This is a genomic window from Ramlibacter sp. PS4R-6, from assembly GCF_037572775.1.
In the GTDB taxonomy this organism is placed as follows: Bacteria; Pseudomonadota; Gammaproteobacteria; order Burkholderiales; family Burkholderiaceae_C; genus Ramlibacter.
This window is the reverse complement of sequence record NZ_JBBHKA010000001.1, coordinates 2991271-3215558: the sequence shown is the minus strand read 5'-3', so window position 1 is coordinate 3215558 and position 224288 is coordinate 2991271. Positions and strand designations below refer to the sequence as shown.

220 protein-coding genes, 2 tRNA genes and 1 pseudogene (2 of these 223 only partly in view) are annotated in these 224288 nt (G+C 68.4%); 117 read left to right on the top strand and 106 right to left on the bottom strand.

Annotated elements, in window-relative coordinates:
* Together WG903_RS15940 and WG903_RS15935 are read right to left on the bottom strand one after the other, a co-directional pair.
* Positions 1-482 carry the 5' portion of a tripartite tricarboxylate transporter TctB family protein gene (locus tag WG903_RS15940; protein WP_340077189.1) on the bottom strand. The gene continues 13 nt to the left of window position 1, outside the view, so 482 of the gene's 495 nt are visible here — the first part of the coding sequence; the start codon lies at positions 480-482; its stop codon lies off the left edge, out of view.
* A 1-nt stretch (position 483) separates the two neighbouring features.
* Positions 484-1437, bottom strand: a complete 954-nt coding sequence (locus WG903_RS15935) for a Bug family tripartite tricarboxylate transporter substrate binding protein (protein ID WP_340077187.1) — start codon at positions 1435-1437, stop codon at positions 484-486.
* Between the two features lie 112 nt (positions 1438-1549).
* Here WG903_RS15935 and WG903_RS15930 point away from each other — a divergent pair, with 112 nt between their 5' ends.
* Positions 1550-2236, top strand: a complete 687-nt coding sequence (locus WG903_RS15930) for a response regulator transcription factor (RefSeq protein WP_340077185.1) — start codon at positions 1550-1552, stop codon at positions 2234-2236.
* Positions 2233-3642 carry a sensor histidine kinase gene (locus WG903_RS15925; protein ID WP_340077183.1) on the top strand — a complete coding sequence of 470 codons (1410 nt, stop codon included), beginning with the start codon at positions 2233-2235 and terminating at the stop codon, positions 3640-3642. Before WG903_RS15930 ends, WG903_RS15925 begins: the two co-directional genes overlap by 4 nt.
* A 151-nt stretch (positions 3643-3793) precedes the next feature.
* Here WG903_RS15925 and WG903_RS15920 read toward each other — a convergent pair whose 3' ends face one another.
* Positions 3794-7162 (bottom strand): transglutaminase family protein, encoded by a 3369-nt coding sequence (locus WG903_RS15920; protein ID WP_340077181.1) that lies wholly within the window; start codon positions 7160-7162, stop codon positions 3794-3796.
* Positions 7163-7233: 71 nt separating this feature from the next.
* Between WG903_RS15920 and WG903_RS15915 the strand changes: the two genes are divergently transcribed.
* Genes WG903_RS15915 through WG903_RS15900 form a run of 4 tightly spaced genes read left to right on the top strand, consistent with a single transcriptional unit; the run spans position 7234 to position 13756 of the window.
* On the top strand, positions 7234-9573 hold the full coding sequence (locus WG903_RS15915; RefSeq protein ID WP_340077179.1) for a DNA internalization-related competence protein ComEC/Rec2: 2340 nt from the start codon (positions 7234-7236) through the stop codon (positions 9571-9573).
* A 52-nt stretch (positions 9574-9625) separates the two neighbouring features.
* A complete protein-coding gene (locus WG903_RS15910; protein ID WP_340077177.1) occupies positions 9626-11122 on the top strand; it encodes a circularly permuted type 2 ATP-grasp protein in 1497 nt (498 codons plus the stop codon).
* 1 nt (position 11123) lies between these two features.
* Positions 11124-12077, top strand: a complete 954-nt coding sequence (locus WG903_RS15905) for an alpha-E domain-containing protein (RefSeq protein WP_340077175.1) — start codon at positions 11124-11126, stop codon at positions 12075-12077.
* Positions 12074-13756, top strand: a complete 1683-nt coding sequence (locus WG903_RS15900; protein ID WP_340077173.1) for a tetratricopeptide repeat protein — start codon at positions 12074-12076, stop codon at positions 13754-13756. The genes WG903_RS15905 and WG903_RS15900 overlap by 4 nt, the downstream gene beginning before the upstream one ends.
* Here the strand turns inward: WG903_RS15900 and WG903_RS15895 are convergent.
* The 6 genes from WG903_RS15895 to WG903_RS15870 form a co-directional block, all read right to left on the bottom strand.
* Positions 13748-15199: a hypothetical protein gene (locus WG903_RS15895; protein ID WP_340077171.1), complete on the bottom strand. Its 1452-nt coding sequence runs from the start codon at positions 15197-15199 to the stop codon at positions 13748-13750. The two genes, WG903_RS15900 and WG903_RS15895, sit on opposite strands and share 9 nt — an antisense overlap.
* A 93-nt stretch (positions 15200-15292) precedes the next feature.
* The gene (locus tag WG903_RS15890) at positions 15293-15913 is read right to left on the bottom strand and encodes an HD domain-containing protein (RefSeq protein WP_340077169.1); all 621 of its coding nucleotides are present in this window, start codon (positions 15911-15913) and stop codon (positions 15293-15295) included.
* Positions 15910-16983, bottom strand: coding sequence for a lytic murein transglycosylase B (mltB, locus tag WG903_RS15885; protein ID WP_340077167.1), 1074 nt, complete (start codon positions 16981-16983; stop codon positions 15910-15912). Before mltB ends, WG903_RS15890 begins: the two co-directional genes overlap by 4 nt.
* Before the next feature lie 29 nt (positions 16984-17012).
* The gene (locus tag WG903_RS15880; protein ID WP_340077165.1) at positions 17013-19010 is read right to left on the bottom strand and encodes a transglutaminase family protein; all 1998 of its coding nucleotides are present in this window, start codon (positions 19008-19010) and stop codon (positions 17013-17015) included.
* The gene (locus tag WG903_RS15875) at positions 19004-19984 is read right to left on the bottom strand and encodes a DUF58 domain-containing protein (protein ID WP_340077163.1); all 981 of its coding nucleotides are present in this window, start codon (positions 19982-19984) and stop codon (positions 19004-19006) included. The genes WG903_RS15880 and WG903_RS15875 overlap by 7 nt, the downstream gene beginning before the upstream one ends.
* Complete coding sequence (locus WG903_RS15870) at positions 19981-20901, bottom strand: AAA family ATPase (protein WP_340077161.1); 921 nt, start codon at positions 20899-20901, stop codon at positions 19981-19983. The genes WG903_RS15875 and WG903_RS15870 overlap by 4 nt, the downstream gene beginning before the upstream one ends.
* Before the next feature lie 46 nt (positions 20902-20947).
* On the opposite strand from WG903_RS15870, the gene WG903_RS15865 reads away from it, so the two are divergent.
* Positions 20948-21901 (top strand): histone deacetylase family protein, encoded by a 954-nt coding sequence (locus WG903_RS15865; RefSeq protein ID WP_340077159.1) that lies wholly within the window; start codon positions 20948-20950, stop codon positions 21899-21901.
* An 11-nt stretch (positions 21902-21912) separates the two neighbouring features.
* The gene (locus WG903_RS15860; RefSeq protein WP_340077157.1) at positions 21913-23181 is read left to right on the top strand and encodes a mechanosensitive ion channel family protein; all 1269 of its coding nucleotides are present in this window, start codon (positions 21913-21915) and stop codon (positions 23179-23181) included.
* Here WG903_RS15860 and WG903_RS15855 read toward each other — a convergent pair.
* From WG903_RS15855 to WG903_RS15845, 3 genes are all read right to left on the bottom strand, one after another.
* The gene (locus tag WG903_RS15855; protein WP_340077155.1) at positions 23150-24442 is read right to left on the bottom strand and encodes a TRAP transporter large permease; all 1293 of its coding nucleotides are present in this window, start codon (positions 24440-24442) and stop codon (positions 23150-23152) included. The genes WG903_RS15860 and WG903_RS15855 overlap by 32 nt on opposite strands.
* A complete protein-coding gene (locus WG903_RS15850; protein WP_340077153.1) occupies positions 24439-24930 on the bottom strand; it encodes a TRAP transporter small permease in 492 nt (163 codons plus the stop codon). The genes WG903_RS15855 and WG903_RS15850 overlap by 4 nt, the downstream gene beginning before the upstream one ends.
* Positions 24931-24999: 69 nt before the next feature.
* Positions 25000-26013, bottom strand: a complete 1014-nt coding sequence (locus tag WG903_RS15845) for a TRAP transporter substrate-binding protein (protein WP_340077151.1) — start codon at positions 26011-26013, stop codon at positions 25000-25002.
* A gap of 297 nt (positions 26014-26310) precedes the next feature.
* Between WG903_RS15845 and WG903_RS15840 the strand changes: the two genes are divergently transcribed.
* The 4 genes from WG903_RS15840 (at position 26311) to WG903_RS15825 (ending at position 30878) form a co-directional block, all read left to right on the top strand.
* A complete protein-coding gene (locus WG903_RS15840; protein WP_340077149.1) occupies positions 26311-27060 on the top strand; it encodes an electron transfer flavoprotein subunit beta/FixA family protein in 750 nt (249 codons plus the stop codon).
* A gap of 1 nt (position 27061) precedes the next feature.
* A complete protein-coding gene (locus WG903_RS15835) occupies positions 27062-27994 on the top strand; it encodes an electron transfer flavoprotein subunit alpha/FixB family protein (protein ID WP_340077147.1) in 933 nt (310 codons plus the stop codon).
* 63 nt (positions 27995-28057) lie between these two features.
* On the top strand, positions 28058-29848 hold the full coding sequence (locus tag WG903_RS15830) for an acyl-CoA dehydrogenase (RefSeq protein ID WP_340077145.1): 1791 nt from the start codon (positions 28058-28060) through the stop codon (positions 29846-29848).
* A gap of 46 nt (positions 29849-29894) precedes the next feature.
* Positions 29895-30878 (top strand): NAD(P)H-dependent flavin oxidoreductase, encoded by a 984-nt coding sequence (locus tag WG903_RS15825; RefSeq protein WP_340077143.1) that lies wholly within the window; start codon positions 29895-29897, stop codon positions 30876-30878.
* Here WG903_RS15825 and WG903_RS15820 read toward each other — a convergent pair whose 3' ends face one another.
* From WG903_RS15820 to WG903_RS15810, 3 genes are read right to left on the bottom strand one after another with little or no spacing between them, the layout of a single operon-like run.
* Positions 30879-31883, bottom strand: coding sequence for a cytochrome d ubiquinol oxidase subunit II (locus tag WG903_RS15820; protein ID WP_340077141.1), 1005 nt, complete (start codon positions 31881-31883; stop codon positions 30879-30881).
* Positions 31884-31894: 11 nt separating this feature from the next.
* The gene (locus tag WG903_RS15815) at positions 31895-33256 is read right to left on the bottom strand and encodes a cytochrome ubiquinol oxidase subunit I (RefSeq protein ID WP_340077139.1); all 1362 of its coding nucleotides are present in this window, start codon (positions 33254-33256) and stop codon (positions 31895-31897) included.
* A 36-nt stretch (positions 33257-33292) separates the two neighbouring features.
* Complete coding sequence (locus tag WG903_RS15810; protein ID WP_340077137.1) at positions 33293-34477, bottom strand: adenylate/guanylate cyclase domain-containing protein; 1185 nt, start codon at positions 34475-34477, stop codon at positions 33293-33295.
* A gap of 101 nt (positions 34478-34578) precedes the next feature.
* On the opposite strand from WG903_RS15810, the gene WG903_RS15805 reads away from it, so the two are divergent.
* Entirely contained in the window at positions 34579-35664 is a 1086-nt protein-coding gene (locus tag WG903_RS15805; protein WP_340077136.1) for a PA0069 family radical SAM protein, read from the top strand.
* Here WG903_RS15805 and WG903_RS15800 read toward each other — a convergent pair.
* From WG903_RS15800 to grpE, 4 genes are all read right to left on the bottom strand, one after another.
* Positions 35661-36158, bottom strand: a complete 498-nt coding sequence (locus WG903_RS15800; protein WP_340077134.1) for a MarR family winged helix-turn-helix transcriptional regulator — start codon at positions 36156-36158, stop codon at positions 35661-35663. The two genes, WG903_RS15805 and WG903_RS15800, sit on opposite strands and share 4 nt — an antisense overlap.
* A 62-nt stretch (positions 36159-36220) precedes the next feature.
* The gene (gene dnaJ / locus WG903_RS15795) at positions 36221-37363 is read right to left on the bottom strand and encodes a molecular chaperone DnaJ (RefSeq protein WP_340077131.1); all 1143 of its coding nucleotides are present in this window, start codon (positions 37361-37363) and stop codon (positions 36221-36223) included.
* Positions 37364-37434: 71 nt separating this feature from the next.
* On the bottom strand, positions 37435-39375 hold the full coding sequence (gene dnaK / locus WG903_RS15790) for a molecular chaperone DnaK (RefSeq protein ID WP_340077129.1): 1941 nt from the start codon (positions 39373-39375) through the stop codon (positions 37435-37437).
* Between the two features lie 113 nt (positions 39376-39488).
* Complete coding sequence (gene grpE, locus WG903_RS15785; protein ID WP_340077127.1) at positions 39489-40079, bottom strand: nucleotide exchange factor GrpE; 591 nt, start codon at positions 40077-40079, stop codon at positions 39489-39491.
* Positions 40080-40235: 156 nt separating this feature from the next.
* On the opposite strand from grpE, the gene WG903_RS15780 reads away from it, so the two are divergent.
* Positions 40236-40619, top strand: a complete 384-nt coding sequence (locus WG903_RS15780; RefSeq protein ID WP_340077125.1) for a RidA family protein — start codon at positions 40236-40238, stop codon at positions 40617-40619.
* Positions 40620-40654: 35 nt separating this feature from the next.
* Here WG903_RS15780 and WG903_RS15775 read toward each other — a convergent pair whose 3' ends face one another.
* From WG903_RS15775 to WG903_RS15745, 7 genes are all read right to left on the bottom strand, one after another.
* Positions 40655-41821, bottom strand: a complete 1167-nt coding sequence (locus tag WG903_RS15775) for a fumarylacetoacetate hydrolase family protein (protein ID WP_340077123.1) — start codon at positions 41819-41821, stop codon at positions 40655-40657.
* Positions 41818-42138, bottom strand: a complete 321-nt coding sequence (locus WG903_RS15770; RefSeq protein WP_340077121.1) for a winged helix-turn-helix transcriptional regulator — start codon at positions 42136-42138, stop codon at positions 41818-41820. The genes WG903_RS15775 and WG903_RS15770 overlap by 4 nt, the downstream gene beginning before the upstream one ends.
* A 116-nt stretch (positions 42139-42254) precedes the next feature.
* Entirely contained in the window at positions 42255-42758 is a 504-nt protein-coding gene (locus tag WG903_RS15765; RefSeq protein WP_340077119.1) for a MarR family winged helix-turn-helix transcriptional regulator, read from the bottom strand.
* Positions 42700-43689, bottom strand: a complete 990-nt coding sequence (locus tag WG903_RS15760; protein WP_340077117.1) for a Bug family tripartite tricarboxylate transporter substrate binding protein — start codon at positions 43687-43689, stop codon at positions 42700-42702. Before WG903_RS15760 ends, WG903_RS15765 begins: the two co-directional genes overlap by 59 nt.
* Positions 43690-43709: 20 nt before the next feature.
* The gene (locus WG903_RS15755) at positions 43710-44690 is read right to left on the bottom strand and encodes a Bug family tripartite tricarboxylate transporter substrate binding protein (protein WP_340077115.1); all 981 of its coding nucleotides are present in this window, start codon (positions 44688-44690) and stop codon (positions 43710-43712) included.
* Positions 44687-46477, bottom strand: a complete 1791-nt coding sequence (locus WG903_RS15750; RefSeq protein WP_340077113.1) for a feruloyl-CoA synthase — start codon at positions 46475-46477, stop codon at positions 44687-44689. Before WG903_RS15750 ends, WG903_RS15755 begins: the two co-directional genes overlap by 4 nt.
* Entirely contained in the window at positions 46474-47247 is a 774-nt protein-coding gene (locus tag WG903_RS15745; protein WP_340077111.1) for a crotonase/enoyl-CoA hydratase family protein, read from the bottom strand. The genes WG903_RS15750 and WG903_RS15745 overlap by 4 nt, the downstream gene beginning before the upstream one ends.
* 101 nt (positions 47248-47348) lie before the next feature.
* On the opposite strand from WG903_RS15745, the gene WG903_RS15740 reads away from it, so the two are divergent.
* Both WG903_RS15740 and WG903_RS15735 read left to right on the top strand, forming a co-directional pair.
* Complete coding sequence (locus WG903_RS15740; protein ID WP_340077109.1) at positions 47349-48212, top strand: amidohydrolase family protein; 864 nt, start codon at positions 47349-47351, stop codon at positions 48210-48212.
* Positions 48209-49981 (top strand): AMP-binding protein, encoded by a 1773-nt coding sequence (locus WG903_RS15735; protein ID WP_340077107.1) that lies wholly within the window; start codon positions 48209-48211, stop codon positions 49979-49981. Before WG903_RS15740 ends, WG903_RS15735 begins: the two co-directional genes overlap by 4 nt.
* Here WG903_RS15735 and WG903_RS15730 read toward each other — a convergent pair.
* The 6 genes from WG903_RS15730 to WG903_RS15705 are packed head-to-tail and all read right to left on the bottom strand — an operon-like array spanning position 49969 to position 55831.
* On the bottom strand, positions 49969-51450 hold the full coding sequence (locus WG903_RS15730) for a glycine betaine ABC transporter substrate-binding protein (RefSeq protein ID WP_340077105.1): 1482 nt from the start codon (positions 51448-51450) through the stop codon (positions 49969-49971). The two genes, WG903_RS15735 and WG903_RS15730, sit on opposite strands and share 13 nt — an antisense overlap.
* A gap of 16 nt (positions 51451-51466) precedes the next feature.
* Complete coding sequence (locus tag WG903_RS15725; RefSeq protein ID WP_445263635.1) at positions 51467-52228, bottom strand: SDR family NAD(P)-dependent oxidoreductase; 762 nt, start codon at positions 52226-52228, stop codon at positions 51467-51469.
* Positions 52229-52253: 25 nt separating this feature from the next.
* Complete coding sequence (locus WG903_RS15720) at positions 52254-53549, bottom strand: TRAP transporter large permease (protein WP_340077101.1); 1296 nt, start codon at positions 53547-53549, stop codon at positions 52254-52256.
* Entirely contained in the window at positions 53546-53995 is a 450-nt protein-coding gene (locus WG903_RS15715) for a TRAP transporter small permease (RefSeq protein WP_340078261.1), read from the bottom strand. The genes WG903_RS15720 and WG903_RS15715 overlap by 4 nt, the downstream gene beginning before the upstream one ends.
* Positions 53996-54036: 41 nt before the next feature.
* Positions 54037-55002 carry a TRAP transporter substrate-binding protein gene (locus tag WG903_RS15710; RefSeq protein ID WP_340077099.1) on the bottom strand — a complete coding sequence of 322 codons (966 nt, stop codon included), beginning with the start codon at positions 55000-55002 and terminating at the stop codon, positions 54037-54039.
* 28 nt (positions 55003-55030) lie between these two features.
* Positions 55031-55831, bottom strand: coding sequence for an NAD-dependent epimerase/dehydratase family protein (locus WG903_RS15705; protein ID WP_340077097.1), 801 nt, complete (start codon positions 55829-55831; stop codon positions 55031-55033).
* 55 nt (positions 55832-55886) lie between these two features.
* Between WG903_RS15705 and WG903_RS15700 the strand changes: the two genes are divergently transcribed.
* From WG903_RS15700 to gudD, 6 genes are all read left to right on the top strand, one after another.
* Positions 55887-56666 (top strand): FadR/GntR family transcriptional regulator, encoded by a 780-nt coding sequence (locus tag WG903_RS15700; RefSeq protein ID WP_340078260.1) that lies wholly within the window; start codon positions 55887-55889, stop codon positions 56664-56666.
* Positions 56667-56745: 79 nt separating this feature from the next.
* A complete protein-coding gene (locus WG903_RS15695) occupies positions 56746-57708 on the top strand; it encodes a Bug family tripartite tricarboxylate transporter substrate binding protein (protein ID WP_340077095.1) in 963 nt (320 codons plus the stop codon).
* A gap of 5 nt (positions 57709-57713) precedes the next feature.
* The gene (kdgD, locus tag WG903_RS15690) at positions 57714-58628 is read left to right on the top strand and encodes a 5-dehydro-4-deoxyglucarate dehydratase (protein WP_340077093.1); all 915 of its coding nucleotides are present in this window, start codon (positions 57714-57716) and stop codon (positions 58626-58628) included.
* Positions 58629-58643: 15 nt separating this feature from the next.
* Positions 58644-59600, top strand: a complete 957-nt coding sequence (locus WG903_RS15685) for a Bug family tripartite tricarboxylate transporter substrate binding protein (RefSeq protein ID WP_340077091.1) — start codon at positions 58644-58646, stop codon at positions 59598-59600.
* Positions 59601-59614: 14 nt separating this feature from the next.
* A complete protein-coding gene (garD, locus tag WG903_RS15680; RefSeq protein ID WP_340077089.1) occupies positions 59615-61177 on the top strand; it encodes a galactarate dehydratase in 1563 nt (520 codons plus the stop codon).
* A 16-nt stretch (positions 61178-61193) separates the two neighbouring features.
* The gene (gudD, locus tag WG903_RS15675; protein ID WP_340077087.1) at positions 61194-62519 is read left to right on the top strand and encodes a glucarate dehydratase; all 1326 of its coding nucleotides are present in this window, start codon (positions 61194-61196) and stop codon (positions 62517-62519) included.
* Here the strand turns inward: gudD and WG903_RS15670 are convergent, their stop codons facing one another.
* A complete protein-coding gene (locus WG903_RS15670) occupies positions 62520-63665 on the bottom strand; it encodes a sensor histidine kinase (RefSeq protein ID WP_340077085.1) in 1146 nt (381 codons plus the stop codon).
* A 471-nt stretch (positions 63666-64136) separates the two neighbouring features.
* Between WG903_RS15670 and WG903_RS15665 the strand changes: the two genes are divergently transcribed.
* Genes WG903_RS15665 through WG903_RS15655 form a run of 3 tightly spaced genes read left to right on the top strand, consistent with a single transcriptional unit; the run spans position 64137 to position 68909 of the window.
* Positions 64137-66059, top strand: coding sequence for a PrkA family serine protein kinase (locus tag WG903_RS15665; RefSeq protein WP_340077083.1), 1923 nt, complete (start codon positions 64137-64139; stop codon positions 66057-66059).
* A 40-nt stretch (positions 66060-66099) separates the two neighbouring features.
* On the top strand, positions 66100-67377 hold the full coding sequence (locus WG903_RS15660; RefSeq protein ID WP_340078258.1) for a YeaH/YhbH family protein: 1278 nt from the start codon (positions 66100-66102) through the stop codon (positions 67375-67377).
* Complete coding sequence (locus WG903_RS15655; protein WP_340077081.1) at positions 67374-68909, top strand: SpoVR family protein; 1536 nt, start codon at positions 67374-67376, stop codon at positions 68907-68909. The genes WG903_RS15660 and WG903_RS15655 overlap by 4 nt, the downstream gene beginning before the upstream one ends.
* Before the next feature lie 3 nt (positions 68910-68912).
* On the opposite strand, the gene WG903_RS15650 is transcribed toward WG903_RS15655, so the two are convergent.
* Entirely contained in the window at positions 68913-69413 is a 501-nt protein-coding gene (locus tag WG903_RS15650; RefSeq protein ID WP_340077079.1) for a hypothetical protein, read from the bottom strand.
* Between the two features lie 163 nt (positions 69414-69576).
* Here WG903_RS15650 and WG903_RS15645 point away from each other — a divergent pair, with 163 nt between their 5' ends.
* The 4 genes from WG903_RS15645 to WG903_RS15630 are packed head-to-tail and all read left to right on the top strand — an operon-like array spanning position 69577 to position 73966.
* Positions 69577-70545: a Bug family tripartite tricarboxylate transporter substrate binding protein gene (locus tag WG903_RS15645; protein WP_340077077.1), complete on the top strand. Its 969-nt coding sequence runs from the start codon at positions 69577-69579 to the stop codon at positions 70543-70545.
* 1 nt (position 70546) lies between these two features.
* A complete protein-coding gene (araD, locus tag WG903_RS15640) occupies positions 70547-72292 on the top strand; it encodes an L-arabinonate dehydratase (protein WP_340077075.1) in 1746 nt (581 codons plus the stop codon).
* A 17-nt stretch (positions 72293-72309) separates the two neighbouring features.
* Positions 72310-73020 carry a ribonuclease activity regulator RraA gene (locus WG903_RS15635; protein ID WP_340078257.1) on the top strand — a complete coding sequence of 237 codons (711 nt, stop codon included), beginning with the start codon at positions 72310-72312 and terminating at the stop codon, positions 73018-73020.
* Between the two features lie 40 nt (positions 73021-73060).
* On the top strand, positions 73061-73966 hold the full coding sequence (locus WG903_RS15630) for an SDR family oxidoreductase (RefSeq protein ID WP_340077073.1): 906 nt from the start codon (positions 73061-73063) through the stop codon (positions 73964-73966).
* 3 nt (positions 73967-73969) lie between these two features.
* On the opposite strand, the gene WG903_RS15625 is transcribed toward WG903_RS15630, so the two are convergent.
* From WG903_RS15625 to WG903_RS15610, 4 genes are all read right to left on the bottom strand, one after another.
* Entirely contained in the window at positions 73970-74257 is a 288-nt protein-coding gene (locus WG903_RS15625; protein WP_340077071.1) for a GYD domain-containing protein, read from the bottom strand.
* Positions 74258-74319: 62 nt separating this feature from the next.
* Complete coding sequence (locus WG903_RS15620; RefSeq protein ID WP_340077069.1) at positions 74320-75276, bottom strand: Bug family tripartite tricarboxylate transporter substrate binding protein; 957 nt, start codon at positions 75274-75276, stop codon at positions 74320-74322.
* A 29-nt stretch (positions 75277-75305) separates the two neighbouring features.
* Positions 75306-76511 (bottom strand): CaiB/BaiF CoA transferase family protein, encoded by a 1206-nt coding sequence (locus tag WG903_RS15615; protein ID WP_340077067.1) that lies wholly within the window; start codon positions 76509-76511, stop codon positions 75306-75308.
* Positions 76504-77427, bottom strand: coding sequence for a hydroxymethylglutaryl-CoA lyase (locus WG903_RS15610; protein ID WP_340077065.1), 924 nt, complete (start codon positions 77425-77427; stop codon positions 76504-76506). The genes WG903_RS15615 and WG903_RS15610 overlap by 8 nt, the downstream gene beginning before the upstream one ends.
* Before the next feature lie 74 nt (positions 77428-77501).
* Here WG903_RS15610 and WG903_RS15605 point away from each other — a divergent pair, with 74 nt between their 5' ends.
* On the top strand, positions 77502-78407 hold the full coding sequence (locus tag WG903_RS15605; RefSeq protein ID WP_340077063.1) for a LysR substrate-binding domain-containing protein: 906 nt from the start codon (positions 77502-77504) through the stop codon (positions 78405-78407).
* Positions 78404-80314: an aconitase family protein gene (locus WG903_RS15600; RefSeq protein WP_340077061.1), complete on the top strand. Its 1911-nt coding sequence runs from the start codon at positions 78404-78406 to the stop codon at positions 80312-80314. The genes WG903_RS15605 and WG903_RS15600 overlap by 4 nt, the downstream gene beginning before the upstream one ends.
* Here WG903_RS15600 and WG903_RS15595 read toward each other — a convergent pair.
* The 5 genes from WG903_RS15595 to WG903_RS15575 all read right to left on the bottom strand — a co-directional run bounded on the left by WG903_RS15595 (position 80292) and on the right by WG903_RS15575 (position 86013).
* Positions 80292-81773, bottom strand: coding sequence for a S8 family peptidase (locus WG903_RS15595; RefSeq protein WP_340077059.1), 1482 nt, complete (start codon positions 81771-81773; stop codon positions 80292-80294). The genes WG903_RS15600 and WG903_RS15595 overlap by 23 nt on opposite strands.
* Positions 81774-81902: 129 nt before the next feature.
* On the bottom strand, positions 81903-82871 hold the full coding sequence (locus WG903_RS15590) for a Vgb family protein (protein WP_340077057.1): 969 nt from the start codon (positions 82869-82871) through the stop codon (positions 81903-81905).
* Positions 82872-82899: 28 nt separating this feature from the next.
* Positions 82900-84009, bottom strand: a complete 1110-nt coding sequence (locus WG903_RS15585) for a 5-methyltetrahydropteroyltriglutamate--homocysteine S-methyltransferase (protein ID WP_340077055.1) — start codon at positions 84007-84009, stop codon at positions 82900-82902.
* A 10-nt stretch (positions 84010-84019) separates the two neighbouring features.
* Positions 84020-84973 (bottom strand): PDR/VanB family oxidoreductase, encoded by a 954-nt coding sequence (locus WG903_RS15580; protein ID WP_340077053.1) that lies wholly within the window; start codon positions 84971-84973, stop codon positions 84020-84022.
* Positions 84970-86013, bottom strand: a complete 1044-nt coding sequence (locus WG903_RS15575; protein ID WP_340077051.1) for an aromatic ring-hydroxylating dioxygenase subunit alpha — start codon at positions 86011-86013, stop codon at positions 84970-84972. The genes WG903_RS15580 and WG903_RS15575 overlap by 4 nt, the downstream gene beginning before the upstream one ends.
* 142 nt (positions 86014-86155) lie before the next feature.
* Between WG903_RS15575 and WG903_RS15570 the strand changes: the two genes are divergently transcribed.
* Genes WG903_RS15570 through WG903_RS15540 form a run of 7 tightly spaced genes read left to right on the top strand, consistent with a single transcriptional unit; the run spans position 86156 to position 92496 of the window.
* Entirely contained in the window at positions 86156-87328 is a 1173-nt protein-coding gene (locus WG903_RS15570) for an ABC transporter substrate-binding protein (RefSeq protein WP_340077049.1), read from the top strand.
* Positions 87329-87380: 52 nt separating this feature from the next.
* Positions 87381-88256, top strand: a complete 876-nt coding sequence (locus WG903_RS15565; RefSeq protein WP_340077047.1) for a branched-chain amino acid ABC transporter permease — start codon at positions 87381-87383, stop codon at positions 88254-88256.
* A complete protein-coding gene (locus tag WG903_RS15560) occupies positions 88253-89209 on the top strand; it encodes a branched-chain amino acid ABC transporter permease (RefSeq protein ID WP_340077045.1) in 957 nt (318 codons plus the stop codon). The genes WG903_RS15565 and WG903_RS15560 overlap by 4 nt, the downstream gene beginning before the upstream one ends.
* Positions 89206-89964 carry an ABC transporter ATP-binding protein gene (locus tag WG903_RS15555; RefSeq protein WP_340078256.1) on the top strand — a complete coding sequence of 253 codons (759 nt, stop codon included), beginning with the start codon at positions 89206-89208 and terminating at the stop codon, positions 89962-89964. The genes WG903_RS15560 and WG903_RS15555 overlap by 4 nt, the downstream gene beginning before the upstream one ends.
* Complete coding sequence (locus WG903_RS15550; protein WP_340077043.1) at positions 89957-90661, top strand: ABC transporter ATP-binding protein; 705 nt, start codon at positions 89957-89959, stop codon at positions 90659-90661. The genes WG903_RS15555 and WG903_RS15550 overlap by 8 nt, the downstream gene beginning before the upstream one ends.
* 13 nt (positions 90662-90674) lie before the next feature.
* Positions 90675-91568, top strand: a complete 894-nt coding sequence (locus WG903_RS15545; protein ID WP_340078255.1) for a DUF1932 domain-containing protein — start codon at positions 90675-90677, stop codon at positions 91566-91568.
* A gap of 1 nt (position 91569) precedes the next feature.
* Positions 91570-92496 carry an AEC family transporter gene (locus tag WG903_RS15540; RefSeq protein WP_340077041.1) on the top strand — a complete coding sequence of 309 codons (927 nt, stop codon included), beginning with the start codon at positions 91570-91572 and terminating at the stop codon, positions 92494-92496.
* Here WG903_RS15540 and WG903_RS15535 read toward each other — a convergent pair.
* The 3 genes from WG903_RS15535 to WG903_RS15525 form a co-directional block, all read right to left on the bottom strand.
* A complete protein-coding gene (locus WG903_RS15535) occupies positions 92462-94495 on the bottom strand; it encodes a TRAP transporter permease (RefSeq protein ID WP_340077039.1) in 2034 nt (677 codons plus the stop codon). The genes WG903_RS15540 and WG903_RS15535 overlap by 35 nt on opposite strands.
* Before the next feature lie 13 nt (positions 94496-94508).
* On the bottom strand, positions 94509-95462 hold the full coding sequence (locus WG903_RS15530) for a TAXI family TRAP transporter solute-binding subunit (protein ID WP_340077037.1): 954 nt from the start codon (positions 95460-95462) through the stop codon (positions 94509-94511).
* 78 nt (positions 95463-95540) lie between these two features.
* A complete protein-coding gene (locus tag WG903_RS15525; protein WP_340077035.1) occupies positions 95541-96452 on the bottom strand; it encodes a LysR substrate-binding domain-containing protein in 912 nt (303 codons plus the stop codon).
* 97 nt (positions 96453-96549) lie between these two features.
* Between WG903_RS15525 and WG903_RS15520 the strand changes: the two genes are divergently transcribed.
* From WG903_RS15520 to WG903_RS15485, 8 genes are read left to right on the top strand one after another with little or no spacing between them, the layout of a single operon-like run.
* The gene (locus tag WG903_RS15520) at positions 96550-97230 is read left to right on the top strand and encodes a substrate-binding domain-containing protein (RefSeq protein ID WP_340077033.1); all 681 of its coding nucleotides are present in this window, start codon (positions 96550-96552) and stop codon (positions 97228-97230) included.
* Positions 97227-98261, top strand: coding sequence for an amidohydrolase family protein (locus WG903_RS15515; RefSeq protein WP_340077031.1), 1035 nt, complete (start codon positions 97227-97229; stop codon positions 98259-98261). The genes WG903_RS15520 and WG903_RS15515 overlap by 4 nt, the downstream gene beginning before the upstream one ends.
* A gap of 1 nt (position 98262) precedes the next feature.
* Positions 98263-98946 (top strand): 4-carboxy-4-hydroxy-2-oxoadipate aldolase/oxaloacetate decarboxylase, encoded by a 684-nt coding sequence (gene ligK / locus WG903_RS15510; protein ID WP_340077029.1) that lies wholly within the window; start codon positions 98263-98265, stop codon positions 98944-98946.
* Positions 98947-98950: 4 nt separating this feature from the next.
* On the top strand, positions 98951-99877 hold the full coding sequence (locus tag WG903_RS15505; protein ID WP_340077027.1) for an amidohydrolase family protein: 927 nt from the start codon (positions 98951-98953) through the stop codon (positions 99875-99877).
* 1 nt (position 99878) lies between these two features.
* Positions 99879-100253, top strand: a complete 375-nt coding sequence (ligA, locus tag WG903_RS15500) for a protocatechuate 4,5-dioxygenase subunit alpha (RefSeq protein ID WP_340077025.1) — start codon at positions 99879-99881, stop codon at positions 100251-100253.
* A complete protein-coding gene (locus WG903_RS15495; protein WP_340077023.1) occupies positions 100253-101107 on the top strand; it encodes a class III extradiol dioxygenase subunit beta in 855 nt (284 codons plus the stop codon). The genes ligA and WG903_RS15495 overlap by 1 nt, the downstream gene beginning before the upstream one ends.
* A gap of 1 nt (position 101108) precedes the next feature.
* On the top strand, positions 101109-102065 hold the full coding sequence (locus tag WG903_RS15490) for a Gfo/Idh/MocA family oxidoreductase (protein WP_340077021.1): 957 nt from the start codon (positions 101109-101111) through the stop codon (positions 102063-102065).
* Positions 102066-102120: 55 nt separating this feature from the next.
* Complete coding sequence (locus WG903_RS15485; protein WP_340077019.1) at positions 102121-102342, top strand: hypothetical protein; 222 nt, start codon at positions 102121-102123, stop codon at positions 102340-102342.
* Here the strand turns inward: WG903_RS15485 and WG903_RS15480 are convergent, their stop codons facing one another.
* The 8 genes from WG903_RS15480 to dnaG all read right to left on the bottom strand — a co-directional run bounded on the left by WG903_RS15480 (position 102343) and on the right by dnaG (position 112273).
* Positions 102343-103611, bottom strand: coding sequence for a YncE family protein (locus tag WG903_RS15480; RefSeq protein WP_445263608.1), 1269 nt, complete (start codon positions 103609-103611; stop codon positions 102343-102345). It lies immediately after the preceding gene.
* Positions 103608-104324: a creatininase family protein gene (locus tag WG903_RS15475; protein ID WP_340077017.1), complete on the bottom strand. Its 717-nt coding sequence runs from the start codon at positions 104322-104324 to the stop codon at positions 103608-103610. Before WG903_RS15475 ends, WG903_RS15480 begins: the two co-directional genes overlap by 4 nt.
* A gap of 19 nt (positions 104325-104343) precedes the next feature.
* Complete coding sequence (locus WG903_RS15470) at positions 104344-104664, bottom strand: hypothetical protein (RefSeq protein ID WP_340077015.1); 321 nt, start codon at positions 104662-104664, stop codon at positions 104344-104346.
* A gap of 85 nt (positions 104665-104749) precedes the next feature.
* Positions 104750-106234 carry a tripartite tricarboxylate transporter permease gene (locus WG903_RS15465; RefSeq protein WP_340077013.1) on the bottom strand — a complete coding sequence of 495 codons (1485 nt, stop codon included), beginning with the start codon at positions 106232-106234 and terminating at the stop codon, positions 104750-104752.
* Positions 106234-106755 carry a tripartite tricarboxylate transporter TctB family protein gene (locus WG903_RS15460; RefSeq protein ID WP_340077011.1) on the bottom strand — a complete coding sequence of 174 codons (522 nt, stop codon included), beginning with the start codon at positions 106753-106755 and terminating at the stop codon, positions 106234-106236. The genes WG903_RS15465 and WG903_RS15460 overlap by 1 nt, the downstream gene beginning before the upstream one ends.
* Before the next feature lie 7 nt (positions 106756-106762).
* A complete protein-coding gene (locus tag WG903_RS15455; RefSeq protein ID WP_340077009.1) occupies positions 106763-107767 on the bottom strand; it encodes a tripartite tricarboxylate transporter substrate binding protein in 1005 nt (334 codons plus the stop codon).
* 139 nt (positions 107768-107906) lie between these two features.
* Positions 107907-110270: an RNA polymerase sigma factor RpoD gene (gene rpoD / locus WG903_RS15450; RefSeq protein ID WP_340077007.1), complete on the bottom strand. Its 2364-nt coding sequence runs from the start codon at positions 110268-110270 to the stop codon at positions 107907-107909.
* A gap of 236 nt (positions 110271-110506) precedes the next feature.
* The gene (gene dnaG, locus WG903_RS15445) at positions 110507-112273 is read right to left on the bottom strand and encodes a DNA primase (protein WP_340077005.1); all 1767 of its coding nucleotides are present in this window, start codon (positions 112271-112273) and stop codon (positions 110507-110509) included.
* A 22-nt stretch (positions 112274-112295) separates the two neighbouring features.
* Between dnaG and WG903_RS15440 the strand changes: the two genes are divergently transcribed.
* Entirely contained in the window at positions 112296-113195 is a 900-nt protein-coding gene (locus WG903_RS15440) for a YihY/virulence factor BrkB family protein (protein ID WP_340077003.1), read from the top strand.
* On the opposite strand, the gene WG903_RS15435 is transcribed toward WG903_RS15440, so the two are convergent.
* Both WG903_RS15435 and WG903_RS15430 read right to left on the bottom strand, forming a co-directional pair.
* On the bottom strand, positions 113196-113954 hold the full coding sequence (locus WG903_RS15435) for a 3-hydroxyacyl-CoA dehydrogenase (RefSeq protein WP_340077001.1): 759 nt from the start codon (positions 113952-113954) through the stop codon (positions 113196-113198).
* A 259-nt stretch (positions 113955-114213) separates the two neighbouring features.
* Entirely contained in the window at positions 114214-114762 is a 549-nt protein-coding gene (locus tag WG903_RS15430; protein WP_340076999.1) for a phasin family protein, read from the bottom strand.
* Between the two features lie 192 nt (positions 114763-114954).
* Here WG903_RS15430 and WG903_RS15425 point away from each other — a divergent pair, with 192 nt between their 5' ends.
* From WG903_RS15425 to WG903_RS15415, 3 genes are read left to right on the top strand one after another with little or no spacing between them, the layout of a single operon-like run.
* Complete coding sequence (locus WG903_RS15425) at positions 114955-115887, top strand: histone deacetylase family protein (protein WP_340076997.1); 933 nt, start codon at positions 114955-114957, stop codon at positions 115885-115887.
* Positions 115884-116321, top strand: coding sequence for an acyl-CoA thioesterase (locus WG903_RS15420; protein ID WP_340076995.1), 438 nt, complete (start codon positions 115884-115886; stop codon positions 116319-116321). Before WG903_RS15425 ends, WG903_RS15420 begins: the two co-directional genes overlap by 4 nt.
* The gene (locus WG903_RS15415) at positions 116318-117043 is read left to right on the top strand and encodes a nitroreductase (protein WP_340076993.1); all 726 of its coding nucleotides are present in this window, start codon (positions 116318-116320) and stop codon (positions 117041-117043) included. The genes WG903_RS15420 and WG903_RS15415 overlap by 4 nt, the downstream gene beginning before the upstream one ends.
* Here the strand turns inward: WG903_RS15415 and WG903_RS15410 are convergent.
* Positions 117040-117279 carry a CsbD family protein gene (locus WG903_RS15410; protein WP_340076991.1) on the bottom strand — a complete coding sequence of 80 codons (240 nt, stop codon included), beginning with the start codon at positions 117277-117279 and terminating at the stop codon, positions 117040-117042. The two genes, WG903_RS15415 and WG903_RS15410, sit on opposite strands and share 4 nt — an antisense overlap.
* A gap of 80 nt (positions 117280-117359) precedes the next feature.
* Here WG903_RS15410 and WG903_RS15405 point away from each other — a divergent pair, with 80 nt between their 5' ends.
* The 5 genes from WG903_RS15405 (at position 117360) to WG903_RS15385 (ending at position 124138) form a co-directional block, all read left to right on the top strand.
* The gene (locus WG903_RS15405) at positions 117360-118571 is read left to right on the top strand and encodes a citrate transporter (RefSeq protein ID WP_340076989.1); all 1212 of its coding nucleotides are present in this window, start codon (positions 117360-117362) and stop codon (positions 118569-118571) included.
* Entirely contained in the window at positions 118568-119545 is a 978-nt protein-coding gene (locus tag WG903_RS15400) for a 2-hydroxyacid dehydrogenase (RefSeq protein ID WP_340076987.1), read from the top strand. Before WG903_RS15405 ends, WG903_RS15400 begins: the two co-directional genes overlap by 4 nt.
* A 65-nt stretch (positions 119546-119610) precedes the next feature.
* The gene (rmuC, locus tag WG903_RS15395) at positions 119611-121113 is read left to right on the top strand and encodes a DNA recombination protein RmuC (RefSeq protein ID WP_340076985.1); all 1503 of its coding nucleotides are present in this window, start codon (positions 119611-119613) and stop codon (positions 121111-121113) included.
* A complete protein-coding gene (locus WG903_RS15390) occupies positions 121110-122264 on the top strand; it encodes an MFS transporter (protein WP_445263607.1) in 1155 nt (384 codons plus the stop codon). Before rmuC ends, WG903_RS15390 begins: the two co-directional genes overlap by 4 nt.
* A gap of 47 nt (positions 122265-122311) precedes the next feature.
* On the top strand, positions 122312-124138 hold the full coding sequence (locus tag WG903_RS15385) for a sensor domain-containing diguanylate cyclase (protein WP_340076983.1): 1827 nt from the start codon (positions 122312-122314) through the stop codon (positions 124136-124138).
* On the opposite strand, the gene WG903_RS15380 is transcribed toward WG903_RS15385, so the two are convergent.
* Complete coding sequence (locus WG903_RS15380; protein ID WP_340076981.1) at positions 124139-125002, bottom strand: LOG family protein; 864 nt, start codon at positions 125000-125002, stop codon at positions 124139-124141.
* Between the two features lie 71 nt (positions 125003-125073).
* On the opposite strand from WG903_RS15380, the gene WG903_RS15375 reads away from it, so the two are divergent.
* Positions 125074-125688: a hypothetical protein gene (locus WG903_RS15375; RefSeq protein ID WP_340076979.1), complete on the top strand. Its 615-nt coding sequence runs from the start codon at positions 125074-125076 to the stop codon at positions 125686-125688.
* On the opposite strand, the gene WG903_RS15370 is transcribed toward WG903_RS15375, so the two are convergent.
* Genes WG903_RS15370 through efp form a run of 3 tightly spaced genes read right to left on the bottom strand, consistent with a single transcriptional unit; the run spans position 125685 to position 127946 of the window.
* Positions 125685-126563, bottom strand: a complete 879-nt coding sequence (locus tag WG903_RS15370) for an AEC family transporter (protein WP_340076977.1) — start codon at positions 126561-126563, stop codon at positions 125685-125687. The two genes, WG903_RS15375 and WG903_RS15370, sit on opposite strands and share 4 nt — an antisense overlap.
* Entirely contained in the window at positions 126563-127339 is a 777-nt protein-coding gene (locus WG903_RS15365; RefSeq protein WP_340076975.1) for a heme-dependent oxidative N-demethylase subunit alpha family protein, read from the bottom strand. Before WG903_RS15365 ends, WG903_RS15370 begins: the two co-directional genes overlap by 1 nt.
* 52 nt (positions 127340-127391) lie before the next feature.
* Entirely contained in the window at positions 127392-127946 is a 555-nt protein-coding gene (gene efp / locus WG903_RS15360) for an elongation factor P (protein WP_340076973.1), read from the bottom strand.
* A gap of 148 nt (positions 127947-128094) precedes the next feature.
* On the opposite strand from efp, the gene WG903_RS15355 reads away from it, so the two are divergent.
* The gene (locus tag WG903_RS15355; protein ID WP_340076971.1) at positions 128095-129678 is read left to right on the top strand and encodes a phosphoethanolamine transferase; all 1584 of its coding nucleotides are present in this window, start codon (positions 128095-128097) and stop codon (positions 129676-129678) included.
* On the opposite strand, the gene earP is transcribed toward WG903_RS15355, so the two are convergent.
* Entirely contained in the window at positions 129624-130637 is a 1014-nt protein-coding gene (gene earP, locus WG903_RS15350) for an elongation factor P maturation arginine rhamnosyltransferase EarP (RefSeq protein WP_340076969.1), read from the bottom strand. The two genes, WG903_RS15355 and earP, sit on opposite strands and share 55 nt — an antisense overlap.
* A gap of 37 nt (positions 130638-130674) precedes the next feature.
* Between earP and uvrC the strand changes: the two genes are divergently transcribed.
* The 8 genes and pseudogenes from uvrC to WG903_RS15310 all read left to right on the top strand — a co-directional run bounded on the left by uvrC (position 130675) and on the right by WG903_RS15310 (position 138605).
* Positions 130675-132606, top strand: a complete 1932-nt coding sequence (gene uvrC, locus WG903_RS15345) for an excinuclease ABC subunit UvrC (protein ID WP_340076967.1) — start codon at positions 130675-130677, stop codon at positions 132604-132606.
* 10 nt (positions 132607-132616) lie between these two features.
* Positions 132617-133186, top strand: coding sequence for a CDP-diacylglycerol--glycerol-3-phosphate 3-phosphatidyltransferase (gene pgsA, locus WG903_RS15340; RefSeq protein ID WP_340076965.1), 570 nt, complete (start codon positions 132617-132619; stop codon positions 133184-133186).
* Positions 133187-133191: 5 nt separating this feature from the next.
* Positions 133192-134070: a DMT family transporter gene (locus tag WG903_RS15335; RefSeq protein WP_340076963.1), complete on the top strand. Its 879-nt coding sequence runs from the start codon at positions 133192-133194 to the stop codon at positions 134068-134070.
* A 17-nt stretch (positions 134071-134087) separates the two neighbouring features.
* Positions 134088-134975 (top strand): alpha/beta fold hydrolase, encoded by an 888-nt coding sequence (locus WG903_RS15330; protein ID WP_340076961.1) that lies wholly within the window; start codon positions 134088-134090, stop codon positions 134973-134975.
* A complete protein-coding gene (locus WG903_RS15325; protein ID WP_340076959.1) occupies positions 134972-136057 on the top strand; it encodes a tartrate dehydrogenase in 1086 nt (361 codons plus the stop codon). Before WG903_RS15330 ends, WG903_RS15325 begins: the two co-directional genes overlap by 4 nt.
* Before the next feature lie 175 nt (positions 136058-136232).
* Positions 136233-136520, top strand: a pseudogene (locus tag WG903_RS15320) (HU family DNA-binding protein); the annotation flags it as partial.
* A gap of 16 nt (positions 136521-136536) precedes the next feature.
* Positions 136537-136612, top strand: a tRNA-Val gene (locus tag WG903_RS15315).
* Between the two features lie 61 nt (positions 136613-136673).
* The gene (locus tag WG903_RS15310; protein WP_340076957.1) at positions 136674-138605 is read left to right on the top strand and encodes a SurA N-terminal domain-containing protein; all 1932 of its coding nucleotides are present in this window, start codon (positions 136674-136676) and stop codon (positions 138603-138605) included.
* Between the two features lie 3 nt (positions 138606-138608).
* Here WG903_RS15310 and WG903_RS15305 read toward each other — a convergent pair whose 3' ends face one another.
* The 3 genes from WG903_RS15305 to WG903_RS15295 all read right to left on the bottom strand — a co-directional run bounded on the left by WG903_RS15305 (position 138609) and on the right by WG903_RS15295 (position 141025).
* Positions 138609-139799: a hypothetical protein gene (locus WG903_RS15305; protein WP_340076955.1), complete on the bottom strand. Its 1191-nt coding sequence runs from the start codon at positions 139797-139799 to the stop codon at positions 138609-138611.
* Positions 139800-139936: 137 nt separating this feature from the next.
* Positions 139937-140012: transfer RNA gene (locus WG903_RS15300), tRNA-His, on the bottom strand.
* A 38-nt stretch (positions 140013-140050) separates the two neighbouring features.
* Positions 140051-141025: an NADPH:quinone oxidoreductase family protein gene (locus WG903_RS15295; RefSeq protein WP_340076953.1), complete on the bottom strand. Its 975-nt coding sequence runs from the start codon at positions 141023-141025 to the stop codon at positions 140051-140053.
* A gap of 100 nt (positions 141026-141125) precedes the next feature.
* Between WG903_RS15295 and surE the strand changes: the two genes are divergently transcribed.
* From surE to rlmD, 6 genes are all read left to right on the top strand, one after another.
* The gene (gene surE / locus WG903_RS15290; protein WP_340076951.1) at positions 141126-141875 is read left to right on the top strand and encodes a 5'/3'-nucleotidase SurE; all 750 of its coding nucleotides are present in this window, start codon (positions 141126-141128) and stop codon (positions 141873-141875) included.
* Positions 141872-142630, top strand: a complete 759-nt coding sequence (locus tag WG903_RS15285; RefSeq protein ID WP_340076949.1) for a protein-L-isoaspartate(D-aspartate) O-methyltransferase — start codon at positions 141872-141874, stop codon at positions 142628-142630. The genes surE and WG903_RS15285 overlap by 4 nt, the downstream gene beginning before the upstream one ends.
* Positions 142627-143508: a peptidoglycan DD-metalloendopeptidase family protein gene (locus WG903_RS15280; RefSeq protein ID WP_445263606.1), complete on the top strand. Its 882-nt coding sequence runs from the start codon at positions 142627-142629 to the stop codon at positions 143506-143508. Before WG903_RS15285 ends, WG903_RS15280 begins: the two co-directional genes overlap by 4 nt.
* Before the next feature lie 67 nt (positions 143509-143575).
* Positions 143576-144511 carry an RNA polymerase sigma factor RpoS gene (gene rpoS / locus WG903_RS15275; protein ID WP_340076947.1) on the top strand — a complete coding sequence of 312 codons (936 nt, stop codon included), beginning with the start codon at positions 143576-143578 and terminating at the stop codon, positions 144509-144511.
* Positions 144512-144543: 32 nt separating this feature from the next.
* The gene (locus WG903_RS15270) at positions 144544-145329 is read left to right on the top strand and encodes a 3'-5' exonuclease (protein ID WP_340076945.1); all 786 of its coding nucleotides are present in this window, start codon (positions 144544-144546) and stop codon (positions 145327-145329) included.
* 13 nt (positions 145330-145342) lie between these two features.
* Complete coding sequence (gene rlmD, locus WG903_RS15265; protein WP_340076943.1) at positions 145343-146746, top strand: 23S rRNA (uracil(1939)-C(5))-methyltransferase RlmD; 1404 nt, start codon at positions 145343-145345, stop codon at positions 146744-146746.
* A gap of 42 nt (positions 146747-146788) precedes the next feature.
* Here the strand turns inward: rlmD and WG903_RS15260 are convergent, their stop codons facing one another.
* Positions 146789-147481, bottom strand: a complete 693-nt coding sequence (locus tag WG903_RS15260; protein ID WP_340076941.1) for a Bax inhibitor-1/YccA family protein — start codon at positions 147479-147481, stop codon at positions 146789-146791.
* A 75-nt stretch (positions 147482-147556) separates the two neighbouring features.
* Here WG903_RS15260 and WG903_RS15255 point away from each other — a divergent pair, with 75 nt between their 5' ends.
* Complete coding sequence (locus WG903_RS15255; protein ID WP_340076938.1) at positions 147557-147961, top strand: GlcG/HbpS family heme-binding protein; 405 nt, start codon at positions 147557-147559, stop codon at positions 147959-147961.
* Here WG903_RS15255 and WG903_RS15250 read toward each other — a convergent pair.
* From WG903_RS15250 to ppsR, 5 genes are all read right to left on the bottom strand, one after another.
* The gene (locus WG903_RS15250; RefSeq protein ID WP_340076935.1) at positions 147958-148173 is read right to left on the bottom strand and encodes a (2Fe-2S)-binding protein; all 216 of its coding nucleotides are present in this window, start codon (positions 148171-148173) and stop codon (positions 147958-147960) included. The two genes, WG903_RS15255 and WG903_RS15250, sit on opposite strands and share 4 nt — an antisense overlap.
* 65 nt (positions 148174-148238) lie before the next feature.
* Positions 148239-148721, bottom strand: coding sequence for a bacterioferritin (gene bfr / locus WG903_RS15245; protein ID WP_340076933.1), 483 nt, complete (start codon positions 148719-148721; stop codon positions 148239-148241).
* Between the two features lie 43 nt (positions 148722-148764).
* A complete protein-coding gene (gene ahpF / locus WG903_RS15240; protein ID WP_340076931.1) occupies positions 148765-150312 on the bottom strand; it encodes an alkyl hydroperoxide reductase subunit F in 1548 nt (515 codons plus the stop codon).
* 12 nt (positions 150313-150324) lie between these two features.
* Positions 150325-150897, bottom strand: a complete 573-nt coding sequence (gene ahpC / locus WG903_RS15235) for an alkyl hydroperoxide reductase subunit C (RefSeq protein ID WP_340076928.1) — start codon at positions 150895-150897, stop codon at positions 150325-150327.
* 114 nt (positions 150898-151011) lie between these two features.
* Positions 151012-151836, bottom strand: coding sequence for a posphoenolpyruvate synthetase regulatory kinase/phosphorylase PpsR (gene ppsR, locus WG903_RS15230; RefSeq protein WP_340076926.1), 825 nt, complete (start codon positions 151834-151836; stop codon positions 151012-151014).
* A gap of 187 nt (positions 151837-152023) precedes the next feature.
* Between ppsR and ppsA the strand changes: the two genes are divergently transcribed.
* The 9 genes from ppsA to rplI all read left to right on the top strand — a co-directional run bounded on the left by ppsA (position 152024) and on the right by rplI (position 160870).
* Positions 152024-154414, top strand: a complete 2391-nt coding sequence (ppsA, locus tag WG903_RS15225; protein ID WP_340076924.1) for a phosphoenolpyruvate synthase — start codon at positions 152024-152026, stop codon at positions 154412-154414.
* A 58-nt stretch (positions 154415-154472) separates the two neighbouring features.
* Positions 154473-154742 carry a DUF4212 domain-containing protein gene (locus WG903_RS15220; RefSeq protein ID WP_340076922.1) on the top strand — a complete coding sequence of 90 codons (270 nt, stop codon included), beginning with the start codon at positions 154473-154475 and terminating at the stop codon, positions 154740-154742.
* Entirely contained in the window at positions 154735-156831 is a 2097-nt protein-coding gene (locus WG903_RS15215; protein WP_340076920.1) for a VC_2705 family sodium/solute symporter, read from the top strand. The genes WG903_RS15220 and WG903_RS15215 overlap by 8 nt, the downstream gene beginning before the upstream one ends.
* 129 nt (positions 156832-156960) lie before the next feature.
* Complete coding sequence (locus tag WG903_RS15210; protein WP_340076918.1) at positions 156961-158661, top strand: MFS transporter; 1701 nt, start codon at positions 156961-156963, stop codon at positions 158659-158661.
* Between the two features lie 179 nt (positions 158662-158840).
* Positions 158841-159314: a hypothetical protein gene (locus WG903_RS15205; protein ID WP_340076916.1), complete on the top strand. Its 474-nt coding sequence runs from the start codon at positions 158841-158843 to the stop codon at positions 159312-159314.
* A 115-nt stretch (positions 159315-159429) separates the two neighbouring features.
* Positions 159430-159798, top strand: coding sequence for a 30S ribosomal protein S6 (gene rpsF / locus WG903_RS15200; RefSeq protein WP_340076914.1), 369 nt, complete (start codon positions 159430-159432; stop codon positions 159796-159798).
* A gap of 24 nt (positions 159799-159822) precedes the next feature.
* Entirely contained in the window at positions 159823-160113 is a 291-nt protein-coding gene (gene priB, locus WG903_RS15195) for a primosomal replication protein N (protein ID WP_340076912.1), read from the top strand.
* Positions 160114-160125: 12 nt separating this feature from the next.
* Positions 160126-160407, top strand: a complete 282-nt coding sequence (gene rpsR / locus WG903_RS15190) for a 30S ribosomal protein S18 (RefSeq protein ID WP_048438842.1) — start codon at positions 160126-160128, stop codon at positions 160405-160407.
* 10 nt (positions 160408-160417) lie between these two features.
* Positions 160418-160870 carry a 50S ribosomal protein L9 gene (gene rplI / locus WG903_RS15185; RefSeq protein ID WP_340076907.1) on the top strand — a complete coding sequence of 151 codons (453 nt, stop codon included), beginning with the start codon at positions 160418-160420 and terminating at the stop codon, positions 160868-160870.
* 43 nt (positions 160871-160913) lie between these two features.
* On the opposite strand, the gene WG903_RS15180 is transcribed toward rplI, so the two are convergent.
* Positions 160914-161429: a hypothetical protein gene (locus WG903_RS15180; RefSeq protein WP_340076904.1), complete on the bottom strand. Its 516-nt coding sequence runs from the start codon at positions 161427-161429 to the stop codon at positions 160914-160916.
* 133 nt (positions 161430-161562) lie between these two features.
* Between WG903_RS15180 and dnaB the strand changes: the two genes are divergently transcribed.
* Entirely contained in the window at positions 161563-162969 is a 1407-nt protein-coding gene (gene dnaB, locus WG903_RS15175) for a replicative DNA helicase (RefSeq protein ID WP_340076901.1), read from the top strand.
* On the opposite strand, the gene WG903_RS15170 is transcribed toward dnaB, so the two are convergent.
* The 13 genes from WG903_RS15170 to WG903_RS15110 form a co-directional block, all read right to left on the bottom strand.
* Positions 162970-163389, bottom strand: coding sequence for a universal stress protein (locus WG903_RS15170; RefSeq protein ID WP_340076899.1), 420 nt, complete (start codon positions 163387-163389; stop codon positions 162970-162972).
* An 80-nt stretch (positions 163390-163469) separates the two neighbouring features.
* The gene (locus WG903_RS15165) at positions 163470-164723 is read right to left on the bottom strand and encodes a biosynthetic peptidoglycan transglycosylase (protein WP_340076897.1); all 1254 of its coding nucleotides are present in this window, start codon (positions 164721-164723) and stop codon (positions 163470-163472) included.
* Complete coding sequence (locus WG903_RS15160; RefSeq protein WP_340076894.1) at positions 164720-165262, bottom strand: hypothetical protein; 543 nt, start codon at positions 165260-165262, stop codon at positions 164720-164722. Before WG903_RS15160 ends, WG903_RS15165 begins: the two co-directional genes overlap by 4 nt.
* Positions 165255-166094, bottom strand: a complete 840-nt coding sequence (xrtQ, locus tag WG903_RS15155) for an exosortase Q (protein ID WP_340076892.1) — start codon at positions 166092-166094, stop codon at positions 165255-165257. Before xrtQ ends, WG903_RS15160 begins: the two co-directional genes overlap by 8 nt.
* Positions 166095-166104: 10 nt before the next feature.
* The gene (locus WG903_RS15150; protein ID WP_445263605.1) at positions 166105-168138 is read right to left on the bottom strand and encodes a VIT and vWA domain-containing protein; all 2034 of its coding nucleotides are present in this window, start codon (positions 168136-168138) and stop codon (positions 166105-166107) included.
* 117 nt (positions 168139-168255) lie between these two features.
* Positions 168256-169692, bottom strand: a complete 1437-nt coding sequence (gene creC / locus WG903_RS15145) for a two-component system sensor histidine kinase CreC (RefSeq protein WP_340076887.1) — start codon at positions 169690-169692, stop codon at positions 168256-168258.
* Positions 169689-170402 (bottom strand): two-component system response regulator CreB, encoded by a 714-nt coding sequence (gene creB / locus WG903_RS15140; protein WP_340076885.1) that lies wholly within the window; start codon positions 170400-170402, stop codon positions 169689-169691. The genes creC and creB overlap by 4 nt, the downstream gene beginning before the upstream one ends.
* A 21-nt stretch (positions 170403-170423) precedes the next feature.
* The gene (locus WG903_RS15135) at positions 170424-170681 is read right to left on the bottom strand and encodes a DUF5985 family protein (RefSeq protein WP_340076883.1); all 258 of its coding nucleotides are present in this window, start codon (positions 170679-170681) and stop codon (positions 170424-170426) included.
* The gene (locus tag WG903_RS15130; RefSeq protein WP_340076880.1) at positions 170678-170941 is read right to left on the bottom strand and encodes a DUF5985 family protein; all 264 of its coding nucleotides are present in this window, start codon (positions 170939-170941) and stop codon (positions 170678-170680) included. Before WG903_RS15130 ends, WG903_RS15135 begins: the two co-directional genes overlap by 4 nt.
* Before the next feature lie 2 nt (positions 170942-170943).
* On the bottom strand, positions 170944-171327 hold the full coding sequence (locus WG903_RS15125; RefSeq protein WP_340076877.1) for a hypothetical protein: 384 nt from the start codon (positions 171325-171327) through the stop codon (positions 170944-170946).
* 33 nt (positions 171328-171360) lie between these two features.
* Positions 171361-171870 (bottom strand): MarR family winged helix-turn-helix transcriptional regulator, encoded by a 510-nt coding sequence (locus tag WG903_RS15120; protein WP_340076874.1) that lies wholly within the window; start codon positions 171868-171870, stop codon positions 171361-171363.
* Positions 171871-171900: 30 nt separating this feature from the next.
* Entirely contained in the window at positions 171901-174135 is a 2235-nt protein-coding gene (locus WG903_RS15115) for an alpha,alpha-trehalose-phosphate synthase (UDP-forming) (protein ID WP_340076872.1), read from the bottom strand.
* A 186-nt stretch (positions 174136-174321) separates the two neighbouring features.
* A complete protein-coding gene (locus tag WG903_RS15110) occupies positions 174322-174765 on the bottom strand; it encodes a universal stress protein (protein WP_340076870.1) in 444 nt (147 codons plus the stop codon).
* 100 nt (positions 174766-174865) lie between these two features.
* Here WG903_RS15110 and WG903_RS15105 point away from each other — a divergent pair, with 100 nt between their 5' ends.
* The 14 genes from WG903_RS15105 to WG903_RS15040 all read left to right on the top strand — a co-directional run bounded on the left by WG903_RS15105 (position 174866) and on the right by WG903_RS15040 (position 185925).
* Positions 174866-177064, top strand: coding sequence for a heavy metal translocating P-type ATPase (locus WG903_RS15105; RefSeq protein WP_340076868.1), 2199 nt, complete (start codon positions 174866-174868; stop codon positions 177062-177064).
* Positions 177064-177201: a cbb3-type cytochrome oxidase assembly protein CcoS gene (gene ccoS / locus WG903_RS15100; protein ID WP_340076865.1), complete on the top strand. Its 138-nt coding sequence runs from the start codon at positions 177064-177066 to the stop codon at positions 177199-177201. The genes WG903_RS15105 and ccoS overlap by 1 nt, the downstream gene beginning before the upstream one ends.
* 64 nt (positions 177202-177265) lie before the next feature.
* The gene (gene ccoN / locus WG903_RS15095; RefSeq protein WP_340076863.1) at positions 177266-178696 is read left to right on the top strand and encodes a cytochrome-c oxidase, cbb3-type subunit I; all 1431 of its coding nucleotides are present in this window, start codon (positions 177266-177268) and stop codon (positions 178694-178696) included.
* Between the two features lie 13 nt (positions 178697-178709).
* Positions 178710-179336, top strand: coding sequence for a cytochrome-c oxidase, cbb3-type subunit II (gene ccoO / locus WG903_RS15090; RefSeq protein WP_340076861.1), 627 nt, complete (start codon positions 178710-178712; stop codon positions 179334-179336).
* A 9-nt stretch (positions 179337-179345) separates the two neighbouring features.
* Positions 179346-179483, top strand: coding sequence for a cbb3-type cytochrome oxidase subunit 3 (locus WG903_RS15085; RefSeq protein WP_340076859.1), 138 nt, complete (start codon positions 179346-179348; stop codon positions 179481-179483).
* Between the two features lie 12 nt (positions 179484-179495).
* A complete protein-coding gene (ccoP, locus tag WG903_RS15080; protein WP_340076857.1) occupies positions 179496-180410 on the top strand; it encodes a cytochrome-c oxidase, cbb3-type subunit III in 915 nt (304 codons plus the stop codon).
* On the top strand, positions 180407-181822 hold the full coding sequence (gene ccoG / locus WG903_RS15075) for a cytochrome c oxidase accessory protein CcoG (protein WP_340076854.1): 1416 nt from the start codon (positions 180407-180409) through the stop codon (positions 181820-181822). The genes ccoP and ccoG overlap by 4 nt, the downstream gene beginning before the upstream one ends.
* A 10-nt stretch (positions 181823-181832) precedes the next feature.
* On the top strand, positions 181833-182084 hold the full coding sequence (locus tag WG903_RS15070; protein ID WP_340076852.1) for a FixH family protein: 252 nt from the start codon (positions 181833-181835) through the stop codon (positions 182082-182084).
* The gene (locus WG903_RS15065; RefSeq protein ID WP_340076850.1) at positions 182081-182314 is read left to right on the top strand and encodes a hypothetical protein; all 234 of its coding nucleotides are present in this window, start codon (positions 182081-182083) and stop codon (positions 182312-182314) included. Before WG903_RS15070 ends, WG903_RS15065 begins: the two co-directional genes overlap by 4 nt.
* A 37-nt stretch (positions 182315-182351) precedes the next feature.
* Complete coding sequence (locus WG903_RS15060; RefSeq protein WP_340076847.1) at positions 182352-183413, top strand: PAS domain-containing sensor histidine kinase; 1062 nt, start codon at positions 182352-182354, stop codon at positions 183411-183413.
* Positions 183410-184039 carry a response regulator transcription factor gene (locus WG903_RS15055; protein WP_340076844.1) on the top strand — a complete coding sequence of 210 codons (630 nt, stop codon included), beginning with the start codon at positions 183410-183412 and terminating at the stop codon, positions 184037-184039. The genes WG903_RS15060 and WG903_RS15055 overlap by 4 nt, the downstream gene beginning before the upstream one ends.
* A gap of 86 nt (positions 184040-184125) precedes the next feature.
* Entirely contained in the window at positions 184126-184518 is a 393-nt protein-coding gene (locus WG903_RS15050) for a response regulator (RefSeq protein WP_340076842.1), read from the top strand.
* Between the two features lie 17 nt (positions 184519-184535).
* Positions 184536-185324 (top strand): fumarate/nitrate reduction transcriptional regulator Fnr, encoded by a 789-nt coding sequence (fnr, locus tag WG903_RS15045; RefSeq protein WP_340076840.1) that lies wholly within the window; start codon positions 184536-184538, stop codon positions 185322-185324.
* Positions 185325-185337: 13 nt separating this feature from the next.
* Positions 185338-185925, top strand: coding sequence for a hemerythrin domain-containing protein (locus WG903_RS15040; protein ID WP_340076838.1), 588 nt, complete (start codon positions 185338-185340; stop codon positions 185923-185925).
* Here the strand turns inward: WG903_RS15040 and WG903_RS15035 are convergent.
* Both WG903_RS15035 and WG903_RS15030 read right to left on the bottom strand, forming a co-directional pair.
* Positions 185922-186461 carry a hemerythrin domain-containing protein gene (locus WG903_RS15035; RefSeq protein WP_340076836.1) on the bottom strand — a complete coding sequence of 180 codons (540 nt, stop codon included), beginning with the start codon at positions 186459-186461 and terminating at the stop codon, positions 185922-185924. The genes WG903_RS15040 and WG903_RS15035 overlap by 4 nt on opposite strands.
* Positions 186458-188875: an adenosylcobalamin-dependent ribonucleoside-diphosphate reductase gene (locus tag WG903_RS15030; RefSeq protein ID WP_340076833.1), complete on the bottom strand. Its 2418-nt coding sequence runs from the start codon at positions 188873-188875 to the stop codon at positions 186458-186460. Before WG903_RS15030 ends, WG903_RS15035 begins: the two co-directional genes overlap by 4 nt.
* Positions 188876-188983: 108 nt before the next feature.
* Between WG903_RS15030 and hemN the strand changes: the two genes are divergently transcribed.
* Positions 188984-190357, top strand: a complete 1374-nt coding sequence (gene hemN, locus WG903_RS15025) for an oxygen-independent coproporphyrinogen III oxidase (RefSeq protein WP_340076830.1) — start codon at positions 188984-188986, stop codon at positions 190355-190357.
* A complete protein-coding gene (locus WG903_RS15020) occupies positions 190357-191037 on the top strand; it encodes a sulfite exporter TauE/SafE family protein (protein WP_340076828.1) in 681 nt (226 codons plus the stop codon). Before hemN ends, WG903_RS15020 begins: the two co-directional genes overlap by 1 nt.
* Here WG903_RS15020 and WG903_RS15015 read toward each other — a convergent pair.
* Positions 191034-192386 (bottom strand): MBL fold metallo-hydrolase, encoded by a 1353-nt coding sequence (locus WG903_RS15015; RefSeq protein WP_340076826.1) that lies wholly within the window; start codon positions 192384-192386, stop codon positions 191034-191036. The genes WG903_RS15020 and WG903_RS15015 overlap by 4 nt on opposite strands.
* Before the next feature lie 198 nt (positions 192387-192584).
* On the opposite strand from WG903_RS15015, the gene WG903_RS15010 reads away from it, so the two are divergent.
* Positions 192585-193076: a hypothetical protein gene (locus WG903_RS15010; protein ID WP_340076824.1), complete on the top strand. Its 492-nt coding sequence runs from the start codon at positions 192585-192587 to the stop codon at positions 193074-193076.
* A 4-nt stretch (positions 193077-193080) separates the two neighbouring features.
* Here WG903_RS15010 and WG903_RS15005 read toward each other — a convergent pair whose 3' ends face one another.
* The 3 genes from WG903_RS15005 to WG903_RS14995 all read right to left on the bottom strand — a co-directional run bounded on the left by WG903_RS15005 (position 193081) and on the right by WG903_RS14995 (position 195924).
* A complete protein-coding gene (locus tag WG903_RS15005; RefSeq protein WP_340076822.1) occupies positions 193081-194763 on the bottom strand; it encodes a PhoH family protein in 1683 nt (560 codons plus the stop codon).
* 197 nt (positions 194764-194960) lie between these two features.
* The gene (locus WG903_RS15000) at positions 194961-195437 is read right to left on the bottom strand and encodes a peroxiredoxin (RefSeq protein ID WP_340076819.1); all 477 of its coding nucleotides are present in this window, start codon (positions 195435-195437) and stop codon (positions 194961-194963) included.
* A 79-nt stretch (positions 195438-195516) separates the two neighbouring features.
* A complete protein-coding gene (locus tag WG903_RS14995) occupies positions 195517-195924 on the bottom strand; it encodes an Mth938-like domain-containing protein (protein ID WP_340076817.1) in 408 nt (135 codons plus the stop codon).
* A gap of 93 nt (positions 195925-196017) precedes the next feature.
* Here WG903_RS14995 and WG903_RS14990 point away from each other — a divergent pair, with 93 nt between their 5' ends.
* The 7 genes from WG903_RS14990 to WG903_RS14960 are packed head-to-tail and all read left to right on the top strand — an operon-like array spanning position 196018 to position 202475.
* Positions 196018-197244 carry a pyridoxal phosphate-dependent aminotransferase gene (locus WG903_RS14990; RefSeq protein WP_340076815.1) on the top strand — a complete coding sequence of 409 codons (1227 nt, stop codon included), beginning with the start codon at positions 196018-196020 and terminating at the stop codon, positions 197242-197244.
* A gap of 8 nt (positions 197245-197252) precedes the next feature.
* Positions 197253-198584 (top strand): homoserine dehydrogenase, encoded by a 1332-nt coding sequence (locus WG903_RS14985; RefSeq protein WP_340078251.1) that lies wholly within the window; start codon positions 197253-197255, stop codon positions 198582-198584.
* Positions 198584-199978: a threonine synthase gene (gene thrC, locus WG903_RS14980; protein WP_340076813.1), complete on the top strand. Its 1395-nt coding sequence runs from the start codon at positions 198584-198586 to the stop codon at positions 199976-199978. Before WG903_RS14985 ends, thrC begins: the two co-directional genes overlap by 1 nt.
* A 7-nt stretch (positions 199979-199985) precedes the next feature.
* Positions 199986-200519, top strand: coding sequence for a molybdopterin-guanine dinucleotide biosynthesis protein B (gene mobB, locus WG903_RS14975; protein WP_340076811.1), 534 nt, complete (start codon positions 199986-199988; stop codon positions 200517-200519).
* 17 nt (positions 200520-200536) lie between these two features.
* Entirely contained in the window at positions 200537-201757 is a 1221-nt protein-coding gene (locus tag WG903_RS14970) for a molybdopterin molybdotransferase MoeA (protein WP_340078250.1), read from the top strand.
* Positions 201754-202005: a molybdopterin converting factor subunit 1 gene (moaD, locus tag WG903_RS14965; RefSeq protein ID WP_340076809.1), complete on the top strand. Its 252-nt coding sequence runs from the start codon at positions 201754-201756 to the stop codon at positions 202003-202005. Before WG903_RS14970 ends, moaD begins: the two co-directional genes overlap by 4 nt.
* A 2-nt stretch (positions 202006-202007) precedes the next feature.
* Complete coding sequence (locus WG903_RS14960; RefSeq protein WP_340076807.1) at positions 202008-202475, top strand: molybdenum cofactor biosynthesis protein MoaE; 468 nt, start codon at positions 202008-202010, stop codon at positions 202473-202475.
* Positions 202476-202517: 42 nt separating this feature from the next.
* Here WG903_RS14960 and WG903_RS14955 read toward each other — a convergent pair whose 3' ends face one another.
* The gene (locus WG903_RS14955) at positions 202518-203009 is read right to left on the bottom strand and encodes a MarR family winged helix-turn-helix transcriptional regulator (RefSeq protein WP_340076805.1); all 492 of its coding nucleotides are present in this window, start codon (positions 203007-203009) and stop codon (positions 202518-202520) included.
* Positions 203010-203095: 86 nt separating this feature from the next.
* Here WG903_RS14955 and WG903_RS14950 point away from each other — a divergent pair, with 86 nt between their 5' ends.
* The gene (locus WG903_RS14950) at positions 203096-204082 is read left to right on the top strand and encodes a tripartite tricarboxylate transporter substrate binding protein (protein WP_340076803.1); all 987 of its coding nucleotides are present in this window, start codon (positions 203096-203098) and stop codon (positions 204080-204082) included.
* A gap of 3 nt (positions 204083-204085) precedes the next feature.
* Positions 204086-205315, top strand: a complete 1230-nt coding sequence (locus tag WG903_RS14945; protein ID WP_340076800.1) for a flavin-dependent oxidoreductase — start codon at positions 204086-204088, stop codon at positions 205313-205315.
* Positions 205316-205319: 4 nt separating this feature from the next.
* Here the strand turns inward: WG903_RS14945 and WG903_RS14940 are convergent, their stop codons facing one another.
* Positions 205320-205892 (bottom strand): hypothetical protein, encoded by a 573-nt coding sequence (locus tag WG903_RS14940; RefSeq protein WP_340076797.1) that lies wholly within the window; start codon positions 205890-205892, stop codon positions 205320-205322.
* Between the two features lie 93 nt (positions 205893-205985).
* On the opposite strand from WG903_RS14940, the gene clpB reads away from it, so the two are divergent.
* Together clpB and WG903_RS14930 are read left to right on the top strand one after the other, a co-directional pair.
* A complete protein-coding gene (gene clpB, locus WG903_RS14935) occupies positions 205986-208616 on the top strand; it encodes an ATP-dependent chaperone ClpB (protein WP_340076794.1) in 2631 nt (876 codons plus the stop codon).
* Between the two features lie 34 nt (positions 208617-208650).
* The gene (locus tag WG903_RS14930) at positions 208651-209076 is read left to right on the top strand and encodes an ester cyclase (RefSeq protein WP_340076791.1); all 426 of its coding nucleotides are present in this window, start codon (positions 208651-208653) and stop codon (positions 209074-209076) included.
* A 3-nt stretch (positions 209077-209079) separates the two neighbouring features.
* On the opposite strand, the gene WG903_RS14925 is transcribed toward WG903_RS14930, so the two are convergent.
* Together WG903_RS14925 and WG903_RS14920 are read right to left on the bottom strand one after the other, a co-directional pair.
* Complete coding sequence (locus tag WG903_RS14925) at positions 209080-209877, bottom strand: glycoside hydrolase family 16 protein (protein ID WP_340076788.1); 798 nt, start codon at positions 209875-209877, stop codon at positions 209080-209082.
* A gap of 88 nt (positions 209878-209965) precedes the next feature.
* Positions 209966-210622, bottom strand: a complete 657-nt coding sequence (locus WG903_RS14920) for a peroxiredoxin (protein WP_340076786.1) — start codon at positions 210620-210622, stop codon at positions 209966-209968.
* A gap of 99 nt (positions 210623-210721) precedes the next feature.
* Here WG903_RS14920 and WG903_RS14915 point away from each other — a divergent pair, with 99 nt between their 5' ends.
* The 4 genes from WG903_RS14915 (at position 210722) to WG903_RS14900 (ending at position 213149) form a co-directional block, all read left to right on the top strand.
* Entirely contained in the window at positions 210722-211636 is a 915-nt protein-coding gene (locus WG903_RS14915; RefSeq protein WP_340076783.1) for an extracellular catalytic domain type 1 short-chain-length polyhydroxyalkanoate depolymerase, read from the top strand.
* A complete protein-coding gene (acuI, locus tag WG903_RS14910) occupies positions 211633-212616 on the top strand; it encodes an acrylyl-CoA reductase (NADPH) (RefSeq protein ID WP_340076781.1) in 984 nt (327 codons plus the stop codon). The genes WG903_RS14915 and acuI overlap by 4 nt, the downstream gene beginning before the upstream one ends.
* A 97-nt stretch (positions 212617-212713) precedes the next feature.
* Positions 212714-212965, top strand: coding sequence for a hypothetical protein (locus WG903_RS14905; protein WP_340076779.1), 252 nt, complete (start codon positions 212714-212716; stop codon positions 212963-212965).
* A gap of 46 nt (positions 212966-213011) precedes the next feature.
* A complete protein-coding gene (locus tag WG903_RS14900) occupies positions 213012-213149 on the top strand; it encodes a DUF3096 domain-containing protein (protein ID WP_340076777.1) in 138 nt (45 codons plus the stop codon).
* Here WG903_RS14900 and WG903_RS14895 read toward each other — a convergent pair.
* Entirely contained in the window at positions 213146-213925 is a 780-nt protein-coding gene (locus WG903_RS14895) for an SDR family oxidoreductase (protein ID WP_340076775.1), read from the bottom strand. The genes WG903_RS14900 and WG903_RS14895 overlap by 4 nt on opposite strands.
* Positions 213926-213993: 68 nt before the next feature.
* Positions 213994-214401 (bottom strand): J domain-containing protein, encoded by a 408-nt coding sequence (locus WG903_RS14890; protein WP_340076773.1) that lies wholly within the window; start codon positions 214399-214401, stop codon positions 213994-213996.
* Between the two features lie 186 nt (positions 214402-214587).
* On the opposite strand from WG903_RS14890, the gene WG903_RS14885 reads away from it, so the two are divergent.
* Complete coding sequence (locus WG903_RS14885) at positions 214588-214902, top strand: hypothetical protein (protein ID WP_340076771.1); 315 nt, start codon at positions 214588-214590, stop codon at positions 214900-214902.
* A 3-nt stretch (positions 214903-214905) separates the two neighbouring features.
* Here the strand turns inward: WG903_RS14885 and WG903_RS14880 are convergent, their stop codons facing one another.
* The 9 genes from WG903_RS14880 to hutU all read right to left on the bottom strand — a co-directional run bounded on the left by WG903_RS14880 (position 214906) and on the right by hutU (position 223047).
* On the bottom strand, positions 214906-215622 hold the full coding sequence (locus tag WG903_RS14880; protein WP_340076769.1) for an MBL fold metallo-hydrolase: 717 nt from the start codon (positions 215620-215622) through the stop codon (positions 214906-214908).
* Between the two features lies 1 nt (position 215623).
* The gene (locus tag WG903_RS14875; protein WP_340076767.1) at positions 215624-216253 is read right to left on the bottom strand and encodes a TetR/AcrR family transcriptional regulator; all 630 of its coding nucleotides are present in this window, start codon (positions 216251-216253) and stop codon (positions 215624-215626) included.
* A gap of 98 nt (positions 216254-216351) precedes the next feature.
* Positions 216352-216804: an NUDIX domain-containing protein gene (locus tag WG903_RS14870; RefSeq protein WP_340076765.1), complete on the bottom strand. Its 453-nt coding sequence runs from the start codon at positions 216802-216804 to the stop codon at positions 216352-216354.
* 25 nt (positions 216805-216829) lie between these two features.
* Complete coding sequence (locus WG903_RS14865) at positions 216830-217024, bottom strand: hypothetical protein (RefSeq protein WP_340076762.1); 195 nt, start codon at positions 217022-217024, stop codon at positions 216830-216832.
* A gap of 121 nt (positions 217025-217145) precedes the next feature.
* Entirely contained in the window at positions 217146-217931 is a 786-nt protein-coding gene (locus WG903_RS14860) for an ABC transporter ATP-binding protein (protein WP_340076760.1), read from the bottom strand.
* Positions 217932-217933: 2 nt separating this feature from the next.
* On the bottom strand, positions 217934-218713 hold the full coding sequence (locus WG903_RS14855; RefSeq protein ID WP_340076758.1) for an ABC transporter permease: 780 nt from the start codon (positions 218711-218713) through the stop codon (positions 217934-217936).
* A gap of 122 nt (positions 218714-218835) precedes the next feature.
* Positions 218836-219780, bottom strand: coding sequence for an ABC transporter substrate-binding protein (locus WG903_RS14850; protein ID WP_340076756.1), 945 nt, complete (start codon positions 219778-219780; stop codon positions 218836-218838).
* Positions 219781-219799: 19 nt separating this feature from the next.
* Positions 219800-221347 (bottom strand): histidine ammonia-lyase, encoded by a 1548-nt coding sequence (gene hutH / locus WG903_RS14845; RefSeq protein WP_340076754.1) that lies wholly within the window; start codon positions 221345-221347, stop codon positions 219800-219802.
* The gene (gene hutU, locus WG903_RS14840; RefSeq protein WP_340076752.1) at positions 221344-223047 is read right to left on the bottom strand and encodes a urocanate hydratase; all 1704 of its coding nucleotides are present in this window, start codon (positions 223045-223047) and stop codon (positions 221344-221346) included. Before hutU ends, hutH begins: the two co-directional genes overlap by 4 nt.
* Positions 223048-223124: 77 nt before the next feature.
* Between hutU and hutC the strand changes: the two genes are divergently transcribed.
* Positions 223125-223835: a histidine utilization repressor gene (gene hutC / locus WG903_RS14835; protein WP_340076750.1), complete on the top strand. Its 711-nt coding sequence runs from the start codon at positions 223125-223127 to the stop codon at positions 223833-223835.
* Positions 223836-223842: 7 nt separating this feature from the next.
* On the top strand, positions 223843-224288 hold the 5' portion of the coding sequence (locus tag WG903_RS14830; RefSeq protein WP_340076748.1) for a HutD/Ves family protein. It continues 109 nt past the right edge of the window; only the first 446 of its 555 coding nucleotides appear in the window; it begins with the start codon at positions 223843-223845; its stop codon lies off the right edge, out of view.

Here is a 224288-nt window from a genome sequence, read left to right as displayed (position 1 = left end):
GTCGACGTCAGGCCCGGCAGGTTGATCGCCAGGAACTTCGTGAAGGCCCAGTAGACGGGCGCGGAGATCGCGAAGCCGCTGATGGCGTCCACGACGTAGGTGTTGGCCCGCTGGCCTTCGGCGCGCCGCAGCCCTTGCACCGCGAGCACGTAGCACAGCATGCAGCTCAGGATGAAGCCGATGGTGGTGATGAGCGCCGCGTTGGCGAGCAGGCCGGCGGAGATCAGCACCGCGCCGGGCCAGAACTGGGCCGGGTGGTCGGGCTCCTCCAGTTCGCGGTACCCGCCTGTGAGTGCCTCGCGCAGGATGAGCCCGCCGCACACGAGCAGCCCGGCGGACACCAGCCAGGGCAGGAAGTTGGGACCGACGCCGCCGTAGCCGGCCTCGCCGGGGATCGTCAGCGCGCCGAAGGCCAGCCCCAGCGCGATCGCGATGATCACGCCGGCGACGGCCACCTGGGGCTTGCTCGTCGCGCCCCCCACGTCAGACCATCCCGGCCTTGACCATCGTGGCGCGCAGGGCCGCGAATTCGTCGTCGACGAACTTGTCGAACTCGGGGCCCGCGAGAACCGCCGGCGTCCAGTCGTTCTTCTCCATCGCTTCCTTCCACGACGCCGTCTTGACGGTGGCGAGCACCAGGTCCGTCAGCGCCTTGCGCTGCGCGGGCGTAATGCCGGGCGCCGCGTACACGCCGCGCCAGTTGCCGATCTCGACGTCGATGCCCTGTTCCTTCAGCGTGGGCACGTCGTTCAGGCGCTTGTTCGAGGTGACGGCGATGGGCCGCATCTTGCCGGCCTTGATGTACTCGGCGAACTCCGAGTAGCCGCTACCGCCCACGGTGACGTTGCCGCCCAGGATGGCCGCGGTGGCTTCCCCGCCGCCGCGGAAGGCGACGTAGTTGATCTTGGACGGGTCGGCGCCCACGCGCTGCGCGATCATCGCCGCGGCGATGTGCTCGGTGGAGCCGCGCGAGCCGCCGCCCCACTTGACGCTGCCCGGGTCCTTCTTCAGCTGCGCGACCACGTCGGCCATCGTCTTGAAGGGCGAGTTGGCCGGCACCACGAACACGTTGTATTCGCTGGTCAGGCGCGCGATCGGCGTGGCTTGCGACAGGTTCACCGGCGGCTTGCCGGTGATGATGCCGCCGACCATCACGGCGCCCATCACCATCAGCGCATTCGGGTCGCCCTTGGAGCCGTTGACGAACTGCGCCAGGCCCAGCGCGCCGGCGGCTCCGCCCTTGTTGTCGTAGGTGACGCTGTCGGCCAGCTTGCCGTCCAGCATGGCCTTGCCGAGCGCGCGGCCCGTCGTGTCCCAGCCGCCGCCCGGGTTGGCCGGGATCATCATCTTGATGTTCTGGCCCGCCAGCGCCATGCGGGGCAGGGCGGCGGCGGCGCCGATGGCGGCCAGGGTGCGGAGGAATTCGCTGCGTTTCATTTGTTGTCTCCTGCAGGAAAGGTCGTGGAAGGACGGAACCGCGAAGCTTGCATTCTGCGCCTGTCAACCACCTGTCCGGCGCGTTCGTAAAAACCACTACAGTGCCCCGAAGATGAACGTCCTGCTGGTCGAAGACGACGCCTCCATGCGCGCCACCCTGGAGCGCGCGCTGTCGCGCCGGGGCATGCGCATCGTGGCCTGCGCCGACGGCGCGCAGGCGCTGGGCCTGTGGCGCGCCAACCCGCCGGAGGTGGTTCTGCTGGACCTCAGCCTTCCCGGCATGGACGGGCTGGACGTGCTGGAGAAGGCGCGTTCCGAAGGCCTGCGCACGCCGGTGCTGGTGCTGACGGCGCGCGGCACGGTGGGCGACCGCATCCTGGGCCTGAACGCCGGCGCCGACGACTACCTGCCCAAGCCCTTCGACCTGGACGAGCTCGAGGCCCGCGTGCGCGCCCTGGCCCGGCGCGCTCCGGCGGGCACGCCCACGCCGCCCTCGGCGCCCGCGGGCACGTTCCAGCTCGGGCGGCTGCGGCTGGATGCGCACCACGGGGTCTTCTACTCGGGCGACGAGGTGCTGGAGCTCACGCCGCGCGAGTCGGCCCTGTTGCGCGCGCTGGCGGCGCGCCCGGGGCAGGCGCTTGCCAAGGAAAAGCTCTTCGAGGCGGTGTTCCCCGGCGAGTTCGACGTGCAGTACGAAGCGGTGGAGGTGGTGGTGTACCGACTGCGCAAGAAGCTCGCGCACACCGGCGTGGCGCTCGTCACACTGCGCGGGCTCGGGTACCTGCTCAAGGCGGAATGAGCCGCATCTCGTCGCTGCGCGCGCGCCTGCTGGTGGGCATCATGGTGCCGGCGCTCACGCTGATCGCGCTGGACGGGATCAGCGTCTACAGCACCGCACTGGCTGCCGCGAACACCGCGTACGACCGCACGCTGCTGGCCAGCGCCAAGGTGATCGGCGAGCAGCTGGACGTGGACGGCTACGACGCGCAGGCGCGCCTGCGCGCGACGGTGCCGTACTCCGCGCTCGAGGCGTTCGAGGTCGACTCGCGCAGCCGCATGGTGTACCGCGTGTCGGGGCCCGACGGCGAGATGGTCTCGGGCTACGCGGGCCTGCCGTTCTGGCGCGGCAAGCTGCCCGAGCACACACGGTATGCGGCGCTCGTGCACTTCTACGACGACATCTTTGACGGCAAGGCCGTGCGCGCGGCGGTGCTGATGCAGCCCGTGTCCAGCGCCACGGGCCGCGGCATGGCCGTGGTGCAGGTGGCCGAAACGCTCGAGCTGCGCGAGACGCTGGCGCGCGAGCTGCTGCTGCACACGCTGTCGCGCCAGGCGCTGTTGATCGGCGTGGTGGCGCTGGTCGTGGTGATCGTCGTGCAGGTGACCACGCGGCCGGTGCGCCGGCTGAGCGCGGAGCTGGACGCGCGCGCCGAGAACGACCTGACGCCGCTGCCGGTGGGCGATGCGCCGAAGGAGCTGGTGCCGCTGGTGGATGCGACCAACCACGTCATGGCCCGGCTGCAGCACCTATTGGACAACCAGAAGCGCTTCGTGCGCGACAGCGCGCACCAGCTGCGCACGCCGCTGGCCGTGCTCAAGACGCAGGTGCAGTCGGCCCTGCGCGGCGACGTCGAGCCCACGCAGGCGCTGCGCGAGGTGAACGAGACGGTGGACCGTGCGACGGTGCTCGCCAACCAGATGCTGTCGCTGGCGAAGATCGAGCAGCTGCGCCACCAGCCCGCCGCCGAGGTGTGCGACTTCACCGAGGAGGTGCGCACGGTGGCCCTGGACCTGGCCCCGCTGGTGGCCGACAAGGACATCGATTTCGAGATCGAGACCGAGCCCACGCGCGTGCTGGCCAATCCGTGGATGCTGCGCGAGCTGTCGCGCAACATCCTGCACAACGCGATCCGCCACGTGCCCTCGTACGGGCAGCTGAAGGTGCGCGTGGCAGCCGACGCCGACGCGGCCGTGCTCACGGTCGCGGATTCAGGGCCGGGCCTGTCGGCGGAGATGCAATCGCGCCTGTTCCAGCCGTTCTCGCCGGGCGGGCCGCGCGGCGGCTCGGGGCTGGGCCTGACGATCAGCCACGAGATCGTGACGACGCTGGGCGGCACCATCGCGCTGAAGAACCGCATGGCGGGCGAACGCGTCGAGGGGCTGGACGTCGTCGTGCGCCTCCCGATGGTGCGCGGCGGCGTTTGACAACACGTCGGTGCGTCTTGTCAAGCCTCCGATGCAGGAGAGTCTTCCTCGTGCCCGTTTGGTGGGCATCGCAGCCAAACCCGCATGAATGCTCACATCGCGCTGGCAGCGCGCACGCTGCCAACAGGTTTATCCACAGGCGCGGTGGATATCAATCGGCGCGGCGCAGGTCGAGCGTGAAAGGAAATTCTCGGCTGGCCGCCACGTCGAACGTGCTAGGCGGCGTGCGCAGCGCGCCGGGCGTGTGCCCCATGCGGAAGAAGCGCGCGAGCCGGCGGCTCTCGGCCTCGTACGAATTGACGGGGAACGTGGCGTAGTTGCGGCCGCCGGGGTGCGCGACGTGGTATTGGCAGCCGCCGAGCGAGCGGTTCATCCACGTATCCACGATGTCGAACACCAGCGGCGCGTGCGCGGGGATCGTCGGGTGCAGCGCGCTCGGCGGCGCCCACGCCTTGTAGCGCACGCCGGCGACGAATTCGCCGGCGGTGCCCGTGGGCTGCAGCGGCAGCGGCCGGCCGTTCACGGTGACGGCGTAGCGGCTCTCGTTCAGGCCGGTCACGCGCGCCTCGATGCGCTCCAGCGACGAATCGACGTAGCGCACGGTGCCGCCGGGTGCGCCTTCCTCGCCCATCACGTGCCACGGCTCCAGCGCGTTGCGCAGGTGCAGCTCCATGCCGGTGGTCTGGACCTCGCCCACCAGCGGGAAGCGGAACTCGAAATGCGGCGCGAACCACGCGGCGTCGAAGGCATAGCCGGCCTGGTTCATCTCGGCGATCACGTCGTGGAAATCCATCCACACGAAGGTGGGCAGCAGGAAGCGGTCGTGCAGCTGCGTGCCCCAGCGCGTGACGCTGGCGCGGTAGGGTTCGCGCCAGAAGCGGGCGACGAGCGCGCGGATCAGGAGCTGCTGCACGATGCTCATGCGCGCGTGCGGCGGCATCTCGAAGGCGCGCAACTCCAGCAAGCCCAGGCGGCCGGTCGAGCCGTCGGGCGAGTACATCTTGTCGATGCAGAACTCGCTGCGGTGCGTGTTGCCGGTGACGTCGATGAGGATGTTGCGCAGCGTGCGGTCCACCACCCAGGGCGGCATCGCCTCGCCGTATTGCTGGCGGTTGCGCGCGATTTGCTCCAGCGCGATCTCCAGTTCGTACAGCTGGTCGTTGCGCGCCTCGTCCACGCGCGGCGCCTGGCTGGTGGGCCCGATGAACAGGCCGGAGAACAGGTACGACAGCGACGGGTGGTTGTGCCAGAAGAGGAGCAGGCTGGCCAGCACCTCGGGCTTGCGCAGGAAGGGTGAATCGGCGGGGGTGGCGCCGCCCATGACGAAGTGGTTGCCGCCGCCCGTGCCGGTGTGGCGGCCGTCGGTCATGAACTTCTCGGCGGTCAGGCGCGTCTCGAACGCGGCCTGGTACAGGAACTCGGTGTGCTGCACCAGCTCCTTCCAGTCGTGCGCGGGATGGATGTTGACCTCGATCACGCCGGGGTCGGGCGTGACCTGCAGCAGCTTCAGGCGCGGGTCGCGGGGCGGCGGGTAGCCTTCGAGCACGACCTTCACGCCCAGCTCGCTCGCCGTGTGCTCGATCGCGGAGAGCAGTTCCAGGTAGTCCTCCACGCGCTCGAGCGGCGGCATGAAGACATAGAGCGCGTTCCCCTTGCCGCCGGCTTCGCGTTCGGCCTTGGGGCCGTTGGCGCGCTGCGGGTCGCGCACTTCCACGCACAAGGCGGTGCGCGTGAGGTCGCCCGCCGATTCGCCGCGTTTGGGGGCGGTTGCCGCCGGCGTCGTCTTGCGGCCATCGCGCGGCTGGAAAGCGACCTGCGTCGGCAGTGCATCGCGCGGCGCCATCGGGTCCACCTCGATCACCTGCTGCCGTTCGCCCGCCTTCGACCAGGGCAACGAATCGAGCGGCAGGCGGTACCCCATCGGCGAGTCGCCCGGCACGAGGAAGAGGCGGTCGTCGCGCAGGAACCAGGGGCCGCTCACCCAGCGCGTGCCGGCGAGCGGCGGGCCCGCCTCGTCGGCGCGCAGCGGCAGCACGTAGCCGACGACGGCTTCGAGCTTCTGCTCGAACACGCGGCGCAGGCGCGCGCGCTCCAGCTCGTCGTCGAGTTTCGATTCGAAGGGATCGACGTTGACCGGCAGGCGCCTTTCGCGCCACATGTAATAGAAGACGTCCTCGTAGCCGGCACGCACGTAGTCGTCGCCCAGGCCCAGGTTGGCCGTGAGCTTGCGGATGAAGCGCTCCGCATCCGCCGTGGTGTAGTGGGCGGGCTCGCGCTCGTCGGCGAAGAGCGACGGGTCGCGCCAGCACGGCTGGCCGTCGGCGCGCCAGTAGATCGACAGCGCCCAGCGCGGCAGCTGTTCGCCCGGGTACCACTTGCCCTGCCCGAAATGCAGGAAGCCGCCCTCGCCATATTCCTTGCGCAGCTTGTGCACCAGCTGCGTCGCGAAGCTGCGCTTGGTGGGCCCGAGCGCGTCGGTGTTCCATTCGGCGGCGTCGCGGTTGTCCACGCACACGAAGGTGGGCTCGCCGCCCATGGTCAGGCGCACGTCGCCGGCCTGCAATGCGCTATCGACTTCATCGCCCAGCGCCAGCACGTCGTCCCATTGCTCCTCGGTGTAGGGCTTGGTCACGCGCGGCGATTCCCAGATGCGCGTGACCTTCATCTCGTGGCGGAACTCCACCTCTGCTTCGTCCACCAGGCCTTCGATCGGCGCCGCGCCCGAAGGCTGCGGCGTGCAGGCGAGCGGCACGTGCCCTTCGCCTGCGAGCAGGCCCGACGTGGGATCGAGGCCGATCCAGCCGGCGCCGGGCAGGTACACCTCGCACCACGCGTGCAGGTCGGTGAAGTCGACGGAAGTGCCGCTCGGCCCATCGAGCGCCTTCACGTCGGGTGCGAGCTGGATCAGGTAGCCGGAGACGAAGCGCGCCGCCAGGCCCAGGTGCCGCAGCAGCTGCACCAGGAGCCAGCCCGAGTCGCGGCACGACCCGCTGGCGTTGCGCAGCGTCTCCTCCGGCGTCTGCACGCCGGGCTCCATGCGAATGAGGTAGCGGATGTCGCGCTGGAGCATCTGGTTCAGCGTCACCAGGAAGTCGATCGTCGGCAGCGGCTTGCGGTCGATCTTGCGCAGGTACGCTTCCACCAGCGCCGAGGCCGGCTCGGGCGCCAGGTAGGGCCCGAGCTCCTCCTTCAGTGCCGCGTCGTACTGGAAGGGGAATTTCTCGGCGCTGGGCTCCAGGAAGAAGTCGAAGGGGTTGTAGACCGCCATCTCGACGACCAGGTCCACCGTCACGGTGAACTGCGTCGTCTTCTCCGGGAACACCAGCCGCGCCTGGTAGTTGGCGAACGGGTCCTGCTGCCAGTTGATGAAGTGCTGCGCCGGTTCGACCTTGAGCGAATACGAGACGATCTTGCTGCGCGTGTGCGGCGCGGGCCGCAAACGCACCACCTGCGGGCCGAGCTGCACGGGGCGGTCGTACTGGTAGTGGCTGACGTGGTTCAGCGCGGCATGGATGGACATGGATCCATCCTAGCAAGAGTGGGGCCCGCCGACGATGTCGGCGCGATGTCGATCCCGGCCGTTGATCGTGCATGGGGAGAGGACTGGCGCCGGCCCTGCTCGGCATCGTGGCAGGCACGGCGTTGCAGCTGCAGCAGGCGCAGCTGTGGGCGGCGTGGGCCTATGCGGCCTGCGCGGCCGTGGGAGTGGCGCTCGTGCTCACGCGTCGCCGTCCGGGAGTCTTCCTGGGTGCGGTCTTCCTTGCTGTCGCGCTCACCGGCCTGCGCGCGGCTTCCTTCCAGTCGCAGGCGCTGCCTCCTTCGCTCGAAGGACGCGACATCGCCGTCACCGGCGTCGTGGCCGCCATGCCGCAGCGCGACGAAGGCGGCGTGCGCTTCCGCTTCGAAGTGGAGGGCTCCGACGCACGCCTGCCGCGCCTGCTGCAGCTGGGCTGGTACGGGCCGCTGGCGGCGGAAGACGCGGGCACGCTCGAATTCACGCGCGCGGTGCCGGAGCTGCAGGCGGGCGAGCGCTGGCGCTTCACGGTGCGCCTGAAGGCGCCGCACGGCAACCTCAACCCGCACGGCTTCGACTACGAGCTGTGGCTGTGGGAGCAGGGCGTGCAGGCCACGGGCTACGTCCGCACGGGCAAGGGCGATCCGGTGCCGCAGCGCCTGGGGCAGTCGTGGCTGCATCCCGTCGAGCGCGCGCGCCAATCCGTGCGCGACGCGATCCTGCGCCGCATCGAGGATCGCAAGACGGCCGGCGTGATCGCCGCGCTCGTCACCGGCGACCAGAACGCGATCGAGCGCGCTGACTGGGACGTCTTCCGCGCCACCGGCGTCGCGCACCTCATGAGCATCTCGGGCCTGCACATCACGATGTTCGGCTGGGCCGCGTCGCTGCTGGTGGGCGCGCTCTGGCGGCGCAGCGCGCGGCTGTGCCTGGCGTGGCCGGCGCAGCACGCGGCGCTGGCCGGCGGCGTGGTGCTGGCCGCGGCCTATGCCGTGTTCTCGGGCTGGGGCGTGCCGGCGCAGCGCACGGTGTGGATGCTGGCGACTGTCGCCTTGCTGCGGCTGTCGGGCCGGCGCTGGCCCTGGCCGCATGTCTGGCTCCTCGCGTGCGCCGTGGTCGTCGCCATCGACCCGTGGGCCATGCTGCAGGCGGGCTTCTGGCTCAGTTTCGTCGCGGTGGGTGTGCTCTTCGCCACCGATCCTGGTGGTGCGAAAGGCAAAGGCATCGTGCACGCCGTGCGCGCGTCGCTGCACGAGCAATGGGTGGTGACCCTCGCGCTCACGCCGCTGACGCTGCTGCTGTTCGGGCAGGTGTCGGTGGTGGGGCTGGCCGCGAATGCGATCGCCATCCCGTGGGTGACGCTGGTCATAACGCCGCTGGCGCTCGCCGGAGTGGCATGGAACGTCCTGTGGGATGCGGCCGCGGGTGCGATGCAGGTGCTGCAGTCGCTGCTCGAATGGCTCGCGTCCTGGCAGCTCGCGACGGTGTCGTGGCCTGCCGCGCCGTTGTGGGCGGGCGTGCTGGGTGTCGCCGGTGGCTTGCTGCTGGCGATGCGGCTGCCCTGGGGCGTGAAGGTGCTGGGCGTGCCGCTGCTGCTGCCCATCGTGCTGTGGCAGGCGCCGCGGCCGCCGGCGGGCGAGTTCGAGCTGGTCGCGGCGGACGTGGGGCAGGGCAATGCGCTGGTGGTCCGCACGGCCACGCACACGCTGGTCTACGACGCGGGCCCACGCTACGGGCCCGAAAGCGATGCGGGCCATCGCGTGGTCGTGCCCCTGTTGCGCGCCTTCGACGAGCGGGTGGACACGGTGGTGCTCAGCCACCGCGACAGCGACCACACGGGCGGCGCGCAGGCGGTGCTGGCCATGCAGCCGGGCGCATCGCTCCTGAGCTCGCTGGAGGAAGGCCACGAACTGCAAGCCTTGCGGCCCGGCGCGCGCTGCGTGGCGGGCATGCGCTGGGAATGGGACGGCGTCGCTTTCGACGTGCTGCACCCGCTGCCCGCGGACTACGCGGCCGCGGCCAAGCCCAATGCCATCAGCTGCGTGCTGCGCGTGGGCAACGGCCGCCGCACGGCGCTGCTGGCCGGCGACCTGGAGGCCCCGCAGGAGGCGCGACTGGTCGCAGCCGCCGCGCCCCTGCAGGCCGACGTGCTGTTGGTGCCCCACCACGGGAGCAAGACGTCGTCCACCGCCGATTTCCTCGACGCCGTGAAGCCCCGCTTCGCGCTCGTGCAGGCCGGCTACCGCAACCGCTTCGGGCACCCCGCGGCGCCGGTGGTGGAGCGCTACCGCGAGCGCGGCATCGCCGTCGTCGACTCGGCGCATTGCGGAGCGGCGCGGTGGGCATCGGGCGAGCCGGATCGCGTCGCATGCCAGCGCGAGGCCGCCGCCCGCTATTGGCATCATCGTGTTCCCTGAGAGTGCTCCTTGCACGGCCCGGAAGTTGCTATCCTGTCACCCGGAGCCGCCCATGCAGAAATTCGACGAGATGTTCGCGCAGTTGCCCGCCGACGGGGCCTTCCGGTTCCAGGCGCAGTCGCAGGGCGGGCAATCGCAGGTGCAGATGCAAGGCGTGCGCGGCCACTACGGCGAGTACGCCCAATGGCTGGCCCGCCAGCCGCAGCAATCGATGGATGCCCGCCGCGAAGAGGCGGAGATGATCTTCCGCCGCGTCGGCATCACCTTCGCCGTGTACGGCGCCAAGGACGAGGAAGGCGCGGGCACCGAGCGCCTCATCCCCTTCGACCTGATCCCCCGCATCATCCCCGCCCACGAATGGGCCGAGATGGAGCGCGGCCTGGTGCAGCGCGTGACGGCCCTCAATCGCTTCCTGCACGACGTCTACCACGAGCAGGAGATCCTGCGCGCCGGCGTCATCCCGGCCGACCGCGTGCTGAACAACGCGCAGTTCCGCAAGGAGATGATGGGCGTCTACACGCCGCACCGGGTGTATTCGCACATTGCCGGCATCGACATCGTGCGCGCGCCCAACGCCAAGGGCGAGGGCGAGTACTACGTGCTGGAGGACAACCTGCGCGTGCCCAGCGGCGTGAGCTACATGCTGGAAGACCGCAAGATGATGATGCGGCTGTTCCCGCACCTGTTCTCGTCGCACAAGGTCGCGCCGGTCATGCACTACCCCGACCTGCTGCTCGAGACGCTGCGCTCCTGCGCGCAGCCGGGCGCGCCGGACCCGACGGTCGTGGTGCTCACGCCCGGCATGTACAACAGCGCCTACTTCGAGCACGCCTTCCTCGCGCAGCAGATGGGCGTGGAACTGGTCGAGGGGCAGGACCTCTTCGTGAAGGACCGCTACGTCTACATGCGCACCACGCGCGGCCCGAAGCGGGTCGACGTGATCTACCGGCGCGTCGACGACGACTTCCTCGACCCCTCCGTGTTCCGCCCGACGTCGACGCTCGGTTGCGCCGGGCTGCTCGAGGCCTACAGCTCCGGCAACGTGACGATCTGCAATGCGGTGGGCACGGGCGTGGCCGACGACAAGTCGATCTACCCCTACGTGCCCAAGATGATCGAGTTCTACCTGGGCGAGAAACCGATCCTCAAGAACGTGCCCACGTACCAGTGCCACGACGACGAGGACCTCAAGTACGTCCTGGCCGACCTGCCGAACCTCGTGGTCAAGGAAGTGCACGGCGCGGGCGGCTACGGCATGCTGGTCGGGCCGGCCGCGACGAAGCAGGAGATCGAGGACTTCCGCAAGGCGATGCTCGCCAACCCCTCGGGCTACATCGCGCAGCCCACGCTGTCGCTGTCCACCTGCCCGACGTTCGTGGACGCCGGCATCGCCCCGCGCCACATCGACCTGCGGCCCTTCGTGCTCTCGGGCAAGGAGGTGCAGATGGTGCCCGGCGGCCTCACGCGCGTGGCGCTGAAGGAAGGCTCGCTGGTCGTGAACTCGTCGCAGGGCGGGGGCACGAAGGACACCTGGGTGCTGGAGGCCTGACATGCTCTCGCGCACAGCCGATCACCTGTTCTGGATGGCCCGCTACACGGAGCGGGCCGAGAACACCGCCCGCATGCTCGACGTCAATTACCAGACGTCGCTGCTGCCGCAATCGGCCGCCGTCGCGCAGGTCGGCTGGCAAGGCATGCTGTCGATCAGCGAGCTGATGCCGGCCTACAGCGCCAAGCACGGCGACGTCATCCCGCACAGCGTCATGCAGTTCATGGTCAAGGACGAGAGCAATCCCTCGTCCATCATGTCCTGCCTGAAGGCGGCGCGCGAGAACGCGCGGGCCGTTCGCGGCTCGCTCACCACCGAAGCCTGGGAAACCATCAACCAGACCTGGCTCGAAGCCAACCGCATGATCCGCGCCGGCGAGTTCGAGACGGACCCGGGCCAGTTCTTCGAATGGGTGAAGTTCCGCTCGCACCTGTCGCGTGGCGTCACCGTCGGCACGATGCTGATGGACGAGGCGCTGCACTTCATGCGCCTGGGCACCTTCCTGGAGCGCTCGGACAACACCGCGCGCCTTGTCGACGTGAAGTTCCATGCCGTGCAGAGCGACTTCTTCGGCGCCGCCAGCGAGAAGGACCAGGAGTACGACTTCTACCACTGGAGCGCGATCCTGCGCTCGGTGTCCGGCTTCGAGATCTACCGCAAGGTGTACCGCGACGTGATCAAGCCCGAGCGCGTGGCCGACCTCTTGATCCTGCGCCCCGACATGCCGCGTTCGCTGCACGCGAGCCTGAACGAGGTCGTGCACAACCTCGCCGCCGTGGCCAACGACCAGTCGGCCGAGACGCAGCGCCGCGCCGGCAAATTGCAGGCGGAGCTGCAGTACGGCAGCATCGACGAGATCCTCGCCACCGGCCTGCACGCCTACCTCACGCAGTTCCTCGACCGCGTGAACGAGCTGGGCGGGCGCATCAGCCGCGACTTCCTGATCCCGACTTGAGCTCGCCCCCCAACCCGATGGAGCAGGGCGTCGCGCTCCTCAAGGGCGGGCGCTTCCACGAAGCCGTGCACGTGTTCGCCGCGGTGCTGCGCACGATGCCGCTGTCGCCCGATCCGCGTGTGGGCCTGGCGCAGGCGTTCGCGGGCACGGGCGACGGCTGGGCGGCCACGGCCTGGATGAGCGATGCGTGCCGCGTCGCGCCGCGCCGTGCGGAGCTGTGGCTGGAGCTGGTGCGCATGCTGGGTGCGCAGCAGCGCGAAGCGGAGGTCGAGCCGGCGCTCGTCGCCGCCGTCAGCGCGAACCCCGACGACATCACGCTGCTGCAGATGCAGGGCCAGCTGTACCTGCGCCGCAAGCACTACCCGCCGGCGTTGAAAGCCTACGAGCACCTGCACGACCTGAAAGTGGAGGAGCCGAGCGTGCTCCTCAACTACGGCTTCTGCCTGGAACACACCGGTGCGGTGGAAAAGTCGGTGCGCCTGTACCGCAAGGCGCTCGCCCTCAAGCCCGATTTCATGGAGGCGCAGGTGGATCTCTCGGGCGTGTTGTGGCGCATCGAGGATTTCCAGGGGGCGCTGGCGCACGCGCAGAAGGCGATCGAGCTCGCACCGGACAACCCTTACGCGGTGCGCATCCTGGGCACCGCGTACCTGAACCTGAACCAGCTCGAAGAGGCGGAGAAGTACTTGCGCCGCGCGCTCGAACTCCAGCCCGAGTTCTCGCTCGCCGAGATCGACCTCGCGTTCACGCTGCTGCTCGGGGGCCGGCTCGAAGAAGGCTGGCCCATGTACGCGCGCCGCTGGCGCGACACCGAGCGCATGGTGCGTCCGCCGTTCTACAACCCGCAGCTGGAGTGGCAGGGCCGCACCGCGCAGCCGGCCCGCGGCAAGCGCATCGCGGTGTATGCGGAGCAGGGCCTCGGCGACGTGATCCAGTTCATCCGCTACGTGCGCGAGCTGCAGGCCGACGGCGCCACCGTGTACGGCGTGATCCAGCAGGAGCTGGTGCCGCTGGTGGAGCACAGCTTCCCCGGCGTGGAATGCCTCAAGGGCGGCAAGGTGCTGGAGGCCGACCACCACGTCGCGCTGCTGGACCTGCCGATGCACTACGGCACGCGGCTGGAGTCCATCCCCGCCGGCATTCCCTACCTGCGCGCGCCGCAGGACAACGTGCAGGAATGGGGGCAGCGCCTGCCGCCTGCCGAAGGGCGGCTGCGCGTGGGCCTGGCATGGTCCGGCTCGCTGCGCCAGGTGAACAACAACAACCGCGCCGTGCGGCTGTCGCATTTCCGTCCGCTGCTGGACATGCCGGAACTGCAGTGCTTCAGCCTGCAGAAGGGCGAGTGCGGCGTGTTCACCGACATCGCGCCGGGCGGGGAGCAGCTCGTCGACCTCACGGGCGAGTGGAACGACTTCACCGACAGCGCGGCGATGATCGAGAACCTGGACCTGGTGATCACGGTGGACACCTCCATCGCGCACCTCGCGGGCGCCATCGGCAAGGAGTGCTGGGTTCTGCTCGCGCCCAACGCCGACTGGCGCTGGCTGCTGGAGCGCGAGGACTGCCCGTGGTACCCGACGCTGCGCCTGTTCCGCCGCGGCTTTGGCGAGGCGCGCGCGAAACAGGTGGAGCGCGTCGTGCAGGCGCTGCAGCAACGCCTTGCGATCAGCTCACTCTAGTTGCGTCGAAGGTGACCAGAGATGCGCTCGCAAGCTCGTCTCGGGTGAGTCGGGCCGGTCGCCCACGTGCGACCAGGTAACGACCGCGCCGTTGTTCCCCGTACCCGCGGCGGCCAGGTAGTCGTTGGAGAACGCGCGCGGCGCCGTCGCGACGACCACACCGCCGAGCGCTTGCGCCGACGGGCTGAAGCGGCGGACCATCACCGCGCCGGGCAGGCGCGTTTCGGTTACCCAGGAGGCCAGGAAGTTGCCGTCGTCGAGCGGCGCGAGGGCGAGCGCCCGATGGTTGGGGTTGAACACGGGGTAGCCGCTCGGGGTCGGGCAGGCCTTCTTCGCGACGTCCGCCTCGCCGTCAATGGCGACGAAAGGTCCCAGCGGCGCGCCGGTGGGGCTGGCGACCATCACGCTCGCGGTGATACCGCCGGTGCAATTCCTGAAGTCGTCCACCAAGGCCCCGAACGCGAAATTGCCTTGCGCGAGCACCGTGAAGTCGGCGGCGACGGGACGCTGGCCCGACACGCCCGTCAAGGTCGCCGCGAGGGTCGGCGCGCCGAGCGGTGCGGCATCGGCCGCATAACGCCGCACGTACCATTCCAGCGGCGCGCTCTCGGTCGACGTGTACGCGGCCCAGCTCACGGCGAAGCCGCCGTCGGGCGTCGGCGCGACGAAGAATCGCTGCAGGCGGATACCGGCCGGCAGGACGGTGAAGGGTTCGCCGACCATCGCATTCGCCGCGCTGTAGCGCTGGCCGATGGCCTCCTGGCTCGTCACGCCGAACGTCGGCGCGAGAGCAATCTCGAACCGCACATAGCCGCCGTCGCCCAGCCGCACGATGTTCGTCGCACGCACCGAGGGCCGCGACTCCCCGTAGCCTTTCTGCCCGTTCGCGGTGAAACGCCGCATCTGCGCGAAATAGCCGTTGCCGTCGGTCGCTCCCCAGGCAGCGACGATGCTGCCGTCGGCGAGCGTCGTGACGTGGGGGTTGTAGAAGGACCAGCCCGTGAGCGGACCGTCGGAAACGCGGAACTCCGGGCCGAGCGCCGTGCCGTCGGCCGCGTAGCTGCGCGCGAAGATGCCTTGCTCCGGCGAATTCGCGCCCGTGAAGCGGGAGCTCGCCGCCCACACCACGACGAAACCGCCGTCCGGGGTGCGGGCCACGTGCGAATCGGCCTTGTCGATGGTGACGGGTGACACCTCGAACTCGGTGTTGACCGCCATGGACGGGGAAGGCGTCGGCGCAGGCGTATTCGTCCCGCCCGTCGAGCCCGTGCCGCTCGTCGTCGGCCCGCCCGTGCCTCCGCCCGTAGGAGTGTCGGTGCCCGTGCCCGCCGTCGTGGTGGGTGGGGGCGTGGAGGACGTGCCGCCACCGCCGCCGCCGCATGACGCCATCGCGAGCGCCGCAACGACCACGAATGCGCAGGTGAGCCAGTTGTACTTATTCATGGGCCACTCCTGGGTGTGAGCCCGTGAAGATTCACGCGGGCAAGCCGGTCCGTAAGACAGACAACGACGGTCCGCGTCGTAGGACCGAAACGCTCAGCTACCCAGGCGCGCCAGCGAACGCTTCAGGTTCTCCCGCGCGCGCTCCTCGAAGCGCGAATGGAAGTCGTCCGAGCCGTACAGGCGCTCGCGATCGAGGAAGTTCTGCAGCACGCGCCTGCGGCCCACGCGCCACTCGGCCTCGGGCACGTGGCCGTACTCGCGGCGGACCTGCTCGTCGGATTCGTCGAAGCGCGCGAGCTCGGCGCCGAGGATGGACAGGTCGATGTCGACCAGCGCCTGCATCGCCTTGTCGGCCTGCGGCTGGTGGTCCACGGTGGCCATGATCATGTCGTGCACGCGCTGCGCGGTGGCCTGAGGCACGCCGGCGGCGATCGCCTCGCGCCGCGCCCAGTCGGCGCTGCGGCGCTCGTTGTCGTCGCGGCGCGGGTCGTAGTAGGCGTCGTGGAACCACAGCGCGATGGCGACCTGCGCCGACTCTTCGGGCGTGAGCTCGATGCCCGTGAGCAGCTCGAAGCATTCGCGCAGGTGCTGCAGCGTGTGGTAGTGGCGGTGGTCTTCGCTCCAGCACTGCACGAGTTTCCTGTGCAGCGACTCGCCGCCCTCGCGAGCGCCGAGCGCGCGCCAGGCCTTCGACCAGGATGCGCAGTCGATCATGATCCGCGCTCCGCCGCGATGGCGGCCTTGACTTCGTTGCCCAGTTCGATCACCGCCATGGCGTAGTAACTGGACCAGTTGTACCGCGTGATGACGTAGAAGTTCTCCGTCCCGGCTACGTACCGGGGCGGGTTGTCGCCGTTTTGCAACTCGATCAGCGCCAGCTTGCCCGCGTGCTCGCGCCCCGGGGTGTCGAGCACGGCGCCCAGGTCGCCGAAACGCTCCGCGCTGAAGGTGGGCAGGATGTCCGGCGCCAGCAATGCCTCCAGGTCCAGCCGCATCGGGTCGAAGCTCACGGGAAAGTGCGTGGGCACGCCGGGCTGCCAGCCGTAGCTCTTGAAATAGTTGGCCACCGAGCCGATCACGTCGGCGGGGCTGGCGCGCAGGTCGATGCGCTTGTCACCATCGAAGTCCACCGCCCACTTCGCCCAGCTGCTCGGCATGAACTGCGGCATGCCCATGGCGCCGGCGTAGCTGCCCAGGGGCTGGGTCGGGTCGGCCTTCTTCTCGCTCTCGGCGGCCAGGAAGGCCTCGAGCTCGCCGCGGAAGTACGCGCTGCGGTCGGCGGCGCGCGGGTGGCTCGCGGGGAAGTCGAAGGCCAGCGTGGCCAGCGCGTCCAGCACGCGGAAGTTGCCCATTTGCTGGCCGTAGATGGTTTCCACGCCGACGATGCCGACGACCATTTCGGCCGGCACGCCGTACTCCTGCTCCGCGCGCGCGAGCGTCGCCTCGTTCTGTTTCCAGAACTTCACGCCGGCGGCGATGCGCACGGGGTCGATGAAGCGCGAGCGGTACACGGCCCAGTTCTTGGGCGTGCCGGCCGGGGCGGGCTGCATCAGGCGCACCACCGTGGGCAGCAGCTGCGCGCGCGCGACGGCGCCGCGCACCCAGCGCGCATCGAGGCCGCGGCGCTGCGCCATCTCGTCGGCCCACTGCATCGCGTCCACGCGCGTGGCATAGGGCACGCCGCGGTAGGGCGAACGCTCGGGCACGGCGGCCTTGCGCGCGGCCTGCGCGGTGGCGGGCGAGGCGGCGAACAGCGCAGACGCGCTCAAGGCAATGGCGAGCATCGCGAAAAATGTCCGGGTGGCAGCTCGCATCAGGCGGGCCAGGCGATGGTCCTCAGTTCTCTGCGTAACGCGCGCAGGTCGGCGCTGGCCGACGGCGCGTACCGCTGTTGCTCCAGTTTCAACAGCCAGTCCGCCAACTGTGCACCGGCTTGGCCGAATTGCGCTGTGACGAGCATCGCAATCCGGCGCGGGGGCGCCGCAGGTGTGAGATTCATCCCGTTCGAGGCGAGGCGGCGGCGCACGCGGTGCAGGAGGCGCAGCCACGGGTCGTGCTCGCGCCGGTCCCAGACCGTCCACGCGGCCCCGCCGATGGCGACCAGCACGACGATCGCGATCAGCACGAAGGCCAGGTCCTCCCAGCTGGGGGCCAGGAAGCCGATGTCCTTCAGCAGATTGAGCTGGCGGCTTTGCGTGTAGTTCAGGATGCGCTGGTTCCAGGCGTTGTTGATCGCCTCCCAGGCGGCGCGCAGGTTCAGGGCCAGCCCCGGCGTGACGCTGCCGAAGGCGGCGGCCAGGGCGCCTTGCGGCGGCGCCAGGCGCTGCAGCGAGCCGATGCGGCCGGGCGCGACGGCCGACGTCGGGTCCACGCGCACCCAGCCCTGGCCCGCGAACCAGACCTCCGTCCAGGCGTGCGCGTCGCTCTGGCGCACGACCCAATAGCCGTCCACGCGATTGAGCTCGCCGCCCTGGTAGCCGGTGACCACGCGCGCCGGGATGCCGGCCGAGCGCATCAGGACCACGAACGCCGAGGCGATGTGCTCGCAGAAGCCCTCCTTGCGGTCGAACCAGAACTCGTCGGCGGTGTCCGCGCCGTAGACGCCGGGGTCGAGCGTGTAGCGGTAGCCGCCGCCGCGCAGCCGGTCGAGCGCGGCCTGCACGAAGGCGGGCGTGCCGCCGCGGACGACCGCGCCCTCGGCGCGCATCTGGGACGCCAGCTGCTGCGTGCGCGGGTTGAAGTCGGGGGGCAGCGCCAGGTATTCGGGCGCCAGCGCCGCGATCGTGCGCGGCCCGTGGCGGAACTGCGTGTGGCTCTCGGCCTTGTAGCGAAGCAGGTCGGTGACGGCGCGATTGGCGAGCCACACCAGCTCGCTGGTCATGACCGTGTCCATCCCCGGCGACTGGGGCGCCTGCTGTGCGGCGTCGAGCACCATCAGCCAGGGCCGGTTGGTGGGCTCCAGGGTGACCTCGTAGTGCACCGGCGGCCCCAGCACCTGCAGCTGCGAGATGCCGGTGAAGGCCAGCGTGGCGAAGCGCTGCTGCAGCGGGCGCCACTCGCGGCCGTCGAAGGTGGACAGCACCGGACCGCGGAAGTACATGTCCTGCTGCGCCGGCAGGCTGCCCTCGAACTTCACGCGCATGGCGATGCTCTCGTCCAGCGCCAGCGACGCGATGTTGCCCACCTGCATGGTGGACGAAAGGCCGCTGCGGCCCGCCATCGCATCGCCGGGCGTGCCCCACAGCGGCGCGAAGCGCGGGAACAGCACGAACAGCACGGCCATCACCGGTGCGCCGAGCAGGGTCATCCAGCCGGCCGTGCGCGCCGCCTCGGACAGCGGCGGCTTGCCCACGGGCATGTGCGCGTTGACCAGCGCCGTCAGCAGGCCGAGCAGCGCCAGAAGCATCGCCCCCGCCGTGGCCAGCGACTGCGAGAAGAAGAAGTTGGTGAGCATCGTAAAGAAGCCCAGGAAGAACACCACGAAGATGTCGCGCTTGGCGCGCAGCTCCAGCGTCTTCAGCGCCAGCAGCACGACGATCATCGTCACGCCCGCGTCGCGCCCGAGCACCGTGCGGTGCGTGGCGAAGGTGGCCGCCACCGCGACGGCCAGCAGCGCCAGCAGCCAGCCCTTGCCCGGCAGCGGCTTCGAGGCGACGGCCAGCCAGCCGCGCCACAGGAGCACGCCCGCGCCGAGCATGGTGCACCACACGGGGATGTGCGGGACCTGCGGCACCACGATCCAAGCGATCACGGCCAGCAGGAACAAGGTGTCCCGGGTTTCGCGCGGCAGCGAGTCGAACCGGTTCAGCATGTCGCCAGCGCCTCCAGGCACTGCCGCTTGTGCGCCTCGCCGGCGCCCGGCGCGATCTGGATGCCGGGCAGGCGCAGGCCATAGTCCATGCCCAGGCGGTCGGCCTGCAGCACCCACGCCGCCAGGCGCGACAGGCGCAGCTCGGTGTCGCTGTGGCCGGCCTGCTTGAAATCGAGCCACAGCTCGTAGCGCTGCGCCTGTTGCGCGTCGCGGCTCACGAGCTCGCCGGTCTTGGCGGCCTTCTTCCACACGACCAGCTTGAGCGGGTCGCCGCGCCGGTACTCGCGCACGCCGTCGAACTCGCCCGTCACCTGCGAGCGAGCGCGCGCGGCGCCGCCGGCGCGCGGCTCACCGGGTGGGAGGGGCGGCGGGTAGGCCTCGGGCTGCGGGTACACCAGCACCTGCGCGGCCGGCCGCCAGACGGTCCACACGCGGAAGGTGCCGAGCGGGAAGCGCGTTTCGGCCGTGAGCGGCGGCACGCGGTGCAGGCCGCGCCGCTCGGGCTTGAACGCCACCTGCACCACGCTGCTGCCGAGCGCGGGCACGTCCGTCCACACCCACTTGTCTTCCACCTGCGAGTCGAGCACCGCCATACCGATGCCGTGGCGCACCGAGCCGCGGTTGTTCGTGAGCACGATGCGCAGCGCGGCGCTGGCGCCGGCGAACTGTGGGTCGGGCTGCATCAGGTTCATCGTCAGGGCGCGCAGCGTCGCGTGGCACACATGCATGCCGACCACGCCGCAACCGGCCAGCAGGAACGTCAGCAGGTAGCCCAGGTTCAACTGGTAGTTGATCGACGCGATCACGAGGATCAGCAGCGTCGCGACCATCATGAAGCCGGGCCGCGTGGGCAGGATGTAGACGTTGCGCTGCGTGAGCGTCAGCGTGTCCGACAACGGCAGCCGCGCCTGCCACCACTCGCGGAACTGGCGCCGCGCGTACGCGAACGGGTTCAGCACGAGCGCGGGGATCATGGCAAGGGCACGGCCTCCAGCATCGCGCGCACCTGCTCGATCGGGCCGCGGCCGGCGTCGCCGACGGGCATGAGGCGGTGCGCGATGGTCTGCGGCAGGATGGACTGCACGTCGTCGGGCGCGATGTAGTCGCGGCCGTTGAGCATCGCCTGCGCCTTGCCGGCGCGCACGACGGCGATGCCCGCGCGCGGCGACAGGCCCTGCAGGAACCAGCGGCCCGACCGCGTGGCGGCGATCAGGTCCTGCACGTAATTGAGCAGCGGCTCGGCGGCGTGCACCTGCATCACCTTCTGCTGCAGCAGCTGCAGGTCCACGGGCGTGAGCAGGTTGCGCATCGATTCGACCATGCCGCGCCGGTCGGCCCCGCCCAGCAGCTCGCGCTCCGCCGCGCGGTCCGGGTAGCCCAGCGAGATGCGCATCAGGAAGCGGTCCAGCTGCGACTCGGGCAGCGCGAAGGTGCCCAGCTGGTCGTGCGGGTTCTGCGTGGCGATCACGAAGAAGGGCGAGGGCAGGGCGCGCGTCTCGCCTTCCACCGTCACCTGGCGCTCCTCCATGGCTTCGAGCAGCGCGCTTTGCGTCTTGGGGCTGGCGCGGTTGATCTCGTCGGCCAGCAGGACCTGCGCGAAGACCGGGCCCGGATGGAATACGAAAGCCTCCTTGCCGCGCTCGTAGATCGACACGCCGGACAGGTCGCTGGGCATCAGGTCGGCCGTGAACTGCACGCGCGAGAACTGCAGGCCGAACGCGCGGGCCAGCGCATGCGCCAGCGTGGTCTTGCCGACGCCGGGGACGTCCTCGATCAGCAGGTGCCCGCCGGCCAGCAGGCAGGCCACGCAGTCGCGCACCTGCGCGGGTTTTCCGACGACCACCGTGTTAAGCTGGTCCAGCAGCGACTTGAGTTTTTGTTGTGCTTCCATGGAAGGCATGACGTTACCGCAGAACGGCCGCGCTGGAGCGAGACACGTGAACAAGACGGGCTATTTCACCCACGCCGACTGCCGCCGGCACGAGATGGGCGCCGGCCACCCCGAATGTCCCGAGCGCCTCGACGCGATCGAGGACCGGCTCCTCGTCACCGGCGTGATGGACGCCCTCGACCGGCGCGACGCGCCCCTTGCGTCCCCCGACGACGTCGCGCTCGCCCATACCGAGATGCACGTGGCCTCGATCCGCGGCCTGGCCGAGGAGCTGGCCGACGAGATCATGGCGGGCGGCCGCCCCTACGCCGTCATCGACCCCGACACGGCCATGAACCCGCACACCTGGAACGCGGTGCTGCGCGCCGCGGGCGCGGTGGTGGCGTCGGTCGACGCCGTCATGGCCGGCGAGGTGCAGAACGCGTTCTGCGCCGTGCGCCCGCCCGGCCACCACGCCTGCCGCGACCGGGCCATGGGCTTTTGCGTGTTCAACAGCATCGCCGTCGGCGCGGCCTACGCCTTGCGCCGCCATGGCCTGCAGCGCGTGGCCATCGTCGACTTCGACGTGCACCACGGCAACGGCACGGAGGACATCTTCTCCGGCGACGACCGGGTGCTGATGGTGGGCATCTTCCAGCACCCCTTCTACCCCTACTCGGGCGCGGGGCCGCATGCGGACAACATGCTCAACGTGCCGGTGCCCGCCTACACGAAGGGCGCGGCCATCCGCGACATCGTCCAGCAGAAGTGGCTGCCGGCGCTGGAGGCGTTCAGGCCCCAGATGGTCTTCATCAGCGCGGGCTTCGACGCCCACCGCGAGGACGACCTGGGCCAGCTCGGGCTGGTGGAGGCCGACTACAGCTGGATGACGGAGCGCATCAAGGAAGTCGCCGCGAAGCACGCGCAGGGGCGCATCGTGTCTTCGCTGGAAGGCGGCTACAACCTGGACGCGCTGGGGCGCAGCGTCGAGGCGCACGTGCGCGCGCTGGCCGACCTGTGACGCACTGACGAATGACGGACTTCGAGAAACTGGTCCAGGACCTGGGCCATCCGGGTGTGCCGTGGGAGGCCGCGGCGCTGCTGGGCTGCCTGCTCGCGGCCTATGCGCTGTGCTGGGCGATCGGCCGCCATGCCAAGACGGCGCACTCCGTCTGGTTCGGGCGCGGCATCGTCGACGGCGTGCTGTTCCCGCTGGTGGCGCTCGCGTTCACCTACGTGGCCTTCCTGTATTTCGCGCAGCGCCAGCCGGCGGGCGTCCTCCGCATCGCGCTGCCCATCCTCGTCTCGCTGGCGGGCATCCGCTTCATCGCGCGCGTGCTGACGGTGGTGTTCCCGAACTCGGGATTCGCGCGGCTGATGGAGCGCGTCTTCTCCTGGCTCGCCTGGATCGCGGCGGTGCTGTGGATCGTCGGGATGCTGCCGGCGGTGATGGACCAGATGGAGGAGATCCACGTCGCCTTCGGCAAGTCGCGCATCAGCCTGCTGGCCGTGGTGCAAGGCGTGCTCTCCGCCGGCGCGGTCATGGTGGTCACGCTGTGGATCTCGGCGGCGCTGGAGCACAAGCTGCTCACGCAAACGGTGCACGACCTGTCGCTGCGCAAGGTGGCGGCCAACGCGATCCGTGCCGTGCTGGTGCTCGTCGGCCTGCTCATCGCGCTGTCGTCGGTGGGCGTGGACCTCACGGCGCTGTCCGTGCTGGGCGGCGCGGTGGGCGTGGGCCTGGGCTTCGGCCTGCAGAAGCTCGCGTCCAACTACATCAGCGGCTTCGTGATCCTGTTCGAGCGGTCCCTGCGCATCGGCGACACCGTGAGGGTCGACAACTTCGAAGGCGTGGTGACCGACATCAAGACGCGCTACACCTTGATCCGCTCGGCCAGCGGGCGCGAAGCGATCGTGCCCAACGAGAAGGTGATCACCGAGCGCGTGGAGAACCTGTCGCTGGCCGACCCGAGGATCCTGCTGTCCACGGAAGTGGCCGTCGGCTATGACAGCGACCCCGCGCAGGTCCAGCAGCTCCTGATCGATGCCGCGCTGGGCACGGCGCGCGTGCTGAAGGACCCCGCGCCCGCCGCGCACTTCGTGAAGTTCGGCGCCGACGGGCTGGAGTTCCAGCTGGTCTTCTGGATCGACGACCCGGCGAACGGCCAGACCAACGTGAAGTCCGACGTGAACCTGCGCGTGCTGGCCGCGCTGCGCGATGCGGGCATCGACATCCCGTACCCGCAGCGCGTCGTGCGCGTGCTCGAGGCTAATTCATCAGGGACGGCAGCCACAGGCTGAGCTGCGGGAACGCGATCAGCAGCCCGAGCACCACGACCATCACCAGGACGAAGGGCCAGCAGCCGCGGAAGATCTGGCCCAGCCCCACGTGCGGCAGCAGGGCGTTGAGCACGAAGAGGTTCATGCCCACGGGCGGCGAGATCAGCCCGATCTGCACGATCATCACGATCAGCACGCCGAACCACACGGGGTCGAAGCCCAGGCCGGTCACGATCGGGAAGAACAGCGGGATGGTGAGCAGCACCATCGTGAGCTCCTCCATCACCGTGCCCAGCACCACGTAGATCGCCATCATCGACACGACGACCATCGTCGGCGACATGCCGGTGCCGGTGATCCAGTCCTTCAGGTCGTTCGGCATCGTCGTGAAGTTCACGAAGTTCGCGAAGATGGTCGCCGCGATCAGCAGCGTGAAGAGCATCGCCGTGGTGCGCGCCGACTCGACGAGCACTTCGAACAGCACGCGCAGCGTGAGCTGGCCGCGGAAGAGCGCGAAGAGGAACGCGCCGAAGGCGCCGAAGCCCGCGCCCTCGGTGGCCGTGAAGAAGCCGCCGTAGATGCCGCCCAGCACCACGATGACGAGCACCAGCACGCCCCAGATGCCGCGCAGCGCGCGCCAGCGGTCGGGCCACGACGTGCGCTCGCCGGCGGGGGCGTGTTCCGGGTCGCGCGAGGTCACGACCACGATGCCCGCCATGAGCAGGGCAGCGTTGAGGAGGCCCGGGATGATGCCGGCCGCGAACAGCTTGCCGATGTTCGTCTGCGTGACGATCCCGTAGATGACCATGATCGTCGAGGGCGGGATCATGATGCCCAGCGTGCCGCCGGCCGCCATGACGCCGGTGGACAGCGAGTCGCTGTAGCCCAGCTTCTTCATCGACGGGTAGGCGACCTTGCTCATGGTGGCGGCCGTGGCGATCGACGAGCCGCAGATCGCGCCGAAGCCCGCGCACGCGGCGACGGTGGCGTGCGCGAGGCCGCCGCGCACGTGGCCGATGAAGGCGTAGGCGGCCTGGAACAGCTCGTGCGCGAGGCCGGCCCGCGCGACGAAGTTGCCCATCAGGATGAACAGCGGGATGACCGACAGCGTGTACGCGAAGCCGGTTTCGTAGACGACCTGCGCCGTGCTGGCCAGCGCCGGCTGCCAGCCGCGCGTGACCCCGATGCCCACGAAGCCGACCACGCCCATCGCGAAGGCGAGCGGCAGGCGCATGAGCGCCAGCAGGAAGATGACGGCAAAGCCGACCAGTGCCTCGATCACAGCGCGACCCCTTCGCCTTCGGCCTTCTCGACGCGGGGCTGCGCCATCAGGAACAGGTGGATGACGCCGGTCACGACGCACAGCACGCCCATGCCGTAGATGAAGGGTGCCTTGGGGATGGACAGCTGCGCCGTCGTCTCGCCGTTCACGCCGAACTGCCTCCCCGTCTGCCACATCAGCCAGCCGAGGCCGATGAGGAGCGCCGCAGAGACGAGGTGAACCAGCACGTCCTGCGCGCGCCGCAGCCATTCGGGCAGGTAGGGGTCGAGCGAATCGAACTCGACGTGCTCACCGCGCTCGGAGACGAGCGGCAGCGCGGCGAAGATGACGACCACCATCAGCAGCTCGGTGATCTCCAGCGAGCCGGGAATCGAGTTGTTCACCAGCTTGCGGCCCAGGACGTCGAAGAACGTCAGGGACATGATGCCGAAGAGCGCTGTGCCGCAGAGCAGCCCGCTGGCGAACTCGAGGATCTTCTTGAGGGGCATGGGCAGGGCGAGAAAAAGGCGGCACGCGGGTGCCGCCTTTGTACCAGAGACGGATGAGCTGGGACGCTTTTACTTGGAGAGCTTCGCGATTTCCGCGCGCAGCTCGGCGAGCACCTTGGCGGGGTCCTTCAGGCCCTTGGCTTCCGCCGCCTGCGCCCATTCCTTCTCGAGCATCGAGGTCTTGGACTTCATGTCGGCGACGAACTTCGCGTCGGCCTTGGTGATCTGGATGTTGTTGGCCTGCATGAGCGCGTAGGCGCGGCGGTCGGCCTTGTCCCAGTGGCGGCCGATCAGGCGCGCCAGGGCCTCGCCCGACGTCTCGTCCACGGCCTTCTTCTCCTCGGGCGTGAGCTTGTCGTACTTGGCCGGGTTCATCATGATGACGAAGCTGGTGTTGTACAGGCCGCCCGGGAAGGTGGTGGCGTACTTGATGATCTTGTCGATCTTGAACGACTCGATCGATTCGGCCGGGAACAGCGTCCCGTCCATCACGCCGCCGGAGAGCAGCTCGTAGGACTCGCTCGCGGGCTTGAGCGTGACGTTCATGCCCACGACCTTGGCGATGTCGTTCACGATGCCGCCGCCGACGCGCCACTTCATGCCCTGCAGGTCGTCGACCTTCGTCACCGGCCGCTTGGTGTTGAACACGATGCCGGGGCCGTGCGTGAAGTACGCGAGCACCTTGACGTCCTTGTGCTCCTGCGTGAACTGCGGGTACTTCTGGGCGATGCGGTTGAACGCGACCGAGACGGTCTCGGCGCTGTCGCCCATGAAGGGGAACTCGGTGACCTTCGGCAGCACGAAGCGGTTCGGCGTGTAGCCGTGCACGGTGAAGGACACGTCGGCCAGGCCGTTCTTCACCGCGTCGTAGGTGCCGGGCGGCGCGGCGACCGGGCGCGGCAGCAGGTTGCACTTGATCTTGCCGCTGGTCTTCTTGGAGACCTCCTCGCACCACTCGCTTTGCGCCAGCGTCAGCGCGTGGCCCGGCGGCACCCAGCTCGAAAGCGTGAGCGTCGTCTGCGCCGCGGCGGGAAAGGAGGCGAAGGCGGCCAGCGCCGCGGCGGCGAACAGGTGTTTTTTCATTGGGGAACTCCGGATTTGTGGGATGGCCACCAATGTACGGGGCGCATTCGCGCGCACCGGTCCAGACTTACCCGAATTCACCGACCGTCGAGTCGGGAAACTGTCGGCTTGTGGACGCACGCGCCTAATCCGGCCACGAACCCTGCCTATAATCAAAATCGAACGAGCGTGCTTTTTTGATCCGCGGCCGCCTCGATTGACGGCGGAACGACAATGCCCGCGACGGCGCGCGCCCTAGAATCCAGCTATTCCGTTTACGTAAACGTCAATTCCGAAAACTCTCAAGGAGACCGCAGCATGAAGGTCCTCGTCCCCGTCAAACGGGTGGTCGATTTCAACGTGAAGGTCCGCGTCAAGTCGGACGGCACGGGCGTCGACATCGCCAACGTGAAGATGAGCATGAACCCCTTCGACGAGATCGCCGTCGAGGAGGCCGTGCGCCTGAAGGAGAAAGGTGTCGTGACGGAAGTCATCGCCGTCTCCTGCGGCGTCGCGCAGTGCCAGGAAACGCTGCGCACCGCGATGGCCATCGGCGCCGACCGCGCCATCCTCGTGGAGACGAACGACGAGCTGCAGCCGCTGGCCGTCGCCAAGTTGCTCAAGGCCGTGCTCGACAAGGAAGGCGCGCAGCTCGTCATCCTCGGCAAGCAGGCCATCGACGACGACTGCAACCAGACCGGCCAGATGCTCGCCGCGCTGGCGGATCTGCCGCAAGCCACCTTCGCCTCGAAGGTGGAGATCGCCGACGGCAAGGCCAAGGTCACGCGTGAAGTGGACGGCGGCCTCGAGACCGTGTCGGTCACGCTGCCCGCAGTCATCACCACCGACCTGCGCCTGAACGAGCCGCGCTACGTGACGCTGCCCAACATCATGAAGGCCAAGAAGAAGCAACTGGACACCTTCAAGCCCGCCGACCTGGGCGTGGAGATCAAGCCGCACCTGAAGACCCTCAAGGTCATGGAGCCGCCCAAGCGCGGCGCCGGGATCAAGGTGCCGGACGTCGCGACGCTGGTGGACAAACTGAAGAACGAAGCGAAGGTGATCTGAGATGAGCGTCCTCGTCATTGCCGAACACGACAACGCGTCCATCAAGGGCGCCACCCTCAACACCGTGACCGCTGCCGGCCAATGCGGCGGCGACGTGCACGTGCTCATCGCCGGCCACAACGCCGGTGAAGCCGCGAAGAAGGCCGCGGCCATCGCCGGCGTCGCCAAGGTGTTGCACGCCGACGCGGAGTACTTCGCGCACGGCCTCGCCGAAAACATGGCCGCGCAAGTGCTCGCGATCGCGGGCAACTACACCCACATCCTGTTCCCCGCCACGGCCAGCGGCAAGAACATCGCGCCGCGCGTGGCGGCCAAGCTGGACGTCGGCCAGATCAGCGACATCACCAAGGTCGACGCGGCGGATACGTTCGAGCGCCCGATCTACGCCGGCAACGCCATCGCCGTGGTGCAGAGCCTCGACGAGAAGAAGGTGATCACCGTGCGCACGACCGGCTTCGACGCCGCGGCGGCCACCGGTGGCTCCGCCGCCGTCGAGACGCTCACCGCCGTCGCCGATTCGGGCAAGAGCAAGTTCGAAGGCAACGAGATCGCCAAGAACGACCGCCCCGAGCTCACCGCCGCGAAGATCATCGTGTCGGGTGGCCGCGCGCTGGGTTCCAGCGAGAAGTTCCAGGAAGTGATGACGCCGCTGGCCGACAAGCTGGGCGCCGCCATCGGTGCCAGCCGCGCTGCAGTCGATGCGGGCTACGCGCCCAACGACCTGCAGGTGGGCCAGACCGGCAAGATCGTCGCGCCGCAGCTGTACATCGCCGCCGGCATCTCCGGCGCGATCCAGCACCTGGCCGGCATGAAGGACTCCAAGGTGATCGTCGCGATCAACAAGGACCCGGAAGCGCCGATCTTCAGCGTGGCGGACTACGGCCTCGAAGCCGACCTGTTCACCGCCGTCCCGGAGCTGGTGAAAGCTCTTTAACTTGAAGGACGAGGCGCGGGGAACCGCGCGCCTCGTTTTCTCCTTGGTCCGAAGGACATTCGCATGAGCTACAAGGCCCCCGTCAAGGACATGCTGTTCAACATCCGGCACCTCGCCAACATCGACGAGGTCGCGAAGCTGCCGGGATTCGAGGAAGCAGGTTTCGACACGGCGGCCGCCGTGCTCGAGGAGTGCGCGAAGTTCAACGAGGGCGTGGTCGCGCCTCTGAACGTCGCGGGCGACAAGAACCCGTCGTCGTGGAAGGACGGCGTGGTCACGACGACGCCGGGCTTCAAGGATGCCTACAAGCAGTTCATGGAAGGCGGATGGCAGGGCATCCAGCACCCGCAGGACTTCGGCGGGCAGGGCCTGCCCAAGACCATCGGTGCGTCGTGCGGCGAGATGCTCAATTCCGCCAACCTCAGTTTCTCGCTGTGCCCGCTGCTCACCGACGGCGCCATCGAGGCGCTGCTCACCGCGGGGTCCGACGAGCTGAAGGCCACCTACCTGGAGAAGCTCATCTCCGGCGAGTGGACCGGCACGATGAACCTGACGGAGCCGCAAGCCGGCTCCGACCTGTCGCTCGTGCGCACGCGCGCCGAGCCGCAGCCCGACGGCACGTACAAGGTCTTCGGCACGAAGATCTTCATCACGTACGGCGAGCACGACATGGCGAAGAACATCGTCCACCTGGTGCTGGCCCGCGTGCAGGGCGCGCCGGAGGGCGTGAAGGGCATCAGCCTGTTCGTCGTGCCCAAGTTCATGGTCGGCAAGGACGGCTCGCTCGGCGCGCGCAACGACGTGCACTGCGTGTCGATCGAGCACAAGCTGGGGATCAAGGCTTCCCCCACCGCCGTTCTCCAGTTCGGCGACCATGGTGGCGCGGTCGGCTACCTCGTCGGCGAGGAGAACCGCGGCCTCGAGTACATGTTCATCATGATGAACGCCGCCCGATACGCCGTGGGCATGCAGGGCATCGCCGTGGCCGAGCGTGCGTACCAGCAGGCTGCCGCTTTCGCGAAGGAGCGCATCCAGTCGCGACCGGTGGACGGCTCGATCAACAAGAGCGCACCCATCGTGCACCACCCCGACGTGCGCCGCATGCTGATGACGATGCGCTCGCTCACCGAAGGCTGCCGCGCGATGGCCACCGTGGCCGCCGCCGCCTATGACGCCGCGCACCACCACCCCGATGCGGACGTGCGCAAGCAGAACCAGGCCTTCTACGAATTCATGGTGCCGCTGGTCAAGGGCTACAGCACCGAGATGAGCGTGGAGGTCACCTCGCTCGGCGTGCAGGTGCACGGCGGCATGGGCTTCATCGAGGAGACCGGCGCGGCGCAGCACTACCGCGATTCGCGGATCCTGCCGATCTACGAAGGCACGACAGCGATCCAGGCCAACGACCTCGTGGGCCGCAAGACGGCGCGCGACGGCGGCGCCACCGCACGCGCCATCGCGGCCCAGGTTGAGAAGACCGAAGGCGAGCTGGCCAAGCGCAACTCGCCGGCCGCCAAGGCCGTGCTCAAGCGCCTGTCCGCCGCGCGCAAGGCCTTCAGCGACGTGGTCGACTTCATCGCGTCCAACACGAAGTCGTCGCCCAACGCGGCGTTCGCGGGCTCCGTGCCTTACCTGCTGCTCGCGGGCAACCTCGTGGCCGGCTGGCAGCTGGCGCGTTCGCTGCTGGCGGCCGAGGACCTGGCCGCCAAGGGCGAGGACAAGGCCTTCATGCAGGCCAAGGTGATCACGGCGCGTTTCTACGCCGACCACATCCTGTCGAAGGCGCCCGCCGCGCGCGACGCCATCGTCGATGGCGCCGAAAGCGTGACGGCGCTGCCGGTCGACGCGTTCTGACACCCGGGCGACACCCGTGCGGTGCCGCCCATTCAAGAATTCGAGCATGTCCAAGATCCCGCGCGTCCTGCAGAACCTCGCCCTCCCGGTGATCGGTTCGCCCCTGTTCATCGTCAGCAACCCCAAGCTCGTGATCGAGCAGTGCAAGGCGGGCATCGTCGGCTCGATGCCGGCGCTCAACGCCCGCCCTGCGGCGCAGCTGGACGAGTGGCTGCACGAGATCACCGAGACGCTCGCCGCGTACAACCGCGCGAACCCGGACGCGCCCGCCGCGCCCTTCGCCATCAACCAGATCGTGCACAAGAGCAATGACCGGCTCGAGCACGACATGGAGATGGTCGTGAAGTACAAGGTGCCGGTGATCATCACGTCGCTGGGCGCCCGCACCGACGTCAACGAGGCGATCCATTCCTACGGCGGCGTCGTGCTGCACGACATCATCAACAACACCTTCGCGCGCAAGGCGATCGAGAAGGGCGCCGACGGCCTGATCGCCGTGGCGGCCGGCGCCGGCGGCCACGCGGGCATCAAGAGCCCGTTCGCGCTGGTGCAGGAGATCCGCGAGTGGTTCGACGGCCCCATCGCGCTGTCGGGCGCGATCGCCACCGGCGGCGCCGTGCTGGCCGCGCAGGCGATGGGCGCGGACTTCGCCTACATCGGCTCGGCGTTCATCGCGACGCAGGAAGCGCGCGCCAGCGATGCCTACAAGCAGTGCATCGTCGACAGCAACTCCGACGACATCGTGTACTCCAGCCTCTTCACGGGCGTGCATGGCAACTACCTGAAGCCTTCGGTCAAGGCGGCGGGGCTCGACCCGGACAACCTGCCCGAGAGCGACCCCACGAAGATGAACTTCGGCGGCGGCGAAGGCAGCAAGCCCAAGGCCTGGAAGGAAATCTGGGGCTGCGGCCAGGGCATCGGCGCCGTCAAGGAAGTCGGCACCGCCGCCGACTACATCGCGCGCCTGAAGCGCGAGTACGACGCAGCGCGCGAGCGCCTCTCGCTCGTGCGCGACGCCGAAGCCGCCTGATCAGTACGTCAGTGCGCGGGCCTTGCCCCAGAACACGCGGTACATGAAGACCGTGTAGATGACGATCGCCGGCAGCGTGATCGCCACGCCGACGAAGATGAACAGCAGCGACTTCGGCGCGGCGGCGGCCTCCCAGGCAGTGAGCCGGTCGATCACGATGTAGGGGTAGAGGCTGTACGCCAGCCCCAGGAACGCCAGCACGAAGATCAGCACGGTGGCGGCGAACACGATCCAGCCATAGCCGGCATCGACGAGGCGCGGCTTCGAGACGACATGCCATGCGGCGAAGAAGGCGACGGCGCAAGCCACGGGGATCGGCAGCAGCGCGATGAACTGCGGCATCGCGAACCAGCGCTCGAACACGGTGTGGCTCACCATCGGCGACGCGAGCGAAATCGCCACCAGCGCGGCGCCCGTGGGCCAGAGCACCTTGCGGGCCCAATGCACCGCGCGCTTCTGCAGCTCGCCCTCGGTCTTCATGATCAGCCAGCCGGCGCCCAGCGTGGCGTACGCGGTCGGCAGCGTCGCGGCGATCCCCAACGCGAACAGCGACGACCACAGGCCGTGGTCGAAGCCCGTGAGGTAGCTGCCCAGCATCCAGCCCTGCGCAGTCGCGGCCAGCAGCGAGCCGAGCGCGAACAGGCGGTTCCACAGCGCCTTGTGGGTGTCGCGCGCCTTCACGCGGAAGTCGAACGAGACGCCGCGCAGGATGATGCCGACGAGCATCACGGCCACCGGCAGGTACAGCGCCGACAGCACGATGCCGTGCGCCACCGGGAAGGCGATGAGCAGCACGCCGATGCCGAGCACCAGCCAGGTCTCGTTCGCGTCCCAGAAGGGGCCGATGCTGGACACCATCACGTCCTTCTGCGCATCGGTGGCGAAGGGCAGCAGGATGCCGACGCCCAGGTCGTAGCCGTCGAGCACGACGTATGCGAGGAGCGCGAGGCCCATCACGCCCATGAAGATGAGCGGCAGCAGTTCGGCAAAGGTCAGGTTGAACATCGCGCGCTCCTTCAGGCGGGCCCGCCGACGGGTTCGGCGGCCTTGGGGCTTTGGGGCGTTTGCGGCGTGGGCTGCGCGGGGTGCTTGGCCATGTGCATCAGCACCAGCACGTACGACACGAGCAGGAAGGCATAGAGCGCCAGGTACGCGAGGAGCGTCGCGAGCACGGTGCCCGCGGCGTGGTCGCCGACCAGGTCCGCCGTGCGCAGCAGGCCGTACACCAGGAAGGGCTGGCGCCCGACTTCGGTGACGTACCAGCCCGCCAGCGTCGACACCCAGCCCGCGAAGGTCATGCCGGCCAGCACGCGCAACTGCAGCTTCGAGAGATCGCCGCGCCACAGCCGCCACGCGCACCACCACGACACCAGCAGCATCAGCACGCCCACGCCGACCATCACGCGGAAGCTCCAGAACACCGGCGCGACGGGCGGGTGCGCGTTGGGGAACTGGTCGAGCCCCTTGAGCTCGGCGTCCATGTCGTGCGCGAGGATCAGGCTGGCGAGCTTGGGCACCTGGATCGCGAAATCCGTTCGCTTCTCCTTCTCGTTCGGCCAGCCGAAGAGGGTGAGCGGCGCGCTCTTCTCCGTGTGCCAGATGCCTTCGATGGCCGCGATCTTGGCGGGCTGGTGCTGCAGCGTGTTCAGGCCGTGCATGTCGCCGGCGACGATCTGCAGCGGGATGGCGATCGCCGCGGCCATGACCCCGGCGCGCATTGCACGGCGCGTGCCGCCGTTGGCGGTGCCGCGCAGCAGCTGGTACGCCGACAGCCCCGCGATGAGGAAGGAGGCGGTCAGCGTCGAAGCGAGCAGCTTGTGCACGAGCCGGTAGGGGAACGAGGGGTTGAAGATCACCTCCAGCCAGCTCGTCGCGTGGAACTGCCCGTCGATGATCTCGTAGCCGGTGGGCGTCTGCATCCACGAGTTCAGGCTCAGGATCCAGAACGCCGACAGCGTCGTGCCCGCGGCGACCATCAGCGTCGCAAAGAGGTGCATGCGCTCGGACACGCGGTTGCGCCCGAACAGCATGATCCCCAGGAACGTGGCCTCGAGGAAGAAGGCCGTCAGGACCTCATACCCGAGCAGCGGCCCCGCGATGTTGCCGGCCTTCTGCATGAACCCCGGCCAGTTCGTGCCGAACTGGAAGCTCATGGTGATGCCGGTGACGACGCCCAGGCCGAACGTCAGCGCGAAGATCTTGGTCCAGAGGTAATAGGCCTCTTCCCACTCGCGCGACTCGCGTTCGTCCTTCGCGCCGCTGCGCCGCAGCCGGAAGTACAGCAGGAACCAGCACAGGGCGATGTTGATGGTCGGGAAGAGGATGTGAAAGCTGATGTTCGCCGCGAACTGGAGTCGCGACAGCAGCAGTGTGTCCATGGCGCGTAGTGTGCGCCAAAGGCGAAGCCCGGGCGGTCAGTGCAGCTGATCCGCCATCTGGCGCAGCTCGCGCGCGGCGGCGGCGCGTTCGGCTTCGGGCAGGCGGTCCAGGTCGACCAGCACGCGCATGCCCAGCCGCTCCCACTGGAACACCTTGCGCGAGCTGGCCATCGCGTCCGCTTCCACCAGGTAGGCCTTGACCGGTTCGGGGAAGCCCTTGGCGATGAGCGGCTGCTGCTCGACGGACAGGATCTCGTCGCGCACCAGCGACTGCGTCTCGCGCGACATCAGGATGCCGCCCGGGTCGGCGGCCTGCTGCAGGCGCGCGGCCAGGTTCACCTCGGCGCCGATGATGGTGTAGTCCATGCGCAGGTCGCTGCCGAAGTTGCCCACGTCGCAGTAGCCCGTGTTGATGCCCATGCGCACTTCGAAGCTCTTGTCCGAGCCGAGCTCGCGCCACAGCACCTGCAGTTCGGCCATGCGCCGCTGCATCGCGAGCGCCATGCGCACGCAGGCCAGGGCGTCTTCCTTGACGCCGCGCGTCTCCGGGTCGCCGAAGAAGACCATCATCGCGTCGCCGATGAACTTGTCGATGGTGCCGCCGTGGTCGTAGGCGATGCGCGACATCTCGGAGAAATAGCTGTTCAGGAGGAAGCGGATCTCCTCGGGCTGCCACTTGGCGGTGGACGCGGTGAAGTCCTTGATGTCGGAGAAGAAGACGGTGAGCTTCTTGCGCTGCGTGCGGATCTCGGCGTCGCGCGAGCCGTCGAACAGCGACTGCACCACTTGCGGCGCGAGGTAGCGCGAGAGCTTGTCCGACAGCGCCTGCAGCCGGCGCGCGTTGCCGCTGCGCTCCAGGTGCGCATGCACGCGCGCGAGCACGATGGGCGGGCTGATCGGCTTGGCGATGTAGTCGGCCGCGCCCAGGTCGAACCCCGTCTGCTCCTCCTCCACGCTGTTGAGCGAGGTCAGGAAGATCACGGGGATGGCCGCGGTCTTCGCGTTCAGGCGCAGGCGGCGCAGCACCTCGTGGCCGTCCATGCCGGGCATCATGATGTCGAGCAGGATGAGGTCGGGCGCATTCGTTCGCACGAGCTCCAGGGCCTCGGGCCCGCTCGCGGCCGTGCGCACGTCGTACTTGTCTTCCAGCAGCGACTGCATGAGGAAGAGGTTGTCGGGCGTGTCGTCGACGACGAGGATGTGCGGCTTCATGGACGCCATCAGACCATCCGGCCCTTGCGCGCCGCTAGGGAAAACGCAGACCGCCATTAAGCAAATTGCCTAGCTTGCGCCCATGACTGTATGGACGTACAGTATCAGCCATGGAAGAAGCACGGGTGCCGGTCAGCGCGATCAAGGGGCGCGGCACGGCCACGCGTCACCCGCACCGTTTCGAGCGCGACGCGCGTGGCGATTTCGACGACGGCTGGTCGACGCTGCAGCTGGGTGTCGAGGAGCGCGAGGTGCCGCAAACCGAAGTCACGTGGGAAGACGCGCGCAGCATCATCACGCACAACGACTCGCCCGACGTCTACTTCGACCGCTCGATCAACCCGTACCGCGGCTGCGAGCACGGCTGCATCTATTGCTACGCGCGCCCCACCCACAGTTACCTGAACCTCTCGCCCGGCCTGGACTTCGAGACGAAGATCATCGCCAAGCGCAACATCGCGCCGCTGCTGCGCGCCGAGCTCTCGCGCCGCAGCTACGAACCGAAGCTGATCGCGATCGGCACGGCCACCGACTGCTACCAGCCCATCGAGCGCGAGCTGCGCCTCACGCGGTCGGTGATCGAGCTGATGCACGAGACGAACCACCCCTTCGGCCTGGTGACGAAGTCGAGCGGCGTCGAGCGTGACCTGGACCTCATCGCGCCGATGGCGGCGAAGGGGCTCGCGTCGGTCAGCGTCACCATCACCACGCTCGATGCGGAAGTGACGCGCAGGCTGGAGCCGCGGGCGGCCGCCCCGCACCGACGGCTGCGCATCCTGAAGACGATGGCGGAGCACGGCGTGCCCACGGCGGTGAGCCTCGCGCCGCAGATCCCTTTCCTCACCGACGACATGGAGCAGGTGCTCGAAGCTGCGTGGGAGGCGGGCGCGCGCAGCGCCTTCTACCACGTGATCCGGCTGCCCTGGGAAGTCAGCCCCCTGTTCAAGCAGTGGCTGGAGCTGCACTACCCGCAGCGCGCGGCGCGCATCATGGCGCGCATCCACGACATGCGCGGCGGCAAGGACTACGACGCCGATTTCGCCACGCGCATGAAGGGCAGCGGCCCCTGGGCCGAGCTGATCGCGCAGCGCTTCGAGAAAGCCGTGCGCCGCATCGGCTTCAACCGCGAGCGCATCGCGCTGGACACGAAGCAATTCCGGCGCCCGTCGCCGGCCGGGCAGGCGCAGTTGTTCTAGGCCGCCTTGGCGCTGCTGTTTCCGTTGGCCAGGCGCTCCTCGTCGAGCGACAGCTGGTCCGCCACCTTGCGCACGCGCGCCAGCAGCGACAGCAGTTGCTCGATCTCCGCCGGCTGGAAACCCGCCTTCAGCAGGCGGTCGCGGTCCTGCAGCGTGCGGAAGAGCCCGGCCACCTTGTCGCGGCCGGCTTGCGTGAGCTCCAGGTGCGCGGAACGCGCATCGCCGACGAGCGCGCGCCGCGTGACGTAGCCGCGGCTCACGAGGCTGGAGACGACGCGGCTGATCTGCGCCTTGTCGGCGCCGGCATCGGCGGCGACGTCGCGCAGGCGCACGGGCTGCAGGTGGTCGATGAGGGCGAGGGTGCGAACCTGCGCGAGGCTCACGTCGTGTTCGCGGCGCATGCGCATCGCGGCGCTGCGGCGCAAGGCGTCCGCCGTGCTCGAGACCTGGTAGGCGAGCAGGTTGCGGAACGCGGGCGGTCGTCGTTCGGCCATGTCGGCCTCGCTGGTGAGCTAGGCCAACCCATCCTACGCCTGCTTTCAGGCGCTGTGAAGCGTCAGGCGCTGAAGAAGTTCTTCAGGCGATCCGCCCAGGATTCCTCGGTCGGCGAATGCTTGGCGCCGCCCTTCTTCAGGGATTCGTCCAGCTCCTTGAGCAGCTTGCGCTGGTGCTCGGTCAGGCGCACGGGCGTTTCCACCGCGACGTGGCAATACAGGTCGCCGGGGTAGCTGGAACGCACCCCCTTGATGCCCTTGCCGCGCAGCCGGAACTGCTTGCCGGCCTGGGTGCCTTCAGGGATGTCGATCGCGGCCTTCCCGGCGAGCGTCGGCACGTCGATCTCGCCGCCTAGAGCCGCGCGCGCGACCGAAATTGGCACCACGCAGTGCAGGTCGTCGCCGTCCCGCTGGAAGATGTCGTGCTTCTTCAGGCGGATCTCGATGTACAGGTCGCCCGGCGGCCCGCCGTTGGTGCCCGGCTCGCCGTTGCCGGCGCTGCGGATGCGCATGCCGTCGTCGATGCCGGCGGGGATCTTCACCTCCAGCGTCTTCTGCTTCTTCACGCGGCCCTGGCCATGGCAGGTGGGGCAGGGCTCCGGGATGATCTTGCCCGTGCCGCGGCAATGCGGGCACGTCTGCTGCACGCTGAAGAAGCCCTGGCGCATCTGCACCACGCCCGCGCCTTGGCAGGTGGTGCATTGCTTGGCCTGCGTGCCGGGCTTGGCGCCGGAACCGTGGCAGGTTTCGCACGATTCCCACGAAGGAATGCGGATCTGCGCCTCCTTGCCGGCGGCCGCTTCCTCCAGCGTGATCTCCATCGCATAGGAAAGGTCCGCGCCGCGGTACACCTGCCGGCCGCCGCGCTGGCCGGGCCGGCCCTGGCCGAAGATGTCGCCGAAGATGTCGCCGAACGCTTCCGCGAAGCCGCCGAAGCCTTCCTGGCCGGGCCCGCCGAAGCCGCCGCGCATGTTGGGGTCCACGCCCGCGTGGCCGAACTGGTCGTACGCCGAACGCTTCTCGGCGTTGGACAGCATTTCGTAGGCTTCCTTCGCCTCCTTGAACTTGCCTTCGGCGTTCTTGTCACCCTCGTTGCGGTCGGGGTGGAACTTCATCGCGAGCTTGCGATAAGCCTTCTTGATCTCGTCGTCCGAAGCGTTCTTCGGGACGCCGAGAACCTCGTAGTAGTCTCTTTTGGTGGCCATCGTTCGGGGTGGTTCACAAGCGACAACGCCGCGATGGACGCGGCGGGTCGCTCAGGAGGTGAGACGCTCTCTCAACCCTTCTTCACTTCTTTCACTTCGGCGTCGACGACGTTGTCGTCGGCGGGCTTCTGCTCGCCGCCCGGTGCAGCGCCTTGCGCGCCCGCTGCGGCCTGAGCGGCCTGCTCGCCCTGCATGTTGGCGTACATCTTCTCGCCCAGTTTCTGGCTGGCCGTCATCAGGGCGTTGGTCTTCGCCTCGATGGTGTCCTTGTCGCCTTCCTTCAGCACGCCGTCCAGGTCCTTGATGGCCGCCTCGATCTTTTCCTTCTCGCCGGCATCGAGCTTGTCGCCGAATTCCGTGAGGCTCTTGCGCACCGAGTGCACCAGCGCTTCGCCCTGGTTGCGGGCCTGCACCACCTCGAGCTTCTTCTTGTCCTCTTCGGCGTTCAGCTCGGCGTCCTTCACCATCTTCTGGATCTCGGCCTCGCTCAGGCCCGAGTTCGCCTTGATGGTGATCTTGTTCTCCTTGCCCGTGCCCTTGTCCTTGGCCGACACGTGCAGGATGCCGTTCGCGTCGATGTCGAACGTCACCTCGATCTGCGGCAGGCCGCGCGGCGCCGGCGGGATGCCTTCCAGGTTGAACTCGCCCAGGCCCTTGTTGCCCTGCGCCATCTCGCGCTCGCCCTGGTAGACCTTGATCGTCACGGCCGGCTGGTTGTCGTCGGCGGTCGAGAAGGTCTGCGAGAACTTCGTCGGGATGGTCGTGTTCTTCTGGATCATCTTCGTCATGACGCCACCCAGCGTCTCGATGCCCAGCGACAGCGGCGTCACGTCCAGCAGCAGCACGTCCTTGCGGTCGCCGCCCAGCACCTGGCCCTGGATGGCCGCGCCCACGGCGACGGCTTCATCGGGGTTCACGTCCTTGCGCGGCTCCTTGCCGAAGAGCTCCTTGACCTTTTCCTGCACCTTGGGCATGCGCGTCTGGCCGCCCACGAGGATCACGTCGTGGATGTCGCCGATGGACACGCCCGCATCCTTCAGCGCGATGCGGCACGGCTCCATCGTGCGCTCGACCAGCTCGTCGACCAGCGCTTCGAGCTTGGCGCGCGTGAGCTTGATGTTCAGGTGGCGCGGGCCGTTGGCGTCGGCCGTGATGTAGGGCAGGTTGATGTCGGTCTGCGAGTTGCTCGACAGCTCGATCTTGGCCTTCTCGGCGGCTTCCTTCAGGCGCTGCAGGGCCAGCACGTCCTTCGACAGGTCGACGCCCTGGTCCTTCTTGAACTCGCCGATGATGTAATCGATGATGCGCTGGTCGAAGTCCTCGCCGCCCAGGAACGTGTCGCCGTTCGTGGAGAGCACCTCGAACTGCTTCTCGCCGTCGACGTCCGCGATCTCGATGATCGAGATGTCGAACGTGCCGCCGCCCAGGTCGTACACGGCGATCTTGCGGTCGCCCTTTTCCTGCTTGTCCAGGCCGAAGGCCAGCGCCGCGGCGGTGGGCTCGTTGATGATGCGCTTGACGTCCAGGCCCGCGATGCGGCCGGCGTCCTTGGTGGCCTGGCGCTGCGAGTCGTTGAAGTACGCGGGCACCGTGATGACGGCTTCCGTCACCGGCTCGCCCAGGTAGTCCTCGGCCGTCTTCTTCATCTTGCGCAGCACTTCCGCGCTGATCTGCGGGGGCGCGAGCTTCTTGCCGCGAACTTCCACCCACGCGTCGCCGTTGTCGGCCTTCACGATCGCGTAGGGCATGAGGTGGATGTCCTTCTGGACTTCCTTTTCCTCGAACTTGCGGCCAATCAGGCGCTTGACCGCGTAAAGGGTGTTCTTGGCGTTGGTCACCGCCTGGCGCTTGGCCGAGGCGCCGACGAGGATCTCGCCGTCCTCCTGGTAGGCCACGATCGACGGCGTGGTGCGCGCGCCTTCGCTGTTCTCGATGACCTTGGGCGTGTTGCCCTCCATGATGGCCACGCACGAGTTCGTGGTGCCGAGGTCGATGCCGATGATGCGTCCCATGTCTTTTCTCCTGTCTTTGCCGGCCCTTCAGGGCCATCACATCCGATTGTTCGTTACTTGTGGATAAGCTGTGTCGATTTCAAGCGCCCGTTCGCACTATCGGTTCGGGCTAGCTATTTCGGCGCCGCCACCGTCACGAGGGCGGGGCGCAGCACGCGGTCGGCGATCAGGTAGCCCTTCTGCAGCACGCCGACGACGGTGTTGGGTTCCTGTGAAGTTCCTGGGACCACCGAGATCGCCTGGTGCTGGTGCGGGTCGAACTTGGTGCCCGGCTGCGGGTCGATCACCACGACCTTGTTGCGCTCCAGGGCGCCCTTCAGCTGGCGCAGGGTGATCTCGGCGCCTTCGCGGATCTGCTCCGGCGTGCCGCCTTCGTGGGCCAGGCCGGCCTCGAGGCTGTCCACCACGGGCAGCATCGCCTCGGCGAAGCTTTCCACCGCGAACTTGCGCGCCTTGGACATCTCCTCGTCGGCGCGGCGGCGGGTGTTCTGCATGTCGGCCTGCGCGCGCAGGTACTTCTCGGCGAGGTCCTTGTTCTGGGCCTGGAGTTCGGCCACCTGCGCCTGGGCGTTGGACAGGGCGTCGGCTTCGTTGGCGGCCTGCGGGCCGCCGGCTGCACTTTCGGCGGCCGGGGCGGGGGCCGTGGCGGCCCCAGCCGGCGCTTCGGCATCCAGGGTCGGCTCGATCCGGTCGGGTTCGTTCATTGCTTCGATTTATTAGCTGGAAATGAGGGCTCCCGCGCAGCTTGGGGCCCCGCAAACCCTTTTCAAGGGTGCGGGAAAGCCCATCCTTGGGAAATTTTCCGGGCGGCGCGGAGGGCGGGATTGTAGAGTGCGGGTCCCTGATGAGGAGTTGAATCCATGACCCGCCGACTGATCAGTTCCGGCTCCCCCTTCGAAGCCACGATCGGCTATTCCCGCGCCGTCGCCGACGGCGACTGGGTGTTCGTCTCGGGCACTACCGGCTACGACTACAGCACCATGACGATCTCGGACAGCGTCGCCGAGCAGGCCGAGCAATGCTTCAAGAACATCGCGTGGGCGCTGGAGCAGGCCGGCGCGTCGCTGGCCGACGCCGTGCGCGTCACCTACGTGTTGCCGCGCGGCGAGGACTTCGAGGCCTGCTGGCCGGTCACGCGCAAGTACCTCGGCGACGTGCGCCCGGCCGCGATGATGATCGAGGCGCGCCTGATCGATCCCAAGATGAAGATCGAGATCGAGGTGACGGCGAAGAAGCGCAGCTGACACTGCGGTCATCCCGGCCTGCGCCGGGGTGACAGTCAGCTGCGCCGCGCCAGGTCCTTCATCAGCTGCCGCACGCCGTAGGTCCACTGCGGGATGCGGTCGCTGGTGTTCACGCGGTTCACCAGCGTGCCCAGCTGGGGCGTGGAGATGCTCACGACGTCGCCGACGTCGTGCGTGAAGCCCTGGCCCGGGCCGTGGCGGTCCTGCACCGGCGCGAACATCGTGCCCAGGAACAGCACGAAGCCGTCGGGGTACTGGTGGTTGGGGCCGATCGCCTGCGCGACGAGGTCCAGCGGGTCGCGGCTGATCTTCGACAGCGAGCTCGCGCCCTGCATCACGAAGCCGTCACGGCCCTTCACGGTCATCGCGAGGTCGCAGCGGCGCACGTCGTCGATGGTGAACTTCTCGTCGAAGATGCGGATGAAGGGGCCGATCGCGCAGCTCGCGTTGTTGTCCTTGGCCTTGCCCAGCAGCAGGGCGCTGCGGCCCTCGAAGTCGCGCAGGTTGACGTCGTTGCCGAGCGTCGCGCCGACGGTCTCGCCGTGGCTGTTGACCGCCAGCACGATCTCGGGCTCGGGGTTGTTCCACTCGCTCTTGGGGTGGATGCCGATCTCGCTGCCCGTGCCCATGGCGCTCATGGGCTGCGACTTGGTGAAGATCTCGGCGTCGGGGCCGATGCCGACCTCCAGGTACTGCGACCACACGCCTTGCGCGATCAGCACCTCCTTCAGCCGCGCCGCATCGGGCGAACCCGGCTTCACGGCGGCGAGGTTCTCGCCGATCACGCCGACGACGGCCTTGCGCACGGCTTCGGCCCTCGACGCGTCGCCGCGCGCCTGCTCCTCGATCACGCGCTCCAGCATCGACGCGACGAAGGTCACGCCCGCTGCCTTGATGGCTTGCAGGTCGCAAGGCGCGAGGAACCACGGCAGCGAAGGGTTCTGGCCGTCGTGCGCGCTGTTGGCGAGGATCTCCGACGTGGCGCCCAGGCGCGGCCCGCGGTGTCCGCGCAGCAGCAGGGGCAAGTCGGGCAGTTCCAGCAGTTCGCTGCAGGTGGCGGCCAGGTGCGAGATATCGTGCACGTCCTCGCGCGTCACCCGCACGAGGATGGGCCCGACGCCCTCGCAGTGCACGCGGCCGACGAGCAGCGCGGCATCGGCATCGGCCGGCAGCGCGCCGGCGATGGACAGGTGGTCGATCATGGGTTGGCGGCTTTCTTCTTGGCTTGCGCGGCGGACCACTTGGTGGCGAAGCCGGGCAGCTCGGCAAGGCGCTTGAGCAGCTCGGCCCCCTGCGGCGTGACGACGTAGCCGTCGTTGCCGTGGGACATGAGCCCGGCCTCGCGCAATTCCTTGATGCGGGTGTTCAGCGTGTTCGGCGTGATGCCGCCGACGCTGTCCTGGAGCAGCCGGAAAGTCTGCGCATGGCCGTCGCGCAGCGCCCAGAGCACCCGGATGGCATAGCGGGCCTCGAGCAGGCCGAGCAGCTGGGTGATGGCCGCGTTCTCCTTCGGGCTCATGCGGGGCGTTCTCCTCCGTCGCTTCTTTTCGTGCAGCGGGAGGGCGAGTCTACGCGCCAGCCGCTACACAAACAATAGCAGGAACGCCCGGCGATGCGCCATTTGTGGCAAGCAGTTCACAGGTAGACCTTCTTCAGCAGGCGGATCAGGGTTTTCACTTCCGCCGGCGTCAGCTTCCCGGCAGCATCGGCTTCGAGTTGCGCGGCGGTCTTCTCGGCGCTGCGCATCAGCTTCTGGCCGGCCGCGGTCAGGTGCAGGCCCATCGCGCGGCCGTCGCTCGGGTGCGGGTGGCGCTCCACGAGGTCGCGCTTTTCCAGCGCGTTCACCATGCCCACCAGGTTCGGCGGCAGGATGCCCAGCGTGGTGCACAGCTGCCGCGACGTGATGCCGGGGTTGTGCGTGACGAGCGACAGCACCGAGAAGTCCACCGGGCGCAGGTCGTACACCGACATGCGCTCGAGGAACACCTCGATCACGGCGAGCGCCGCGCGCCGCGCGTTGTAGCCGATGAGGCCCTCGAGGTAGCTCGTGTCGACGGCCTCGACGGCTTTCAGGTTCGGCTTACGACTCGGCGGTGAATCCGATCTTCTTGACGATCGGGCCCCAGCGGTTGAGTTCATCCCTTTGGCTCTTTTCCATGTCGGCGGGCGTGGAGCCGTGGGCCACCAGGCCCATCAGCGCCAGCGAATCCACGACGGTCTTTTCCTTGAGCGCCTGCGCGATCGCGGCATTGGCCGCGGCGACCACGTTGGCGGGCGTCTTCGCCGGCGCGTAGAAGCCGAACCACTCCTCGGTGGTCAGCTCCGGGAAGCCCTGCTCGGCATAGGTGGGCACTTCGGGCGTGAACGGCGTGCGCTGCGCGCTCGACGTCGCCAGGATGCGCACCTTGCCCGCACGGTGGTTGGCCAGCGCGTCGCCGGTGGGCGTGGAGCACGACGCGAGCGTGCCGCCGATCATGTCGGCCACTGCCGGTGCGGAGCCGCGGTAAGGCACGTGCTTCAGGTCGGTGCCCGTGTTCAGGCCGAGGAGCGCGGCGAGGAAGTGCGGCGTCGATCCCGCGGCGGGCGAGCCGTAGCTCGCGTCCTTCGGGTTCGCCTTGGCCCACGCCAGGTAGTCCTTCACCGTCTTCACGCTGGCGGGCACCATCGGGCCCACCGAGAGGGCGTGCGTCATGAGCGCCGCGATCGACACCGGCACGAAGTCCTTCACCGGGTCATACGTGAGCGTCTTGTAGATGTGCGGGTAGATCGACATCATCGAATACGGCGTGAGCAGCAGCGTGGTGCCGTCGGGCGCCGCGTTCTTCACCACCTCGCACGCGATGCGGCCGCCGGCGCCGGGCTTGTTCTCGACGACGGCCGCGTTCTTCGTGTACGCCGTGCCGCCCATGCGCTCGGCGATGCGGCGGCTCGTCGCGTCGGCGGTGCCGCCCGCGGGGAAGCCGTTGATGATCTTCACGACCTCGAACGGCTGCGCGAACGCCAGCCAGGGGAACGCGCTGCCCGCCGCGGCCGCGGCCGCGGTGTGGATGAAACTTCTGCGAGTGGCCATGTTGTCTTCAGCTCCTGTGATCACGATTCCGGCGTGAAGCCGATCTGCTTGGTGTACTTGCCCCAGTCGTTGACGTCCGCGCGCAGCAGGTCGCCCAGCTTCTGCGGCGTGGACGACTGCACCTCCATGCCCAGCGCGGCGCCGCTGGACACGACGTCCTGCTGCGCCAGCGCGGGCTGCAAGGCGGCGGCCGCGCGCTGCACGACGGCCGGCGCGGCCTTGCCCGGCAGGAACACGCCGTACCACTCGCGCACCGAGATGCCGTAGCCCTGCTGGCCGTACGTCGGCACGTCGGGCAGGAAGCTGCTGCGCTGCGGGCCCGACACGGCGAGCACGCGCAGCTTGCCGCCCTTGACGTGCGGCAGGTAGTCGCCCACCGGTGACGACATCGCCGAGATCTGGCCCCCCAGCAGGTCCTGGATGCCGGGCGCGGAGCCGCGGTAGGGCACGTGCTTCAGCTCCACGCCCACTTCGCGCGACAGCATGGCGCCGACCAGGTGCGGCATCGAGCCCGCGCCGGGCGAGCCGTAATTGGCCTTCTCCGGGTTGGCCTTGGCCCACGCGATGAAGTCCTTGACGGTCTTCACCGACTCCGGCACGCCCGGGCCGACGCCCAGCGCGTGGTCGAAGTAGCACGCCAGCGAGACGGGCTGCACGTCCTCCTGCGGCTTGTACGGGAGCGACTTGTAGACGAACGGGTAGAGCGACAGCATCGACGACGGCGTGAGCAGCAGCACGGTGCCGTCGGCGGGGCTCTCCTTGAGCGTGGTCACGGCGATCTGCCCGCCCGCGCCCGGCTTGTTCTCGACGACGACGTTGGTCGCGTAGTTGCCGCGCAATTTGTCGGCGATGCGGCGCGACATCGCGTCGCTGGTCCCGCCGGGCGGGAACCCGCAGAGGATCTTGGCCAGGTCCATGGTCTGTGCGCCGGCGGGGATGCCCGCGGCGGCGAGACCGGTGAATGCGGCCGATTGCAGGATGAAGTCCCGGCGTGTGCTCATGGTTGTCTCCTCGAGGTGGGTTTCAGCGTGAAGGGCAGTTGGTCGTCGTGGAAAGCCTGCACCAGCGCGTCGCGGTGCTTGAGCACGGCGCGCTGGTTGATCGAACCCTTGTCGGTGACCTCGCCCTTGTCGATGGACGGCGGGTCGGCGAGGACGTGCAGGCGCGCGACACGGTTGGCGCTGCCCGTCGCCGACGCGGCGAGCGTGTCCAGCACCTGCTGGAAATGCGCGCGGACTTCGTCGTCGGAGAGCTGCTTGAGCTTCGCCGTCGGGAACACCAGCGCGCCGACTTCGTTGCGGTTCAAGCCGGTGATGACCGCGTCCTGCACGTAGGGCGCGCCTGCGGCGATGATCTTCGCGCGCAGCGGGCCGACGGAGACGAACGTTCCGGTGGCCAGCTTGAAATCCTCGGCGATGCGGCCGTCGAACTTCAGGCCCTTGTGCGGGTCCTGCGGGTCGATCCACAGCACGGCGTCGCCGGTCTTGAAGAAACCTTCCTCGTCGAAGTTCTCCGCCGTCTCCTGCGGGGCGCGCCAGTAGCCCGGCGTGATGTTCGGGCCCTTGTAGCGCACCTCCATCTTGCCGTCGATGGGGACCAGCTTGAGCTCCATGCCGGCGGAGGGCAGGCCCAGGTAGCCGGACTTCACTTCGGGGCTGGTGATGAAGATGGCGAAGGGCGACGACTCCGTCATGCCCAGTCCGGTGCCCATGACGATGCGTTCGCCGACCTCGGCCTCCTGCACCTCGTGCAGCAGGTCCCACACCGGCTGCGCGAGCGCCGCGCCGGCGTAGAAGAACATCCGCACGCGCGACAGCAGGTTCCGGCGCAGCACGTCGTCGGCCTTCATCGCATGCGCGATCGCTTCGAAGCCCGTGGGCACGTTGAAGTAGACGGTGGGCGCGATCTCGCGCAGGTTGCGCAGCGTCTCGGCGATGGCCGCCGGCGTGGGCTTGCCGTCGTCGATGTAGAGCGTGCCGCCGTGGTAGAGAGTCAGGCCGAAGTTGTGGTTGCCGCCGAAGGTGTGGTTCCACGGCAGCCAGTCGACGAGCACGGGCGCACCCTCGCCGAGGACGGGCATCGACTGCAGCATCTGCTGCTGGTTCGCGCACCACATGCCGTGCGTGTTGATCACCGCCTTGGGCAGCTTGGTCGAGCCCGAGGTGAACAGGAACTTGGTGATCGTCTGCGGGCCGGTCGCCGCCATCGCGGCGTCGACGGCCGGCGTCGGTTCGTTTTCGGGCGGCTGGCCGTACACGACCTCGGTGCCGGAAGGGACCGCCGCGCGCACCGCCTTGGCGTAACGCGCTTCATCGGTGGCGAAGACCAGGCCCGGCGTCAGCGTGTTCACCACGTGGCGCAGCTTGTCGTAGTCCTGGCTGACCGTCGAATACGCGGGCGAGACAGGGCAGAAAGGCACGCCGGCGTACAGGCAGCCGAGCGCGAGCAGCGCGTGCTCCAGGCTGTTCTCGCTGAGGATGGCCACGGGGCGCTCGGCCGAGAGGCCGCGGTCGAGCAAGGCCTGGCCGATGCGCCGCGCCTTTGCCAGCGCCTCGCCATAGGTGACCTTCTGCCAGTCGCCGGCGGTGCCGTCGGCATTGCGCCGGCGGCGCGCCATGAAGATGCGATGAGGGTCCGTCTTTGCCCAGTGGACGAGGCGGTCCGTGATCCGCTGCGGGTGCGGCTTCAGCTCCTGTTCCGCGCGCACGTACACCGCGCCGCCCGCGCCCTCGCGCAGCACGCACCGCGTGATGCCGAAGTCCATCGGGCGATAGCGCGGCAGGCTCATGCCTTCTTGACCTTCGGCCCGCGGCCTTCGAGGAATTCGCGCACGCGCTCCTTGGCTTCGGGCGCGCTCTGGGCGATGGCGGCCATGAGCGCCTCGGTGAGGAAGCCCTGGTCGGCCGGCTGTTCGGAGATGCGGGGCAGGGCGTGCATCAGCGCGTAGTTGGTGAGCGGCGCGTTCTTCGCGACGCGCTGCGCCAGCTCCATCGCCTTCGCGAAGGCCTCGCCCTTGGGCACGACGTATTGCGACAGGCCGATGCGCTCGCCGTCCTTCGCGTCGTACACGCGGCCGGTGAACATCATGTCGGCCATGCGCGCCTCGCCGATCAGGCGCGGGATGCGCACCGCGCCGCCGCCGCCGACGAAGATGCCGCGCGAGCCTTCGGGCAGCGCGTAGAAGGCCGTTTCGTCCGCCACGCGGATGTGGCAGGACGCGGCCAGCTCCAGGCCGCCGCCGACGACGGCGCCGTGCAGCGCGGCGATCACGGGGGCCGGGCCGAACTGCACCGTCTCCAGTGCCGCGTGCCACATGCGCGAATGGATCAGGCCCGCGCCGGCGTCGCGCTCCTTCAGCTCCGACAGGTCGAGGCCGGCGCAGAAGTGGTCGCCCTCGCCGTCGAGCACGATGGCGCGCACGCCCTCGGGCATGGACTCGAAAGCGTCGCGGATGGCAAGGATGAGCTCGTCGCTGATGGCGTTGCGCTTGGCGGGGCGCGAAAGGCGCACGATGGCGACGTCGCCTTGCTGCTCGAAATGGATGTCGGGATGGTTCATGGGTGGTTGCCGGGTGGCGCGATTATTGTTATAAATCATAATCAGTTCAAGTCGGCCCGCCTAGGGGTAACCCTTAAGCCGCGGCCGAGCAAGGAGACGAGATGGACCACGCCAACCTGATCGCCATCGACGTGCACACGCACGCCGAGGTGAGCTGCTGGAACCCCTTCGACAACTACGGCGAGGAGTACGACCGCGCCGCCGACAAGTACTTCAAGAACGCGCGCCGGCCGACCATCGCGGAGACCATCGAGTACTACCGCAAGATCAAGGTGGGGCTGGTGATGTTCACCGTGGACAGCGAGTCGCAGCTGGGCCGCCGCCGCATCCCCAACGAGGAGATCGCGCAGGCCGCGCGCGAAAACGCGGACATGATGATCTGCTTCGCGTCGATCGATCCGCACAAGGGGAAGATGGGCGCGCGCGAGGCCGAGCGGATGATCAAGGAGGAGGGGGTGAAGGGCTTCAAGTTCCACCCCACCGTGCAGGGCTACCACCCCTACGACAAGATGGCCTGGCCCATCTACGAGGTGATCAACGCGCACAAGATGCCGGCGATCTTCCACACCGGCCACAGCGGCATCGGCTCGGGCATGCGCTGCGGCGGCGGCCTGCGGCTGGAATACAGCAACCCGATCCACCTCGACGACGTGGCCATCGACTTCCCCGACATGCAGATCGTCATGGCCCACCCGAGCTTCCCGTGGCAGGACGAGGCGCTGTCCGTGGCCACGCACAAGCCCAACGTGTGGATCGACCTGTCGGGCTGGAGCCCCAAGTACTTCCCGAAACAGCTGGTGCAGTACGCCAACACGCTGCTCAAGGACCGCATCCTGTTCGGCAGCGACTTCCCGCTGATCTCGCCGGAGCGCTGGATGAAGGACTTCGAGGACGCGGGCTTCAAGCCCGAGGTGATGCCCGGCATCCTCAAGGGCAACGCGATCCGGCTGCTGGGGCTGGCGTGACGCTTGCGGCGTTGCGCAGCCTCGCCGACATCGAGGCGCTGGAACAGACGCCGTACGAACGCGCGATCCCGGCGCGCACGACCTACGGTTTGATCGCCGCGGCGGCAAAGCAGCATCCGGCGCGCGACGCCTTCGTGTTCCTGCCGGACGGCGAACTCGCCACGCCGCCTCAACGCGTCACCTACGCCGAACTGCTCGCCAACATCCACCGCGCCGCCAACCTGTTCCGCAGCCTCGGCGTGGGGCCGGACGACTCGGTCGCGATCCTCGCGCCCAACATCCCATCCACACAGTACGCGCTGTGGGGCGCGCAGGTGGCGGGGCGTGCGTGCCCCATCAACTTCATGCTGCAGCCGGACCACGTGGCCGCGCTGCTGGAGGCCAGTCGCGCAAAGGTGGTCGTGGCGCTCGGGCCGAGTGCCGAACTGGACGTGTGGTCCGGCGTGCAGCGCATTCCCGGGATCGGCCAGCGCACGGTGCTGCGCATCGGCGATACCTTCGAAGGGCAGCTCGCGAACCAGCCCGACACGCTCGCCTTCGACCCGCAGCTCGCGCCCGACCGCATCGCGTCGCTGTTCCACACGGGCGGCACCACCGGCGCGCCCAAGCTCGTGCAGCACACGCACGGCAACGAGGCGCATGCGTCCTGGTTCGCGCACGGCTTCTACGGGTTCGACGAGCGCACGGTCGAAATCAATGGCTTTCCGCTGTTCCACGTGGCGGGTGCGTTCGTCTACGGCCTGGCGCTGCTGGCGATCGGCGCCACGCAGGTGCTGCCCACGGTGACGGGCATGCGCAACGCGGCCTTCATGCGCAACTACTGGAAGTTCTGCGAACGCGAAGGCGTCACGGCGCTGGCCTGCGTGCCGACCATCCTGGCGGGCCTGTGCAACGTGCCCGTCGATGCGGACACCTCGGCGATCCGCGTGGCGTACACCGGCGGCTCGCCGCTGCCGACGGAGCTGGCGAACCGCTTCGAGCAGCAGCTGGGCATCCCGGTGCGCAACATCCTGGGCATGACGGAGTCGTCGGGCCTCGTCACCATCGAGCCGTTCGCGGCGCCGCGCGTGCCGGGGTCCACGGGCTTGCGCCTGCCGTACACCGAGGTGAAGGTGCGGGGCGACGGCATGATCGTGCTGCGCGGCCCCAACGTCAGCCCGGGCTACACCGACGCCTCGCGCAACACCGGCATGTTCGAGGACGGCTGGCTGCTCTCGGGCGATTTGGGCCATGTGGATGGCCAGGGCTACCTGCACGTCACCGGCCGCGCGAAAGACGTGATCATCCGCGGCTCGCACAACATCGACCCGCAGCTGGTGGAGGACGCGTTCCTGGCCCGCGCCGAGGTAGCGATGTGCGCCGTGGTGGGCGAGCCCGACGCGCACTCGGGCGAACTCCCCGCGGCGTTCGTCACGCTCAAGCCGGGCGCTGCGCTGCGCGGCGAGGACCTGCTCGCGCTCGTCGCGCCCCGGGTCTACGAGCGCCCCGCGGTGCCCAAGCGCGTCGTGGTGCTGGATGCCTTGCCGCTTACCGCGATCGGCAAGGTCTACAAGCCGGCGCTGCGCCTGAGGGCCATCGAGTTGAAGCTGCAGGAAGTGTTGGCGGGCGTCGCGGGCGCGCCTCCTTGCCGCGTCGAGGCGGGGGAGAAGGGCAACGCCTTCGTCGCGACCGTGCACGTGCAAGGCGCGCACGATGAAAAAATCGAAGCGCGCTGGCGCGAGGCGCTGGGCGCCATCGCAGTGCCCGTGGAGTTCCGCTACACCGACTGACGGCGGCGCAGCCGGCGTTCGACGAGTTCGAAGACGATTTCGCTGGCGAGGGCGAGCAACGCCGCGGGGATGGCACCTGCGAGCAGCAACTGCCGGTCGCTCAGCGCCAGCCCCGTCACGATGCGCTCGCCGTAGCCACCGGCTCCCACGAACGCCGCGATGGTCGCCGTGCCGATGGAGATGCTGGTCGCGATCCGCACCCCCGCCAGGATCGTCGGCAGCGCCAGCGGCAACTCCACCAGCCGCATGCCCTGCGAGGGCGACATGCCCAGCGCCGTCGCCGCGTCGCGCAGCCCTTGCGGCACTTCGCCCAGGCCCGTCACGCAGTTGCGCATGACCGGCAGCAGGGCGTACAGCGCCAGTGCGACGAGCGCCGGCACGACGCCGATCATCCCGAGCAGGCTGATGAGGATGGCCAGGAGCGCGATCGATGGAACGGTCTGCAGGAGGCCTGCCGCGGCGAGCAGCGCGGCGCGCGCACGCGGGTGCGGGAAGGACAGCACGCCCAGGGGCAGGCCGATGGCGATGGCGGCGGCGACGGAAGCGGCGACCAGCCCGAGGTGCTGCCAGGTGAGGCGCATGAAGTCGCCGCCGAACGTGCGCTCGAGGAGCGACTGCTGCCGCTGCGGCGCCGTGCCGCCGCCCGCGAGGAAGTCGCGCGCGATCGCGTCGAACTTCTGCGCCTGCAGCTCCGCGTTCGCGTTCATCGCGATCATGGCCTGCTCGTCGATGCGGCCTTGCAATTGCTGGAGGCGGGCCCACGCCTGCGGGAACCGCTTCGGCACGTCGGCGCGGTGCAGCACCAGCGCGTCGTAGCGGGGGAAGTAGCGCTTGACGTCGTCCAGCACCGCCAGCCCCAGGTGGCCGATCTTCGCGTCGGTGGTGTAGATGTCCATCACGTCGATCTGCTTCGCCGCGATCGCGTCATAGGCGATGCCGTGGTCGATGCCCTTCGGCTGGTGCGGCAGCGCGTAAGCCTTCGCCAGGCCGGGCCAGCCATCCGCGCGGCCGATGAATTCGTTGGACAGGCCCAGCTTGAGTTCGGGATGCTTCGCCAGGTCGCTGACGCTGCGGATGCCCAGGCGCTTCGCATCGTCTGCACGCAGCGCCAGCGCATAGCCGTCGTTGAAGCCGAGCGGGATCGATGCCGCCAGCCCGTGCGGCGCCAGCTGCCGGTTCATCTCTTCGAGCGACAGCGGCTTGCCGCTCTTCAGGATTTCCAGCGATACCGTGCCCGAGTACTCGGCGTACATGTCGATCGCGCCGGAGCGCAGCGCCTCGTACACGATGGCCGTGTTGCCCAGGCCTTCGCGCACTTGCGGCGGTGACGGCAGGGCCGGCGCGGCCGTTTGCGCCAGCACGTGCGCGAGGATGTAGGACTCGGTGAAGCGCTTGGAGCCGATGCGCAGCGTCTCTTGCGCCTGCGCGGACGCGCACAGCAAAACCAGGAGCAGGGCCAGGCGCTTCATCGGCGCCTAGGATACGTCAGGGCATGTACTGCCCGCCGTTCACCTCGATGATCTGCCCGGTGACATAGCTGGACAGCGCGTCGGAGGCCAGGTACAGGAACGCGCCGACGCACTCGTCGGCCGTCCCCAGCCGGCCCATGGGAATGGTCGCCTTGAACGACTCCAGCATCTGCGGCGTGGAGAAGCGGTCGTGGAAGGGCGTCACGATCACTCCCGGTGCGACCGCATTCACGCGAATCTTGTCGCCCACCAGTTCCTTCGCCAGTCCGCGCGTCGCGGTGCTGACGAACCCCTTCGCACCGGCATAGAGGTAGGCGCCGGGCCCGCCGCCGTGCCGCGCGGCGATCGACGTGACGTTCACGATGTTGCCGCCGCCGCGCTTGCGCATGAGCGGCACGGCCTCGCGGCAGAACGCCAGCATGGACAGCGCGTTGATGTGCAGCACGTCGTCGAACAGTTCGTCGGTCAGTTCCGCGATGGGCACGCGCTTGACGAGGCTGCCGGCGTTGTTCACGAGGATGTCGATGCCGCCGAAGGCGTCGGCGGTGGTCTTCACGGCCGCCCGGATCGCGTCGCTGTCGCGCACGTCGGCGCGCACGCGGATCGCTTCGCCGCCGGCGCCGCAGATCTCGTCGACCACCGCGGCGGCCGGCCCCTCGGACTGGTTGTAGTGCACGGCGACTTTGGCGCCCTGTGCGCCGAAGGCACGGGCGACGGCGGCGCCGATGCCGGTGCTGGCGCCGGTGACGAGCACCGACTTGCCGCTGAGGCCTGGAATCTGGAATGCGGTCATGGAAGCTCCTTCAGTGCGTGCCGAGCACCAGGTTCGGCAGCCACATGGAAAACGCGGGGACGTAGGTGACGATCAGCAGCGCGGCGATCAGCGCGCCGTAGAACGGCAGGATGGTGCGCATCACGTATCCCACCGGCACGCCCGCGATCGCGCAGCCGACAAATTGCGTCGTGCCCACGGGCGGCGTGTTCAGGCCCAGCGCGCAGTTGATCAGCAGCACCATGCCGAACTGCACCGAGCTCATGCCGTAGGCCTGGGCGATCGGCAGGAAGATCGGCGTGCACAGCAGGATGGTCGCGGCCATGTCCAGGAACGTGCCCAGCACGAACAGGATCACGTTGATCAACAGGAAGATCAGCCACGGCTCCTTCGTGATCGTCGACAGCATCTTGCCCGTGAGCTCCGCCACGCCGTACAGCGAGATCAGGTAGCCGAAGGTCGACGAGATGCCGATCAGCAGCAGGATGATACCGGTGGTCTTCACCGCCTTCGACGCAGCCTTCAGGAAGTGTTCCCACTTCAGCGTGCGGTAGACGAACACCGTCAGGCCCAGCGCATACAGCACCGCGATGGCCGCCGATTCCGTCGCTGTGAAAGCGCCGGACAGGATGCCCACGAGGATCAGCACGACGACCAGCAGGCCGGGCAGGGCGGCCGCGAACGACACCGCGACGATGCTCCAGCCCGGGAACGTGCCCGCGGGGTAGCCGCGCTTCACCGCCACGAGATAGGCCGCGACGAGGTTGCTCACCGTCAGGATCAGCGCCGGCAGCAGGCCCGCGAGGATCAGCGCCGCGATCGACACTTTCCCGCCGGCGGCCAACGTGTAGATGATCATGTTGTGGCTGGTTGGCATCAGCGCGCCGACGAGGGCCGCGTGCGTCGTCACGTTGACCGCGTAGTCGGCGTGGTAACCCTCCTTCTTCATCATGGGGATCATCACGGCGCCCATGGCGGAGACGTCCGCGACGGGCGAGCCCGAGACACCGCCGAACAGCGTGCAGGCCACGACGTTCGACATGCCGAGTCCGCCGCGCACGTGGCCGACCAGGCTCATGGCGAACCGCACGATGCGGTCGGCGATGCCGCCATAGAGCATCAGCTCGCCGGCGAAGATGAAGAAGGGGATGGCCAGGAACGAGAACACGTTCATGCCCGACGTCATCTGCTGGAAGCCCACCGCGAGCGGCAGGCCTTCGTAGAGCAGCGTCGTCAGCGCGGACAGCCCGATGGAGAAAGCCACGGGCACGCCCAGCAGCAGGAAGAGCGTGAAAGAGCCCGCGAGAATGAGCAGCGGAATCGTCATTGCCAGGCAGGCTCCACTTCTTGGCCCTGGGCAAGGGCGATCACATGTTCGATCGAGAACATCACCACCAGCACACCCGCGAAGGCGGCCGGAACGTACTTCCAGCCTTCCGAAATCCAGAGGGTGGGCAGGCGGTAGGACCAAACCGAGTGCGCCAGGAACGCGCAGTTGTAGGCCATCGCCGCGCCGAAGATCAGCACGAGGGCGTGAATCAGGTATTCCATCTTCAGGCGCAGGCCCTCGGGTGCGAGCACCAGCAGCGACTCGAGCCCGATGTGGCCCGCGTCGCGCACGCCGACGGCCACGCCGAGCATCGTCACGTACAGCACGAGCAGCAGCGCCAGGCTTTCGGCCCACGTCGGCGTGTTGTTCAGCACGTAGCGGCCGAACACCTGCCACGTGACGCAGGCAATCAGCAGAACGAGCCCCGCGATGCCCAGCCACATGCAGCCGCGCGCGATCGCGCGGCACAAGCGGGTGTAGCCGGTCACTGCGTGTCCTGCACGCGCTTGACCATGGCCTTCAGCTTGGCGTCCGTGATGAACTTGTCGTAGACCGGCTGCATGGCCTTCTGGAAGGAGGCCTTGTCGACCGTGATGATTTCCGAGCCGGCGGCCTTCACGGTGGCGAGCGACTTGGCTTCACGCTCGTCCCACAGCTTGCGCATCATGGGCACCGATTCCTTCGCGGCCTGGCGGATCGCCTTCTGGTCGTCGGGCGAGAGCGTGTCCCACACGCGCTTGGAGAACAGCAGCATCTCGGGCGCCATGGAGTGCTCGGTCACCGAGTAATACTTGGCCACCTCGAAGTGGCGCGAGCTCTCGTACGAAGGCCAGTTGTTCTCGGCGCCGTCGACCAGGCCGGTCTTGAGTGCGGTGTACACCTCGCCATAGGGCATCGGCGTCGCGTTCGCGCCCATCGCTTCGAGCAGCGCGACCCACAGGTCGGATTGCTGCACGCGGATCTTCATGCCCTTGGCATCGGCCAGCGTCCGCACCGGCTTCTTCGCGGTGTAGAGCGAACGCGCGCCGCTGTCGTAGTACGCCAGGCCCACGAAACCCTGCGGCGCGCAGGCCGCCAGAATCTCCTCGCCCACCGGACCGTCCAGCACCTTGTGCAGGTGGTCCTTGCTGCGGAACAGGAAGGGCATGGTGGGCACCTGCGTCTCGGGACAGATGTTGTTCATCGGCGCGATGTTCACGCGCGTCATCGCGAGCGCGCCGATCTTTGTCTGCTCGATGGTGTCCTTCTCGTTGCCCAGCGCGCTGTTGTTGAACACCTTGATCGTATGCTTGCCGTTGGTCAGCGCCTTCAGGCGCTCGCCCATGAACTTCACGGCTTCGACGGTGGGGTAGCCGTCGGGGTGGATGTCGGCCGAGCGGAACTCGGTGGCGCGCGCGGCGAACGCGGCGAGCGCGCAGGCGATCAGGGTCAGGGATGTCTTGAGCTTCATTTGTCGTCCTCGGGTCGTGGTGGTTTGTCTAGGAACTCTCGAAGGGGCCGGCCTTCACGAAGGCGCCGCCCTGGTAGATGGCCGCGGGGTCGTCGGGCGCGAGCGGGGGCAGGGCCTCGACCTTGGCGCGGAACGGCTCGGAGCTGTCCTGCGGCTCGAAGCCCACGTGCGAGGCCAGGCTGTTGTCCCACCACTTGTCGCGGTTGGCCGATGCGCCGTAGAGAATCGTGTGGCCGAGCTTCGGCACAGTGAGGCACGCGCGCACCAGGCGCGTGAGGTCGCCATAGCTCAGCCAGGTGATGAGCATGCGGCGGTCCTTCGGCTCGGGGAAGGACGAGCCGATGCGCAGGCAAGCCGTCTCGATGCCGTAGCGGTCGAAGTAGAAGCGCGACAGGTCTTCGCCGTACGACTTCGACAGGCCGTAATAGCCGTCGGGCCGGCGCAGCGAATTCGCATCGAGCATCTCGCCCTGCTTGTGGAAGCCGATCGCGTGGTTGGAACTGGCGAACACCACCCGCTTGCAGCCATGCCGCCGCGCGCCTTCGTAGATGTGGAACACGCCGCGGATGTTGCCGTCGAGCACTTCCTCGAAGGACTTCTCGACCGAGACACCGCCCAGGTGCACGATGGCATCGCAACCGCGCACGAGTTCGTCCACGGCCTTCTTGTCCGCAAGGTCGCACTCGACCACTTCCTCGTTTTCGCGGGCAGGGGCCATGGCCGCCTTGTCCGACAGACGCATGACCCGGCAATCGGGTTTCAGGCTCTCGCGCAGCACCTTGCCGAGGGCCCCGGCGGCGCCGGTGAGCAACAATTTGGGGACTGTCATAGGTCGTCAGTTGTCGTACGACGTAGAATTTGATTATGATGAGGCCGTGTCCAAGGTGTCAACCGCCAAAGCTTCGGTCAATCCCGAACCGGCGCCGGTCGAGCCCGGTCCGCGCCGCCGCCTGCGCAACCTGGCCAGCGAGCTGGTCGACGGCATCGGCGCGCGCATCCGCGACCGCAAGCTCAAGCCCGGCGACAAGCTGCCGACCGAGGCCGAAATCATGCGCGAGTGGGGCGTCAGCCGCACGGTCGTGCGCGAGGCGCTGTCGAAGCTGCAGGCCTCGTCGCTCGTCGAGACGCGCCACGGCGTCGGCACCTTCGTGCTGGAGCCGCCCGCGCCCAGCGGTTTCCGCATCGACCCGGCCGAGATCGCGACCGCCGTCGACGTCCTCGCGGTGCTCGAGCTGCGCATCAGCCTGGAGACGGAATCGGCCGGGCTTGCCGCTGCGCGCCGCACCGAAGAGCAGCTCAACGAGATGCGCCGCGCGCTCGACGAACTGGCCGCCGGCGACACGGGCAGCAAGGACACCGTCGGCCCCGATTTCCGCTTCCACCACCTCATCGCCGTGGCCACGGGCAACCGTTATTTCGCGGACATCATGAGCCACCTGGGCGCCACGCTGATCCCGCGCGCGCGCATCAACTCGTCGAAGATCGCGCGCGAAGACTGGTCGCAGTACCACCGCCGCCTGTCGCGCGAGCACGAGGAAATCTACGACGCGATCGCCCGGCGCGACCCCGAGGCGGCGAGGGCGGCGATGCGCCTGCACCTGACCAACAGCCGCGAGCGCCTGCGCCGGGCCCAGGAAGCTGCCGGCACCCCCTTGGCGGGCTGAAGGTTACGGATACGCGTTCCCCACATCGCCCGAAGTCCGGGCTATGTTGTATGATGACCGACAACATGAGGTGCCCACGATGATCACCCGACGCCAGATGCTGGCTGCCTCCGCAGCCTTCGCCGCCGCCACCGCTTCCGCCCAATCGGCGTGGCCTTCCAAGCCGATCCGGATCATCGTCCCGTACCCGCCGGGCGGCTCCTCGGACATCATCGCCCGCGCGATCAGCAACCAGCTGGCCGAATCGCTGAAGGTGACGGTGGTCGTCGAGAACCGCGCCGGCGCCAACGGCAACCTCGGCGCGGAGATGGTCGCGAAGGCCCCGGCCGACGGCTACACCTTCCTGCTCTGCGACGTCGGCGCGCTGGCGATCAGCCCGTCGGTCTACACCAAGCTGTCGTTCGACCCCTCGAAGGACCTGCGCGGCGTGACCATGCTGGCGTATTCGCCGCACCTGCTGGTGGTGCACCCTTCGGTGCCGGCGAACAACCTCAAGGAACTGGTCGCCCTGTCGAAGACGAAGGCGCTGAACTTCGCCGTGTCGGCCGTGGGCGGTGCGCCGCACCTCGCCGGCGTCGCGGTCGAGCGCGCCACCGGCGCCAAGTGGCAGTACGTGCCGTACAAGGGCGGCGCGCAGGCGATCCAGGACACCATCGGCGGCCAGACCGAAGTGATGATGAACGGCATGCTCGCCACGTATCCGCACGTGCAGAGCGGCAAGCTCAAGCTGCTGGGCGTGTCGAAGAAGACGCGCATGCCGCTGATCGGCGAGACGCCGACCATCGCCGAGCAGGGCGTCACCGGTTTCGAATCCGGCACGTGGCAAGGCGTGCTGGTCGCGCAAGGCACGCCCGAGCCCGTCATCCAGCGCCTCAATGCCGAATTGATCAAGGCCATCCGCACGCCCGACGTGCGCGCGCGGCTGGCGGGGCAGGGCGCCGAAGTGGTGACCATGACGCCCGCCGAACAGGACAAGTTCTTCAACCAGGAGCGCGCGCGCTGGGCCACCGTCGTCGCGCAAGCCAACATCAAGCTCGATTGACATCCATGAATCCCCAGGACCTCAAGCAAACCATCAGCTCCGGGCTGCTGTCCTTTCCGCTGACCGACTTCGACAGCGACGGCAACTTCCACGAGAAGGGCTACCGCGCCCGCCTCGAATGGCTCGCGCCCTACGGCGCCACGGCGCTCTTCGCCGCCGGCGGCACGGGCGAGTTCTTCTCGCTCACCGGCGACGAGTACCCGCGCATCATCAAGGCGGCGGTGGACACCTGCCGCGGCAAGGTGCCGATCATCGCGGGTACCGGCGGCCCGACGCGCTTCGCGATCCAGTGCGCGAAGGCCGCCGAAGAAGCCGGCGCGCACGGCATCCTGCTGCTTCCGCACTACCTCACCGAAGCCGGCCAGGAAGGCCTGGCCGCGCACGTCGAAGCAGTGTGCAAGAGCGTGAAGTTCGGCGTGATCGTCTACAACCGCGGCCAGGCCCGGCTGCAGCCCGGGACGCTGGCGAAGCTGGCCGAGCGCTGCCCCAACCTCGTGGGCTTCAAGGACGGCATCGGCGACATCGAGCTGATGACGCAGATCTACATGCGCATGGGCGACCGCTTCTCCTACCTCGGCGGCCTGCCGACGGCGGAGGTGTACGCCGCCGCGTACAAGGCGCTGGGCACGCCGGTGTACTCGTCCGCGGTGTTCAACTTCATCCCGCGCACCGCGATGCAGTTCTACGAAGCCGTGCGCACGGACGACATGGCCACGCAGCACCGCCTGCTGCGCGACTTCTTCATGCCCTACCTGGAGATCCGCAACAAGGGCCAGGGCTACGCGGTCAGCATCGTCAAGGCCGGCGCGAAGATCGTCGGCCATGACGCGGGCCCCGTGCGCGCGCCGCTCACGGACCTGAAGCCCGACGAGATGGAAGAGCTGAAGGCGTTGATCGCCCGGCTCGGTTCGCAGCAGTAAACCAGGAGACTTCCCATGAAAAAAGCATTGTTCGCGTTCGTCGCGGCGGCCCTCACGGCCGCCAGCGCCTTCGCCTATCCCGACAAGCCCGTCACGCTGGTCGTGCCCTTCCCGCCGGGCGGCTCCACCGACGCCATCGCGCGCGTGCTGTCGCAGAAGCTGCAGGAAAAACTCGGCGGCACCTGGGTCATCGACAACAAGGCCGGCGCCACCGGCACCATCGGCGCCGCGTTCGTCAAGCGCGCGCCGGCCGACGGCTACACGCTGTTCGTATCGTCGCTCGGCCCCTTCGTCATCGCGCCGCACCTCATCAAGGGCGTGCAGTACGACGCGCTGAAGGACTTCGACCCGATCACCGTGGCCGTGCAGGCGCCCAACGTGCTGGTCGTGCCGGCTGCTTCCCCGATCAAGAACCTCGCCGACATGCTCGCCGCGCTGAAGAAGACGCCGGGCAAGGTGAGCTTCGCGTCGTCGGGCAACGGCTCGTCCGACCACCTCTCCGCCGAACTCCTGTGGCAGCAAAGCGGCACCGAAGGCCTGCACATCCCGTACAAGGGCGGCGGCCCCGCCATCAACGACCTGCTCGGCGCGCAAGTCGACGCCGCCTTCGTCAACATCAACAGCATCATCCAGCACATCAAGAGCGGCAAGGTGCGCGCCATCGGTGTCGCATCCGAGAAGCGAAATGCGCTGCTGCCTGACATCCCCACGCTCGCCGAGCAGGGCGTCAAGGGCGCCGAAGTGCAATCGTGGCAGGCCGTCGCGGCGCCCAAGGGCATCCCCGCCGACGTGAAGGCCCAGTTGCACAAGGCCATCGTCGAGTCGCTGAACGACCCCGCCGTGAAGGAAAAGCTCGTCGCGCAGGGCTTCGAGATCGTCGGCAACACGCCCGAGCAGTTCGGCAGGTTCCAGGCGGTCGAGTACGCCCGCTGGAAACAGCTGATCGAGACGCGCAAGATCACCGCGGACTGAGCACAATGACGGCGATGGACAGCCCGCGCTGGATCCGCCTGCACGACCGGGACAACGTCGCCATCGTCGCGAACGACGGCGGGCTGGAGGCGGGCGCCGCGTTCGCCGGCGGCGTGGTGCTGCGCGAGCGCGTGCCGCAAGGGCACAAGGTGTCGCTCGAGGCCATCCCCGAAGGCGGCGAGGTGCGGCGCTACGACGTCGTCATCGGCTACGCGCTGAAGGACATCCCCGCCGGCAGCTGGGTGCACGAGCGGCTGCTGCGCATGCCGGCCGCGGCCGACTTGCGCTCCCTGCCCATCGCCAACCGGCCGGCGCCCCACGCCGAGCCGCTCCAGGGCTACACCTTCCAGGGCTTCCGCAACGCCGACGGCTCGGTCGGCACGCGCAACCTGCTGGCGATCACGCAGACGGTGCAGTGCGTCGCGGGCGTGGCGCGCTTCGCGGCCGAGCGCATCCGCCATGAGCTGCTCCCGCGCTATCCCAACGTCGACGGCGTCGTGCCGCTGGAACACGGCTACGGCTGCGGCGTCGCCATCGACGCGCCCGATGCCGAGATTCCCATCCGTACGCTTCGCAACATCACGCTCAACCCGAACTTCGGGGGCGAGGTGATGGTGGTGAGCTTGGGCTGCGAAAAGCTCCAGCCCGAGCGCCTGATCCCGCCCGGCACCTTCCCGGTGGCGATCTCGGTCGAGATGAAGGAAGAGCCCGCGCTCGACGTCATCGTGCTGCAGGACGAGAAGCACACCAGCTTCATGTCGATGATCGACTCGGTGGTGCAAGGCGCGATCCCGCACCTCGAAAAGCTCAACGCGCGCCAGCGCGAGACCGTGCCGGCGAGCGAGCTGGTGGTCGGCGTGCAATGCGGCGGCAGCGATGCCTTCTCCGGCGTCACGGCGAACCCTGCCGTCGGGTATTGCACGGACCTGTTGGTGCGCGCCGGAGCGACGGTGATGTTCTCGGAAGTCACCGAAGTGCGCGACGCCGTCGACCAGCTCACCTCGCGCGCCGTGAACGCGGACGTGGCCCGGGACATCGTGAAGGAGATGGCCTGGTACGACGACTACCTCACGCGCGGCAGCGTGGACCGCAGCGCCAACACGACGCCCGGCAACAAGAAGGGCGGCCTGTCCAACATCGTCGAGAAGGCGATGGGCTCCATCGTCAAGTCGGGCAGCGCGTCGATCGCCGGCGTGATCAAGCCCGGCGAGCGCGTGGGCGGCCGCCGCGGCCTGTTCTTCGCGGCCACGCCCGCCAGCGATTTCATCTGCGGCACGCTGCAGACGGCCGCGGGCATGAACCTGCACGTGTTCACCACCGGCCGCGGCACGCCGTACGGCCTGGCCGAGGTCCCCGTGATCAAGGTGGCCACGCGCACGGAACTCGCGAAGCGCTGGCACGACCTCATCGACCTGAACGCCGGCACCATCGCCGACGGCACGAAGACCGTCGAGGAGGTGGGCTGGGAACTGTTCCGCCTGATGCTCGACGTGGCGAGCGGCCGCCGGCAGACCTGGGCCGAGCACTGGAAACTCCACAACGCACTGGTGCTGTTCAACCCCGCGCCCGTGACCTGACACTCCTTTTTCTCCCATGTCCCTGCCCCAGATCCAGCAGATGCGGGTCGTGCCGGTTGCCGGCCGCGACGGCATGCTGCTCAACCTCTCCGGCGCGCACGCGCCTTTCTTCACCCGCAACATCGTCATCGCGACCGACAGCGCGGGCAACGTGGGCGTCGGCGAAGTGCCGGGCGGCGAGAAAATCCGCCAGACGCTGGAGGATGCGCGGCCGCTGGTCGAAGGCCAGTCGATCGGCAACCTCAATGCCATCCTGGCGGCGATGCGCACGAAGTTCGCCGACCGCGACGCGGGCGGGCGCGGCCTGCAGACCTTCGACCTGCGCACGACCATCCATGCCGTGACGGCGGTGGAATCGGCGCTGCTCGACCTGCAGGGCCAGCACATGGGCCTGCCGGTGGCAGCACTCCTCGGCGAGGGCCAGCAGCGCGACGCTGTGCAGATGCTCGGCTACCTGTTCTTCGTCGGCGACCGCCGGAAGACCCACCTGCCGTATGCGAGCGAGCCGGACGCGAAGGACGACTGGCTGCGCGTGCGCCACGAAGAGGCGATGACACCCGAAGCCGTGGTGCGCCTGGCCGAGGCGGCCCAGAAGCGCTACGGCTTCCAGGACTTCAAGCTGAAAGGCGGCGTGCTCAGTGGCGACGCGGAAGTCGAAGCGGTGACGGCCTTGCACGAGCGCTTCCCCGAGGCGCGCGTGACGCTCGACCCGAACGGCGGCTGGCTGCTCAAGGACGCGATCCGCCTGGGCACGAAGATGCGCGGCGTCGTGGCCTACGCCGAAGACCCGTGCGGCGCGGAGGAGGGCTTCTCGGGCCGCGAGGTGATGGCCGAATTCCGCCGCGCCACCGGCCTGCCCACGGCCACGAACATGGTCGCGACCGACTGGCGGCAGCTCGCGCACGCGCTGTCGCTGCAGGCCGTGGACATCCCTCTGGCCGACCCGCACTTCTGGACGATGCAGGGCTCCGTGCGCGTGGCGCAGACCTGCCGCGACTGGGGCCTGACCTGGGGCTCGCACTCCAACAACCACTTCGACATCTCGCTGGCGATGTTCACGCACGTCGGCGCGGCGGCGCCGGGCAAGGTCACGGCCATCGACACGCACTGGATCTGGCAGGACGGCCAGCGCCTGACGAAGGATCCCTTGAGGATCGAAGGCGGCTACGTGCAGGTGCCGAAGAAGCCGGGCCTGGGCATCGAGCTGGACATGGCCGAAGTCGAGAAGGCCAACGCGCTGTACCAGCAGCACGGCCTGGGCGCGCGCGACGACGCCATCGCGATGCAGTTCCTCGTGCCGAACTGGAAGTTCGACCCGAAGCGCCCGTGCATGGTGCGCTGATCAGCCGAGCGTAAAGAAGAAACTCGCGCCTTCGCCGGGCTTCGCCTCGGCCCACACGCGCCCGCCGTGGCGCGACACGATCTTGCGCACCATCGCCAGGCCGATGCCGGTGCCCCCGAATTCATGGGCGGCGTGCAGGCGCTGGAACGGGCCGAACAATTTGTACGCATACGCGGGCTCGAAACCGGCGCCGTTGTCCTTGACGTGGAAGGCGAAGGGGCCGTGTGCCGTGGGCGCGCCGCCGAACTCGATGCGCGGTTGCGCGGTCTTCGACGTGAACTTCCACGCATTGCCCATCAGGTTCTGCAGCACGTCGGTGAGCAGGCGCACGTCGCCATTGACGGCCGGTGTGTCCTCCACGACCACGGTCACGTCGCGTTCGGGCTGGGATTCGCGCAGGCGTTCGGTGACGGCGCGGGCCACGTTCGACAAGTCCACGCGCTGGTGCAGGAGTTCGGCATTGGCCACGTCCGCGAGCCCGAGCAGCGCGTCGGTCAGGTCGGACATCAGCTGCACGCCCGCACGCACGCGGCGCAGGTAATGGGCGTTCCTCTCGTCGAGCGTCCCGGCCAGGCGCAGCTCGAGCTGCGCGGAGAACCCGTCGATGGAGGCCAGCGGCGCGCGCAGGTCGTGCGCCAGCGAGTAGGCGAAGCCCCGCAGGTCCTCGTTGCTCTCTTCCAGCTCCGCCGTGCGGCGCTGGATGCGCTGCTCCATCACGTTGTGCAGCAGCACGATCTCCTTCTCGGCACGGCGCTGCTCGGTGACGTCGCTGAGGGCGCAGAAGATGGCGGCGATGCGGCCGCGCGCGTCCAGGCGTGCGGTGCACCGGCATTGCGCCTGCACCACGCGGCCGTCCGCGGCCACGCAGTAGAGCTCGCCGGCCCACTCGCCGAGTGCCTGCAGGTGGTGCATCACGTCCTGCCGCAGTGCAGCGCCGGGCCCCAGCAGCTCGGGGAACACGCGCCCCATCGCTTCGTCGCGGTCGAAGCCGAAGATGCGCTGCGCGCCGGCGTTCCAGTAGAGGACCTCGGTCGCGGCGCCCAGCACGACCAGCGCTTCGACGGCGACGTCGAGCAGCCCGCGCGCGTCGGCTTCCTTCGGCCGGGCGGCCGTGGCGACGCGCGTTTCGGCGGCCGCCGATCTCATTCTCCCTTGCATCGCTGCGCATTGTGGCGGCGCCGTCCGCGGCCCGTGGCCGGAACGCGGCGTTGTCCTACAGGCCTAGGGAAAAGACTTAAGCAGGTGGGCGCCCGGCGGCGGCCGCGAAGCGACGAAAGGCAAACGGTCGGTGCACGCAAGGACGATGCCGGCCGCGGGCCGGCATGCTGCACGAACCCTGACGGCGTGCGCGTGTGTTCGACGCGCGACAGGCGTGCGCGAAAGCGCGCACGCGCGAGCCTTCTCAACGCGCGATCCGCCGGGGCGCCACCCGCGCTTTCCCTAGGGGCTCCACAGGGAACCGGGCCCTCTTGTTTTTATCTACCGTTCACCTACAGTGAACCCGGAAATGCTCTTACAGACGGAACGCAGCGGCCCCCGTGCTTCGGGAGTACAGTGGCACAGCCTCGCGGCCCCCCTGCAGAGGCACCGCGCAACGTACACGAAGGAGGTCTCTTCATGGATGTGATCCGCAATTTCCTTGCACGCTACGAACAGACGCGCGAGGAAGAACTGTCGCTGGAGGAGTACCTCGAACTCTGCAAGCGCGACAGGATGGCGTATGCCACGGCTGCGGAGCGCATGCTCGCCGCGATCGGCGAGCCCGAGATGGTCGACACGCGGCATGACCAGCGCCTGTCGCGCATCTTCGGCAACCGCAGCATCCGGATCTATCCCGCCTTCAAGGATTTCTACGGCCTCGAGGAGCCGATCGAGCAGGTCGTCTCGCACTTCCGCCACGCCGCGCAGGGCCTGGAGGAAAAGAAGCAGATCCTCTACCTGCTGGGCCCCGTGGGCGGCGGCAAGTCGTCCATCGCGGAGCGGCTGAAGCAGCTGATGGAGATGGTTCCCTTCTACGCGCTCAAGGGCTCGCCCGTCAACGAATCGCCGCTGGGCCTGTTCTCCAACGAGGAGGATGGCCCGCTGCTGGAGCAGCAGTACGGCATCGCGCGCCGCTACACGCAGAAGATCCTGTCGCCCTGGGCCGTCAAGCGCCTGGAGGAATACGGCGGCGACGTGCGCAAGTTCCGCGTGGTGAAGCGCTATCCCTCCATCCTGAAGCAGTGCGGCATCGCCAAGACCGAGCCGGGCGACGAGAACAACCAGGACATCAGCTCGCTGGTCGGCAAGATCGACATCCGCAAGCTCGAGACGTACGCGCAGGACGACCCGGACGCCTACAGCTACTCCGGCGGCCTGTGCCTGGCCAACCAGGGCCTGCTCGAGTTCGTCGAAATGTTCAAGGCGCCGATCAAGGTGCTGCATCCGCTGCTCACCGCCACTCAGGAAGGCAACTTCAAGGGCACGGAAGGCTTCGGCGCGATCCCATTCGACGGCATCGTGATGGCGCACTCGAACGAAAGCGAGTGGAAGGCCTTCAAGAACAACAAGAACAACGAGGCGTTCCTCGACCGCATCTACATCGTCAAGGTGCCGTACTGCCTGCGCGTGACCGAAGAGGTCAAGATCTACGACAAGCTCATTCGCAATTCGTCGCTGAAGGATGCGATCTGCGCGCCGGGCACGCTCAAGATGATGGCGCAGTTCTCCGTGCTGACCCGCCTGAAGGAGCCCGAGAACTCCAGCATCTTCAGCAAGGCGCTGATCTACGACGGCGACAACCTGAAGGACACGGACCCCAAGGCCAAGAGCTACCAGGAGTACCGCGACTACGCCGGCGTCGACGAAGGCATGACGGGCATCTCGACGCGCTTCGCGTTCAAGATCCTGTCGAAGGTCTTCAACTTCGACTCGAACGAGGTCGCCGCGAACCCCGTGCACCTGATGTACGTGCTGGAACAGCAGATCGAGCGCGAGCAGTTCCCGCCCGAGCTGGAGCAGAAGTACCTGTCGTACATCAAGGAGCACCTGGCCGCCCGCTACGCGGAGTTCATCGGCAAGGAGATCCAGACGGCCTACCTCGAGTCCTACTCGGAGTACGGGCAGAACATCTTCGACCGCTACGTCACGTACGCCGACTTCTGGATCCAGGACCAGGAATTCCGCGACACGGACACCGGCGAGATCTTCGACCGCGCCGCGCTGAACGCCGAGCTCGAGAAGATCGAGAAGCCCGCCGGCCTGTCGAACCCGAAGGACTTCCGCAACGAGATCGTGAACTTCGTCCTGCGCGCGCGCGCCAACAATGCGGGCAAGAACCCGGTGTGGACCAGCTACGAGAAGCTGCGCACGGTGATCGAGAAGAAGATGTTCTCCAACACCGAGGACCTGCTGCCGGTCATCAGCTTCAACGCCAAGGCCAGCGCCGACGAGCAGAAGAAGCACGAGGACTTCGTGAACCGCATGGTCGAGAAGGGCTACACGCACCGCCAGGTCCGCCTGCTGTGCGAGTGGTACCTGCGCGTGAGGAAGAGCTCCTGACAAAGAAGCCGTGACGTCCCTTCCCAAGCCGGAGCGCGCCATGCTCCACCAGGTGATCGACCGGCGGTTGTCCGGGAAGAACAAGTCCATCGGCAACCGCGAAAGGTTCCTGCGCCGCTACCGCGAGCAGATCCGCGATGCGGTGCGCAAGGCCGTCGGCGACCGCAGCATCAAGGACATCGAGCAGGGCACCGACATCTCGCTGCCCAGGCGCGACGTCACCGAGCCCATCTTCCACCACGGCCCCGGCGGCACGCGGGAGATGGTCCACCCCGGCAACCGCGAGTACGTCAAGGGCGACCGCATCCAGCGCCCGCAGGGCGGTGGCGGCGGCAGCGGGGGGCGCGGCGCTTCGAACGAGGGGCAGGGCGAGGACGACTTCACCTTCCGCATCTCGCGCGAAGAGTTCATGAACTACTTCTTCGACGACCTGGCGCTGCCGCGGCTGATCCGCACGCAACTGCTGGCCGACGTGCCGGAATGGAAGTCGCGCCGCGCGGGCTACATCTCCGAAGGCAACCCCACCAGCCTGCACGTGGTGCGCTCGATGCGCGTCGCGCTGGGCCGCCGCATCGCGATGGGCGGCGACGCCCGCCCGGAACTGCGCCGCCTCGAGCAGCTGCTGGAGGAGATGCAGGAGAAGGACGCGCCCGGCACCGAGATCGCGAAGCTGCAGGCCGAGATCGAGGAGCTGAAGCTGCGCCTGAAGAAGGTGCCTTTCCTCGACCCGTTCGACCTGCGCTACCGCAACCGCGTGCGCGAGCCGCTGCCCACCAGCAAGGCCGTGATGTTCTGCCTGATGGACGTGTCGGGCTCGATGGACGAGTCGCGCAAGGACCTCGCCAAGCGCTTCTTCATCCTGCTGTACCTGTTCCTCTCGCGCCACTACGAGAAGACCGACGTCGTCTTCATCCGCCACCACACGCAGGCCGCGGAAGTGACCGAGGACGAGTTCTTCCACGCCACCGAAAGCGGCGGCACCGTGGTGTCGTCGGCGCTGACGCTGATGCACGAGATCATCAAGGAGCGCTACTCGGGCTCCGAATGGAACATCTACGGCGCGCAGGCGTCGGACGGCGACAACTGGCAGCAGGATTCGTCCAAGTGCCGCGAGCTGCTGGAATCCAAGCTGCTGCCCATGTGCCGCTACTTTGCCTACGTGCAGGTGGCCGACGAGGACCAGAACCTCTGGGAGGAGTACACGCGCGTGCGTGACGGCAACCTCAACTTCGCGATGCAGAAGATCGTGACGCCGGCGCAGATCTTCCCGGTGTTCCGCGACCTGTTCAAGAAGAACCCGGTGGGGGTGGCGGCATGAGCGCGGTCCCCGACGACGTCGTGAAAAAGGGCAAGCGGCTGGACGCACCCTCGGACTGGACTTTCGAGCTGATCGAGGAGTACTTCCAGGCGATCCGCCGCACGGCCGAGAAGTACGGGCTGGACACCTACCCGACGCAGCTGGAGCTGATCTCGGCCGAGCAGATGCTCGATGCGTATGCGTCCGTGGGCATGCCGGTGAACTACCGCCACTGGTCGTTCGGCAAGCAGTTCATCTCCAGCGAGAAGAGCTACCGCCGCGGCCACATGGGCCTGGCCTACGAGATCGTCATCAACTCCGACCCGTGCATCGCCTACCTCATGGAGGAGAACACGATGCCCATGCAGGCGCTGGTGATGGCGCATGCGTGCTTCGGGCACAACTCCTTCTTCAAGGGCAACTACCTGTTCCGCATGTGGACGGACGCGAGCTCGATCGTCGACTACCTCGTGTACGCCAAGAGCTACATCGCCGAGTGCGAGGAGCGCCATGGGCTCGACGCGGTGGAGGAAATCCTCGACGCCTGCCATGCGCTCATGCACCACGGCGTGGACCGCTACCGCCGGCCGCAGAAGATCTCGATGGTCGAGGAGGAGATGCGCCGGAAGGACCGCGAGGCGTACCTCCAGCAGCAGGTGAACGACATGTGGCGCACGCTGCCCTCCCGGGGCAGCAAGGAGCGCAAGAAGGAGCAGCGCCGCTTCCCCGAGGAGCCGCAGGAGAACATCCTGTACTTCGTCGAGAAGAACGCGCCGCTGCTGGAGCCGTGGCAGCGCGAGATCGTGCGCATCGTGCGCAAGGTGGCGCAGTACTTCTACCCGCAGCGGCAGACGCAGGTGATGAACGAGGGCTGGGCCACGTTCTGGCACTACACGCTGCTCAACGACATGTACGACCAGGGGCTGCTGACCGACGGCTACATGATGGAGATCCTGTCGTCGCACACCAACGTCGTGTTCCAGCCGCCGGTGGGGCACCCCGGCTACAGCGGGATCAACCCCTACGCGCTGGGCTTCAACATGTTCTGCGACATCCGCCGCATGTGCGAGAACCCGACCGAGGAAGACAAGGACTGGTTCCCGGACATCGCGGGCAGCGACTGGCGCAAGACGCTCGACTATGCGATGCGCCATTTCAAGGACGAGAGCTTCATCGGGCAGTACCTCTCGCCCAAGCTGATGCGCGACTTCCGCCTGTTCTCGATCGTCGACGACGCGACGCAAAAGGAGCTGGAGGTGTCGGCGATCCACGACGACACGGGCTACCGCCGCGTGCGCGAATCGCTCTCGCGCCAGCATGACCTCAACTGGCGCGAGCCGAACATCCAGGTGTGGAACGTGAATTTGCGCGGCGACAGGTCACTGACGCTGCGCCACACGCGCGACAACGACCGCCCGCTGGACAACAGCGCCGAGGAGGTCGTGAAGCACGTCGCCCGCCTGTGGGGCTTCCGCGTGCGCCTCGAGAGTGTCGACGCGCACGACAGGGTGCTGCAGCACTGGGAAGTGACTCCCGCGCCGCAGCAGCACTAGGCCCTAGCGGCCGTCCTTGTCGGCGTCGCCCGGGATGGCGCGCTCGACCCGGTGCCAGGCGTCGCGCGTTGCGCCCTTCGCCTCTTCCCAGTTCAGCCGCGACTTGCCCTTGGAACGCTCGAACTCGTCGCGCAGCTTGGGCTCGTACGTGTCGAACGTTTCGCCGGACGCCTGCGCGCGCTCCCAGCCGGTGTAGCCCGTGCGGTACGCCGGTGCGTAGTCGTCATAGGTGTAGCCGGGCTTGTAGTGCGGCGCCTTGTCGTAGTTGCTGCGCCAGTACGTGTCCTCGGCCGTGGGGTTGACGCTCTCGGCCGCACCCTTGCCGGCCAGGCCGCCGGCGACGGCGCCGATCGCACCACCGACCACCGTGCCTACCGGCCCGGCGACGGAGCCGACGACCGCGCCGGCCGTGGCACCGGCGGCCGCGCCGCCTGCAACGCCTGCCGGGTGCGCGCCCGGCGCACCGGTGATGGGATCCTTGTTCGCGGGATTCTTGTCGCTCATGTGTATCTCCTTTGGGTGACAACGCCTTGGTGGCGCATGACCCAGTCTTGCCCGGCATTAGCGAGCGCGGCGTGTCAGCGTTGCGCGGTCACGCGTAAGTGTTTTCCTACGCTGGCTCATCCGGTTGCCGCACAGATACTAGGAGCTTCACAAGGAGACCCGCATGCGCAAGCGCACGTTCCTGGCCGCGGCCGCCGCTTCCGCCGCACTGCCGTCCATCGCTTTCGCGCAGGCGGACTACCCCAGCAAGCCGGTCAAGCTGATCGTCGCGTTCCCGCCCGGCGGCACCAGCGACGTCATGGCGCGCATGCTGGCCGACGAGCTGGGCAAGAACCTGAAGCAGCCGGTCGTCATCGAGAACGTCGGCGGCGCGGGCGGCGTGATCGGCATGACGCGCGCGCTGCAGCAGCCGGCCGACGGCTACACGCTCATCCAGACGGGGGTGGGGCAGAACGCGGTGGCGCACGGCATCAACAAGATGGTGGCGTACGACTCGAAGAAGGACTTCATCCACATCACGCACGTGCACAGCGGTCCCAACGTGCTGGTGGTGCACCCGTCCACGCCCTTCCAGACGTTCAAGGACCTGATCGCCTATGCCAAGGCCAACCCCGGCAAGCTCAGTTACGGCTACACCCCGGCGGCTTCGGGCCACATGGCGATGGAGCTGCTCAAGCAGACCGCCGGCATCTTCATGGTGGGCATCCCCTACCGCGGCGGCGGGCCGATGATGACCGACATGCTGGGCGGCCAGATCCCCCTGATGTTCATCAACCAGGACGTCGCGCTGCAGCACGTCAAGGCCGGCAAGTTGCGCGCGCTCGCGGTGAGCAGCCTGCAGCGCAACCCGCTGTACCCCGACGTCCCCACCATCGACGAATCGGGCTTCAAGGGCTTCGAGGCGCTGTCGTGGTCGGGCCTGTCGGTGGCCAGGGGCACGCCCAAGCCCATCGTCGACAAGGTCGAAGCGGCGGCGGTGGCGGCCATGCAGTCGCCCGCCATCCGCCAGCGCATGGAGTCGCAGGGCTTCGTCGTGCCGCCCCAGGGCTCGGCGCACTACACGCAGTTCGTCGCGGCCGAGCACGACCGCTGGGTGAAGGTGATCAAGACCGCGGGCATCAAGGAAGAATGAGATGACCCGTGTCACCTACGACCAGCTGCGGTCGGCGCGCTGGTTCGCGCCCGACGACCTGCGCTCCTTCGGCCACCGTTCGCGCGCGATGCAGATGGGGTACGACCATGCCGACTGGCAGGGCAAGCCCGTCATCGCCATCGTCAACACCTGGAGCGACATCAACCAGTGCCACTCGCACTTCCGCGAGCGGGCCGAGGAGGTCAAGCGCGGCATCCTGCAGGCGGGCGGCTTCCCGGTGGAACTGCCGGCGATCTCGCTGTCGGAGCCCTTCGTCAAGCCGTCGACGATGCTGTACCGCAACCTGCTCGCCATCGAGACCGAGGAGCTGCTGCGCTCGCACCCCATCGACGGCGCGGTGCTCATGGGCGGCTGCGACAAGACCACGCCGGGCCTGCTGATGGGCGCGATCACCATGGGCCTGCCGTGCATCTACCTGCCGGCGGGGCCGATGCTGCGCGGCAACTGGAAGGGCCAGGTGCTCGGCTCCGGCTCCGACAGCTGGAAATACTGGGACGAGCGCCGCGCCGGCAAGATCACCGAGGCGCAGTGGATGGAGATCGAGGGCTCCATCGCGCGCAGTGCCGGCACCTGCATGGTGATGGGGACGGCCGCCACGATGATGGGCATCGCCGAAGGCATGGGCATGACGCTGCCGGGCGCGTCGAGCATCCCCGCCGTCGATTCCAACCACCAGCGCATGGCCACGCAGTGCGGCCGCCGCATCGTCGAGATGGTGTGGCAGGACCTGACGCCCGCCAAGCTGCTCACGCGCAAGAACTTCGAGAACGCGATCACCGTGGCGATGGCCGAAGGCTGTTCCACCAACGCCATCATCCACCTGGTCGCGATGTCGCGCCGTGCGGGCGGCGAGTGCGCGGTGTCGCTGGACGACTTCGACGCCTTCTCGCGCAAGGTGCCGGTCATCGCCAACATCCGCCCGAGCGGCCAGAAGTACCTGATGGAGGACTTCTATTACGCCGGCGGCATGCGCGCGCTGATGAAGACGCTGGCCGACGGCGGGCTCTTGCACCTGGATGCGATGACCGTGACGGGCCGCACGGTGCGCGACAACCTCGAAGGCGCCGAGGTGTACGACACCGACGTGATCCGGCCGCTGTCGAACCCGATCTACCGCGAGGGTGCGCTGGCCGTGCTGCGCGGGAATCTCGCGCCCGACGGTTGCGTGATCAAGCCCAGCGCCTGCAGCCCCGACCTGCTGAAGCACTCGGGCCCGGCGCTGGTGTTCGACGACTACGAAGCCATGAAGAAAGCCGTCGACGACCCGAACCTCGACGTCACGAAGGACCACGTGCTGGTGCTGCGCAATGCCGGCCCGCAAGGCGGCCCTGGCATGCCGGAGTGGGGCATGCTGCCGATCCCCGTGAAGCTGGTGAAGCAGGGCGTGCGCGACATGATGCGCATCAGCGACGCGCGCATGAGCGGCACGAGCTACGGCGCCTGCGTGCTGCACGTGGCGCCCGAAGCCTACGTCGGCGGCAACCTCGCGCTGGTGAAGACGGGCGACACGATCACGGTCGACGTGCCGGGCCGCAGCATCCGCCTGCACGTGACAGACGAGGAGCTCGCCAAGCGCCGCGCCGCGTGGCAGCCGCTCCCGCGCCGCTTCGAGCGCGGCTACGGCTACATGTTCACGCAGCACATCCTGCAGGCCGACACCGGCTGCGACTTCGACTACCTCGAAACCACCTTCGGCGCGCCCGTCGACGAGCCCGCGATCTACTGAGAGGCGATGCGATGGCCCTGAATCCCGAAACAAAAGCGAAACTGATGGGCGTGAGCGCGGCGACGCTGTGCACGGCCCTCTTCAAGCGCGGCCTGCGCAACCAGTTCATCCAGGACGTGCGCCCACTCAACGCCAACCTGCCCAACATGGTGGGCGAAGCCTTCACGCTGCGCTACATCCCGGCGCGCGAGGACCTGAACCCGATCACGGTGTTCCAGGACCGCGCGCACCCGCAGCGCAAGGCGGTGGAAACCTGTCCGCCCGGTGCGGTGATGGTTATCGACAGCCGCAAGGACGCGCGCGCCGCTTCGGCCGGCGCCATCCTCGTCACGCGCCTGATGGTGCGCGGCTGCGCCGGCGTCGTCACCGACGGCGGCTTTCGCGACTCGCCCGAGATCGCGGAGCTGGGCTTCCCGGCCTACCACCACCGCCCCAGCGCGCCGACCAACCTCACCTTGCACCAGGCGCTGGACATCGACGTGCCCATCGGCTGCGGCGACGTCGCGGTGTTCCCGGGCGACGTGATGGTCGGCGACAAGGAGGGCGTGGTGGTCATCCCCGCGAAGATCGCCGACGAGGTCGCGAACGAGGCGCACGAGATGACGGCCTTCGAGGATTTCGTGACGGAGGAAGTGCGCAAGGGCCGCAGCATCCTCGGCCTGTACCCGCCGACCGACCCGAAGTCGACCGAAGACTTCAACGCCTGGCGGCGCGAACGCCGCCGCTAGCGGGCTGGTGCATCATGGCGGCTTCACCGAAGGAGACGCCATGTACGCACCGAACCTCCTGCAGGGCCAGCGCATCCTCGTCACGGGCGGCGGCACCGGACTCGGCCGCGCGATGGCCACGCGCTTCCTCTCCCTGGGCGCCGACGTCGCGATCTGCGGCCGGCGCCAGGCAGTCTGCGACGAAACCGCCGCCGAATGGCGCAAGCAGTTCCCGCAGCGGCGCATCGACACCTTCGGCGTGGACATCCGCGTGGCGCAGGCCGTGGAGGACATGGTCGAAGCGCTGTGGCAGGGGGGCGGGCTCACGGGCCTGGTCAACAACGCGGCGGGCAACTTCATCTCGCCCACCGAGATGCTGTCGCCGCGCGGCTTCGACGCCGTCGCCAACATCGTCTTCCACGGCACCTTCTACGTGACGCAGGCCGTGGGCAAGCGCTGGGTGGCGCAGGCGAAGGCCGGCGAATGGAAGCCCGGCCAGCCGTTTCGCAGCGTCATGAGCATCATCACGACCTGGGTCGACAACGGCAGCCCCTACGTCGTGCCGTCGGCCATGAGCAAGGCGGGCATCGAGGTGATGACCAAGTCGCTCGCCATCGAGTGGGCGAAGTTCGGCGTGCGCCTGAACGCCGTGGGCCCCGGCGAGATCCCGACGGAAGGCATGAGCAAGCGCCTGAACCCCGGCGAGGAACCGGGCGCGCGCAGCCGCGAGCGCAACCCGATGGCGCGCCCCGGCGAGATGAGCGAGCTCGAGAACCTGGCGGCGTTTCTCATGGCCCCGGGCCAGTGCGACTGGCTCACGGGGCAGGCCATCATGATGGACGGCGGCAACGCGCTGGCCACCGGCGGCAACTTCTACGAGCTGCGCAGCTGGACCGACGCGGACTGGCAAGCCGCCCGCGAACGCATCGAGGCACAGAACACCAAGGACCGCGCCCAGCGCGGCTGAGGCCTAGACCTTCTTCAGGATCGCCGACATCTCGTCGCGCGAGAAGGCGCGCAGCGTCTGGAACTTGACGTTGCCCTGGCTCGCCAGCGCCAGCCCGAAGGCCGTCACGGCCTGCTCGTCACCCTCGATGAACGTGACGAGGTCGTACTGGCCCTGCACCCAGTAGATGTCCTTCATCTTCGCGCCGAATTTCGACGCCGCCTCCTTGGCCGCGTCGGCCCGGCTGACGGTTTCCTTCACGGCACGGATGCCCTGTTCGGTGAACTGCGCGAGAACGACGTAGCTGGCCATGGTGCGCTCCTGGTTGGCGGAAGTTCCACCATAGGCGCAGGAGCGCCGGATTTCAAATCCGCTTACTGGGGTTCGAGCCCGACCTTCTTCACCAGCGCCGCGAAGCGCTGCAGTTCGCGCTTGAACGCGATCTGCGCCTGCTCGCTCGTGCTGATGTTGATGGTGTTGCCCTGCTTGGCCATGGCTTCCTTCACTGCCGGGTCGGCGAACGCGGCGACCACCGCATCGTGCGCGCGCTTCACCTGCGCGGGCGGCAGGTTCTTGGGCCCGAGCACACCGAACCAGGCGTCCAGCGAGAAGTCCTTCAGGCCCTGTTCGGCGAAGGTCGGGATGTCCGGCGCCGCCGCCGTGCGCTGGGGCGTGAGCAGGCCGATGGCGCGCAGCTGGCCCGACTTGAGCTGCCCCTGCACGCTGGGCAGCGCGACCGTGCCGAAATCCACCTGGCCGCCGATGAGGTCGGTGACCATGGGGCCCACGCCCTTGTAGGGGATGTGCTTGGCCTTCACACCCGCGGCGTCGAGGACCATTTCGCTGGCCAGGTGCAGGATGGTGCCGTTGCCGCCGGAAGCGAAGTTGTAGCCGTCGGGCTTGGCCTTGAGCAGCGCGAAGAATTCCTTCGCGTCCTTGGCCGGCATCTTCTGCGGGTTGACCACCAGCACCATCGGCGTGGCGCCGATGACCGCGATGGGCGTGAAGTCGCCGGGCATGTCGAAAGGCAGCGCCTTGAGCACGCTGGGGAAGATCACCACGTTGTTCGACACGATGGCCAGCGTGTTGCCGTCCGCGGGCGCACGCGCCAGGGCCTGCAGGCCCACGACGCCGCCGGCGCCGGGCTGGTTGTCCACCACCACCGAGGCGTTGAACGCCTTCGACAGCGCGGGCTGGGCCGCGCGCGTGATCGTGTCGACGCCGGAGCCCACGGCGTTGGGCAGGATGAATTTCACGACGTCGGACTGGGCGAGGGCGGCCGGCACGGCGAGCGTGGCGAGGGTGGCTAGCGAAAAGTCGCGGCGGTTCATGTTGGATGTCTCCTTTTGTGTGAATTCGGTCAGCCGACCACGCCGCTCGTGCGCAGGTGCGCGATGCGCGTGTCGTCCAGGCCCAGTCCCTCGAGCAGCTCTTGGGTGTGTTCGCCCGCTCGCGGCGGATCGAGGCGCACGCCCAGGCGCGCGCCGGCCATGGTGAAGGGAAGCAGGGTGGTCTTGACGGTCTCCCCGGCCTTGGGGCCGTCGGAGACTTTCACGTCCGCGAGGCCGCCCGTGGCCAGCAGGTGCTCGTCATCGTACAGGTCTTCCGGCTTGCGGATGGGCGCGAAGGGCAATCCGGCCTTTTCCATGATGGCCGCGATCTCGTCCGCGCTGCGCAGCGCCAGGCGCTCCTGCAGCGCCTTGAGCAGGCGAGGGCGCTCGACCACGCGCTGGTTGTTCGTGGCCAGCGACGGCTCGGCCTTGAGGTCGCCGAAGCCCAACGCGTCGCAGAACACGTTCCACTGCGCGTCGCTCACGGCGGCCAGGAAGATCTGCTCGCCGTCCTTCACGGTGAACACGTCGTAGATGGCCCAAGGGCTTTGCCGCGCGGGCATCGGGTTGGCGTGCTTGCCCGTCACGGCGTACTGCAGCATGTGCTGGCCGACGAGGAACACGTTGTTCTCGAACAGGGCCGATTGCACCTCCATGCCCTTGCCGGTGATGCCGCGCTGCACCAGCGCGCCCAGCACCCCGATCGCGCCGAACAGGCCGCCCATGATGTCGTTGACGCTCGAGCCCGCGCGCAGCGGGTCGCCGGGGCGGCCGGTCATGTACGCGAGCCCGCCCATCATCTGCACGACCTCGTCGAGCGCCGTGCGGTGCTCGTACGGGCCGGGCAGGAAGCCCTTGTGGCTCGCGTAGATCACCTTCGGGTTGGTCTTGCTGATGGTGGCGTAGTCCAGCCCGTACTTCACCATCGTGCCGGGCTTGAAATTCTCGATCACCACGTCGGCCGTCTCGCACAGCCTGCGCGCGAGCTCCGCGCCCTCGGGCTTGTGCAGGTCCAGGCCGATGCTCTTCTTGTTGCGGTTGAACATGGGAAAGAAGCCCGCGCCCGCGCCGAGCAGGCGGCGCGTGTTCTCGCCGGCCACCGGCTCGACCTTGATCACTTCGGCGCCCATGTCGCCCAGCACCATGCCGCAGGTGGGGCCCATGACCATGTGGGTGAACTCGACCACCCGCAGGCCCTTCAGGGGCTGCGGCACGTCCCTGGCTTGCTCATGCATGTGCGGTCTCCTTCATCGTCTTGGGCAGCCCGGCGCGCCAGATGTTCCCGTGCAGCGATTCGCCGGCGAGCCACCTGCCCACCTTGCCGCGCAAGTCGATGAGCTTGTCGAAGTCGAGGCCGGTGTCCACGCCCATGCTCGCGAGCATGTACACGACGTCTTCCGTCGCGACGTTGCCGCTCGCGCCTGGCGCGTGCGGGCAGCCGCCGATGCCGCCGATGGAGGCGTCGAAACGTGTAATGCCCATCTCCCACGCCGCGAAACAGTTCGCCAGGCCCAGGCCGCGCGTGTCGTGGAAGTGCGCGCAGTTCAATTTGCCGCCCGCGACCTTCAGGACTTTCTCGTAGAGGCGCTTGACCTGCGCCGGGTCGGCATAGCCCACCGTATCGGCCAGGCCGACCGCGTCGACGCCTTCGTCGAGCACGGCCTTCACCAGGCGCACGACTTCGTCTTCTTCGACCTTGCCCTGGATCGTGCAGCCGAACGCCGTGCTGATGCCGATTTCGATCTCCGTGCGCGACTTCGCGGCATCGCGCGCGTCGCGGATGCGGGCGATGTCGGCGACCACCTCGTCGGGTGTCCTGCGCATGTTCGCCAGGCTGTGTTCGTGGCTCGCGGACAGCGGCAGCAGCATCGATGCGGCCTTGCATTCCATCGCGCGCTCGGCGCCCTTCATGTTCGGCACGAGCACGCTGGCCTTCAGGCCGGGCAGCGTCTGCGCGAAGGCGAGCACTTCGGCGGTGTCGGCCAGCTGCGGCAACAGGCGCGCGGGCACGAACGAGCCCACTTCGATCTCGCGTTCGCCTGCCGCATAGGCGTCGCGGATCCATTCGATCTTGGCTTGGGTGGGGACGATGGTCGCGACGCTTTGCAGCCCGTCGCGAAGGCCCATTTCACGGAGGATGGCTTTCGGCATGGCGAGAGTTTAGAATTTCCCAACCGAACCTATTTTGTTCATTTGGAACGAGTGGTTTTCCGGTTAGGAATATCTTGCGGGACCTCGACCTCACCAGCTTGCGCCTTTTCGTCACCGTGTGCGAGACGGGGAACATCTCGCGCGCGGGCGAGCGCGCCAACATCGTCGGCTCGGCCATCAGCAAGCGGCTGGCCCAGCTGGAAGACGCCGTCGGCACGCCCCTGCTGGCGCGCAAGCGCCACGGCGTGCAGCCCACGCCGGCGGGCCGCACGCTGCTCGAGCATGCGCGTTCCGTGCTGGCCACCGTGGGCGCGATCGAGCGCGACATGGAGGCGTACGCGGCCGGCGCGCGGGGGCAGGTGCGCATCCTCGCGTCCGCTTCCGCGCTGGCCGAGTCGCTGGCGCAGGACATCGCGACCTTCCTGCACAAGCGCGAACACGCGCGCATCCAGGTGGACCTGGAAGAGCGCGTCAGCCCCGACATCGTCCGCGGCATCCACGACGGCACCGCTTCGCTGGGCGTCTGCTGGGACGCCACCGACACCGCGGGACTGCACAGCAAGCCGTACCGCATGGACGAGCTGGCGGTCGTCGTGCCGCGCGGCCACGCGCTCGCGTCGCGCAAACGGGTGAAGTTCGAAGACACGCTGCCTTACGAACACGTGAGCCTGCCGGCGAACAGCGCCGTGCAGGTGCTCTTCCAGCGGGAAGCGGCGCGCGTGGGGCAGAAGTTCAACCACCGCGTCATCGTCACGAACTTCGAGGCAGCGCTGCGCGTGGTGCGCGCAAGCCTGGCGATCTGCCTCGTCCCGCGCGAAGTGGCGGAAATTTACGCCGACGCCTACGAGCTGCGGATCATCCCCCTCGCGGAGACATGGGCGCGGCGCAGGTTCATCATCGTGTACCGCGACGAAGCTGCGCTCACCCCGGCCGCGCTGCTCCTGCTGCAGCATCTCGCCGCCCAGGCACCTGCCCCATGAAGTTCGGCAAGATCCTTTTCCTGCGCGATGGCGGGAAGCTGCGCGACGACGTTTCCACCGACGAGATCACGCCGGTGGCGATCATGTCGCACTTCGACGGCAAGCTCGCGCAGTTCGCGTACACCGGCTTCCGCTCGGGCAATGCTTTCCCCATCGCGCGCGGCGACGTCGTGCGCGGCGGCTTCGACGTCACGGTGGCCGGCAAGCGCTATGGCAAGGGCTCCTCGCGCGAGCACAGCCCGGCGGCGGAGAAGTTCGCCGGGATTCGGCTCGTGATCGCCGAGAGCTTCGAGCGCATCTACCGGCAGAACGCAGACAACATCGGGCTGCTGACTTCCACCGACATGGGCCTGGTCGCGCGCATCGAGCGCGGCGAGGACATCGCACTCGACGAGTTGCTGCAAGGCCGCGACGAGCTCGCCCAGGGCATCCTGCGCAGCGGCGGCCTGCTGGCGTTCGGGCAGCAGCACCTGATGCAGGCGCAGGCCGCGCCCGCCGATACCGGCGATGTGCCGATGACGCTCTTCGACAAGATCGTCCAGCGCCACCTGCTGCGCACGCCCGTGACGTCGCTCGAACCGAAGGCCGGCGACGGCCTGTTCCTGCGCGCGGACTGGCGCTTCATCCACGAGTACTACACGGGCATGGCGGCGCACCTGCTGGACGCCGCATTCCCCGAAGGCTACGCGATCCGCGACCGCGGGTCGGTGATCGTGTTCGAGGACCACAGCTCCTACGTCGACGAAAGCCCGGCGCACATCCGGCTGGGCCTGGTGCCCAACATGCGCGCCATGCAGCAGGCGCAGCGCGATTTCGTCGCACGCCACAGCCTGCGCAGCCACCGCACGCTCACCGACGAGGAAGCGCGCGCCGACGACGGCACGAACGTCGCGGGCATCTCGCATGCGATGGTGGCGGAGCACTACGCGCTGCCCGGCCAGCTCGTCGCGGGCACCGACTCGCACACGCCGCACAGCGGCGCGCTGGGCTGCGTCGCGTTCGGCGTGGGCACGACCGACATGGCCGATGCCTTCGTGACCGGCGCCGTGCGCCTGACGATGCCGGGCAACCTGCTCGTGCAGCTCGACGGCCCGCTGCCCGCCGGCCTGGCCGCGAAGGACGTGATCCTGCACCTGCTGGCGCTGCCCGAAATCCGCGCGGGCGCCGGCGTGGGGCAGGCGTTCGAGTTCCGCGGCAGCGCGGTCGATGCGATGTCGATCGACGAGCGCGCGACGCTCACCAACATGACGGCCGAACTCGGCGGCGTGACCGGCATCGTCGCGCCCGACGCTCGGACGCTGCGGTTCCTGCGCGAGCGCCGCGGCGTCGGCTTCACGCTCGAGCCCTGGATGCGCAGCGACGAAGGCGCGCATTACTCGCGCACGATCACCGTCGACTGCACGCGCCTGTCGCCCATGGTGGCCTGCCCCGGCGATCCCGGCAACGGCATGCCGCTGGCCGCGCTGGGGCGCGAAGTCGCGGTCGACATCGCCTACGGCGGCTCGTGCACGGCGGGCAAGCGCGAGGACTTCGACCGCTACCACGAGGTGCTGGCCTGGGGCCTGGCGCACGGCCTGCGCGTGCCGCCGCGCGTCAGCCTGTACCTGCAGTACGGGACGACGGCCGTGCGCGACTACTGCATCGCGCGCGGCTACGACCGCACGTTCGAGGCCGCCGGCGCTCGCATCCTGCAACCCTCGTGCGGCGCCTGCGCCAATTGCGGGCCGGGCTCGTCGACCGATGCGGGGCAGGTGACCGTGAGCGCGATCAACCGCAACTTCCCGGGCCGCTCGGGCCCGGGGCAGGTGTGGCTGGCGAGCCCGGCGACGGTGATGGCCAGCGCGCTGGCGGGCCGGCTGGCTTCGTTCGACGAGCTGGTGCGCGCTAGCGGCGCTGGTGCACCGTGATGCGCGACGCGGCGTCCTGCGAAGGATCGTAGGTCGCGCCCGGCGCGGCGACGTCCGTCACGGTGAACACGCTGGTGTTGACCGACTTGGCAAGGGTCGCGCTCGTGATCGCGCAGTTGCCCTTCGATGTCGTGGTGCACTGGCCCGTGCCGCCGGGGTCGAACGAGCCCGACACGCGCGCGTTCGACACGAGCGCGCCCGTATCCACGTTGCGCACGGTGATGGTGACCTTCGCCGCCCAGCCGCCCGAGGCATTGGCCTTCTGGCCCGCGAGCGACTTCACGGCCACGGTGGGCGGCGGCGGCTCGCTCGCCACGCCGCCCGCCAGCGAGTAGAGCAGGCGATTGGGCGAGTTGGACGTGAGCGATGTGATGCGGTTGCGCGTTGCGTTGTCGACGATGAAGTCGGTGATGGCGGCGGGCGATGCGGACGGGTTGGCTTCGAGCGCCAGCGCGGCGACGCCCGTGACGTGCGGCGACGCCATCGAGGTGCCGCTGATGGTGTTGGTCGATGCGTCGTGCAGGTTCCAGGTGGATTTGATCGATACGCCCGGCGCGAAGATGTCGACGCAGGTGCCGAAGTTGGAGAAGGAAGCCCGCGTGTCGCTCGACGTGGTCGCGCCGACCGTGATCGCCGTGGGCTCGCCCGCCGGCGAGGTCTGGCAGGCGTCCTTGTTCTCGTTGCCGGCGGCGACCACCAGGGTCACGCCCGCGGCCACCGCGCGCGCAACGGCCGCGTTCACGGCGCTCGAGAAGCCGCCGCCCAGCGACATGTTGGCGACGGCGGGGCGCTTGCCCGTCTGCTGCGCCACCCAGTCGATGCCGGCGATGACGTCGCTCCAGCTGCCCGCGCCGTCGCAATCGAGCACGCGGACCGGAACCAGCGTCACGCCCTTCGCGACGCCGTAGGTCGTGCTGCCCACGGTTCCGGCGACGTGCGTGCCATGGCCGTTGCAGTCCCCGGTGCCCAGGCCGTCCGGGACGTTCGAGAAGCCCGTTGCCACGCGCCCGCCGAAGTCGGCGTGCGTGGCGCGGATGCCGGTGTCGATGATGAAGGCGTAGACACCCGCGCCCGTGCGGTCGTAGTGGTACTGCGTGTCCAGCGGGCGGTCGGCCTGGTCGATGCGGTCCAGGCCCCAGGTTGCCTGGTTCTCCACGGCCGTCGTGGAGACCGTCTGGTCCTGTTCGACGAAGTCGACGTCCGGGTCCTCGCGCAGCTGGCGCACGGCGTCGTCCGAGAGCGTCGCCGAGAAGCCCTTGAGGGCCTTGGAGAACGCGTGGTGCTTGCGGCCGCCCGTGCGGCGCACCTTGCGGTCGGTCTCGCCCACCGGGTCGGCGACGGAGTCCTTGTAGACGACGATGAAGCGCCCGGGGATGGGGCGCGACTCGTGCACGCGCGCGTTCTGCGCGAAGGCGGAGCCGGCCAGGGCCAGGGCGAGGAAGGCGAGGAAGCGGGTCATGCGAAGTAGCTCAGCGGTACTCTCCCGATGAGACACGGGCCGGCGCATCCCGGCAAGGGGGTGGCCCCTCCAAACCGGCGGAAATGCGGAGTTTTCCCTGCCGGGAATGGCAACGTTGTGTAAAGCAGGTCAGGCCGTGCGGATCACCGAGATGTGCTCGGTGCCGCTTTCGGGCAGCCAGATCTCGCCCGGGCGGCCCAGGACCTGCCGCACGTTGATGCCCGGGCGGCCGAAGGCGTAGCGCTCGAACTTCTCGGCCTTCGGGTCGAAGGACCACACGCAGTCGCCGCCGAAGTCGGTGGTCCACACGATGTCGCGCTCGTCCACGTACACGGCGTAGATCTTCGGGTCCGCACCCGGCGGCTTCCACTGCTTCCACGTGTTGGCCTTCGGGTCGTGCACCGACAGCTGGCCCGCCGACCATTCGCTCACCCAGATGCGTCCCTGGCTGTCGCTCCACACGCGGCGCGCGCCCTGGTTCTTCGTGGGCGGCTCCACAACATGCGAGTCGCCGGTGCGGCGGTCGATGCGCGCGATGAAGGAACCGGCGAGCGAACACCACCACACGTCGCCCGAAGGCGTGCCGCAGATGCCGTAGGGCCCACGCCCGCGCGGTGCTTGCTTCACCGACACCGCGCCGGTCTTCACCGCGACCTTGCCCACGTAGCCGCCCTGGCCCGTGTACCAGAGGTCGCCGTCGCCGTCGAAGGCGCAGGTGTTGAGGTTGGCGTACGGCGTGCCCTGCGGCAGCGGCATCACCTTGACCTCGCGCGAAGGCCAGGCAACGCGCACGATCGCGTTCTGCCCGCTGTCGGTGATCCATGCCGCCTTGTCCGGGCCCTGGATCACGCCGTGCGGCGAAGAGCCGGCGCCGAGCGCGACCAGTTCGGTCTTGCCCGTCCTCGGGTCGAACCAGCCGAGGTGCCCGCTCGCCTGCGCCGTGAACCACACGCCGCCGTCGGGGGCGGGCGCGATGTCATGGATGCCGGTGCGGCGCGGGGTGTTCAGCGGCCAGGACTGGGTCTTGTGCGTTTGCGCGAGCGAAGGCAGCGGGATGGCGGCCGTGGCGGCGACGAAAGAGCGGCGCGAGACGGGCATGGCAGGCTCCTGTGGCCTGCCATCGTAGTCAATCTCCCCAGACTTCGCGAGCGGTTTGCACCACCAGCTCGAGCTTGCGGCGCTGGTCGTCCACGGCGATCAGGTTGCCGTGCACGGTGCTGGAGAAGCCGCATTGCGGCGACAGGGCCAGTTGCTCCAGCGGCGCGTGCTTCGCGGCTTCGTCGATGCGCCGCTTCAGGTCGTCCTTCTTCTCCAGCTGCCCGAACTTGGTGGTGACCAGGCCCAGCACCACCATCTTGCCCTTGGGCAGGTAGCGCAGCGGCCGGAAGTCGCCGGAGCGGTCGTCGTCGTACTCCATGAAGTACGCGTCGATGTCCATCTCCTTCAGCAGCGCCTCGGCCACCGGCTCGTAGTTGCCTTGCGCGGCGAATGTGCTCTTGAAGTTGCCGCGGCACAGGTGCATCGCGAGCAGCATGCCTTCAGGTTTCTGCGCCACCACCTTGTTGATGAACTTCGCGTAGCGGTGCGGCAGCTCGTTGGGGTCGTCGCCGCGCTGGCGCGCGGCTTCGCGCATCTTCTCGTCGCACAGGTAGGCCAGGTTGGTGTCGTCCATCTGCACGTAGCGCGCGCCGGCGTCGTACAGGGACCGCAGCTCGTCGCCGTAGGCCTTCGCGACGTCGTCGTAGAAGGCCGGCTCGAGCTCGGGGTAGGCCTCGCGGCTGATGCCCGCGCGCCCGCCGCGGAAGTGCAGCATTGTGGGCGAGGGGATGGTCACCTTCGGCGTGTGGCCGGCGCTCAGTTGCGACTTCAGGTACTCGAAGTCCGCTTTCTGGATGTCCTTGGCGTGCCGCACCTTGCCGGTGACGCGGATCACGGGCGGCGCGAGTTCCTCGGTTCCGTCCGGCTTCTTCACCGTGACCGGGATGTCGGTCTTGACGCCGCCGAGCTGCTCGAGGAAATCCAGGTGGAAGTAGGTGCGGCGGAACTCGCCGTCGGTGATGCTCTTGAGGCCGATGGACTCCTGGAACTTCACGATCTCGGTGATCGCCTTGTCCTCCACCGCGCGCAGCTGCTGCGGGGTGATCTCGCCCTTGGCCTTCTGTTCGCGGGCCTCCAGCAGGTACTTGGGGCGCAGGAAGCTGCCGACGTGGTCGTAGCGGGCGGGAAGCTGGATCATTCGATGTCTCCTACAGGTCGAGCACGAGGACGGCCGATTTTGCACGCGAGCAGCAGGGCGTGAACTGGTCGTGCTTCGCCTTCTCCTCGTCGGTGAAGTACATGTCGCGGTGGTCGCACTCGCCTTCGAGCACGCGCGTGATGCAGGTGCCGCACACGCCTTGCTCGCACGAGGTGAGGATCTCGACCCCGGCGGCGGCCAGCGCCTTCACGATCGTCTGGTCGGCGGCGATGGGGATCACCTGGCCGCTGCTCGCGATCTTCACGTCGAAGGGCCGGTCGCCGCTCTTGTCCTGGTCGGGCGCGGCGAAGAACTCCACGTGGATCTGGCCCGCGGGCCAGCCGCAGCCCTTGGCCCAGTCGGTGACGAACTGGATGAAGCCGGCGGGGCCGCACACGTAGAGGTGCGTCTGCGAATCGACATTCGCGAGCAGCCCACCGAGCTGCAGCGGCTCGGCGGGGTTGTCGTCGAAGTGGAAGTGGGTGCGGCCCGCGAAGGGCGATGCCGCGATCTCGTCGAAGAACGCCGTCTTCGACTTCGAGCGCGTGCTGTAGTGCAGCTCGAAGTCCGAGCCCACGTGGGCCAGCCGGTGCGCCATGCACAGCAGGGGCGTGATCCCGATGCCGCCCGCGAAGAGGATGGTGCGGACGGCATGCACCAGCGGGAAGTGGTTGCGCGGCTCGCTGATCTCGAGCACGTCGCCTTCCTTCACGGCGTCGTGCATGCCGGCCGAGCCGCCGCGCGACTTGGCGTCGCGCAGCACGGCGATGCGGTAGGTGTGGTGCATCGAGGGCTCGTTGCACAGCGAATACTGGCGCGTGAGGCCGCCGGGGACGTGCACGTCGATGTGCGAGCCCGCGCTGAAGGCCGGCAGCGGCCCGCCGTCGGCGCGGGCCAGTTCGAAGCTGGCGATGCCGTCGGCCTCCAGCTTCTTGCGGACGACCTTGACCTTCAGCTGCGTCACGCGGCGGCCTTCGCGGGCTGTTCGGCGGCGACGAGCCGGTCGATGATGCGCCGCGACTGCACGCCGCCCGCATCGATGTTCAGCATGAGCAGGCGGCGCTCGGGCCAGCGCAGCAGGTTGCGCTGCTGCGCCTCCAGCACCTGGGTGTCTTCCGCGAACACTTTTGCCTGCCCTTCCTTGATCTGCGCGGTCAGCGCCTTGTCGGTCACGTTGAAGTTGCGCGCCATGCCCCAGAAGTACCACATGCTGGTGTCGGTCTCGGGCGTGAGGAAGTCCACCACGATGGAATAGACCTTGTCCTTCGCCTCGGCGTTGTAGCCGCCGCGGCCCGCCAGCGCCACGCCCACCTCGATCATGATGTGCGACGGCGGGTGGAAGTGGCACACCTGCCAGCGGTCCACCGGCTGGTCGTCGGGCAGGTTGTTCCCGCGCAGGTTGGCGCGCCAGAAGGGCGGGGCCATCACGCCGTCCATGAAGCGGGACGTCATCACGTGGTCGCCGTCGGCCTTGGTCGTCACCGGCGTCTCGTCGATCTCCTTCTGGCCGATGGAGGTGGTGTGCACGTAGGTCTCGTGCGTCAGGTCCATCAGGTTGTCGACCATCAAGCGGTAGTCGCACGCCACGTGGTACAGCCCGCCGCCGTAGGCCCAGTCGGGGCTTTCGGCCCACTCGAGGTGGTGGATCTTCGAAACGTCTGCCAGGGCCGGGTCGCCGGGCCACACCCAGATGAAGCCGTACTTCTCGGCCACCGGGAACGAGCGGATCTTCGGGAAGCCCTGCACCCGCTGGCCGGGCATGGACACGGTCTTGCCTTCGCAGCCCATCGCCAGCCCGTGGTAGCCGCAGACCAGGTTGCCTTCGCACACACTGCCGAGCGAAAGCGCAGCGCCGCGGTGCGGGCAGAAGTCTTCCAGTGCCGAAACCTCGCCGGCGCGGGGACGCCAGAACACCATCTTCTCGTTGCAGACGGTACGGCCGAGCGGCTTTTCGTCGATCTCGTCGGGCGTCGCCGCGACGTACCAGGCGTTCTTGGGGAACATGGGAGGCGTCTCCAGGGGATGGCAAAGCATAGTGCTCACCCCCGTGACTTCGATATCAAAATTGCGCATAACTGCTAGACAGGACTAGCCTTTGCGGCATGGGGCCGCGAAGGGACAATCCGGGCACCCTCCAGGAGACAACATGCACAAGAGAACGATCCTTCGCGCGGCCGCGGCCGCCGCCGTGGTTGCGGTGTCCTGCTCATCCTTCGCGCAAGGCACCCCGTTCAAGATCGGCCTGATCCTGCCGATGACGGGCCAGCAGGCCACCACGGGCCGCCAGATCGACGCCGCCGTCAAGCTGTGGATCGCGCAGAACGGCAGCACCGTCGCGGGCCGCAAGGTCGAGGTGATCCTGAAGGACGACACCAGCCTGCCCGACGTGACGCGCCGCATCGGCCAGGAGCTGATCGTCAACGACAAGGTGGACGTGGTGGCGGGCTTCGGCATCACCCCCTCGGCGCTGGCCGTCGCGCCCATCGCCACGCAATCGAAGACGCCGCTGGTCGTGATGGCCGCCGCGACGTCGAGCATCACCGAAGCGTCGCCCTACGTCGTGCGCACGAGCTTCACGCTGCCGCAAGCGTCCGTCGCAATGGGCGACTGGGCGCCCAAGAACAACATCAAGACGGTCGTCACGCTCGTCACCGACTACGGCCCGGGCATCGACGCCGAACGGTTCTTCAGCGAGCGCTTCATCTTCAACGGCGGCAAGGTCGTCGACAAGCTGCGCGTGCCGCTGCGCAACCCCGACTTCGCGCCTTTCCTGCAGAAGGTGCGCGACCTCAAGCCCGACGCGCTGTTCGTCTTCGTGCCCTCCGGCGCGGGCGCGGCGGTGATGAAGCAGTTCGGCGAGCGCGGCATGGACAAGGCGGGCATCCGCCTGATCGGCACGGGCGACGTGACGGACGACGACCAGCTCAACGACATGGGCGACGTCGCCCTGGGCGTGGTCACCTCGCACCACTACTCGACGGCGCACCCGTCGGCCGCGAACAAGAAGTACGTCGAGGCCTTCATGAAGGCCAACAACAACCTGCGCCCGAACTTCATGTCGGTGGGCGGCTACGACGGCATGCGCGTGATCTACGAAGCGCTGAAGAAGACCGGCGGCAAGGGCGGCGGCGATGCGCTGCTCGCGGCCATGAAGGGCCAGATCTTCGAAAGCCCGCGCGGCCCGGTGTTCATCGACGCGCAGACCCGCGACGTCGTGCAGAACATCTACTTGCGCAAGGTGGAACGCAAGGACGGCCAGCTGTGGAACACCGAGTTCGACGTGATCAAGGACGTCAAGGACCCGGGCAAGACGAAGTGACACGGCACAAGCCGTGTCATCCCGGCGCAGGCCGGGATCCAGTGTCTTTCACATGCTGACCATCCTCTTCGACGGCATCGCCTACGGCATGCTGCTGTTCATCCTCGCCGTCGGCCTGGCGGTGACGATGGGCCTGATGAACTTCATCAACCTCGCGCACGGGGCGTTCGCGATGGTGGGTGGCTACATCACGGTGCTGCTGATGCAGCGCGCCGGCGTGCCGTTCCTCTTGTGCCTGCCGCTCGCCTTCGCGGGCGCGGCGCTGCTGGGGGCCGTGCTCGAGCGCACGCTGTACCGGCCGCTGTACAGCAAGCCGCACCTGGACCAGGTGCTGTTCTCCATCGGCCTGGTGTTCATGTCGGTGGCGGCGGTCGACTACTTCGTCGGCTCCACGCAGCAGATCCTGCACCTGCCCGAATGGCTGAAGGGCCGTACCGAGCTCGGCAGCGGTGCCTGGACGCTGGGCATGGGGCATTACCGCCTGTTCATCATCGTGATCTGCGCGGCGCTCACCGTGCTGCTGCAGTGGATCCTGTCGCGCACGCGCTTCGGCAGCCGCCTGCGCGCCTCCGTCGACGACCAGCGCGTCGCCGCGGGCATGGGCATCAACGTCAACGTGGTATTCCTCTCCACCTTCGCGTTCGGCTCGGGCCTGGCGGGCCTGGGCGGCGCGCTGGGCGCGGAAGTGCTGGGCCTGGACCCGAGCTTCCCGCTCAAGTTCATGATCTATTTCCTGATCGTGGTGGCCGTCGGCGGCACGTCGTCCATCACCGGCCCGCTGCTCGCCGCGCTGCTGCTCGGGATCGCGGACGTGGCCGGCAAGTACTACATCCCCAAGATGGGCGCGTTCATCGTCTACGTGCTGATGATCGTGATCCTGCTGTGGCGCCCGCAGGGCCTGTTCGTGCGCCAGGGCGGCAAGGCATGACCGACGCGCAGAAGTCATTGCTCGCCACGGCGAAGGTCAAGTGGTGGGAGCCGCTCCTGTGGCTGGCGGCGTTCGCCGTGCCGCTGCTCGTGCCGAGCACCGCGCTCATCGTGAACGAGATCGCGATCATCGCGCTGTTCGCGGTGTCGCTGGACCTCGTGCTCGGGTACGCGGGCATCGTGTCGCTGGGGCACGCGGCCTTCTTCGGCCTCGGCGCCTACACCGCCGCGCTGTTCTGCAAGCACATCAACCCCGACCCGCACCTCGGGCTCGTCGTCGCCATGGCAGCGTCGGCGGTACTCGGGCTCGCGGCGAGCTTCACGATCCTGCGCGGCACCGACCTCACGCGGCTGATGGTGACCCTGGGCGTGGCGCTGATCCTGCTGGAGCTCGCGAACAAGCTCGACTGGCTGACCGGCGGCACCGACGGCATCCAGGGGCTGGTGTTCTCGCCCGTGCTCGGCCAGTTCGCCTTCGACCTCGCGGGCCGCACGGCGGTGTTTTACTCGCTGGCGGTGCTGCTGGTGCTCTTCTTCATCGCGCGGCGCATCGTGAATTCGCCCTATGGCGCCACGCTGAAGGCCATCCGCGACAACCGCCTGCGGGCCATGGCCATCGGCATCCCGGTGCACGCGCGGCTCGTGTCGGTGTACACGCTGGCTGCGGCGATCGCGGGCGCGGCCGGCGCGCTGTTCACGCAGACTTCCGGCTTCTCGTCGCTGGACGTCTTCGAGTTCCACCGTTCCGCCGACCTGATGCTGATGCTGGTCGTGGGGGGCACGGGCTGGCTGTACGGCGGCGTCGTGGGCGCCGTCGTCTTCAAGATCATGCAGGACCTGCTGTCGTCGATCACCCCGCAGTACTGGACGTTCTGGCTGGGCCTGTTCCTGGTGGTGCTGGTGCTCGTGGGGCGTGACCGCCTCTTCAAGCCATGGACCTGGTGGAAGCGATGAGCGACGTCGTGCTTCAGGCCCAGGGCCTGGTGAAGAAATTCGGCGGCATCACGGCCACCAACAACGTGACGCTGGACGTGCGCCGCGGCGCGCGCCATGCGCTGATCGGCCCCAACGGCGCCGGCAAGACCACGCTGGTCAACCTGCTGACGGGCGTGCTGGAGCCGACCGAAGGCCGCATCGTGCTCGAGGGCGAGGATGTCTCCCAGCTGGCTCCGCACAAGCGCGTGCAACGCGGCATGGTTCGCACGTTCCAGATCAACCAGCTGTTCGCGTCGATGACGCCGCTGGAAACGCTGGCGCTGGTGGTGTCGCAGCAGCGCGGGCTCGGCACCGGCTTCTGGAAGCCGCTGGGCGCCCCCGCGGAAGTCGCGCAGCGTTGCGAGGAGCTGCTGGCGCAGTTCCACCTTTTCGAGGTCATGAACCAGCGCACGGAGTACCTGGCCTACGGCAAGCGCCGGCTGCTGGAGATCGCCATCGCGCTGGCCTGCGAGCCGCGCGTGCTGCTGCTCGACGAGCCGGTGGCCGGCGTGCCCGCGGGCGAGCGCGAAGAGCTCCTGCAGACGGTCGCGGCACTGCCGGCCGACGTGTCGGTGCTGCTGATCGAACACGACATGGACCTGGTCTTCAGCTTCGCCGACCGCATGACGGTGCTGGTCAACGGCGGCGTGCTCACCGAAGGGACGCCGCAGGAGATCGCGGCCAACGAGGAAGTGAAGGCCGTGTACCTGGGGCACGAGGTGGCGCATGGCTGAACTGCTGCGCGTGGACAACCTCAGCGCCGGCTATGGCGAGGCGGTGGTGCTCAACGGCGTGTCGTTCGAGCTGGGCGAAGGCCAGACGCTCGCGCTGCTCGGCCGCAATGGCACGGGCAAGACCACCTTGATCAACACGCTGGCCGGGTCGACGCGCCAGCACGCCGGTTCCATCACCCTGGGCGGCGCCGAGCTGCACAAGCTGCCGTCGCACCTGCGGGCGGCCGCAGGCATCGGCTGGGTGCCGCAGGAGCGCAACATCTTCAAGTCGCTCACGGTGCACGAGAACCTCACGGCGGTCGCGCGCCCGGGCCGCTGGGCCCCGGAGCGCGTCTACGAGATGTTCCCGCGCCTGGCCGAGCGCAAGACGAACCTGGGCACGCAGCTGTCGGGCGGCGAGCAGCAGATGCTGGCGGTCGGCCGGGCGCTGGTGGTCAACCCCAAGGTGCTGCTGCTCGACGAACCGCTGGAAGGCCTGGCGCCGATCATCGTCGCCGAGCTGCTGAAGGCCATCGAGCGCATCACGCGCGAGGAGGGCCTGGCCGCGATCATCGTGGAGCAGCATCCGCAGGCGATCCTGCGCATCTCGCACCGCGCCATCGTGCTCGATCGCGGCACCGTGGTCCACGCCAGCCCGGCCGATGCGTTGCTGCGCTCGCCCGACTTGCTCGACCGCCTGCTCGGTGTGGCACGATGAAGCCATGAGCACCCTGGACATCGCACGCATCGGCGTCGTCGGCTACGGCGAGGTCGGCAAGATCTTCTCGAAGGGCCTGAAGGACCGGGTGCGCGCGATGGGCGCCTGGGACCTGAAGTTCGCGCAAGCGGCCACGCGCGACGCGGAGTTGGCGCACGCGGGGGACGCAGGCGTGACGGCGCATGGTTCGATGCGCGAGCTGTGCGAAGCCAGCGATCTCGTGATCTCGGCGGTGACGGCCTCCAACACGCTCGCGGTCGCCGAAGAGGCGGCGAAGTCCGTCCGGCGCGGCGCGCTCTTCCTCGACCTCAATTCCGCGTCGCCCGGCACCAAGCAGAAGGCCGCGGCCGCGATCGAAGCCGCCGGCGCGCAGTACGTCGAGGCGGGCGTGATGACCTCGGTGCCGCCTTACGGCATCCAGGTGCCCATGCTGCTCGGCGGCGCGCGGGCGGCCGACCTCGCGCCGCTGCTTCAGTCCTGGGGCATGGACGCCAAGGCCGTCAGCGACAAGCTGGGCGTGGCCAGCGCGATCAAGATGTGCCGCAGCGTGATGATCAAGGGCCTCGAGGCCCTGGTGATCGAGAGCTACGCGACCGCGCGGGCCTACGGCGTCGAGGACCACGTGCTGCCGACGCTGCGCGAGACCTTTCCGAGCATCGACTGGGACAAGCAGGGCGCCTACTTCTTCAGCCGCGTCGTCGAGCACGGCAAGCGCCGCGCCGAGGAGATGCGCGAAGCAGCGAACACCGTGCGAGAGGCCGGCTTCGATCCGCTCATGACGGCGGCCATCGCCGACAAGCAGCAGTGGGTCGCGGACCAGGCGAAGGAGGGCACGTTCAAGGACGTCGCCAAGGGCGCGCGCTGGCAGGAGTACGCCGACCGGCTGCTGGCCGCCCGCAAGCGCTGACGTGCTCGCGGTCCTCGCGCTCACCGGCCCGATCTTCCTGGTCATCGCCGCGGGCTACGTGGCCACGCGCATCGGCCTGTTCGAGCGTGCCGAGATGCGCGTGTTCGGCAAGTACGTGATCAACATTGCCTTGCCCGCGCTCTTGTTCAACGCGCTGTCGCAGCGCAGCGTGGCCGAGGTGCTCAACCCGGTGTTCGTCGCGGCCTATGCGAGCGGCGGCGTGCTGGCGATGCTGCTGGGCATCCTGTGGGCGCGCCGCTTCGCGCACAAGTCCGTCTCCGCGAGCGCCATCGTCGGCATGGGGATGTCGTGCCCCAACAGCGGCTTCATCGGGTTCCCGCTGGTGGCGCAGGCGTTCGGCGCGGCGACGGCCGGCATCGGGCTGGCGCTGGCGATGGTGGTGGAGAACTTCATCCTGCTGCCGCTGGCGCTGGCCATCGCCGACAGCGGCGGCTCGGGCTCGCTGGGCGCGGCGATGCGCCAGTCGCTCAAGGCCTTGTCGCGCAACCCCATGATCTGGGGCATCGCATCCGGTTTTGCCTTCTCGCTCTTCGGATGGCACCTGCCCGAGCCGGTCGCCAAGGCGGTGAACCTGCTGGCGATGTCGACCGGCGCGATCTCGCTCTTCGTCATCGGCGGTTCGCTGGTCGGCATCCACATCGGCGGCATGAAGCGCGACGTCGCCGTGATCGCGGTCGGCAAGCTGCTCCTGCACCCGCTGCTGGTGTGCGGCCTCGTGTACCTGCTGCCGCCGATGGCGCGCGAGCTGCAGGTCGCCGTGATCCTGATGGCCGCCGTGCCGATGCTGGGGATTTACCCGATCCTCGCGCAGAAGCACGGCCACGACGGCATGGCGGCGGCTGCCCAGCTGGGCACGACCGTCGCGTCGTTCTTCACGCTGACGGCGCTGCTCTGGGCGATCGCCTGAGCACCTGCATCGCAGCGGCGGCGATGAAGAGCGCCAGGCCGACGAGGTCGGCGATGAGCGTCGGGTAGACCAGCGCGAAGCCGGCGGCGAGGAACAGGCCGCGCTCCACGTTGGTCGTCTTGCGCAGCGCCCAGCCCTGGAAGCCGGCCGCGAGCGACGCGATGCCGATGGCGGCGGTGAGCGACACCTCGGCGATGCTCCACCAGCTCGCGCCGGCCAGTGCCTTGGACGAGCCCATGAGCAACAAGCCCTGGCCGCTCGGGTCGAGCACGAACATGAAGGGCACGAGGAAGGCGGGCACCGTGTACTTCCAGCACTGCATCGTCGTCTTGTACGGGTCGCCGCCGGTGATCGCGGCCGCGGCGAACGGCGACAGCGCCGTGGGCGGCGACACCTCCGACAGCACGGCGTAATAGAAGATGAACATGTGCGCCGCGAAGTCCGGCACGCCGAGCTTGATCAGCGCGGGCGCGGCGATCACGGCGCAGATGATGTACGAGGCAGTGACCGGAACGGCCAGCCCGACGATCCACACCACGAGCGACGTGAAGATGGCCGTGAGCAGCAGCGAGCCGCCGGCGTACGCGATCACGATGGAGCTGAACTTCAGCCCCAGGCCCGTGAGGGTGACCACGCCGACGATGATGCCCGCGCCCGCACACGTGGCGCCCACGTTGAGCATGCCGATGGAGCCGCCCTCCATCGCCTTCATGAAGCCCGAGTCGAGGAACTTGCGCCACAGGGGGCCTGGGGCGGAGAAGATGTCCCACGGGATGAGCGAGGTGTCGCGGCGCAGGAAGCTGGTGAAGAACGACACGACGGTGGCCCAGAACACCGACAGCACCGGCGAGAAGCCCCACAGCATGAAGGCGACGATGGACACCAGCGACAGGAAGTGGAACCAGTACTTGCGCGTGAGGTTCCACACGCTGTCGACCTTGGTGAAGGTGGCGTCCTTCATGCCGTACTTGCGCGCGTCGATCTCCACCATCAGGAACAGCGCGAAGTAGAAGAGCAGGGTGGGGATCGACGCCATCAGCAGCACGTCGATGTAGGAGATCTTCAGGAACTCGGCGATCAGGAAGGCCGCCGCGCCCAGCACCGGCGGCGAGATGATCGCGCCCAGGCCGCCCGCGGCGAGCAGCCCGCCCGCGGCGTTCTTCTCGTAGCCGACCTTCGCGAGCATGGGGTAGGCGACCGAGCCGAGCGTCACGGTCGTCGCCACGCCCGAGCCCGACGGCCCGCCGAGCAGGAAGGACGCGAGCACCACCGTGCGGCCGGCCCCCGTTGGCTTTCCGCCCATCGCCGAGAACGAGAAGTCGATGTAGAACTTGCCCGCCTGCGAGTACTGCAGGAAGGCCCCGAAGACGGTGAACAGGATGATGAGCGACGACGACACGTCCACCGCCGGCCCGAAGATTCCTTCCAGCGTCATGTACATCACGCCGATCAGGCGCGGGATCTCGTAGCCCTTGTGCGTCCACGGCGCGGGCAGCCAGGGGCCGAGCATGGCGTAGGCGATGAAGGAGCCCGTGATCACCGGCATGATCCAGCCGTTGGTGCGGCGCATGGCCTCGAGCACCAGCGCCAGCAGCGCCAGGCCGAAGACGATGTCCCACCCCTGGGGCGAGGTGTTGCGGTCGGTGAAATCGTCCCCACCCAGGATGGCGTAGGCCGCGACGCCGATCGCGAGCAGCGCCGCGAGCACGTCCCACCACATCAGCCGGTGGCGGAAGCGCCGTGCGACCGGGAACATCAGGAAGCACAGGAACAGCACGAACGCGACGTGGATGTACCGCAGCGTCTGCGTCGGCACGATCGAGTACGCGGCGTACATGTGGAAGGTGGACATCGCCACGGCCACCAGCGTGACGAAGACGGCAAGCGCGCCGCGGAACTTGTTGGCGGCGCCTTCCTCCTGCTCGATGAACTCCTCGGCCTTTTCCAGCGCCGACTGGCTGACGCCCTCGGTGATCGCGGCGCGGTTGGGGTCGGTCACTCGGGCGGCCGGGTCAGTTGACCTTGACGCCCTTTTCGGCGAAGTACTTCAGCGCGCCGGGGTGGAAGGGCACGGGGGACGCAGCGGCCTTCTGGCTTTCCAGCTTGATGTTCTCAGCTTCCTTGTGCACGGCCACCAGTTCCGCCTTCTTGTCGAAGATGGTCTTGACGATGTTGTACGCCGTCTTGTCGTCCATGCTTTCGTGCGCGACCAGGATGTTCATCACCGTGGCCTGCTTGTTGTCGGCGTCCATGCCCTTGTAGATGGCCTTGGGGATCACGTCCTCGACGTAGAGGTTGCCGTACTTCTTGTTCATCGCGGCCACGAGGTCCGCGTGGTCGATCAGCTTGACCTTGGTGCTCGGCGTGTTCGCCAGGTCGGTCACCGCGGCGGTGGGCAGGCCGCCGACCCAGAAGAAGGCGTCGATCTTGCCGTCCTTCAGCGCGTTGGCGGATTCGGCGGCGCTCAGGCGCTCGCGCTTCATGTCCTTGTCCTTGTCCAGGCCCGCGGCCTCGATGAGGCGGAAGGCCATCACTTCGGTGGCGCTGCCCGGCGCGCCGGTGGACACGTGCTTGCCCTTGAGGTCGGCGAACTTGCTGATGCCCTTGCCTTCGACCGTCACCACGTGCATGCGGTTCGGGTACAGCACGGCCAGCGTCTTCAGCGGCACCTTCTTGCCCTTGAACTTGTCCTCGCCCTTGGCGGCATCCAGCGCCGCATCGGCCATCGAGAAGCCCACGTAGGGTTTGCCGGTTTCGATGAGCTTCAGGTTGTCGACGGAACCGCCCGTGACTTCCGCGGTGGCCTGCATGCCGGGCACGTACTTCGACAGGATGGCCGCGAGGCCGCCGCCCATCGGGTAGTACACGCCACCGGTGCCGCCCGTGGCGATGGAGATGTTCTGCGCCAGCGCGCCGAACGCGAGCAGCGCCGTGACCGACAGCAAAACGTTGCGGATGAACTTCATGCCTTGTCTCCTGTAGTGCGGGCATTGTGTTGGCATGCCACACGCGCGGACACGGGGTTTTCCCCCCAAACGGAACGCCTAGTGGCGCGCGTACACAGCGGGCAGGATGTCGCGGATCAGCCCGAGCGCGGCCTTCTGCACCGGCGTCGCGGGCCGCTGCAGGCTCGTCGCGAGCGAGAGCTGGATGCGCAGCGGCGGCGTGCCGATCTGCTGTGCGATGTATGCCGACGGCCGCGGCGAATTCAGCAGCGCGTTGTGCGACAGGATCGCGCAGCCTGCGCCGTCGAGCACCAGGTCGAGGATCGCGGTGACGCCGTCGATCTCCAGCGCCACGTTGGGTTTCGCGCCGATGGCGGCCATCGCGGATTCGACGTGCAGGCGGATGGCGTTGGGCCGGCTCGGGATCACGAGCGGCATCTGCGCGATGTCGCGCAGGTCGACGGGGCCGGGCGGCGGGTCTTCGTGAAGCCCCGGCGGACGTGCGCGCACGAGCAGCAGGTCTTCCTCGAGGAGCGGCAGGACGTCGAGCTCGCGCGAGGGCTGCGCGTTGTAGAGCACGGCAATGTCGAGGCGCCCGCTCGTCAGGCCTTCCTGCAGGCCCACCGACAGGGCTTCGCTGATCGACAGGCGGGCGTCGGGGGCGGCTTCGCGGAAAGCGCGCGTCAAGGGCACGGCAAGCACGCGCGCCACGCTGCTCGGCAGTCCCAGCGCCACGCGCCCGGACAGCCCGCCGCGCAACCGTCCCAGGTCGTCGCGAGCCCGCTGCACCTGGTGCAGGATGCCGCGGCCGTGTTCCAGCAGGATCTTGCCGGCTTCGGTCGGCACCGCGCCGCGGCCGTTGCGCACGAGCAGGGTCTGGCGCAGCTCCACCTCCAGCAACCGCACCTGCCGGCTGAGCGCCGGCTGGGCCACGTCCAGCTCGACCGCGGCTCGCGTGAAGCTGCCGAGCTCAGCCACGCGGACGAAGTATTCGAGCTGCTTGAGGTCCATGTTTCTGGATGGGTGGGCGCCAATTATGCTGAACTGGCATAGCTGCTAGAGGCGGGGTGGGCTTCAAGCGCCCGCCGCCCCTGCCGACAATGCCCGGATGACGGCGATCCGCGGCATTTCCTCCATGGCCACGCGCCAGCTCCTGGGCGAGCTGGCGGCGATGTACGGAAAGCTCTCGGGCGTCGAATCGCGCATCGAATCGGTGGGCGGCGTCGACGCGGCGAAGCGCGTGCAGGCCGATGAACCCTTCGACGTCGTCGTGCTCGCGTCCGACGCCATCGACAAGCTGCAGCAGGCGGGCAAATTGGCGGGCAGCCGCGTGGACCTGGTGCGCTCCGGGGTCGGCATCGCGGTGAAGGCCGGGTCGCCGCAGCCCGATGTGTCGAGCGAGGCAGCGCTCAAGCGTGCGGTTCTCGCGGCACCGACGATCGGCTATTCGACCGGACCCAGCGGCACGGCATTGCTGAAGCTCTTCGAGCGCTGGGGCCTGGCGGACATCCAGAGCAAACTGGTGCAAGCCTCCCCGGGCATCCCGGTGGGCTCGCTGGTGGCCGACGGCAAGGCCGCACTCGGCTTCCAGCAACTCTCGGAGCTGATCCACCAGCCGGGCATCGAGCTCCTCGGCGCGATGCCGGCGGGCGCCGAAATCAACACGGTCTTTTCCGGCGCGGTGTGCGCCACCAGCACGCAGCCGGCCGCGGCGCGCGAGCTGCTGCTGTTCATGGCTTCGCCGCCCACCGCGGATGCGAAGCGCCGACAAGGGATGGAACCCGCATGACGATCATCATCGACTGCCATGGGCACTACACCACCGCGCCCAAGCAACTGGAAGAGTGGCGCAACCAGCAGATCGCCGGCATCAAGGACCCTGCGGCGAAGCCGAAGGTCGCGGACCTGAAGATCAGTGACGACGACATCCGCGAGACCATCGTGAACAACCAGCTGCGCCTGATGAAGGAGCGCGGCAACGACCTGACGCTGTTCTCGCCGCGCGCGAGCTTCATGGCGCACCACATCGGCGACTTCGAGGTGTCCAGCACCTGGGCGGCGATCTGCAACGAGCTGTGCTTCCGCGTGGCCAAGCTGTTCCCCGACCACTTCGTGCCCGTGGCGATGCTGCCGCAGTCGCCCGGCGTGGAGCCGAAGACCTGCATCCCCGAGATGGAGAAGTGCATCCGCGAGTACGGCGCCGTAGGCATCAACCTGAACCCGGACCCGTCGGGCGGCCACTGGAACTCCCCGCCGCTCACCGACAAGTGGTGGTACCCCATCTACGAGAAGATGGTGGAGTACGACGTGCCGGCGATGATCCACGTCAGCACGAGCTGCAACGCCTGCTTCCACACCACCGGCGCGCACTACATCAACGCGGACACCACGGCGTTCATGCAATTGATCCAGGGCGACCTGTTCAAGGATTTCCCGCAGCTGCGCTTCATCATCCCGCACGGCGGCGGCGCCGTGCCCTACCACTGGGGCCGCTACCGCGGGCTGGCGCAGGAGATGAAGAAGCCGCTGCTGGACACGCACGTGATGAACAACGTGTTCTTCGACACCTGCGTGTACCACCAGCCGGGCATCGACCTGCTCAACACCGTGATCCCGGTGAAGAACGTGCTGTTCGCCAGCGAGATGATCGGCGCGGTGCGCGGCATCGACCCGACCACCGGCAACTACTACGACGACACCAAGCGCTACATCGACGCGTCGAAGCTGCTGTCCGGCGAGGACAAGCACGCGATCTTCGAGGGCAACACGCGCCGGGTGTTCCGGCGCCTGGATGCGCAGCTCCAATCCAAGGGGAAGTGACATGTACGAACTGGGCGTGGTCTACCGCAACATCCAGCGCACGGAAGCGGCCGTGGCGGACGCGCTGGCCAAATTCGGCTCCGCCACGGTGCACGAGGCCATGGGCCGCGTGGGCCTGATGAACACCTACATGCGCCCGATCTATGCCGGCGCGCAGGTGTCGGGCACGGCGGTGACGGTGCTCCTGCATCCCGGCGACAACTGGATGATGCATGTCGTCGCCGAGCAGATCCAACCCGGCGACATCGTCGTCGCCGCGCTCACGTCGCCCAACACCGACGGCTTCTTCGGTGACCTGCTCGCCACCTCGTTCCAGGCGCGCGGCGCCCGCGCGCTGGTGATCGACGCCGGCTGCCGCGACGTGAAGACGCTCACCGAGATGAAGTTCCCGGTGTGGAGCCGCGCGATCAGCAGCAAGGGCACGATCAAGGCCACGGTCGGCTCGGTGAACATCCCGGTGGTTTGCGCCAATGCGCTCGTGCATCCCGGCGACGTGATCGTGGCCGACGACGACGGCGTCGTGTGCGTGCCGCGCGCGATGGCGAAAAAGGCGCTGGACGCCGCGACGGCGCGCGAAGCGAACGAGGGCGAGAAGCGCCAGAAGCTGGCGTCCGGCGTGCTGGGCCTGGACATGTACAAGATGCGCGAGCCGCTCGAGAAGGCCGGCCTGCGCTACATCGATTGACGGCATGAGCGGCAAACCCACCTCAGGCGGTTTCGAGAAGACCCCCGGCTGGCTCGACTGGTACTCGGGCCCGAGCAAGCCGCAATTCAAGCTGCCGCCGGGCAGCGTCGACGCGCATTGCCACGTTTTCGGCCCCGGCGCGCAGTTCCCGTTCGCGCCGGAGCGAAAGTACACGCCGTGCGACGCGAGCAAGGAGCAACTCTTCGCGCTGCGCGACCACCTGGGCTTCGACAAGAACGTGATCGTGCAGGCCACCTGCCATGGCGCGGACAACCGCGCGCTGGTCGATGCGCTGAAGTCGTCGAACGGCAAGGCCCGTGGCGTGGCCACGGTGAAGCGCTCGGTGACGGACCGCGAGCTGCAGGAGATGAACGCCGCCGGCGTGCGCGGCGTGCGCTTCAACTTCGTCAAGCGCCTCGTGGACTTCACGCCGAAGGACGAGCTGATGGAGATCGCCGCGCGCATCGCGCCGCTCGGCTGGCACGTGGTGATCTACTTCGAGGCGGTGGACCTGCCCGAGCTGTGGGACTTCTTCACCGCGCTGCCGACCACCGTGGTGGTGGACCACATGGGACGCCCCGACGTGAAGAAGCCCATCGACGGGCCCGAGTTCGGGCTGTTCCTCAAGTTCATGCGCGAACATCCCAACGTGTGGAGCAAGGTGAGCTGCCCCGAGCGCCTCTCCGTCACCGGCCCGCCGGCCTTGAACGGCGAGCGCAACGCCTACCGCGACGTCGTGCCCTTCGCCCGCAAGGTGGTGGAGACCTTCCCCGACCGCGTGCTGTGGGGCACCGACTGGCCGCACCCGAACCTGAAGGACCACATGCCCGACGACGGCCTGCTGGTGGATTTCATCCCGCACATCGCCACGACGGCCGAATTGCAGCGCAAACTGCTGGTCGACAACCCCACGCGCCTGTACTGGAGCTGACATGCCGCTCGACAAGCCCTACAAGAACGTCCCCGGCACGACCATCTTCGACGCCGAGCAGAGCCGCATGGGCTACTGGCTCAACCAGTTCTGCATGTCGCTGATGAAGGCCGAGAACCGCGAGCGCTTCAAGAAGGACGAACGCGCGTACCTCGACGAATGGCCCATGACGGAAGACCAGAAGCAGGCCGTGCTGGCGCGCGACCTGAACCGCTGCATCCAGCTGGGGGGCAACATCTACTTCCTGGCCAAGATCGGCGCGACCGACGGCAAGAGCTTCCAGCAGATGGCCGGCTCGATGACGGGCATGTCGGAAGACGAATACCGCAACATGATGATCGCGGGCGGCCGCGACCCGAAGTGGGGAAGGAAATAATGGCGCGCATCACCGCATCGGTCTACACCTCGCACGTGCCGGCGATCGGCGCCGCGATGGACCTGGGCAAGACGGCCGAGCCGTACTGGCAGAAGGTCTTCGCCGGCTACGAGTTCTCGCGCCAGTGGATGAAGGACAACAAGCCCGACGTCGTCTTCCTCGTGTTCAACGACCACGCGACGGCGTTCAGCCTGGAGATGATCCCCACCTTCGCCATCGGCACGGCGGCGCAGTACAAGGTGGCCGACGAGGGCTGGGGCCCGCGCCCCGTGCCGGACGTGCAGGGTGCGCCGGACCTGGCCGCGCACATCGCGCAGTCGGTGATCCAGCAGGACTTCGACCTGACGCTCGTCAACAAGATGGACGTGGACCACGGCCTGACGGTGCCGCTGTCGCTGCTGTGCGGCGACGCGAAGGAGTGGCCGTTCCAGGTCATTCCCTTCGCCGTGAACGTCGTGCAATACCCGGTGCCCAGCGGCATGCGCTGCTTCCGCCTGGGGCAGGCGATCCGCAAGGCGATCGAAAGCTACGACGAAGACCTGAACGTGCAGATCTGGGGCACCGGCGGCATGAGCCACCAGTTGCAGGGGCCACGCGCAGGCCTGATCAACCGCGAGTGGGACAACCGCTTCCTCGACCGCCTGATCGACGACCCCGAGGGCCTCGCGAAGGTGCCGCACATGGAGTACGTGGAGGAGGCCGGCAGCGAAGGCATCGAGCTCGTGATGTGGCTGATCGCGCGCGGCGCGATGGCGGACGTCAACGGCGGCGCGAAGCCGACGGTCCGGCACCGCTTCTACCACGTGCCCGCGTCGAACACGGCCGTCGGCCACCTGATCCTGGAGAACAACTGACATGGGCAAGAACATTCGCGTCGCGCTCGCGGGCGCCGGCGCCTTCGGGCAGAAACACCTCGACGCGCTCAAGTTGATCGACGGCGTGGAGGTGACGTCGGTGATCGGCCGCGAGCTGGACAAGACGCAGGAAGTCGCGAAGAAGTACGGCATCGGGCATGCGACGACCGAGCTCGACGAGACCCTCAAGCGCGGCGACGTCGACGCCGTGATCCTCGCGACGCCGACGCAGATGCATGCGTCGCAATCGCTGGCCTGCCTGAAGGCGGGCAAGCACGTGCAGGTGGAGATTCCCCTGTGCGACAAGCTCGCCGACGGCAAGGCCGTGGTGGAAGCGCAGAAGAAGACGGGCCTGGTCGCGATGGTCGGCCACACGCGCCGCTTCAACCCCAGCCACCAGTTCGTGCACAAGAAGATCCAGGCGGGCGAGTTCAACATCCAGCAGATGGACGTGCAGACCTACTTCTTCCGCCGCACCAACATGAATGCGCTGGGCCAGGCGCGCAGCTGGACCGACCACCTGCTGTGGCACCACGCCGCGCACACGGTGGACCTGTTCCAGTACCAGACGGGCAGCCGCGTGGTGAAGGCCAACGCCATCCAGGGCCCCATCCATCCGACGCTGGGCATCGCGATGGACATGAGCATCCAGCTGCAGGCCGCGAACGGCGCGATCTGCACGCTGTCGCTGTCCTTCAACAACGAAGGCCCGCTGGGCACCTTCTTCCGCTACATCGGCGACACCGCGACGTACATCGCCCGCTACGACGACCTGTTCAACGGCAAGGACGACAAGATCGACGTGTCGAAGGTCGACGTCTCCATGAACGGCATCGAACTGCAGGACCGCGAGTTCATCGCCGCCATCCGCGAGGGGCGCGAGCCGAACGCCAGCGTGGCGCAGGTGCTGCCCTGCTACGAGGTGCTCGACCAGCTGGAGAAGCAGCTGGCTAGCTGAAAGGCCTCATTCCGGAGCCTTGAAGAGTTGCGTTGCAGCGCGCATACTGGACCGTATGCAGCCGCAACTGCTGTGCATCGAGAAGGCCTGCGATTACTGCGGGGCGAAGCTCGAAGTCACCGCCGCCGAGGTCGGCGGCGAAGCGCGCCCGCACCGCTACGCCTGCCCGCAGTGCGGCAAGGACTACGAGGTGACCGCCGCCGGCAACCCGCACGTGCGCGTGCTCAAGCCGCGCACCGACGGCAAGACGGGCAGCTACCAGCAGACGATGTTCTGACTAGCGCAGGTTGCCGGTGTGCCCGAGCGAATAGCGCCCGGGTTGCGGCCACACCGTGAGCCCGTGCGGCTCCGCGCCCACCTTGATCTTCGTGACCGCGCCGTTCGACGTGTCGATCCGGTAGACCTCGTCGTCGTAGCGGCCCGAGAGCCACAGCCACTTGCCATCGGGGCTGACGTTGCCCATGTCGGGGCTGCCGCCGCCGGGGATGACCCAGGTGGTGATGATCCTGGCGGTGGCGAAGTCGATGACGCTCACCGTGCCCGGGCCGTCGTTCTTGCCGTGGATCTTGTGCGTGCTGCGGTTGGCCACGTACAGCTTGGTGCCGTCGCGGCTGGGGTACAGGCCGTGCGCGCCGAGGCCGGTGGTGATGAACCCGACCTGCTTGAACGAATCCCCGTCGACGATGTGCACGCCGTCCGCGTGCATGTCGGCGATGAAGAAGCGCTTGCCGTCCGGCGAGATGCGGATGTCCTGCGGCATGCCCTTCTTGGCGGTGCAGATCTCCATCTGCGGGTCGTCGGGCTTGCTGCCCTCCTTGAAGCGCTTCTCGGGCATCTGCAGCTTGATGTAGCCCAGCACCTTGCGCTCCACCAGGTCCACCTTGGCCAGCGTGCCGTTGAACTCGCAGGTGAAGATGGCGTACTTGCCGTCGATGGAGAAGTCGGCGTGGTTCACGCCGCCGCATTGCGGCACGTTGATCGAATACTGCATCTGCATCGTCTTCGGGTCGCGGAAGTCCAGGCGCTTCTTGGCCTCCGCGACGACGATGGCCGACTTGCCGTCGGGCGTGAAGTACATGTTGTACGGGTCGTCCACGGGGATGGACTTGCCGGGCTTGCCGGTCTTGGGGTCGATGGGCGTGAGGCTGCCGTCGGTGCGGCCTTCGGCGTTGTTGGCGACCCAGAGCGTCTGCAGGTCCCACGAGGGCACCACGTGCTGCGGGCTGCGGCCCACCTTGAACTTGTCGACCACCTTGGCGGTCGCGGGGTCGATCACGTAGACCTCGTTGCCACGCAGGTTGGGCACGTACACGCGCTCGAGGTGGTCCTTGACGGCGGGGCTCATCTTGCCCGCGCCGACTTCGCTGTACAGGTTGTTGGCGTTCGGCACGCCGGGCATGCCGGGAACCGTGGTCACCGCCGCCGCGGGTGCGGCGGCCGATGCGGCGGAAGCTGCCGGCTGCTGCGCGCCGGCTTCCAGGATCAGGGCGCCGGCACCGGCCGCAATGGCCGCGAGGGCGAGAAGGGTGGTCTGGTTCGATTTCATCTTTTTACGAGCCGCTGGATCGCGGCCACAGAAGTCTCAACGATTTCACGCATCGCGCGTTGACCGGTTTCGGCGCTCGCGCGCCGGGGGTCGCCCCGCACGCCATCCTTGTCGGGTTGCGCGCCCGCCAGCAGGTCGCCTCGCACCAGCGACTTGTCGACGGCCATCGCCAGCGACGTGTCCGCAAGGCCGGCATGTTCGGACTCGCGGTAATACTCGCTCAACGCATGGACGCGCACGGGGGAAGCTTTCCACTCGCGATTGAGTTTCGCCGCAACTTGCTGCAGGTCCTTGCGGTAGCCGCCGTGGTCGCCCAGCAGCACGATGTCGCGAAAGCCGTGGCGGCGGAAGCTGCGCGCGGCGCCTTCGAGCAACGATTCGAAAGCGGCGTCTCCGATCGTGATCGTGCCGGGGTATTTCATGTGGCCTTCGTCCGGCACGTAGCTCACCACCGGTGCGACGACGGCGTTGCCGAGCGCCCTGGCGATCTGCCCCGCCAGCACGCGCGCCCGGACGTTGTGCTTGCCCAGCACCATGTGCGGCCCGTTCTGTTCCGTGCCGCCGATGGGGATGAGCACGGTGGTGGCCCCGGCGGCCATGCGGTCGCGCAGCTCCGGCCAGGTCATCTCTTCGAGATGGACGTTCTGGGCGAAAGCGGGAAGGGCGGCGGCCAGCCACAGCGAAAACAACAGAAAGGCGGCCCGTCGGTGCATGACGAGCGAGTGTAGCGGGCTAGGGGGAGGCCCTTGCCTGCGATTCCGCCGCCAGGCAGCGTGCTTCTTCCGTGGCGAGGATCGCGTTCACCTTCGCGGCCTGCGCATCGGGCAGCATGCAGTCGTTGTCGCCGTCGTTCTTGAAGCAGGCCGCGGCCCAGTGCACGTCGTAGAGCAGTTCGGCCGCGCGGCGGCAATGTTCCAGCACGGCAGGCGGCGAATGGGCCACGACGGGCAGCGGCGCCGGCGGCGCGGGCGCGGGCCGGAACCAGGCGAAGGTACCTCCCGCTGCCGCGACGAGTGCGGCCATCGTGAGGGGGACGGTCAGTCGCCAATCCATGGCAGGGCTCCGCCTTGAATATAGGCAAAAGGCGAAGGCCCCGGAGGGCCTTTTTTTGCGGATTGCTGACAGCTTTTACCGACAGCTAGCCGGCCGTGCGCGGCCTGCGCAGCCACACCGCCAGCGGCCACAGCACCGCGGCGAACGTGAGGAAGGCCAGCACCGCGGCGACGGGCCGGTTGAAGAAGGGGATCAGGCTGCCGTCGGACTTGATCAGCGACGTGACGAAGTTCTGCTCGACCATCGTGCCCATCACGGCCCCGAGGACGAGGGCCGCCACCGGGTAGCCGTTGCGGTCCATGAAGTAGCCCACCAGGCCGAAGCTCGCGACGGTGAACACCAGCGCGAGGTTGTTGCCCGTGGCGAAGGAGCCGACGGCGCACAGCAGGATGATCACCGGCATGATCAGCGAGCGCGGCACGTACAGCACGTAGCGCGCGGAGCGGATCATCATGATGCCCAGCGGGATCATGATGATGTTGGACAGCATGAACACGATGTAGAGGGCGTACATGCTCGACGCCTTTTCCGTGAAGAGCGTCGGCCCCGGGTTCAGGCCCTTCATGTAGAGCACGCCGATGGCGATGGCCGTGATCGTGTCGCCCGGGATGCCGAACAGCAGCGACGGCACCCATCCCGATGCAAGGCTCGCGTTGTTGCTGGCGCCGGCTTCGATCAGGCCTTCGGGGTGGCCCGTGCCGAACTTCTCCGGCGTCTTCGAGAAGCGCTTGGACATCGCATAGCTGATCCACGCAGCCATGTCGGCGCCCGCGCCCGGCAGCACGCCGATGATGATGCCGACGATGTTCCCGCGGATCTGCTGCTTGGGGTGCGACTTGGTCAGTTCCCATTGCCCCGCGAGGATGCTGCCGAACTTGCGCGGCGGCAGCACGGGCACGTCCTGCGCCTTGTAGGCACGCATCACTTCCGACACCGCGAACACACCGACGAGCACCGGGATGATCTCGATGCCGCCGAGCAGGTCCGAGATGCCGAACGTGAAGCGGGCCGTGCCCGCGGGGTTCTCGATGCCGACGCAGGTGATCAGCAGGCCCAGGAACATCGCGGCGATGGCCTTGATCGGGGAGGAGCGCGCGACCATCGTCGCGCACATCAGGCCCAGGAGGGCGAGCCAGAAGTACTCGAAGGTCGAGAACTGGAAGGCCATCTCGGCCAGTGCCGGCGCCATCGCGATGAGCGAGATCGTGCCGATGATGCCGCCGATCGCGGAAAACCACAGGCAGATGCCCAGCGCCAATTCCGGCTGGCCTTTCATCGTCATCGCGAAGGCTTCGTCGGTGTACGCGGCCGATGCGGGCGTCCCCGGGATGCGCAGGAGGCAACCCGGGATGTCCCCGGAGAAGATGGCCATGGCGGACGCCGCGATGATCGCGGACACCGCCGCGATCGGCGACATGTAGAACGTCACCGGCACGAGCAGCGCGGTGGCCATCGTGGCCGAAAGGCCCGGCAATGCGCCCACGATGAGGCCGTAGATGGATGCGCACAGAATCGTCAGCAGCACGTCCGTCTGCATGACCATGTAGAAGCCCTGGAGGAGGTTGTTCATCAGACCCAGGGAAATCTCAGCAGCCCTTGCGGGAGCGGGACTCGCAACAGCTTGTAGAACACGAGGTGCACGAGCGCCGGCGCGACGATGGCGAGCGCGATGGCATGCTTGAGCTTCGCGCCCTGGCTCCAGGCCAGCACGAAAATCAGCGCGAACGCAGTCAGCCAGAAGCCCAGCTTCTCCGATGCGAAGTAATAGAAGAAGAGCGCAGCTGGCGGGACCAGCACCTTCCAGCCGCCGCGCACGAAGGTGGCCAGGCGGCCTTGCGCACGCTCCAGCGCTTCTTCGTCGGCCACCTCGCCCGTGGCCGAAGTGACGATCCTTTCTTCCTCCTCGAACGTGCGCCCGATGCCGAGAATGATCAGCACCCCGCACGCGATGAGCGCGGCGCCGATCACCATCGGGAAGACGTTGGGCCCGACCTGCTGGCCGGGCACCGGGGGCAGCAGGGAGCCGCCCCAGTACGAGGCCACTCCCAGGCCCACCAGCATCGCACCGGTGACCCGGTCGGAAACTTTCACCGGCGCGTCAGGTCACTAGGCCGGCGGCCTTCATCGCCACGCCCATGGCCGCATCGGAATTCGCCATGAAGCTGGCAAAGCCGCCCGCGTCGGCCCACTTCACGCCGAAGCCGCGGTTGGCCATGAAGTCGCGGAATTCCTTGGAATCGTTGACCTTCTTCAGCGACGCCACGAGCTTGGCACTGACGTCGGCGGGCAAGCCCTTCGGGCCCGCGATGCCGCGCCACGCGCCGACAGCCGCGAAGTCCGCGCCCATGCCTTCCTTGAGCGTCGGCACGGTCGGGAAAGCCGGGTTGCGTTCGCTCGCCATGATGGCCAGCGACTTCGCCTTGCCGGCTTCGACCAGCGCGCGCGATTCCGGAAGCGAGCACGACACGATGTCGAGGCCGCCCGCCGCCAGGTCCTGCATGGCGGGAGCCGCGCCGTTCGAAGGAACCCATGCGACGTGGTTCGGCTTGAGCCCCAGGGATTGCAGCCAGCTCCCCAGCGCGAGGTGCCAGATGCCACCCTGGCCGGTTCCGGACGCCTTGAACTTGCCCGCGGGCGATGCCTTGATCGCGTCGGCCAGCTGCTTGACGTTCTGGTACGGAGCGTTGGCCGCGACGGTGAGGCCGGGCGGGTCTTCGTTCATCAACGCCAGCGCCGTGTAGCTGGCGGGCGTGAGGTCGGTGAGCTTTTGCCAATGCATCATGGCGATCTCGACCGTGAGCATGCCGAGCGTGTACCCATCCGGCGGCGCCGTCGCAATGGCCGAGTGGCCGACGACGCCCGAACCGCCCGTGCGGTTCACCACATTGAAGGGCTGGCCGAGGTCCTTCTCGAGCAGGCTGGAGATGATTCGCACCGTGGCGTCGGTGCCGCCGCCCGCGCCCCAGGGGCAGATGACGGTGACAGGCCGGTTGGGCCAGGCGGCTTGCGCCAGCGAAAGGCCCGGGACGACTGCCGCCGCGCCGAGAGCGCCTGCCGCAGTGAGGACGCGGCGACGAGTGGGCCGCAGCTTGGAATCCACCATGAATGTCTCCTATCGTTGTACACGCTGGCGTCAGCGTCCAATCATCGTACCAAAGCGGTTTGGGAGGCCGGCAAGGAAAAACCCGTGGGCAAAAAAAAGCGCCCCGGGGTGGGGCGCTTGTTGTAGAGCAGGTTGAACGTCAGAGCGTGTCGATGAAGCTGCGCAGCTTGTCGCTACGGCTGGGGTGCTTGAGCTTGCGCAGCGCCTTCGCCTCGATCTGGCGGATGCGTTCGCGCGTCACGTCGAACTGCTTGCCGACTTCCTCGAGCGTGTGGTCCGTGCTCATCTCGATGCCGAAGCGCATGCGCAGCACCTTGGCCTCGCGCGGCGTGAGCGAATCGAGGATGTCCTTGACCACGTCGCGCAGGCCCGCCTGCATGGCGGCTTCGATCGGCGCCGTGTTCGAGGTGTCCTCGATGAAATCGCCCAGGTGCGAATCGTCGTCGTCCCCGATGGGCGTTTCCATCGAGATCGGCTCCTTCGCGATCTTCATGATCTTGCGGATCTTGTCCTCGGGGATCTCCATCTTCGCGGCCAGGATGGAGGCGTCCGGCTCGTAGCCGAACTCCTGCAGGTGCTGGCGCGAGATGCGGTTCATCTTGTTGATCGTCTCGATCATGTGCACCGGGATGCGGATGGTGCGGGCCTGGTCGGCGATCGAGCGCGTGATGGCCTGGCGGATCCACCACGTGGCGTACGTGGAGAACTTGTAGCCGCGGCGGTATTCGAACTTGTCCACCGCCTTCATCAGGCCGATGTTGCCTTCCTGGATCAGGTCCAGGAACTGCAGGCCGCGGTTGGTGTACTTCTTCGCGATCGAGATCACCAGGCGCAGGTTGGCCTCGATCATCTCCTTCTTGGCGTCGCGCGACGAGGACTCGCCCTCGTTCATGCGCTTGTTGATCTCCTTCAGTTCCACCAGCGGCACGACCACGCGCGACTGCAGGTCCATCAGCTTCTGCTGCAGCTCCTGGATCGGCGGCACGTTGCGCGCCAGCACGGCGCTGTAGGGCTTGCCGGCCGCGGCCTGCTTCTCCACCCACTTGAGGTTGAGCAGGTTGGGCGGGAATTCCTTGGCGAACGTTTCCTGCGGCATGCCGCACTTGTCCACGATGATGCGGCGCAGCTCGCGCTCCTTCTTGCGCACGTCGTCGACCTGCGCGCGCACCATGTCGCACAGCTTCTCGATGGTCTTGGCCGTGAAGCGGATGGTCATCAGCTCTTCGCTGAGCGCGTGCTGGGCCTTGTGGTAAGCCGGCGTGCCCCAGCCTTCCTTGTCGTACACGCGGTGCATCTTCTCGAAGAGCGAGCCGATCTTGTCGAACTTCTCGAGCGCGCGCGCCTTCAGTTCTTCCAGCTTCTTGGTCAGCGCCTTGCTGCCGCCCTGGCCGTCGTCGTCGTCCTCGGCGTCGAACTCGTCGAAGTCTTCCTCGGCCACGTAGTCGTCGGCCTCGTTGGGGTCGGAGAAACCGTCGACCACCTGCGAGATCACGACCTTGCCTTCGCGGATGTCCTTGGCGGTCTCGAGGATCGCGGCGATGGTGGCGGGCGATGCGGAGATCGCCTCCATCATCGCCATCAGGCCGCCTTCGATGCGCTTGGCGATCTCGATTTCGCCTTCGCGCGTGAGCAGCTCCACCGTGCCCATTTCGCGCATGTACATGCGCACGGGGTCGGTGGTGCGGCCGAACTCGGAATCGACCGTGGAGAGCGCTGCTTCGGCTTCTTCCTCGGCCTCCTCGGCCGTGGCTGCCGTCGGCGTCGTGTTGTTCAACAGCAGCATCTCGGCGTCGGGCGTCTGTTCGTACACCGCCACGCCCAGGTCATTGAGCATGGCGACCACGACTTCGAGCGTCTCCGCATCGACCAGCTTCTCGGGAAGGTGGTCGGTGATCTCCGCGTGCGTGAGGTAGCCGCGCGTCTTGCCCAGCGTGATCAGCGCCTTCAGGCGCTGGCGGCGCTTGGTCATTTCCTCTTCGGACAGGATCGTCTCGTCCAGGCCGAATTCCTTCATCAAGGCGCGTTCCTTCGCCTTGCTGATCTTCATGCGCAGGGGCTTGGCCTTCTCGACCACCGCCTCCACGGGCGGGTCGTCGCCGCCCAGTTCCTCGTCGATGTCGGCGAGGTCGACGTCGTCCTCGCCCTTGGCCGGGCCTTCAGCGGCGTTCTTCGGCTTGCGGCCGCGCTTGGCGCCCTTGGCGGGCGACTCGGCCTCGGGCGCGGCCGCCTTGGGCGGGCGTCCCGGTTTCTTCTTCACGGGCTCCTCGACGGCGTGTTTCGTCGAGGGCTTGGACTTCAACTCTTCCTTGGCAGTGGCTTTTTCTTTGGCGGGGGACTTCGTTGCGGGCACTGGCTTGTCTTTCACGGCGTGGGTCTTGCTGGGCTTGGCATGCGCCTTGGGCGGCGCCGGCTTGGTCTTGACGACCTTGAGCGGGGCCTTGGCGTGTTTGACCGGTTTCTTCGCTACGGGTTTCGCGGCGGCTTTGGACTTTGCTGCGGGCATGACGAAATACCTCGGTACCTGGGAGGGCTCAAACGAACAAAGTGCGCCACGGACTACCCGGCGCGGGCGGCGACGGCGAAGCCGTCAGGGGCAAGATGGTTGGGCGAACATTTGGTGTGCAGTCCTTGCGGTGAGGTGGCGCTGTCGTGCTCGATGGCATCGGTCGGCCGGGCCCGGAGGTGCTGCTGTCGCTCTTGCCGCTAGCAAACCCTACATTATATCGATTGCCGGCAAATTCAAGGGTTGGGGGGCCGCTTTTGCTCGTTCCACAACAGCTTGAGGCGCTCGTAGGCCGCCGGGTCGGTCGCCGCCCGGGCCGACAGCTCCCGGCGCTCTTCGTCCATCAGCCTTTCCCGCTCCCTCTGCAGGATGCCGCGAAGCTCATCGAGGTCGTGCTCGATGTCGGGCAGCACCCGCGCCGCCTGGTCCAGGAGGTAGGGGGCGGCCTCGTGGGCGGCCACGGCTTCCCGGAGGGCTTCCCAGGGCTCGGGGCCGTGCTCGTGGATGTGGGCGTCGAGCCAGGCGAACAGGGGGCCATGCGGCTCGCCCAGGTCGCACAGGATGTGGTGGTCGTCGTTGCTCAGCGAGGCCCACGCGCCGGGGTTCATGAAGGCGATCTGCAGCGCACGGTCGGCGCGCCCCGGGGGCAGCGTGCGGCCAGGGCGGCGCTGCGGTTGCACCGGGTCGCGGCGCGACGGCGCCGGCGGGCGCGTGCCCCACAGCGACGCCAGCTCGCGCGCATCGAGCTGGACGAGCTGCGCGATCTCCGGCAGCAGCTGGCGCTTGAGCGCGCCGTCGGGCAGGGCGTTGAAGAGCGGCTTCGCGTTCGCGGCCATGTGGGCGCGGCCTTCCGCCGTCGACAGGTCGCAGCCTTCGCGCGCGGCTTCGATCAGGAAGCGGCTGAGCGGCGTGGCTTCGCCGATATAGCGCGAGAACGCGTCCTGGCCGTGCTCGCGGATGTAGCTGTCGGGGTCGTGCTCGGCGGGGAGGAAGAGGAACTTGACGCTGCGCACGTCGGAAGCGAAGGGGAGTGCCACGTCGAGCGCCTTGCGCGCGGCGCGGCGGCCCGCCTCGTCGCCGTCGAAGCTGAAGACGACCGAGTCGGTGAAGCGGAAGAGCTTGTGCACATGGTCCGGCGTGCATGCCGTGCCCAGCGTCGCGACCGCGTTGGGAAAACCCAATTGAGCCAGCGCCACGACGTCCATGTAGCCCTCGGTCACCAGCACGAAGCCGTGTTCGCGCAACTCCGCGCGCGCTTCGAACAGGCCGTAGAGCTCGCGCCCCTTGGAGAACACCGGCGTCTCGGGCGAATTCAGGTACTTGGGCTTCTCGTCGCCCAGCACGCGCCCGCCGAAGCCGATGCACTCGCCCTTGACGTTGCGGATGGGGAACATCACGCGGTCGCGGAAGCGGTCGTAGCGCTTGTCTTCCTCGGCGTTCGCGATGACGAGGCCGCTCTCCTCGAGGAGCGGGTCGGCGTAGTCGGGGAAGACGCCGGCCAGCGTGCGCCAGCCTTCGGGCGCGTAGCCCAGCCCGAAGCGTTTCGCGATTTCGCCGGTGAGGCCGCGGCCCTTGAGGTAGTCGATGGCGCGCGGCGAATTCTTCAGGTGCTTGCGGTACGCCTCGCCGGCCTTTTCGAGCACGTCGCTCAGCGTGGCCTGCTTCTCTCGGCGTTTCGCCGCCGCTTCACGGTCGGCCGGGCTCGTCTCGTCTTCCGGCACCTCGAGCCCGTACTCGCCCGCGAGCTCCTTCGTCGCCTCCACGAAGTTCATGCCGGCGTGTTCCATCAGGAACCGGATGGCGTCGCCGCTCTTGCCGCAGCCGAAGCAGTGGTAGAACTGCTTCGAGGGGCTGACGTTGAACGACGGCGACTTCTCGGCATGGAAGGGGCACAGGCCGACGAAGTTCGCGCCGCTCTTCTTGAGCTGGACGAAGCGCCCGACCACCTCGACGACGTCGGCCCGCGCCAGCAGTTCCTGGATGAATGCCTGTGGAATCGCCATCGTTGGCGTATCTTACTGACCCATGCTCAGCCCGCGCATTGCCCACGTCCTGAAGAGTCCGGGTTCGTTCACCTGGACCGTCCTCAAGCAGTTCAAGAAAAACCAGGGCCTGTTGCTGGCGGGGGCGGTGGCGTACTACGCGCTGCTTTCGATCGTGCCACTCCTGATCCTGCTCGTGATGGCGCTGTCGTACTTCGTCGACCAGGCGCTGCTGCTCTCGACGCTGGGCCGCTACCTCGAATGGCTGGTGCCGGGCCAGTCGCGCACGGTGATCGGCGAGCTGCACGACTTCCTCACGAACAGCAACGTGGTCGGCTGGGTGCTGCTGGTGACCATGCTCTTCTTCAGCTCGCTCGCATTCACGGTGCTCGAGAACGCGTTCTCCGTGATCTTCCTGCACCGCATCCAGGTGAAGAAGCGGCGCTACATCGTCTCGGCGGTGCTGCCGTACGTCTACATCCTGTGCCTGGGCGTCGGCGTGCTTGTCGTGACCCTCGCATCGAACAGCCTGCAGGCCATCGGGCAGGACAGCATCGTGATCCTCGGCCACGAGTGGGGGCTCAAGGGCGTCTCCGGCGCCCTGCTGTACTTGCTGGGGCTCGCGGGCGAGATTCTCGTCGTGAGTTCCGTGTACATCGCGATGCCGGTGGGACGCCTGCCGTGGCGGCATGCGCTGATCGGCGGCGCGACGGCCGCGGTGCTGTGGGAAATCACCCGCCACATCCTCGCGTGGTACTTCAGCACGCTGTCGAAGGTGAGCGTGGTGTACGGCTCGCTCACCACGTCCATCATCGTGCTCTTCAGCCTGGAGATCGGCGCGACGCTGCTGCTGCTGGGCGCGCAGGTGATCTCGGAGTACGAGCGCATCGGGCTGCCGGAGCCGCCCGACGTTCCGAACCCCTTCCGGGAAACCCAGTCCTGATTACTTCGGCGCGAGGCGGATCGCGCCGTCCAGGCGGATCGTCTCGCCGTTGAGCATGTCGTTCTCGAAGATGTGCCGCGCGAGCTTGGCGTAGTCCTCGGGCGTGCCCAGGCGCGAAGGGAAGGGCACGGCGGCGGCCAGCGCATCCTGCACGTCCTTCGGCATGCCGAACATCATCGGCGTGCCGAAGATGCCGGGCGCGATGGTCATCACGCGAATGCCGGAGCGCGACAGGTCGCGCGCGATGGGCAGCGTCATGCCGACCACGCCGCCCTTGGAAGCGCTGTACGCGGCCTGGCCGATCTGGCCGTCGTAGGCGGCGACGGAAGCGGTGTTGATCACGCAGCCGCGCTCGCCGGTGGACTCCGGCTCGTTCTTGCCCATGGCCTCGGCGGCCAGGCGCGTCATGTTGAAGGTGCCGATCAGGTTCACCGTGATGCAGCGCTTGAAGGTCTCGAAGTTGTGCGGGCCGTTCTTGCCGACCGTGCGCTCCGCCGGCGCGATGCCCGCGCAGTTCACCAGGCCCATCAGCTTGCCGGTGGCGGTGGCCTTCGCGACCACGGCCTTGCCGTCTTCCTCGCTGCTCACGTCGCATTTGACGAACGCGCCGCCGATCTCCTTGGCGATCGCCTCGCCCTTGTCGGCCTGCATGTCGGCGATGACGACCTTGCCGCCGAGCGCGGCCAGCATGCGCGCGGTGCCTTCGCCGAGGCCCGATGCGCCGCCGGTCACGATGAAGACCTTGCCTGCGATGTCCATGGGATTGTTCTCCTGGGGGGTGAATTGACGTAAACGTCAATTATCGCGGAGCGGGGCGGGCCGGAAACAAAAAAAGCCCGGTGCAAGCACCGGGCTATGAAGGATCCCTGAACCCTTGAGGGTGTCGAAAGGACCCGAGGAGACAACCAGAAGAACTTCCGTTCGATGACGGGAGTATCGGGTGGGTTCCCCGTGTTTTGTAGAGTTGCCGCCTCAATCGAGGGGCGGCCCTCCAGCTGTTTCTTCGATTCGCGAGCGCTTAGCGCTTCTTGGACGACGTCGTGGTCTTGGTGGCGCTCAGGGCTTGCGAAGCGACGGCGTTGAAGTTGGCTTCGGCCACTTCGGACGCTTGCTTGACGGCCTTCTGCACGGACTCGAGGGCGTTGTTGCCGGCGGCAACGGCGCTCTTGAACACGGCGACGGCGGTCTCGCTGCCGGCCGGGGCGTTCTTGGCGGCGTTGTCGACGACGGCCATGAACTTCTTCTGCGCGTCGGCGGCTTGCGACTCGAACGTCTTGGCGAATTCGGCGGTCGTGGCCGACGAGATGTCGTACAGGTGACGGCTGTAGGCAGCGGTCTTCTCGGCCAAGGGCTGGAACAGCGAAGCTTGCAGGGCCAGCAGCTCTTGCGCGTCCTTGACGGCCAGGGCGGCTTGCGTGGTGCCGGCGGCTTCGGCCAGGGCGGCCTTGGTGGCGGTCAGGTTCAGCTCGACGAGCTTCTCGACGCCTTCGAAGGCCTTCGAGGTCAGGCCGAAGAGGGTTTCGACGTTGGCTTTTTGCGAGGCCAGGACTTGTTCAGCGGTCAGCATGTTCAATTCTCCAAAGAGGGTGGTGGATCGTCATCTGCCCTGAACCCGGTTGGCCCGGCTGTTGTTGCAGCGCAGCATGGGTCGTATTTTAGGGAGCCTTTCCGCCAATGCAAGTCCTTTTTGCTGCGTTGCAACATATTAGGACCGAACCCCTAGAAAACGGCTCTTCCCCGGTCCCGCCACAATCCTGTCGTGCAGGTCCATTACGCCACGCAGTTCGTGCTGCCGCTGCCGCCGGGGCACCGCTTCCCGATGGCCAAGTACCAGATGCTGCGCGACCGCCTGGCGGATGAGCTTCCCGGCGCGATCCAGCTCAGGCAGGCGCCGCCCGCCACGGACGGGGAACTGGCCCTGGTCCACACCCCCGCCTACATAGGCGCGATCAGCGACGGCTCGGTCGACGCCCAGGTCATGCGCGAGATCGGCTTTCCTTGGAGCGAGGCGATGGTCGAGCGGGCGCGGCGCTCGGTGGGCGCGACCATTTCGGCCTGCCGCGCGGCCTTTGCGGAAGGCGTTGCCGCCAACATCGCGGGCGGCACGCACCACGCCTACGCCCACAAGGGCGGCGGCTTCTGCGTGTTCAACGATGCGGCGGTCGCGGCGCGCCTCATGCAGGCCGAGCGCCTGCGCACGAGGGGCAAGCCGCTGAAGGTCGCGATCGTCGACCTCGACGTGCACCAGGGCAACGGCACCGCGCACGTGTTCCGCGGCGACGACTCGGTCTTCACGCTCTCTTTGCACGGCCAGAAGAACTTCCCTTTCCGCAAGGAAGCGAGCGACCTGGACGTCGACCTGCCCGATGGCTGCGGCGACGACGAGTACCTGCATGCGCTGGACCAGGCCCTGGAGGAGCTGGACCGGCGTTTCGATCCGGGCCTCGTGATCTACCTCGCGGGGGCCGATCCGCACGAAGGCGACCGGCTGGGGCGCCTGAAGCTCACCTGGGACGGCCTCGAAGCCCGCGACCGCCGCGTCTTCGAATGGGCATGGCAGCGCGAGCTGCCCGTCGCATTCGCGATGGCCGGCGGCTACGGCACGCGCATCGAGGACACCGTGCAGGTGCAGGTCAACACCTTCAAGGTCGCGGCGCAGTACGCCGCGCGCTGGCAGAATCGTCCGCGATGAGCGACAACAAACCGCAGCCGGAGCGGCGCAGCGCCTACCGCGCCTTCCAGGACATCACGACGCGCTGGATGGACAACGATGCCTACGGGCACGTCAACAACGTCGTCTACTACAGCTGGTTCGACACGGTGGTCAACGGCCACCTGATCCGCGAGGGCGCCCTCGACATCCACAACGGCGAAGTGATCGGCCTCGTGGTCGAGACGCAGTGCAACTACTTCGCGCCCCTCGAATTCCCGGACCTCGTGGAGGCGGGGCTGCGCGTGGCGCACCTGGGCCGCTCGAGTGTGCGCTACGAGGTGGGCCTGTTCGCCAAGGGCGGCGAGACCACGGCCGCCAAGGGCCACTTCGTCCACGTGTACGTCGACCGCGCCACGCGCCGCCCCGCGGAACTGCCGCACAAACTCAAATCGGTGCTGGAGGCGCTGCGATGACCCGACATGCCGTGACCGCGGTGGTGAACGACCCCGCCAGTGTCGATACCGCGATCGAGACGCGCTTCTCCGCGCGGGCCTTCCTGCCGAAGCCCGTGCCGCGCGAAACCATCGAGCACATCATCTCGGTGGCGCGGCGCGCCCCCTCTGGCACCAACACGCAGCCGTGGCGCGTGTACGTACTGCAAGGCGCCAGCCGCGACGGCCTCGTCGAGAAGGTGTGCGCCGCCCATGACGCGATCTACGCCAACCCCGCGCTCGCCGTCGAGTACTCGGAGGAGTACGACTACTACCCGCAGAAATGGGTGTCGCCGTACATCGACCGCCGCCGGGAGAACGGCTGGGGCCTGTACGGGCTGCTGGACATCGCCAAGGGCGAGAAGGACAAGATGCACGCGCAGCACCACCGCAACTTCAAGTTCTTCGATGCGCCGGTGGGGCTGATGTTCACGCTGGACCGCATCCTGGGGCGCGGCTCGCTGGTGGACTGCGGCATGTTCCTGCAGAACATCATGGTGGGCGCGCGGGCCCACGGCCTGCACACCTGCCCGCAGGCCGCGTGGAACCCCTTCGCGAAGATCATCCTGCCGCACATCGGCGCGGGCACCGACGAGATGCTGCTGTGCGGGATGTCGATGGGCTATGCGGACCCGATGGAGAAGGTGAACACCTTCCACACGCCGCGTGTCCCCGTCGAGGAATTCACCAAGTGGCTTGACTAGGACTGGTTGCGCGCCGGCGTGTCGTCCAGCGAGACGTCCGGGTTGCGCTGCTCGAAGTCCTGCACCTGCCGATTCGCTTCGGCCTTCGCGATGCCGTGGCGTTCCTGGATGCGCCCGAGCAGCTGGTCACGCTTGCCGGCGATCACGTCGAGGTCGTCCTCGGTGAGGCGGCCCCACTGCTCCTTGATCTTCCCTTTGACCTGTTTCCACTGGCCCTTGATGCGGTCCTGGTTCATGGCGGTTCTCCCTTGCAAACCAATGTAGGCACGCAGGGGGCGAAGCCGCGGTAGGAGAACGCCGATAATCGGCGCGTCCCATGGCCCTGGCTGGCATCCCCCTCGATTTCGTCCTGTTCGCGCTGACCCTCGCCGGCGTCGCGCTGTTCCACCACCACACGCTCGCCGTCGCCCTCACGGGGCTGGCGGCCATCGCGCTGTTCAAGCTGGGCTTCGGCGACTTCGGCGGCGTGACGGGCGTCCGGGGCCTGGTCCAACTGCTGGGCCACGAGTGGGTGATCCTCGCGAACCTGCTGGGCCTGCTCCTCGGCTTCGCGCTGCTGGCCGACCATTTCGAGCGCAGCGGACTGCCGACCCTCTTGCCCCGGTACCTGCCGGACGACTGGAAGGGCGGCTTCTTCCTGCTGGTGATCGTGTTCGTGATGTCCAGCTTCCTGGACAACATCGCGGCCGCCATGATCGGCGGCACGATGGCCGGCGTGCTGTTTCGCAAGCGTGTGCACATCGGCTACCTCGCCGGCATCGTGGCCGCGAGCAACGCGGGCGGCTCGGGCAGCGTGGTCGGCGACACGACCACCACCATGATGTGGATCGCCGGCGTGAAGCCCGGCCAGGTCTTCGAGGCCTACGCGGCCGCCGTCGTGGCGCTGGTGATCTTCGGCGTCTTCGCTGCGCGCCAGCAGCACCGGCTGCAGCCGATCATGCGGGACGACCCCGTCGATGCCTTCTTCGAACCCGCGCGGCTCGCGATCGTCGCGGTCATCCTGCTGGCGGCCATCGCGGCCAACGTCTTCTTCAACCTGTACGACGTGCAGGTGCTGGACCGCTGGCCGGTGATCGGCGCCGCCGTGTGGGTGGCCATCGCGGCGACGGCGGCCTGGCGCAAACCCGACTGGTCGCTGCTTCCCGGCGCGCTGCGCGGCAGCGTTTTCCTGCTGGCGCTCGTGCTGTGCGCGGCGATGATGCCCGTGAAAGCACTGCCCGACCCGTCGTGGCAGACGGCCCTGGGCCTGGGCTTCGTCAGCGCCGTGTTCGACAACATCCCGCTCACCGCGCTGGCCTTGCACCAGGGCGGCTACGACTGGGGTTTCCTCGCCTACGCCGTCGGTTTCGGCGGTTCGATGATCTGGTTCGGCTCCTCCGCCGGCGTGGCGCTGTCCAACATGTACCCCGAAGCGAAATCCGTGGGCGCGTGGCTCAAGGCCGGCTGGCATGTCGCCGTGGGCTACGTCGCCGGCTTCTTCGTCCTGCTGGCCCTGCTCGGCTGGCACCCAGACTCCCTGACCCGATGAAACCCAAGATCCTGGTCGCGCGCGCGATCTTCCCCGAAACGCTCGACAAGCTGCGGCAGCACTTCGACGTCGAGGACAACCAGGCCGACGAGCTTTGGAACAAGCAGCAGTTCGCGGCGCGGCTGGCCGACAAGGTGGGCGCGCTCACCACCGCGCAGCCCGTCGATGCCGAATCGCTCGCCAACGCGAAGCAGCTGAAGATCTGCGCCAACATGGCGGTGGGTTTCAACAACTTCGACGTGCCGGCGATGACGGCGCGCGGCGTGCTGGGCACCAACACGCCCGACGTGCTGACCGAAACCACCGCCGACTTCGGCTTCGCGCTCGTGATGGCCATCGCGCGCCGCATGACCGAAAGCGAAATCTTCCTGCGCGCGGGCAAGTGGGACCGCTGGCGCTACGACATGTTCGTCGGCAGCGAGGTGCACGGCGCCACTTTGGGCATCCTCGGGATGGGCCGCATCGGGCAGGGCATCGCCCGGCGCGGCGCGCACGGCTTCGGCATGAACGTGATCTATCACAACCGCTCGCGGCTCGACCCGGCGACCGAGGCCGAATGCAAGGCGCGCTACGTCGGCAAGGAAGAATTGCTTCGCACCGCGGACCACGTGGTGCTGGTGGTGCCGTACACGAAGGAGTCGCACCACACCATCGGCGAGAAGGAACTGGCGCTGATGAAGCCGACCGCCACGCTCACGAACATCGCGCGTGGCGGCATCGTCGACGACGCGGCGCTGGCAAAGGCCTTGCGCGAGAAACGCATCGCCGGCGCGGCCCTCGACGTCTTCGAAGGCGAGCCGAAGGTCCATCCGGACCTGCTCACCGTGCCGAACGTGGTGCTCACGCCCCACATAGCGAGCGCCACGGTGGCCACGCGCCGCAAGATGGCGGAGCTCGCGGCGGACAACCTCATTTCGTACCTTCTTCACGGCAAGGCGCTCACTCCTGTCAATCCCGACGTGCTGAAGGCCTGAGGGACCCAGCGAAGCGGTATCCTCGGGGGACAGCGGGCGCAGTCGTACCTGCCCGCGAAGAGGGGATGACTTTGGATGCGCACTCGCTAGCTATCGCCTTCGCGCTCCTGGCCGGGTTGGCTCTCGGCGCGTTCGCGGCGGTGCGGTTCGCACGCGGCGGCCAACGGCTGCTGGAGGAGGCCGCCCGACGCTTTGAAGCCGACCTGGCGCTCGCGCGGCAGCAACTCGATGCCACGAAGCTGGAACTGGACCGCTCACGCGACGACGTCGCCCGGCTGGATGAGCGCGCCACTCGCTTGGCCGAATCGCTCGAGGAATCGCGAAAAGGCGCCGAAGCGGAGAGAGCGGGCCGCGCCACGGCCGACTCTGAAGCGGCGCGCCTGCGGACCTCGCTTGCAGAGCTGAACGCCCAGCGCGAGGGCGAGCGCAAAGCTGCAGAGGAGAAGCTGGCCTTGCTGCGCGAAGCGAAGGAAGTCCTGTCGAACCAGTTCGAGGTACTCGCTAACCAAATCCTCGAGCAGAAGTCGCAGAAGTTCGCGGAACAGAACCGCACCGCGCTCGGCGCCTTGCTTGACCCGCTGCGCACGCAGCTGACCGACTTCAAGGGGAAGGTCGAGGAGGTTTACGTCCAGGAGACCAAGGGTCGCAGTGCGCTGGAAGAGCAGGTCAAGCAGCTGCTCTCCCTCAACCGAACCCTGAGCCAGGACGCGCAGAACCTCACCGATGCGCTCAAGGGCAAAGCGCAAGTGCAGGGTGCCTGGGGAGAGTGGGTGATGGAGGAGATGTTCACCTCGTCTGGTCTCCTGAAGGACGAGCACTATTCGCTGCAGGACAGCCGCACGCGCGACGACGGCTCGCGTGGGCGCCCAGACGCGCTCGTCAACCTGCCGGGCGGCCGGCAATTGGTGGTCGATTCCAAGGCGTCATTGGTGGCCTACGAGCAGTACGCCAGCGCCAAAACGGACGACGAGCGCGCCGCGGCGTTGCGCGCCCACCTGGAGTCGATGAAGAAGCACATCACGGGCCTTTCAGTGCGTGAGTACCAGAAGCTCTATCCGACGATGGACTTCGTGATGATGTTCGTGCCGTTGGAACCCGCGTTCATGCTGGCCGCGGCAAACGATAGGCAACTGTTTTCGCAGGCGTGGGAAAAGAACGTCCTGCTCGTCAGCCCTTCGACCTTCCTCTTTGTTCTACGCACCGTCGCCTACCTTTGGCGGCAGGAGTCGCAGAGCCGCAATGCGCAGGACATCGCGAAGCGGGGCGCGCTGCTGCACGAGAAGTTCTGCGACTTCGTCAGGGATCTGGAGTCTGTCGGCGACAGGCTGAGGCAAGCCCAGGTGGCGTACGACGAGGCAGCGAAGAAGCTCAGTACGGGAAGCGGCAACCTCGTGTCGCAAGCCCAGAAGCTCGAAGGCTTGGGCGTGAAGTCGACCAAGAAGATTCCCGCGACGTTCATCGAGGGTTCCGAAATCGACGTTGGGGTCGCAGAACAGCTCGCGTCGCTGGCGGCGAGCAATACCCCGCGTGAGTCCGACGGGGACCCCGCCGCGCCAGCGGCTGCATGAACGACGGCGGCCTGAAGCCGGCGCTGGTGCGCCTGATCGCGGGCCAGATCTGCCTGCACGCCTGCATGGCCGGCACGCGCATGGCCGCGCCGCTGATGGCGCTGCGCGAAGGGCAGAGCGAGGCGGCGGTGGGCGTGCTGCTGGCGCTGTTCGCGCTGACGCAGGTGTTCCTCGCGCTGCCGGCCGGCCGCTACGCGGACCGCCACGGCCTGAGGAAGCCCGTCGGCTTCGCGGTGCTGGCCGCGACGCTGGGCGCGGGCATCGCGGTGATCCTGCCGACGTTCCCCGTGCTGTGCATCAGCGCCTTGCTCACCGGCGGTGCGACAGGCGCCGCGTCGATCGCGCTGCAGCGCCACGTGGGCCGCGCGGCCGAGAACCCGACGCAACTGAAGCAGGTGTTCTCCTGGTTGGCCATCGGGCCGGCAGTGTCGAACTTCGTCGGGCCCTTCGCGGCGGGCTTGCTCATTGACCACGGCGGCTTCCAGCTGGCGTTTCTTGCGATGGCGGCGCTGCCGCTGGTGTGCTGGTTCTGGGTGCAGGACGCCGAGGAACTGCCGCCGGTCATCCGGCCCGAGGGCGACGACCAGTCACGGGCGTGGGACCTGTTGCGGGACGAAGGCTTCCGGCGCCTGCTGCTGGTGAACTGGATCCTCGCCTCGTGCTGGGACGTGCACACGTTCGTCGTGCCGGTGCTGGGGCACGAGCGCGGCCTGTCCGCGTCGGTGATCGGTACGATCCTCGGCTCGTTCGCCGTTGCCGCCGCGGCGGTGCGCGTGATGCTGCCGATCTTCGCGGCGCGCCTGCGCGAGTGGGCGGTGATCACCGCCGCCATGGGCGCGACCGCCGTGGTGTTCGCGATCTACCCGCTGATGCACGCGCCGCTGGCCATGGGACTGTGCTCGGTGCTGCTGGGCATGGCGCTGGGCTGCGTCCAGCCCATGGTCATGAGCACCTTGCACCAGATCACGCCGGAGCACCGGCACGGCGAGGCGGTGGCCATGCGCGTGATGGCGATCAACGCCTCGAGCGTGACCATGCCGATTCTGTTCGGGATGGCGGGCGCGTTCATCGGGGTCTCGGGCGTGTTCTGGGTCGTCGGCGCGGCCGTCGGCTCGGGCATGCGCCTGGCCATGAAACTCGGGCGCGACTAGCTGGCGCAAACGCCCGCCCGGTGCGAAGATCGCCGGGCGGAGAACCCATGGGACGTTCGTTGCGGCCGGCGCTCGCGCATCTGCTCGCATGCGCGCTGGCCCTGCTGTTGCCCGTGGCCGCGCAGGCGCGCCACATCCTCGACCTGGACGTGCGCACGCAGCCCGCGCAGCTGAAGGACTGGGGCGACTGGCTGGTGGACGAATCGGGCGCCGCGTCGCTGCGCGTGGTGCTGGCCCAAGGCGATCGATTCGCGCCCACGCTCGTCGACAAGCCCTACCCGGTGCGCCCGGGCGACGTGCTGTGGATCCGCTTCACCGTGCCCGCGGCGCCCGACGAGCAGCGCTGGTACGTGCGCATCGCCGACCCGGCCCTCGACTCGGTCACGCTCTACACGCGCCGCAACGACGAGAGCTGGACGCCGCAATGGGCCGGCGACGCCTTCCCCGTGTCCGCCTGGGCCCTGCCGCACGTGCATCCCGTGCTGCCGCTGGTGGTCTCTGCGGCCGACCCGACGAACTACCTGCTGCGCGTGGAGGCGGCCGACGGCTTCCACGTGCCCATCGAGTTCGTCAGCGAGAGCTGGCTGTCGTGGGAGCAGCAGCGGCTGTCGCTGCTGTACGGCGTGTATTTCGGGCTGCTCGCGATGGGGGCGATCTTCTCGCTCGCGACGTCGGCGGTGCAGCGCGACGCGAGCCACTTCTGGTTCGGCACGTGGACGGCGCTGGCCCTGCTCGCCACCGCCAGCGCCGCCGGCGTGGCGGGCCTGCACCTGTGGCCCGAGTCGCCGGCCTGGAGCGATGCGGCGCACCACGTGCTGCCGGCGGCGGCGACGGCGCCCTTTGTGCTGTTCCTCGTGCAGGTGCTGGCGGTGCGCGAGCGCGCCGAGCGCATCTTCTGGCCGTGCATCTTGCTGGCGGTCGCGGCCCTGGGCGTCGCGGCGCTGTGCGGCATCGCCCCGAGCCCGGCGCGGCGCTGGCTGTCGGCGGGCACCGTCGCGGTCACGGCGGGCGCCACGCTCGCCGTCATCGGCTGGGCCAAGGACCACGGCGAGCAGCTCGCCCCGCGCCTGCTACTGGCCATGGCGCCTTTCGCGGCGACGCTGGCCGCGTACGCCGGCCGCGACCTGTTCGGGCCAGCCTTCGCGCAGCGCGCGCTCGTGTTCCTGCTCGCGGGCCTGGCGGTTTCCATCTGCGGCACCTACCTGTTGCTCGCCACACGCACGCAGGCGCGGCGCGACCCGCACCGGCGCCTGGCCCAGCTGCAGGAGGTCGACCCGCTCACGGGCCTGGTCAACGACAGCGTGTTCGCGTCGCGCATGGGCGAGCTCATCGAGCGCGCGCGCCGCTTCGGGCACCAGAGCGTCGTCGCCATCGTCGAGTTCTCGAACTTCCCGCAGCTGCGCTCGGAGTTCGGCCGCAAGCATTCGCTGGAGATGCTGCTGCGGCAGGCCGAGCGGCTCAACGCCATGATGCGCACCGTCGACACGGTGGCGCGGCTGGGCGAAGCGAGGTTCGGGCTGCTGGTGGAGGGTCCCGTCGCGCCGTCGCGGGCGAAGGCGCTGAGCGCGAAGGTCATCGCGCACTGCATCACGCCGATGGCGGGGCTGCCGCTGGGCATGGTGCTCAAGCCGCGTGTCGCGCTGGCCCTCGTGCCCCTGCACGGCAGCCGCGTCGGCTCGGTGATGGAAACGCTGGAGGCCTTGTTGCGCGGCGCCGAACGGGACCCGGGCCGGATCATCCTGGTACCGGACGTGCCCGGCGAGGCCTACGTGCCGTCGGAGCCCGACATGCCGCAGCCGCAGCTCACGATGCCGTCGACCGCCGCGGGCGACACGGAGTTCCAGCCGACCAGCGCGCGCGACGAGGTCGACTGATCAGAGCCGGTAGAAGGCCTTGATCGCTTCCCACGCCACCTCGGGCGTGTCGGCCCAGGTGAACAGCTGCAGGTCCTGCGGCGAAATCACGCCTTCGTCGACGAGCACGTCGAAGTTCACCAGCTTCTTCCAGTAATCGGTGCCGAAGAGCACGATGGGCACCTGCTTGGCCTTGCGCGTCTGCACCAGCGTGATCACCTCGAACAGCTCGTCGAGCGTGCCGAAGCCGCCGGGGAAGGCCACCAGCGCCTTCGCGCGCATCATGAAATGCATCTTGCGCAGCGCGAAGTAGTGGAACCGGAAGTTCAGCGCCGGGGTGACGTAGGGGTTGGGCTTTTCCTCCATCGGCAGCGCGATGGCCAGGCCCACGCTGATGCCGTTGGCTTCGTGCGCGCCGCGGTTGGCGGCCTCCATGATCCCCGGGCCGCCGCCGGTGCAGATGAACAGCATGTCCTGCGGTTCCTTGCCCGCGCTGTACTCGGCCACGAGCCGGCCGAAGGCCCGCGCTTTCTCGTAGTAGGGCGCATTGCGGGCGAGGGCCTTGGCGCGGCGGATCATCTCCGCATCGCCGCCGGCCTCGGCCTTCTTCACCAGTTCGGCCGCTTCGTCCTCGCTGCGGAAGCGCGCGCTGCCGAAGACCACGATGGTGTTCTCGATGCCCAGCGCCTGCTGCTCCAGGTCGGGCTTGAGCAGCTCGAGCTGGAAGCGGATGCCGCGCGTCTCGCGCCGCAGCAGGAATTCGGGGTCGGCGAAGGCGAGGCGCCCGGCGTCGGGGTCCAGCGGCAGGCCTTGGGTGGAATGCGACGTCAGCGTCGCCCATGCATCGGCCAGGCGCCGGTCATGGAGGTTTCTCGTCGAGGGCATGGCCGCATTCTGCGGCAGCCGGGCCAATCGCGGGTATCCTTGCGCCCGGCGGAAAACGCCAGGGGACGAGGTTGGACGACACGCTGTATCACCTGCTGCTGGAAGGCCGCCAGGTCGGCCCGTACGACAAGCGCACGATCGTGGGCATGCGCCAGAAGAACACGCTCGCCGATGGCAGTGTGCTCATCGGTCCGGACGGTCGCAAGCTCACCGTCGAGGAACTGATCCGCGGCCCGCGGGACGAGTTCGCACTGACCGGCACCTTCTCCCTGATCAAGGCGCGCTTCGACGCGAAGCTTGCCTCCTCCGACCGCCACGGCCCCCTGCCGCGGTACGAAGGCGATCTCGAGGTGCGCGTGCAGGAGGACATCCTGCGCGTGGCCGGCAAGGACGACCGCGTGAAGATCGCGCTGAAGGATGTGGTGCACGCCCGCGCGCGCGACCAGTTCGCCGACCTGTGGCTGCGCACCGACGACGGCAAGCTGCAGGCGGCCAGCTTCGAGATGGCATCGCCGCAGGCCGCCTCCGAACTCGTGAAATGGCTGTCCGGCGCGACGCCGCCCACGACCGCCGTGCTTGCCGAGAAGGGCGCGCCCATGCCCTACGGCATCGTCATCGGCGTCGCCGGCGCCGTCATCGCGATCGTGCTGGTGGTGATCGTGCTGTTCGGCGCGCGCGTGCGCTAGAGCGACAGCGCGAGGCCCAGCGGCACGAAGACGATCGCCAGCGCATTCCCCAGCAGGATCATCGCGGCGACCCGCTCGGGCTCCTGCCGGTAGCGCTCGGCCAGCATGAACTGCATGACCGCCGGCGGCAGCGCGGCGAAGAGCAGCAGCTGCGCGCGCGCCATGCCTTCGAGGCCCAGGGCCCACGCGAGCGGCAGCGCCACGGCCAGGCCGATCAAGGGCCGCGCGAAGGCCCCCAGCAGGCCGCGCGGGATGTCCTCGCGCCGCAACTGCGTGAGGCGCACGCCGAGGGACAGCAGCATCAGCGGCAGCATGGGCTCGCCCAGCATCTTCAGGCCCGTGAAGATCACGTCGGGCGGGCGCACGCCGGTGGCCGCGCTGGCGAAGCCCAGTGCGCTCGCGATCATCAGCGGGCTGAGCAGCAGCTCCTTCGTGCTCGCGTGCGCGCTCGTGATGCGCGCGCCCAGCGAGAAATGGATCAGGTTGCTGATGGAGAACAGGCCCACCGCCGCGCCGAACCCCGCCGGGCCGAAGGCCAGCAAGGCCAGCGGCAGGCCCATGTTGCCGCAGTTGGTGAACATCACCACCGGCACCAGGCTGCGGGCGCTGGTGTGCGTGCCGCGCGCCAGCAGCCACGCGATCGCTCCGCTGAGCAGGATGAGCCCGGCGCCCGCGGCGAGCAGCAGCGTGTGGTCCGCAAGGCGGAACTCCTTGCCGGCAAGCGCGGTGTAGACCAGCACCGGCGTCATCACGTCCAGCACGATGCGGTTGAACATCGTGAGGTCGGGCAGGGCGCGGCGGCCGTACCAGTAGCCCACGGCCACGATCATGAAGACCGGGATGATGACCTGCGCGATGCGCCAGGCGAGGTCCATCAGGCGCGTTCTGCCAGCCAGGCCACGAGCGGGTCGCGCGCGGGGGCGAGGCCCTTGTACGCGAGCACGCTGTCGCTCATCGTGGCGAGGGCATCGTGCAGCTTGCGTGCGGCGCCGGGCGCTGCAACGGCTTCCACCAGCGGTTGCAGCATGACGCGGATGGTGAACACGGACTGGCGGGCACCGGGCCCGACCGGGAAGAAGGTCTGGCGCTCGGCCCGCAGCCAGCAGCGGCCGGCGAAGGCCGCGCCCTGCAGCTGCACCGGCCACGGCTCGCGCGCATGCCGGCGCGGGTGCTGGTCGAAGCGGCCCGAAGGGGTCACCGTCCACACGAAGCGCTCCCAGCATTCACCCGACGTCGCGAGGTTCACGAGGTGCGCCGAGGCCGAAACGAGCAGCTTGTTGTCCGCGACCGGCGCATGCACGGCCGCGAAGTCCAGGCCGATCTTGTCTTCAGGCGCCCAGTGCGAAGGCACGCATACGCACAGCCACTGGAGGGTGCCGGTGTCGCCGTCGAGCACGGCGAAGTCCTGCTCGTACGCCAGTTCGGGCGGCAGGTCGCTGGGCAGGCGCTCGCGCATCGCGGCGATGGCCGCCGAGGGGTCGAAGCCCGCGGCGGCGTGGCGCGACTGGCCGGCATCGAACACGGCGGCCTTCTCGCGGTACAGCGCGCTGCCGGGAGCCAGGCGCGTCAGCTGGGGGTCGGACGCATCGAGCCGCCGCAGGCCGGGCTGCATGCGGAAGGGGACGGCGATGTCGACGAGGCTGAAGTCCATGCGGGCAAGAAAAAGGCTCCTTGCGGAGCCTTGATCGTAAGGGCTGGGGAAATCAGACGCGGCGGCGGTATTCGCCCGTGCGCGTGTCGATCTCGACCTTGTCGCCCTGCGCCACGAAGATCGGCACGCCGACTTCGAAGCCGGTGGCGAGCTTGGCGGGCTTGAGCACCTTGCCCGAGGTGTCGCCCTTGACGGCCGGCTCGGTCCAGGTGATCTCGCGCTCGACGCTGGTGGGGATTTCCACCGAGATCGCCTTGCCTTCGTAGAACACCACTTCGGCGGGCATGCCTTCCTCGAGGTAGTTCAGGGCGTCGCCCATGTTCTCCTTCTCCACCTCGTACTGGTTGTAGTCGGCGTCCATCCACACGTACATGGGATCGGCGAAGTACGAATAGGTGCAGTCCTTCTTGTCCAGGACGATCTGGTCCATCTTGTCGTCGGCCTTGAAGACGATTTCCGTGCCCTGGTTGTTGAGCAGGCTCTTGAGCTTCATGCGGACGGTGGCGGCGTTGCGGCCGCCGCGGGCGTACTCGGTCTTCAGCACGACCCAGGGGTTGCTGGAATGCATGATGACGTTGCCGGCGCGGATTTCTTGGGCGATTTTCATGGTGTCTGGCGGGGTTAGGCTGTCTCGGTCTGGCCGCTGGAACCGACAGGGCGAAACGCTGTGGACGGCGGCAACGCGCTCGGTGGCGCAAAGCCCTTGATTCTAACCTTTTTTGCTCACTCGCGTGCGCGAGGCATACTCGCCGGCCATGACGCGCCGCCCCGCGGTCCACACCGAAACGCTCCTCGCGCTGGCCGCGGTGTTCATGCTGCTCGCGGGCAACGGCCCGTGGTGGCGGGCGGCCCTGGCGCAACGCCCCTGGTCCGACCCCGGCACATGGGTCTTCGCCGGCGCGGTCTTCGTCACGCTGGCGTGCTTCTATTTCGCGTTCACGGCGTTGCTGGCCACCCGGCACACCGTCAAGCCGCTGCTGGCCTTGCTGCTGGTGCTGACGGCCTTCGCTTCGTACTTCATGGAACGCTACGCGGTCTACCTGGACCGGCCCATGATCCGCAACGTTTTCGCGACGAATCCCAAGGAAGCGGGCGAACTGCTGGGCTTCCGGCTGGCTTGGCACGTCTTCTTGTTCGGCGTGCTGCCGTCGGCGGTGATCGCGTGGCTGCGCGTCGCCCAGCGGCCGTGGAAGCGGGCCGTGGCCGTACGGCTCGGCTTCGTCGCCGGGGCGATCGCGCTGGGCACGGCCAGCCTGGTCCTGGTGTTCGCCGACGCCGCGTCGCTGATGCGCAAGAACCGCGAGATGCGCTGGCTCATCACGCCCGGCAACATCGTGGCGGCCGTGGCGGCGGAGACCTTCGCCACCAACGTCGCGGCCGGGCCGAAGCTGCCCATCGCCCCGGACGCGAAGCGCGACGCGGCGCCCGGCCAGCGACCGATGCTGTTCGTGCTGGTGGTGGGCGAGACCGCGCGTGCGCAGAACTTCTCGCTCAACGGCTATGCGCGCGAGACCGATCCCGAGCTGAAGCGCCGCAACGTGATCAATTTCCCGGACGCGACGGCATGCGGCACGTCCACCGAGGTCTCGCTGCCCTGCATGTTCTCGGCCTTCGGCCGCTCGAACTACGACGAGCGCAAGATCCTTTCGCACGAGTCCGTCCTGCACGTGCTGGCGCGCGCCGGCGTCGGCGTGCTCTGGCGCGACAACCAGTCGGGGTGCAAGGGCGTGTGCGAGGGCCTGCCGCAGCAGCAGTTCGAGGGCTTCGACGAAGTGCTTCTCGATGGCATGGACCGCGTGCTGCGGGACGCGAAAGGCAACCTGCTGGTCGTGATGCACCAGCTGGGCAGCCACGGCCCCGCCTACTACCGCCGCTACCCCCCGGCGTTCGCGCGTTTCCTGCCGGCCTGCGGCACCGACGAACTGCGGCAATGCCCCGATGCCGAGATCGTCAACGCCTACGACAACACCATCCTGTACTCGGATCACGTGCTCGGCCGGCTGATCGACTGGCTCGCCGCGCAGAAGACGCACGACACCGGGATGCTCTACGTCTCCGACCATGGCGAGTCGCTGGGCGAAAGCGGGCTGTACCTGCACGGCGTGCCCTACGCGATCGCGCCCGCCGTGCAAACGCGCGTTCCCTTCGTCGTGTGGCTGTCGCCGGCCTTGCAGCAGGACGCCGGCATCGACGACGGCTGCCTGCGCCGGCGCGCGCAGAAGGCCGTGAGCCACGACCACCTGTTCCACACCCTGCTCGGGATCTTCTCGGTGCGGACGAAGGCCTACGAGCCGGCGCTGGACGTGTTCGCCGGCTGCCGCACGAAACGCAGCAACTGAGTCACCAGGTCTTCCTGCGCCAGCAGGCGCTGCCGCGCGGCGAGGGCGGTATCGGCCCATGCGCGCGGCTCGAACACCGGCAGCGCAGGCGTGACGCCGTTCCAGGCGCGCTGGAAGTCGCGCCAGGCCGGCGGCGCGTCCAGCCAGTCCAGGAAGGCTTCCAGCTTCGCGTGGTGCGCGGCATCGTGCTGGGGATAGAGTTGCCACACGAAGGGCTGGCCGGCCCACAGGGCGCGTACCAGCGAATCCTCGCCGCGCACGAAGTTCACGTCGCACGACGCCAGCAGGGCGTCGAACCCGGGTTGCGGCATGAGCGGCAGGTAGGTGACGGAAAGCTGCCCCTGGCGCTGCGACGTCCCGAGCACGGCGCGCACGGCAGCCGTGGCGCGGCCGGCCGTGACCAGCAGCTCGGTGGGCTCATCGGACGCCGCGAGCTGCGTGATCAGCGCGGGCATGGCCGCCGGCTCATAGCAAAACATCGAGACGCGCCGGACAGCGTTCGTCGCAGCCGGTGCGGCGACAAGGCCGGGCTCGCGCAGGAGGCCACCCGTGCGCGGGGTGAAGCCCGGATAGAAGAAGCGCTTGACGAGCCCCGCGCCCGCGCCGGCCATGACGGGGGAGGGCAGGCCATGGCTGCGTTCGGCGAACGATTCGGCCGTGAGGTATTCGAGGTTCACCCAGGCGGGCGGGCGCGGCTGCGCGGCCATGAGCGCCTGGAAGGCCTGCGGCAGTTCGCAGCCGAAGGCTTCGACCACCACGTCGCCCGGGCCCGGGTGGGACGACCATGGCAGCACCTCGACGCCGGGCTCGCCCAGCGGCGCCATCCAGGCCAGCGCGCTCGCATCGTCCACGCGCAGGCGCACCCGCTCGCCCCGGCGCGCCAGTTGGGCCGCGAGGCGCCAGCACACGCCGATGTCACCATGGTTGTCGATGACGCGGCAGAAGATGTCCCAGAGCATGCGAGCGTGATTGTGGCCCCTGCACAATAGCGCCTGTATGTCCGAGGCCCATTCCGACGAGCTGCTGGCGCAGGTGGCGGCGCTGCCGCACATGCCGGGCGTGTACCGCTATTTCGACGCGCAGGACGGTGTCCTGTACGTGGGCAAGGCGCGCGACCTGAAGAAGCGCGTCTCGAGCTACTTCCAGAAGAACCACGGCGGCACGCGCATCGGCCACATGATCGGCAAGATCGCGCGGCTGGAAACGACGGTGGTGCGCTCCGAGGCGGAGGCGCTGCTGCTCGAGAACAACCTGATCAAGTCGCTCAACCCGCGCTACAACATCCTGTTCCGCGACGACAAGAGCTACCCCTACCTCAAGATCGTCTCGCACGCCTTCCCGCGCGTGGCCTACTACCGCGGCGCGGTCGACCGCAAGCACGCCTACTTCGGGCCGTACCCGAATGCCTGGGCGGTCAAGGAATCGATCCAGCTGCTGCAGAAGGTGTTCCGCCTGCGCACCTGCGAGGACACGGTCTTCGTGAACCGCACGCGGCCCTGCCTGCTCTACCAGATCAAGCGCTGCTCCGGGCCGTGCGTGAACCTCGTTTCGCCCGAGGATTACGCCAAGGACGTCGAGAATGCCAAGGCCTTCCTGCTCGGTGACACGCAAACCGTGCTGCAGCAACTGGAGGCAAGGATGCTGCGGCACTCGGAGAGCCTCGAGTTCGAGCAGGCCGCCGAGTTGCGCAACCAGATGACGGCCCTGTCGCGCGTGCTGCACCAGCAGTCGATCGAGACGATCTCGGACAAGGACGTGGACATCCTCGCCGTGCGCGTGCAGGGCGGCCGCGCCTGCGTCAACCTCGCCATGGTGCGCGGGGGCCGCCACCTGGGCGACCGGCCGTACTTCCCGACGCACATCGAGGACGCGAGCGTCGTGCAGGAGTTCGACGACGAGCTCGAGGGCGGCGCGGCCGTCCAACGCACGCCGGTCGAAGTCCAGGTGCTGGATGCCTTCATCGCGCAGCACTACATCGGCGTTCCGGTGCCGCCCGCGCTGATCACGAGCCACCCCGCGGACCGCGACCTGATCGCCGCGCTGTCGGAGCAGGCGGGCGTGAAGGTGAGCGCCGTGCACGCACCGCGCGAGCAGCGCCGCATCTGGCTCGAGATGGCGGAGAAGAACGCGGAGATCCAGCTCACGCGCCTGCTGGCCGAGGAAGGCTCGCAGCAGGCCCGCACGCGCGCGCTGGTCGAGGCGCTGGACCTCGCGCCCGACAACCTGGACACCTTCCGCATCGAGTGCTTCGACATCTCGCACACGGCGGGCGAGGCCACGCAGGCATCGTGCGTGACCTACCACCACCACAAGATGCAGAACTCGGAGTACCGGCGCTACAACATCGACGGCATCACGCCCGGCGACGACTACGCGGCGATGCGCCAGGTGCTGATGCGGCGCTACGCGAAGCTGGCCGAGGCCGGGCGCGACCCGCCGGAAGCCACGCCGAAGTCCGGTGGCGGCGGCAGCGCCCAGCGCCTGCCCGACCTGGTGCTGGTCGACGGCGGCAAGGGCCAGGTGAGCATGGCGCGCGAAGTCTTTGCCGAGCTGGGCCTGGACCTGTCGGTCATCGTCGGCGTGGAGAAGGGCGAGGGCCGCAAGGTCGGGCTGGAGGAACTGGTGTTCGCCGACGGCCGCGACAAGGTGTACCTGGGCCGCGAGTCGGCCGCGCTGATGCTGGTGGCCCAGATCCGCGACGAGGCCCACCGCTTCGCCATCACCGGCATGCGCGCGCGGCGCGCCAAGGTACGCGTGGGCGGCAGCCGGCTGGAGGAGATCCCCGGCATCGGCGCGAAGAAGCGTGCGCGCCTGCTGCAACGCTTCGGCGGCGTGCGCGGCGTGGCGGCCGCGGGGGTGGAGGACATCGCCAGCGTCGAGGGCATCTCGCGCGAGCTGGCCGAAGAGATCTACCGGGCGTTGCACTGATAATGGCCCGATGTTCTTCACGGTCCCCACGCTCCTGACCTGGACGCGCATCGTCGCGATCCCGCTGCTGGTGGGGGTGTTCTACCTGGGGATGAAGCCCGAGACGCAGAACCTCATCGCCACCGTGATGTTCGTGGTCTTCGCGTTGACGGACTGGCTCGACGGCTACCTGGCCCGCAAGTTGAACCAGACCTCGTCCTTCGGCGCCTTCCTCGACCCCGTGGCCGACAAGTTCCTCGTGTGCGCATCGCTGCTGGTGCTGGTGCACCTGAAGCGCGCCGACGTGTTCGTGGCCCTGATCATCATCGGCCGCGAGATCGCGATCTCGGCGCTGCGCGAGTGGATGGCGACGATCGGCGCGGCCAAGAGCGTGGCGGTGCACATGCTGGGCAAGATCAAGACGACGGTGCAGATGATCGCCATCCCCTTCCTGCTGTTCGACGGCGTGCTCTTCGGCCTCATCGACACGCACGTCTGGGGCAACTGGCTGATCTGGATCTCCGCGATCCTCACCGTCTGGTCGATGGTGTACTACCTGCAGAAGGCGCTGCCGGAGATCCGCAGCCGCGTGAAGCACTGATCGCCATGGCGGCCGATTCCCGCCAGGACTTCCTGGTGCGGGCCATGCCCGCCGTGTTCGTCGCCATCTGGAGCACCGGTTTCATCGTGGCGCGCTTCGGCATGCCGCATTCGCCGCCGATGACGTTCCTGGCGATGCGCTACGTGCTGTCCGTCCTCTGCTTCGCCGCGTGGGCGCTGGCCGCGCGGGCCGCGTGGCCACGCGAAGGCCGCCAGCTGTGGCACCTGGCGGTCACCGGCGTGCTGATGCATGCGGGCTACCTGGGTGGCGTGTGGGCCGCGGTCAAGCACGGCATGGGCGCGGGGCTGGTGGCGCTGCTCGTCGGGCTGCAGCCGGTGCTGACGGCCGTGTGGGTGTCCTCGCGCGGCGGCGCGGTGCATGCGCGGCAGTGGCTGGGCCTGCTCTTCGGCCTGGCGGGCCTGGTGCTGGTGGTGTGGCAGAAGCTCGGCCTGGGTGAAGTCCATCCCGACAACCTGCTGCTGGCGTTCGTGGCCCTGGTGAGCATCACGGCTGGCACGCTCTACCAGAAGCGCTTCGTCGCACCCTGCGACGTGCGCACGGCCAACCTCGTGCAGCTCGCGGCCGCGTTCGTCGTGACGCTGCCGCTGGCGCTGGCCGAGTCCGAAAGCATGCGTTTCAACGGCCAGCTCGCCGGTTCGATGGCGTGGTCCGTCCTTGCGCTGACGCTTGGCGGCAGTTCGCTGCTGTACCTGTTGATCCAGCGCGGCGCCGCCACGGCGGTGACGAGCCTGCTGTACCTGGTGCCGCCGTGCACGGCACTGATGGCCTGGGTGCTCTTCGGCGAGCCGATCACCGTGCTGACCATCGCCGGCATGGCCTTGACGGCGGTCGGCGTGAGCCTCGTCGTGCGCAGCCGCGCCTGAGTGCCAGAATCGGTCTCATGCTGCAGCAGTTCGAGCGCTTCGAAGCCAGGCGTGGCGATGTCCGCCTGAACGCGCGCGCGGGCGGCACGGGCGAACCGCTGCTGCTCCTGCACGGCCACCCGCAGACGCACGCGATGTGGCACCGCGTCGCGCCGCAACTCGCGGAACACTTCACCGTCGTGGCAATGGACCTGCGCGGCTACGGCGACTCGTCGCGGCCGCCCGCGGGCGAAGGCTCCGTGAACTACAGCAAGCGCGAAATGGCGCTCGATGCCGTCGAGGTGATGCGATCGCGCGGCTACGAGCGGTTCAAGGTGCTGGCGCACGACCGCGGTGCGCGCGTCGCCCACCGCCTGGCCGCCAACCATCCGCAGCGCGTGGAGCGCCTGGTGCTGCTGGACATCGCACCGACGCTCGCGATGTACGAACAAACGTCTCGCGCCTTTGCCACGGCGTACTGGCACTGGTTCTTCCTGGTGCAGCCGCCGCCGCTGCCCGAGGCGCTGATCGAGTCGGACCCGGCGCGCTACGTGCGCAGCGTCATGGGCAAGCGGCATGCCGGGCTGGGCGCCTTCGCCCCCGAGGCCCTGGCGGAGTACGAGCGCTGCATCGCCATCGACGGTAGCGCGCCGGCCATCTGCGCCGACTACCGCGCCAGCGCCGGCATCGACCTGGAGCACGACCGCGCCGACGTCGCCGCCGGCCGCAGGCTCGCGCAGCCCCTGCTGGCGCTGTGGGGCGAGCATGGCGTGGTCGGCCAGTGTTTCGACGTGCTCGCGCTGTGGCGCGAGCGCGCCTTGCAAGCCACCGGCAAGGCCCTGCCTTGCGGGCACTACATCGCCGAGGAAGCACCGCATGCGCTGCTGGCCGAGGCCATCCCGTTCCTGAAGGAGAAACACACATGAGCAAGAAGCGCATCGCCGTCATCGCCGGCGACGGCATCGGCAAGGAAGTGATGCCCGAGGGCGTGCGCGTCGTCGAGGCGGCCGCGGGCAAGTTCGGCATCGACCTGCAGTTCGACCACTTCGACTTCGGCTGCTGGGAGTACTGCGAGAAGCACGGCAAGTACCTGCCCGGCGACTGGAAGGACCGCATCGGCGGCCACGACGCGATCTTCTTCGGCGCGGTGGGCTGGCCCGAGAAGGTGCCCGACCACGTGTCCCTGTGGGGATCCCTCATCCTCTTCCGCCGCGAGTTCGACCAGTACGTCAACCTGCGCCCCGCGCGCCTGATGCCCGGCATCACCTGCCCGGTGGTGCGCAAGGACGGCAGCAAGCGCGAGCCGGGCGAGATCGACATGTACATCGTGCGCGAGAACACCGAGGGCGAGTACTCGTCCATCGGCGGCCGGATGTACCCGGGCACGGAACGCGAGATCGTCATGCAGGAGACCGTGATGTCGCGCGTGGGTGTCGACCGTGTGCTGAAGTTCGCATTCGACCTGGCCCAGTCGCGCCCGAAGAAGCACCTGACCAGCGCCACCAAGTCCAACGGCATCGCGATCACCATGCCTTACTGGGACGAGCGCGTGGAAGAGATGGCCAAGAAGTACGCGGGCGTCAAGGTCGACAAGTTCCACATCGACATCCTGACGGCCCACTTCGTGCAACGCCCCGATTTCTTCGACGTGGTCGTGGCGAGCAACCTCTTTGGCGACATCCTCTCGGACCTCGGGCCTGCGTGCACGGGCACGATCGGCATCGCGCCCAGCGCCAACCTGAACCCCGACCGCAAGTTCCCGTCGCTGTTCGAACCGGTGCACGGTTCGGCGCCGGACATCTACGGCAGGAAAGTCGCCAACCCGATCGGGCAGATCTGGTGCGGCGCCATGATGCTGGAGTTCCTCGGCCACAAGCAGGCGCACGACGCCATCCTGCAAACGATCGAGAAAGTGCTCGATCCCGCCAGCGGCGCACCGAAAACGCCCGACATCGGCGGCAACGCAAGCACATCCGACCTGGGCCGCGCAATTGCGGAAGCGCTCTAGGCGAAATTGCGCGCTGCGAAATGCGCGGTTCACCGGGGCGACTAGAATCCGCCCCTTGCGCCGCGAGAGGCCGGTCCGTTATTGACACGCTGTGGGGGCGTGGCTCTAATGCACCTTCCGGCTCGCGAGCCGCGCCAGACACAGAACCGACGAGAGACATCCGTCCAATCATCTCTACACGAGGGGCCCCGTGAACAAGACCGAACTCATCGAGCACATCGCCAAGCACGCCGACATCTCCAAGGCCGCCGCCACGCGCGCGCTGGAATCGATGATCGGGGCCGTGAAGACCACGCTGAAGAAGGGCGGGTCGGTGTCGCTGGTGGGTTTCGGCACCTTCGCCGTGGGCAAACGGGCCGCGCGCAGCGGCCGCAATCCCCGCACCGGCGACGCGATTAAAATCAAGGCCGCCAAGGTGCCCAAGTTCCGTCCCGGCAAGGCGCTCAAGGACGCGCTGAACTGAAGGCGGCACGCATGCGGGGTGCTTAGCTCAGCTGGTAGAGCGGCGCCCTTACAAGGCGTAGGTCGGCGGTTCGATCCCGTCAGCACCCACCAAACGCGCAGAAAAGGCGAACGGCAGTTCGCCTTTTGTTTTGTCCGAGAACCGTAAAGAGCCATGTTCGAATTCGTCCGCACGCACAACAAGGTCATGCAGGTGCTGCTGTTCCTGCTGATAGTCCCGTCCTTCGTGCTGGTGGGCATCCAGGGCTACGACCGCATGCGCGAGAAGGGCGACGCGGTCGCCAAGGTCGACGGCCACGAGATCCTGCAGGGCGAGTGGGACAACGCCCACAAGCAGGAAGCCGAACGCATCCGCACCCAGATGCCCGGCGTGGACGCCAAGCTGCTCGATTCGCCCCAGTTGAAGTACGCCACGCTCGAGCGCCTGGTGCGCGACCGCGTGATCGCCGCCGCCGCCGCGAAGGCGCACCTGAGCGCCAGCGATTCGGCGGTCGCGCGCGAGCTGCAGCAGGTGCTGGAGCCGCTGAAGGGCCCGGACGGCAAGATCGACATGGCGAAGTACCGCCAGGTGGTGGGTGCGCGCGGCATGAGCCCCGAGATGTACGAAGAGAGCGTGCGCGCCGACCTGACGGCGCGCCAGGTGATGCTGGGCGTCATCTCCACCAGCCTCACGACCAATGCGCAAGCCGCGCCGACGCTCGGCGCGTTCTTCGAGCGCCGCGAGGTGCAGGTGGCGCGCTTCGACGCCCCCGCCTATGCGGCGCGCGTCACCCCGACCGACGCCGAGATCGAGGCCTATTACAAGGCCCATCCCGGCGAATTCCAGGCGCCCGAGCGCGCGACGGTGGAGTACCTGGTGCTGGACATCGAGTCGGTGAAGAAGGGCATCACGGTTAACGAGGCCGACCTCAAGACCTACTACGAGCAGAACATCACGAAGTACGGCCAGCCCGAGCAGCGCCGCGCCAGCCACATCCTCGTCGCCTCGGCGCCCAACGCGCCGCCGGCGGACAAGCAGAAGGCGAAGGCCAAGGCGCAGGAGCTGCTGGCGCAGGTGCGCAAGAGCCCGGACAGCTTCGCCGAAGTGGCGAAGAAGAACTCCGACGACAAGGGCTCGGCGGCCAACGGCGGCGACCTCGACTGGCAGACGCGCGGCGCTTTCGTGAAGCCCGTGGAAGACGCGATGTTCGCGCTGAAGAAGGGCGAGATCGCCGCCGACGTGGTGGAAAGCGAGTTCGGTTTCCACGTCATCCGGTTGAACGACGTGCGCGAGGCCAGGCAGAAATCCTACGAGGACGTGCGGCCCGAGCTCGAGGCGCAGATCAAGCAGCAGCAGGCGCAGCGCAAGTTCGCCGAAGTGGCGGACACCTTCAGCAATTCGGTGTACGAGCAGGCGGACAGCCTCAAGCCCGCGGCCGACAAGCTCAAGCTCCAGGTGCAGACGGCGCAGGACGTGCAGCGCACCCCGGCCAAGGGGGCCACCGGCGTGCTCGCCAACCCGAAATTCCTCGCGGCGCTGTTCGCGCCCGACAGCCTGGAGAAGAAGCGCAACACCGAAGCCGTCGAAGTCGCGCCGAGCACGCTCGCCTCCGGCCGCATCGCGCAATACGCGGCGGCGCAGGCGCGGCCGCTGGCCGAGGTGAAGGACCGCGTGCGCGAGCGCGTCGTCGCCGCGAAGGCGGCGGAGCTCGCGAAGAAGGACGGCATGGAGAAGCTCGCGGCGTGGAAGGCCAAGCCGGCCGAAGCGCAGGTGGGTGCGCCCCTCCTGGTGTCGCGCGACAAGACGCCGCAGCAGCTGCAGCAGCCGCAGCAGGTGATCGACGCCGCGCTGCGCACCGATCCCTCGGCGCTGCCGGCGTTCACCGGCGTGGACCTGGGCGAATCCGGCTACGCGGTGGTCAAGGTGAACAAGGTGGTGCCGCGCGAAGCGCCCGCGCCGGAAATGGCCAAGCAGGAAAAAGACCAGTACCAGCGCTGGTGGGCCTCTTCCGAGGGCCTTGCGTACTACAACCTGCTGAAGGCGCGGTTCAAGGTGCAGATGCTGGTGGCCAAGCCGGCCGACGATCCCGCTGCGTCCGCTCGCTGACGCTCAGCGCTTGTAGGTCACGGCGCCCGCGCCGAACGACCACGGTTGTACCGCCGCGCAAGCGGAGGCCTGCGACTTCACTTCCAGCTTCAGGGTTGCCGCATCGAGCAGCTGCACCAGCACGACCGCGGGCCGGCTGGTCTCGTAGCAATGGACGTTGCCGTCCGCCGTCACCGATTCGAAGGCGCGGTTGACGAGCCCGCCGGCCTGTGGGGTGAAGGTCGCGAAGAACGGCGCGCCCGCCAGGCCAGCGCCCAGCGAGAACACCTGCCGCTTGTCCGGTTCGATCGGGTCCGGCGCCAGCGCGGCGTGGAACGATTCCGGCGGGTACGGCTGCGTCGGATGGAACCAGTGTCCGCGCGCGGTCCCGTCCACATCGACGGCGATCGTCCCGCCCAGGGGCGCCGCCGTGCGATGCACGCTGCCGTCGTAGCGCCCCACCTTCGCGGCCACTTGCGGGGATGCCGCCGCGACGAAGTAGTCGCTGGCTGCCACGGTATGGAACGTGTCGAACCCCCCGACGTCGCCGCCCGCGGAGAATCGGGCGGGATTCGCGAAATGCAGGGGCGCGATGCGGCGGTCCTGCAGCCACCAGTCGAGCACCGTCGAGCCGCCGCCGCCGAGCGTGCCGATCGTGCGGCCTGCGGGCACGTCGAGCCGGAAGCTGGCCGACTGGCAAAGCGTGGTCGAGCTTCCGGGCGAAGCCTGGTAGGTCTGGCAGCCGCGGTCGATCGGGCCGGCAGCCGCCACGATCTCGGGTGTGAGCGTGACGATGTGGCCGAAGCGGGCGCCCAGGTCCGCGCAAGGCTGGAAGAACACCGTGTAGTCGCTGGTGTTGTTCGTCGTCATGCGCCACACAGCGGTGATCCGGATGTCGGCCGGGGCGACGACGGGCACGGTCTGCTGCGCCGACGCGGGATTGCCGAAGAGTGTCGTGTACAGGTACTGGTGATCGGTGGGAAAGGTGTGGCCCGGGGGGTTGAACTGGCCAAGCGGCACCCAGCCTTGCACGTTTTCCAGCGCCACCGGCGCGGTGGTGAAGACGGCGTTGCCCGCGGGGCAGGCTGCAAGGCCCGAAGAGAAGATCCCGCCCGCGCTGTTGCTGCTCGCGAGGCCGCTGTTGCCGCCACCGCCGCCGCACGCGCCAACGAGCACAGCTGCGACCGCCGCCGCCATGAAGGGAAAGATTCGCATCGTGACTCCTCGCTCCTTGTGCCGCGCAGTGTGCGCACCTTGCGCCGGCGTGCGTCACCCGCTCGTCATCGATCGAGCACCTCTCGTCCCGGCGGCCGCGCGGGCGAGAACAAGTTCACGGGAAGCAAGGGAGGGAGTGGGGTGGCTGATGGGACTCGAACCCACGACGACAGGAATCACAATCCTGGACTCTACCAACTGAGCTACAGCCACCGTAGAGCCCACGATTATACCGGGGGCAGGCGCTGCGATCAGTTCACGAGCACCAGCTTGCCCTTCACCGCGCGCGAGCCCATGTGCTCGTACGCGGCCTTGAGGTCCGCCATCGGCATCTGCCGGTCGATGACGGGCTTGATCTTGCCTTCGGCATACCAGCCCGCCAGCTGCATCAGCATGGCCTGGTTGGCTTTCGGCTCGCGCCGCGAGAAGTCGCCCCAGAACACCCCGACGATGGATGCGCCCTTGAGCAGCGGCAGGTTGAACGGCAGCGCGGGGATGGGGCCCGCCGCGAAGCCGACGACGAGGTAGCGGCCGCGCCACGCGATGGAGCGGAAAGCGGGCTCGGCGAATTCGCCGCCGACGGGGTCGTACACCACGTCGGGGCCCTTGCCGCCCGTCGCGTCCTTGATCGCGTCGCGCAGGTTGCCCTGGCTGTAGTTGATGGTCGCGTCGGCGCCTTCGGCCTTGCACAGCGCGCACTTCTCGTCGGTGGATGCCGCCGCGATCACGCGCGCGCCGGCCACCTTCGCGATCTGGATCGCCGCCGTGCCTACGCCGCCCGCCGCGCCGAGCACCAGCACGGTCTCGCCGGCCTTCAGCTGGCCGCGATCGAGCAGCGCATGGTGCGAAGTCGCGTAGGTCATGATGAAGGCCGCCGCGTCGGCGAACGGGAATCCCTGCGGCAGCGGCATGCAGACCGCCGCCGGCGCGATCGCGTGCGTCGCGAAGCCACCCGTGCCCGTGAGGCAGGCGACCGGCTGGCCGGGCTTCAGGTGCGTCACGCCTTCGCCGACCGCGGCGACCACGCCGGCGTATTCGGAACCGGGCACGAAGGGCGGCGTCGGCTTGAACTGGTACTTGTTCTGGACGATCAGGATGTCCGGGAAGTTCAGGCTGGCGGCCTTGATCTCGATGAGCACCTCGCCCGCCTTGGGCTGCGGCGTGGGCAGTTCCTTCCATTGCACCGCGTCGACGCCGGTGGGGTTCTCGCACAGCCAGGCATGCATGGTTCTCTCCGCTTGAAGAAACGATGGCGCATGATAGGCGCGCGCGCGGCGCGCGAATGTCCCTGCGGCGACGCCGAAGCCTACAATTTGCCGCATTCCCATGAAGATCCTGCTTTCGAACGACGACGGCTACCAGGCGCCCGGCCTCGTCGCGCTGTACGACGCGATCAAGGACCTCGGCGAAGTCGAGGTGGTCGCCCCCGAGCACAACAACAGCGCCAAGTCCAACGCGCTCACGCTGTATTCGCCGCTGTCCGTGCGCGAGGCGGCCAACGGCTTCCGCTACGTGAACGGCACGCCGGCCGATTGCGTGCACGTCGCGCTCACCGGCCTGCTCGGGTACCGCCCCGACCTGGTGGTCAGCGGCATCAACAACGGCGCGAACATGGGCGACGACACGATCTACTCCGGCACCGTCGGCGCCGCGATGGAAGGCTACCTGTTCGAGGTGCCCGCCATCGCCTTCTCGCAGACGCAGAAGGGCTGGGCGCACATCGAAGCGGCCGCGCGCAAGGCGCGCGACCTCGTCTCGCACCTCATCGAAGGCGGTGCGGTGGGGCGTGCGCCGTGGCTGCTCAACGTGAACATCCCGAACCTGCCGTACGAGGAACTGGGCGCCTTCGAAGTCTGCCGCCTCGGCCGCCGGCATGCGGCGGAGAAGGTGACGGCGCAGCAAAGCCCGCACGGCGAAACGCTGTACTGGATCGGCGCCGCCGGCCCGGCGAAGGAAGGCGGCGAGGGCACCGATTTCCACGCCACTGCCAACGGCCGCATCTCGGTGACGCCGCTGCAGGTGGACCTCACGCATCACGCCGCGTTGGGCGAGTGGGCGAAGCAGGTGCCGCGATGACGCGGCGCCCCGCATTTCCGGCGCGGCTCGATGCGGGTGGGCCCGCGCCCGTGAAGCCGCGCGCGCCGGCAGCGACGCTGCCCGCACCCGGCGGCGTCGGGCTCGATTCGCAGGCCGTGCGCGCGCGCATGGTTGCGAAGCTCGCCGCCGAAGGTGTCGACGACCCGCTGGTGATCGCGGCGATGGGCGCGGTGGAGCGGCACCGCTTCGTCGACACCGCACTCGCGAACCAGGCCTACGAGGACACCAGCCTGCCCATCGGCCTGGGGCAGACGATCAGCAAGCCGAGCGTGGTCGCGCGCATGACGCAGCTCGTGCTTGGCGGCAGGCGCGAAGCCGGCGGCAAGCTCGGTCGTGTGCTCGAGATCGGAACGGGCTGCGGCTACCAGGCGGCCGTGCTCGCGCTGGTGGCCGGCGAGGTCTACAGCATCGAGCGCCTGCGCGGCTTGCACGAAAAGGCGCGCGACAACCTGCGGCCGCTGCGCATCCCGAACGTGCACCTCATCTTCGGCGACGGCATGGTGGGCTTCGAAAAAGGCGCGCCGTACGCCGGCATCGTCGCGGCCGCGGGCGGCGACGCCGTGCCTGAATCGTGGACACGGCAGCTGGCCGTCGGCGGGCGCATCGTCGCGCCGGTGACCACGCGCAGCGGGCAGCAGGCACTCGTCGTGATCGAGAAAAGGAGCGAGCGCGACCTGCAACAAACTGTTCTTGAGGCCGTCCATTTCGTCCCCCTAAAATCGGGCATCGCATGAACAACGACGACACGATGCAAGAGACGCGCAATTGGCGGACGACGGTGGTGTGCCTTGCGGTGGCCGCCGTGATGGCCGCGTGCGCATCGCGCGGGCCGCGCACGCCCGCGCCGGTGGAAGACCGCAGCAGCGGCGCGCGCGCACCGGCCACGGCGGCGCCGGGCACGGAAGCGCCGCGTCCCGTCGCCGGCGCCGACAACGCGGGCAAGGCGGGCTTCTACACCGTCAAGCCCGGCGACACCTTGATCCGCATCGCGCTCGACGCCGGCCAGAACTGGAAGGACATCGCGCGCTGGAACAACCTGGACAACCCGAACGTGATCGAGGTCGGCCAGGTGCTGCGCGTCGTCCCGCCCGGAAGCGATGTCGCGCGCGCCGGTACGCCGCCCGCGAGCGCGGCGTCCGCACCGCGCAGCGCAACGCCCGCGTCCGGCGCGGCGTCCACGGCGGTCGCTAGCGTGCCGCCGGCATCGGCGGCCATTCCCGGCGCGACGGTGGAAGATGACATCGCGTGGGGCTGGCCGACGGCCGCCGCGGGCCTGGTGCTCGCGAACTTCGACGAACAGCGCAACAAGGGCGTGGACATCGGCGGCAAGGCTGGCGACGCGGTCCTCGCCGCGGCGGACGGGCGCGTGGTGTATGCGGGCGCGGGCCTGCGTGGCTACGGCAACCTGGTCATCCTCAAGCACAACAACACCTACCTGTCGGCCTATGCGCACAACCAGGCGCTGCTGGTGAAGGAAGACCAGGCCGTGCGCAAGGGGCAGAAGATCGCGGAGATGGGCAACAGCGATGCCGACCGCGTGAAGCTGCATTTCGAGATCCGCCGCCAGGGCAAGCCTGTCGATCCGGCCCGCTACCTCCCGACCATGAGGTGATGCGATGGGCAAGCGCAACGGGAAAGCCAACGCTGTTCCGGGCGCGAGCGAAGACGCGGGTGGCGGCATGCCCCCCGCTGCCCCCGACAACGCGGGTGACGAGCCCAACCCGCGCGACATCCCGGCCGACGTCGCCGGCGAATCGAGCGATACGCTGACGCTGTACCTGCGCGACGTGCGCCGCACCGAGCTCTTCACTGCCGAAGAGGAGTTCAAGGCCGCCACGCTCGCCCGCGCGGGCGACTTCGCCGCGAGGCAGTCGATGATCGAGCACAACCTGCGGCTGGTGGTGAGCATCGCCAAGGGCTACCTCGGGCGCGGCGTGCCGCTGTCGGACCTGATCGAGGAGGGCAACCTCGGCCTGATGCACGCGATCGACAAGTTCGAGCCCGAGCGCGGCTTCCGTTTCTCGACATATGCCACGTGGTGGATCCGCCAGGCCGTGGAGCGCGCGGTGATGAACCAGGGCCGCGTGATCCGCCTGCCGGTGCACGTCGTGCGCGAGTTGCAGCAGGTGCTGCGTGCACGCCGCACGCTGGAGAACGACCCGTCGTTCACGCGGCGCAATGGCCACGAAGGCGACGGCGTGCGGGTCGAGGACGTGGCGGCGCTGCTGGGGCGCGAGGTGCAGGAGGTCGCGGAGCTGCTGGCGATGGCGGAGGCGCCGCGCTCGCTAGACGCCACCACGGACCGCGGCGGGGACGACGAGCACACCCTCGGCGAATCGATGGCCGACGAGTTCGCGGTCGATCCCACCGGCGTCACGCAGAGCCATGAAGTCGAGAAGCTTCTCGGCGGCTGGATCGAGGCGCTGTCCGAGCGCGAGAAGGAAGTGCTGGAGGGCCGCTTCGGCCTGCACGACCGCGAGCCGGAAACGCTGGAGGTCCTGAGCGACCGCCTGGGGCTCACGCGCGAGCGCGTGCGCCAGATCCAGAACGAAGCGCTCCTGAAGCTGCGCCGTCACATGACGCGCAACGGTATCGACAAAGAAGCTCTGTTCTGAAGCGCTCTTCCCCTGACTGGTAGAGTGCGGCCATGCCCTGGCCCGTGCTGGTTTTCGACATCGAATGCATCCCCGACATCGCGGGGTTGCGCAAGCTGCGCTCCGACCCCGAGGGCATGACGGACCAGTGGGTCTACTCCGCGTGGTGCGAAGAACGTTCCAACGAAGGCAAGAGCGACTTCATGCCGCTGCACCTGCAGCGCGTGCTGGTGGTGAGCTGCGTGTTCCGCAATGCCGAGGGCTTGCGCGTGCACTCCTTCGTCGATCGCGACAACGCCAGCGAGGGCAAGGTGATCCAGGCCTTCTTCGGCGCGGTGGAGAAGCACGTGCCGCAGCTGGTGAGCTGGAACGGCGGCGGCTTCGACCTGCCGGTGCTGCACTACCGCGGCCTGCAGCACGGCGTCACGGCCAACAAGTACTGGGACCTGGGCGAGGACGACCGCGAGTTCAAGTACAACAACTACATCGGCCGCTACCACAACCGCCACCTGGACCTGATGGACCTGCTGGCGATGTACCAGCCGAAGAACAACGCGCCGCTCGACGCCATGGCCAAGCTGTGCGGCTTCCCCGGCAAGCTGGGCATGGACGGCTCGCAGGTGTACCAGGCCTACCAGGACGGCAAGACGGAGGACATCCGCCGCTACTGCGAAACGGACGTCATGAACACCTACCTGCTGTACTGCCGCTACCAGAAGATGCGCGGCGGCTTCACGGAAGCCGAGTACGACCAGGAGATCGCGTTCGTGAAGCAGTCGCTCGGCGCGCTCGCCCCGGCCGAAAGCCACTGGAGCGAGTACCTCGCCGCCTGGCGCTGAGACAATCGGGGCCATGACAGAGGAAGTTGAAAAGCCGAGTCCTGGCGAAGACCGGCAAGTGCCGGTCTGGCCCGACGGCTGGCTGGCCGTGGACGCGCTCGACATCGAGGCGCAGGGTGTGGCGCGGCGGCCCGACGGGAAGGTCGTGTTCATCGACGGCGCGCTGCCGACAGAAGTGGTGTCGGTGGAGATCCGCCGGCGCAAGAACAACTGGGAGCAGGGCCAACTCACCGAAATCCACCGCGAGTCGTCGCAGCGCGTGCAGGGCCGCTGCCCGCACTTCGGCCTGCACGAAGGCGCGTGCGGCGGCTGCAAGATGCAGCACCTGCACCCGGCCGCCCAGGTGGCGATCAAGCAGCGCGTGCTGGAGGACAACCTGTGGCACCTCGGCAAGGTCAAGCCCGAGACGGTGCTGCGCCCCATCGAGGGCCCGCCCTGGGGCTACCGCTGGCGCGCGCGCTTCTCGGTGCGGCACGTGCGCAAGAAGGGCGCGGTGCTGGTGGGCTTCCACGAGCGCAAGAGCCGCTACGTCGCCGACATCCGCGAATGCCACGTCGTGCCGAAGCACGTGAGCGACCTGCTACTGCCGCTGCGCGCGCTCATCGGCAGCATGGACGCCATCGAGACCGTGCCGCAGATCGAGCTGGCCTGCGGGGACGAGGTGACGGCGCTGGTGCTGCGCCATCTCGAGCCCCTGAGCGAGGGCGACATCGCCAAGCTGCGTGCCTTCGCGCTGGAACACGCGGGCGTGCAGTGGTGGCTGCAGCCCAAGGGCCCCGACACGGTGAAGCTGCTGGACGAGGGCGGGCCGCAGCTCGCGTACGCGCTGCCGGAGTTCGGCGTGCGCATGCCGTTCAAGCCGACCGACTTCACGCAGGTCAACCCGCACATCAACCGCGTGCTGGTCGCGCGGGCGCTGCGGCTGCTGGACGCGGCGCGCGGCGAGCGCGTGATCGACTGGTTCTGCGGCCTGGGCAATTTCACGCTGCCGATCGCGACGCGTGCGGGCGAGGTGCTGGGCATCGAAGGCAGCGAGGCGCTGGTCCGGCGCGCGCAGGAAAACCTCGCCCTCAATCCCGTTCAAGGGAAGGTCGGCTTCGCGGCGCGCAACCTCTTCGAGATGACGCCGCAGCAGCTGGTCGGGGACGGCGTGGCGCAGCGTTGGCTGGTCGACCCGCCGCGCGAAGGCGCGTTCGCCCTGGCAAAGGCACTGGCCGACTTGCACCAGGACCCGGCCCTGCGCGGCAACTGGCAGCCGCCGTCGCGCATCGTCTATGTGAGCTGCAACCCGGCCACACTGGCACGCGACGCGGGGCTCTTGGTGCATCAAGCGGGCTACCGGTGCATGGCCGCGGGCGTGGTCAACATGTTCCCGCACACGGCGCACGTCGAATCCATCGCGGTCTTCGAGCAATGAAAAAGGGGCCCGCGGGCCCCTTTTGATTCGCGGCTGCGCCGCCTAGTCTCTTTCGCCGCCGAAGATGCCCAGCAGCGCCAGCAGGCTCTGGAACACGTTGAACACGTCCAGGTACAGCGCCAGCGTGGCGGTGATGTAGTTGGTTTCGCCGCCGTCGATGATCTGCTTCACGTCCCACAGCATGTAGGCGCTGAAGATGCCGATGGCCAGCACGCTGATCACCAGCATGCCCGTGGTCGAGCCGACGAACACGTTGATGATGCCGCCCACCATCAGCGCCAGCGCGCCGACGAAGAGGAACTTGCCCATGCCGGACAGGTCGCGCTTGATCACGGTGGCGAGGCTCGCCATCGCGAAGAAGATCGCCGCCGTGCCGCCGAAGGCCGTCATGACCAGCGAGGTGCCGTTCTTGAAGCCGAGCACGATCGCGAGCAGGCGCGCGAGCATCAGGCCCATGAAGAAGGTGAAGGCCAGCAGCACGGGCACGCCCGCGGCCGAGTTCTTCGTCTTCTCGATTGCGAACATGAAGCCAAAGGCGCCGCCGAGGAACACCAGCAGCCCGATGCCGCCCGTGAGGCCGCGCGTGATGCCGGTGGCCACGCCGATCCAGGCGCCCAGCACCGTGGGGATCATGCTCAGGGCCAGCAGCCAGTAGGTGTTGCGCAGCACGCGGTTGCGCTCGGCAACCGTTGAGCCGGCATAGCCGTAGTCGGCGGTCTGGATCGCTTCGTTCATAGGGTCCATCTCCTTGATGGGCTGTTAGATGCGGCGATTCTAGGTTGGTTCAAGGCCGTGACGTATGCTTTCCGCATGAAGAACAAGTCCATCCTGGAATTGGCCGACGCCAAGGCCATCGCGGCGGCGGCCGAGGCCGAAGCCCTCAAGAACTCCTGGGCGGTGTCGATCGCCATCGTCGACGACGGCGGCCATGTCCTGTGGCTGCAGCGCCTGGACGGCGCCGCGCCCATCTCGGCGCAGATCGCGCCCGCGAAAGCCCGCACCGCAGCCTTGGGCAAGCGCGAGAGCAAGGTGTACGAAGAGACGATCAACAACGGCCGCATCGCTTTCCTCTCGGCCCCGCTGGAGGGCATGCTGGAAGGTGGCGTACCAATCCTCAAGGACGGCATGTGCCTGGGCGCGGTGGGCGTGAGCGGGGTGAAGTCGACCGAGGATGCGCAGGTGGCGCGCGCGGGGATCGCGGCGATCGGCCTTTAGGCCTGGGCCTGCGGCACGTCGCCGGCCTTGCTCAGGGCGGCCATCGGCTGCAGCGGTCGGCACTGGGACACGATGTCGCGGGCGCAGCCTTCGCACTGGCCGCACTGCGTCGCCACACCCAGTTCGAACTGGATGTCGTCGAAATCCATCCCGGCACGGGCGTGGCGGGCGATTTCGCGGTCGGAGACCCGGCGGCAGACACAAACGATCATGCAGCGATTCTAAACACGAATCGCTCGCATTTGCAAATGCCTGATCCGAAACGGGTTTTTCCAGCTCAGCTGGAGCCGGTTTCCCCCATGGCGGACTGCAGGTAGTTCTGGACGCCTACCTTGGCCAGCACGTCCAGCTGCGTCTCGAGCCAGTCGATGTGCTCTTCGGTGTCCGTGAGGATGTCTTCGAGGATTTCGCGCGAGACGTAGTCGCGCACGGATTCGCAATGGGCGATGCCGTCCTTGATGGCGGCCTGCGCGCCGCGCTCGCTGCGCAGGTCGCACTCCAGGATTTCCGGCACGTTCTCCCCGATCAGCAGCTTCCCCATGTCCTGCAGGTTGGGCAGGCCGTCGAGCATGAGGATGCGCTCCATCAGCTTGTCGGCGTGCTTCATCTCGCCGATCGACTCCTCGTACTCCTTCTTGGCCAGCTTGTCGAAGCCCCAGTGCTTCAGGATGCGGTAATGCAGGAAGTACTGGTTGGTCGCGGTGAGTTCGTTTCGCAGCTGCGCCTGCAGGTGCTGGATGACGAGCGGATCGCCTTGCATGGGAGTTCCCGGAGTTGTTGTTCTCCCCGGGATTCTCGCGCAATCAGCGCCGCATGAGCGAGTCGAAAGCGCCCAGCGCGGCCTTGGCGCCGTCGCCGGCGGCGATGATGATCTGCTTGAACGGCACCGTCGTGGCGTCGCCCGCGGCGAACACGCCCGGCACCGAAGTCTGGCCCTTGGCATCGACGACGATCTCGCCGTGGCGCGTGAGCTCGATGTTCCCCTTGAGCCATTCCGTGTTGGGGACGAGCCCGATCTGCACGAAGACGCCTTCGAGCTCGACGCGCTTCACTTCGCCGCTTTCGCGGTCCTTGTACGCCAGGCCGTTGACCTTCTGGCCGTCGCCCGACACTTCGGTCGTTTGCGCGTTGAGCAGCACCGTCACGTTCGGCAGCGTCGCCAGCTTCTTCTGCAGCACCGCGTCGGCCCGCAGCTTCGTGTCGAACTCCACCAGCGTCACGTGCGCCACGATGCCTGCCAGGTCGATCGCCGCTTCCACGCCGGAGTTGCCGCCGCCGACGACCGCGACGCGCTTGCCCTTGAAGAGCGGCCCGTCGCAGTGCGGGCAGTAGGCCACGCCCTTGTTGCGGTACTGGGCCTCGCCCGGCACACCCAATTGGCGCCACCTCGCACCGGTCGTGACGATGACGGTCTTGGCCTTCAGCTTCGCGCCGCTTTCCAGCTCGATCTCGTGCACGTGGTCGCCGGGCACGAGTTTCTTCGCGCGCTGCAGGTTCATGACGTCCACGTCGTAGTGGCGCACGTGTTCTTCCAGCGCCAGCGCGAACTTCGGGCCTTCGGTCTCCTTGACGGAGACGAAGTTCTCGATGCCGAGCGTATCGAGCACCTGGCCGCCGAAGCGTTCGGAGGCAATGCCCGTGCGGATGCCTTTGCGCGCCGCGTAGACAGCAGCCGCAGCGCCCGCGGGCCCGCCGCCGACGATCAGCACGTCGAACGGGTCCTTCCCCGAAATCTTCTCCGCTTCGCGCTGCGCGCCGGCCGTGTCGACCTTGGCAAGGATTTCCTCCAGCGTCATGCGGCCCTGGCCGAAGCGCGTGCCGTTGAGGAACACCGTCGGCACGGCCATGATCTCGCGCTGCGCGATCTCGTCCTGGAACAGTGCGCCGTCGACCATGGTCGCCTTGATGCGCGGGTTCTGGATCGCCATCAGGTTCAGCGCCTGCACGACGTCGGGGCAGTTGTGGCAGGTGAGGGAAACGTAGATCTCGAAGTCGAGGTCCGCGCCCAGGTTGCGCACCTGGTGCAGGACGGCTTCATCGACCTTGGGCGGGTAGCCGCCGGCCTGCAGCAGGGCAAGGACCAGCGACGTGAATTCGTGCCCCATGGGCAGGCCGGCGAAACGCACGCGCGGCGTCTCGCCCGGCTTGCCGACGGAGAACGACGGCGAGCGGTGCGGCCCGCCGCGCGTCTCGGTGACCGAGATGAGCGGCGACGCTTCCGCGATGTCGCGCAGCAGCTGTTGCAGCTTGGCGGAGCCGGGCGTCTCGTCGAGCGACGCCACCAGCTCCACCGGCTGCGCGATGCGCTGCAGGTAGGCGGCGAGTTGCGCCTTCAGGTTGGCGTCGAGCATCGGCGTGCCTCTTTAGATCTTGCCGACCAGGTCCAGCGACGGCGCGAGCGTCTCGGCGCCTTCGTTCCACTTGGCGGGGCAGACTTCGCCCGGGTGCGCGGCGATGTACTGCGCGGCCTTCACGCGGCGCAGCGTTTCCTTGGCGTCGCGGCCGATGCCGTTGTCGTGCACTTCGATCGTCCTGATGCGGCCCTCGGGATCGATCACGAAGGTCCCGCGCAGCGCCAGGCCCGCGTCCTCACCTTCGGTGATGAGGACCTGGAAGAAGTTCGCGAGCTGGTGGTTGGGATCGCCGACCAGCGGGTACTGCACCTTCGCGATCGTGTCCGACGTGTCGTGCCACGCCTTGTGCGTGAAGTGCGTGTCGGTGGAGACGCCGTAGATCTCCACGCCCAGCTTCTTGAATTCCTCGTAGTTGTCGGCGAGGTCGCCCAGCTCGGTCGGGCACACGAACGTGAAGTCGGCGGGGTAGAACACGACGACGGACCACTTGCCCTTGAAGTTCTCTTGCGTCACCGGCACGAACTTGCCTGCGTGGTAGGCGGTGGCGGTGAACTCGGGGACCTGGGTATTGATCAGCGACATAGTTTTCCTCTGTTGAGTTGTGGTTACCGATTGGTGATGGCTATCATATCGGCGCCACGATGCCCTCGCGATGGATTGGCCCAATCGCGCAGTTAGGGACTGCCTATGCGGGGGTCAGTACTCCAGCCGCTCGGGCCGGATCTCCTGCAGGATGGTCGTCGCGATCTCTTCGATCGACTTCGTCGTGGTGCTGAGCCAGCGGATGCCCGCGCGCCGCATCATCGCCTCGGCCTCGGACACTTCCATACGGCAGTTCTCCAGCGAGGCATAGCGGGAGTTCGGCCGGCGCTCGTTGCGGATCTCCGAGAGCCGTTCGGGCTGGATCGTCAGGCCGAAGATCTTCTTGCGGTGGGGCAACAGGGCGCCCGGCAGCTGCTGGCGATCGAAGTCCTCGGGGATCAACGGGTAGTTCGCCGCTTTCAAGCCGTACTGCATGGCCAGGTACAGCGACGTCGGCGTCTTGCCGCTGCGGCTCACGCCCACCAGGATCACGTCGGCCTGCGCCAGGTCGGCGTTGGACTGCCCGTCGTCGTGCGCCAGGCTGAAATTGATGGCCTCGATGCGGTCGTGGTAGGCCTTGCTCTTGCTCACGTCGGAAAAGCGGCCAATGCGGTGGTTCGACTTGAGCGCCAGCTCCACCTCGAGCGGGCGCACGAAGGTGCCGAACATGTCCAGCAGCATCCCTTTGCACCCGTTCTCCAGCACGGCGAGGATTTCCTTGTTGACCAGCGTGGTGAAGACGATGGGCTTCTGCCCCTCGACTTCGCCCACATGGTTGACCTGCCGCACCACCTGGTGGGCCTTGTCCACCGTGTCGACGAACGGCAGGCGCACATGCCGCGGCTTGAATTCGTCGAATTGCGCCAGGATGGCATTGCCGAAGGTCTCGGCGGTGATGCCGGTGCCGTCGGAGATGAAGAAGACAGTCCGGGTGTGCATGGCGTAGTGCTTTCAGTTCGGTGCAAGCCCCGGCAGACCCCCGGGCACCTACAATCGTCGGCAATTATCGAATTCTCCCCCGCATGCACTTCCCGAGCCCATTCGAACAAGCACAAAGCTTCGTGGCCGAGCATGCGTGGGTGCGCCTGGCGGGCGCAGACCCGGTTTCAACTTCTGGAGTTTCCCCATGTCTGCGCTCTTTGATGCGGCCGCCCTGGTCGTACCGTTTGAGAACCTGAGGATGACCGACGTCGAGGCGGTCGGCGGCAAGAACGCCAGCCTCGGCGAAATGATCTCGCAGCTGCCGCAGGGCGTGCGCGTGCCCACGGGCTTCGCCACCACCGCGCATGCGTTCCGCCAGTTCCTGGCGCACGGCGGGCTCGCGCAGAAGATCCAGCAGCGCCTTGCGTCGCTCGACACCGACGACGTGCGCGCGCTCGCGGCGGCGGGCGCAGAGATCCGCAAGTGGATCGAGGAGCAGCCATTCCCGGCCGACCTGGAGCGCGAGATCCGCTTGCACTTCGACAAGCTCTCCGCCGGCAACCCGAACGCGAGCTTCGCGGTCCGCTCCTCGGCCACCGCCGAAGACCTGCCCGATGCGTCGTTCGCGGGCCAGCAGGAAACCTTCCTCAACGTGGTCGGCATCGAGTCGGCCCTGCACAAGGTCAAGGAAGTCTTCGCCTCGCTCTACAACGACCGCGCGATCAGCTACCGCGTGCACAAGGGTTTTGCGCACGCCGACGTGGCGCTGTCCGCGGGCATCCAGCGCATGGTGCGCAGCGACCTCGGCGCCGCCGGCGTGATGTTCACCATCGACACCGAATCGGGCTTCGACCAGGTGGTGTTCATCACCTCCAGCTACGGCCTGGGCGAGACGGTGGTGCAGGGCGCGGTGAACCCGGACGAGTTTTATGTGCACAAGCCCATGCTCGCGGCGGGCAAGCGCGCCGTGATCCGCCGCAACCTCGGCTCCAAGCTGATCCAGATGGTGTTCGCGGGCGACGACGAGCGCAAGGCCTCCGGCAAGCTGGTGAAGACCTCGGAGGTGCCGCTGGAGCTGCGCAACCGCTACTCGCTCACGGATGCCGAGGTCGAGCAGCTCGCGCGCTATGCGCTGGTGATCGAGCAGCACTACGGCCGCGCGATGGACATCGAGTGGGGCAAGGACGGCTCCGATGGCCAGATGTACATCCTGCAAGCGCGGCCCGAGACCGTGAAGAGCCAGGCGCGCGGCAAGTCCGAAAAGCGCTACAAGCTCAAGGGCAAGGGCCCGGTGCTCGCCGAAGGCCGCGCCATCGGCCAGAAGATCGGCACGGGGCCCGTGCGCCTCGTGCACAACATCTCGGAGATGGACAAGGTGCAGGCCGGCGACGTGCTCGTCACCGACATGACCGACCCCAACTGGGAACCGGTGATGAAGCGCGCCAGTGCCATCGTCACGAACCGCGGCGGGCGCACCTGCCACGCGGCCATCATCGCGCGCGAGCTGGGCATCCCCGCCGTCGTCGGCTGCGGCGATGCGACCGAGAAACTCAAGGACGGCACGCTGGTGACCGTGAGCTGCGCCGAGGGCGACACCGGCCACATCTACGACGGCCTGCTCGAGACCGAGGTGAGCGAGGTGAACCGCGGCCAGATGCCGCCGATCGCCACCAAGATCGTGATGAACGTGGGCAACCCGCAGCTGGCCTTCGACTTCGCGCAGCTGCCCAACGAAGGCGTGGGCCTGGCGCGCCTGGAATTCATCATCAACAACAACATCGGCGTGCACCCGAAGGCCATCCTCGAGTACCCCAACGTCGACGCCGACCTGAAGAAGGCGGTGGAGTCGGTGGCGCGGGGCCATGCGTCGCCCCGCGCGTTCTACGTCGACAAGGTGGCCGAAGGCGTGGCGACCATTGCCGCCGCGTTCTGGCCCAAGCCCGTCATCGTGCGCCTGTCGGACTTCAAGTCGAACGAGTACCGCAAGCTGATCGGCGGCTCGCGCTACGAGCCGGAGGAAGAAAACCCGATGCTCGGCTTCCGCGGCGCGGCGCGCTACATCAGCGACGAGTTCCGCGAAGCCTTCGCGATGGAGTGCGAGGCGCTGCGCCGCGTGCGCAGCGACATGGGCCTGACCAACGTGCAGGTGATGGTGCCGTTCGTGCGCACGCTCGGCCAGGCCGACCGCGTGACGAAGCTGCTGGCGGAGCAGGGCCTCAAGCGCGGGCAGGACGACCTGAAGGTCATCATGATGTGCGAGGTGCCGAGCAACGCCATCCTGGCCGACGAGTTCCTCGAGTACTTCGACGGCTTCTCCATCGGCTCGAACGACCTGACGCAGCTGACGCTGGGCCTGGACCGCGATTCGGGCCTGGAGTTGCTGGCCGCCGACTTCGACGAGCGCGACCCGGCGGTCAAGGCCATGCTGTCGCGCGCCATCCAGGCGTGCCGCAAGCAAGGCAAGTACGTCGGCATCTGCGGCCAGGGGCCCAGCGACCATCCCGACTTCGCCAAGTGGCTGGTCGACGAAGGCATCACGTCGATCTCGCTCAACCCCGACACGGTGATCGAGACGTGGCAAAGGCTCGCCGGGTAAGACTCTCGTCGTAAAAAACCCACTGGACCGTGGCACCTCGACGGTGCATCATCGGCCCATGGGCGACCCGGAGGCACAGGAGCGGCACGACCCGCGCGTGCTCGCATTGAAGGCAGGCTTGCTCGCCGTCTGGGCGGCGGCGAGCTTCGGCATCTGCTTCTTCGCGCGCGACCTGCAGTTCCGCATCGGGCCCTGGCCGTTCGATTTCTGGATGGCCGCGCAAGGGACGGTCCTCGTCTTCATCGGCGTGATCGCGGTGTACGCGACCGTGATGAAGCGCCTCGCGCCGGGCGACAACGAACCGCCCGGCACGCCCAACGATGGCTGATTCCGCCGCCTACGCGGCCTACAAGCGGCGCCTGCACCGCATGGTGGCGACCTACGTCGCCGCGATGCTGGCGTTCATCGGCGTGATGGCCTGGGCCGAGGTGAACGGCCTGTCGCGCTTCTGGATCGGCCCGATCTTCATGTTCGCGTCGGTGATGATGTATGCGGGCGTGGGCATCTACGGCCGCACGTCGGACCCCGAGGAGTACTACGTGGCGGGGCGCCGCATCCCCGCCATGTACAACGGCATGGCGGCAGCGGCCGACTGGATGAGCGCCGCGTCGTTCATCAGCATGGCCGGCGGCCTGTACCTGCAAGGCTTCGGCGGGACCGAACAGGCCGCGGGCGGGCTCGCCTACGTGATGGGCTGGACGGGCGGGTTCTGCCTGGTCGCATTGCTGATCGCGCCGCACCTGCGCCGGCTCAACCTCTATACGGTGCCCGACTACTTCGGCAAGCGCTATGGCGGCCGCTGGCCGCGCGTGATCGCGGCGCTGTCGGCCATGCTGTGCTCGTTCACCTACGTCATCGCGCAGATCTACGGCATCGGCCTCATCGCCTCGCGCCTGACGGGCGTGCAGTTCGAGATCGGCATCCTGCTCGGCCTCGGTGGCGTGCTCCTGTGCTCCTTCCTCGGCGGCATGCGCGCGATCACGTGGACGCAGGTGGCGCAGTACATGATCATGCTGCTGGCCTTCCTGATCCCCGTGTCGTGGCTGGCGTACAAGCAGCTGGGCAACCCCGCCGCCCCGCTGGTGTACGGCCTGCAACTGGAGAAGATCGCGCAGCTGGAGGACAAGCTCGCGCAGGACCCGAAGGAGCGCGAGGTCGCCGCCATCTTCGCGCGGCGGGCGCAGGAATACGAGGCGCGCCTCGCCGACATCGAAGGAGCCCTGCAGCGCGAGCGCGCCCAGGCGCAGGCGCGCGTGCGGCAGCTGAAGGCGCAGGGTGCGGACTCCGCGCTGATCGTGCAGGCCAACCGCGAGCTGGCGGCGGTGCCCAAGGACGCGGCGCAGGCGCGCGAGCGCTGGACCAAGGCGATGCAGGAAGCGCAGGACCGCGCCAAGCCGCTCGGCGGCCTGCCGCGCCACAGCCTGCCCTTCGCGGGCGACCCGGACGGCACGGCGGAGGAGCGCGAGGCCTTCAGCACCTCGCGCCGAAACTTCCTCGCGCTGATGTTCTGCCTGATGGTGGGCACCGCGGGCCTGCCGCACCTGCTCACACGCTACTACACCACGCCGACGGTGGCCGAGGCGCGCTCGTCGGTGGCGTGGTCGATCTTCTTCATCGCGCTCGTGTACCTGGCAGCGCCGGCGCTCGCCGTGCTGGTGAAGTTCGAGGTGATGAACAACCTGGTGGGCAGCAGCATCGATGCGCTGCCGGCGTGGATCGCGCAATGGGCCAAGGTCGATTCGTCGCTGATCTCGGTGGCCGACGTCAACGGCGACCGCATCCTGCAGTGGGGCGAGATCCGCATCGGCGCCGACATGATCATGCTGGCCACGCCCGAGCTCGGCGGGCTGCCGTACGTCGTGTCGGGGCTCGTCGCCGCCGGCGGACTGGCCGCGGCGCTGTCCACCGCCGACGGGCTGCTGCTCACGATCAGCAACGCGATGGTGCGCGACATCTACTCGCACGAGGTCAACCGCAACGTCACGCCCGAGCAGCGCGTGATCCTGTCGAAGTTCGCGCTGCTCGCGGTGGCGCTCGTCGCCGCGTTCGTCGCATCCATCAAGCCGGCGGAGATCCTGCCGCTCGTTTCCGCGTCGTTCTCGCTCGCGGCGTCGGCGTTCGTCCCGGCGATGGTGCTGGGCATCTTCTGGCCGCGCGCCAACCGGCGCGGGGCGGTCGCGGGCATGCTCGCGGGCCTGGGCATCACCGTCTGCTACATGACGATGAACGCGCAGGCCTTCCGCGCGTTCTGGGGCATGGCGCCGGGGCAGGACCTGTGGTTCGGCATTCTGCCCGTGTCGGCCGGCGTGTTCGGCGTGCCCCTCGGGTTCGCGGTCGCGATCGCCGTGAGCCTGCTCACGCGGCCCATCGCCGCGCCTGAACCGCAACTTACGGATCCGCGCGCATCCGCGCGCTGAGCGCACACGCGCTTATCAGGGCTTTCCCTGAGTTCGGCAGTGGATGCGCAACACACCGCCGCCGAGTCAGCGTGATGTCAGAAGAGCTTCCAACACTGCGTCCACTTCATTCACGAAGGAGACGACTTCATGGCTACGGCTTCCACCACCACGGCACGCGCGGGTACCGCCGCCGCGCCGATGTCCAGAGAGGAGAAGAAGGTCATCTTCGCCTCCTCGCTGGGCACGGTCTTCGAGTGGTACGACTTCTACCTGTACGGATCGCTCGCCGCGATCATCGGGGCCCAGTTCTTCTCGGGCCTCGATCCCACGTCCGCCTACATCTTCGCGCTGCTCGCGTTCGCCGCCGGTTTCCTGGTGCGTCCGTTCGGCGCGATCGTGTTCGGCCGGCTGGGCGACATGATCGGGCGCAAGTACACGTTCCTGATCACCATCCTGATCATGGGCGCGTCGACCTTCGTCGTCGGCATCCTGCCTGCCTACAAGTCCATCGGCGTCGCGGCCCCGATCATCCTGATCGCGCTGCGCCTGCTGCAGGGCCTGGCGCTCGGCGGTGAGTACGGCGGCGCCGCGACCTACGTCGCGGAGCACGCCCCGCACGGCAAGCGCGGTGCGTACACGTCGTGGATCCAGACGACGGCCACCCTGGGCCTGTTCCTGTCGCTGCTGATCATCCTCGGCGTGCGCGAGAGCATGGGCACCAAGGACTTCGCCGACTGGGGCTGGCGCATCCCGTTCCTGGTCTCGATCCTGCTGCTGGCCATCTCGGTGTGGATCCGCCTGTCGCTCAACGAGTCGCCGGCGTTCCAGAAGATGAAGGCCGAAGGCCGCACGTCGAAGGCGCCGCTGTCCGAGTCCTTCGGCCAGTGGAAGAACCTGAAGATCGTCATCCTGGCGCTGCTGGGCCTGACGGCCGGCCAGGCGGTGGTCTGGTACACGGGGCAGTTCTACGCGCTGTTCTTCATGACCACGATCGCCAAGGTCGACGTGACGACGGCCAACCTGCTGATCGCCGCGTCGCTGCTGATCGGCACGCCTTTCTTCATCGTGTTCGGTTCGCTCTCGGACAAGATCGGCCGCAAGCCCATCATCATGGCCGGCTGCCTGATCGCCGCGGTGACCTACTTCAAGGTCTTCCCGATGATCCTCGAGTACGCGAACCCCGCGCTCGTGGCCGCCCAGCAGAAGACCAAGGTGACCGTCACCGCCGACCAGTCCACCTGCTCGTTCCAGGGCAGCCCGATCGCGCGTGAGATCGACTTCCTGTCCTCGTGCGACATCGCCAAGCGCGCCCTCACGGTCTCGTACATCCCGTACGTGAACGTGGCCGGTCCCGCCGGCTCCCCGGCGACCGTGACGATGGGCGACAAGGTGCTCACCGCCCCGCAGGGCGCGCTGAACGCCGAGCGCCACGGCTTCTCCGCCGAGGCCGGCAAGGCCATCGGCGAGTTCAAGAAGTCGGTTGCCGACACGGCCAAGGCCGCGGGCCTGACCCAGCCTGCCGACAAGGACAAGATGAACAAGGGCATGGTGCTCCTGCTCCTCGTGTTCCTCGTGGTCCTGGTGACGATGGTGTACGGCCCGATCGCCGCGATGCTGGTCGAGCTGTTCCCCACGCGCATCCGCTACACCTCGATGAGCCTGCCGTACCACATCGGCAACGGCTGGTTCGGCGGCCTGCTGCCGACCACGGCCTTCGCGATGGTGGCCGCCACGGGCGACATCTTCTACGGGCTGTGGTACCCGGTGATCGTGGCTGCCGGCACCTTCGTCATCGGCATGCTGTTCATCCGCGAAACCAAGGACGTGGACATCTACGCCCGCGACTAAGGTTCTCGCCAACCCCACGAAAGGCCCGCTTCGCGGGCCTTTTCTTTTGTGCCTTTGCGACAGGGTTTGCCCCCAGACCGACCTGATTGCCCCAACTTTGGGCTAAATTAGGACAACGGACCCGGCGGCCACGCGATCGCCGGGCAAGGAAGGCGGGGACGAGAGCCAGCGAGGAGACCATGCTGATCGTCAAGACCGAATTGGGCCACCGGGTGATGAAGGACCGGTCCGTGGCACTGACCCCCCGGCAACGCGCGGCGTTCATCCTCTTCGACGGCAAACGCACGCTCGACCAGGTGATGAACGCCACGAAGCCGGTGGGCGTGACCAAGGAGGACGTGGACAAGCTCTTCGAGCTGGGCCTCGTCGAGGACGCGACGACCGAGCAGGGCGCCGCCCAGGAAGCCGCCGAAAAGGCCCAGGCCGAGGCGGTCGAGCACCACAAGCACCGCACGCCGCAGGAGCGCTATGCCGAGGCCTACCCCATTGCCACGGCGCTCACGGCCCAGCTGGGGCTAAGGGGGTTCCGCCTGAACCTGGCGGTTGAGGCCGCCTCGAACTTCGAGGAGCTCCAGGCCGTGGCCCCCAAGATCAAGGACGCCGTCGGGCCGGAAAAATTCCGCGCCCTCGACAAGGCCCTGAACGACCACTGAGCCGCTGCCGCGCTCCCGGCCGGCAGCCCAACCGCCCGCCAGCTATAATGGCGGGCTTTCCCCTTGCCGCACCCCGAATAGACGCCGGGGGCGGCTCAATCCACAAGGAGCTCAAATGCGTCATTACGAGATCGTTCTCCTGATCCACCCGGACCAGAGCGAACAGGTTCCGGCCATGCTGGAACGCTACAAGGGCATGATCACCGCCGGCGGCGGCAAGGTGCATCGTGTCGAGGACTGGGGCCGCCGCCAGCTGGCCTACCAGATCAACAAGCTCGCGAAGGCGCACTACCTGTGCCTGAACATCGAAGCGGGCCAGGACGTGATGAACGAACTGGAGCATGCCTTCCGCTTCAACGACGCCGTGCTGCGCCACCTGACCGTGGTGCGCAAGAAGGCCGACACCGGCCCGTCGTCGATGATGAAGACGGTCGAGCGCGAAGAGGCCCGCAAGGCCCAGCAAGCGGAGTCGTACCAGTCGTAAGCGGCTCGCGCTGCTGAAGGACAGGTGAACCAGCTAGCCCTGACGGCCCGCATCTCCGAAATCTCGGCGCTGCGGCACACACCGGCCGGCATTCCCGCGATCGACCTGCTGCTCGAACACGAATCCGAGCAGCACGAGGCGGGACAGCCCCGGCAGGTGAAGGTGGCGGTCAAGGCGGTGGCATTCGGCGCAACGGCCGAAGCCCTGAAGGCCCGGCAGATGGGCAGCCAGTGGCGGTTCAGCGGTTTCCTGGCGGCGGCGCGTGGCGGCAAGCACCCGGTGCTCCACATCCAGTCATTCGTTCCAGATTCTTAAAGAGGCACACACATGGCCACGTTCAAGAAATTCAACAAGGACAAGCGTCCGAAGCGCAACACGCAGTCGCTGCTGTTCAAGCGCAAGCGCTTCTGCCGCTTCACCGTCGCCGGCGTCGAGGAAATCGACTACAAGGACGTCGACACCCTGCGCGACTTCATCGCGGAAAACGGCAAGATCATCCCCGCGCGCCTGACCGGCACGCGCGCGATCTACCAGCGCCAGCTGAACACGGCCATCAAGCGCGCGCGCTTCCTGGCCCTGGTGCCGTACAGCGACCAGCACCGCATCTAAGGAGAACACCATGCAAGTCATCCTCCTGGACAAGGTCGTGAACCTCGGCAACCTCGGCGAGATCGTCAAGGTCAAGGACGGCTACGCCCGCAACTTCCTGATCCCGCAGGGCCGTGCCCGCCGCGCGACCGAAGAAGCCAAGGCCGAATTCGAAGCCAAGCGCGCCGAGCTCGAGAAGGCCGCGGCCGCCAAGCTGGCCGAATCGCAGACCCAAGGCGAGAAGCTCGCCGGCACCACGGTGAAGCTCACGCAGAAGGCCGGCGTGGACGGCCGCCTGTTCGGCTCGGTCACCAACTTCGACATCGCCGAAGAGCTCAACAAGCAGGGCTACAAGGTCGTCAAGGCGCAGGTGCGCATGCCCAACGGCCCGATCAAGCATGTGGGCGAGAGCTCGGTGCAGGTCGCGCTGCACACGGACGTGGTCGTGGACATCAACGTGCACGTCTACGGCGAAACGGCCTAAGCCATTCCGCCTTCAGGAAAGGCCGCCCTAGGGGCGGCCTTTTTCATTCCTGTTCGACGACGTCGATCGGCTGCGTGCTGAGGAATGAGGCGGCGGCCGCGGGCGTGACGCCGCGCTCCGCGGCACAGAGCCGATGCAGTTCCCCGAGCAGCTCCTTCTGCTCGGTGGCGACCGCCTCGAGCTCGGTGATCGTGAAGCTTCGCGCGGGCGGCGGGGGCAAGCCGGGCTGGCCCAGAGCCAGGACGACGTTGCGCCGCGGATCGGGCAGCCAGCGCGCGGTGCGCAGCGCCTGCGCGAACGGCTCCAGGTGGCGGGTGCGCACGATCCAGCGCACGAAATCCGCGCGCAAGGTCTTGTCGGCGAGGGAATCGGCGAAAACCAACAGCCTCTCCAGCGGCGGCAGGTCGCGCGGGGCGGGCAGGGCGGCGACGTACAGCTGCACCGCCAGGTCCAGCCGCGAGCGGCCGATCAGCAGCTGGCCCAAGGCCACTGCGGCATCGACGTCGAGCGGGGCGCGCAGGGAAGAAAGTTCGAGGGTGCTGGTTTCGCCATAGGACATGCGAGGCACTCTAAGTGACTTGTCCCGCGTTGGCCACAGCCCGTGCGCAACTTGTTCACGGGAACTCCACAGCGTTATCACTGGACATCCCTACAGTGCCTGCCTACGATACCGGATTGAAGAAGGGTCCCCCATGTCCGCCGTGTTGACTCCCGTCGACGACAGCCCCCCGCGCGACCGGCAGGTCGCGCAGCTGCGCATCCCGCCGCATTCCATCGAGGCCGAATCGTCGGTGCTCGGCGGCCTGTTGCTGGACAACGGCGCCTGGGACCGCGTGGGCGACCTGCTCACCGACGGCGATTTCTACCGCTACGAGCACCGCCTGGTCTTCGGCGTCATCGGCGCGCTGGTCAATGCGACCAAGCCGGCGGACGTGATCACCGTCTACGAGCAGCTCCAGGCGCAGGGCAAGGCCGACGAGGTCGGCGGCCTTGCGTACCTCAATTCGCTGGCGCAGTACGTGCCGAGCGCGTCCAACATCCGCCGCTACGCGGAGATCGTGCGCGAGCGCTCCATCCTGCGCAAGCTGGTGGCCGCCAGCGACGAGATCGCCACCGCCGCCTTCAACACCCAGGGCAAGGCGGTCGACAAGATCCTCGACGAAGCCGAGCAGAAGATCTTCAACATCGGCGAGGAAGGCTCGCGGATGAAGCAGGGCTTCCAGGGCATGGACACGCTGGTCGTGCAGCTGCTGGACCGCGTGCAGGAGATGGCGGACAACCCGAACGACATCACGGGCGTGCCCACCGGCTTCTACGACCTGGACCGCATGACGTCCGGCCTGCAGGGGGGCGACCTGGTCATCCTGGCCGCGCGGCCCAGCATGGGGAAGACCTCGCTGGCGATCAACATCGCCGAGCACGTCGCGCTGCACGAGGGCCTGCCGGTTGCCGTGTTCTCGATGGAAATGGGCGCGAGCCAGCTCGCGATCCGCATCGTCGGCTCCATCGGCCGCATCGACCAGACGCACCTGCGCACCGGCAAGCTGGCCGACGACGAATGGCCGCGCCTGACGGAGGCCATCGAGAAGCTGCGCAACGTCTCGCTGCACATCGACGAGACGCCCGGCCTCACCGTGAGCGAGCTGCGCGCCAACGCGCGGCGCCTGGCGCGCCAGTGCGGCGGCAAGTTGGGGCTGATCGTCGTGGACTACATCCAGCTCATGAGCGTCTCGTCCGGCATGAGCGACGAGAACCGCGCCACGGCCATCGGCGAAATCTCGCGCGGCCTGAAGATGCTCGCGAAGGAACTCGGCTGCCCGGTGATCGCGCTCTCGCAGCTGTCGCGCGGGGTGGAGTCGCGCACCGACAAGCGCCCGATGATGAGCGACCTGCGCGAGTCGGGCGCCATCGAGCAGGACGCCGACGTGATCATGTTCATCTACCGCGACGACTACTACAACAAGGACTCCAAGGAGGCCGGCGTCTCGGAGCTGATCATCAGCAAGCAGCGCAACGGGCCCACGGGAACCGTGAAGATGGCCTTCATCAAGAACCTCACGAAGTTCGAGAGCCTGGCCTCGGGCTCCGGCGACTTCTGATCACTTCACCAGCAGCACCGGCACCTTCGACTGCGTGACCACCTTCTGGGCCACGCTGCCCATGAAGGCGCGGCCGATGGCGCCGTAGCCGTGCGTGCCCATCACGATCATCTGAGCCTTGGCCTTCTGCGCGGCGGCGACGATCTCGTCGCTGGCGTGGCCCACGACCCACTGGGTCTTGTAGGCGATCTCGTGCCGGTCGAGGAAGCGCGCGATCGGGTCCAGCACCTTGTGGGCCTCGTCGCGGTGCCAGGCCGCCACGACGCCCGCCCCGGCGAGCGTCTTCACACGGGGCGGCACGGGCGGCTGCACGTTGATCACCAGCAGTTCGCAGCCGGCGCACAAGCCTTCCTGGTTGACCAGGAAGGCCAGGGCCTTCTTCGTGAACGGGCTGCCGTCGGCGGCGAGGATCATCTTCATCTTCTGCTCCAGGGTCGGGATGCGATGGGGACAGTCTGCGCCGCGGCAAGGGAGGGCCGCTTGACGAGCGTCAAGCGCCGTCACTTCGCCATCGCCGGCTGCGACCACCAGGGCTTCCAGTCCATGAGCGGGATGTCCTCCGCGATTTCGAGGCGCCGCGGCCGCGGCACGCCGCGCATGCCGAGCAGCACCCACTGCGCACGCGACGTGTCGATGGTGCCGCGGTCGGCCCAGCGCTTCGCTTCCATGTCGGGGTTGTGCAGCATCGCGGCCAGCCACGCGGCCTGCGTCATCTTCAGCTCGTGGGCGCGCACGCCGAAGTAGTGCAGCGACGCCGCTTCGGCGCCGCACTGGCCTTCGCCCCAGGGCGCGTTGTCCAGGTACAGGTGCAGGATGCGCGCCTTGCCCAGCGTCTGCTCCATCTCCACCGCATACAGGAGTTCGCGCAGCTTGCGCACGGGCTTGCGCTCGCCGCCTGTGACCAGCAGCCGCGCGGCCTGCTGCGACAGCGTGCTGGCGCCGCGCGCGATGCGCTGGCGCTCCTGGTTCAGCGTGAACGACTCGGCCACCTCGACGATGTCGTAGCCCGGGTGGTCCCAGAAACGCTGGTCCTCCGCCGCGATGACGGCGCGCGACAGCCACGATTCGGGGGTGAGGCGGCTCGCGCGGCGCGAGCAGGCGGTGCGCGCGCCCGCCAGCGCCTCGGTGCCCAGGCCGCCCACCGCGAAGCCGTCGACGCGCGGCTGCACGGTCCATGCGCCGTCGGGCAGGACGAGTTCCGCGCGCAGGGTGAACACGCCTTCGATGCGCGCGCGCTGCAGCTCGGGAATCTCGGCGGCGAACAGCGCGTAGCCATCCGCGATGGGCGTCGCGGGCACCTCCAGGCGCACGCGGATGCGGTCGCGCAACATCGTGCCGCGCCACTCGCCGCGCACGCGCCCGGCTTGCACGCTGCCCCAGAGCGACTCGCCGAGCCGGTGCACGGCCACGTCGACTTCGGCCAGCCGCAGCGGCTCGTCGCCCAGTGCCGGCGACTGCAGCTCGCACGGCGCGCAGCGCACGTGCAGCACGCCTTCGCGCGCCCAGCCGAAATGCAGCGAACCGTGGCGCGTGGAGAAGCGGCGTCCCGCCAGCAGCGGGCCACCCCAGGCCGAGGTGGCCAGGCGCAACATGGACGGCACGCCGGCCTGGATCGTGAGGGGCCCGAGGGCCAGCGGCACGCTCCATTCGCCCGGCAGCGGCGCGAGCGTGGCGCGCAGCGCGAAGAATGCGCCGGTCGCCGCCAGCAGCAGCGTGACGGCCACCGTGGATACGACGATGAGGAAGGTTTTCACAGCGGCCCCGCGACGGTGACGGCCTGCCACGGCCCTTGCGATTGGCCGAGCAGCGCGGCCCAATACCACGACGACGCATCGGTGAAGGCTTGGCCCCGCGCATCGACGATGCGTTCGCACACCCTGAGGCCGTCGCCGCCGCGCCGCGCGTCGAAGCAGCGCCACAGCAGCTGCTCGTCGTCCAGCTGCAGCCGCACATGCTCGATGCGCCAGCCGACGCCGCGATAGCAATCCGCCGCGGGATGCAGCATGCGAGTCGGCTGCACGACGGTGCGCAGCACCAGCATGTTCTCACCGTCGGTCATGCGCGCGATGCGGCCGGGGAAGTGGCGCGCGAAACGCTGCTCGACCTCCGTGAGGACGAGCGGCCGCAGCCGCCTGCCATCCCATTGCGACGGCAGTTCGACGGCGGGCTGCGGGCGGGCCACCGCGCGCGCAGGCGCCAGCGCCTGGACGGCGGCGATCGCGAGGCACAGCGGCACGGCCGCCGCGCAGGCGCACTTCCAGAGCACGCGCGCGAGGAAGGTGTTGTCAAACATGGCGCTCTCCTTCGTCGGCCATGACCCAGGCGATGGCGCCGCACACGAGTGCGAGCACGCCCAGGCCGATGGCGTCGTGCACGGCGGCGGAAGCGCCACCCGTGGCCTCCAGGCTCACCAGCACCGTGTTGCGCACGACGTTGCCCGCCAGCACCAGCACGCTCACGGCCGGCAGGCGCGCCAGGAACGAGCCGCTGGAGCGGAAGGTCCACAGCGCCGTCATGCAGGCCGTGAAGTAGCCGAGCCACAGCATCTGCACGCCGGAACAAGGCGCATCCACCATGACCAGCCGCCCGTCGACCAGCAGCGCCGTGCCCATGCGTTCGATCGCGAAGAAGGGCGCGAGCAGCCAGCGGCTCGCTTCGGCCGTCAGCGCGCGCAGCGGGTAGCCCGCGTAGAACTGCAGCGACGCGATCCACGGCAGCGACAGCAGCGCCAGGCCGATCACCGGCGCGGCGGCGACCAGTGCGGGAAGGAAGGCCGCGAGCACGCAGCCGAGTGCGGCCAGCGCGACGAGCGACGTGGCCAGCGGCGGCAGCGCGCCGGCCAGCATCGCGGAGAGCAGCGCACAACCCGTGGCCAGCGCGAGCCAGCCTAGCCGCGGCGCGACCCGCAGCCGGCCGCGATGCCGCCACAGCACGAGCGCGAGCGCGGCGATGGCGAGAAGCCCGAGCGGGTCGTCCGAGCCGTCGGCCAGCCGCCGCGCCATCCAGACCCAGGTGGGCAGCAAGGCCAGCGTGATGCAGGCGATCCAGAGCAGGGCCGGCGCGCGGTCGATGCGGATGCTCCACTCGAGCACGCGCGGCAGCGTGTACAGGCGCGATGAGTTCATGGTCGCTCCTTTACGCGGTGAACCGCCCGGCGCGCTGGCGGCGCAGGCGGCGCGCCAGCATGGCGAGGACGGACAGGGTGACCAGGATCGCGCCCCAGGTCGCCGGCTCCGGCGTGCCGGGAACGGTGGCGCCGACGGCGAGGTTGCTCACGCCCTGCGGCATGGGAGAGGGCTGGTCCACGCCCACCGCGTCGGAAGGAACGGGGTTGCGAACGACCTTGTCGACCGCGAGGAAGCTCGTGTACTGCGTGAGCAGGCCGTAGCGCAGGCCCAGTTGCGTGATCTCGGCGCGCTGGCGGTCGCCACCTTCCTGCGCTTCCTGGTCCGACAGCGACTGGATGCGGTGGCGGGCCCACAGGTGGCGCAGGGCGGCGGTGTCCCGCGACGTATTGCCTTCCACCGCGATCGACTGGCGGTACGGGCCGTCGGCGGCGCGGCCTTCGATCACCACCTGTCCCTGCGGCTCGCCCTTCCACTTGCCGAAGACGATCACCGGGCGCTCGCCCATCACGTCGGGCAGCTGCGGCGGCTCGACGTCGTAGACCTGCAGGCCCTCGAAGCGCGCCTTGACGCTGGTGAGCACGGGCGCCTCGATCATGCGGCGGAAGCGCTGCGCCTGGGCGCGGGCTTCGGAGGGCTTCGTGACGATGAAGGGCTCGCCCATGCCGGCGCGGGCGATGCCTTCCATCAGGTGGCGGTTGACCGAGCCGCCGATGCCGAAGGCGAACACGTTGGCTTCGGACAGGTGCTGGCGCACCATCTGGAAGACCTCGCGCTCGACCGACACGTAGCCGTCGGTGACGACGACGATGGTGCGGGCCACGTCGGGCGAGGCCTTGGGCTCCGCATAGACGCGGCGGAAGGCGGGGACGATCTCGGTGCTGCCGCCGCCGCCCTGTTCGTTGATCGTGCGGATCGCGCGCTCGATGTTGGCGGGCGTCGCGGGCACGGAGCGGGGCGCCAGGAAGCGGTTGCTGCCTTCGAACAGCAGCACGTTGAAGGTGTCGCTGGGGCGCAGGCCGCCGATCAGCTCGCGCAGCAGGGCCTTGGCCGTGTCCAGCGGGAAGCCGTGCATCGAACCCGAGATGTCGACGACGAAGATGTACTCGCGCGGGTTGATCGCGGCCGTCGCCACGTGCTGCGGTGGCTCGACCATCGCCACGAAGAAGTTCTCGCCGTCGCCGCGGTAGAGCATCACGCCCGACTCGACGCGGTCGCCGGCCAGCCGGTACTGCAGGATGTAGTCGCGGTTGTTGGCGGCGCCGCCGCCCGCGGCCAGCGCGATGCCGGCGTGCCTGTCGTCCTTCTCCGTGACTTCCACCGTGTGGCTCGTCGAGCGCACTTCCTTGATGCCGATGGGGCTGGCGATGTCGACGTGGATGTCGAAGGCGGACGGCGTGGCCTGCCCCGCGGGCAGGTAGGGCTGCGACAGCCACTTCGCCTGCGCGTCGGCGGATTGCGGGCTGTTGTAGCGCGGGCCGACCACCGTCGGGAACACGAACTCGTACGTGCCCGACTGCGGCACCAGCAGCTCGGTGTAGCGCAGCTCCACGCGCACGTCGTCGCCGGGCATGATGTTGGCGACGTTCATCTGGAACACGTTGGGGCGGTGTTGCTCCAGCAGCGCGGCGGTCTTGCCCTCGGTCTTCGCCTTCTGGTATTCCACGCGCGCCTGCTGCTTCTCGCGGATCTGCGCGGTGACCAGGCGGTCGGCCAGGCGCACGTTCATGCCGTACACCGCGGCGCGCGTGGAGCCCGGGAAGACGTAGCGCGCCTCGATCGCGCGCGTGCCTTCGTTGCGGTACTGCTGCGTGACGGTGACGTCGGCGATGACGCCGCTGATGCGCACGTCCACGCGTGTCGCCTTCAGCGGCAGCTGGTCGACCGAGGGGTCGTCGCTCTTGACGAAGAAGTAGGGGCTCTCGGTCTTCAGGCGCGGCTCAGGCTCCTGCGCACGGGCGGGCCCGGCGGCGATGAGTCCCGCGGCGGCGCAGCCCAGCGTGGCGGAGGCGAGCCAGCGCCACAGCCCGCCCTTCGAGTTCATTCGGATGTCCATGGAAGTTACCCCCGGCGTGCGACAGTGCACGGGGGGAAGCTTCGAGCGGGGGCGAGAACGGCGTCGGAAGCCTGCGAGGAGGCTGCGTGAAGTCCGTGTGAAGTCTCAGGCGGGCGCGAGCGGCAGGGTGAGCGTCGCGACGGCGCCGCCGCCTTCGGCATTGGCCAGATCGATGCGGCCGTGGTGCAGCGACGCGATCTCCCGCACGAAGGAAAGCCCCAGGCCCGTGCTCTTCTTGCGCGAGTGCGGCCGGGCGAGCGAATAGAACTTCTCGAACACCTTGTCCACCGCGTACTCGGGGATGCCGGGGCCGCGGTCGCGCACCTGCACGACGGCCTTGCGGCCCTGGCGCGCGAGCGTGACCGTCACTTCGCCGCCCGAGGGCGAGAAGTCGATGGCGTTGTCGAGCAGGTTGCTGAATGCGCGCCGCACCAGGAACGCGTCGCCTTCGACGCTGGCTTCGTCCCCCGCTTCCAGGCGGACCGTCACGTCGCGCTGCGCGCCCGCATCGCCGGCGGCGGCCACGGCCTCCTCGAGCAGCGGGTTGAGCGGCACGGTGGCCACGTGCTCCAGCGCCCGCCGCGTCTCCAGGGCCGTCAGCTCCATCATGCGGTCCACCATCTCCTGGATGCGCCCGGCCTCGCGCATGATGTTCGCGAGGAATTTCTGGCGCTCCCCGGGCGGCATGCCCGCCTCCTGCAGCAGTTCCGCCGCGCCGCGGATGGCCGAGAGCGGGCTCTTGACCTCGTGCGTCAGGGTCTGCACGTAATCGGCGACGTAGTTGCGCCCGGCCAGCGCGTCGCGCATCTCCTCGTAGGCGGCGCCGATCACGCCGAGCGCGCGGCGCCCCATCCCCGGCAGGCTGATGCGCGGCTGGGCGCGCACGTAGCGCACGTAGTCGGCGATCAGCCCGAAGGGCCGCACCAGCCACACCGACATGATGAACGCCAGCACCAGCACGGCGATGGCGGAGAAGACGCCCACGTAGATGGTCTTGCGGCGCGCGTCTTCGACGAACTGGCCGAAGCTCTGAACGGGCTTGCCGACCGACACCGCGCCGACGATGCGTTCCTGCCAGCGCACGGGCGCGCTCACGTACATCACCGCCGTCGCCGGGTCGCCCTCGACGTCCAGCGTGCTGCGTGCGCCGTATTCGCCGCGCAGCGCCAGCGCGACGTCGCGCCAGCGCGAGTAGTCGCTGCCCGTGGCGCGGCCCAGCGAGTCGTACAGCACGCGCCCCGTGCCGTCCGTCACCGCCACCCGCACCTCCACGCGCCGCTTGGTCACGCTGAAGATCTTCGCCTCGAACTTGCGCGCATACAGGCTGCGAAAGAGCGGGTCGAGCCGCGCGACGTCGATCGCGCCGTCGCGCACGTCCTGCTCCACGAGGGCGGCGACGAGCTGCGAGGTTTCCACCAGCGACTCCTCGGCCGACTCGCGGTAGCGCGGGTCCAGGTCCGCCAGCACGCGGTACAGGAGGAAGGCGGTGCCCGCCGCGTAGATCAGCAGGACGGCGATGAAGATGCGGTTGCGCTTGCTCACGCCGCCGGCAGGTCCTCGCTCAGCGCGTAGCCGGTGCCGCGCAGCGTGCGGATGGGGTCCAGCTGCGGCCGCACGGCCTTCAGCTTGGCGCGCAGGGTCTTGATGTGCGCGTCCACCGTGCGGTCGAAGCTGTCGCTGTCGTCGTCCCACACCTTGGCGAGCAGCTCGTCGCGCGTGAACACGCGGCCCGGCTTGGCCGCCAGCAGGCGCAGGATGCCGTATTCGTAGCGCGAGAGCTCCAGCGGCTGCCCGTAGTAGCGGATGCGGCGGCGCTCCTCGTCCACTTCCACCGGCAACGCGGCCGGCGCGGAGGGCGCGGCTGCGGGCTGGCGCGCCGAGCGGCGCAGGATGACGCGCACGCGCGCCACCAGCTCGCGCGGGGAGAAGGGCTTGGCGATGTAGTCGTCGGCGCCCAGCTCCAGGCCCACCACGCGGTCGATCTCGTCGCTGCGCGCCGTGAGGAACAGCATGGGCACCTCGCGCCCGCCGGGCAGCTCGTGCAGCTGCTTGAACAGCTCGAAGCCGTTCAGGTCGGGCAGGCCGACGTCGAGGATCGCGAGCGCCGGGGGTTCGCGGCGGAACTCCGTGATGGCCTGCTGCGCGGTCGCGCAGCACACGGGCGTGAAGCCGTCGGTCGCGAGCGAATACTGGATCGTGTCGGCGATTCCGGATTCGTCTTCCACGACGAGGATGCGCGGCTTGGCGGGCATGCGCGCATGGTAGCGCAGGGGCTAGCGGCGGTTCTTCTGCCAGATGGCGGCGATGATCAGCCCGTAAGCGACGACGCGCACGGCGTAGAAAGCCGGGTTGTTGTCGTCGAGTTGCAGGAAGGCCGACGCGCCGCGCGCCCCGCCTTCCAGCGCGAAGGACAGCGCGAAGAACACGAAGAAGCGGTCTCGCGTGGCGCGCCAGAAGCGCAGGAAGAAGAGCGCGATGACGAAACAGGCGACGCAGATTCCGCCGGTGAGGAAGACGGCGACGGGAGTCATTTCTCGTCCTCCCAAGCCAGCCCGAAGATGAGGAGCAGCAGGGCCGCGAGCGTGATCACGAGGCGCAGGGGCGTGAGGTCCACGTCTTCGCCCAGCACGAGCTTGTCGATGACCAGCAGCACGTTGCTCACGGTCAGGCCGGCGAAGCAGAGGGCGCTCCAGAAAAGCAGCGCGGCGCCGTTGGACCGCCAGCCCCGCCACAGCAGCGAGAAGCAGGCGAGCGCCGTCAGCGCACACATGAAATAAATGATGGCTCCCATGGTCACCCCTCCTTCCTGCGCAGCAGGAAGGCATCCGCGAATTGGTGCGCGCGGCGCTCCTGCCGCGAGTGGATGAGCTCGGTCACGTCCACCACGTTCTCGGAGTAGATGCCCGCGAGCTCGTCGATGGTCTGCGACAGGGCCGTCCCGGCATTCCAGCGCCAGGACTTGCCGTCGCCGGACGTGGAGGCCAGCCCGGCATCGACGAGCTGCGCCAGGAGCTCCTCACCCAGGGGCGGCGCCACGTAAAGGCGCCGCGCCAGCTCGGAGGGGCTCCAGCCTTCGTCGGGGTGCGCGCGCAGCAGCAACAGTGCTTCCAGGAAGGGCACGGAGCCCACGCTGGTGAGCACGAAGCGCCGGACGTCGTCGGGAATCGGCCTTCGCATGCGAGGCCCGATTGTATTTGCACGAATACGGTTTCAGGGCTGGCCCAGCGGTACTTTCGCGCCGCGGCGGTCAGCATCGAGCAAGGCGATAACGGCCTCGAGGTCCTCATCCAGGCGCATCAGCGTTTCGAGGTCCAGCTTCGAAAGCACCTCCGGCAGCACGCCCGTCACCGGGCCGGGGGCCTTGCGCAGCACGGCCAGGCCTGCACGCGTGATCCGGAGGCGAAGCGCGCGTCGGTCTTCCCTGGCGCGGCCGGCGACGACCATGCCTTTTTCGAGCAGCGGCTTGAGCAGGTTGCTGGCGGTGGACTGGTGGATGTCCATGGCCCGCGCCAGCTCGCTCACGCCCACGTCGGGCTGGGAGCGGATCACGCTGAGCGCCCAGACCTGCGCGCCCGCGACGCCGGCTTTCTTCTCGACCTCGCGGAAGTGGCCCTTGATCGTGTTGAATAGGAGCCGAAGCTTGCGCAGGACGTATGTAGCGGCCTCGGCGCGCGTGCTTGGCTTGCGTGACGAAACGGCGTGGGTACGGCGGGCCGGCATCAGCTCATCATAAGGGCGGCTGCCCGGGTTTCAGGCGGCCCGGTGGCGCTGCACGCGTTCGGCGATGCGTTCGCGCAACCGCCAGCGGGCGGCGTCGGACAGCATGCGACCGGCCCACCGGAAGACGTTGAACTCCCGCACGGTGGTCCTCAGGGCGGCCATCCGCTCCCGCTGTTCGCCCGGCGGCATCGAAAGGGCCCGCTCCAGGGCGTCCGCTGTTTCTTCCACGTGATAGGGATTCACGACCAGCGCTTCGGGCATCTCGCGGGCGGCTCCCGCGAAGCGGCTGAGGATGAGCACGCCCTGTTCGTCGTCCCGCGCCGCCACGAATTCCTTGCACACGAGGTTCATGCCGTCATGCAGGCTGGTCACCAGGCACGTGTCGCAGGCGCGGTAGAGCTCGTTCACCTGCGCATGCCCGTGGTGCTGCGCCAGCAGCCGCACGACGGGGCCGTCGGGCGTGCCGAACCGCTCGTTGATTCGCTGGGTGACCTGGCGGATGCGGTCCTGGAACGCGCGGTACTCGTCGAGCTCCGCGCGCGTCGGCGCGGCCACCTGGACGAAGGTGAACTTGCCCAGCCAATGCGGATGCTTTTCCAGCATGCGTTCGACGGCGTGGAGCCGCTCGAGGATGCCCTTCGTGTAGTCGAAGCGGTCCACGCCCACGGCGATGCGGTGGTGCGCCGGGATCGCGAGCCGCGCGCGCACGTTCTGCCGGCATTCCTGCACCGACGGCCAGCCTCGCTGCTCTTCCTCGGTCGGCCAGGCGATGGAGATGGGGTAGCTCTCGACGAAGGTGTCGCTGCCCTGGAACGAGATCGCCGAATGTTCGTGCTCGATGCGCGCCTCCAGGTAACGGTCCACCGTTTCCATGAAGTTCTTGCAGTGGAAGCGCGTGTGGAAGCCCAGGATCGTGCTGCCCAGAAGGCCCTGGAGGATCTCGCGCCGCCACGGGCAGATGCCGAAGGACTCCGGGTTGGGCCACGGGATGTGCCAGAAAGTGAGGATCGTCGCCCGCGGCAGTTTCTCGCGGACCATCGCGGGCAGCAGGGCGAAGTGGTAGTCCTGCACCAGCACGATCGGGTCGGGCCCGCGCGCTTCGGCGACGACTGCGTCCGCGAAGCGCTGGTTGATCGCGCGGTACTGCTGCCAGTCCGACTCGCGGAACACCGGCCGCACGTGCGCCACGTGGCACAAGGGCCACAGGCCCTCGTTCGCGAAGCCGTAGTAATAGCCTTGCTCCTCCTCGCGCGTGAGCCACAGGCGCCGCAGCAGGTACTCGGCGTGGCCCGGCGGAAGCGGCACGCGGTCGTGCGAGTCCACCGTATCGCGGTCGGCCGAGCCGCTGCCGTGCGCGATCCAGGTTCCCGAACACGCGCGCACCACCGGCTCCACGGCCGTGACGAGCCCGCTCGCGGGACGCTGCACGACGATTTCGCCGTTGGCGGCCTTCTGGTGGATGTAGGGCTCGCGATTGGAGACGACGATCACCTGGTCGCCGCTCAACTGCGAACGCAGCAGCGCCTGCAGGCGCGCGGGGTTCCAGTCGGCCTCGGGCCCTTGCGCGCGCCGGTATTCGTCCTCGAGGTCGCGCAGGCGCGAGCGCAATTCGGCGGCGAGCGGCGCCAGTTCGCGCGATGGCGAGCCGGGCAGCAGCAGCGCCTCGCCGCGGAGGATCGCGCGCGTGCCGGCCAGCCAGCCGCGCCAGCTCAGTTGCGCGACGATCACCGTCACCAGCGCGATCACGCCGCCCAGGCTCGCGATGAGGGCGATGAGGTACTGGCGCGTGTCCTTGCTGCGCCTTTCGATGAAGCTCAGGTCCTGCAGCAGCACCATCCGCCCGACGGGGCCGGACTCCGCCGTGACGTCGTAGACGCCGACGTGTACCGGCCCGCCTTCGATTCGCATGAGGTGGTCGGGCTCGGCCGCGATGCGGGCGGCGCCTTCGCAATCGAGTTGCTTCGGGAAGTTCGACGTCGACTGCAGCAGCTTCATCTCGCGCGTGCACACGCCGATGGCGACGAGGCGCTCGTCTTCGAGCGTGCGGTTGAGGATGGCGGTCAGCTTGCGGCCGCGCGGGTCGGGCACCGTCTCGGCGAGGGATTCGGCCAATGCACTGGCGACGAGGTTCCCCCGCAAGGTGAGGTCGCGCGAGAACCACCGCAGCGTGAGGCGGTCCATCAGCGGCACCGCCAGGTAGGCCGCCAGCCCCAGGATGAGCACCAGCGGCACCAGGAACCGCATCTGCAGGTACAGCGTGTTCATTCGCATTGGGACAAATATAAGTGCGGGCCGTTCCCGCCGCACCCAAAAAAAACGGCGCCCGCGAGGGCGCCGACGAAGTCAGACCTGATGAAGAAAGTCTCCCGGGGCCGCCGCACGGGTGCAGCGGCCCCATCCCCAATATATTCGCGCAAATGTGTTTCGCACCCCGGGAAATCCCGGGTGCCGTCACCGCAGGACGAGAACCGGGACGGTGCCGTGCGTCAGGACCTGCTGCGTCTCGCTGCCCAGCAGGACGCGCTTGAGCCCCTTCCGGCCGTGCGAGGCCATGACGACCAGGTCGCACTTGTTCTTCTTCGCCGCGCCCAGGATCGCGTCGGCCACGAGGTCCGAATGCACGATGGCGGGCCTGGCCTTGACGCCCTGCGCGCGGGCTTGGCCGACCACCGCGTCCAGCAGGTCCTGCGCCTTGTCGGCCCAGGCCTTCTCCGTGCGCTCGACGTCCTTCGGCGACAGGCCGACCGCGCCCTCGAAGTAACTCATGGGATAGCGCGGTACGACGTGCAAGGCCACGAGCTCGGCGCCGATGGCGCCGGCCAGGCCGATCGCGCCCTTCACGGCCTTCTTCGAAAGCGTCGAACCGTCGGTGGCGACGAGGATGCGTTGGTACATGGCAGGCTCCTTGGTGCTGGGACGCAGCTTACGGCGGCGCGGCGGCGCCGGCTTGATGCACGTCAACCGGCAGGGGGAAGCGCGCCCTTAGCCTTCCCGCATGCAAGCTGCCGTCCTCGCGCTCGACGATCCCGCCGAGTGGTCCGCCTTCAGCCGCGCCGGGCCGCGAGGCGGGGCGGTGCAGTCGTGGATAGCCATCGAGGGGATGTGGTGCCCGGCCTGCTCGCTGGCGGTGGAGGACGCGCTCTCGTCCTGCGCTGGCGTGCGCGAAGTGCAGGTGAACGGCGCCACCGCCACGGCCCGCGTCAGCTGGGACCCGGCCGTGGGCAAGCCTTCGGACTGGTGGCGTGCCCTGGACCGCGCCGGCTATGGCGCGGCGCCGGCGGGCGACGTCTTCACGTCGGCGCCGCGGCGGCGCGAGCAGCGCATGCTGCTGTGGCGCTGGCTGGTGGCGGGTTTCTGCATGATGCAGGTGATGATGTACGCCGTGCCGGCGTACGTCGCCGCGCCGGGGGAGATCACGCCTGACATCGAGGCGCTGCTGCACTGGGCGTCGTGGCTGATGACGCTGCCGGTGCTGCTGTTCTCGTGCCGGCCGTTCTTCCGCTCGGCGTGGCGCGACCTGCGCCATGGCCGCATCGGCATGGACGTGCCGGTGGCGCTGGGCATCCTCGTCGCCTTCGTGGCCAGCAGCATCGCCACATTCGACGCCGCCAGCGTGCTCGCGCGCGAGGTGTGGTTCGACTCGATCACGATGTTCGTGTTCTTCCTGCTGTCGGGCCGCCTGCTGGAGCAGCGCCTGCGCGACCGCACGGCCGGGGCCCTGGAGGCGCTGGCCAGGCGCCTGCCGGAGACGATCGAGCGCGAGGACGGGCAGGGCGCATTCGAGCGCGTCCCCGTGCGGCGCCTGCGGCCCGGCGACCGCATCCGCATGCTGCCGGGCGAGGTGGTGCCCGCCGACGGCGAGGTGCTGCAAGGCGCGAGCGAACTCGACGAAGCGCTGCTCACGGGCGAGTCGCGGCCGGTTGCACGCCGCGAAGGCGAGCGCGTGGTCGCCGGCAGCCACAACGTCGGCGCGAGCCTCGTCGTCCGCGTCGAGCGAAGCGGCGAGGACACGCGCTTCGCGGCCATCGTGTCGCTGATGGAGCGCGCATCGGCCGACAAGCCCCGGGCCGCGCAGCTCGCGGACCGTTTCGCGTCGCCGTTTCTCGCGGCGGTCATCGCGGCGAGCGCCGCGGCGGCAGCGTGGTGGTGGCCCGCGGGCCCGGCGCATGCCATCGGCGTCGCGATCGCCGTCCTCATCGTCACCTGCCCGTGCGCGCTCTCGCTGGCGACGCCCGCCGCCACGCTGGCCGCGGCCGGTGCGCTGGCGCGGCGCGGCATCCTCGTTCGCCGGCTGCCGGCCCTGGAGGCTGCGGCGGCGATCGACACGGTGGTCTTCGACAAGACGGGCACGCTCACCCGGCCGCAAGCGGCTGTCGGGGCCATCCGCACACGCGAGGGCATTGATGCGCAGGAGGCCCTGCGAGTCGCGGCCGGGCTGGCCCGTCATTCGCTGCATCCGCTGTCGCGCGCTCTCGTGGCCGCGGCGGGGGATCGCGCCAAGGTGTTCGGCGAGGTGCGCGAAATTCCTGGCCAGGGCGTCGAGAGCGAAGGCTGGCGCCTGGGCTCCGCCGTGTTCTGCGGCGCGGCCGGGGCCGATGGCCAGGTGCACCTGGCCGATGCGCAGGGGTGGCTCGCGAGTTTCGGCATCGAGGAAGCGCTGCGCGCCGACGCGGCGCCCGCCGTCGCGTCGCTGCGCCGCGCGGGGGTCGCGGTGGAACTGCTCTCCGGCGACCGGCCCGCGGCCGTCGAGCGCATGGCACGCGCCGCCGGCATCGACGCCGCGCAAGGAGCCCGGACGCCGGAATCGAAACTGGCACGCGTCGTTGGCTTGCAGGCGCATGGCCGGCGCGTGGCGATGGCGGGCGACGGCATGAACGACGGCCCCGTGCTCGCGCGTGCCGACGTGTCGATCGCGCTCGGCGACGCCGTGCCGCTGGCGCAGGCGCGCTGCGACTTCATCGTCCCGGGCGGGCAGGTCGTTGCGGTGCCGCAGCTTCTCGCGCTGTCGCGGCGCACCCGCGCGGTGGTGCGCGAGAACCTGGCCTGGGCCGCGGCCTACAACTTCGTGTGCGTGCCCCTCGCGGTCATCGGCTGGATGCCGCCGTGGTTGGCGGGCATCGGCATGGCGGCCAGCTCGCTGCTGGTGGTGCTCAATTCCGCGCGGCTTGCAAGCCTTCCGAAAGCAATGGACTGATGGACATCCTGTTCCTGCTGATTCCGCTGTCCGTGGCCCTGGGCTTCATCATCCTCGGCGCGCTGGGGTGGGCCGTGTGGCGCGGCCAGTTCGACTCGATCGAGGCCGAGGGCGAGCGGATTCTCCGGGGCGATTGATTTTCATCAAGCGCGCGGGCGCCCCCCGCACGGAGACTGTCGGCATGAAAACGCGAGGCAACCCATGACCGACAAGACCGCACCCGCCGCCTACGACGACACGGCCGTGCGCCAGTTCACGCTGGCCGCCGTGCTGTGGGGCGTCGTCGGCATGCTGGTAGGCGTGTTCATCGCGGCCCAGCTGGCCTGGCCCGAACTCAATTTCGGCATCCCCTGGCTCAGTTACGGCCGCCTGCGGCCCCTGCACACCAACGCGGTGATCTTCGCTTTCGGCGGTTGCGCGCTGTTCGCCACCAGCTACTGGTGCGTGCAGCGCACGTCGCACGTGCCGCTGTTCATGCCCAAGCTCGCGTCGTTCACGTTCTGGGGTTGGCAGGCGGTCATCGTGGCGGCCGCGATCTCGCTGCCCCTGGGCTACACCACCGGCAAGGAATACGCCGAGCTCGAGTGGCCCATCGACATCCTGATCACGCTGGTGTGGGTGTCCTATGCGGTCGTCTTCTTCGGCACCATCGGCACGCGGCGGATCAAGCACATCTACGTCGCCAACTGGTTCTACGGCTCCTTCATCATCGCGGTGGCCATCCTGCACCTGGTGAACAGCGCCGAGGTTCCCGCGGGCTGGATGAAGTCCTACTCCGCGTACGCCGGCGTGCAGGACGCGATGGTGCAATGGTGGTACGGCCACAACGCGGTGGGCTTCTTCCTCACCGCCGGCTTCCTGGGGATGATGTACTACTTCGTCCCGAAGCAGGCCGAGCGCCCGGTCTACAGCTACCGCCTGTCCATCGTCCACTTCTGGGCGCTGATCTTCACGTACATGTGGGCGGGCCCGCACCACCTGCACTACACCGCGCTGCCCGACTGGACGCAATCGCTGGGCATGCTGTTCTCGCTGATCCTGCTCGCGCCGAGCTGGGGCGGGATGATCAACGGGATGATGACGCTCTCGGGCGCGTGGCACAAACTGCGCGACGACCCGGTGCTGCGTTTCATGATCGTGGCGCTGTCCTTCTATGGCATGGCGACCTTCGAGGGCCCGCTCATGTCGATCAAGACGGTGAACTCGCTGTCGCACTACACCGACTGGACGGTGGGCCATGTGCACGCGGGCGCGCTGGGCTGGGTCGGCCTGATCACGATGGGCTGCCTGTACTTCCTCATCCCGCGCCTGTTCGGGCAGAAGAAGATGTACTCGGTCCCGGCGATCGAGCTGCACTTCTGGATCTCGACGCTGGGCATCGTCCTGTACATCGCCGCGATGTGGATCGCCGGCGTGATGCAGGGGCTGATGTGGCGCGCGGTCAACACCGACGGCACGCTCACCTACACCTTCGTCGAATCCGTGAAGGCCACCTATCCCTTCTACGTGATCCGCGCGATCGGCGGGCTGATGTACCTGGCCGGCATGCTGGTCATGGCCTGGAACACCTGGATGACCGTGGCGGGCGGGCGCTCGGTGCGCGTCGCCGTCCCCATGCCGCAAGCCGCCTGAGGAATCGAACACCATGAGCCAAACCACTTCCGACACCGGCTTCACGCACGAGAAGGTCGAGACCAGCAACTTCCTGATGATCGTGCTGATCCTGCTGGTGGTCGCCATCGGCGGCGCCGTCGAGATCGTGCCGCTGTTCTTCCAGAAGTCCACGACCGAGCCCGTGCAGGGCGTCAAGCCCTACACCGCGCTGCAGCTCGCGGGCCGCGACATCTACGTGCGCGAGGGCTGCTACAACTGCCACTCGCAGATGATCCGGCCCTTCCGCGCCGAGACGCTGCGCTACGGCCATTACTCGGTGGCCGGCGAGTTCGTCTACGACCACCCCTTCCAGTGGGGCAGCAAGCGCACCGGCCCCGACCTGCACCGTGTCGGCGGCAAGTACAGCGACGACTGGCACCGCATCCACCTGAACAACCCGCGCGACGTGGTGCCCGAGTCGAACATGCCGGCCTACCCCTGGCTGGAGAAGAACAAGGTCGACGCCGCGGCGATGCCCACGCACATGAAGGCGCTGCGCACCGTGGGCGTGCCGTACACCGACGCCGAGATCGCGAAGGCCGAGGCCGACGTCAAGGGCAAGTCCGAGATGGAGGCGCTGGTCGCCTACCTGCAGGGCCTGGGCCTGGCGCTCAAGTAGGGAATGCACATGGACGTCAACACGCTTCGCATCTTCGCCACCGTGGCCTGCTTCACGGTCTTCGTCGGCATCCTCGCGTGGACGTACGCGAGGCGGCAGAAGCCGCAACTCGAGCGCGCCGCGCAGATTCCCTTCAACGACGACTAGCCGGGACAAGCCATGAGCGATTTCAACGCCAGTTTCTGGTCGGTCTACGTGGCCGGCGCCACCGTCGTCGGCATCCTCGCCTGCCTGGTCCTGCTGTGGGTCACCGCGCGCAAGAAGGTCACGGCGACCGCCGACAACACCACGGGCCACGTGTGGGACGAGGACCTCACCGAGATGAACAACCCCATGCCGCGCTGGTGGATGTGGCTGTTCGTGCTCACCATCGTCTTCTCGCTGCTGTACCTGGCCGCGTACCCGGGCCTGGGCAGCTACCAGGGCGAGCTGAAGTGGAGCAGCGCGCAGGAGCACGCGACCGAGATGGCGCAGGCCGACAAGGAACTGGCGCCGTTCTACGCCCAGTTCACCGCCCGGAAGGTGGAGGAGGTCGCGGGTGACCGCAACGCCATGGCGGTCGGCGAGCGCCTGTTCATGAACAACTGCGCCCAGTGCCACGGCTCCGATGCGCGCGGCAGCAAGGGCTTCCCCAACCTGGCCGACACCGACTGGCTGCACGGCGGCACGCCGGAGAAGATCGTCGAGTCGATCACCAAGGGCCGGACGGGCGCGATGCCGCCCATGGCCGCGGCCGTCGGCTCGGCCGACGACGTGAAGAACGTCGCGAACTACGTGCTGTCGCTGTCGAACGCGCCGCACGACTCCGTGCGCGCGCAGCTGGGCAAGTCCAAGTTCACGGCCTGCGCCGCCTGCCACGGCATGGACGGCAAGGGCAACCCCGCCATCGGCGCCCCGAACCTCACCGACGACACCTGGCTGCACGGCTGGGGCGAGCAGGCCATCGTCGGCATCATCAACAACGGCAAGACCAACGTCATGCCGGCGCAGGAAGCCAAGCTCTCGGCCGCACAGATCCACGTGCTGGGTGCGTACGTGTGGGGCTTGTCGAACAAGCCGCCCGCCCGGCCATGAAGGTCATCCCCATCGTCGCCGCGGTTCCGGGCGAGGACGGGACGCAGTCGCTCTACGAAGCGCAGAAGAAGATCTACCCGCGCGCGGTCACCGGCCGCTTCGCGCGCTGGCGCTGGGCCTTCGTGTGGCTCACGCAGGTCGTCTTCTACGGCCTGCCGTGGCTCGAGTGGGGAAACCGCCAGGCGGTGCTGTTCGACCTGGCCGCGCGCCGCTTCTACATCTTCGGCTGGGTCCTGTACCCGCAGGACTTCATCTACCTCACGGGCCTGCTGGTCGTCAGTGCGCTGTCGCTGTTCCTCTTCACGGCCGTCGCAGGCCGCCTGTGGTGCGGCTTCGCCTGCCCCCAGACCGTCTACACGGAGATGTTCCTGTGGATCGAGCGCAAGGTCGAGGGCGACCGCACCGCCCGCATGAAGCTGGACGGGCAGCCCCTGACGCTGGAGAAGCTGGTGAAGAAGTGGTTCAAGCACCTGCTGTGGTTCATGCTGGCCATGTGGACCGGCTTCACCTTCGTGGGCTACTTCACGCCGATCGACGACCTGATGCTGGAGTTCCTGCAGACCCGCATGGGGTCGTGGGAGGTGTTCTGGGTCTTCTTCTACGCGTTCGCGACGTACGGCAATGCGGGTTTCCTGCGCGAGCAGGTGTGCAAGTACATGTGCCCCTACGCGCGCTTCCAGAGCGCGATGTTCGACAAGGACACGCTCATCATCAGCTACGACGCCGCCCGCGGCGAGCCGCGCGGCGCGCGCTCGCGCCAGGCCGATCCCGCCACGCTGGGCCTGGGCGCCTGCGTGGATTGCAGCCTGTGCGTGCAGGTCTGCCCCACCGGCATCGACATCCGCCAGGGCCTGCAGTACGAGTGCATCGGCTGTGCCGGCTGCATCGATGTGTGCAACGGTGTCATGGACAAGATGGGCTACCAGCGCGGGCTGATCCGCTTCACGACGCAGAACGCGCTGAAGCAGGGCTGGGACGAGAGCCGGATCTGGCGCCACGTGCTGCGCCCGCGCGTGCTGCTGTACGCGGCGGTGCTGGGGGCCCTGTGCTTCGCGCTGGCCTTGAGCCTGGCGCTGCGCACGCCGCTGAAGGTCGACGTGGTCCGCGACCGCGCGGCGCTTTCGCGCATCGTGGCGGGCGGCAAGCTGGAGAACGTGTACCGGCTGCAGGTGATGAACGCCACCGAGCAGCCGCAGAAATACCGCATCACCGTCACCGGGTTGCCGGGGCTGGCCGTGGCCTCCGAGAGCGAGGTCGCGGTCGGCCCTGCGGAATCGCGCTGGGTCGCGGTCCGCCTGCAGGTGCCGTACGGCAGCGCCGCGCCGGGCTCGCACCCGATCCAGTTCCAGGTGGAGGCGCTGGGCGCCGACGCCCATGTCAGCGAGAAAGCGGCATTCCTCGTGCCGCGATGAGGAGATTCGCATGAACGGACAGGACATGAACCCGGCGCCGTGGTGGCAGCATGGCCACGTGTGGCTGTTGATCGCCGGCCCCGCCGCCGTCGTCGTCGCCGGCGTTCTCACGGCCTGGATCGCGGTCGCGAAGAGCGATCCGGTGGTCGACGCCGACTACTACCGCCGCGGCATCGAGATCAACAAGCAGCTGGCCGCCGAGCGCGCGCTGCTGCCGGCGGTGCAGGGCCGCAACCATGCCGCCACGCCGGTGAAGCCGTGAAGGCGGGGCTGATGGCGGTGGTGTGGCCGGCGTTCATGGCCGCCTGCGTGCTGGAGCTGCTGGTGTTCGCCGTCGCCGACCCCCTGGACATGCATTGGGCGGGGGCGCCATTGGGCTGGTCGCGGCAGGCCGTCCACACGATCGCATTCTTCGCCTTCTGGTGCGTGACCTGCGCCGCCTGCTCTTTCACCAGCTTGCTGCGCCTGCCGCCCGCGGAAATCAACCAGTGAGGCGGTTGCGGTAAATTCCCCTGCAGGGAACCGCCGCGTGCCGAATTCTTCCATCACCGAACACAACGCCGCCGCGCGGCTGGCGGGCCTGCTCGAATCGGCGATGGACGCCATCATCACCGTCGACGAGGCGCAGCGCATCGTCATGTACAACCGCGCCGCCGAGCGCATCTTCGGCTGGGCCTTCGCCGACGTGAAAGACAAGCCGCTCGACCTCCTGATCCCGGCGCGCTTCCGGCCCCACCATGGCGAACACGTCCGCCGCTTCGGCGAAACCGGCGTGACGTCGCGCCGCATGAGCGGCAGCACGGTGGTCTTCGGGCTGCGCCGCGGCGGCGAGGAGTTCCCGGTCGACGCCTCCATCTCGCAGCTGGACACGCCCGAAGGCAAGCTCTACACGGTGATCCTGCGTGACGTGACCGAGCGCGTGCGTGCGCAGGAAGACCTCGCCGCGTTCGCCAAGCAGTCCAGCGCCGTACGCGAGCAGGAAAAGAGCCGCGTGGCGCGCGAGCTGCACGACGAGCTGGCGCAGTCGCTCACGGCGATCAAGATGGACACGATCTGGCTGAAGGACAACCTGCGCGCCGAGCCCGATGCGGCCGCGGCGAAGGTGCAGGAGATGCTGCGCATGATCGATGGCGCGGTGGCTTCGACGCGCCGGATCGCCGCCGACCTGCGGCCGCTGGTGCTCGACGACCTGGGCCTCATGCCCGCGATCGACTGGCTGGTGCAGAACTTCCGCCAGCGCCACGGCATCGAGTGCCGCCTCGAGGCCGACGAGGACCTGGAGCTGGCCGAACCGTACGCGACCGCCGTGTTCCGCATCGTCCAGGAGTCGCTGGCCAACGTCGCCAAGCACGCGCAGGCCCGGCGCGTCACCGTTTCCGTCATGCCGGTCGAGCGCGGCCTGCGGCTCGTGGTGCAGGACGACGGCGCGGGCTTCGACACCGGGGCCGCGCGCAAGCCCGGCTCGCTGGGCCTGGCCGGCTTGCGCGAGCGCGCCCAGCTGCTCAAGGGCACCGTCGCCGTCCAGAGCCGGCCGGGGCAGGGCACCACCGTCGAGGCCTTCATCCCCGTGGGCGAGGGGGAGGGCGCGTGATCCGCCTCGTGATCGCCGACGACCACGCCATCGTGCGCGAGGGCCTCAAGCGCATCGTCGGCGACGCGGCCGACCTGCAGGTCGAGGCGGAGGCGGCGGACGGCAACGAGGTGATGGCGATCGTGCGCGAGCGCGAGTTCGACGTGCTCGTGACCGACCTGTCGATGCCGGGCCGCAGCGGCATGGAGCTGATCAAGCTGGTGAAGTCCGAGCGGCCGAAGCTGCGCATCCTCGTGCTGTCGATGCACCAGGAGACGCAGTACGCCGTGCGGGCGATCAAGTCGGGCGCCAGCGGCTACCTCACCAAGGAAAGCGCGCCGGGCCAGCTGGTTCAGGCGATCCGCAAGATCGCTGCCGGGGGCGCGTACATCAGCACCGAGGTTGCCGAGCAGCTCGCGCTCGGCGCGATGCCGGGCGGCGAGAAGCCACCGCACGAGGCGCTGTCGGACCGCGAGTTCGAGGTGTTCCGCCAGCTCGTCGCCGGGTCGTCGGTGACCGAGATCGCCGCCAACCTCAAGCTCTCGGTCAAGACCGTCAGCACGCACAAGTCCAACCTGATGCAAAAGCTCGCCATCGCCAACCAGAGCGACCTGGTTCGCTACGCGATGCGGCACGGCCTCGGATAATTCCTAGGCGCTTTCCGGACTCGTCCGAAGGCGCGATTCAGCGCGCGCCGATGTCGCCGAGGGCCTATGCAGACGACAGTAGGGGCATGTCCACAGCCCTTGCCGCCCGCGACCTCAAGGTCTTCCTCGCGGACGATTCCGCCCCGATCCGCCAGCGCGTGGCCGGCATGCTGCCGCCCGCCAGTACGGTGGTCGGCGAAGGCGGCACCCCGCACGAGTGCATCGCCGGCATCCTGGCCACGCGGCCCGACGTCGTCGTGCTCGACGTGCAGCTCGAAGGCGGGCAAGGCCTGGAGGTGCTGCGCGCCGTGCGGGCCGCCCAGCCGCACGTCGCCTTCGTCGTGCTCTCCAACAACTCGCAGCCGGCCTACCGCAAGCACTACCTGGCCGCCGGCGCCAGCCGCTTCCTGGACAAGTCCACCGAATTCGACCAGCTCGCCGCGGCCGTCGCCGCCGCGCCGCAGACCCTTTCGCATTGAGAAGAGAAGAACCCGCCATGAACGCAGCCCTGTCCGAAGCGCCCATCCGCAGCATCCGCATTGCACCGGTCCCGGCAACGCCACGCGTGGCCGCCGTAGCGCCGTTGAAGACGCTGTGCTCCAGCTGCCACCTCAAGGACCTGTGCCTGCCCTGCGGCCTGGCGGACCCCGACGTGCAGCGCCTGGACGGCCTCAAGTTCGGCCGGCGCAAGGTCGAAGCGGGCGAGACGCTCTACCGCGAGGGCGACGGGTTCCAGTTCATCTACGCGGTGCGCAGCGGCACCTTCAAGTCCGCCCTGGCGCTGGCCGACGGCCGCGAGCAGGTGAGCGGCTTCCACATCGCCGGCGAGCTGATGGGCCTGGACGGCCTGGCGTCGGGCAAGCACGCGAGCACGGCGGTCGCGCTGGAGGACACCGAGGTCTGCGCCATCCCGTATGCGCACCTGGGTGAGCTCGCCGTGAACAGCGCCGGCCTGCAGATGGTGATGGCGCGCCTCATGAGCCGCGAGATCGTGCGCGAGCACAGCCTCATGATGCTGCTGGGAAGCATGAACGCCGAAGAGCGCCTGGCCGCGTTCCTGCTGAACCTGTCGCAGCGGATGAAGGCGCGCGGCTATTCGCCGAAGGAGTTCCACCTGCGCATGTCGCGCGCCGAGATCGGCAGCTACCTCGGGATGAAGCTGGAGACCGTGAGCCGCACCTTCTCGGCGTTCCAGGCGCAGCGGCTGCTGGAAGTGGACAAGAAGCACATCCGCATCACCGACCTCGATGGCCTGACGCGCGCGTTCGAGGCGCGTGTGCAGTGACGCGGGGACGTCCATGAAGACGCTCAGGATCATCCGGGACGAACACGCCGCGGTGGCGGCCATGCTGCGCTCGCTGCAACCCCTGCTCGACCAGGGCCCGGGCGACGAACCCGAGCGCTTCTTCGACGTGCTTCGCGCGATGCTGTTCTACATCGACGAATTCCCCGAGAAGCGCCACCACCCGAAGGAGTCCGACCTGCTGTTCCCCAAGCTCGTGCGCAAGGCGCCCGAGCTGATGGACGTGATCCACAAGCTCGAAGGCGACCACATGCAGGGCGAATACCGCGTGCGGGAGCTGCAGCACCAGCTCCTGGCCTGGGAGCTCCTGGGCGAGTCCCGGCGCGGCGAGTTCGTGCGCAGCGCGCAGGACTATGTGCGCTTCTACCTGGAGCACATGCGGCTGGAGGAGACGCAATTGCTCCCCGCGGCGGAGCGCGTGCTGGACGAAAGGGAGTGGGCCGAGCTCGACCGCGCCTTCGAAGCCACCCGCGACCCGCTGGCCGGCGGCATGGCGGACCCTGGCTACGACCGGCTGTTCACGCGCATCGTGCGCGCGGCGCCTGCGCCCGTCGGCGTGGGGCCGTCGCTGCAGCGCGCCTAGGCCACCCCGCGCCGCGACATCATGTCGCGGCTCATGGCCTTCAGGCGTTCGGGGTCCATCTCGGCGCTGGCCTTGGGGAAGGCGACCTTCTCCTCGGCGCGCATGTGCTCCTTGTAGAGCGTGGCGAAGCCCTCGAGGATGGCATCGTCGGCCTCGTTGAAGCGCGTGCGCATGCCGGTCTCCACTTCCTCCAGCAGCGAGCGCGCGATGATCCAGCGCGAAGCCATCTCCTGGTGTTCCACCTGCAGGCGCGCGACCAGGTGGATCATCTCGACGTCCTGCAGGCCGATCAGCGTGGGGAACACGTGCAGTTCCTCGTCGCGGTGGTGCTGCGGGCCGGCCTTGTCGAAGTAGCGCATGACGTCGCGCGCGGCCTGCCGTGCCTGCTCGTCCGCGCCGAATTCCAGCAGGTGCGAGCGCAGCTTCGACAGCAGCGTGAGCATGCGCTCGACGCGGTCGTGGCAGGCCAGCAGCATCTCGAAAGGCTGCTCGAATCCGGGGCCCAGCGGCGCGCCGGGCGGGGTGATCTGGTTCATCCGCAGGATCCCATGTGGCCGCAGCTGGTGCACCAGTCGCAGCCGTCCTTGCGGATCATCGCATGGGCGCCGCACTCGGGACACTTGCGGCCGGCCAGGACCTGTGTGGAAGTGGACGGAACCGGCTCCGGCGTTTCCAGCGCCGCGGCAGGTTCGCCACGGCGGCGTGCGATCACGTTCTGCACCGCATAGGCGATGGCCGCCACTTCGGAGTCGTGCCACATGGGCACCTGCGCGCCGTCGGAGCGCGTGTACGCGCCCAGGCGCACGGGCCCGCGGTCCCAGGCGACCTTGCGCATGTCGGCCAGCGCGCGCTCGAGGAAGCCGCCGCGCGCGGCGAGCGACAGCAGGCGCATGCTGGAGGTGATCCACTGCTGCGACTCGCCGCTCTGGCCCACCGGCATGAAGAACTCGATGGCGCGTTCGCGCCCGTCGGGCAGCGGCAGGAACGAGACGACGAGGTACAGGTTCTTGCGGCCTTCCTGCGTCCAGTATTCGAGCTTCTCGACCTCGGCGGGCAGGTTGCCCTGCGGCCGCTTCTCGATCACCGAGCGCATCGGGTCGGCGCCCGACGCGCGCGCGGCCTGCGCGCCCTCCGGCTCGCTCGCGCCCGACGAAGGCGCTTCGAGCACCGCGCCGAGGATGTCGTTTGGGCGGTAGGTGGCCAGGCCTTTCAGCTGCGCCTGCCAGGCCTGCATGTACAGGCCCTTGAAATCGTCGTACGGGTAGTCGGCCGGGATGTTCACGGTCTTGGAGATGGCCGTGTCGATGAAGGGCTGCACCGCTTCCATCATCGCGAGGTGGTCGCCGGCGCGCATCTGCAGCGCCGAGACGAAGGCCGGCGGCAGCTGCGCCATGTCGCCGCCGAGGGCGCGGTACACGCGCCACGCGTGGTCTTCCACCTCGTACTCGCTCATCGCGCCGTTGCCCTCGCGCTTGCGGCGGCGGTAGGTCCAGGAGAACGCGGGCTCGATGCCGTTCGACGCGTTGTCGGCGAAGGCCAGGCTGACGGTGCCCGTCGGCGCGATGGCCAGCAGGTGGCTGTTGCGGATGCCGGACTGCGCGATGGCCTGGCGCAGCGGCTCGTCGAGGCGGCTCGCGAAAGTGCCGGGCTCGAGGTAGCCGCGCGCATCGAAGGCGGGGAAGGGGCCTTTCTCCTTCGCGAGCTCGATCGACGCGGCGTACGCGGCATCGCGCATCGAGCGCGCGATGCGGGCCGCCATGTCGCGGCCTTCCGCGGCGTCGTAACGCAGGCCCAGCATGACCAGCGTGTCGCCCAGGCCGGTGAAACCCACGCCGATGCGGCGCTTGGCCATGGCCTCGCTGCGCTGCTGCTCCAGCGGCCAGTGCGTCAGATCCAGCACGTTGTCGAGCGCGCGCACCTGCACCGCAACGGCCTGCGCGAAGCGCGCGAAGTCGAAGTGCGGCACGCCGCCGAAGCCGAAGGGGTGCTGCACGAAGCGCGTGAGGATCACGGGCCCGAGGTCGCAGCAGCCGTAGGGCGGCAGCGGCTCCTCGGCGCAGGGATTCGTGGCTTCTATGCGCTCGCAGTAGCGCAGGTTGTTGTCGCGGTTGACGGCGTCGAGGAACAGGATGCCCGGCTCGGCGAAGTCGTAGGTCGACCGCATGATCGTGTCCCACAGCTCGCGCGCCTGCACCGTGCGGTAGGCCCACAGGCCGTCGGCCCGCAGGTGCGCGCCCTGGGCGATGAGCGCGGCGCCGGGCGCGGCGCGGTGCACCAGCGCCCATTCGCCGCCGGCCTGCACGGTGCGCATGAACTCGTCGGTCACCGCGACCGAGACGTTGAAGTTGTTCCAGCGCCCCGGCTTGCGCTTGGCGGTGATGAACTCCAGCACGTCGGGGTGGTCGATGCGCAGCACGCCCATCTGCGCGCCGCGCCGCGCGCCCGCGCTTTCCACGGTGGCGCAGGAGGCGTCGAAGACGTCGATGTAGCTGCACGGGCCGGACGCCAGCGAATGCGTGGCCTTGACCTCGGCGCCGCGCGGGCGGATGCGCGAGAAGTCGTAGCCCACGCCGCCGCCGCGGCGCATGGTCTCGGCGGCCTCGCGCAGGGCTTCGTAAATGCCGGTATAGCCGGCGTCGTCCACGCCCTGGATGCTGTCGCCCACGGGCTGCACGAAGCAGTTGATCAGCGTGGCTTCCAGCTGCGTGCCCGCCGCGCTCATGATGCGGCCCGCGCCGATGGCGCCGGCTTCGAGGTTGGCGTGGAAGCGCGCCTCCCATTGGGCACGCAGCGGCTCCGCCTCGACGCTGGCCAGCGCGCGCGCCACGCGGGCGAAGACATCCGCCTGCGAATGCTCGCCCGGCTTGGCGTACTTTTCGCGCAGGACGTCGACCGTGATCGGCTGGGCCGGGAGCACGGGCGGGGCGCCGGATTCGGTTTCGCGCTTCATCCTCGAAGGATAGTCCTTTCCCCTTATCCCCGCTGTCAGCAGCGGCGATCCGGCGGGGGTTGATTCACGTCAACGGAGCAGGGCCGCGCCGCAGGCAAAGTAGCCCGCATGCTTCCCGCCGCCCCCGAGATCCTGCGCCGCTTCGACATCCCCGGGCCACGCTACACCTCCTATCCCACCGCCGACCGGTTCGTGGAGGCGTTCGGCCCGGCCGACCTGCAGTCCGCGCTCGACGCCCGGCGGCAGGGCCCCGCCGCGCCGCTGTCGCTGTACGTGCACATCCCGTTCTGCGAGCAGCTTTGCTACTACTGCGCGTGCAACAAGATCATCACGAAGAAGCACGAGCGCGGCGCGCTGTACCTGCAGGCCCTGGCGCGCGAGGCCGACCTGTACACGGCGCAGCTGGGCGCCGGCCAGGCCGTCACGCAATTGCACCTGGGCGGCGGCACGCCCACGTTCCTGTCCGACGAGGAGCTCTCGGCGCTCATGGCCCTGCTGGGGCGCAGCTTCCGGCTCGTGCCCGGCGGCGAGCACTCGATCGAGATCGACCCGCGCACCGTCGACCTGAAACGCCTGGCGCACATCGCGGCGCTCGGCTTCAACCGCATCAGTTTCGGCGTGCAGGACTTCGACCCCGAGGTGCAGCAGGCCGTCCACCGCATCCAGCCTTTCGGGCAGGTGGAGCAACTGATGGTGGCGGCGCGGGCCATCGGCTTCGACTCGATCAACGTCGACCTGATTTACGGGCTGCCGAAGCAGACTCCCGGATCGTTCGCGCGCACGCTCGCGCAGGTGGCGCAACTGCGGCCCGACCGCATCGCGCTCTACGGCTATGCGCACCTGCCCGAGCGCTTCAAGCCGCAGCGGCGCATCCATTCCGCCGACCTGCCCGGCGGCGCCGACAAGCTCGGCATGCTGTCGCAGGCGCTGCAGGCGTTCGAGGCCGCGGGCTACGTCTACGTCGGCATGGACCACTTCGCGTTGCCCAACGACGCGCTCGCGGTCGCCAAGCGCCAGGGCCGGCTGCACCGCAACTTCCAGGGCTACAGCACGCAGCCCGATTGCGACCTCGTCGGCCTGGGCGTGTCCGCCATCAGCCGCATCGGCGCCACCTACAGCCAGAACGCGAAAACACTGGACGAATACACGGACCACCTCGACCAGGGGCGCCTGCCCGTCGCACGCGGCCTTGCGTTGTCGCGCGACGACCTGGCGCGGCGCGCCGTGATCATGGGCCTGATGTGCCAGGGGCAGTTGCTGTTCGAGTCGATCGAGCAGGCGTGGCTGCTGCAGTTCCAGGAGTACTTCGAGCCCGAGCTGGAGCGCCTGCGCGATTACGAGGCCATGGGGCTCGTCGAAGTGGACGCCAACGGCATCCAGGTGACGGCCAGCGGCTGGTACGTGGTGCGCGCGATCGCGATGGTGTTCGACCGCTACATCGCGGCCGACCGCAACCGCGCGAAGTTCTCGCGGATCCTCTGATGTCGGCAACGCTCGCGGCCACGGCACTCGTCATGGGCCTCGCGGGCGGGCCGCACTGCACGGCGATGTGCGGCGCGGCGTGCGCCGGCGTGGTCCGCTTCGGCAAGCAACCGAAGTTCGCGCCGTGGGTTTTCCAGGCGGGGCGGCTGGCCGGCTACTCGGCGGCCGGCGCGGTCGCCGCGGAAACGGTGCAGGGCTTCGCGTGGCTGGCGTCGCAGACGGCCGCCTTGCGGCCCGTGTGGACGCTGTTCCACCTGGCCGTGCTGGCATGGGGGCTGATGCTGCTCACGCTGGCGCGCCAACCCATGTGGGTGGGCGAAGCGGGCCGCGCGGCGTGGGCGCGCATGCGGCCCGTCGCCGGCACGCGCGGCGGGTTGTTCACGGCCGGCGCGCTGTGGGCGCTGATGCCGTGCGGCCTGCTCTACTCGGCGCTGCTCGTCGCGTCGCTGAGCGGCGGCGCGCTGGATGGCGCACTGTCGATGGCGCTCTTCGCGCTCGGCAGCGGCGCCTGGCTCGCGGCGGCGCCGCGCCTGCTGGCGAAGCTGCGCGAACGCGCCAACCACGCACGGCAGGACTGGGGCACGCGCATCTCCGGCCTGCTGCTCTCCATCGCCGCGGTGTTCGCGCTGTGGGTGGACCTGGCCCACCGCGTGGCGCAGTGGTGCGGGCTGGCGCCCTAGAGCTCCTCCGACTGCAGGTAATAGGGCACCTCGCAGCGCCACTTCAGTTCGCGCTCGATGCGCAGCCGCATCGCGTCGGCCGCCGCCGGCTCGCCATGCGTGATGAAGGTGCGCCGCGGCGCCTGGCTGAACGAGCGCAGCCACTGCACGATCTCGCCGCCGTCCGCATGCGCCGACAAGTCGTCCAGCTGGACCACTTCGGCCCGCACCGGGACGTCCTGCCCGTGGATGCGCACGGTTCGCGCCCCGGCGGCCAGGGCCGCGCCGCGGGTGCCGCCGGCCTGGTAGCCCGCCAGCACGATCGCGTTGCGGCGGTCGGGCGCGAACGCCTTCAGGTGATGCACCACGCGCCCGCCGGTGGCCATGCCGCTGGCCGCGACGATCACCATGGGGCCCTTGCGTGCGTTCAGGCGCTCGGATTCCTCGGGTGTCTGGACGATCCGCGCCACTTCGCGCACGGCCCGGCACTCCTCCGCGGCGAGCCGCAGGTCCTCCCCGTGCTTCCAGTACACCTCCATCGCGTTGGCCGCCATCGGGCTGTTGAGGAAGACCGGCACGTCCGGGATGCGTCCGTCGCGCTTGAGCCGGGCGATGCAGTAGAGCAGGCTCTGGGCCCGGCCCACCGCGAATGCCGGGATCACCACCACGCCGCCGCGGGCCGCCGTCCGGTTGACGACGTCGGCGAGGTGTTCGAACGGCTCGGAGGGTTCGTGGTCGCGGTCGCCGTACGTCGATTCGACCACCAGGTAGTCGGCCCCGGCCACGGCCGCCGGCGGCTTGAGCACCAGGTCGTTGGGCCGCCCGATGTCGCCGGAAAAGAGGATGGAAGCCTGCCCATCCGCGATGCGCACGAAGGTGGAGCCCACCATGTGCCCCGAGCGGGCCAGCTGCAGCGAGAGGCCCGGCGCGATGTCGGCTGAGGAGCCACGGACGGGCCGGAAGCGATCGAGGCAGCGCACGGCGTCGTCGCGTGTGTAGAGGGGCAGGGCGGGATCGTGTTTCGACAGCTTGTGCCGGTTGGCGTATTGCGCCTCTTCCTCCTGCAGCCACCCCGAGTCGGGCAGCATGATCCGGCACAGGTCGAACGTGGCCTCGCTGCACAGCACCGGGCCGCGAAAGCCGTTGCGCACCAGCAGCGGCAGGTACCCGCTGTGGTCGATGTGCGCGTGCGTGAGCACCACGGCGTCGATCTGCTGCGGCGCCAGCGGCAGCGGCGCCCAGTTGCGCACGCGCAGCGACTTGTAGCCCTGGAACAGGCCGCAGTCCACCAGCACGCGCCGGCCCTGCGTCTCCAGCAGGTATTTCGAGCCCGTGACGGTCTCCGTGGCCCCGAGGAAAGTGATACGCATGCCCCACTGTGCGGCCGTGCGCGTGCGGCCCATTTGATCCACGTCACGCGCGCGTGCAGGCCATTCGCCTTAGGCACGCCCCCTAAGCCCCCCGGCTCTTTCACCTAGTGGCGGCGAGCCATCGCCCTAAGGCGGGGGTCCTTGCGAAACCCAGACTTCATCCATCGCAACACGGTCACTTTCGCAAGGAGCAAGGACATGTTCAAGAAGCTGGGCGCCGCGGCGCTGATCTCCCTCGCAGTCGCTTCCCAAGCGCAAGCCGGTGAAGTGGAAGCCTACAGCGGCATCACCGCCGACGCCGTGAGCACGGGCCTGGCCCTGTCGGCCCCGGGCATCGGCGAACTGAACCCGCTCGGCTGGGCGACGGTGCCCCTGCGCATCATGATGGTCCAGCATGCCAAGTCCCTCCCGCAGGAAGAAGGCCGGCCCATGATGCAGAGCATCGAAGCGGGCGGCTGGGGCGCGGCGGCGAACAACCTGCTGGTGCTGGCCGGCGCCAGCTCCATCGCGGCCCCCATCGTCGGCCTGGCCGTCGGTTACGCGATCTGGAAGAAGGGCGAGCCCGAGCGCGAGTTCTGGGCCATCTGCACCGCGCAGAAGAAGGTGCACCCCCAGCTGAAGTGCGACATCGACTCCGGCAAGGCCGTGGTGGCCCAGGCCGCCGCGACGCCGGAAACCGGCGCCAACTGAGCGCCTAGAGGACTTCGCTCGCGAAATCCGCCAATCGCGAGCGTTCCCCGCGGGCCAGCGTGATGTGCCCGCTGTGCGGCCAGCCCTTGAACTTGTCGACGGCGAAGGTCAGGCCCGAGGAGCCTTCCGTCAGGTAGGGCGTGTCGATCTGCGCGAGGTTGCCCATGCAGATCATCTTGGTGCCCGGGCCGGCACGCGTGATTAGCGCCTTCATCTGCTTGGGCGTGAGGTTCTGGGCCTCGTCGATGATCACGTACTTGTTCAGGAACGTCCGCCCGCGCATGAAGTTCATGCTCTTGATCTTGATGCGGCTGCGGATCAGCTCGTTGGTGGCCGCGCGGCCCCATTCGCCGGCGCCCTGGTCGGTCTTGGCGAGCACTTCCAGGTTGTCGTCCAGCGCGCCCATCCACGGGCCCATCTTCTCCTCTTCCGTTCCCGGCAGGAAACCGATGTCCTCGCCCATGCTCACGGTGGCGCGGGTCATGATGATCTCGGTGTAGCGGCGGTCGTCGAGCACCTGCGTCAGGCCGGCGGCCAGCGCCATCAGCGTCTTGCCGGTGCCGGCGGTGCCCGTGAGCGTCACGAAGTCCACTTCCGGGTCCATCAGCAGGTTCATCGCGAAGTTCTGCTCGCGGTTGCGCGTGGTGACGCCCCACACGGCGTTCTTCAGGTGGCCGTAGTCCTTCAGCGTCTTGAGCACCGCGGTCTTGCCGCGGATCTCGGTGACGCGCGCGTACAGGCTCGGCTCGCCGGGCGACTCGAAGTACACGAACTGGTTGATCAGCAGCGACGGCACGATGGGGCCGGTGATCCGGTAGAAGGTGTGCTGGCCGCTCTGCCAGCTTTCCACCGTCTTGCCGTGCTTGGCCCAGAAGTCGTTGGGCAGGGCGAGCGAGCCGGCATAGAGCAGGTCGACGTCGTCCAGCGTCTTGTCGTTCTGGTAGTCGTCGGTGTCCAGGCCCAGCGCGCGCGCCTTGACGCGCATGTTGATGTCCTTGGACACCAGCACCACTTCGCGCGGGGCGTGCACCTCGCGCAGCGCCTGCACCACGCCGAGGATCTGGTTGTCGGCCTTGCCTTGCGGCAGGCTGGGCGGCAGGTGGTGGGCCAGCGCCTGGGTCTGGAAGAACAGGCAGCCGCGCGCTTCCGGGTGGCCGGTGGACTCGAGCTTCAGGCCCGAGGCGATGTCGGCGCCCTTGGCGGCCGCCAGCGCATCGAGCGAGCGGCTGGCCTGGCGGGCGTTGCGCGCCACTTCGGTCGTGCCCTTCTTGTGGCCGTCCAGCTCCTCCAGCACGATCATCGGCAGGAAGATGTCGTGCTCCTCGAAGCGGAACAGGCTCATGGGGTCGTGCATCAGGACGTTGGTGTCCAGCACGAACAGCTTCTTGGGGCCCGTGGGCTTGGCGGCCTTGCGCACGGGCTTGCTCGCCGGCTGCATGGCACGGCGTACCGCCGTCTGGGCCTCCCCGTAGCTTTCGGGCACGTCGCGCAGCAGCGCCTCGGCGTGCGGCTCGCCACCGCCCGCGCCGCCGCGGGGGTCGAAATCCAGGACGACGGGCCGCTCAGCCAGCGGCGCGTCGTGCGAGCCTTCCGCTTTTCGCGCCTTGTGCGAGGGCCGGGCCGGTGAATCGTAGGCTTGCGGCGGGAGCATGGCGGCGCGCTTCGTGGGGGCGGGAGGCAGTGGCATGGGGGTGGGATTTCCCTGTCGAGGTGTCCAAGAAACGAAAAAGCCGCCCGGAGACCTCGGCGGCTTGATCGACTACAGCAGTGACGGCGCGCAGCGCCTGGATCAACAGCATGGGGCCATTATCCACAGGGGCCCCGGCGCGGCAATGTCAGATCGCGCCTTGTTGTGTCAATGCATCAGGCCTACGGAAAGCGCCCTCAGGCGGCCTTCTTCAGGAGCTTGACGGCCTTGAGGACCTCGTCCACGTGGCCCGGCACCTTCAGGCCGCGCCATTCCTGCTTGAGGATGCCGTCGGCGCCGATCAGGAAGGTGGAGCGCTCGATGCCCTTCACCTTCTTGCCGTACATGATCTTGTTCTTGACCACGCCGAACATGTGGCACATCTTCTCTTCGGTGTCGGCGATCAGCTCGAAGGGCAGCTCGAGCTTGGACTTGAAGTCCTCGTGCGACTTCATGTTGTCGCGCGACACGCCGAACACGGTGGCGCCGGCCTTCACGAAGTCCTTGTACTTGTCGCGGAACTGCATGGCCTCGGTCGTGCAGCCCGGGGTGTTGTCCTTGGGGTAGAAGTACAGCACGAGCACCTGGCCCAGGTGGGTGCTGTTCGTGACCTTGATGCCGCCCGTGGCGTTGGCTTCGAACTCGGGGATGGGCTTGTTGACTACGATCGCCATGGGTCTCGCTTCGATTTTTGGATGGACAGCCCGCGGGTGGGCTTTGGAACGTGCCTCGCCCTTCGGCGAGTATTTGATTTTACCCCGAAACAGTACCCCCTTGCTGCTGAGGCACCTGGGCTTCCAGCAGCAGCGCGACGGCGACTCGGCGGCCCTCCTGCGCGAGGATGTTGTAGGTCCGGCAGGCCGCCGCGGTGTCCATGGTTTCCAGCCCGACGTGCGCGTCGATCAATGGCTTGAGCCACACCGGCTTCGGGAAGCGGATGCGGTCGCCACTGCCGAAAAGCGCCACTTCCGCGCCCACTTTCGCGAGCTGTTCGAAGTGCTCGGGGCCGAGGTCCTCGAAGCGCGAAGCCTTCCACTCGATGCGCTCGCCCGTCGAGGCCACGATGACGCTGTGCGTGATCTTTTCCCCGTTGACGCCGACCCAGCCCGGGCCGTAGCCGCTGATCGCCTGGACGTCGAAGGAATCGGGCTGGAGTTTCATGGGGGAATGCGGTGCATGTTGCGCTGCGGGAATCGCAGCGGAACTATGGTCAAATTGTACTTTTCTCCCCGTAAAAGCCTTCCAGGAGGGGCTTTGAAGACCGTCCACAAATCCGCTAAGCTGGCCAACGTCCTCTACGACATCCGCGGTCCCATCATGGACGCCGCGCGTCGCATGGAAGACGAGGGGCACAAGATCATCCGGCTGAACATCGGCAACCTGGCCGTGTTCGGCTTCGATGCCCCCGAGGAGATCCAGCAGGACATGGCGCGCAACCTCGCCGCCTCGTCGGGCTACTCGGACAGCAAGGGCATCTTCTCGGCCCGCAAGGCCGTGATGCACGAAACCCAGAAGCAGGGCATCAAGGGCGTCACGCTGGACGACATCTACCTCGGCAATGGCGCCAGCGAGCTGATCGCCATGGCCACCAACGCACTGCTCGACGACGGCGACGAGCTGCTCCTGCCCACGCCCGACTACCCGCTGTGGACTGCGTGCACCAGCCTGTCGGGCGGCAAGCCCGTGCACTACATGTGCGACGAGGCCAACGGCTGGATGCCGGACCTCGACGACATCCGCAAGAAGATCACGCCGCGCACCAAGGGCATCGTCGTCATCAACCCGAACAACCCGACGGGCGCGCAGTACTCGCGCGAGCTCCTCGAGGAGATCGTCGCCATCGCGCGCCGGCACGGGCTGGTGATCCTGGCCGACGAGGTCTACGACAAGGTGCTCTACGACGACGTGAAGCACGTGCCGATGGCCAGCCTGTCGGACGACGTGCTCACGCTCACGTTCAATTCGCTGTCCAAGAGCTACCGCTCGTGCGGCTACCGCGCGGGCTGGGTCGTCGTGACCGGCGACAGGAAGATGGCCGCCGACTACATCGAAGGCCTGAACATGCTCACGAACATGCGCCTGTGCGCCAACGTGCCGGGCCAGTACGCGATCCAGACGGCGCTGGGCGGCTACCAGAGCATCGACGACCTCGTGAAGGAAGGCGGCCGGCTGCGCCGCCAGCGCGACCTGGCCTACGAGCTGATCACGGCCATCCCCGGCGTGACGTGCGTGAAGCCGAGCGCGGCCCTGTACATGTTCCCGCGCCTGGACCCGAAGGTCTACCCGATCCAGGACGACCGCCAGTTCTTCCTGGAGCTGCTGCAGGAGACGCGCGTGATGCTCGTGCAGGGCACGGGCTTCAACTGGCCGCGGCCGGATCATTTCCGCATCGTGTTCCTCCCGCACGAGGACGACCTGAGGGAGGCCATCGGCCGCATCGCCCGGTTCCTCGAGACCTACCGCAAGAAGCATTCGCAATGAGCGCGAACCTGAAACCCATCCAGGCCGGCCTGTTCGGCATCGGCACCGTCGGCAGCGGCGTGTTCAACGTCCTCGCGCGCAACCAGGCGGAGATCAAGCGCCGCGCCGGCCGCGGCATCGAGATCACGATGGTGGCGGACCTCGACACGGCCCGCGCCGAGAAGGTCACCGGCGGCAAGGCCAAGGTGGTGAGCGACGCGCGCGCCATCATCGCCAACCCCGACATCGACATCGTCATCGAGCTGATCGGCGGCTACGGCATCGCCAAGCAGCTGGTGATGGAAGCCATCGCGGCGGGCAAGCACGTGGTCACGGCCAACAAGGCGCTGCTGGCCGTGCACGGCACGGAGATCTTCGAGGCCGCCCACAAGCGCGGCGTGATGGTCGCGTTCGAAGCGGCGGTGGCCGGCGGCATCCCCATCATCAAGGCGCTGCGCGAGGGCCTGACGGCCAACAGCATCGAGTGGATCGCCGGGATCATCAACGGCACCACCAACTTCATCCTGTCCGAGATGCGCGACAAGGGCCTGGACTTCGACGCGGCCCTGAAGGACGCGCAGAGGCTGGGCTACGCGGAGGCCGACCCCACCTTCGACATCGAAGGCGTGGACGCCGCGCACAAGGCGACGATCATGAGCGCCATCGCCTTCGGTATCCCGGTGCAGTTCGACAAGGCCTACGTCGAGGGCATCACCAAGCTGGGCGCGCAGGACATCCGCTACGCCGAGCAGCTGGGCTACCGCATCAAGCTGCTGGGCATCACCAAGCGCGTGAAAAACGGCGTGGAGCTGCGCGTGCATCCCTCGCTGGTGCCGGCCAAGCGCCTGATCGCCAACGTCGAAGGCGCGATGAATGCGGTGGTCGTGCAGGCCGATGCCGTCGGCACCACCCTGTACTACGGCAAGGGCGCGGGCAGCGAGCCGACGGCCAGCGCCGTCATCGCCGACCTCGTGGACATCACGCGCCTGCACACGGCCGACGCCGCGCACCGCGTGCCGCACCTCGCTTTCCAGCCCGACCAGATGAGCGCCACGCCGGTGCTGCCCATGAGCGAGGTCGTCACGAGTTATTACCTGCGCCTGCGGGTGGCCGACCAGGCCGGCGTGCTCGCCAAGGTGACGGGCCTGCTTGCCGCGGCCGGCATCAGCATCGACGCGATGCTGCAGCGACCGACCGGCGAAGTGCAGGACGCCGCCAAGCAGGCCGTCCCGCAGACCGACCTGATCATCCTGACGCACAACGTGCGCGAAGGCACGATGAACGAGGTGATCGCGCAGATGCAGGCGCTGCCCACCGTGCTGGCGCCCATCGTGCGCATCCGCAAGGAAGAACTGGCCTGATGCTGTACGTCTCGACGCGGGGCCATGCGGACCGCAAGCATTTCAGCGAGATCCTGCTCGAGGGCCTCGCGCCCGACGGCGGCCTGTACCTGCCCGAGAGCTACCCGAAGGTCGATGCGGCCACGCTCGCGAAGTGGCGCCCGCTTTCGTACCCGCAGCTCGCCTTCGAGGTCCTGTCGCTCTACATCGACGACATCCCCGCCGCGGACCTGAAGCGGATCTGCGAGAAGACCTACACGCCCGCCGTGTTCGGCACGAAGGAGATCGTGCCGCTCAAGAAGCTGGAAGAGGGCGTGTACCTCGAGGCGCTCTCCAACGGCCCGACGCTCGCCTTCAAGGACATGGCGATGCAGCTGCTGGGCAACCTGTTCGAGTACGAGCTGGCGCGCCGCGGCGAGGAGCTGAACATCCTGGGCGCGACGTCCGGAGACACCGGCAGCGCCGCCGAGTACGCGATGAAGGGCAAGAAGGGCGTGCGCGTCTTCATGACCTCGCCCAACGGCCGCATGAGCCCGTTCCAGCAGGCGCAGATGTTCAGCCTGCAGGACGCCAACATCCACAACCTCGCGATCGAAGGCGTCTTCGACGACTGCCAGGACATCGTGAAGGCCGTGTCGAACGACCTCGCGTTCAAGCGCAAGTACCGCATCGGCACCGTGAACTCGATCAACTGGGCGCGGCTGGTGGCGCAGGTCGTCTACTACTTCGCGGGCTACTTCCAGGCGACGAAGGCAAACGGCGAGCGCGTGAGCTTCGCCGTGCCGTCGGGCAACTTCGGCAACATCTGCGCCGGCCACGTGGCGCGCATGATGGGCCTGCCGATCGACAAGCTCGTGCTCGCGACCAACGAAAACGACGTGCTGGACGAGTTCTTCCGCACCGGCGTGTACCGCGTGCGCGGCAGCGCCGACACGCACGAGACGTCCAGCCCCTCGATGGACATCAGCAAGGCGAGCAACTTCGAGCGCTTCGTGTTCGACCTGGTGGGCCGCGATGGCGCGAAGGTGAAAAAGCTCTTCGCCGAGGACTTGCCGGCGAAAGGGCAGTTCGAACTGGCGCGCGACGCGAAATTCGGCTTCGTCTCGGGCAAGAGCACGCACGCCGACCGCCTGGCGACCATCCGCGACACCTACGAGCGCTTCGGCATCATGATCGACACGCACACGGCCGACGGCCTGAAGGTCGCGCGGCAATACGTGCAGCCGGGCATCCCGATGGTCGTGCTGGAGACGGCGCTGCCGATCAAGTTCGCCGCGACCATCGTCGAGGCGCTGGGCCGCGAGCCCGAGCGCCCCGCGAAGTTCGAGGGCATCGAGAAGCTGCCGCGGCGCGTCACGGTGCTGCCGGCCGACGCGAAGACGGTCCAGGAATACATCGCCGCGCATTGCGCGTGAGGTCCCGATGAAGGTTGTCGGTTTCGCGGGCTTTTCGGGATCGGGCAAGACCACGCTGGTCGAAAAGCTCATCCCCGCGCTGAAGATGCGCGGGCAGCGCGTTTCCGTGGTGAAGCACGCGCACCACAAGTTCGACATCGACCATCCCGGCAAGGACACGCACCGGCACCGCGAGGCGGGCGCGTTCGAAGTGGTGGTGGCCTCGACGCAGCGCCTGGCCCTGATGCGCGAGTTCGAGCAGCCGGGGCAGATGACGGTGCACCAGCTCATCGCCGAGCTGTGGGACGGCGTCGACTGGGTGCTGGTCGAGGGCTTCAAGTCCAGCAACCTGCTCAAGATCGAGGTGTGGCGTGCCGATTCCGGCCAGCCCGCGCGCTACGCCGACGACGACTTCGTCGTGGCCATCGCCACCGACTCGCCCGGGCGCCTGCCGGAAGAAACCCTCAGGCCCGTCCTCGACCTGAACGACCCCGATGCGGTCGCGCAGTGGCTGGAGGACAATCGCGAACGTTTCGAATACGTTCCCGAGAAATACACGTGACGCTTGCGAAGCGAGCCATGGAGAGGACGGCGCTGCGTCCGCTGGAGGACGCGCTCGCACAACTGCTGGACCACGCGAAGCCGCTCGCCGGCAGCGAGCAGGTGTCGACCTTCGACGCCGACGGCCGCGTGCTCGCGCAGGAGCTGGTGTCGCCCCTGCAGGTGCCGCCGCAGGACAACAGCTCGATGGACGGCTATGCCGTGCGCATCGAGGAAATCCCCGACGAAGGCGTGAGCCTGCCGGTGAGCCAGCGCATTCCCGCCGGCAGCGCTGCGCAGCCGCTGCAGCCGCGCACCGCCGCGCGCATCTTCACCGGCGCCCCGGTGCCGCCCGGCGCCGACGCGATCGTGATGCAGGAAGACACCGAGGCCGACGGCGAGCGTGTGCGCATCCTGCGCGTGCCCGATCGCGGGCAGTGGATCCGGCGCAGCGGCGAGGACGTGACGCAGGGCAGCGTGGTGCTGGGCAAGGGCGAACGGCTCAACCCGGCGTCACTGGGCCTGGCGGCCAGCATCGGCTGCGACCGGCTCGAGGTTGCGCGCCGCCCGCGTGTGGCGCTGTTCTCGACTGGTGACGAGCTCGTCATGCCGGGCGCGGTGAAACCGGCCGACATGAAGCCGGGCGCGATCTACAACAGCAACCGCTTCTTCCTGCGCGCCTTGCTGCTGCGCCTGGGCTGCGAAGTGAGCGACCTCGGCATCGTGCCCGACCGCCGCGACGCCACCGTCGATGCGCTCGCGCGCGCGGCGCAGTCGCACGACCTGATCCTCACCAGCGGCGGCGTGTCCGTCGGCGAGGAGGACCACATCAAGCCCGCCGTGCAGTCGCTGGGCACGCTCGACCTGTGGCAGATCGCCATGAAGCCCGGCAAGCCCTTCGCCTACGGCCGTGTGAAGGACGCGCACTTCATCGGGCTGCCGGGCAACCCGGTGTCGAGCTTCGTCACTTTCCTGCTGCTGGTGCGGCCCTTCCTGCTGAAGCTGCAGGGCGCGACGCGGCTCGCGCCCAAGGCCCTCCGGCTGCAGGCGCACTTCGCCCTGCCGCGCGCCGACAAGCGCCGCGAGTTCCTGCGCGCGCGCCGCAATGCGGAAGGTGGCGTCGAACTGTTTCCGAACCAGAGTTCCGGCGTGCTCACGTCGGCCGTGTGGGCCGAAGGCCTGGTCGACAACCCGGCGGGCACCACGATCGCGCGCGGCGATGCGGTGTCGTTCCTGCCGCTGGCGGAGCTGCTCGCATGAAGGTCACCGTGAAGTACTTCGCCTCGATCCGCGAAGCCGTGGGGCAGGGCGCCGAGAGCGTGGAAACGAAAGCCGCAACGGTCGGCGCGCTGCGCGACGAGCTCATCGCCCGCGGCGGTGCCTACGCGCAGGCCCTGGCGCGCGGCAAGCTTGTCCGCATCGCGACCGACCAGGTGATGACGGCCGAGGACGCGGCCCTGCGCGAAGGCGGCGAGGTCGCCTTCTTCCCGCCCGTGACCGGGGGTTGACCATGGCCGCCGCCCGCGTCGCCATCCAGCACGAAGACTTCGACCTCGCGAAGGAATGCGCGGCCCTGCGCGCGGGCGATGCGCGCGTGGGCGCCGTCTGCAGCTTCGTGGGCACCGTGCGCGGCGAAGGCGTGAGCGCCATGGAGCTGGAGCACTACCCCGGCATGACCGAGAGGGCCATCGAGGCCATGGTGGACGAGGCGCACCGCCGCTTCGACCTCTTCGGCGTGCGCATCATCCACCGCGTGGGCGCGCTGAAGCCGGGCGACCAGATCGTGATGGTGGCGGTGACCTCGGCGCACCGGCACCAGAGCTTCCTGGCGTGCGAGTTCCTGATGGACTACCTGAAGACGCAGGCGCCGTTCTGGAAGAAGGAGCACACGGCGCAAGGCGCGCAGTGGGTGGACGCGCGCAGCAGCGACGACGAAGCGCTCAAGCGCTGGGGCATCGAGGTGACGAACTCACGCTAGTGAGTCCGTCATCCCGGCGCAGGCCGGGACCCAGCGTCTTTCCTACCCGTGGCCCGGCGGGATGAACGCCGCGCGGGCGTCCTCCTCCAGCTCGCCGGTGAGCAGCTGCAGCAGCTCGATCAGCTGCTCCTGCTGGTCGCGCTTGAGCGGCCCGAGCAGGCGCTTGTAGGCGCGCTCGGCGGGCTTCTGCGCCTTGGCCAGCGTCGCCTCGCCTTCGCGCGTGAGCGTGACGCACATGTTGCGCTTGTTGTCGGGCGCGGGGCCGCGCTCGACCAGGCCGCGCGTCTCCAGGCCGCGCAGCACGCGCAACACCGTGACCTTGTCGAACCCCAGCGCGCGCGCCAGGCTCGACTGGCCCAGCCCCGGATGGGTCTTCAGCACCGTCAGCACGCCGAACTGGGCGGGCGTCAGGCCCAGGTCTCGGCACTCATCCTCGAACACCGCCGCCGAGATCTGGTGGGCGCGGCGCAGCAGGAAGCCCGGCCGGGCGTACAGGCGCGAGAGGCTGGCGGGCAGTTTGGCGGGCGGGGACACGGGTGGTTGCTCTTTCCGGGAACCCACGGATTGTGCCTTGGCCGGGGCTCGCCATAATGGTTAGCATACAACCGATGGGGAACGCCATGCCATCCACCCGCAGGCAAGCCGCCGCCTTCGTCCTGGGTTGCGCCGCCCTGGTGTCGGCCTTCGCGCAGCCCGCACCGTCGGCCAGCGCCGCCGGCGCCGCACCGCTGCGCCTCATCGTCCCGTTCACGCCCGGCACCGGCATCGACTTGATCGCACGCACGGTGGGACCCAAGCTGGCCGAGCGCCTGGGCCGCCCGGTGGTCGTCGACAACCGCGCCGGCGCCTCCGGCAACATCGGCACGGAGGCGGTCGTGCGTGCGGCCCCGAACGGCACGACGCTGCTGGTGTCGGTGAACACGCTCGTGATGAACCGCAGCCTGTACCCCAAGCTGCCCTTCGACCCCGTGAAGGACCTGGTGCCGGTGTCGCTCACGAGCTGGGGGCAACTGGTCCTTGTCGCGTCGCCGCGCACCAACTACACGTCGGCCGCGCAACTGGTCGCAGCCGCAAGGCAGCGGCCCGGTGCGATCAACTACGCGAGCCCCGGCGTCGGCACGCCGCACCACCTGTCGATGGAGCTGTTCAAGGCCACGAACCAGGTCTTCCTCACGCACATTCCCTACCGCGGCACCGCGCCCGCGGTGACGGACCTTCTGGGCGGGCAGGTCGACGTCGCGTTCCTGCCGATCCACGTGGCGCTGCCGCACATCAAGGCCGGCAAGCTGAACGCGCTGGCGATCGGCAGCGAGAAGCGCCACGCACTGCTGCCGCAGGTGCCGACGGTGGAGGAGGCGCGCGCGGGCAAGGTCAACGTGGACATGTGGTACGGCGTGTTCGCGCCGCCCGGTACGTCGCCCGACTTCGTCCAGCGGATCAACCGCGAGCTGCGCGAGATCCTCGCCGCCCCCGACGTGCGCACCGCCTTCGAGACGCAAGGCATGGACCCCGCGACGAGTTCGCCCGATGAATTCCGCCGCCTCGTCGAGCAGGATTCCGACCGCTGGGCGCGCCTGATCAAGGCGCAAGGCATCACGGCGGAGTAAGGCATGCGCATCGCGATCGTCGGCGGCGGCATCGGGGGCCTGGCCCTCGCGCTGTCCTTGCACCGCATGGGCGTAGCCTGCGACGTCTACGAATCCGTGCCCGAGGTGCGCGAGATCGGCGTGGGCATCACGCTGCTGCCGCACGCGATGCGCGAGCTGGCGCTGCTCGGCGTGCAGGAGGAGCTGGAAGCGGCCGGCATCGAGAACTACGAGAGCGTGTTCTGCAACCGCTGGGGGCAATTCATCTACCGCGAGCCGCGCGGCCGCCATGCGGGCTACTCGCTGCCGGAAGTGGGCCTGGCCCGCGGCAAGCTGCACGGCATCCTGTACCGCGCGGCGCTGGAGCGCCTCGGGCCCGCACACATCCACCTCGACCACCGCTGCGTCGGCGTCGAGCAGGATGCGAAGCACGCCATCCTGCGCTTCCACACCGCCGCGGGCGCGCCGCTCGCGCCCGTGCAGGCCGACGTGGCCGTGGCCTGCGACGGCGTCAATTCAACGGTGCGGCGAGGGTTCTACCCCGGCGAGAAGCTCGCGTTCGGCGGCATCAACACCTGGCGCGGCGTCACCGTGCACGCGCCCATCCTCACCGGCAAGAGCTACCTGCGCATCGGCTCCATCGACACCGGCAAGATGGTCATCTACCCGATCGCGGACGACGTGGACGGCCAGGGCAACCAGCTCGTGAACTGGGTGGCGGAGATCCGGCGCGAAGGCGCCGCGATGAACGACTGGAACCAGCCGGGCCGCCCCGAGGACGTGATCCGCTTCTTCGAGGACTGGCGCTTCGACTGGCTGGACGTGCCGCAGCTCATCCGCTCGGCCCAGAGCATCTTCGAGTACCCGATGGTGGACCGCGACCCGGTGGCGCGCTGGACGTTCGGGCGCGTCACGCTGCTGGGCGATGCGGCGCACCCGATGTACCCGCGTGGCTCCAACGGCTCCGCGCAAGCACTGATCGACGCGCGCGTGCTGGCCCAGCTGCTGCGCGAGCAGGCGGATCCCGTTGCGGCGCTGGCCGAATACGAGAAGCTCCGCCTCGCCCCCACGTCCAAGATCGTCGAGACCAACCGCACGGTGCCGCCCGACTACATCATCATGAAGGTCGACGAGCTCACCGGCGGCCAGCCGTTCGACAAGCTCGAGGACGTGATCAGCGCCGAGGAGCTGCGCAAGCTCTCGGACGAGTACAAGGAGATCGCGGGCTTCTCGCTGGGCGCCCTGAAGGGTTGAGCGCCTACTGCAGGTAGCGCGGCTTGCGCTTGCCGTCGCCTTCCTCGGCCGCTTCCTCCACCGCCGCCGGCGGCGTGAACGGCTCCAGCCACTGCGAGCGCGTGAGCGCCTGTTCCAGCAGGTGGATCAGGCCCTGCATGAGCTTGGGGTCCATCTCCACCTGGAAGTTGCGCGGCTCCTTCTTCCTCGGCAGGCGCTCGTTGAACACCAGGCGCAGGCGGCCGTTGGGCAGGGGCGAGGCGTCCACGTCGGTCACCAGCACGGGCTTGGGCCCCAGCGGCAGTACGGCCTGGTTCTCGTCGTAGGGCGTGTCGAAGTCGGCCTCCTGCAGGAACTGCTCCTTGCGGAAGTCGGCCAGCATCTTCTTGAGCCCGTCGTCGGCGCTTTCCAGCGTGCTGCCGGCGGCTTCGAGCTTGAGCAGGTGCTGGGTGAGCAGCCTTGTCAGCAGCGGCCAGAGGCCTACCATCAGGCGCCGGGTGAGCCACAGCCGCACCTCTTCCGCGGCGGAGGTGTTGATCCGCACGAAGATGCGGTCCTGCTCCGCCTGGTAGTTGACCGACAGCTGGTGGATTTTCATTGCACTTTCGATTCTAGTCAGGCCACGTCTTCTTACATTCCCCCTTGAAAGACCGGGGGAAGGCCTAAGCTGGTGATGCATACGGAGCAACCCATGCGTCTGGACAAACTGACCACGAAATTCCAGGAAGCCCTGGGCGAAGCGCAGAGCCTCGCCCTGGCCAACGACCACGCTTACATCGAGCCGCCCCACCTGCTGGTGGCCATGCTGCGCCAGGAAGACGGCCCCAGGGCCCTCTTGCAGCGCGCGGGCGTCAACGTGCCCGGCCTGCTGGCCTCGGCCGAAGCCGCCATGCACAAGTTGCCGCAGGTGGAGGGCCAGGAGCAGGTGCAGGTCGGCCGCGACCTCGTCACGCTGCTGCAGGCCGCGGAGAAGGAGAGCATCAAGCGCGGCGACCAGTACATCGCCAGCGAGCTGTTCCTGCTGGCGGTGGCCGACAGCAAGCAGGACATCGCCCGCATCGCGCGCGAGAACGGCCTCACGCGCAAGTCGCTCGAGTCGGCCGTCGACGCCGTGCGCGGCGGCGAGAAGGTGAACGACCCCTCGGCCGAAGGCAAGCGCCAGGCGCTGGAGAAATACACCATCGACCTGACCGAGCGCGCGCGCTCCGGCAAGCTCGACCCCGTGATCGGCCGCGACGACGAGATCCGCCGCGCCATCCAGGTCCTGCAGCGCCGCACCAAGAACAACCCGGTGCTGATCGGCGAGCCCGGCGTGGGCAAGACGGCCATCGTCGAAGGCCTCGCCCAGCGCATCATCGCCGGCGAGGTGCCCGAGTCGCTCAAGAACAAGCGCGTGCTGTCGCTGGACATGGCGGCGCTGCTGGCGGGCGCCAAGTACCGCGGCGAGTTCGAGGAGCGCCTGAAGAACGTGCTGAACGAGCTCGCGAAGGACGAGGGCCAGACCATCGTCTTCATCGACGAGCTGCACACCATGGTGGGCGCGGGCAAGGCCGAAGGCGCGATGGACGCGGGCAACATGCTCAAGCCGGCGCTGGCGCGCGGCGAGCTGCATTGCGTCGGCGCCACCACGCTCGACGAATACCGCAAGTACATCGAAAAGGACGCCGCGCTGGAGCGCCGCTTCCAGAAGATTCTCGTCGGCGAGCCGAGCGTGGAGGCGACCATCGCCATCCTGCGCGGCCTGCAGGAGAAGTACGAGGTGCACCACGGCGTGGAGATCACCGACCCCGCGATCGTCGCGGCGGCCGAGCTCTCGCACCGCTACATCACGGACCGGTTCCTCCCCGACAAGGCGATCGACCTGATCGACGAGGCCGCCTCGAAGATCAAGATCGAGATCGATTCCAAGCCCGAGGCCATCGACCGGCTCGACCGCCGCCTCATCCAGCTGCAGATCGAGCGTGAGGCCGTGCGCAAGGAGAAGGACGAGTCGTCGAGGAAGCGCTTCGGCCTGATCGAGGACGAGATCAAGGCGCTGCAAAAGCAGATCGCCGACCTCGAGGAAATCTGGAAGTCCGAGAAGGCCACCGCGCAAGGCTCGGCGCAGATCAAGGAAGAGATCGACCGCATGCGCGGCCAGATCGAGGAGCTCACGCGCAAAGGCGACTTCAACAAGGTCGCCGAGCTGCAGTACGGCAAGCTGCCGGAGCTGGAGAAAAAGCTCAAGGACGCTCAGGCGCAGGAAAGCGGCAAGGCCAAGGCGGGCAAGCCGCAGCTGCTGCGCACGCAAGTCGGCGCCGAGGAAATCGCCGAGGTGGTCGCGCGCGCCACGGGCATCCCCGTGTCGAAGCTGATGCAGGGCGAGCGCGAGAAGCTGCTGCTGATGGAAGACCGCCTGCACCAGCGCGTGGTCGGCCAGGACGAGGCGATCAGCGCCGTGGCCAACGCCATCCGCCGCTCGCGCTCGGGCCTCTCGGACCCGAACCGGCCCACCGGCTCGTTCCTGTTCCTCGGCCCCACGGGCGTGGGCAAGACCGAGCTGTGCAAGGCGCTGGCGAACTTCCTGTTCGACAGCGAGGAGCACCTGGTGCGCATCGACATGAGCGAGTTCATGGAGAAGCATTCGGTGGCCCGCCTGATCGGCGCGCCCCCGGGCTACGTGGGCTACGAGGAGGGCGGCTACCTGACGGAAACCGTGCGCCGCAAGCCGTACAGCGTGATCCTGCTCGACGAGGTCGAGAAGGCGCACCACGACGTGTTCAACGTGCTGCTGCAGGTGCTGGACGACGGCCGCCTCACGGACGGCCAGGGCCGCACCGTGGACTTCAAGAACACGGTGATCGTCATGACCTCCAACATCGGCTCGCACCGCATCCAGGCGATGGCCGGCAGGCCGTACGAGGAAGTGAAGGACGCGGTGTGGGACGAGCTGAAGAACCACTTCCGGCCCGAGTTCCTCAACCGCATCGACGAGACGGTGGTGTTCCACGGCCTCGACGCGAAGCACATCGCGCAGATCGCGAAGATCCAGCTCAAGGTGCTGGAGCAGCGCCTCGCGAAGATCGACCTCGTGCTGCAGGTGTCGCCGAACTCGCTGGAGGAGCTCGCCAAGGTCGGCTTCGACCCGGTGTTCGGTGCGCGCCCGCTCAAGCGGGCGATCCAGCAACGCATCGAGAACCCGCTGTCCAAGGCGATCCTCGAAGGCCGCTTCCCGCCCAAGAGCGTGATCCAGGTGGACGTGGACCCGGTGCGCGATCCCGGCGTGTTCAAGTTCTCGGGCGGCGCGAAGGAATCGGCCTCTCGGGAAACCGCCGCGGCTTGAGGACCGGGCTGCCGCAGGCCCGTACACTGCGGCGGTGACCGACCTCAGCGCCGAAGCCATCGTCCGCAGCTACTACGACGCGCTCAATGCGCGCGACTACGCGCGCGCCGCCGGGCCCATCGCCGAGAACTGCGAGTGGCTGAACATGGCTTCCGGGAACGTCTTCCACGGCCCGGCCGCCATCGTCGCCGGGCTGCGCGAGTTCACGACGTCGTTCCCCGACTGGCACGTGGCGGTGGAGCGCGTGATCGGCGAGGGGCGTTACGTGGTGGTGGAGTGGCACACCACGGGGACGTTCCGCAACGACTTCCGCGGCCATGCGCCCAACGGCAAGCGCTTCTCGCGCCGCGGCTGCGCCGTGGCCGAGGTGGAAAGCGGCTGCATCGTGCGCTACCGCGACTACTACGACCGCGCCAGCCTCTTCGCGCAGCTGGACCTCATGGAGCTGTTCAAGCCCTGAGCGTCAGCGCCGCCGCGCCGTGAAGGTGAATTGCGTGACGACGATCTCGGCCTCCTGGGCGTCGGTGGGCGCCTGCCCCTGGAACAGCCAGAAGTTCATGTGCAGCGGCATCGCCTGCTGCGGCACCACCGCGGCCGCATTGCGCGGCGCGTAGTTCCAGGAAGCGACCTTGCGCTTGCCGTCCAGGGACTGGAAGGCGACCGACTTGGCCGACCACGTGAACTGGTGCGTCGATGCGCCGGTCGTGGACAAGGGATTCCAGGGATGGGTCGCCAGCGGCGTAGCGGCGGTGGCGGGCCACACTGTCCAGTTCCCGTGCTGCGGTTGCGCGCCGCCCCAGGTCGCGAACTCGATGTCGATCTCGTTCGTGCCGTCGGGGCCGACGTCCGGCGTGGGGTAGTTGAACAGGCCCAGCACGACGTTGTCGTCGAGGGCTTCGGGGTGCCCGGCGATCTTGAACTGGTAGGTGCCGAAGCCGAGCGCCTCGGTCGTGTACACCTCCGCCGCCGTCCACTGGCCCGCCTGCTGCGAGATCTTCAGGTGCAGCCAGCCGTTCCCGTCGACCCACACGTTCTGCGTGCTCCACGTGTTGGGTCCCGGCCCGCCAGCGCCGCTGCGCACCTGGAACGTGTGGCCGGAGAAGACGACCTGGTCGGCCCCGGGCGCCGACGGCACGGAGCCCGGCGTGACGGCCGGCGCCACAACCGCCGCTTGCGGCTCGAAGGCTTCTTCATCGGTGCCGCCGCCCCCGCAAGCGGCGAGTGCGAACGCGAGGGCCGTGGCGGACAGGCTGCGGTGCATGGCGCATTGGCTCATCCGTGGCTGACACCGTTCTGACCAAAGAAAAAGCCGACCGGGCGGTCGGCTTCACTCGCAAACGCGCGGCGCCTTATTGCGGCGGCTTGACGATGCGCAGGTAGGGCTTGGGCGCCTTCCAGCCTTGCGGGAAGAGCTTCTTCGCGTCCTCGTCGTTCACCGAGCCCGCGATGATCACGTCCTCGCCGGGTTTCCAGTTGGCGGGCGTAGCCACCTTGAACTTCGCGGTCATCTGCATCGAGTCGAGCACGCGCAGGATTTCGTCGAAGTTGCGGCCCGTGGTCATGGGGTACGTCAGCATCAGCTTGATCTTCTTGTCGGGGCCGACGATGAAGACCGAGCGCACCGTGGCGTTCGTCGCCGCCGTGCGCCCGTCCGACGCGGCTTCTTCCGCGGGCAGCATGTTGTACAGCTTGGCGACCTGCAGGTCGTTGTCCGCGATGATGGGGTAGTTCACCTTGGCGCCCTGCGTCTCCTCGATGTCGCCGAGCCAGCGCGAGTGGCTGTCCACCGGGTCCACCGACAGGCCGATGAGCTTGGCGTTGCGGCGCGTGAACTCCGGCTCGATGCGCGCCATGTAGCCCAGCTCGGTGGTGCACACGGGCGTGAAGTCCTTCGGGTGTGAGAACAGGATGGCCCACTTGTCGCCGATCCACTCGTGGAAGTCGACGGGGCCCTTCGTCGTGTTCGCCTTGAAATTGGGTGCGGTGTCGTTGATGCGCAGGGACATGGTGTGACCCTCCTGGAAATGTTCGGGAGTGCGAGCGTAGGACGAACGGGAAGGCCGGTCAAATCTATGCATATGAGCGCGATGCATTACGCTTTGGCCATGCTGCGTTCATGGACGATCACCCTGGTCCTGCTGGCTTGCAGCGCCTTCGCGCACGCCGGCGATTTCACCTTCACGCTCGAGCACGGCGGCCTGGCGCGCCAGTGGCGCGTGCACGTCCCCCAGAGCTACGACGCCTCGCGCGCCGCGCCGCTGCTCGTGGCCCTGCATGGGGGCGGCGGCAACATGGACCTGCAGGCGGACGAGTCGCTCTATCACCAGGTTTCCACCTCCGAGCGGGAAGGCGCGATCCTGGTGTTTCCCAACGGTTACAGCCGCATGCCCGGGGGCAAGCTGGCCACCTGGAACGCGGGCCGATGCTGCGCGGCGGCGCGCGACCGCAACGTGGACGACGTGGGCTTCATCCGCGCGGTGGTTGCCGATGCGCGCAGGCGCTGGAACATCGACGGCCGGCGGATCTTCGCGACCGGCATGTCCAACGGCGCGATGATGGCCTACCGGCTGGCATGCGACGCCGCCGATCTCTTCACCGCGATAGCCCCCGTGGCCGGCACCGACAACACCACCGGCTGCCGGCCCTCCCGCCCTGTAGCGGTGCTGCACATCCACGCCCGCGACGACAGCCACGTGCTCTTCGAAGGCGGCGCCGGGCCGGACTCGGCGCGCGCGTCGGCCGTGACCGACTACGTCTCGGTGCCGAAGACGGTGGAGAAATGGGCGGCGCTGGATGGCTGCAGCGCGCAGGTGCTGCGCGTCGTCGAGCGCCCGGGCGCGTCCTGCGACGCGCATCCGGCGTGCAGCGGGGGGACGAAGGTGCAGCTGTGCGTCACCGAGACGGGCGGCCACTCGTGGCCCGGGGGCGCGAAGGCGCGCCAGGGGCGATTGCCCGCGCCGTCGCAGGCGATTTCGGCGAATGACATCATGTGGGACTTCTTCCGCCAGGTTGCGCCATGAACCGCTTTGCCGCCCTCGTCCTCGACAAGAACCCCGAGTTTTCCGCGTCCGTGCGCGAGGTCGGCGACGACTTCCTGTCCGACGGTGACGTCACGCTCGACGTCGAGTACTCCACGCTGAACTACAAGGACGGCCTGGCCGTCACCAACCGCTCGCCGGTGGTGCGCAGCTGGCCGATGGTGGCCGGCATCGACGGCGCGGGCACGGTCGCGGCGAGCACGTCGCCGAAGTGGAAGGCCGGCGACCGCGTCGTGCTCAACGGTTTCGGCGTCGGCGAGACGCACAAGGGCTGCCTGGCGGGCCGCGCGCGCCTGAAGTCGGAGTGGCTGGTGCGCCTGCCGGACGCATTCACCGCGAAGCAGGCGATGGCGATCGGCACGGCGGGCTACACGGCGATGCTGTGCGTGCTGGCGCTGGAGCGGCATGGGCTCATGCCCGGCGACGGCGAGGTGCTGGTGACGGGCGCGACGGGCGGCGTCGGCTCGGTGGCGATCGCGCTGCTGGCGAAACTCGGGCATCGCGTCGCCGCGGCGACGGGCAAGGCCTCGGAAGAGGCGTACCTCACGTCGCTGGGCGCCGGGTCCATCATCGACCGCGCGGAGCTCGCCGCGCCCGGCAAGCCGCTGCAGAAGGAGCGCTGGTCGGCGGTGGTGGATGCGGTGGGCAGCCATACGCTCGCGAACGCCTGCGCGCAAACGCGCTACGGCGGCACCGTCGCCGCCTGCGGCCTGGCGCAAGGCATGGACTTCCCCGCCACCGTCGCGCCCTTCATCCTGCGCGGCGTCACGCTGGCCGGCATCGACAGCGTTATGGCGCCGCTGCCGCTGCGCGAGCAGGCCTGGTCGCGGCTGGCCCGCGACCTCGACCCGGCGAAGCTCGAGGCCATCACCACCGAAGTGCCGCTGGCGCAGGCTGTCGAGCAGGCACAGCGCCTCATGGCCGGGCAGGTGCGCGGGCGCATCGTCGTGCGCACGCGCTAAAACGCGCCTCCTGTAGCGCTCGCGCGGGAAAAGTTCCGCTTTCCCGGCTTCTCGCTTTCCCTCGTCGTCCGCGCAGGTCAGCGTGCGTTAAGGAAGCATGCTGGTCCACCGCGCCGACCTCTCCGCCGTCGAAAGGCACCACTTCGAGGAAGCGATCCGCGCCTCGGGGCGGGACCCGCGCGGCTTCAGCGCGGAGTCGTTCGAAACCACGCTCGTCGATTCGGGCGCGGTGCTGCGGCGCGTGCACGTCGTTGCCACTTCGGGCGCCGCGGCCCAGTACGAGGCGAGCGGCGGCGCCGACTGGACGGGCAAGTTCGCCCGCCATCTTGCATCGGGCATCTTCGGCTGAGCTCGCGCGCGGCGCATACTTCCTTCACTCGTCGAAGGGAGCCCGCATGAATTTCGTCGGACACATAGGCCCGGTCGCCGCGCTCATTGCCGGGGTGCTGATCCTGCTGATCCCGCGCCTGCTCAATTACATCGTCGCGATCTACCTGATCGTGGTCGGCGCGGTGGGCCTTTTCGGCCGCTAGGATTTCGGCTGCGTGTACGCGGAGGCCGCGTACACCTTCTGCATGCCGCCCAGCCAGCGGTCGTAGTCCTGGCCCTTGCGGCGGAAGTACTCCAGCACCTCGGGGTGGGGCAGCACGAGGAATTTCTCCTCGCGCATCGTCGCGACGACGTCGGCGGCCACCTGCTCGGCCGACAGCACGCCGTCCACGCTGGCCGAGCCCGTGCCGTTGGCCGTCATGTCGGTGGCCACCGATTGCGGGCACAGGCACGAGACGCGCAGGCCGCGGCGGCCATAGGCGATGCGCAGCCACTCGGCGATGGCCACGGCCGCATGCTTCGTGACGCCGTAGGGCGGCGACTCGACGATGTTCAGCAGGCCGGCCGCCGAAGCGGTGACCAGGAAGTAGCCTTCGCCGCGCTCGAGCATCTCCGGTACCACCGCGCGGGCGGCCCACACGTGCGCCATGCCGTGCACCTCCCACATCTTCTGCCACAGCGCGTCTTCCAGCGTGATGTCGCCGGGCGTGCCGAGGATGCCGGCATTGGAGATGAAGATGTCGACCTGGCCGTAGCGCTGGCGCGCCTGCGCCACCAGCGCCTGGATGTCGGCCTCGCGGCTCACGTCGCAGCGCACGGCCAGCCCGCCGAATTCCTTCGCCACGCCCTGCGCGCGCTCCAGGTTCAGGTCGGCGACGACGACGCCCTTGGCGCCGTCCTGCGCGAAGCGCTTCGAGATGGCCGCGCCGATGCCGCTCGCGCCGCCGGTGACCACGGCGACCTTTCCACGAATGTCCATGCGATTCCTCCAGTGCAGCCGCCAGTATGGGCGCTCGGGGGCGTGGCGCGAAGCCACGCACGCGACAGCTAGCGGGAAAACGCCTTGACGATGGGCGTGGCCGCCGAAGGCACGTAGTTGGTGTAGACCGAGACGCCCACGCACAGGCCGGACAAGGCCATGGTGGCGAACAGCAGGAACCACGGCCAGCGCGCGCCGTTGTCTTCCAGCCGCGCGATGAAGCTGGCCCGGGCCCGCTCGCGCGCGGCCCGGATGGCGTCGATGCGCTCGTCGTAGAGCGCGCGCTGCTCGGGGTCGGACAGCACCGCGTAGGCCGCGTTCAGCTCCGCCATGAGGCGGTGCGCGTCGACGTCGCCTGGCGCGTGGTCGGGGTGGTAGCGGCGGGCGAGCTGGCGGTAGGCGACGCGCACGCGGTCGGGCGCCGCGGTGCGTTCCACCTGCAGGACGTCGTAGTAGGTCAAGGCTCGCGCGCTCATCCGTGCTTTGCGTTGCTAGCGAAAGTGTAGCGGCGCAGCGGCCAATCACGGCTGTGTTGGGGTGTTTTTGGACGCGCGGGTGTGGCGCGCCGCCGACACCGATCACGGGTCGGCGTCCTACGCGGCTGAGCCACCGCGTGACGGACGATGCGCGGCAACCCCAAAAGCGACAAGGGAAGGGAACACATGGCCTTCACGATCGAAGCCGACGAAGACCACGGCGACCTCGCCGTTTGCGAGATCGACGCCGCGCGCGAGGACGCGTACTGGCAGGACGCCCACCGGCGCGAGCGCTACTACGCGGAGCACCTCGACTACGAGGACTACGCGCCCGCCTACTGCGTGGGCTACATCGGCTACGCGCAGTACGGCGGCAGCTTCGAGGACGCCGAGAAGTCGCTGGTGGCCAATTGGGTGCGCATCAAGGGCGACTCGCGCCTGCCCTACGAGCAGGCGCGCGAGGCCATCCGCGCCGCCTGGGAACGCGCCGCCCTCAACTGACGGTTACGCCAGCGCGGCGCCCAGCTTGCGCAGCATCGCCGCGCCGTCGCCGGCCCAGGCGCTGCCGTGCATGCACGCCAGGAGCCTGGGCTTGAGCGCGGCCAGCTTCTCGATGAGGCGCGGCGCTTCCTTCGTGTACGAGTAGTAGTCCTCCTTGTGGCGGAACTCCTCGCTGGGCGTGAGGATGTCGCCGGAGGTCACGGGGTCGTGCTTGTCGCCGGGCTGCGTGAACAGGTCGCCGCAGAACAGCGTGCCCGTCGTCTCGTCGTGGAAGAACCCGCATTCCCAGCCGTGCGGCAGGTGCGGCGTGGCTTGCCAGACCAGGCGGTGCTTGCCCAGGTCCAGCACCTGGCCGTCCTCCAGCACGAGCGCTTCCACGTCCACCTGGTCGCCGGTGGCGATCATGTTCGCGACGCGGCCGGTGGCGGGGCGGGCATTCGGCGCCGCCGCGAGGAATTCGGCGAGGCTGCCGCACTCGTCGGCCTCGTTGTGCGAGAACGAAACCCAGCGCAGGCGCTCGAGCGGCATCACTTTCTCGATCTGCTCGCGCACCAGCGGGAAGAGCCGGCGCGGTCCGGTATGGAAGAGCAGGGGCTGCTCGTCCACCACCAGGAACTGGTTGAAGGTGAAGCCGCCCGGGAAGAGCTCCTCGGGCATGGCGATGGAGATGCGCCAGGTGTCGGGCGCGATCAGGTCGATGCGGCCATGGGGTGCGGTCATGTCATTTCCTGTGTTTCGGACGCGGGGAGGGTGAGGCTGCGGGCAGCGGTCCGGCGGCCGCCAGCAGCAGTTGGACGACCTGGCGCCGGGCCGCGGTGCGCGCGAGCTTGTGTTCGCGCACCAGGCGGTGCCAGAAGTCGAAGGAAAGCAGGGTTTCCCAGGTGGCGGCGGCCTCGCGGTGGTCGCCGGCGCCCAGGTGCGCGGCGAGCAGCTGCGCGATGAGGCCCGTGAGCTGGCGGCGCTCGCCGTCCAGGATCTGCTGCAGCGTGGGGATGACGCGCCGCTCGCCCCAGGCCATCCAGGGCTCGAAGTACAGGTGCATGCGGTCCATCGCGTCGGCCAGCATTTCCGCCGCCGCAGCCAGCGTCGGGGCAGCGAGCATGTCGCCCACGGGCAGCTCGGGCGCCAGCGAAGCGGCGTGACCGGTGCAGGCGCCGATCAGATCGTCCTGCGTGGGGAAGTGGTTGTAGACGGTGGGCAGCGACACGCCCGCGCGCTGGGCGACGTCGGCGTAGCTGGTGCCCAGCACGCCTTTTTCGGCGTGCAGCTGCACAGCGGCTTCGGCGATGCGGGCCTTGAGCGCGGCCTGCTGCTGCTTGCGTGTTTCGCTGTTGTAGGCGCGGGGTGCCATTGTCCTGCCGGGTCCTGAATCGAATTAAATTAATATTAAATCAATTCAATTCAGGACGCAACAGGGTTTTTCGCCCCGGGCGTGAAGGAATCGGCGGATCAGGCGGTTTCGGCGAGCCGGTCCAGGAACGCGGCCTGGGCCTCGTTGATGCGGGTTCGGGCTTCGTCCAGCGTGAACCAGCGCACCTCCGCCAGCTCGGGAAAGGACTGCCGGCGGCCGGACTTCGGCGGCCACTCCACCTCGAAGGTGTTGCACGAGAAGGCGGCGGGGTCGCAGTCACCCTCGAACGCCCAGGCCGTCACGCGCTTGCCGGCCTTCTGCTTGACGTCACCCAGCGGGATGAACGGCGGGTGCGCCGGAAAGCCGGTCTCCTCGCGCCATTCGCGCAAGGCGGCGTCCAGCGGTTGTTCGGGTGCTTCGTATTCGCCCTTGGGGATGGTCCAGGCGCCGGCATCCTTGCCGCGCCACCAGGGGCCGCCGGGGCGGGCCAGGAGAACTTCGAGTGCGCCGCTGCGGCGGCGGAACAACAGGAGCCCCGCGCTTGTCGTCATGGCGCAAGGCTACGCGAACGCAGGCTCAGCCCTGGGGGGGCTCCTCGTCCGAGTCGCCGCTCTGGCGGCGGTGCTTCTGGTCCTGCTGGATCATGTGGGCCATCGCGCTGGCCGCGCCCTCGCCGGAATGGCCATGCTGGTCCGCGGCTTCCCCGTGGACGCCCTGCTCCTGCTGCACGTGCTCCTGCTTGGAATTCCTGTCGGCGTTCTTGCTGCTCATGTCACCAAACTCCCGGACCTGCAACCACCATGTGGCGGTTTTTTCCCTTGTCGAAGTCTTGTGAAAAATCGCAAGCTCAGCCATCGGACGGCTGCGCGGGGTTCTGTAGGAGACCGCCGATTCAAGCCGGCTGGGGCTCGGCCAGCCCGGCGGCGCGCCGCACCTCGATGCGGATCTCTTCCGTCAGGCGCGCCTTGAGGTCCACGAAGGCCGGCTGCGTCTTGACCGAGTACGCGCGCGGGTGGGCGATGGGCACCGGCAGGTCGCACTTGATGCGGCCGGGGCGGGCGCTCATGACGACCACGCGCGTGCCCATGAAGATCGCCTCGTCGATGTCGTGCGTGACGAAGAGGGCCGTCTTGCGCTCGGCCTCCCAGATGCCCAGCAGCAGCTCCTGCATGAGCTCGCGCGTCTGGTGGTCCAGGGCGCCGAAGGGCTCGTCCATCAGCAGGATGCGCGGGTCGTTGGCGAGCGCGCGGGCCAGCGCCGTGCGCTGCTGCATGCCGCCCGAGAGCTGCTTGGGGAAGTGATTCTCGAAGCCCTTGAGGCCCACCTTCGCGACGAAGGTGCGCGCGATCTCCAGTTGCTGCGCCAGCGGCAGGCCCTTTTCGCGCAGGCCGAAGCACACGTTCTGCAACACCGTGAGCCACGGGAACAGCGTGTAGCTCTGGAAGACCATGCCGCGGTCCGCGCCGGGGCCGCTGACGGTGTGGCCGTCCAGCGCGATGCGGCCAGACGTCGGCGTATCCAGGCCGGCGACCATGCGCAGCAGCGTGCTCTTGCCGCAGCCCGATGGGCCGAGGATGGTGATGAAGTCGTTCTCGGCGACCGACAGGTTGGTGGCCTGCAGGGCGACGGTGCCGCCGGCAAAGGTCTTCGCGACTTCGCGGATCTCGAGGATGCTCATGGCTAGCGCCCCAGTTGGGCCCAGGGGAAGAGGGTGCGGTTCAGCGCCTTGAAGGCGAAGTCGCTCACCAGGCCGATCACGCCGATCACGATGATCCCGAAGATGATCTGGTCGGTGGCCAGCAGCGCCTGGCTGTCGGTGATCATGTGGCCGATGCCGCTGGATGCGCCGATCAGCTCGGCGACGATCACGTAGGTCCACGCCCAGCCCAGCACCATGCGCAGCGTCTCGGCGATCTCGGGCGCGGAGGAGGGCAGCAGCACGCGCGTGACGATGCCGCGATCGCCGGCGCCCAGCGTGTAGGCGGCCTCGACCAGGTCGCGGCGCGTGTTGCCGACGGACACCGCGATCATCAGCACCAGCTGGAAGAACGAACCGATGAAGATCACGGCCAGCTTTTGCGCCTCGCCGATGCCGGCCCACAGGATCAGGAGCGGGATGAAGGCGGACGCCGGCAGGTAGCGCGCGAAGCTCACGAAGGGTTCGAAGAACGCCTCGATCGGCTTGTACGCGCCCATCGCCACGCCCAGCGGCACGGCGATGACGGCCGCGATGAGGAAGCCCCCCAGCACGCGCCACACCGTCATGCCGATGTCCTTGGCGAAGCCCTGGTTGGCCAGCAGGTCCCAGCCGGAGCGCACCATCGTCAGCGGGTCGGCGAGGAAGGTCTTGGAGACGAAGCCGCCGAGGGTGGCGATCGCCCAGAGGGCGACGAAGACGACGAAGAAGGCGATGCCGAGGACGGCCTTCGTCGACGGCGATACCGGGACCAGCGGCTTCATGCGGAAGGTGTCATTCCGGCGCAGGCCGGAATCCAGTGTCTTGGGATGCGCCGAAGTAGCCGCCGGATCCCGGCCTGCGCCGGGATGACCCAGGCTTTCGTCGCTGCGCGCCAACGCCTGGGTCACTTGAGGAATCTCGTGTCGGCGAGCTTGCCCATGTCGGGCAGCGCCTTGATGATGCCGATCTCCAGCAGCAGGTCGGCGGCTTCCTTGCTGAACTGCGCGTGCTCACCGGCGAAGAACTTCTGGTTGGCCGCGCGGTCCTGCCAGCGCAGGTACTTGGAGCTGGCCTCGAACGCCTCGCCCGTCTGCTTCACGTCGGCGCCCATGATCTCGTAGCTCTTCTTCGGTTCCTTGCCGATCATCTCGACGGCTTCGAAGTAGGAATCGGCCAGCGCCTTGGCGGCCTTGGGGTTTTCGGCCAGGAACTTCGGCGTGCAGCCGAAGGTGTCCATCACCATCGGGTAGTCGAGCGTGGTGGCGATGATCTTGCCGGCTTCCGGCTTCGCGCGCACGGCGGACAGGTACGGCTCGTACGTCATCGCGGCGTCGATGTCGTTGTTGCCGGCGATCATGGCATTGGCCGCGGGCTGCGGGCCCATGTTCACCACCTTCACGTCCTTCACCGACAGGCCGTTCTTCTTGAGCATCCAGGCCAGGCCGAAGTAGCCGGCCGTGCCGGGCGCGTCCGCGGCGACCGTCTTGCCCTTGAGGTCGGCGATCTTCGCGATGGCGGGCTTGACCACCATGCCGTCGGCGCCGTAGCTCTTGTCCAGCTGGAAGATCTGCGTGGTGGCGACACCGTTGGCGTTCCAGACCACCCACGTTTCGACCGTGGTTGCCGCGCACTGGATGTCGCCGGACGCGATGGCGAGGTGGCGGTCCTTCTGCGGGATCTTCTTGATCGTCACGTCCAGGCCGTTCTTCTTGAAGATGCCGGCTTCCTTGGCGAGCGTGAGCGGGGCGAAGCCCGTCCAGCCCGAGATGCCGATGGCGACCTTGGTTTCCTGCGCCTGCGCGGCGAACGCCGCAGCGGCGATGAGGGTGAGGGCGAATAGCTTCTTCATGGGATCTCCTGGGTGGGGTCTAGTGCAATTTCAGTGCCTGCAGTTCGCGGATCTGCGCCTCGATGGCGTGGCCGACGTCGCCGGCCTCCACGAGATGATGAACCGCTTCGATGTCGCGCGCCAGCGAGCGGTCGGACATCATGGCCGGCGACACGCTGCGCACCAGGCGCATGACGTTCTCGATGGCCGGCGCGCTGCGCAGCGGGCGCAGGAACTCGATGCCCTGCGCCGCGGCCAGCAGCTCGATGGCGACGATGTGCGCGGTGTTCTTCAGCATCTGCGACAGGCGCCGCGCCGCGAAAGTCGCCATGCTCACGTGGTCTTCCTGGTTGGCGGAGGTCGGCAGGCTGTCGACGCTCGCCGGGTGCGCCAGCGACTTGTTCTCCGACGCCAGCGCCGCGGCCGTGACGTGCACGATCATGAAGCCGGAATTGAGGCCCGGGTCCGGCGTGAGGAAGGGCGGCAGGCGCGAGATCACCGTGTCGATCAGCATGGCGACGCGGCGCTCGGAGATCGCGCCGATCTCGGCGATGGCCACCGCGAGCGCATCGGCCACCAGCGCGACGGGCTCCGCGTGGAAGTTGCCGCCGGACACCATGTGGCCGCCATCCGCGAAGACGAGCGGGTTGTCGGTGACGGCGTTCGCTTCGCGCACCAGCACCTGCGCGGCGTAGCGCATCTGGTCCAGGCAGGCGCCCATCACCTGCGGCTGGCAGCGCAGGCAGTACGGGTCCTGCACGCGGTCGTCGTTCTCCAGGTGCGAGGCGCGGATCTGGCTGCCGACCAGGAGCGAGCGGTACGCCGCGGCGCAGTCGATCTGCCCCGGCTGGCCGCGCACGGCGTGGATGCGCGGATCGAACGGGGCGTCGCTGCCGCGCGCGGCGTCGAGCGTGAGGCTGCCGGCGATCACCGCGGCTTCGAAGAGCCGGTCGGCCGCGAGGAGGGCATCGAGTGCGAGCGCCGTCGACACCTGCGTGCCGTTGATCAGTGCGAGGCCTTCCTTCGCGCCCAGCTGCAGCGGCGCGATGCCGCATTGCTTCAGCGCGGGCGCGGCCGGCATGCGCTCGCCACGGAAGAACACTTCGCCTTCGCCCACCAGCGGCAGGCACAGGTGCGCGAGCGGCGCCAGGTCGCCCGATGCGCCCACCGAACCCTGGCAGGGGATCACGGGGCTGATGCCGGCGTTGTGCAAGGCGAGCAGGGTGTCGATCACTTCTTCGCGCACGCCGGAATAGCCGCGCGCCAGGCTCGTCGCCTTGAGCAGCAGCACGAGCCGCACGACGCGATCCGACAGCGGCTCGCCCACGCCGACGGCATGCGAGCGCAGCAGCTTCAGCTGCAGCAGCGCGAGGTCTTCGCGGGCGATGCGCTTCGTCGCGAGCTTGCCGAAGCCGGTGTTGACGCCGTAGACCGGCGCGTCGCCTTGCGCTGCCTTCTCGACGAGCGCCGCGCTGGCGCGCACGCCGGCGCGGCACTTCGGGTCGAGCTCGACGCGCACGCGCTCGGCGCCTGAGAGGCGCTTGAGCTGGGCGATGGTCAGTTCGCCGGGGACGAGCTTCTCCGTCATCCGAGCATCGGCAGCTTCAGGCCGTGTTCGCGCGCGCACTCGATGGCGATGTCGTAGCCCGCGTCGGCGTGGCGCATGACGCCGGTGGCCGGGTCGTTCCAGAGCACGCGTTCGATCTTCTGCGCGGCTTCCTCCGTGCCGTCGCAGACAATCACCACGCCCGCGTGCTGCGAGTAACCCATGCCGACGCCGCCGCCGTGATGGAAGCTCACCCAGGTGGCGCCACTGGCGGTGTTGAGCAGCGCATTGAGCAGCGGCCAGTCGCTGACGGCGTCGCTGCCGTCCTTCATCGCCTCGGTCTCGCGGTTGGGCGAAGCGACGGAGCCGCTGTCGAGGTGGTCGCGGCCGATCACGATGGGGCCCTTGAGCTCGCCGCTCCTGACCATTTCGTTGAAGGCGAGCCCTGCCTTGTGGCGCTCGCCGAGGCCGATCCAGCAGATGCGCGCCGGCAGGCCCTGGAAGCTGATGCGCTCCTCGGCCATGTCCAGCCAGCGGTGCAGGTGCTTGTTGTCCGGGAACAGCTCCTTCATCTTGGCGTCGGTCTTGCGGATGTCTTCCGGGTCGCCGGAGAGCGCCACCCAGCGGAAGGGGCCGACGCCGCGGCAGAAGAGCGGGCGGATGTACGCGGGCACGAAGCCGGGGTACGCGAAAGCGTCGTCGACGCCGAAGTCCTTCGCGACCTGGCGCAGGTTGTTGCCGTAATCGACCGTGGGAATGCCCATGGCGTGGAACTCGAGCATCGCGCGCACGTGCCGGGCGCACGATTCGCCGGCGGCCTGCTTCAGCCGGGCGTGCTGCGACGAATCCTTCTGCGCCGCCTGCCACTGCTCGACCGTCCAGCCGCTGGGCAGGTAGCCGTTGATGATGTCGTGGGCCGAGGTCTGGTCGGTGACGATGTCGGGCCTGATGCCGCCGGCCTTCGCGCGCTTCACGAGCTCGGGCACGATGTCGGCGGCGTTGCCGCACAGGCCGATCGACACCGCTTCCTTCTTCGCGGTGTGCTCCTGGATGAGGGCCAGCGCCTCATCGAGGTCCTTGGCCTGCTTGTCCAGGTACTTCGTGCGCAGGCGGAAGTCGATGCGCGACTGCTGGCATTCGATGTTCAGCGAGCACGCGCCGGCGAACGTGGCCGCCAGCGGCTGCGCGCCGCCCATGCCGCCCAGGCCCGCGGTCAGCACCCAGCGGCCTGCGAGGTCGCCGTTGAAATGCTGGCGGCCCGCCTCGGCGAAGGTTTCGTACGTCCCTTGCACGATGCCCTGCGTGCCGATGTAGATCCAGCTGCCGGCCGTCATCTGGCCGTACATCATCAGGCCCGCGCGGTCGAGCTCGTTGAAGTGTTCCCACGTGGCCCACTTGGGCACGAGGTTCGAGTTGGCGAGCAGCACGCGCGGGGCGCCGGTGTGGGTGCGGAACACGCCGACCGGCTTGCCCGATTGCACCAGCAGCGTCTCGTCGGCCTTGAGCTTCCGCAGCGAGTCGAGGATGGCGTCGAACGCCGGCCAGCTGCGCGCGGCCTTGCCGATGCCGCCATACACGACGAGTTCGTTCGGGTTTTCGGCGACCTGCGGGTCCAGGTTGTTCTGGATCATGCGGTAGGCCGCCTCGATCTGCCAGTTGGCACAGGACAGCTGCGTGCCCTGGGGTGCGCGCACGGTGCGCGGCTTGCTGTCGAGGAACTTCGATTGGGAAAGATCGGACATGGGGGCTCCCGGCCTGGAAATTCCGGCGCATCGTAGTTGTCTATACAACTTGTGTCAACTGGGGTATGCTCGCGCCCATGTCCAAAGCCGACCTGCCTGCCTACGAGCAGGTGAAAGAGTGGATCCGCGGGCACATCGCCAGCGGCCAGTGGCGGCCGGGCGACCCCGTGCCCAGCGAAGCCGCGCTCATGCAGAAGTTCGGCATCAGCCGAATGACCGTGAACCGGGCGCTGCGCGAGCTGGCCGGCGAGGGCCTCGTGCACCGCGTGCAGGGTTCCGGCACCACCGTGGCGCAGCTGCACCGCATCTCCTCGCGCCTGACCATCCGCGACATCCACGAGGAAGTGGCCGAGCGCGGCCACGTGCACACCACGCGCGTGCTGGTCGTGGAGAAGGCGAAAGCCAAGGCGGAGCTGGCGGCGACGCTGGGCCTGCGCACCGGCGCCGCGGTCTTCCACACCGTGCTCATCCACATGGAGAACGGCGTGCCCATCCAGTACGAGGACCGCTGGGTCAACCCGGCCGCGGCGCCCGATTACCTGCAGACCGACTTCACTCGGGTCTCGCCGACGCTGCACCTGCTGCAGCATGCGCCGCTGACCGAAGCGAGCTACTCGATCGAAGCCTGCCTGCCCAGCGCCGAGGAAGCGAAGGAGCTGGACATCCGCCGCAGCGATCCCTGCCTCGTGATGATGAGGCGCACCGTGAGCGGCGGCAACGTCGCCAGCGTCGCACGGCTCGTCTATCCCGGGTCGCGCTACAGTTTCGCGGGGCAATTCCAAGCATGACGCAGGCATGAACTGGCACCAGGTCTCCCTCGATTCGGTCGCGGCCACGCCCTGGCGCAACGGCGGCGGGACCACGCGCGAATTGCTCGCGTGGCCGAACGCGGATGAATGGACCGCGCGCGTATCGGTCGCGGACGTTGCCGCGGGCGGCCCTTTCTCCTCGTATCCCGGCGTCGCGCGCTGGTTTGCCGTGCTGTCCGGTGAGGGCGTCACGCTGCGAGTCGAGGGGCGCGAGCATGTCCTGGGCCGCGAGTCGCAACCGTTTTCGTTCGATGGCGCATCGGCGACCGATTGCGCGCTGCGCGGCGGCGCGACCGAGGACTTCAACCTGATGCTGCGCGGACGCGACGGTGTGCTCGAACGCGTGCAGGGGCAGCAGGAGCGCAACTGCCGCAAGGGTTCGATCGTTGGCGTCTACTCGCACGAGCACGAAATCGCCTTCCGCGCCGTGGA

Coding starts and splice junctions, on each gene's coding strand:
- WG903_RS15935 (WP_340077187.1), bottom strand. CDS start 1,437: ATGAAACGCAGCGAATTCCTCCGCACCCTGGCCGCCATCGGCGCCGCC.
- WG903_RS15930 (WP_340077185.1), top strand. CDS start 1,550: ATGAACGTCCTGCTGGTCGAAGACGACGCCTCCATGCGCGCCACCCTG.
- WG903_RS15925 (WP_340077183.1), top strand. CDS start 2,233: ATGAGCCGCATCTCGTCGCTGCGCGCGCGCCTGCTGGTGGGCATCATG.
- WG903_RS15920 (WP_340077181.1), bottom strand. CDS start 7,162: ATGTCCATCCATGCCGCGCTGAACCACGTCAGCCACTACCAGTACGAC.
- WG903_RS15915 (WP_340077179.1), top strand. CDS start 7,234: ATGGGGAGAGGACTGGCGCCGGCCCTGCTCGGCATCGTGGCAGGCACG.
- WG903_RS15910 (WP_340077177.1), top strand. CDS start 9,626: ATGCAGAAATTCGACGAGATGTTCGCGCAGTTGCCCGCCGACGGGGCC.
- WG903_RS15905 (WP_340077175.1), top strand. CDS start 11,124: ATGCTCTCGCGCACAGCCGATCACCTGTTCTGGATGGCCCGCTACACG.
- WG903_RS15895 (WP_340077171.1), bottom strand. CDS start 15,199: ATGAATAAGTACAACTGGCTCACCTGCGCATTCGTGGTCGTTGCGGCG.
- WG903_RS15890 (WP_340077169.1), bottom strand. CDS start 15,913: ATGATCGACTGCGCATCCTGGTCGAAGGCCTGGCGCGCGCTCGGCGCT.
- mltB (WP_340077167.1), bottom strand. CDS start 16,983: ATGCTCGCCATTGCCTTGAGCGCGTCTGCGCTGTTCGCCGCCTCGCCC.
- WG903_RS15880 (WP_340077165.1), bottom strand. CDS start 19,010: ATGCTGAACCGGTTCGACTCGCTGCCGCGCGAAACCCGGGACACCTTG.
- WG903_RS15875 (WP_340077163.1), bottom strand. CDS start 19,984: ATGATCCCCGCGCTCGTGCTGAACCCGTTCGCGTACGCGCGGCGCCAG.
- WG903_RS15870 (WP_340077161.1), bottom strand. CDS start 20,901: ATGGAAGCACAACAAAAACTCAAGTCGCTGCTGGACCAGCTTAACACG.
- WG903_RS15860 (WP_340077157.1), top strand. CDS start 21,913: ATGACGGACTTCGAGAAACTGGTCCAGGACCTGGGCCATCCGGGTGTG.
- WG903_RS15850 (WP_340077153.1), bottom strand. CDS start 24,930: ATGCCCCTCAAGAAGATCCTCGAGTTCGCCAGCGGGCTGCTCTGCGGC.
- WG903_RS15845 (WP_340077151.1), bottom strand. CDS start 26,013: ATGAAAAAACACCTGTTCGCCGCCGCGGCGCTGGCCGCCTTCGCCTCC.
- WG903_RS15840 (WP_340077149.1), top strand. CDS start 26,311: ATGAAGGTCCTCGTCCCCGTCAAACGGGTGGTCGATTTCAACGTGAAG.
- WG903_RS15835 (WP_340077147.1), top strand. CDS start 27,062: ATGAGCGTCCTCGTCATTGCCGAACACGACAACGCGTCCATCAAGGGC.
- WG903_RS15830 (WP_340077145.1), top strand. CDS start 28,058: ATGAGCTACAAGGCCCCCGTCAAGGACATGCTGTTCAACATCCGGCAC.
- WG903_RS15825 (WP_340077143.1), top strand. CDS start 29,895: ATGTCCAAGATCCCGCGCGTCCTGCAGAACCTCGCCCTCCCGGTGATC.
- WG903_RS15820 (WP_340077141.1), bottom strand. CDS start 31,883: ATGTTCAACCTGACCTTTGCCGAACTGCTGCCGCTCATCTTCATGGGC.
- WG903_RS15815 (WP_340077139.1), bottom strand. CDS start 33,256: ATGGACACACTGCTGCTGTCGCGACTCCAGTTCGCGGCGAACATCAGC.
- WG903_RS15810 (WP_340077137.1), bottom strand. CDS start 34,477: ATGGCGTCCATGAAGCCGCACATCCTCGTCGTCGACGACACGCCCGAC.
- WG903_RS15805 (WP_340077136.1), top strand. CDS start 34,579: ATGGAAGAAGCACGGGTGCCGGTCAGCGCGATCAAGGGGCGCGGCACG.
- WG903_RS15800 (WP_340077134.1), bottom strand. CDS start 36,158: ATGGCCGAACGACGACCGCCCGCGTTCCGCAACCTGCTCGCCTACCAG.
- dnaJ (WP_340077131.1), bottom strand. CDS start 37,363: ATGGCCACCAAAAGAGACTACTACGAGGTTCTCGGCGTCCCGAAGAAC.
- dnaK (WP_340077129.1), bottom strand. CDS start 39,375: ATGGGACGCATCATCGGCATCGACCTCGGCACCACGAACTCGTGCGTG.
- grpE (WP_340077127.1), bottom strand. CDS start 40,079: ATGAACGAACCCGACCGGATCGAGCCGACCCTGGATGCCGAAGCGCCG.
- WG903_RS15780 (WP_340077125.1), top strand. CDS start 40,236: ATGACCCGCCGACTGATCAGTTCCGGCTCCCCCTTCGAAGCCACGATC.
- WG903_RS15775 (WP_340077123.1), bottom strand. CDS start 41,821: ATGATCGACCACCTGTCCATCGCCGGCGCGCTGCCGGCCGATGCCGAT.
- WG903_RS15770 (WP_340077121.1), bottom strand. CDS start 42,138: ATGAGCCCGAAGGAGAACGCGGCCATCACCCAGCTGCTCGGCCTGCTC.
- WG903_RS15765 (WP_340077119.1), bottom strand. CDS start 42,758: ATGAACTCAACCGCTGGGGCCCGATCGTCAAGAAGATCGGATTCACCG.
- WG903_RS15760 (WP_340077117.1), bottom strand. CDS start 43,689: ATGGCCACTCGCAGAAGTTTCATCCACACCGCGGCCGCGGCCGCGGCG.
- WG903_RS15755 (WP_340077115.1), bottom strand. CDS start 44,690: ATGAGCACACGCCGGGACTTCATCCTGCAATCGGCCGCATTCACCGGT.
- WG903_RS15750 (WP_340077113.1), bottom strand. CDS start 46,477: ATGAGCCTGCCGCGCTATCGCCCGATGGACTTCGGCATCACGCGGTGC.
- WG903_RS15745 (WP_340077111.1), bottom strand. CDS start 47,247: ATGAACCATCCCGACATCCATTTCGAGCAGCAAGGCGACGTCGCCATC.
- WG903_RS15740 (WP_340077109.1), top strand. CDS start 47,349: ATGGACCACGCCAACCTGATCGCCATCGACGTGCACACGCACGCCGAG.
- WG903_RS15730 (WP_340077105.1), bottom strand. CDS start 51,450: ATGAAGCGCCTGGCCCTGCTCCTGGTTTTGCTGTGCGCGTCCGCGCAG.
- WG903_RS15720 (WP_340077101.1), bottom strand. CDS start 53,549: ATGACGATTCCGCTGCTCATTCTCGCGGGCTCTTTCACGCTCTTCCTG.
- WG903_RS15715 (WP_340078261.1), bottom strand. CDS start 53,995: ATGTGGCTGGGCATCGCGGGGCTCGTTCTGCTGATTGCCTGCGTCACG.
- WG903_RS15710 (WP_340077099.1), bottom strand. CDS start 55,002: ATGAAGCTCAAGACATCCCTGACCCTGATCGCCTGCGCGCTCGCCGCG.
- WG903_RS15705 (WP_340077097.1), bottom strand. CDS start 55,831: ATGACAGTCCCCAAATTGTTGCTCACCGGCGCCGCCGGGGCCCTCGGC.
- WG903_RS15695 (WP_340077095.1), top strand. CDS start 56,746: ATGATCACCCGACGCCAGATGCTGGCTGCCTCCGCAGCCTTCGCCGCC.
- kdgD (WP_340077093.1), top strand. CDS start 57,714: ATGAATCCCCAGGACCTCAAGCAAACCATCAGCTCCGGGCTGCTGTCC.
- WG903_RS15685 (WP_340077091.1), top strand. CDS start 58,644: ATGAAAAAAGCATTGTTCGCGTTCGTCGCGGCGGCCCTCACGGCCGCC.
- garD (WP_340077089.1), top strand. CDS start 59,615: ATGGACAGCCCGCGCTGGATCCGCCTGCACGACCGGGACAACGTCGCC.
- gudD (WP_340077087.1), top strand. CDS start 61,194: ATGTCCCTGCCCCAGATCCAGCAGATGCGGGTCGTGCCGGTTGCCGGC.
- WG903_RS15670 (WP_340077085.1), bottom strand. CDS start 63,665: ATGAGATCGGCGGCCGCCGAAACGCGCGTCGCCACGGCCGCCCGGCCG.
- WG903_RS15665 (WP_340077083.1), top strand. CDS start 64,137: ATGGATGTGATCCGCAATTTCCTTGCACGCTACGAACAGACGCGCGAG.
- WG903_RS15660 (WP_340078258.1), top strand. CDS start 66,100: ATGCTCCACCAGGTGATCGACCGGCGGTTGTCCGGGAAGAACAAGTCC.
- WG903_RS15655 (WP_340077081.1), top strand. CDS start 67,374: ATGAGCGCGGTCCCCGACGACGTCGTGAAAAAGGGCAAGCGGCTGGAC.
- WG903_RS15650 (WP_340077079.1), bottom strand. CDS start 69,413: ATGAGCGACAAGAATCCCGCGAACAAGGATCCCATCACCGGTGCGCCG.
- WG903_RS15645 (WP_340077077.1), top strand. CDS start 69,577: ATGCGCAAGCGCACGTTCCTGGCCGCGGCCGCCGCTTCCGCCGCACTG.
- araD (WP_340077075.1), top strand. CDS start 70,547: ATGACCCGTGTCACCTACGACCAGCTGCGGTCGGCGCGCTGGTTCGCG.
- WG903_RS15630 (WP_340077073.1), top strand. CDS start 73,061: ATGTACGCACCGAACCTCCTGCAGGGCCAGCGCATCCTCGTCACGGGC.
- WG903_RS15625 (WP_340077071.1), bottom strand. CDS start 74,257: ATGGCCAGCTACGTCGTTCTCGCGCAGTTCACCGAACAGGGCATCCGT.
- WG903_RS15620 (WP_340077069.1), bottom strand. CDS start 75,276: ATGAACCGCCGCGACTTTTCGCTAGCCACCCTCGCCACGCTCGCCGTG.
- WG903_RS15615 (WP_340077067.1), bottom strand. CDS start 76,511: ATGCATGAGCAAGCCAGGGACGTGCCGCAGCCCCTGAAGGGCCTGCGG.
- WG903_RS15610 (WP_340077065.1), bottom strand. CDS start 77,427: ATGCCGAAAGCCATCCTCCGTGAAATGGGCCTTCGCGACGGGCTGCAA.
- WG903_RS15600 (WP_340077061.1), top strand. CDS start 78,404: ATGAAGTTCGGCAAGATCCTTTTCCTGCGCGATGGCGGGAAGCTGCGC.
- WG903_RS15595 (WP_340077059.1), bottom strand. CDS start 81,773: ATGACCCGCTTCCTCGCCTTCCTCGCCCTGGCCCTGGCCGGCTCCGCC.
- WG903_RS15590 (WP_340077057.1), bottom strand. CDS start 82,871: ATGCCCGTCTCGCGCCGCTCTTTCGTCGCCGCCACGGCCGCCATCCCG.
- WG903_RS15585 (WP_340077055.1), bottom strand. CDS start 84,009: ATGATCCAGCTTCCCGCCCGCTACGACCACGTCGGCAGCTTCCTGCGC.
- WG903_RS15575 (WP_340077051.1), bottom strand. CDS start 86,013: ATGTTCCCCAAGAACGCCTGGTACGTCGCGGCGACGCCCGACGAGATC.
- WG903_RS15570 (WP_340077049.1), top strand. CDS start 86,156: ATGCACAAGAGAACGATCCTTCGCGCGGCCGCGGCCGCCGCCGTGGTT.
- WG903_RS15565 (WP_340077047.1), top strand. CDS start 87,381: ATGCTGACCATCCTCTTCGACGGCATCGCCTACGGCATGCTGCTGTTC.
- WG903_RS15560 (WP_340077045.1), top strand. CDS start 88,253: ATGACCGACGCGCAGAAGTCATTGCTCGCCACGGCGAAGGTCAAGTGG.
- WG903_RS15555 (WP_340078256.1), top strand. CDS start 89,206: ATGAGCGACGTCGTGCTTCAGGCCCAGGGCCTGGTGAAGAAATTCGGC.
- WG903_RS15550 (WP_340077043.1), top strand. CDS start 89,957: ATGGCTGAACTGCTGCGCGTGGACAACCTCAGCGCCGGCTATGGCGAG.
- WG903_RS15530 (WP_340077037.1), bottom strand. CDS start 95,462: ATGAAGTTCATCCGCAACGTTTTGCTGTCGGTCACGGCGCTGCTCGCG.
- WG903_RS15525 (WP_340077035.1), bottom strand. CDS start 96,452: ATGGACCTCAAGCAGCTCGAATACTTCGTCCGCGTGGCTGAGCTCGGC.
- WG903_RS15520 (WP_340077033.1), top strand. CDS start 96,550: ATGACGGCGATCCGCGGCATTTCCTCCATGGCCACGCGCCAGCTCCTG.
- WG903_RS15515 (WP_340077031.1), top strand. CDS start 97,227: ATGACGATCATCATCGACTGCCATGGGCACTACACCACCGCGCCCAAG.
- ligK (WP_340077029.1), top strand. CDS start 98,263: ATGTACGAACTGGGCGTGGTCTACCGCAACATCCAGCGCACGGAAGCG.
- WG903_RS15505 (WP_340077027.1), top strand. CDS start 98,951: ATGAGCGGCAAACCCACCTCAGGCGGTTTCGAGAAGACCCCCGGCTGG.
- ligA (WP_340077025.1), top strand. CDS start 99,879: ATGCCGCTCGACAAGCCCTACAAGAACGTCCCCGGCACGACCATCTTC.
- WG903_RS15495 (WP_340077023.1), top strand. CDS start 100,253: ATGGCGCGCATCACCGCATCGGTCTACACCTCGCACGTGCCGGCGATC.
- WG903_RS15490 (WP_340077021.1), top strand. CDS start 101,109: ATGGGCAAGAACATTCGCGTCGCGCTCGCGGGCGCCGGCGCCTTCGGG.
- WG903_RS15485 (WP_340077019.1), top strand. CDS start 102,121: ATGCAGCCGCAACTGCTGTGCATCGAGAAGGCCTGCGATTACTGCGGG.
- WG903_RS15480 (WP_445263608.1), bottom strand. CDS start 103,611: ATGAAATCGAACCAGACCACCCTTCTCGCCCTCGCGGCCATTGCGGCC.
- WG903_RS15475 (WP_340077017.1), bottom strand. CDS start 104,324: ATGCACCGACGGGCCGCCTTTCTGTTGTTTTCGCTGTGGCTGGCCGCC.
- WG903_RS15470 (WP_340077015.1), bottom strand. CDS start 104,664: ATGGATTGGCGACTGACCGTCCCCCTCACGATGGCCGCACTCGTCGCG.
- WG903_RS15465 (WP_340077013.1), bottom strand. CDS start 106,234: ATGAACAACCTCCTCCAGGGCTTCTACATGGTCATGCAGACGGACGTG.
- WG903_RS15455 (WP_340077009.1), bottom strand. CDS start 107,767: ATGGTGGATTCCAAGCTGCGGCCCACTCGTCGCCGCGTCCTCACTGCG.
- rpoD (WP_340077007.1), bottom strand. CDS start 110,270: ATGCCCGCAGCAAAGTCCAAAGCCGCCGCGAAACCCGTAGCGAAGAAA.
- dnaG (WP_340077005.1), bottom strand. CDS start 112,273: ATGGCGATTCCACAGGCATTCATCCAGGAACTGCTGGCGCGGGCCGAC.
- WG903_RS15440 (WP_340077003.1), top strand. CDS start 112,296: ATGCTCAGCCCGCGCATTGCCCACGTCCTGAAGAGTCCGGGTTCGTTC.
- WG903_RS15435 (WP_340077001.1), bottom strand. CDS start 113,954: ATGGACATCGCAGGCAAGGTCTTCATCGTGACCGGCGGCGCATCGGGC.
- WG903_RS15430 (WP_340076999.1), bottom strand. CDS start 114,762: ATGCTGACCGCTGAACAAGTCCTGGCCTCGCAAAAAGCCAACGTCGAA.
- WG903_RS15420 (WP_340076995.1), top strand. CDS start 115,884: ATGAGCGACAACAAACCGCAGCCGGAGCGGCGCAGCGCCTACCGCGCC.
- WG903_RS15415 (WP_340076993.1), top strand. CDS start 116,318: ATGACCCGACATGCCGTGACCGCGGTGGTGAACGACCCCGCCAGTGTC.
- WG903_RS15410 (WP_340076991.1), bottom strand. CDS start 117,279: ATGAACCAGGACCGCATCAAGGGCCAGTGGAAACAGGTCAAAGGGAAG.
- WG903_RS15405 (WP_340076989.1), top strand. CDS start 117,360: ATGGCCCTGGCTGGCATCCCCCTCGATTTCGTCCTGTTCGCGCTGACC.
- WG903_RS15400 (WP_340076987.1), top strand. CDS start 118,568: ATGAAACCCAAGATCCTGGTCGCGCGCGCGATCTTCCCCGAAACGCTC.
- rmuC (WP_340076985.1), top strand. CDS start 119,611: ATGACTTTGGATGCGCACTCGCTAGCTATCGCCTTCGCGCTCCTGGCC.
- WG903_RS15390 (WP_445263607.1), top strand. CDS start 121,110: ATGAACGACGGCGGCCTGAAGCCGGCGCTGGTGCGCCTGATCGCGGGC.
- WG903_RS15385 (WP_340076983.1), top strand. CDS start 122,312: ATGGGACGTTCGTTGCGGCCGGCGCTCGCGCATCTGCTCGCATGCGCG.
- WG903_RS15380 (WP_340076981.1), bottom strand. CDS start 125,002: ATGCCCTCGACGAGAAACCTCCATGACCGGCGCCTGGCCGATGCATGG.
- WG903_RS15370 (WP_340076977.1), bottom strand. CDS start 126,563: ATGGACCTCGCCTGGCGCATCGCGCAGGTCATCATCCCGGTCTTCATG.
- WG903_RS15365 (WP_340076975.1), bottom strand. CDS start 127,339: ATGGACTTCAGCCTCGTCGACATCGCCGTCCCCTTCCGCATGCAGCCC.
- efp (WP_340076973.1), bottom strand. CDS start 127,946: ATGAAAATCGCCCAAGAAATCCGCGCCGGCAACGTCATCATGCATTCC.
- WG903_RS15355 (WP_340076971.1), top strand. CDS start 128,095: ATGACGCGCCGCCCCGCGGTCCACACCGAAACGCTCCTCGCGCTGGCC.
- earP (WP_340076969.1), bottom strand. CDS start 130,637: ATGCTCTGGGACATCTTCTGCCGCGTCATCGACAACCATGGTGACATC.
- uvrC (WP_340076967.1), top strand. CDS start 130,675: ATGTCCGAGGCCCATTCCGACGAGCTGCTGGCGCAGGTGGCGGCGCTG.
- pgsA (WP_340076965.1), top strand. CDS start 132,617: ATGTTCTTCACGGTCCCCACGCTCCTGACCTGGACGCGCATCGTCGCG.
- WG903_RS15335 (WP_340076963.1), top strand. CDS start 133,192: ATGGCGGCCGATTCCCGCCAGGACTTCCTGGTGCGGGCCATGCCCGCC.
- WG903_RS15330 (WP_340076961.1), top strand. CDS start 134,088: ATGCTGCAGCAGTTCGAGCGCTTCGAAGCCAGGCGTGGCGATGTCCGC.
- WG903_RS15325 (WP_340076959.1), top strand. CDS start 134,972: ATGAGCAAGAAGCGCATCGCCGTCATCGCCGGCGACGGCATCGGCAAG.
- WG903_RS15310 (WP_340076957.1), top strand. CDS start 136,674: ATGTTCGAATTCGTCCGCACGCACAACAAGGTCATGCAGGTGCTGCTG.
- WG903_RS15305 (WP_340076955.1), bottom strand. CDS start 139,799: ATGCGAATCTTTCCCTTCATGGCGGCGGCGGTCGCAGCTGTGCTCGTT.
- WG903_RS15295 (WP_340076953.1), bottom strand. CDS start 141,025: ATGCATGCCTGGCTGTGCGAGAACCCCACCGGCGTCGACGCGGTGCAA.
- surE (WP_340076951.1), top strand. CDS start 141,126: ATGAAGATCCTGCTTTCGAACGACGACGGCTACCAGGCGCCCGGCCTC.
- WG903_RS15285 (WP_340076949.1), top strand. CDS start 141,872: ATGACGCGGCGCCCCGCATTTCCGGCGCGGCTCGATGCGGGTGGGCCC.
- WG903_RS15280 (WP_445263606.1), top strand. CDS start 142,627: ATGAACAACGACGACACGATGCAAGAGACGCGCAATTGGCGGACGACG.
- rpoS (WP_340076947.1), top strand. CDS start 143,576: ATGCCCCCCGCTGCCCCCGACAACGCGGGTGACGAGCCCAACCCGCGC.
- WG903_RS15270 (WP_340076945.1), top strand. CDS start 144,544: ATGCCCTGGCCCGTGCTGGTTTTCGACATCGAATGCATCCCCGACATC.
- rlmD (WP_340076943.1), top strand. CDS start 145,343: ATGACAGAGGAAGTTGAAAAGCCGAGTCCTGGCGAAGACCGGCAAGTG.
- WG903_RS15260 (WP_340076941.1), bottom strand. CDS start 147,481: ATGAACGAAGCGATCCAGACCGCCGACTACGGCTATGCCGGCTCAACG.
- WG903_RS15255 (WP_340076938.1), top strand. CDS start 147,557: ATGAAGAACAAGTCCATCCTGGAATTGGCCGACGCCAAGGCCATCGCG.
- WG903_RS15250 (WP_340076935.1), bottom strand. CDS start 148,173: ATGATCGTTTGTGTCTGCCGCCGGGTCTCCGACCGCGAAATCGCCCGC.
- bfr (WP_340076933.1), bottom strand. CDS start 148,721: ATGCAAGGCGATCCGCTCGTCATCCAGCACCTGCAGGCGCAGCTGCGA.
- ahpF (WP_340076931.1), bottom strand. CDS start 150,312: ATGCTCGACGCCAACCTGAAGGCGCAACTCGCCGCCTACCTGCAGCGC.
- ahpC (WP_340076928.1), bottom strand. CDS start 150,897: ATGTCGCTGATCAATACCCAGGTCCCCGAGTTCACCGCCACCGCCTAC.
- ppsR (WP_340076926.1), bottom strand. CDS start 151,836: ATGCACACCCGGACTGTCTTCTTCATCTCCGACGGCACCGGCATCACC.
- ppsA (WP_340076924.1), top strand. CDS start 152,024: ATGTCTGCGCTCTTTGATGCGGCCGCCCTGGTCGTACCGTTTGAGAAC.
- WG903_RS15220 (WP_340076922.1), top strand. CDS start 154,473: ATGGGCGACCCGGAGGCACAGGAGCGGCACGACCCGCGCGTGCTCGCA.
- WG903_RS15215 (WP_340076920.1), top strand. CDS start 154,735: ATGGCTGATTCCGCCGCCTACGCGGCCTACAAGCGGCGCCTGCACCGC.
- WG903_RS15210 (WP_340076918.1), top strand. CDS start 156,961: ATGGCTACGGCTTCCACCACCACGGCACGCGCGGGTACCGCCGCCGCG.
- WG903_RS15205 (WP_340076916.1), top strand. CDS start 158,841: ATGCTGATCGTCAAGACCGAATTGGGCCACCGGGTGATGAAGGACCGG.
- rpsF (WP_340076914.1), top strand. CDS start 159,430: ATGCGTCATTACGAGATCGTTCTCCTGATCCACCCGGACCAGAGCGAA.
- rpsR (WP_048438842.1), top strand. CDS start 160,126: ATGGCCACGTTCAAGAAATTCAACAAGGACAAGCGTCCGAAGCGCAAC.
- rplI (WP_340076907.1), top strand. CDS start 160,418: ATGCAAGTCATCCTCCTGGACAAGGTCGTGAACCTCGGCAACCTCGGC.
- WG903_RS15180 (WP_340076904.1), bottom strand. CDS start 161,429: ATGTCCTATGGCGAAACCAGCACCCTCGAACTTTCTTCCCTGCGCGCC.
- dnaB (WP_340076901.1), top strand. CDS start 161,563: ATGTCCGCCGTGTTGACTCCCGTCGACGACAGCCCCCCGCGCGACCGG.
- WG903_RS15170 (WP_340076899.1), bottom strand. CDS start 163,389: ATGAAGATGATCCTCGCCGCCGACGGCAGCCCGTTCACGAAGAAGGCC.
- WG903_RS15160 (WP_340076894.1), bottom strand. CDS start 165,262: ATGTTTGACAACACCTTCCTCGCGCGCGTGCTCTGGAAGTGCGCCTGC.
- xrtQ (WP_340076892.1), bottom strand. CDS start 166,094: ATGAACTCATCGCGCCTGTACACGCTGCCGCGCGTGCTCGAGTGGAGC.
- WG903_RS15150 (WP_445263605.1), bottom strand. CDS start 168,138: ATGAACTCGAAGGGCGGGCTGTGGCGCTGGCTCGCCTCCGCCACGCTG.
- creB (WP_340076885.1), bottom strand. CDS start 170,402: ATGCCCGCCAAGCCGCGCATCCTCGTCGTGGAAGACGAATCCGGAATC.
- WG903_RS15135 (WP_340076883.1), bottom strand. CDS start 170,681: ATGACTCCCGTCGCCGTCTTCCTCACCGGCGGAATCTGCGTCGCCTGT.
- WG903_RS15130 (WP_340076880.1), bottom strand. CDS start 170,941: ATGGGAGCCATCATTTATTTCATGTGTGCGCTGACGGCGCTCGCCTGC.
- WG903_RS15125 (WP_340076877.1), bottom strand. CDS start 171,327: ATGCGAAGGCCGATTCCCGACGACGTCCGGCGCTTCGTGCTCACCAGC.
- WG903_RS15120 (WP_340076874.1), bottom strand. CDS start 171,870: ATGCCGGCCCGCCGTACCCACGCCGTTTCGTCACGCAAGCCAAGCACG.
- WG903_RS15115 (WP_340076872.1), bottom strand. CDS start 174,135: ATGAACACGCTGTACCTGCAGATGCGGTTCCTGGTGCCGCTGGTGCTC.
- WG903_RS15110 (WP_340076870.1), bottom strand. CDS start 174,765: ATGTACCAACGCATCCTCGTCGCCACCGACGGTTCGACGCTTTCGAAG.
- WG903_RS15105 (WP_340076868.1), top strand. CDS start 174,866: ATGCAAGCTGCCGTCCTCGCGCTCGACGATCCCGCCGAGTGGTCCGCC.
- ccoS (WP_340076865.1), top strand. CDS start 177,064: ATGGACATCCTGTTCCTGCTGATTCCGCTGTCCGTGGCCCTGGGCTTC.
- ccoN (WP_340076863.1), top strand. CDS start 177,266: ATGACCGACAAGACCGCACCCGCCGCCTACGACGACACGGCCGTGCGC.
- ccoO (WP_340076861.1), top strand. CDS start 178,710: ATGAGCCAAACCACTTCCGACACCGGCTTCACGCACGAGAAGGTCGAG.
- WG903_RS15085 (WP_340076859.1), top strand. CDS start 179,346: ATGGACGTCAACACGCTTCGCATCTTCGCCACCGTGGCCTGCTTCACG.
- ccoP (WP_340076857.1), top strand. CDS start 179,496: ATGAGCGATTTCAACGCCAGTTTCTGGTCGGTCTACGTGGCCGGCGCC.
- ccoG (WP_340076854.1), top strand. CDS start 180,407: ATGAAGGTCATCCCCATCGTCGCCGCGGTTCCGGGCGAGGACGGGACG.
- WG903_RS15070 (WP_340076852.1), top strand. CDS start 181,833: ATGAACGGACAGGACATGAACCCGGCGCCGTGGTGGCAGCATGGCCAC.
- WG903_RS15050 (WP_340076842.1), top strand. CDS start 184,126: ATGTCCACAGCCCTTGCCGCCCGCGACCTCAAGGTCTTCCTCGCGGAC.
- fnr (WP_340076840.1), top strand. CDS start 184,536: ATGAACGCAGCCCTGTCCGAAGCGCCCATCCGCAGCATCCGCATTGCA.
- WG903_RS15040 (WP_340076838.1), top strand. CDS start 185,338: ATGAAGACGCTCAGGATCATCCGGGACGAACACGCCGCGGTGGCGGCC.
- WG903_RS15035 (WP_340076836.1), bottom strand. CDS start 186,461: ATGAACCAGATCACCCCGCCCGGCGCGCCGCTGGGCCCCGGATTCGAG.
- WG903_RS15030 (WP_340076833.1), bottom strand. CDS start 188,875: ATGAAGCGCGAAACCGAATCCGGCGCCCCGCCCGTGCTCCCGGCCCAG.
- hemN (WP_340076830.1), top strand. CDS start 188,984: ATGCTTCCCGCCGCCCCCGAGATCCTGCGCCGCTTCGACATCCCCGGG.
- WG903_RS15020 (WP_340076828.1), top strand. CDS start 190,357: ATGTCGGCAACGCTCGCGGCCACGGCACTCGTCATGGGCCTCGCGGGC.
- WG903_RS15015 (WP_340076826.1), bottom strand. CDS start 192,386: ATGCGTATCACTTTCCTCGGGGCCACGGAGACCGTCACGGGCTCGAAA.
- WG903_RS15010 (WP_340076824.1), top strand. CDS start 192,585: ATGTTCAAGAAGCTGGGCGCCGCGGCGCTGATCTCCCTCGCAGTCGCT.
- WG903_RS15005 (WP_340076822.1), bottom strand. CDS start 194,763: ATGCCACTGCCTCCCGCCCCCACGAAGCGCGCCGCCATGCTCCCGCCG.
- WG903_RS15000 (WP_340076819.1), bottom strand. CDS start 195,437: ATGGCGATCGTAGTCAACAAGCCCATCCCCGAGTTCGAAGCCAACGCC.
- WG903_RS14995 (WP_340076817.1), bottom strand. CDS start 195,924: ATGAAACTCCAGCCCGATTCCTTCGACGTCCAGGCGATCAGCGGCTAC.
- thrC (WP_340076813.1), top strand. CDS start 198,584: ATGCTGTACGTCTCGACGCGGGGCCATGCGGACCGCAAGCATTTCAGC.
- mobB (WP_340076811.1), top strand. CDS start 199,986: ATGAAGGTTGTCGGTTTCGCGGGCTTTTCGGGATCGGGCAAGACCACG.
- WG903_RS14970 (WP_340078250.1), top strand. CDS start 200,537: ATGGAGAGGACGGCGCTGCGTCCGCTGGAGGACGCGCTCGCACAACTG.
- moaD (WP_340076809.1), top strand. CDS start 201,754: ATGAAGGTCACCGTGAAGTACTTCGCCTCGATCCGCGAAGCCGTGGGG.
- WG903_RS14960 (WP_340076807.1), top strand. CDS start 202,008: ATGGCCGCCGCCCGCGTCGCCATCCAGCACGAAGACTTCGACCTCGCG.
- WG903_RS14950 (WP_340076803.1), top strand. CDS start 203,096: ATGCCATCCACCCGCAGGCAAGCCGCCGCCTTCGTCCTGGGTTGCGCC.
- WG903_RS14945 (WP_340076800.1), top strand. CDS start 204,086: ATGCGCATCGCGATCGTCGGCGGCGGCATCGGGGGCCTGGCCCTCGCG.
- WG903_RS14940 (WP_340076797.1), bottom strand. CDS start 205,892: ATGAAAATCCACCAGCTGTCGGTCAACTACCAGGCGGAGCAGGACCGC.
- clpB (WP_340076794.1), top strand. CDS start 205,986: ATGCGTCTGGACAAACTGACCACGAAATTCCAGGAAGCCCTGGGCGAA.
- WG903_RS14925 (WP_340076788.1), bottom strand. CDS start 209,877: ATGCACCGCAGCCTGTCCGCCACGGCCCTCGCGTTCGCACTCGCCGCT.
- WG903_RS14920 (WP_340076786.1), bottom strand. CDS start 210,622: ATGTCCCTGCGCATCAACGACACCGCACCCAATTTCAAGGCGAACACG.
- WG903_RS14915 (WP_340076783.1), top strand. CDS start 210,722: ATGCTGCGTTCATGGACGATCACCCTGGTCCTGCTGGCTTGCAGCGCC.
- acuI (WP_340076781.1), top strand. CDS start 211,633: ATGAACCGCTTTGCCGCCCTCGTCCTCGACAAGAACCCCGAGTTTTCC.
- WG903_RS14905 (WP_340076779.1), top strand. CDS start 212,714: ATGCTGGTCCACCGCGCCGACCTCTCCGCCGTCGAAAGGCACCACTTC.
- WG903_RS14900 (WP_340076777.1), top strand. CDS start 213,012: ATGAATTTCGTCGGACACATAGGCCCGGTCGCCGCGCTCATTGCCGGG.
- WG903_RS14895 (WP_340076775.1), bottom strand. CDS start 213,925: ATGGACATTCGTGGAAAGGTCGCCGTGGTCACCGGCGGCGCGAGCGGC.
- WG903_RS14890 (WP_340076773.1), bottom strand. CDS start 214,401: ATGAGCGCGCGAGCCTTGACCTACTACGACGTCCTGCAGGTGGAACGC.
- WG903_RS14885 (WP_340076771.1), top strand. CDS start 214,588: ATGGCCTTCACGATCGAAGCCGACGAAGACCACGGCGACCTCGCCGTT.
- WG903_RS14880 (WP_340076769.1), bottom strand. CDS start 215,622: ATGACCGCACCCCATGGCCGCATCGACCTGATCGCGCCCGACACCTGG.
- WG903_RS14875 (WP_340076767.1), bottom strand. CDS start 216,253: ATGGCACCCCGCGCCTACAACAGCGAAACACGCAAGCAGCAGCAGGCC.
- WG903_RS14870 (WP_340076765.1), bottom strand. CDS start 216,804: ATGACGACAAGCGCGGGGCTCCTGTTGTTCCGCCGCCGCAGCGGCGCA.
- WG903_RS14865 (WP_340076762.1), bottom strand. CDS start 217,024: ATGAGCAGCAAGAACGCCGACAGGAATTCCAAGCAGGAGCACGTGCAG.
- WG903_RS14860 (WP_340076760.1), bottom strand. CDS start 217,931: ATGAGCATCCTCGAGATCCGCGAAGTCGCGAAGACCTTTGCCGGCGGC.
- WG903_RS14855 (WP_340076758.1), bottom strand. CDS start 218,713: ATGAAGCCGCTGGTCCCGGTATCGCCGTCGACGAAGGCCGTCCTCGGC.
- WG903_RS14850 (WP_340076756.1), bottom strand. CDS start 219,780: ATGAAGAAGCTATTCGCCCTCACCCTCATCGCCGCTGCGGCGTTCGCC.
- hutH (WP_340076754.1), bottom strand. CDS start 221,347: ATGACGGAGAAGCTCGTCCCCGGCGAACTGACCATCGCCCAGCTCAAG.
- hutU (WP_340076752.1), bottom strand. CDS start 223,047: ATGTCCGATCTTTCCCAATCGAAGTTCCTCGACAGCAAGCCGCGCACC.
- hutC (WP_340076750.1), top strand. CDS start 223,125: ATGTCCAAAGCCGACCTGCCTGCCTACGAGCAGGTGAAAGAGTGGATC.